Here is a 230,686-nt window from a genome sequence, read left to right as displayed (position 1 = left end):
TATTTTAGTTCACATGATGATGGTCAACCTTTCGATCCGTCAAGAGTAAAACCATACGAAACGGCTACTAAATTATTGTTATGCCCAGGAGCATCTCAAGTATATTATGGCGATGAATCTGCCCGCTCTTTAATTATTGAAGGCACGCAAGGCGATGCAACATTACGCTCTTTTATGAACTGGGAGGCTATTAAAACCGATGCAAAAACACAAGATGTTTTGCTACATTGGAAAAAACTGGGTCAATTTAGAGCTAAACATCCTGCCATTGGGGCTGGCGTGCACAATATGATAACTAAGGCGCCTTATGTATTTTCTAGAATATTTTCAAAAGACAAATATCAAGACCATGTGGTAATTGGTTTAGAGTTGCCTTTAGGAACAAAAACGATTGATGTTTCTTCTGTATTTTCAAATGGAGAAAGAGTGTATGATGCCTATTCAAATACTTATGCCACTGTAGAACAAGGCGTGGTGGTTTTAAATACACAAACAAAAATTGCATTATTGGAAAGTGCAGACTAAATATTAGTTACTTAAAAGCATAATTGTTTTTTTCTCAAAACCATTAAATGTAATGATAATTTCAGCTTGTTTGGTTGTTGCTGTTTCTAAGTTTTTTACAGCAATTTTTAATGTTTCACCACTTTTTAAAAGTAAGTTGTTATAGCTTTCTTTTAATGTAAAACTATCCTTGTGTTGTCCAGTAATTGATATTGAATTAATAAAAACACCCGTGTTGCCTTTTTGGTTTGCAATACGTACAAACGTACTTTTATTGGGCGCAACATGTACTTTTTTAGGCGTATGTAATTTAGAAGCTTTTAATTTATAGCCTTTGGGTTGGTTTGTGTTATAAACTTCCATGTTTAGTTGTCTGCCTCCTCCACGTGTTGGGGAACCTCCGGCAACATAAATGCCCTTGCCCGAAACTATAGCCTGTGTGCCATGTCTGGGATAGTGCATGTCTGCTTTTTGAGACCATGTTTCAGTTTTAAGATTATAAGCTTCAACCAATTTGTATGCAGGTCCTTTATTTTCCCCTTCACCACCTATAACAAACAATTCATTATTAAATAGTGCAACACATGGTGCAGCTCTAGGGGTAGGCAAGGGGTGGTTTAGGTTTGCCCAAGAATTTGTATTGAAATCATAAACATCAACAGGAGCAATTAATGGTTTAAATACACCACCTTCGCCACCAGAGTGTCTTCCCCCAAGAGCATATAATTTATCTTCCGCTACAATACAGCTAAAATGGTCTCTTGCATTAGGGGCGTTATCTAAAACTGTCCAAGTATTGGTGATTGGGTCGTAAACATCAAACCAATTTACATAACCACCATTATGGCCTTTGGTGTTACCGCCAACTAAATAGAATTTATCGTTGTGTAAAGCTAATCCAGCACCACCACGTCTTCTGTTTTCTGGTATTACTGGGCCTTTTATCCAAGTTTTTGTTGGGGAAAAATAAAGCCATATGTAGTCTGCTGGTATTTCATTTGGAAATGTGTTGGTCTTAAAACTGCCAATTACCCAAACAAAACCTTCGTAAAAGGTGGCCTGAAAATGGTTGAATTCTTTTGGAGCACTACCACCTAGGCTCCAAGTATTCGTTTTATAATCATAAACATCCAATTGTTGTGCTTGTTCGCGTCCACCAAACATAATAAAAGAATTTCCTGCTTGTACAAAAGAACATTCGTGTCGGGCTGTGTAATTTTCGTTTTCATCTAGGTCTATCCACCTAATGTCTTGCGCAAAAACTGTGGTAAAATAACCGCAACAGAACAAGGCAACAACTAAAAATAAAAACAATCTTAAGGGGTAATATGCCATAGTTGGTTTAAATTTTAGTAAAAATATGTTTTAAAAACGTATTGGTAAATACAAAGCTGCAACAAAACGTGTAAATATTTATTTTTAAGAGAACGTTAATACACTTTTTTTATGTGTTTAATTTCGTTACTTTTGGCGACAATTAAAAACAAGACAAGACTATGAGATTAATTAAATTAGCAATTTTAGCAATTGTTGTGAGTTTTGCTTCATGCCAAAATAAACCAGGAGCAGTAACGAAAGATGCATTAAAAACCGAAATAGACTCAGTGAGTTATGCCATTGGAATGGATGTTGGTAATAGTGTGCTTTCTAACTTTGAAGACATTAACAACGATTTGTTTATTGCTGGATACTTAAATGTATTAGATTCTAGTGATGTATTGATTGACAAAACAATGGCTCAAGGACTAGTACAATCATACTTTCAGAAGAATCGTGAAAAGATTATGAAAAGACAGCAAGAACGTGCTGCTAAAGAAGCTGAGGAAAAATTTGGTGCTAATAAAGAAGCTGGTGAGAAATTCTTAAAAGAAAATGTGGCTAACGAAGGTGTAATGACCACTGATAGCGGTTTACAATACGTTGTGCTTAAAGAGGGCAATGGTGAAAAACCAACAACTTCTGATAGAGTAAAAGTACACTACCACGGCACATTAATAGACGGAACTGTTTTTGATAGCTCTGTAGATAGAGGCGAGCCAACCGAGTTTGGTGTTACCCAAGTTATTCCAGGATGGACTGAAGGTTTACAGTTAATGAGTGAGGGTGCTAAGTATAAGTTTTTTATTCCTCAAGAATTGGCCTATGGCGCTAATCCTAGACCAGGCGGAGCAATTAAGCCTTTTTCTGCATTAATATTTGAAGTAGAATTATTGGAAATTTTGGATAAATAATATATTTATTTAAACATATATATTGAAACAGGAAGCCTTTGTGCTTCCTGTTTTTTTTATTTATATCAATCTGAAGTTAAATAGATTGTAACTTTGTAAAAAAATTAAAAATGAGTCATAAAGCAGGTTTTGTAAATATTATCGGTAATCCTAATGTGGGCAAGTCTACGTTAATGAATGCTTTTGTAGGTGAAAAACTATCTATTATAACATCAAAAGCACAAACCACAAGGCACAGAATTTTAGGAATAGTAAACGGTGATAATTTTCAGGTAGTATTAAGCGATACTCCAGGAATTATTAAGCCCGCTTATGAATTGCAAGCATCTATGATGGATTTTGTAAAGTCTGCTTTTGAAGATGCCGATATATTGGTTTATATGGTAGAGATAGGCGAACAAAACTTAAAAGATGAGGCTTTTTTTAAAAAGATAACCAATTCTAAAATCCCAGTATTACTTTTATTGAATAAGATAGATACTTCAAACCAAGAGCAATTAGAAAGTCAAGTGCAATTATGGGCCAAAAAAGTGCCCAACGCAGAAATTTTTCCAATTTCAGCTTTAAGGGGGTTTAATGTAAAAGAAGTATTTAATCGTATTCTCGACTTGTTGCCAGAATCGCCACCGTTTTATCCAAAAGATCAATTAACCGATAAACCAGAGCGTTTCTTTATCAATGAAAAAATAAGGGAAAAAATCCTGCTTCATTATAAAAAAGAGATTCCTTACGCGGTAGAAATTGAAACCGAGGAGTTTTTTGAGGAAGAGAGTATTATACGAATACGATCTGTAATTATGGTAGAGCGCGAGACACAAAAAGGGATTATTATTGGTCATAAGGGAAGTGCTTTAAAACGTGTAGGTGTAGAAGCAAGAAAAGATTTAGAGGTGTTCTTTGGTAAGCAAATTCACTTAGAACTATACGTTAAAGTAAATAAAAACTGGCGAAGCAACCAAAATCAACTTAGGCGTTTTGGTTACAACACTAAGTAAAAGCTAATAATTACTTCTTATTTAGTTAACTATTACTTAATCTTTAAAACTAATATTTGTATGTCATAAAATTTAGTTTGGTTGACTTTGAGTTAGTTAGTAAAAAAAAGCTTTGGTTGGTTGTTCTCAATTGGGGCTTTTTTGTTTAAGTACACGTTCCATAACATCGTTAAGTTGCCTCATTTCGTTTTTGCTAGAGTCTCTACCAATTCTACCAGCAAAATATAATGCAAACCATACAATTACCATAAGGCCCATTAAGCAGGTTTGCACAACAAAATCAGATTTCAAACTCCAATTTGTATATGCCCAAACGCCAAAAGCTATAAAGAGAGAGGCTACCAAAAAGTGTAAAAACATAAACATGGTCCATACGGTTGGGTTGGGGCCAAATAACCCGTGCAACAAACTAGTATTAGCATCAACTTCATCAATTTCTAAATGTAATTGAGGCGACCAAAAATGTTGATCCTTTTTAGGAAACTTTATAAAAACATGATTGTCAATTCTGGTAATACTAAAATCACTTTGCGAACCTTTTAAATCCTCAAAGCGCTTTAAAACCGTTTCATTAGCTTCATTTAAATTAATTTTAAATCGGGGTCTTAAGGCAATATCGTTTTTGGCGGACATAATCTCTACATTTACTTATGTAAAGTACTATTTTTTATTCAATATTAAATTTTTCAACTCATTTTCTCTTAAAAACAAAAAGTAAAGTAGAGTTCATTACCTTTGCAAACAATTTAATAATTATGAGTAATATAGTTGCTATTGTAGGAAGACCAAATGTTGGTAAGTCAACGTTTTTCAATCGCTTAATCCAGAAACGCGAGGCTATTGTTGATGCCGTTAGCGGTGTAACTAGAGACAGGCATTATGGAAAAACAGACTGGAATGGAAGGGAGTTTTCTCTAATTGATACTGGTGGTTATGTTAAGGGTAGCGATGATATATTTGAAGCAGAAATTGATAAACAAGTAGAGTTGGCGATAGATGAGGCCGATGCTATTATTTTTATGGTAGATGTTGAAACCGGCGTTACAGGAATGGATGAGGATGTGGCTAAGTTGTTGCGCAAGGTAAAAAAACCAGTTTTTTTAGTTGTAAATAAAGTAGATAATGGCAAACGTGCGGAAGATGCAGTAGAGTTTTACGCTTTAGGATTGGGCGATTATTATACAGTAGCCAGTATTAACGGCAGCGGAACAGGAGAACTACTAGATGCTTTAGTTAAGGCACTTCCAGAAAAAGAAAAAGTAGAAGAAGAAGATTTGCCTCGTTTTGCTGTTGTAGGTAGGCCTAATGCAGGAAAATCATCATTTATAAATGCATTAATAGGGCAAGATAGATATATTGTAACCGATATTGCTGGAACTACACGCGATTCTATAGATACTAAGTATAACCGATTTGGGTTTGAATTTAATTTAGTAGACACTGCCGGAATACGACGAAAATCTAAAGTAAAAGAAGATTTAGAGTTTTATTCTGTAATGCGAAGTGTACGTGCCATAGAGCATTGCGATGTGTGTTTGCTAGTTCTAGATGCTAATAGAGGTTTTGATGGGCAAGTACAAAATATTTTTTGGCTGGCTGAACGTAACCGTAAAGGTATTGTGGTTTTAGTTAACAAATGGGACTTAGTAGAGAAAGATCATAAGTCTGTTAAGGAATACGAAAAAGCCATAAGAAAGCAAATGGAACCATTTACCGACGTGCCTATTGTATTTATCTCAGCTTTAACCAAACAACGTATTTTTAAAGCTATAGAAACAGCTGTAGAGGTGTATAAAAACCGTTCTAAAAAAATAAAAACCAGTAAGCTAAACGAGGTACTACTGCCTATAATAGAGCATTATCCACCGCCAGCGTATAAAGGTAAATTTGTAAAAATTAAATACATTATGCAATTACCAACGCCACAACCACAATTTGCATTTTTTTGTAATTTACCACAATATGTTAAAGAGCCCTACAAGCGTTATCTAGAAAATAAACTTCGAGAGCATTTTGGCTTTAATGGCGTGCCTATTAGTGTTTACATGCGTAAAAAGTAAAAAACTTTAAGTATAATTTAAGAATAGTTTAAGCATTACTTAATTATATTCGTTTACTTATTTCATTTGTGCCCACTATGAAAAAAGTAACTATAGTTTTTATATTTTTTTTTACATCATTTTTATCTTCACAAACAAATTCTTTTAACATTTCAGGAACCTTAGTTGCTGAAGACGGAAATTTTCCTTTAGAATCTGCTACGGTATACCTTCAACGGGTTATTGATAGTACACTAATTACCTATACCATTTCTGATAGGAACGGTGAATTCACTCTAGAAAATAAAACAACAGATAAAAAAGCGAACCTTTATATTTCTTATGTAGGCTATCAAACCTATTCTAAAGTTATTAATTTAGATAAGGAGTTTACAGACTTGGGCAAAATAAAAATGCAAATAAATACAGAGGCCTTAGATGAAATAGTTATAAAATCTACAGCACCAATTACCATAAAAAGAGATACGTTAGAATTTAATGTAAAATCTTTTAAAACGAGAAAAGATGCAAACGTAGAAGACCTACTTAAGGAACTCCCGGGAGTAGAAGTAGATGAAGAAGGAAATATACAAGTTAATGGAAAGCCTGTTAATAGAATATTTGTTAACGGTAAACCATTTTTTGGAGACGACCCAACTATAACAACACGTAGCTTAACAAAAGATATCGTTGAAAAAATACAAATTTTAGACACTAAAACTAAAGATCAGGCTTTTACAGGAGAGGAAGTAGATGGCGAAAACAAAACGGTAAACTTAGTTATTAAAGAAGAAAATAATAAAGGCGTTTTTGGAAGAGTAGCTGCTGGTGCTGGAACAGATAACCATTACGAATACGCAGGAATGTTTAATTATTTTGATAACGACCGCCGCATTAGCTTTTTAGCAGGGGGAAACGATATTAATTCTCCCGGATTTAGTTTTGGCGAAATACGCCAAATGTTTGGCGGTGGCAATAACATTAGGTTAGGTAGCGGTCAGGGGCTTATAGAGTCTCAAAACTTCGGAACAAATTATGCCGATAAATATGGCGAAAAGGTAGATGTATCAGCAAATTATTTCTATTCTGGTAGTAATTCGGAAAATAAAAATATAAGTAATAGAGAAAATATTTTAGCAGATTCTAGGTTTTTTACAACCTCTACCTCAAATTCTTTTAACGATAGCGATTCTCATAATGCAAATTTTGAAATTGATATAAAAATAGACTCTACTTTGCTCATCAATATAGAACCGTCTTTTAGGTATTCAAAAAGTAACACGCAGTTTTCAGAAGACGAAACATCGTCAGATGAATTTAATGCGCTACTAAACCAGTCTACACTTACTTCCAACGTAGAAACTTTTGGAAAAAACTTTAGTAATGAAATTGATGTTACCAAACGATTTGGGTCTAATGGCGCCTTTTTAAGGCTTAGTCTAGATAATGAAATAAACGTTAGAGAACGCGATGATTTTTTAAACTCTGAAACTAATATTTTTGGTGAAAATCCTGAAGATGTTTTAAGAAATCAATATACAGACGGTGAAAACAAAGTAGATAATTTAAGCTCTAGATTAACGTATAGATTACCACTAATAGGAAAAGAATTTTTTGTTGAATTTCAATATCGGTACGATTTTAATAAGCAAGAAGACAAAAAAAGTACTTTTGATTTAGATACCGATACACAAGAGTATTCAAATTTCAATATAGATTTAAGTACAGATTTTGAATATATTAACGAGGCAAATACACCCTCTGTAGAATTTGAATACAGAAAGAAAGATTGGTCGGCAAGTATGGAAGCCTCCTATGTTTTTAGGACTCTGGAAAATAAGGATATGTTAAGGCCAGAATTTACCATACAGCGAGATTTTGAAGCTGTTGAATTAAGGTCTAGATTTCGTTACAGGTTTAGTCCGCAATCGTCGCTAAGGGTGGGGTATAATTTAAATAATAACCCTCCAAGATTATCGCAACTACAAGCTTTTAGAGATGTGTCTAACCCATTAAACACAGTTGTTGGAAACCCTAACTTAGAACCAGAAAATAACCACCGTGTGTATGCGCGTTACAATAATTTTAATTTTCAAAAAGGGTTTGGGTTTTATGGTTTTTTTAGAGCCACTATTGATAATAACACAGTAGTTAGAAAAACTGTAATAGACGAAAATTTAGTTAGGGAAACCACTTTTGCCAATGTTAATGGTAATTACGATGTAAACGGATACGTATCGGTAAGTAAAAAAGTAAAAATAGACAGTTTAAGAACATTGAACTTTGATGTTGGAATTGGCCCAAATATTAGAAGAACAATAAACTTTAATAACGATGTGCAGTACGCCAGTAATAATACGTCGTTATCTCCTCGATTAGGAATGCGGTTTATTTGGAAAGATGTATTAGAATTTAATCCAAGGTATAGGCTGTCGTATACCCAAAACACATTTGATATTGAAAATTTTGATGACCAAGAATTTATAAGCCATTCCTTAAATTTAAACTCAGCTACTTTTTTGCCAAAAGGGTTTGAATGGCGAAATGATGTTAGTTTTAATTATAACCCCAATGTCGCAGACGGTTTTCAAAAAAGTGCTTGGTTTTGGAATGCCACTTTAGCATACTCTGTACTTAAAAACAAAGGAACAGTTACGCTTAAAGCTTACGATTTGTTGAATCAGAACACTAATGCAAGAAGAATAGCTACCCAAAACTATATTGAAGATGTAGAAAGCACAGTATTACAGCAATATTTTATGTTAAGCTTTAGTTGGAAATTTAACAGTCTTGGTAGTGCAGCAGAAGATTTTGAAGATGGCGGAAGAAGGCAGCGGTACCGTCGGGGTTAGGATTTTAAACAATTTTTTGCTTCTTCACTTAAATTTTTTTAAAGCTATTGTTTACTTGTTTTTTTAAGCAGTATTCAAGTCTAAACAGGGTTTTGTAGCAATATGTTTTTTTAAATCACAGTTTAATTATCAGTATAATTACTTATTTTTGGGCAAACAAAAACGCTTATAATGGGTCAAATAATAACTTTTGGTGAGGTTCTAATGAGAATATCACCTCGAGGAAACAGAAAATTTATTCAGTCTAATACCGTAGAGTTTTATTTTGGAGGCACAGAAGTAAACGTTGGTCTTTCTATTGCACATTTTGGTGGTAATGTAAAGCACATAACCTGTATTTCAGATGATTTTATTGGAGACACCGCTATTTCTTACTTAAATAAATTCGATTTAGATACCACGGCTATAATTAGAACGAACAGACCATTAGGTGTTTATTTTTTAGAAGTAGGTGCTGTAATGCGCCCAAGTTCAATATCATACAACAGATCGCATTCTGCTTTTTCTGAAATTAAGCCACATATGGTAGATTGGGAGAAATCGTTAGCAAACGGTAATTGGTTTCACTGGACGGGAATAACACCTGCTTTAACCCAAGGAAGCTTCGATACCTTAAAAGAAGGTTTAAAGTTAGCTAAGGAAAAAGGCATGCAGGTTTCGGCAGACCCAACCTACAGGAGCGGATTATGGCAATATGGTGTTAACTCTAGGGAAGCACTAACTGAACTATTGCATTGCTCAACCATATTTATTGGTGGTATAAACGAAATGAACGAAGTGTTAGGTACAAATTTTGGATACACTAACGATGAGTTTATTGAGGCGAGCAAAATGTTAATAGAAAAATTTCCTTCTATTGTAAAGGTTTTTGATAAAATAAGAACATCTATTAATGCATCATGGCATAAAATTCGTGCTAGAATGTGGAATGGAGAAGATTTTAGGGAAACCGAAGATTTTGATATTACGCATATTGTAGACAGAATAGGAACAGGAGATGCATTTGCTGCTGGTTTAATTTATGGTTTACAATACTATGATGATTATAAATCTATGCAATTTGCTAGTGCAGCTTGTGCTTTAAAACATACTTACGTAGGTGATGTTAATTATGCTACTATTGAAGAAGTTACAAGAATTTTAGATGGTAACGTTTCTGGACGTTTTAACAGGTAGTTTTTAGTGCCATTTGGTAATTAAGGAATCTAAACCAGTATTAATACCCATAAAATATTCACCATTTTTAAAATGTGGAATTATTGTGCTGTCAATAACTCTTTTGCATTTGTAATCTGTTATTGTTTTTTCAGTACTGTAACCAGTAGTAATAGCTATATCTCGGTTGTATTTAGAAATTAAAATTAATAGTCCGTTATCTTTTTCTTTTTTACCAACGCTCAATTTCTCTGCTAGAGTTGTTGCATAATAATGTGCTGAAACTTTTTTAGGAAGCGAGTCTATAGTATAAACACAAATTTCGTTGGTAGATGCAATTTCGTAGTCAATAATTTTCTTAGAAAGAGCATCTTTTTCCATATCAGAAAACAAATGAGCATAATCTTGCACTACAGCATTGTTTTTTAATACCTCTGTATTAGTTTTTGTTTTGCAAGAAGTTAAAACAAAAATTAAAATGGTTATATAGAATCGTATTAATTGCATAGTTACCAACCTCCAGAAGCACCACCGCCGCCAAAGCCGCCACCGCCAAAGCCACCGCCAAAGCCACCGCCTCCTCCAGATGACCAGCCTCCGCCGCCAGAGCTACCACCCCAGCCGCTAGAACCTCTACGATAACTACCACGCCCCATGTTACTTAAAATTATGGCTTCTAATAAATCTCGTCCATCAACACCACCTGTTCTTCCTCCGCTTCCTCCGCCACCGCGTCTGTTTTTAGAAACAGAAATTAATATGATGATGAAAATGAATAACAACATGAATATTAGCCCAACAGGAAAACCGCCACCACCTGAAGATTGTCTTGTGCCTTTATATTCGCCATTCATCACTTCAAAAATGGCATCGGCACCTCTGTTTAGTCCGCCGTAATAATCATTTTGTTTAAAATAAGGAATAATGTCGCGCTCTATAATGCGTTTAGACATAGCGTCTGTTAGTAAATGTTCTACACCATAACCAGTATTTATGGCAATACGTCTGTCGTCTCTAGCAAGTAGAATAAGTATACCATTATCGTTTTCCTTACTACCGCCAATGCCCCATTTATGGCCCCATTGTGCGCCTAAATATTTTATTTCTTCGCCTTTAGTAGAAGCAATTATGGCTATAACAATCTGGGTAGAAGTTGTGTCGGAATATTTGATGAGCTTTTGTTCTAAACTACTTTTCTGTGAGGGTGTCAATAACTTATAATAATCGTAAACACTAGTTTGAAAATCTGGTTTCTCAGGAATATCATACTGAGCATAAGAAAAACTAAAAGAAAACAGTGTAAGAAGTAATGTAAAAAGAATTTTATTTTTCATTTTAAACTGCGACTGCGACTGCGACTGCGACTGCGACTGCGACTGCGACTGCTGACTGAGTACTGAATACTGAACACTGTCTACTGAATACTGCATACTAAACCTTTATCCTTTAGAAATTTCGTTAGTTAATTCGTTGGTGTCATCATCGCTATACGGAAAGTGCTTTTTTAACTGTTCTCCGGCTTTTAAAATTCCTTCTACTAAGCCCTGTTTAAAATTGCCTTTTTTAAAATGAGTTTGCATCACATCTTTGGTACTGTTCCAAAAATTACTTTCAATAACATCATTTATACCTTTGTCGCCATAAATTACAAAGTTTCTGTCTTCAATAGCAACGTAAATTAATACGGCATTTTGAAGTTTTGTATTGTCCATTTTTAGCATATGAAATACCTCCAAAGCCCGATGGGTTGCATCGCCTTTGGAAGTTTTTTCTATATGTACACGAATTTCACCAGAAGTATTTAATTCTGCTTGTAGTATTGCTTCAACAATATCTTGTTCTTCGTTTGCAGTAAGAAATGCTTCAATTTTGGACATAGGTTAAGGTTTTTCTTTAAACGACTATTATTTAAAATCGAAATCTACATCTGGAGCATTTTCGGCACCAGCTTCAGATTTAAAATAGCTCATATCATCAAAATTTAAAATGCCTGCAAGTAAAGTATTTGGAAACGTTTTTATGTGTTTGTTGTAAGGTTCAACAGCTTCGTTAAACCTATCTCTTGCTACATTTATCCTGTTTTCAGTACCTTCCAATTGTGCCTGTAGTTCTAAGAAGTTCTGGTTTGCTTTTAGTTCTGGATAGCGTTCTACGGTAACCAATAAACTTTTTAATGCACCAGATAATCCACTTTGTACTTCGCTAAATTTAGCAATTTGTTCTGGTGTTAAGTTTGAAGGGTCAATATTCATAGATGTGGCTTTAGCTCTAGCTTCAATAACATCCTTTAGTGTGCCTCTCTCAAAATCGGCAGCACCTTGAACTGTTTTTACCAAGTTGCCAATTAAATCGTTTCTACGTTGGTAGCTGCTTTCTACATTAGCCCAAGTTTTAGTGGCTTCTTCTTTTAAGTTTACAGCGGTGTTGTTAAAGTTCTTTCCCCAAGAATAAAGTCCAATGACTATAATTCCAATAATAATCCATGGCAAAAATTTCTTCATGATAATAGTTTTGTTTAATGTTAGTGATATTGGTTAGACTCAAAATTGACACAAAAGTTACGTATTTCTTGTGTATTTTTTTTGAAAATTTAAAAAGTAACTTAATGTATTAAAGGTGTTCTTTAATTTTAATTAATTGGCTTTTAATATCTTCTAATTTACTGATGATTTCAAAATTGCTAAGTGCCGCCTTTTTTTCTTCTTTTAAATGAATTTTTGCACCTTCCAAGGTAAAACCCCGCTCTTTTACCAAATGGTAGATAAACTTTAAGTTTTTAATATCTTCTGGGGTAAATTTACGATTGCCTTTGGCGTTTTTCTTTGGTTTTAGAATATCAAACTCCTTTTCCCAAAAGCGTATTAAGGAGGTATTCACCCCAAATGCTTTGGCAACTTCGCCAATACCATAATATCGTTTTTCGGGCAAATCTATATGCATTAATCTAGAGATTGATTTTCTAAAGAAGCGTGCTCTAGTAATTTACTAAATTCTTCAGCAGTTAAACTTCCGTAGTAAAAGTTAATGGGGTTAATACGGTTACCGTCCTTAAATATTTCGTAATGCAGGTGTGGCGCCTCAGAGCGTCCTGTACTACCCACAAAACCTATAAGATCGCCTCGTTTTACTTTTTGGTTTTTCCTTACGTTATATTTATAAAGGTGGGCATATAAACTGGTGTAGCCAAAACCATGGTCTATTCTAATGTGTTTGCCATAGCCGCTAGAACCAGAATCTGCACGTACCACAACACCATCGCCGGTAGCGTATATTGGTGTACCTCTTGGAGCAGTAAAATCCATGCCCCAATGCATTTTTCGTGCTTTGGTAAAAGGGTCAGAACGCATACCATAACCAGATGCCATACGTGTTAAATCTTCGTTACTTACAGGCTGTATTGCAGGAATAGCAGCTAATAGTTTTTCTTTTTCTTCAGCTAAAAGGGCTATTTCGTCAAGCGATTTAGACTGTACCACAATTTGTTTTTGCAACTTGTCTAGGCGTTTACTGGTAGAAACAATAAGTGATGAGTTATCGTAACCTTCTAAATCTTTATAACGGTTAATACCACCAAAACCTGCGCGTCTTTGTTCTTCTGGAATAGGGTTGGCTTCAAAATAAACACGGTAAATATTATTGTCTCGGTCTTCAATATTAGCTAAAACAGCTTCGGCTTCACTCATTTTTTTATTGAGTAAATCAAATTGTAATTGCATATTGGTGAGTTCTCTTTTAAGCGCTTTTTCTTTAGGAGATTCAAAATAATGACCGGCAATAAAAACAAATAAAAATGCAAAAAGTGCAGAGGCGAGCAAGAATACCATAATATACTTAAACGTATTGCGTTTTTTTCGCTCTATTTTCCTATAGGAAAGCGATTCTGGATCGTAATAATATTTTACCTTACTCATTATCTAAATTATACTATTTTTGCAGCGAATTAAACACATTAATAACATGTTAAATTTATAGCTTAGTAACCAAACCAATAATAAAATTATCCTAATATACATACGATAACTAGCGTATTTAGGTTCACTATCATCTTTATTTTTAAACAGATGCCAGTGAGTAAAGATAAAAATAGTTTTTATAAATACTATAATTTAACTTGTAATAGCATAATTACATCCATGAAATCTCAAGACGTAAGATCTAAATTTTTAAGTTTTTTTGAAGACAAAAAACATAGTATTGTGCCATCTGCTCCAATGGTCTTAAAGGACGACCCAACCCTAATGTTTGTAAATGCAGGAATGGTACCCTTTAAGGAGTATTTTTTAGGAAACTCTGAACCAAAACATACCAGAATTACCGATACGCAAAAGTGTTTGCGCGTTTCTGGAAAACATAACGATTTAGAAGAGGTTGGCTACGACACTTACCACCACACCTTATTCGAGATGCTGGGAAACTGGAGTTTTGGCGATTATTTTAAAAAAGAAGCCATAGCTTGGGCATGGGAATTATTAACCGAGGTTTACGGCATAGATAAGGATGTTCTTTACGTAACGGTATTTGAAGGTAGTGAAGACGATGGATTGGAAATGGATACCGAGGCCTACGATTTATGGAAGCAACATATTTCTGAAGACCGTATTTTGAAAGGCAATAAAAAGGATAATTTTTGGGAAATGGGAGACCAAGGCCCATGTGGCCCATGTAGCGAAATACATGTAGATATTAGATCTGCCGAAGAAAAAGCTAAAATATCTGGGAAGGATTTGGTAAATAAAGACCACCCACAAGTTGTGGAAATTTGGAATTTGGTATTTATACAATACAACCGAAAAGCCAATGGTTCACTAGAAACCTTACCAAACAAACATATAGATACGGGTATGGGCTTTGAGCGCCTTTGTATGGTGTTACAAGGGGTACAATCTAATTACGATACCGATGTGTTTACGCCAATTATTCGCGAAATTGAAACCATTAGCAACAAAACATATGGTAACACTAACAAGGTAGATGTTGCAATTCGTGTTATTGCAGATCATGTTCGTGCTGTGGCATTTTCTATTGCAGACGGGCAATTACCAAGCAATACGGGCGCAGGCTACGTTATTCGTAGAATTTTACGTCGTGCTGTACGCTACGGTTTTACATTTTTAGATAAAAAAGAACCCTTTATTTACAGATTGGTAGACGTGTTGAGTAAGCGTATGGGAGATGCATTTCCAGAAATAAAATCTCAAAAACAGTTAATTGAAAACGTAATTAAAGAAGAAGAGCAATCGTTCTTAAGGACTTTAGATCAAGGATTGATACTTTTAAACCGAATTGTAGAAGAAACAAAAAATAGCACCGTATCTGGAGAAAAAGCGTTTGAATTGTACGATACTTACGGTTTTCCTATAGATTTAACAGCTTTAATTCTTTCTGAAAGAGGTTTGAAGTTAGATGAAAAAGGATTTGAAAAAGAATTACAAAAGCAAAAAGACCGTTCTAGAGCTGCTAGTGAAATGCTAACAGACGATTGGACGATTTTAATTGATGATGCTGAAGAAGAATTTGTGGGATATGATACTTTAGAGGCCAACGTAAAACTAACGCGATACAGAAAGGTAACCTCTAAAAAAGAAGGAGATATGTATCAATTGGTGTTTAACTTAACACCTTTTTATCCTGAAGGTGGCGGACAAGTTGGTGATAAGGGCTATTTAGAAGATGTTCGTGGAGATGTAGTTTATATTTTAGATACCAAAAAGGAAAATAACGTTATTATTCATTTCGCAAAAAACTTACCAAAGCATATAAACGAACCTTTTAAGGCAGTAGTTAGCGATGAGCACAGAAATTTATCGGCTAGCAACCATACCGCTACACATTTGTTACATCAAGCTTTAAGAACCATTTTAGGCGATCATGTAGAGCAAAAAGGGTCTTTGGTAAAACCCAATGCACTGCGTTTTGATTTTTCTCATTTTGCTAAGGTAAGTCCAGAGCAACTTCAGGAAATTGAAGATTTTGTAAACGCTAGGATAGAGGGGAAACTCCCATTACAAGAAAACAGAAATGTGCCTATGGAACAAGCTTTGGAAGAAGGCGCTATGGCATTATTTGGTGAAAAATATGGCGACACAGTACGTACCGTACGTTTTGGAAAATCTATTGAGCTTTGTGGTGGTATTCATGTAAACAATACGTCAGATATTTGGTATTTTAAAATTATTTCTGAAAGTGCTGTTGCCGCAGGAATTCGTCGTATAGAAGCTATTACAAATAAAGCGGTTAGGGACTTTTATTCAGAAAATAATCGGGTATATTCAAAAATGAAAGCATTGCTTAATAATGCTAAAGAACCTGCAAAAGCGCTTAAAAATTTACAGGACGAAAACGCCGAATTAAAAAAACAAATAGAGGGCTTGTTAAAGGATAAAGCAGGAACTATTAAAAACGAACTTAAACAAGAACTTAACGATATTAATGGGATTAAATTTTTAGCAAAAAAATTAGACTTGGATGCAGGTGGTTTAAAAGATGTAGCTTTTGAGTTAGGAAGCCAGTTTAAAAATTTATTTTTACTATTAGCCACAGAGCAAAACGGTAAAGCATTGTTGTCTTGTTATATCTCTAAAGAACTTGTTGCCAGCAAAGATTTAAATGCTGGACAAGTGGTGAGAGAACTTGGTAAACACATCCAAGGTGGAGGTGGCGGCCAGCCTTTCTTTGCAACTGCCGGAGGTAAGAATCCGAGTGGGATTAGTGACGCTTTAGAAGCTGCTAAAGAATTTGTGAAATAAACTATTTCATGCCCAGTATTTTATGAAATGTTCTTATTTCACATTTGTAGAACTTGATAAGTTTAAGTTTTAACAGTGTAATTGTCTTATTTTTTGCCATAATTTAGAACTTTAAAAAAGTTAGACTAAAAAAGATTTAGAACGTTACATCAAAAATTCTTTTAATGAACCTTCAAACCAAAATATCACTATCAAAACGGGCTGATAATCTAATAAATTACAAGTCTAATATTTTGCTTTTAGGTTCGTGCTTCTCAGAAAATATTGGTGACAAACTAAATTATTTTAAGTTTCAAAACCTTCAAAATCCGTTTGGTATTTTATTTCACCCTAAGGCTATAGAAACCTTTATACAAAACGCTGCCAGTGATAATATGTATACTGAAAGCGATATTTTTTATCATAATGAACAATGGCATTGTTTTGATGCGCATTCCAAATTGAGCAACGTTTCAAAAGTAGAATTGCTAGAAACATTAAATTCAAAAGTAAAACTTACAAAAGCGGCAATTAAGACTTCAACCCATGTTATTATCACTTTAGGAACAGCCTGGGTTTATCATTATTTAAAACGTAATACTGTTGTTGCTAACTGTCATAAAGTTTCCCAAAAGGAATTTAAAAAGGAGCTTTTGTCTGTTGAAGATATTTCAACATCGTTAAAAACTACAGTAAGCCTAATTCAAAAATTAAATTCTGAAGCAAGGGTGATTTTTACGGTTTCCCCTGTGCGCCACTTAAAAGATGGTTTTGTGGAAAACACACAAAGTAAGGCGCATTTAATAACAGCTATCCATCAAATAATACATCATTCGTCATTTTATTTTCCATCCTATGAAATTATGATGGATGAATTAAGAGATTATCGGTTTTATGCTGAGGATATGGTTCATCCCAATAAGTTGGCAATAGATTGCATATGGCAGCAGTTTAAATTTGTTTGGATATGTAGTACAGCTTATAAAATTATGGATGAGGTTGATAGCATTCAAAAAGGGCTTCACCATAAACCGTTCAATCCAAATTCTGAGGCGCACCAAAGTTTTCTTAAAAAAATTGAGGCTAGAAAAAAGGCCCTTAAATTACAGTTTCCCCATATGGTATTCTAAATATACGTAATTCATCGTATTGATTACAGTATTCTATTGTTGCAGATTTGTGATGCTATAAATCATAAACAAAATTCAACAATGAGACACTTTAATTTTTTAGTTTTTCTTCTGGTAAGTACACTAGTAGTAAACGCACAAAAAGCAGAAACACCAAATCAAAATTACAATTTAGGCGCTAAGATTAACGAAATGACACTTACAGTAGGTGGTATTTTGGTAGTTGCTACTAATGATGGATTGGTAGGAATAAAGCCAACTGAAAGCCAACCTGTTTTTACATTTAATAATTTTGGAAAACTAAAACCTGAGGAAACGGAGTTTGTTCCTAATTCACCATATATAATTGTATCGCAAGGTGTAGGCTCACAATTGGCAGGACTTACTAAAACTAAGCGTGCCGTAATAGATTATGTAAAAGGAGAGGTTATTTTTAATTCGGAAAACGATAACTGGAACCAAATTTATACGTGTAATGTAGTGCTTCCACAAAACAAATTAATTGTAAGCGGTATTCAAAAAGAAGGTAATAAGTTTGAAAAAATGACACCCAAAGTAGCTGTATATGATTTAAACACATCTAAATTAGACTACAGTTTCTTTTTAGATAAACCAGGGCGGGTAGGTATTGCTAAAGACTTTAGTGTTACTGGAACACCTCTACTTTTAAAAGAATTTTTAATTATACCAACCGCACAAGGTTTGTTGGCAAAATCGCATACAGGAGAAGACTTGTGGCAAAGTAAAATAAAAGGCGTTAATTGGATGGTTGCTGATGAAACTGAAAAAGAAATTTATGGATTTGAAACAACAACCAACGGGAAAAACACACGTATTCATAAAATAGGAAGCAATGGCGCAGAACTTTGGAATGACGATAGAAAGGTGCAGGGTAATGTTTCTAATTTTCAAATACTGCCGCTTGGTTTGGCAGTTGTAAGTGATAGAACAGCAGCGCAAGAATCTGAAATAGCGTTTTTAAGTGCTTCTACAGGTGAGGATTTATGGGACAAAGCACCAAAAACTAAAGGGTTTGTACAACATTTTTATGTGCAGGAAGATGGTATTTTGTTTGGCATTCAGCAAGGAGGTATCAATAAAATTTCTTTTGATGGAAAAACGTTGTTTAAAAAACCTTTAAAAACAGGTGAAAATATTATGGTAATGGCAGAATCACCACAAGGTTTAATTTACATAACAAGCGAGGATGCTAATATTGTAAATTTAAAAACAGGTGAACAAGTATGGAATAAACCATTAAAATATAAGAGGGCATCGGCTGTTGCTTCAACTTTTGATGAAGCTAACGATAGATATTTAATTGCTGCCGATGGTAAAATTATGGCTATTGATGCTACTTCGGGTGATGTTAGCGATTTTGCCAAAAGTAATTTTGATGAAAAGGAAGATCCTAATCACATGGAAATAAGAGATGGTGGCGTGTTCTTGTCTTCTAATCAAAACATGACTTTAGTAGGTTTTGATGGAAAGGAAACATACCACGCTTATCACAAATCACCAGGTAGAAGTACTTTTGGTAAAATTGTTGGAAGTGCTTTAGCAGTTGCATCAACCGCTATGACTGTTGGAATGAGTGCTAAAGCAGGAGCTAATCGCTCTGCTTATGGTAGCATAAACGATTTAAACAGTTATAACGATTATGGTAAGGAGGCAAAAAGGGCCGCCGATATGTTTTCAAATATAGCTAGTGCTTCGTTCGATTATTTATCTACACGCTTTAAGGCAAGTGCTGCAACCGAAAACGCGCAATTTATATTAACTAACCTAAACGGAGGCACTGGCTTGGTTAAACTTAACAAAGATACAGGCGACATAGAAAAAGAAATTTTACTAAAAGACAAAAAGCCAGAATACGAGGTAGATGAATTTGGAGGGTTTTTATTTTATAAGGCTAACGACCAAACTATTTATGCTTACAACCTTAAAAAATAAATCTTGTTGTTGAGATTTGTTGATTGGGCGTGATAATCAGATTATTGCGCTTAATCTTTTTTTCAAACACTTAATCGAGTATTTATTAGGTTAACTAGTAATAATTATTAGATTTAAAATGCTATTAATCAGTTCATACAGAAAACACCGATGGCTCTTTTTTTATAAAAATTTGAGTTGTTGGTGTTTTTTATTTTCGTGTAGTTTTCTAATAAACATCCTTAAACATAATTTATTATGAGTTTTGATGAGGTATTTATTGGATGTTTAGGCCTCATGGTTTTAGTGTTGATTTTCAACATAATGATAATTGTATCAAACCATTTCATTGAAAAAAATCTTGATGAAGCTAAAATTTTGAACCTGCAAACTCAACTTTTTTCTCAGCAAAAAAAATCTTTTGAGCTCATAGAAAAAGAAAAACTATTGGATGATTTTAATGCATCTTTAAGTAAACGTATTTTCAAAATACTAAAAAAAATAATTTCTTTACAAACGTTTATTATTGAAACACATCATTGATTTTTTTATTTATGAATCGATATTTAATTTTATTGTTCCTCTCCATTTCTCTCTTTACATTCTCTCAACCTAATAACAAAAAGTTAGATAGTTTAAAGCATGTTTATAAAAACAGTACCTCTGAAAGTAATAAGGTAACGGCATTAACAGAATTAGTAAAGGAATATTTTGATACAAATAGAGATTCTGCCGAAGTTTATATTAATAAAACTATAAGTTTTACCGAAAATAAAGCGCATTTACATAAAGCCCGTTTAATTTCTTTTTTAAACTATGCCCAGATTTATATTATTAAAGGCGATTACAAAACCGCTGAAGCATACTATACCAAATCTTGGGAAATTTTAAAGAATAATTACTATTACGATTTATACATTAAATACTTTGGCGATAAAGGTGTGCTTAATTTTTATCAAGGAGATTTTAAAAGTGCCCTAAGTAACTTTAATAAAGCACTAGAGAAAGCAAAAGAAGAAAAAAATGAAGAAGACCAACTTACATATTTAAACAATAAAGCTTTAGCCATGTCTTATCTTAATGAAGCAGAGGCCTCTTTGGATGTTCATAGAGAAGCTATATTACTGGCCGAAAAACTTAACGATTCTACAGCACTAGGTAAATCCTTTAATAATATAGGTTTAATTTATGAAGATATGAAGGCCTACAACAAAGCTTTGGAGTTTTACAGTAAAGCGCTAAATATTAAGAAAAACGGGGATAATAAAATAGATATTGCTAATAGTTTGTTCAACATAGCTGGCATGTATAAGGAGATTGGAGAAAAAGAAAAAGATACAACACTTTATGCAAAAGCCGAAAAACATTATAAACTTGCTTTTGAAAAAGCAAAGGAAGTTAATTATGGCAAGGTGATGCTATTCTCAAAAACAGGAATGGCACAATTGGCTACAGTACGTAACAAACCTTTAAAGGCAATTTCAATTTATAAATCAGTAGCAGATGAGGCTAAGCGTGTTAATGATAACCAAACGTTAAGGGTAACTTACCTAAACTTGGGGGTAAATTATTTAAGTATAGGAAAACTTAGAGAAGCAGAAACATATCTTTTAAAATCGAAACCTTTTATAGAAGCTGCTGAAAACCCCTCAGATATAGCAAGTTTATACAAGAACCTGTCATTATTATACCAACAAAAACAAAATTACAATTTAGCGTTCAACTATTTTAAAAAGTATCATGATACAAGTGAGGATTTATCTAAAAACTCGCTTACCGAAAAGATTTCAGAATTTGAAATAAAATATGAAACAGAAAAGAAGGAAAAAGAAATAGTTACCCAGCGTGCAGAACTAATTGAAAAAGAACTAAGAATCAGCAAAAAAAACACGCAACTAATGGGTTTAGGGTTGGTAGCCATATTACTTTCGGTTTTGGGGTATTTACTCTATAATCAGCAAAAACTTAAAAATCGCCAACTTCAAAAAGAATCAGAGTTAAAAGAAGCTTTAGCCCGAATTGAAACCCAGAATAAATTACAAGACCAACGCCTAAAAATCTCTAGAGATTTACATGATAACATTGGCGCCCAACTTACGTTTATTATTTCCTCTATTGAAAATTTGCAATACGGATTCGAAATTAAAAACGAAAAATTAACTAAAAAGTTAAAAGATATAAGTGCATTTACTAAAGAAACTATTTACGAGTTGCGAGATACTATTTGGGCCATGAACAAGAGTGAGATTTCTTTAGAAGATTTACAAACACGCATTAGTAATTTTGTAGAAAATGCTAATACCTATTCAGGGAATATCAAGTTTAAATTTATATTAAAAGACACCGTGTTAAATAGCACTATTTTTTCTTCGGTAACGGGAATGAATGTTTACAGAATAGTTCAAGAAGCTATAAATAATGCAATAAAATACTCTGAAGCTAAAAACGTTACGGTTGAAATTTTTCAAAATAAAGAACAACTTGTTATTAAAGTGGTTGATGATGGAAAAGGATTTGATATAACAAAAGCAGGAGATGGAAATGGCTTAAATAATATACAAAAGCGTGCAAAAGATATTAAAGCTACTCTTAATATTAACAGTAAAATTAATTTGGGAACAGAAATAGAATTATTCGTTGGTGTTTAAAAAAACAATACTTTAGTGTTATTGGCTAAAGTTGTAATTTCTTAAGTTTAAAGCCTTATTCAAAAAAAATAAATGAAAATTAAAACAGCCATTGCCGACGATAATACGTTCTTAATTACTGCCATTAAAGAAAAGCTTTCTTTTTTTGATAATATAGACCTGAAATTTACAGCGCTAAATGGAGCTGAACTATTAGCAAAACTAAATGATAATTATAACATTGATATAATTTTGATGGATATAGAAATGCCAGTTTTAAATGGAATTGAAACTACAGAATTGGTAAAGCAAAAATATCCACATATAAAAATCATCATGCTAACGGTTTTCGATAATGATGAAAATATTTTTAATGCCATAAAAGCAGGGGCAGATGGTTATTTATTAAAAGAAGTGAACCCAAAAGATTTAAACACGGGTATGGTTGAAACCTTAAATGGAGGTGCGGCCATGAACCCGTCCATTGCTTTAAAAACATTAAAATTATTACGAAATCCAATTCAAATTCAAAACCAAAAGGATAAAGACGACATTACACTAACAGCTAGGGAAACGGAAGTTTTAGAGCATTTAAGTAAAGGCTTAAGTTATAATGCCATTGCAGATAATTTAATATTATCAACCGGTACTATTAGAAAACACATAGAGAATATTTATAAAAAACTACAGGTACATAATAAGTTGGAGGCAGTACAAAAAGCAAAAAAGAATAACTTAATTTAAAGTTTGTTTTACAATTAGGTAATCTATAATAGCAACAAGTCCTGTATTTTTGAAGTGTTATTAAAAACGTAGCATTTTATGGACACATTAGTTAGACTTCTTACGTCGAAGGAAACTAATGTTTTTTTTTGCTCAAATTATTTCTAAATTAGGGCATGCGAAAAATTCTATTTGGTGTTGTTATAACACTTGTTGTTCTTTTTACTTTCAAGTATTGCGAAGATAAAAAGCAAGAAAACATTAGTCTTAAAGAAAGTTCGGCATTAATTCAAGAACAAATAAAAAATGTTGGAAAATTGGTGGTTACCGAGGGGCATTTTAGCGAAGTATTTACATATAAAAATTCTAAGGATGTATTTGGTGATTTAATATCGGCCAAAAAGAAGGCCTTAGTTGTTGTAAATGCAGAGGTAACTATAGCTTACGATTTAAGTAAGATTACGTTCAATATAGATGCTGTTAATAAAACGCTAAGCATTACCAATATTCCCGAGGCAGAAGTTAAGGTGCATCCAGATTTAGAGTATTATGATGTACAGGCCGATTATTTAAACCCCTTTGATGCTAAAGATTATAACAACATAAATAACACGGTAAAACAGGCGCTTTTGCAGAAAATAGATAAATCTGATTTAAAGGCTAATGCCAAAAACCGGTTAATAAGCGAGTTGTCTAAATTTTACATCTTAACCAATTCTATGGGGTGGACATTAAAATATAACGAAACACCTCTTTTAAACCGCGAAGCTATACAGGCAATTACGCTATAAGTAGTTTTAAATCGGCAAGCCCGCCTCCGTTTACAGCTTCAATTTTATAAAATTTTAAAAGTTTGGTAGCACGCGCAGATCTTGCACCGCTTTTGCAATGCACAATTACGGGTTTATTTAATTTTTTAATCTCCTCTACATGGTTTTTTAAATCACTTAACGGAATATGCATAGCATTGGCAATATGCCCTTCGTTCCATTCTTGTTTTGTTCTAACGTCTAATATTACAGCGTTTTGTTCTAAAAACGCTTTTATTTTTTGCGTGTTATTTTTAAAGAAAAAACTAAATAATCCCATGTTTAAATTTTTTATAAAGTTAATTAATATTTTACCATTTGTTGATACGTTTTTGTAACTAATCACATATTTTTTGGGTATATTCAGCCTTTTAAAATAATAATTTATGGAGCCTTATGTAACGCTTTCAAATAAAAACAATGTTGGTTATATCGAGTTTTTTCATCCTAATAGAAATTCAATACCCAGTAGTATTTTATTAGAGTTAGAACAAACAATTAAACGTGCTGGTGATGACGATACCATTAAAGTCATTGTTTTAAAAAGTGGTGGCGATAGAACATTTTGTGCTGGTGCTAGTTTTAACGAAGTTATCGCTATAGAAAACGAAACGCAGGGTAAAGCCTTTTTTTCTGGGTTTGCTAATGTTATAAATGCAATGCGCAAATGCCCAAAATTAATAATTGGCCGTGTTCAAGGTAAAACAGTTGGTGGCGGTGTTGGTTTAGCAGCAGCTACCGATTATTGTTTGGCTACAAAACACGCCTCTATTCGCTTAAGTGAGTTAAGTATAGGCATAGGGCCTTTTGTTATAGAGCCAGCGGTATCTAGAAAAATTGGAAAAATAGCCATGTCGCAAATGAGTATAGATGCAGAAACATTTTTTTCATGGGAATTTGCTAAAGATAAAGGGCTATATGCCGATGTATTCGATACTGTAGAGGCATTAGATGAATCTGTAAAACTATTAGCCGAAAAATTGGCAGGTTACAACCCAGAAGCCTTAATAGAGATGAAAAAAGTAATGTGGAAGGGCACCGAAGATTGGGACGCGCTTTTAGCTGAACGCGCTAAAATAAGCGGAAGATTAGTTTTAAGTAAATTTACGAAAAACACTTTAAAACGGTTTAGGTAAAAACGTGTTCTGTAGAGCCTAGAGCAACATTGTTTTATATGTTGCAACTAAGTTATGTAAGGCTTTGTTGTAACTTTTTAGCTTTTACTAAGTTCTATGTTATTCGTTATTTTAAAGAAAATGCCCTATTTTTACAACAATGCAAGTCCAAATAAAAAAATGTATTCCAGAACAGGCCATTCCTAAAGTAATTTCACTTTTAGAGCATGATAATGTAATAGTTAAAATTAAAAACGAAAGAAAAACAAAACACGGGGATTATAAACCATTGCCCAATGGAAAGCATCAAATTACTATTAATTCAAATTTAAATCAATATCGTTTTTTAATTACATTAATTCACGAAATTGCACATTTTGAGGCTTTTAGTAAATATGGCAGATTTATAAAACCCCACGGCATTGAGTGGAAACGTACCTTTCAGCATTTAATGTTGCCTTTTTTAAATCCTCGGGTTTTTCCTAGCGAATTATTGCCGTTACTAGCAAAACATTTTAAAAACCCAAAAGCATCTAGCGATACAGATGCATTATTAGCCTTAGCCTTAAAGCAATTTGACGAGCCAAACAACAAAACATTTGTTTTTGAAGTATCTTTGGGTGAGACTTTTAAATTGTATAATGGTAAAGTTTTTAAAATGGGAAACAAACGTATAAAACGTTATGAGTGCGTTGAGGTTAAAACAGGGAAATTGTACTTGTTTAATCCCACCGCAGAAGTAGAATTGATACATAAAAATTATGAATAAAAATTATTACGCCATATTAATGGCAGGAGGCGTAGGGTCTAGATTTTGGCCTGTTAGCACTCAGGATTTTCCAAAGCAGTTTCACGATATGTTAGGTACAGGAGATACCTTGATACAAAAAACGTTTCATCGTTTAGCAGATGTAATTCCTAAGGAAAATATTTTAATTTTAACTAACGAACGCTACAACGATTTGGTTCTGGAGCAATTACCTGAAGTTGAGCAGAGACAAGTAGTTTTAGAACCCGCAATGCGAAATACAGCACCCTGTATTTTGTATGCATCTTTAAAAATTCAAAAGGAAAACCCTGATGCGGTAATGATAGTAGCTCCTAGTGATCATTGGATTGAAGACGAAGCAACGTTCTCCAAAAACGTAAAACAAGCATTTGAGTTTTGTGCTAAAAACGATGCGCTAATGACTTTGGGGATACAACCCACGTTTCCAAATACAGGTTACGGTTATATAGAATACAATAAGACTGCGCAAAATACCATAAAACAAGTAAATCAGTTTAGGGAAAAACCAGACTACAATACCGCTAAAGCGTTTATAGCTCAAGGTAATTTTCTATGGAATGCTGGTATTTTTATGTGGAGTGTTAAAAGCGCAGTAAATGCATTTAAAACAAATCAACCAAATTTATATAGCTTGTTTGAAAACGGTATTAGTGATTATAACACTAGTTCTGAAAGCGATTTTATAAAAGAAAATTATCCTAAGGCAGAAAATATTTCGGTAGACTATGCTATTATGGAAAAATCCAACAATGTTTTTGTTATAGCAGCTGAATTTGATTGGAACGATTTAGGAACTTGGGGTAGTTTATATGATAAATTAGATAAAAATGATTCTAATAATGCTGTAGTAAATGCAAGAACATTAACCGAAGATGCTACAGGTAACATGATACGTACCAAAAACGATAAAATTGTAGTAGTAGATGGTTTAAGCGATTATATTATTGTAGATAAAGACGAGGTACTGCTTATTTATCCAAAAGCAAAGGAGCAGGATATTAAAAAAACCCTCAAAAAAGTTAAGGACGAATTTGGAGAGCAGTACGGTTAAAACTTAAAAGTACATTGTATGCTAAATTGTATTATATTCGTGGTGCGTGAGGCAATTTAATTACAATGGAAGAAAGTAAGTTTAGTTTTTCTGAAGACGAACAATCAGAAAACAAAAAAGATGAAAACGTTGCGAAATCTAAAGAAGAGGTAAAAAAGGATGCACAAGGTTTATTTGCTAGTATCTCAAAATTCTTAAACGAGCTTCTAGATTTTAGAGACGATACCGATAGAAACGCTACAATTGAAGCTATAAAAAAAGACATACCGTTTAAGGGCGCTACTGCTTGGATATTGGTGTGTTCTATATTTGTAGCCTCTATTGGTTTAAATGCAGATTCTACAGCAGTAGTTATAGGAGCCATGTTAATTTCTCCGTTAATGGGGCCTATATTGGGTGTTGGTCTATCTATTGCAATAAATGATATAGACACACTTAAAAAGTCGCTTATAAACTTAGTTACAATGATTGTATTAAGTTTAATGGCTGCATTTTTGTTTTTCAAGTTTTTTCCTTCTGCTGATATTATGACAAACGAGCTGTTTGGTAGAACAAAACCAGATGTACGCGATGTTTTAATTGCATTTTTTGGTGGAGCAGCGTTAATTATTGCGCGTACAAAAAAGGGTACCATAGCATCGGTAATATTTGGTGTGGCCATAGCAACCGCTTTAATGCCACCGCTTTGTACAGCAGGTTATGGTTTAGCGCATAATTGGGACACTTTTATAGGTGCCATGTACTTGTTTACCATAAACACTATTTTTATTGCGCTTGCTACATTTTTAGTATTAAAGATTTTGCGTTTTCCCATGCTTAAATACGCTAACTCTAAAAAGCGAAAGCGTATAGCAAGATTAGCATCAATAGTGGCTATTTTAGTTATGGCACCTGCCATATGGACATTTGTTGAGTTTATTAAGCAAACAGGTTTAGAGGGAGATTACAACAACTTTATAAAAACCGAAGTAGAATCTAATGATGAGTTGTGGTTACAAAAGGGTACACCATCTTGGGAAGAAAAAACCATTAACTTACATTTTTATGGTGAAGTGGCAGATGCTACTATTGCAGATTTAAAAAACGAACTAAAGAATTACGAAAAGATAAAAGATTTTTCTTTGGTTATAAAAGGTAACAAAACCAGAAGTATCGATAAAATTTCTGAGGCCTATGATAGAGCTATTAGGGATTTAGACAATAAGGATAATATTATTGCTGGTCTTCAAAAGCAAATAGAGGAACTGCAAAATAATATTACAGATTTGAACCAACAATTTGGTGGTAAAAACAGCAATGTTAAAGAATCTTTTACCAATATTTCCCGTGAAGCCAAGGTAAGATTCAAAGATTTAGAATATTTTGGATATTCTAAAATGTTAGAAACCAAAGATTTTATAAAAATAGATACTGTTACTTTGGTTCGGTTAAAATGGAGTAAAGAACTTACTGATACTCTTAAATCTAAAAAAGAGCAAGAGTTAAAAAATTGGTTAGGAAAAGAATTGAAGCAAGAAAATATTTTAATTTTAAAATAGACTATAAACTAGTTTTTGTCATATTCTGCAGGGTCTCTGTCTCTCCACCAAGATGCAAGTGCAGAACCAGAAATGTTCATCCATGGGCCAAAAACGGCAGGAGCTAAACCTACAGTAGCCACTTTGCCAATTTCTATAGCTATCCCCGAAGCTAAACCACCGTTTTGCATGCCAACTTCTAGGGCTATTGTTCTACAGTCGGCCTCTTTCATTTTTAATAATTTACAGCCCCAATATCCTAAAAAATATCCTGCACTATTATGAATTATAGCGGCTAAAATTAATAATAGGCCAATTTCTAGCAGGCTATCTCTACCAGAAGCAGTTATTATAGCAATAATTAATGCTATAGCTCCCATTGAAATTATAGGTAGAATTTTGTCTAGCCATGCAAGCTTTCCGTGGAAAAGTTGATTAAACAAAAGGCCAGCAATAATTGGTAAAATCACCATTTTAACAATACTATACATCATTTGCCATACATCTATAGGTATAAATTCTCCGGCAAAAGTTTGCATTAACAAAGGCGTTAAAAAGGGCGCCAATAAAGTAGCTATAGATGTTAAAGTAATAGATAATGCTAAATTAGCTTTGGCTAAATACACCATTACGTTTGATGCTAATCCACTTGGAGAACAACCAATTAACACAATTCCTGCTGCAATTTCGCTGCTAAAGCCAAATAAACTTGCTATGGTAAATCCTAAAACAGGCATAATGGTAAATTGGCAAATTAACCCTATTAAAACGCCTTTTGGCATATTTATAACGCCTTTAAAGTCTTTTATACTCATAGATGTACCCATCCCAAACATTATAATTTGGAGTAAAGGAACAATGAGTAATTTTAGATTAAAGTCACCAATTTTTATAAATAATCGTGGGTAAAACATAGCTAACGCTACAATGCCAAAAATTAAAATAGTGAATGAAAATCTTTTATAGCTCTTAGTATTAGCTGCAGCAATAGCAAATAAAAAGAAGCAAGTAACTACTAAAATGCCAACCCAAGTGAAGTGATTAACGATTAACATTAAACCAGTAATAATTGCAATAACACAGGCTAAAATAAGCAGAATTTTAGTTACTGTTTTCATATTTAATAAAGTGGTAATTCTTTACTCATTTTCTTCAATATACATTCTTCTTACTTTTTTAAACAGGTTAGAAGAGTATACAAAATCGGTAACCGATTCATTATCTGTTTTAAATATAGTTTTGTTAGAGCCTTCCCATGCCTTTAATCCATTTTTTAAAAAGACTATTTTTTCGCCAATTTCCATAACAGAGTTCATATCATGAGAATTAATTACTGTTGTAATTTGGTATTCATCGGTAATTTCTTGGATTAAATTATCAATTACAATAGCCGTTTTAGGGTCTAGCCCAGAGTTTGGTTCATCGCAAAATAAATACTTTGGTTTATTAACTATAGCACGAGCAATGGCAACACGTTTTTGCATTCCACCAGAGGCTTCACTAGGCATTTTGTTGTGTGCATCAGGTAAATTTACGCGGTTTAATACAAAGTTTACACGATCTTCCATTTCACTTTTACTTTGTTTGGTAAACATTTTAAGTGGGAACATCACGTTTTGTGCAATGGTCATAGAGTCAAACAGTGCACTTCCTTGAAAAACCATACCAATTTCAGCGCGAATGTTTCGTTTTTCATCTTCTGAAAGTTGAGAAAATATTTTCCCTTCGTACGCAATAGTGCCTTGTTCATAATCAAACAATCCCAATAAGCACTTTAAAAACACGGTTTTTCCAGAACCACTTTGCCCAATAATTAGGTTGGTTTTTCCTTTTTCAAAAGTGGTGCTAATACCTTTTAAAACTTCAATATCTCCAAACGATTTATGTAAATTGTTAACTTCTATCATTAGCTCAACAGCATTTGGGTTAGTAAATAGTTTAAAAGAATAATAGCTACGCTAGTCCAAACAAAAGAGGTGGTACTCGCTTTACCAACTTCTAGAGCGCCACCTTTCATATAATAGCCATGAAACGAAGGAATTGTAGCCAATAAAAAAGCAAAAACAAATGTTTTTATAAAGGCATAGGTAACATGAAAGGTATCAAAATCTGTTTGAATACCGGTTATATAATCTTGTAGTGAGCCAAAACCACCATAAACACATGCTGCCATACCACCTAGAATACCTAAAAACATAGCGATAGATATTACAAAAGGATACAGAAGCAAAGAAATAAACTTTGGGAATACTAAATAGTTTAAGGAATTTATACCCATAACTTCTAGGGCATCAATTTGTTCTGTAACACGCATTGTGCCTATACTAGATGTAATAAAAGAGCCTACTTTTCCTGCCATAATAATAGACATAAATGTTGGGGCAAACTCTAGGATAATAGACTGTCTAGTAGCAAAACCAACCAAATATTTAGGAATAAGCGGATTGTCTATATTTAAAGCGGTTTGTATGGTTACAACACCTCCCACGAAAAAGGAAATGAAAGCTACAATTCCCAAAGAACCAATAATTAAGTCGTCTATATCTTTGAGTATAAGCTGCTTCATCATGCTCCATTTTGTGGGCTTACGAAACATTTCTACTATCATCAAAAAATAGGTGCCTATATTGTGCAGGTACGTCATATAATAATTTGTATATGCTAAATTAAAAAAAACTTAGGGGTATTTAACCTTAATTTAAAATAATGATGTTTTTAATATGTGTATTTTTGAAATCTATAAATTTTAATTGAAATGAAGTATTTAATAGCACTTTTGTTAACTGTAGTATTTATTCTTCCAATCTCTGCCCAGGAAGATAATCCAAAATTAGTTGTAGGTATTGTTGTAGACCAAATGCGATATGATTATTTAACGCGTTTTGATAAGAAGTTTGGCGAAAATGGTTTTAAGCGTATGATGCGTGAAGGCTTTAATTGCAAGAATAACCATTTTAACTATGTGCCCACATATACAGGGCCAGGACATGCCTCAATTTACACCGGTACAACACCAAAATACCACGGTATTATTGGTAATAATTGGTACGATAAAGACATAAAAAAAATGGTGTACTGTGCTGGAGACACAACGGTGAGTTCTGTAGGAACAGCGGCAGTATCTGGTTTAATGTCTCCACACCGTATGTTAACCACAACTTTTGCCGACGAAAATAGGTTGTTTACGCAAATGAGAGGAAAAACCATAGGTGTTTCAATAAAAGATCGTGGTGCTATTTTACCTGCTGGCCATTCGGCAAACGCAGCATATTGGTTTCAAGGCGGACAAGAAGGAAATTGGATATCTAGTACATTTTATATGGATGAATTACCTAAGTGGGTAAACAATTTTAATAATTCTAAAAAAGCAGAATCTTACATAAAAGATTGGAACACATTTTATGATATTGATACCTACACTGAAAGTGGTGCTGATTTAAATAATTTTGAAGGGAAGTTTAAAGGTAAAGAAACGGCTACTTTTCCATACAATTTAAAAGCATTAAGCAAGAAAAATGGTGGGTTTAATATTTTAAAAACAACACCGTACGGTAATAGTTTAACTGCAGATTTTGCTTTAGCAGCTATTGATGGTGAAGGTTTAGGTCAAGATAATATTACAGATGTACTTACTGTAAGTTTTTCTAGTACAGACTATGTTGGGCATAAATTTGGTGTAAATTCTAAAGAAATTGAAGATACTTACATACGTTTGGATAAAGATTTAGAGCGCTTTTTTGCTGCTTTAGACGAAAAAGTAGGAAAAGGGGAGTATGTAGTTTTTTTAACTGCCGACCATGGTGCTATTGATGTTCCTGCATATTTACAATCAGCTAAAATTCCTGCTGGGTATTTAGATAATGATGTGCGCAAAGTATTGTTCCAAAAGTTTTTAACAGATACATATGGCACTACTGATATTGTAGAAGATATTAGCAACAATCAAATTTTCTTAAATAGAGATATGATAAAAGCACTCGATTTAGATTTAGATGATGTACAAGAAGCCATAGTGAACGAACAAATTGCGTATCCACATATCTCTAAAGCTTATACAGCTACCACCATGGCGTCTGTAGATTTTACAGAAGGTATAGAGGCTTTGCTACAAAAAGGGTACAACCAAAAGCGTTCTGGAGACATTATATTAGTAAATGATCCAGCTTATATAAGTTATGGTAAAACCGGCTCTACACATGGTAGTGGTTTAAACTACGATACCCATGTACCTTTGCTGTTTTTTGGGAAAGGTATAAAACAAGGGCATACGTATAAGAAAACTGAGATTACCGATATAGCGCCAACAATATCTGCACTTTTAGGTATTAGCTTTCCTAATTTTGCTATCGGTCAACCTTTAGAGTTCGTATTTAATTAATGAAAAGGCGCACTTGGTTTACTATTATTGCAATAGCCATTATTATTGGTGTTTACGTTTATGAATATGTTTTAGTTGAAGCAGAACAGGCAGAAATAGTATTAGAAGGTAAAGAGGCAAAAGCTAATACCAATGCATTTTTTCTACCAACAAGTACCACCAACCAAATTATACATCACAATGGGTATTCTTTGTCTTATAGTGAGCCCCATGAACAAGCAGAGTGGGTCGCTTACGAGCTTAAGAAATCGCATCTTTCTAACACTAACCACAAGCGGCCTTATTTTGAAATTGATAAAGCCGTAAAAACAGGAGCTGCAAGTTGGCGAAATTATAAAAACTCGGGTTACGATCGAGGACATTTATGTCCTGCTGCCGATAGACGTTATACTAAAGCAGCGCACGACGAAACGTTTTTAACTAGTAATATTAGTCCGCAAGACCACCAATTTAATGCTGGAATTTGGAACACTTTAGAGCAAAAAGTACGCTACTGGGCAAGAAAATACAATGGTGTTTTTGTTGTTACAGGTGGTGTATTAAGTGGCCGTATGAAAACTATTGGTAGAGAAGGTGTTTCAGTACCAAATTACTTTTATAAAGTGTTGATTGATAGCAATAGTGGAAAAACTAAAATGATTGCTTTTTTAATGCCTCATAAAGATTCAAGCAAACCATTGTATGAATTTGTAGTGTCGGTTGATGAGGTTGAAGCATTAACAGGGATAGATTTCTTTCCAGAATTAGCAGACGAATTGGAAAACAAGTTAGAAGCCTCTCGCAGTTATAAAGATTGGAGTTTCTAGGGGAGAAGTATTGTTGCTTTAAATATGTTTTTTGGATATCAGACTTTCAATTTACCCAGCATACCTTTCCAACGTAAACTTCTAATAAATTTACCTTCATCTTCAGACACTAAAAAATTAACCTTTTCTTTTTTAGCCTTAAAATAGCCTGCTATATAATTTTTAAAAAGTGTGATACTTCTTTTTTTATATGCTAATTTTAAAGCAGAAATACATGTTATTATAAAGCCGTAACGCATTTTATACATGGCTTCACCTTGTAAATATTTAGATGCTTCATTATAATTAACACCAGTTGGTTTTAAGTGCTTTACATGTAAATTGGTATCGGTTAAAATGTCCCAGCCATAATATTTTGCTAATAACTCGTCAACAGTATCCCAGCCCATAGAGGGTTTTAATTTTCCAATTTGTAAAAAACAAGCTTTTCTATAGGCTTTTAATGCGCCACGAATATGGTCTTTTCTGGTAAGGTTTTCCAACACCCAATCTCCATTTTTTTCAATATAACAAAAACCTGATGCCATTCCCAGTTTTGGGTTTGTATTGAAATGTTTGGCAAGTTCTTCAAGATAATTTTCTGGAAAAATCAAGTCTGCATCAAATTTGCAGATAATATCATAGTCTTCATCTAGAGTTTCAAAGCCTTTATAGAAGGCATTGATAATTTTTGTGCCTGGTAAATGTTCGTCTGATGATTTAATATTAACAAGAGAAATAAATTCATGCTTTTGTGCGTAACCATCAACTACAGCTTCTGTTGTATCAGTAGAATTATCATTCACTACAACAATTTGCTTAGGTTTTAAAGTTTGATTTACCAAAGCGTAAAGCGTAAGCCCAATAGCATCCGCTTCATTATGAGCAGGTATAACGATGTAAAAATTCAAAAGCTAGGATTTAAAAAACTAAGTTAAACTTTTTCGGCATAAACAATGTAGTATCTAGGTGTAAACCACCTTAGAAGCGGACGAATACCAAGTTTTTTGGTAGGGTTCGTCCACTTTTGGCTATCTATAATTTTCCAACCAGATTTTTCCAGAAGCCAATCGAACTGCCAATCCTCAAATTCATGATAATGTCTGTCTAGCATGTCTGATTTGCTTCTATATGCTGAAGAAAACCAAAGCTTAAGTGGTACGCTTGCCACTAATTTGTTTGCTTTTATTGATTTTAGAACGGTAAAAGGCGATAAAAGATGTTCAAAAATTTCAAAGGCCGTAACAACATCGGCATTAGAAGATGTAATATTTGAGGTGTCTAGATCTAAATCCTCACCTTTAGTGTTTTCAACTGCATATCCGTGCTCTTGCATGATTTCAGTAAACGGATTTACAACACCTAAATCTAAAATACGATCTGATTTAGAAATGTGCTTTTGTAAAAACGTAATGGTATGCTTAAAACGCTTATTCGGAAATGTGTTTTCGTACATTATTATTGCTTATAAACAATGGCATTAATATTCATGCCCGCACCAACACTTGCGAAAATAATAACATCACCTTTATTAATGTCTTGATGTTCTATTTCGCCATTTAAAATCATGTTATATAAAGTAGGTATGGTGGCTACACTAGAGTTTCCTAATTTCCCTATACTCATTGGCATAATACCATCTGGCATTTTCATATCATGAAGTTCATAAAAGCGTTTTACAATAGCCTCATCCATCTTTTCGTTAGCTTGATGTATTAAAACTTTTTTTACATCAGATATGTTGAACCCACTTTTATCTAAGCAAGATTTCATTGCAACCGGAACGTTAGTTAGTGCAAATTCGTATATTTTTCTACCGTACATTTTAATATAGCGGCGGTTATCCTTAATCTCTGGGTTATTTGTTTCGCCAAAATATATAAAGTGAGCCTCGTCTAAAGCGTAAGTAGCCGTTTCGTGAGCTATAATTCCGCTTTCGCCATCGGTGGCTTCAATAATTACCGCACCAGCACCGTCACTATAAATCATAGAATCTCTATCGAATGGATCTATAACACGAGATAAGGTTTCGGCACCTATAACCAAACATTTTTTTGCAATTCCAGATGATATAAACGCATTAGCTTGAATAACACCTTCCAGCCACCCTGGGCAACCAAAAAGTAAATCGTATCCAACACATTTTGGATTTTTAATGCGCAATAAATGCTTTACTCTAGACGCTAAACTTGGTACTGTATCGCTTTGTTGGCTATCGTGCCTTACATCGCCATAATTATGGGCAACAATAATATAATCTAGGTCTTCACGATCTATTTTAGCGTTTTCAATAGCTTTTTCAGCTGCAAACGATGCAATGTCTGATGTGTTTAAATGGCTCTTGGCATAACGGCGTTCGTCTATACCTGTTATGGCTTTAAACTTTCTTACAATCACTTCGCTGGGAGCATTAATTGTAGAGCCATCGCTATTTAAAAATTCATGATTATGGAAGTTCTCGTTTTTTTCAATATTTGCAGGGATATAGCTTCCTGTACCAGTAATTTTAGTCTTCATAAATAGAAAAACTGCTTTTAGGTTTTGCAATTAAAAGCAATATAGTTTGTTTAATAATAGTTGCAATTTATTTATAGATTAATTTACGATGTTCAACCCATATTTTAAGCCTCAATATAGTCTTCAATTGGTGCGCATGTGCAAATTAAATTTCTATCACCATAAGCGTCATCTACCCGCCTTACTGTAGGCCAGAATTTGTTAGAGTGTAAATATTCTAGAGGAAAAGCGGCCTTTTTTCTTGAGTAAGGAAAATGCCATTCATCTGCGGTGATCATCTCTAACGTATGCGGTGCATTTTTTAGAACATTATTAGTTTCGTCTGCTGTTACGGCGTCAATTTCATGTTTTATGGAAATCATAGCGTCGCAAAAACGGTCAATTTCTGCCTTACTTTCGCTTTCGGTAGGCTCTATCATCATGGTGCCTGCAACTGGAAACGAAACCGTAGGTGCATGAAAACCATAATCCATTAAACGTTTGGCAATATCGGTAACTTCTATACCGTGGGCCTTAAACGGGCGACAATCAATAATCATTTCATGCGCTGCTCTACCACGTTCACCAGAATATAAGGTCTCGTAGGCGCCTTCTAGCCTGTGTTTTATGTAATTTGCGTTTAAAATTGCTATTTTGGTAGATTCAGTTAAACCAGAAGCTCCTAGCATTTTTATATATCCGTAAGAAATTAAACATGCAAGTGCAGAACCAAAAGGTGCTCCTGAAATTGCTGTAATGGCTTGCTTTCCACCTGTTTTAATTATAGGGTTGCTAGGTAAAAAAGGTGCTAGTTGTTTCGCTACACAAATAGGGCCAACACCAGGGCCACCGCCACCGTGGGGAATTGCAAATGTTTTGTGTAAGTTAAGGTGACAAACGTCTGCCCCAATATTTCCAGGATTGGTTAAGCCTACTTGTGCATTCATGTTGGCACCGTCCATATAAACCTGTCCGCCATTATCATGAATTATTTGTGTAATTTCTTTAATAGCAGACTCGTATACCCCATGCGTAGATGGGTAAGTAACCATTAATGCAGATAAGTTGTCTTTATGCAATTCTGCTTTTTCACGTAAATCATCCACATCAATATTACCTTCTTTGGTAGATTTTGTAACCACTACCTTCATGCCTGCCATAACAGCACTTGCAGGATTAGTACCATGCGCAGAAGAGGGAATTATACAAATATTTCTATGATGATCGCCACGAGATTCATGGTAGGCTTTTATTACCATTAGGCCTGCAAATTCGCCTTGTGCACCAGAGTTTGGTTGAAGCGAAGTAGCTGCAAAACCTGTAATTTCGGTTAATTGGTCTTCTAATGCTTTTAAAACTTCTAAATATCCCTTTGCTTGTTTTAATGGCACAAAAGGATGAATGTTTGCCCATTTAAAAATGCTTAAAGGCAGCATTTCAGAAGCAGCATTAAGTTTCATGGTACAAGAACCAAGGGAAATCATTGAGTGGTTTAATGCCAAATCTTTACGCTCCAAAGATTTTATATAACGCATCAACTCTGTCTCAGAGTGATATTTGTTGAATATTTCTAGTGTTAAGAATTCTGAAGTTCTTGCTACAAATTCATCAATATTATTTGCTGTGTTAACTTCTGTTATCTTAAAAGGTTCTTTTCCTGCGGCTTCAGCAAAGATAGAAATCAAATAATTAATGTCTCTTATAGAGGTAGTTTCATTAATTGCTAACGTAACCGTATTTTTATTGGGATACCAAAGATTAACTTTTTTTATTGAAGCAATCTTTTTTATCTTTTTTGCTTTTGTTTTAATTTGAAGTGTATCAAAAAACGATGTGTTTACCTGCTCGTACCCCAAGGATTTTAATGCCTCAGCTAATTTTGATGCTTTATTATGAACTTGATCTGCAATAAATTTTAAGCCTTTAGGACCGTGATACACTGCATACATACTAGCCATAACAGCTAACAAAACTTGTGCTGTACATATGTTAGAGGTTGCTTTATCTCTTTTAATGTGCTGCTCGCGTGTTTGTAGTGCCATACGTAAAGCACGTTTACCATCGGTATCTTTAGTAACGCCAATAATACGTCCAGGAAGGTCTCTTTTGTATGCCTCCTTAGTTGCAAAATATGCTGCATGAGGTCCGCCATATCCCATAGGAATACCAAAACGCTGTGTTGTACCAACAACTACATCTGCACCAAATTTTCCGGGAGCTTCTAGTTTTACCAAACTCAAAATATCGGCAGCTACAGCTACTTTAATTTCAGCTGCATTAGCTTTTTCTATAAAAGACTTTATATCGGTTATTTGTCCGTCTTTCCCTGGATATTGCAAAATGGCACCAAAAAAATCAGTGGAAAAATCAAATGTATCTTCTTTACCAACTACAAGTTCTATACCTATTGGTGTAGCTCTTGTTTGAAGTAGTGATAAGGTTTGTGGCAATATATCTTCCGAAACAAAAAATTTATGTAAGCCTGCCTTTTTTTGGTCACGGCTTCGTACGGCAAATAATAAGCTCATGGCCTCAGCCGCTGCAGTACTTTCGTCTAAAAGCGATGCATTTGCAATTTCCATACCAGTTAAATCTGTAACCATGGTTTGAAAATTTAAAAGTGCCTCTAGCCTACCTTGGGCAATTTCGGCTTGATAAGGTGTGTAAGCTGTGTACCATCCTGGATTTTCCAAGATATTTCTTTGAATTACCGCAGGCATCACCGTTGGGTGATACCCTAGACCAATATAAGTTTTTCGCGCTTTATTCTTTTTAGATAAGTTGTGAATATGTAATAAATACTCATATTCAGTCATTGGTTCATCTAAGTTTAAACCGTTCTTAAGACGAATATTGTCTGGAATGGTTTCATAAATCAGCTGGTCTAAAGTCTCTAAACCAAGAGCTTCTAACATCAGTTGTTGGTCTTCTTTACGCGGACCAATGTGGCGCAGAGCAAAAGCATTCGTATCCATCAAGTTTCAATTTGAAATATAATTTGCAAAAATAAGTAATAATTAATGGCTTTTAGCGCGCTAAATAGAAAGTTTTTAACTGTTTGTTTGCCTTATTAACAGTTTGTGTATTTTTACATAATGCAGCTTTTAAAACAACTTTTAAATTTTTATATCAATAGTAGTATTCATGTGGCTTTAGCTGTATATGCGCTTACCTATTTAACACTTATAGAGTTTGGTGTTTTGTACAATGAAACGGTTTTGTATTTTGTGTTTTATGCTACTATTACTGGTTATAATTTCGTAAAGTTTTTTGGGCTGGCAAAATTTCATCATAGGAGTTTAGCGGGATGGTTAAAGGCCATACAGGTCTTTTCTTTAATTTGCTTTGTTTTAATGTGTTATTATTTGTTAAGCTTACCTACTAAAACACTAATTTATATTTCACTCTTCGGGTTGGTTACTTTCTTTTATGCCATACCCCTTGTGCCTAAACGTATTTTTGTGGATAAACACCATAACTTAAGAAGTATAGGAGGATTAAAGGTATATGTAATAGCTTTGGTTTGGACTGGCGTTACGGTATTTTTACCTCTTTATAGTAATGGTTTTACCATAAATACTGATGTTATAATAACTGCATTTCAGCGATTTATTTTTGTAATTATTTTAATGTTGCCATTTGAAATACGCGACTTAAAATTTGATAGCCTAAAACTATCAACAATACCACAAAAAATAGGTGTAAAATATACCAAAGGTATTGGTGTGTTTTTGGTTATAGTAGTGTTTTTAGTAGAATTTTTTAAGGATGAATTAACCAAAAGCGGTATTGCTGCTTTTACGGTAACCTTGATAGTAATGGTATTGCTGTTAATTTTTTCTAAAGTAAATCAAAATAAATATTATAGTGCTTTTTGGGTAGAGGGCGTGCCAATTTTATGGCTTTTGCTTAGATTGTTTCTTAGTTAGAAACTTCGTTTAAAACTTTTTCAAATTCTTTTTTCATGTCAGCCTTGGTAGAAGTGCTTAAACATTCTACATCTGCTTTTTTTATTGTTTTAGTTAGCTTGGAATTGTTTTTCGTGTATTCTCTACAAGCCCTACAATAAATTAAATGAATGTTGAGTTTAACTTTTTCCCAGAGTGTTGCGTCCTTGTATTGCGTTTTATCGCATACATGGTTAGCTTCATCACAAGGAATTATAAACTTTATTTTACCCATAATTAAAACCAATTTGTTTTTAAGCAATCAGCCATTGCGGTTCTGGCTCTGTGTATTATTACCCAAAGATTAGACGCGGTAATATTAAGTTCATTACAAATAACTTCAGTCTCATAATTTAAGATGGTTTTCATTTTAAACACCTCGGCCTGCTTTTCTGGAAGCTTGCCTAAACAGTTATAAATTGCGTCTCCTAGCTCATTATTTTGTAGTGTATCCTCGGCAGTTTTATCAAAAGGATCTGAGACACGTTCTTCTAACCAATCGCCTTCACTTTCGGCATCGTTATAATTAATTCTTACTTCGGCTTTTCCTTTGTTGGAATTAATTTTGCGGTAGTGGTCAATAATTTTACGCTTTAAGATAGAAATTAACCATGTTCGCTCACTGGCTTCACCCTTAAAGTTTTTCATGGATTTTAAACCAGCAAAAAACGTTTCCTGAACCAAATCTTGTGCAATCTCACGATCGTTTACACGGGTAATGGTGTAATTGAAGAGATAATCAGAATAAAGGTCAATCCATTTATTAGGATTAATTTTATGATCGGGCATTCTTGCAGCTCTTTTTTTGAAGTCCAAAAATACGGTAAAAAAATGAATTTATAATGATTTGTAAATTGTTTAAAGTGAGTTTAGTAACACGTTAAAATGTCATTATTTTATTTCGTTTCCATCAACCCCGCTCGTTTCAACAAAGCCTCGGGTTTTGGTTCTTGCCCTCTAAAACGTTTGTAAAGTGTCATGGGGTTTTCTGTTCCTCCTTTGCTTAAAACATGGTCGTAAAATTTCTGAGCGACCGAGGTATTGAAAATTCCATTTTCCTTAAAATATTCAAAAGCATCGGCGTCTAAAACTTCGGCCCATTTATAGCTGTAATAGCCAGATGAGTAGCCGCCCTGAAAAATATGCGAAAATGCGGTACTCATACAATTTTCAGCAACGTCAGGATATAGTTTTGTCCCCTCAAATGCTTTGTTTTCGTGAGTTTTAACATCTAAGATATCTGTAGGGTCTTGTCCGTGCCAACTCATATCCAACAACCCGAAACTTAACTGGCGCACCGTTTGCATGCCTTCTAAAAATGTTGCTGAGGCCTTTATTTTTTCTATCAGGTCCATAGGTATTACTTCGCCTGTTTCGTAATGCGTTGCAAACAATTCTAAAGCTTCTTTTTCATAGCACCAATTTTCCATAACTTGACTGGGTAGTTCTACAAAATCCCAATACACACTAGTTCCTGATAAACTAGGGTAAGTGGTATTGGCTAGCATGCCATGAAGTGCATGCCCAAACTCATGAAACAGAGTGGTAACCTCGTTAAAAGTTAACAAAGAAGGTTTTGTTTTTGTGGGTTTTGTAAAATTGCAAACTATAGAAATGTGTGGTCTGCTGTTTTCTTCATTTTTAATGTATTGCGGCTTGTAAACCGTCATCCACGCGCCATTGCGTTTTCCTGGTCTAGGAAAAAAATCGGCATATAAAATTGAAATGAAATCTCCTTTAGAATTTGTGACTTTGTACGTTAGTACATCGTCGTGATATTTATCTATGGTATTAATTTCCTCGAAATGTAAATTAAACAGTTTGTTGGCCACGGTAAACGCGCCATTAATAACGTTTTGAAGTTTGAAATACGGCTTTAGCTTTTCATCATCTAAACTGAATAATTTTTGTTTTAATTTTTCGGAATAGTAGGCGCCATCCCATTTTTCAAGTTTATCTATATTGTCTAAGTCCTTCGCGAAGTTTTCTAGATTTTTAAACTCGCGATCTGCCGCAGGTTTCGCTTTTTCTAGCAGTTCGTTTAAAAACTTTTCAACGTTTTTAGGCGTTTCGGCCATTCGTTCTTCCAAAACAAAATGTGCATGGGTTTTGTAACCTAATAAATTAGCGCGCTCGTGCCTTAATTTTGCAATGTCGAGTACGTGTTGTTGGTTGTCTAGCTTATCGCCTTTAAACCCTTTTGAGCCCGCTGCGATTGATAGTTGTTTTCGTAGCTCTCGATTATCAGCATAGGTTACAAAAGGAATGTAGCTTGGATAATCTAGAGTAAATAACCAGCCTTCTTTTTCTTTGCTTTCTGCTAATTGTTTTGCAGCTTCTTTTGCACCATCGGGCAATCCAGATATGTCTGCTTCATTAGTAATTAGCATTTCAAAGGCATTAGTTTCAGCTAAAATATTTTCACCAAATTTTAATTTTAGTTGACTTAATTTTTTATCAATTTCTCTTAATTGCTGTTTTTTCTCTTTTGGGAGATTAGCACCGTTTCTGGAAAAACTCTTGTATTTTTTTTCTAATAACGTATGTTGTTCAACAGTTAAATTAAGTGTGTCTTTAGAGTTGTAAACCGTTTTTATGCGTTTAAATAAATCTTCATTCAACGTAATATCGTTACTAAATTCTGATAGCATGGGAGATACTTCTTGTGCAATTTTTTGAATGGTATCGTTGGTTTCGGCAGAATTTAAATTGAAGAATATGCTAGATATCCTGTCTAGTTTTTCTCCCGAAAACTCTAGGGCTTCAATAGTATTTTTAAAAGTTGGCGAAGCTTCATTATTTGCTATGGCATTAATTTCAGCTTTAGCATCGGCTATGGCTTTTTTAAAAGTAGGAAGGTAATCCTCATTTTTTATTTTAGAAAATGGCGCTGTATTGTATGGTGTGTTAAAACCGTTCGTCGATGAGTAGTCTATCATTATATAATAAAAAAGTGTTAAAATTTAATTATGTTATGCATGCACAGTAAAATATTTATACTTTCGCGCAGATTTTTCAGAGGAGTTAAACTTTTAACTCGTAAGAATTATTGTTAATAGCTAATGAAACCTCGGCCTTTTGGTCGGGGTTTCTCTATTTTAAATCTTTGGCAGATTCGTGTACTTTTAACTTTAAGCCTTCTTTGTACGCTATTATTTTATCTAGAACACAAGTATCGTGCGCTCCAATAATTTGTGCGGCAAGAATACCGGCGTTTTTAGCGCCATTTAAAGCAACGGTAGCTACGGGAACACCGCCAGGCATTTGTAAAATAGAAAGCACAGAGTCCCAGCCATCTATAGAGTTACTGCTTTTTACAGGAACGCCAATAACAGGTAAGGGCGATAGCGATGCTATCATTCCAGGTAAATGTGCAGCACCACCAGCACCGGCCACAATTACGGAAAACCCTCTAGTATGGGCGTTTTTTCCATAATCGAACAATTTTTCGGGGGTACGATGTGCAGAAACGATATCAACTTCAACTTCAATATCAAAACCTTTTAAGATGTCTATAGCATCTTGCATTACAGGAAGATCGCTTTTACTTCCCATTATTACTCCTACTTTACTCATATAAATTTCAATTTTAAAAAACTCCAAACTCCAAAAATTATCATTAAGTTTTTAGAATCTGGTGTTTGTTATTGTGATTTATTCACTAATTACTTTAATAGACTTTTTTACTTCCTCTGCTATGCGTCGTGCTTCATTTAAATCTTCATTAACAATGGTAACATGTCCCATTTTTCTAAAAGGGCGTGTTTGTTTCTTACCGTAAATATGTGGGGTTACACCATCCATGGTCATTATATTCTCAATATTTTGGTAAACAACATTACCTGTGTAGCCTTCTGCACCAACCAAATTAACCATAACGCCACCAACTTTATTGTCGGTTCTTCCTAAAGGCAGATTTAAAATAGCGCGAAGATGTTGCTCAAATTGCGAAGTGTAGCTTGCCTCAATGGTTTGGTGTCCAGAATTATGGGGTCTTGGTGCTACCTCGTTTACTAGAATAGCATCATCTTTAGTTTGAAACATTTCAACCGCTAACAATCCTACGTGGTTAAAAGCTTTTGAAACCTTTAAGGCGACTTCTATAGCTTTTTTAGCAACATCATCGGGAATTCTTGCAGGACAAATAACATACTCTACTTGGTTGGCTTCAGGGTGAAACTCCATTTCTACAACAGGAAATGTTTTGGTGTCTCCAGATGCATTTCTTGCCACAATTACCGCTAATTCATTTTTAAAAGGCACCAAGTTTTCGGCAATACATTCACCTTTAGGTAAGCCTTCTAAGTCTGATAATTGCCTTACCACTTTTACACCATTACCATCGTAACCAAATTGTGCTGCTTTCCAAACAAATGGAAATTTCAGTCCGCCATTGGCAACGGCATCTTCAATTTCAGATATGTAGGCGAACCTAGAAAAATCTGCGGTTGGTATGTTATGGTCTATGTAAAATAATTTTTGTTTTGCCTTGTTTTGTATTGTGCGCAACGTTTTGGATGCAGGATATACTTTTACACCTTCGTTTTCTAGAGTTTCTAAAGCATCAACATTTACATTTTCAATTTCAATAGTTAGTACGTCAACTTGTTTTCCAAAATTGTACACCGCATTGTAATCCATTAAATCTCCTAAATGAAATTCATCACAGGCAATTTTGCAGGGGGCTGTATTGCTAGCTTCTAAAACACAAGTATAAATATCAAATTTACGCGTATTGTACAGCAACATTTTACCTAACTGACCACCACCTAGAATGCCTAATTTAAAATCTGAAGAAAAATAATTCATTAGTAATTATTAAGAGTATAAGTTAAAGATGCACAAAAATACACTTAAATATATAATTTGATTCTAAAACCTAAATCAAAAAAAATCAGCAAATACTTAATCTATTGATTATCTTTGCATTTTTCAAACCATAATAAAGTGATAAAACTTCACGATAAATATTTTAAACCATTTATTTCTGCTGAAGAAATTGAGGCGGCAATTGATAGGCTAGTTGCCGAAATTGCCAGCGATTTGGGTGATGAAATTCCTGTTTTTGTTGGTATTTTAAACGGATCGTTTATGCTCACTAGCGATTTTGTTAAGAAATATCCAAAGCCTTGCGAGGTTACTTTTATAAAATTGGCCTCTTATGAAGGCGTAAAATCTAGCGAGGATATTCAGCGTTTAATAGGGCTAACCCAAGATTTAACAGGAAGAACCGTTATTATTCTTGAAGATATTATAGATACAGGCAAAACCCTTGCCGAAGTACACCGCATTTTTGAAAACGAGAAGGTAAAAACATTAAAAATAGCTACGCTTTTTTACAAGCCAGAAGCTTACAAGAAAGATTTTAAATTACATTACATTGGCATAAGAATTCCAGATAAGTTTATTGTAGGTTACGGTTTAGACTATGATAATCTTGGAAGGGATTTACCAGAAGTATATCAAATAAAAGAAACACAACACATGACTAACTTAGTATTATTTGGCCCTCCAGGAGCAGGTAAAGGCACTCAAGCTAATTTTTTAAAAGAAAAGTATAACCTAGTACATATTTCTACAGGCGATGTTTTTAGATACAACATTAAAAACGAAACCGCCTTAGGAATGCTTGCCAAATCTTATATAGATAAAGGAGCCTTAGTGCCAGATCAAGTTACTATTGATATGCTAAATGCCGAGGTAGAAAAGAATGCTGATGCCAACGGCTTTATTTTTGATGGATTTCCTAGAACCAACGCGCAAGCTGAAGCTCTAGACAAGTTAATGGACGAGAAGGATTCTCAAATTAATGCGATGATTGCTCTAGAAGTAGATGATGAAGTTTTGGTAAAACGCTTGCTAAAACGTGGCGAAACAAGCGGAAGAGCCGATGATGCCGACGAATCTGTAATTAGAAATCGTATAAAAGTATACTACAACGAAACCGCTATTTTAAAAGACTATTATTCTGCACAAGACAAATACTATGGTGTAGACGGTGTTGGTAGTATTGAAGACATAACAGAGCGTTTAAGTAAAGTTATCAATACATTATAAATTCTTCTACCGAGTTTAAAACTTTATACTTTAAACTTAGAACTTTAAACTCAAATCATGACTGAAGGAAATTTTGTTGATTATGTAAAAATGTATGTGGCCTCTGGAAAGGGAGGACAAGGATCTGCACATTTACACCGCGAAAAATATATTACCAAAGGCGGGCCAGATGGTGGCGATGGTGGTCGTGGAGGTCATGTTATTATTCGTGGCAATTCAAACCTCTGGACACTTTTTCATCTTAAGTTTAAAAAACACGTTCGTGCTGGCCACGGTGGGAACGGTAGTAAAAGCCGAAGTACTGGTGCCGATGGAGAAGACGCATACATCGATGTACCACTAGGCACCGTAATAAGAGACACAGAGACCAACGAGATACTCTTTGAAATTACAGAACACGGTGAAGAAAAAATAATTGTAGAAGGTGGCAAAGGAGGTTTAGGCAACTGGCACTTTAAATCCTCTACAAACCAAACACCACGCTATGCGCAACCTGGTTTACCTATGCAGGAGCAGTACATAACCATGGAACTTAAAGTGTTGGCAGATGTTGGCTTGGTAGGATTCCCAAATGCAGGGAAATCTACATTGCTTTCTGTTATAACTTCTGCGAAGCCAAAAATTGCAGATTACGAGTTTACTACATTAAAGCCAAATTTGGGTATTGTAGAATATCGCGATTTTCAAACGTTTGTAATGGCAGATATTCCTGGAATTATAGAAGGTGCAGCCGAAGGTAAAGGCCTAGGGCATTATTTTTTACGACACATAGAACGAAATTCAGTATTGTTATTTTTAATTCCAGCAGATGCAAATAACATTACAAAACAGTATGAGATTTTATTGGACGAATTACGTCGCTACAACCCAGAAATGCTAGATAAGGAACGTTTAATTGCCATATCTAAATGCGACATGCTAGATGGTGAGTTACAGGCAGAACTAAAAAAACAACTCGATAACGAACTACCAATTCCATATATGTTTATCTCTTCTGTAGCGCAACAAGGTATTACAGAGCTTAAGGATAGACTTTGGAAAATGTTGAACACTTAGTTTTTGGGCGTTACTTTCGTTCCATACCTACAAGGTTTTTTAGGAACCTTGCAGGAGTCACTTCAGTCGGGCTTTCACTACTCAATCTTTTTAAAGCGACATTGCAAGGAGATTATTAACGCGGCTATCCATACATTTAATTTCCTAATTACATAAAGTTTCAACTCACTTTAAAAAGGATTTCATACAAACCGTTCAATCCCTAACGCGGGTTGTGTCTTTACATTAACAATTCATAATTTTTAAATTAAATTTTGCTAATCGTAAATCATAAATCGTTGGTAGTAATTCGTATATCGTAATTCCTTTCACTATTTTTGCAAACGCAAATGAGTACTACCAAAAAAGATATACGGGCATTAACAAAAGAGCAACTTAGGGATTTTTTCGTCGACCAAGGCGATAAAGCCTTTCGTGGCAACCAAGTTTATGAGTGGTTGTGGCAAAAATCGGCACATAGTTTCGAGGCTATGACAAATATTTCTAAAGAAACCCGCCAAATGCTAGAGGATAACTTTGTTATTAATCATATTCGGGTAGATACCATGCAACGTAGTGCCGATGGTACCATTAAAAATGCAGTACAATTGCACGATGGGTTAATTGTAGAATCTGTTTTAATACCTACAAAAACTAGAACTACGGCTTGTGTGTCTAGTCAGGTAGGCTGCAGTTTAGATTGTCGTTTTTGTGCCACAGCACGCTTAAAACGCATGCGAAACTTAAATCCTGATGAGATCTACGATCAAGTAGTAGCAATAGATAACGAAAGTAGGCTTTACCATAACCGTCCACTAAGTAACATTGTGTTTATGGGTATGGGCGAACCGCTTATGAATTACAATAATGTATTGAAAGCCATAGATAAAATAACCTCCGATGACGGTTTAGGAATGTCTCCCAAGCGTATTGTAGTGTCCACATCTGGCGTGCCTAAAATGATAAAAAAAATGGCCGATGATGAAGTAAAGTTTAAACTGGCAGTGTCATTACATTCAGCTATCGATGAGGTTAGAACCACTATAATGCCGTTTAATGAAACATTTCCATTAGCAGATTTAAGGGAGGCTTTAGAGTATTGGTACACGAAAACTAAAAATAGAATTACTTACGAGTATGTAGTTTGGAAAGATATTAACGATAAGCGAAAAGACGTAGATGCTTTGGTGCAATTTTGCAAATTTGCACCAAGTAAAGTAAATTTAATAGAATACAACCCCATTGATGATGGCGAATTTCAACAAGCCAATTCTGAAGCTATAGACATGTATAAAAACATACTAGAGGCTAACAATATTACGGTTACCATTCGCCGAAGTAGAGGCAAGGATATAGATGCTGCATGTGGGCAATTGGCAAATAAATCCTAAATGTAACTTTGTAATTCTGTAATGGCAGGAATACACTAATTAAGAAATAGTATATTTTAGCATATTAAATGAAAATAGTAGAGCAAATAAAACAACCTATAGCTTACGAGATGGAACTTTTTGAGCAAAAGTTTCAACTCTCCATGTCTAGTAAGGTGGCTTTGCTTAATAGAATTACCCATTATATTGTAAATAGAAAGGGTAAACAAATGCGACCAATGTTTGTGTTTTTAGTGGCTAAAATGGTGTCTGAAGGCGAAGTGAGCGAACGCACCTATCGTGGCGCTTCGGTAATAGAACTTATACATACTGCTACACTGGTTCATGATGATGTGGTTGATGATAGTAACCGCCGCAGAGGATTCTTCTCTGTTAACGCACTTTGGAAAAATAAGATTGCCGTTTTAATAGGCGATTATTTACTCTCTAAAGGGCTTTTGCTTTCAATTGATAATAATGACTTCGACCTTTTGAAAATTATTTCCATTGCCGTTCGTGAAATGAGCGAAGGCGAGTTACTTCAAATTGAAAAGGCAAGAAAATTAGACATTACAGAAGCAGTATATTACGAAATAATTCGCCAAAAAACAGCAACTTTAATTGCTGCATGTTGTAGTTTGGGGGCGGCATCGGTAAAACCCGAATCGCAGCATGTAGATACCATGCGAAAATTTGGAGAACTTATCGGTATGGCGTTTCAAATAAAAGACGATTTGTTTGATTACGGTGAAACCCAAATAGGCAAACCAACGGGCATAGATATTAAAGAGCAAAAAATGACGCTACCTTTAATTTATACACTTAACAATGCTAGCAAAAAAGATAAAAGGTGGTTGATTAACTCTATAAAAAATCATAATAAAGATACAAAACGTGTTAAGGAAGTTATAGCTTTTGTTAAAGCTAGCGGTGGTTTAGATTATGCCGTTACCAAAATGAAAGCTTTCCAAAAAGAAGCATTACGGCTCTTACAAACCTATCCTAATTCAGATTATAAGAATGCACTAGAATTAATGGTAAATTATGTAATTGATAGGAAAAAGTAAAGCCTTTTTAACTCCCCTCACAATACAATAAATTATTGTGCGTAAGTGTTGCCATAATATTTTTTTCGAAGCCAAAAGGACACCCTAACTAGCAATATTAATGCAGGAACTTCAACTAAAGGCCCAATTACGCCTGCAAATGCTTGTCCGGAATTTAAACCAAATACAGCAATAGCAACAGCAATGGCCAATTCAAAATTATTACCTGCTGCAGTAAAGGCTACCGATGCTGTTTTGTCGTAAGTAGCTCCTGTGGCTTTAGAAACAAAAAAGCCAATAATAAACATCAAGGTAAAATAAATTAGTAATGGAACTGCAATAATTAATACATCCATAGGTATTTTAACAATTAACTCACCTTTTAAAGAGAACATAACTATAATTGTAAACAAAAGCGCTATTAAGGTTAAGGGTGAAATTGTAGGGATAAATTTGTTGCTATACCATACTTCTCCTTTTAGTTTTACCAAAACCAGTCTACTTAAAATCCCCATTACAAACGGAATTCCCAAATAAATAGCCACACTTTCAGCAATTGTTGCAATAGAAATATCAACAATAGCACCTTCAAATCCAAAATAGGGTGGAAGCACTGTGATAAAAATCCAAGCATAAAAACTGTAGGCAAACACCTGAAAAATACTATTTAATGCCACTAAGCCTGCGCCATATTCGCTGCTGCCCTCAGCTAAATCGTTCCAAACCAAAACCATAGCAATACAGCGTGCCAAACCTATTAAAATAAGCCCTACCATATACTCAGGGTACTCGCGTAAAAATATAATGGCCAATGCAAACATTAAAATAGGGCCAATTATCCAATTTAAAATAAGGGAAATGGATAGAATTTTAGTATTTCTAAAAACCTTTGGTAAAAGTGAATAGTTAACCTTCGCCAAAGGTGGATACATCATTAATATTAAACCAATGGCAATAGGTATGTTGGTTGTGCCGCTATTAAATGTGTTTATAATATTGGGAAAGTTTGGTATAAAGTACCCAAGGCCAACGCCAATAGCCATTGCTACAAATATCCATAAGGTAAGATTTCTGTCTAAAAAACTTAATTTTTTTACTGCCATTTTTAAGCGTTTATTTGTGAGAAAACATAAAATAATTCTGTTGCAATTTGCAAGCTCCTTTCGTTGTATTTTTCAGCCTGTTGTGACGTGTCGTCAAATGCTTTAGGGTCTTTAAAAGTTATGGGAATGCGTTGTTCTGCTCCAGAAACAAAGGGGCATGCTTCATTTGCAGAATCACAAGTCATTATTGCAGCAAATTCAGTTTTTGGATTAAAATCATCATCTAATGTCTTTGAAAACCCAATTATTGGATGTGCATTATCGGTATATTTTATGCTGTAAATTGGGTTGTTGCCTTCTGAAATTGTTTTTGTTTTAAAACCCGAATTCTGCAAAGTTTTTGCAGCCATAGGAAAAAGCGCCGTGGCTTCGGTGCCTCCAGAATAACAATACACATTTTTTATATTAAAATAGTGCGCCATAGTTTGTGCCCAAACTTGAGATAAATGGCTTCTTCGTGAATTGTGGGTACAAATAAAATTGATACGGATATCTTTATGGTTAGATACTTTTTTTTGTATAAAATCTATTAAAGGTTTTAAAATGGTTTTGCGTTCGCTTTTAATAGATTCAGGGTTTAAAGTTTTAATTAATACTTCTATTTCTGAAAACAGGTTAGATTCACTCATTATTATTTACAGTTTTTATTTTAACAACAATTACCATCTGGAGCACAACAAGGCTCGTCATTTAAATCAGATAGTTTTACTTTTGGTTTTTCTACAGGGATACCACATTTATCTTTAGCCAAACAGTCTGTGGCTTTAGTGGTGAGCTTAAATAATTCTCCGTTAAAATCTAGCCCAAATTTTTGGATGGTATCTCCTTGGTATTCTACTTCTATCTCTAGATCTTTTAAGTCTAAAACTTTTTCAGATAACGCTATTATATCCAAGAGTTTTTCTGGATGTAACCGGTGGTTGTAATCATTGGCATTCCATAATTGAAAGTTAACGACTTCTTCTTTTCTTACAGTGCCCCCACAATCAATAAAGTGTTTAGTGGTTTTACCCACTTCTGTAATATGAAAATGTTTGGGTACTAATGTGTTGTTTGGTAATAAAAAACCAATAACATCTAATTTTCTTAATATTAATTTTATTTCTGATAGTTTCATTTTTATCTATTTATTGCGATAATTCGATGGGTAATTTTGTTTTTTTAACAGCAATCTAGTTTTGAAAGATCTTGGTTTAAAAACTTTAGCATTATATCTTTCATCTTTGTCCAATTGTCCTTATGAATACAGTAGCAAACACTAGTGCCTTCAATATTTCCCTTTATTAAGCCTAAATGTTTTAGTTCTTTTAAATGTTGAGAAATGGTAGGTTGTGCCAGTCCTATTTCCTCTACTAAATCGCCACAAACACAAGCATCTATTTTAAATAAATGTTGTAGAATAGAAACTCTGGCAGGATGACCAAATACTTTTGCAAACAGTGCAATTTGGTTTTGTTCATCTGTAAACATTTCGGTTTTTGTTAGTCCCATTTCTTTATTTATTTGTTCATTGCAATATTACGATTAATAGTTTTTATTTCATAACATTTGCTTAAAAATATTTAATCGTTCAATTTTTTTTAAATAATTATATTGTTTTGGGGTTTTAAGCAGAAATTAGTTAGCTTATTTTAAAAACATGTTTCAGTTTTTTTTAGAATATGTATTGAAAAAATTATTGCTGCTGTTGGATTTGTTGGATAAGTTCTAAGTTTTGGCGATAGCTGTTACCTTCTGTCTTAGATTTTAAATGTGCAGGAAACACTAGGTCATCGTTTTCTTTTTTGCGATTGCTTACTTTTACTTTAACAAATAGTTTTTCTTTTACAGCACCCTTATATACGCCTTTAACAGGTGCACAATCGTTATAGTGCCTACCAACTGCAAGTTTTACGTGGTACTGGTTAGCAATAGAATTATTTGTTGGGTCAATTCCTAGCCATCCATAAAACGGAATATAAGCTTCAATCCAGGCATGGGTTGCGCCTTCACCACGAGAACCAGCATCATTGGGGCAAATATAGCCACTTACATATCGTGCTGGAATACCTAACATTCTTACCATTTGTAAAAGGATATTGGTAAAATCTTGACACACCCCAGCCTTTAGTTTCCAAACATGATCTAGTTTAGAGTCTACACTTGTAATACCTTGTATGTATTTAAAATTTGTGTAAATGTATTCACAAAACTCTAATACTATTCTGTAGGGTGAAAGTACCTCTAGGTTTTTAGACTTTATTAGCTCAAAAATTTCGTTTGTACCATCAAAGGTTTTGTATTTTAAAAAGTCTATAAATTCTGGTTTATGTGTTATTGTTTTTAAGAATTCCCATTGGGCTTTAACCGGTTTTGAGTCGTTAGGGTACATCTTTTCAGTGGTAATAACTTCTATTTCAGAAACTATAGATAGGTAATCGTGAGGCTCAATAAGCATAAACGAGCCCACGGTATTATTGTAAAAATCTATGCGTGTTGCTATTTGTGGGTTACTATTCACTTTTATGTTTTGAGATGTAACCTTTAAAAACTCATCTGCTATTGGGTATAGCATAATTTGGCTAGCACTATCTATTACAATATTAGTGTAGTTATACTTAGTAAGATGTTTAATATAAAATGTAGGCATTATCTATTATTAGTTAACGTTTGAAAAGTACACTGTATTTATGTTTAAAGAGATGTTTTTAATAGCTTCTTTAATCTCTTTAATGAAAACATCAAGACCTTGTTCGTTTATACTCTCAATAGTAGTGTATTTAATTGTACTTTCTAGTTTTCCAAGTAAAAAATCGATGTTATTTTTTTCAAGTTCGTTAGTTTCAATAAGTAAACTAATATGGCGGTTTAATTTATTTATACAATAATAGATAGACCTTGGAAATAACGTGTCTTGAAACACCATTGTAATTACGTGGTTTTCTTCAAATGAAGATTTGTATTTTTTTAAGTACAATTGGTATCCACCAATAGATAACAGCAGGTTTTTCCAATAAATGCTTCGTTCTAGGGTGTCGCTAGTTTTTGCAATTTCCATAAGTTTCATTGCTGTAAAATCTGTTATTTGAATAACGCGTTCTAGATATTTGCCCACATTCATAAAGTAGTAAGATGCGCCCCTTTCTTGGGTTACATCCATAAGCCCGTAATACCTTAAATGAAATGCTTGAAGATTATCTAAAAAAACAATAGGATCTTCTTCTTTTAATTTTTTAGGTAAGTTTTTATTAGTTAAAAAAAGGTAATAGTTATTTACACAAAGCCATAATTCTCTCGAAATATGCTCTTGCACACTACGTGCATTTTCTCTTGCTTTAGTAACGATGTTTAAGATGGAATTGGAATTATTTGTATTGAAGACCATAAAGTTAATACACTCTAGGGCATTTTCGGTACAATGTTCATCGTCATCACCAGCATAATTTTTAATTATTGGAGACCAAGAAAATAACTCTGGCGCGTCCTGGTTTGCGTAAAAATTTACCTTAAGTAAACTTAAAATACCATTTCCGCGTTCCATATATCTGTCTAACCAAATAAGGTTATTGGCAACTCTGCTTAACATAGCTTTATTTTATTTATTGTATCACCCACGTATCTTTACTGCCACCACCCTGCGAACTATTTACAACTAAGGAACCCTTTTTTAGCGCCACTCTAGTTAGGCCGCCGGGTGTTATATCTATGCCATCGCGCCCAGATAAGGCAAATGGCCTTAAATCTATGCAACGAGGTGATAGTTTTCCATCGATACAACATGGTGCGGTAGAGAGTCTTAAAATGGGTTGTGCTATAAAATTACTAGGATTTTTTTTAACAGTTTTAAGGTAGTCCTTAATCTCTTTTTCTGAAGCTTCATGCCCCATTAACATCCCATAACCACCACTACCATCAGTTTTTTTAATAACCATATCTTTAATATTTTCTACAACATGCTTAAATTCATCAGGTTTTGCTAATTGGTAGGTTTCAATGTTCTTTAAAATAGGTTCTTCGTTCAAATAGTATTTTATCATATTGGGTACAAAAATATAAATGGCTTTATCGTCAGCAATACCCGTACCTGGCGCGTTTACAATAACTACATTACCTTTTCTGTAAGACGCCATAATGCCAGCAACACCTAGTGAACTGGCGGCATTAAACTCTAAAGGATCTAAAAACTCGTCATCAACACGCCTGTATATAACATCAACACGTTTTAGCCCATTGGTGGTTTTCATATACACAAAATGGTCTTTTACAACTAAGTCTCTACCTTCAACCAATTCAATTCCCATAAGTCTTGCTAGGGTAGTGTGCTCATAATAAGCAGAATTGTAAATTCCGGGAGTTAGAAGAACAACGTTGGGGTTATTTTGGTCTGATAGTTCTTGAAGCTTTTTGTATAAAACATTTGGGTAGTTGGATACGCTTCTGATATTGTTTTCTGGCAGAATACCAGGAAATATGCGTTTAGATATTTCTCTGTTTTCAAGCATGTAACTAACTCCAGATGGCGTTCTTAAATTATCTTCTAATACGTAAAACTCACCATCATTATTTCTAATTAAATCTACTCCTGCAATGTGTACATAAATATCATGCGGTACTTTAACGCCTTTCATTTCTCTTAAAAAGTTAGGACAAGAGTAAATTAAATCGGCTGGTACTATACCGTCTCTAATAATAAACTGTTCATTATAAACATCTTTAATAAAAAGGTTTAAGGCAGTAATACGTTGTTTAATACCAAGATCTATTTTACGCCATTCTGTCGCTGTAAGAATTCTTGGAATTATATCAAAAGGAAATATTTTTTCAATACCTTCATTATCACTATAAACAGTAAAGGTTACACCTTGACTCATAAATAATTGTTTGGCAAGCTCTTCTTTTTTTAGAAGTGTATTAGAAGAAGTTCTCTTTAAAAAAGCAGTTATTTTTTCATATTGCTTTCTTACCTCAATATTTTGGTTGTACATCTCGTCCCAAGTATTCTTTAGTTGGGTATAGGACGAAAACAAATGGTTATTCGTCATAAGCAATTCTATCTATATATTTTGGTATAAAATTGAATAATATTTAATCAATTTAGGTATTTAAAAACAATAAATTATAACTTTTCTGTTTTTGTTGAATATTTTTCATGAATTATGTAAAAACCTTGTCTTATATTGTGTTCTGTTCATTTTGTGATATTTAAAAATGAAGTCTTTTTAAAGAATTAAAAAAAATTTATGTTTAGGGGCAACCATTTTTGTGAAGTTTGCGTCTTTATAAATAGAAAGCTAAATGAAATCTTTTTTGAAAGTTATACAACTGCATAAAAACGAAAGCGTATTAATAAAAAAAGCGATTAAAAATAATCGTGAAGCGCAACATGTTTTGTTTGAAATGCACGCGCCAAAAATGTTAAGTGTTTGTAGATACTACATTAAAGATATGCAACAGGCTGAAGAAGCGATGTTGAACGGTTTTTTTAAGGTGTTTAAAAATCTAAAAACATTTAAAAATGAGGGGAGTTTTGAAGGCTGGATAAGACGTATTATGATTAGGGAATCTATCTCTTATCTGAGGCAAAAAAAAAGTATTGATATTTTATGCGATGAAGATGTAAGTACTAGCGCCCAAAGTAATAATATACAAACTAATTTAGAGATTAGCGAGATACAAAGCCTTATAGACAGCTTGCCCGAAGGTTACCGAATGGTATTTGTAATGTATGCTATTGAAGGGTATAAACATGATGAAATTGCTGAACTTTTAAAGATAAGCACAGGAACCTCAAAATCGCAACTGTTTAAAGCAAGAAAAATGCTGCAAGAACAAATTAAGACATTAAATAAAACAAGCTATGGCACCAATTAAATATGAAAATGATTTTAAGGAAAAGCTAGAAAAGCGCACCATAGCACCATCAAAAGGTGCTTGGGATAAGTTATCTAGCAGGCTAAGTGCCGAAGAGCGCACCTCAAGTAATAAGGGGTTGTGGTGGTTAGGTATTGCGGCGAGTGTTGTTGGAATTTTATTGGTGGTATCTCAATGGTTAAATAGTGGTAAAGACATTAATAATAGGCAAATTGTAGATACTAAAAATACCATTGAAAACCCAGAGAAGAACTCAGCTTCAAAAGCGGGTAGTACTTTAGAATCGGTAACGGCCGTAGCGCAAGAAACTACAAATAAAAATGATGTAAAAAATACTGGAGAAAGTAATTTGGTAATAGATAAAGCCAATTTAAATTCAACTAGCAAATCTGTACAACTGGCTACAGAACAAACAACACAAAAAATTAGGGAGGAAAAAGATGTTGTGCAACCAAAGCGTATTGAAATTACGTCGTTTGAAACCGAAAAAGCCCAAGAGGTTGCAGATGCCATATATGCCCTTAGTGAAACAGAATCGGGTGTTTCTAATGCATCTATCGATTCGCTTTTAAAAGCAGCACAAAAAGATATTTTGTTAAGCAGAATGAAGAACGAAGATAAAACGCTTGTAGATGCAGCTTTACTACTTCAAGAAGTTGAGTTTGAGTTAGATCAGTCTTTTAGGGATAAAGTATTTAAGGCATTAAAAGACAGTTATGGTTCTGTTAAAACAGCTATTGCGCAGCGTAACGATTAATAACATCTAAAAAATAGTAATCTTTTAAAAAATCATCAATCATTTATAAATCAAATCATTAATCAAAAAAAACGAACAGTTATGCAAACAATTACAAAGTATTTAGTACTATTAATTTTAAGTTTAAATGCGCACTTAATCAACGCGCAAGACAGTATACCTAAAGCAGTAAATTCCACCGAAATTAATAAGCTAAAACAAGCTATTGCTAAAGTAGAAGCCGAAGAAAAAGCGTATTTAAAAGCTGAAGTAGAAGCTATAGACCTAAGGTTAAAGAACGGTGAGATTACCCAAGAAGAGGCACAAGACCTTAAAATGGAAATGGCAAAAAAACGCGCTTTGAACATAGAAAACAGAACCGCGATCTTAACCAATAAAATTGCGCTTTTAGAACGTAATGAAAAAGGATATGCCGAAGATAACGACAACGAAAGCATTATACGTATAGGTGGCGATGACGATGACGATAGCTTTATTTTTATAGGTAAAAAGAAAGACGATAAGCCAAAGTATAGAAAGTTTGATAGACGTACTAAAAGCGATTTTGTACTAGCATTTGGTTTAAATAATGCCATTATTGAAGGTGAAAGTTTAGACGATTCACCCTATAAAATTGGGGGTTCCCGTTTTTTTGAAATGGGGTGGGCATGGAAATACCGCGTGTTTAAAAACTCAAACTTTATGAGATTAAAGTATGGCGTGTCGTTACATATTAATGGATTAAAACCAGACGATAACCAGTATTTTGTTAGAAATGGAGACCAAACGGTATTAGAAACGTTTCCAGAAAACTTAAGAAAATCTAAACTATCGGTGTCTAACTTAGTATTTCCTGTACATTTTGAATTTGGACCATCTAAAAAAATAGACAGAGATACCTATTTTAGATATTCTACAAAAAACCAGTTTAAGATTGGTGTTGGTGGATACGCAGGTTTTAACATTGGCACTCGACAAAAATTAAAATACGATTTAGATGGCGAGCGTATTAAGGACAAGCAAAAGCGAGGTTTAAATACCAGCGATTTGGTTTACGGTATTAGTACTTATGTTGCTATTGGTGATACGGCGCTGTACCTTAAATACGATTTATCTCCCATTTTTAAAGATCAAATAGTGGACCAAAACAATATATCTATAGGTGTGCGTTTTGATATGGATTAATCGTAATTTGAGTTAGTAACTATAAGCTCCCAAACGGGGGCTTTTTTTATTTTAGACAAAACGGTTTTTAGTTAAAAAGTATTCCCTTTGCTTGCACATTGAAATCTATTAATTTTTTTTTCACTATGTATTTTAAATTATAAGTTTACCAAGTTTAAATCCAAGTACACCAACTAAAATACGCAAGGCTTAATTCCTATGGGGCTAGCCCTAGTGGAATTAAAAACAAAATAATTAATGTAATTTAGCAAAACTAAGCAGTTCTAATTAATGGAAGCTTACATTTCGGTCGGAATATTTTTAGATAATTCGGAATTGTCTTTTTCTTGTTTACAACTTATAATAAATGAACCAATTGTGATAAATGATATTATTGTATATCCCAATTTTCTATTCATAAACGTTTTCTTTAATTACTACTAACTTCAAAACAAGAGCAACAACATTTCTTAAATTTAAAATTATTACTATTCTTTTAAATTTTTCTAGTGCTCTGCCGTTCAATTAAACTGGTTTTTATCACCTTGGTCTCGAAGGGTTTGTTTTGGTCTTCGTTTTCAATGCGGTCTATTAATAGTTTTGCTGCGGTTTCCCCAATATATTTTCCATGTTGGCTAATTGCAGAAATAGAGGGTGTAAGGTGCTGTAGCATTTTTCCGTTGGTAAAACAAGCAATAGACATGTCTTCTGGAATGTTGTATTGCATATGTTTTATAATTTGTAATGCATTAACCGCAGAGCTTTCTTCTAAACATAACAATCCGTCAATTGTTTTATCGGCTAGTGTAATTTTTAATACCGTATCGAAATCTTCATGCTTGCCTATGCGCACAATAAGTTTTTCTTCAACAGGTATTTTAAATTCTTGTAATGCTTTTTTATAGCCTTGTACTCGTAGTTTTCCAACGCTTAAGTTATCTATTACAGATATTAAAGCTACGCGCTTACAGCCTGTTTGTATAAGATGTTTTGTAGCGTGGTATGCGCCTTCTAAATCGTTTACAACTACCTTGTCGCAATTTATTTCTTCTGAAACCCTATCGAACATTACCACGGGTACACCTTCGTTTATAGCGTTTTTTAAATGTGCGTATTTTTGTTTTACTTGGGTTTCTTCTGCAAGGGATATAAGAATACCATCTAAGGTATCGCTTTTTAAAAGCTCCATGGTTTTTACTTCTTTTTCGTAAGATTCATTAGAGATGCATGAGATTAAATGATACCCGTGCTCGTTTGCTTTTGCCTCAATGCCTACAAAAACCTTTGCAAAAAAACTGTTCATAATATTGGGTATAATTACACCAATGGTTTTTGTTTTTTTGTGTAGAAGACTAAGGTCTATACTTTTAGATTTGTAGTTGTTTGCTCTGGCGTAGGCTACAATCTTCTCTTTTGTACTTGTGCTAATTTCGTAACTATCACTCAATGCCTTAGATACTGTAGCAATAGAAACACCAAAGGTGTTTGCGATGTGTTTAAGTGTGATGCGTTTTGGCATTAATACTTAGAGTGTTTATTATTGGTAATGTAATTAAAAGTAAAAATAGATAATTTCAATTTTACAAGCGTGTTTTAAACAAAAAATCCCCTCAACATCAAATGTTCGGAAATTTTATATGAAGTTGGTGGGGTACGAGGTAAAGTACATATTGTATTAGTGAATTTTAAATAAAACTTCTGAAATCAAATAACTACGATATTTAAAACGAGGACCAATATTGTATGCGGTATAAATAATTAATTGTTTTCTATTTTTTTTGCTTCTTTTTGTTCTTGTCGCTCTAATTTTTTAAAATAACCTCGAGTTAAAAAGTTGTGCTTTAAGGCTTCCATATTTTCGTTAAACTTTTCTGTGCCTTCATTTATATGTTTTAACGTAGACTTTAAATTATTAACTAAACTAGTATCATTTACTATATAATTATATGCTCCTTCACTTGTATTAAAACCTTCAACTACGGTATTAATGTTTGCTAAGGCATATGTTATTTCTTCGCTTGATAATTCTAGATTTTGTATAATAGATTTTACCTTGTTGCCAGAGATTGTATCGTGTATTAACATGCCTAAAACCGTATTGTCGTTTGTTTTTAAATGGGTAATCATATTATTTAACGCTTCAATAGATTTAGAGGCGCCTTTACTGGCTGTTTTTAAATTTATTACAGAGTGTTTTAAATCTTTTGCCATAACGGTATCGTTTAGCAATACCCCTAAAGTTCCTTTGCCCTCTGTTATTGCATTGGTTATTTTAAGTAAATCTGAAGTTAAAATAGCTGCGTTTTCAGAACTTACACTTAGTGTGCTTAGTATATCGTCTGCACCAATTTTACTATAAGATTCAATGCTATCTCCATTTGCAATGGGTGTAGCGCTACGTTTTCCAGGAACAATATTTACAATCATATTACCTACTAAACCATCGGAACCAATAGTGGCAATGGCATCTTTTTTTATGTGAGTAATTATTTTTTCATCAATGCTCATAGTTACTTTTATTGTGGAATCATTTAGCATTACAATATCCTTTACGGTACCTATATCTATTCCAGAATAGCGTACATTATTTCCCCTTTGTAGCCCATTTACATTTTGAAAATAAGAACTTATTGTAAAGGTCTTTTTAAACATATCTTGACGCTGCCCAATAAGATAAATACCAACTACAAACAAAATAGTTGCCAAAATAACAAAAGTACCTAATTGTAATTTCTGCGAGTTTGAGTTTTTCATTTTATTTGTTTTTTTAGTTTGTAGCTTAAAATTTTATTGTTTAAAAAACGCCTTTACCTTAGGGTCTTGTGAGGTAGAAAGTTCTTTAAATGTGCCAACAGCGTAATCTATCCCATCAATAAGTAATATCATTCTGTCTGAAATAACTCGGGCACAATCAACATCGTGAGTAATTATTAATGATGAGGTATTGTATTTTTTCTGTACTTCCTGCATTAGTATAATAATTTCTTTTGCAGTTATGGGGTCTAACCCGCTAGTTGGTTCGTCGTACAATATTATTTTTGGTTGCAAGATAAGTGTTCTTGCCAGTGCTACACGACGTTTCATGCCGCCAGATAATTCGTCGGGCATTAGGTTAATGGCGCTTACAAGACCAACATTTTCTAAAGCTTCAATTACTAGTTTTTCGGTATCAACAGTTTTGTTAAATTTTTTAATGTGGCGTCTTAAAGGAAACTCTAAATTTTCTCTTACGGTCATAGAATCGTACAAAGCGCTACCTTGAAACAAAAATCCAATATCGGCTCTCAAAATATCCAATGCTTCTTGATTTAATTTCGTAATGTCGTTTTGCATTACAGAAATAGTGCCACTATCGGCCTCCATTAAACCTACTAAGCATTTTATCATCACCGACTTTCCGGAGCCAGATTTTCCCATAATTACAAGGTTTTCACCTTGGTGTAGTAGCATGTTAAATCCGTTAAGCACATGGTTGTCACCAAAACTTTTATGTAGGTCTTTTATTTCTAGAACCACTTTTGTGTTTGCTATGTTAGTATTGTTATAATTCATAAAAAATATCAGCAATTAATACAGCAATAAAATCTATTATAAATAATAGTAAGGATGTGAAAACCACAGCAGAATTTGCCGCTTTACCAACACCAGCAGTACCTTTTTTACAGTAATACCCTTTAAAACATCCTACTAGCCCAATAGCTAATCCAAAAAAGAAGGTTTTAATAGTTGCGGGAAGCATATCGCTATACTCTAAAGAGTTAAAAACCTGATTAAAATATAACATAAAGGATACATTTCCTTTGGTATTTTCAACAAGATAAGATCCAAATAAGGCCACGGCATCTGCAACAATTACCAATAAAGGTAACATAAGTGTAGCTGCCAAAACACGTGTAACAACTAAATATTTAAAAGGATTTGTTCCAGAAACTTCCATAGCATCAATTTGTTCTGTAACACGCATAGAGCCTAACTCTGCTCCAATACCAGAGCCTATTCTCCCTGCGCAAACCAACGCTGTTATAATAGGGCCAATTTCTCTAACTATAGAGATACTTACCATAGAAGGCATCCAAGATACCGCGCCAAACTCCATTAAAGTAGGACGCGTTTGTAATGTTAATACCAACCCAATTATAAAGCCTGTAATACCAACTAGTAAAAGAGAACGATTGCCCATATTGTAACACTGTCGTAAAAATTCCTTGAACTCAAACGGACGCTTAAATGCATTCTTAAAAAAACGGGAAGTGAAGTAAGATAACGCTCCAATTTCTATTAAAAAGGAGTTGAGTTTACTTTTTATGTTTCCAATTACAAGCATAATCAACTAACAAGATATATTAATATGGGTAATTAAGAAATGATAAAAATCATTTAGTGAGACTGATGAAAATCATTTTAAAAATGGGAGTAGCTATTTAAATTTGAAAGCACTAATTTTTATAAGCTATGAGAGTTGGTTTGGTATTATCTGGTGGAGGCGTAAGAGGTGTTTCCCATGTTGGGGTTATAAAGGCTTTAGAAGAGCACAACATTATCCCTACCCATATTACGGGTTCTAGTGCCGGTGCCATTGTAGGTGCATTATACGCTTACGGTTACAATTACAAGGAGATTTTAAGATTTTTTGAAACTATTCAAATATTTGATATAAAAAAGTATGCACTTGGAAAACCTGGTTTTATTGATGCTGAAAAGTTTTATCCAGAGTTTAAAAGTTATTTAAAAGAAGATAGTTTTAATGCGCTACACAAATTATTAACTATTACAGCAACTGATATTTTAAACGGAAACCTTAAAACTTTTAGTTCTGGTGAATTAATAAAGCCAATACTAGCCTCTGCTGCAATTCCTGGTGTATTTGCTCCAGTTAAAATTAAAAATTCTTACTATGTTGATGGAGGTACATTAAATAATTTTCCTATTGAATCTCTAAAACCCGGTTGCAATATTATTATTGGAAGTTATGCCAATTGGGTAGATGCCATTACTATAAAAGAGCTAAAGCATTCACATCATGTTGTTGAAAGAGCTCTTAAGTTAAGGGCTCTTAAAGATGATTACTCAAAATTTAAAGGTTGCGATTTAATGATACTGCCTAAAGCGCTAAGTAAGTTTGGCACCTTTGATAAAAAATACCTAAACACAATTTTCAACATTGGTTATAATGCGACTAAGGAAGCACTTTCTAAAAGTGATTTGATCGCAATAGAGCATTCCCTTAAGAGCTAGATTAAAGGTATAAACACAACTTCTGTGTTAAACAAGTGTTTAGCTAAATATTAAAGTATAAAAAAGATAGAATACTGACAAATATCATTTCAAAAAACGAAGGTATAAACTAGATTTGTTTAGTTAAATTACTAGTGTTATGAAAACTATTTTATATGCCACAGATTGTACCGTAAATGATATTGCTTCGTTAAAATATGCCTATCGTTTTAGTACGATAATGAAAGCAGATTTACATATTGTACACGTATACGAATTTCCACCAATTGCGAATGCAACCCTACATGCCCCAGGGTTACTTAAAAAAAGAATGCATATCGAAAAGACTAAACTGGTAGAAAACTTTTGCAAGGTTAATTTAAAACACGAATTTCAACAAAAACCTGTTACCACTCACGTAATTGAAAGTGGCTCGGTATCGGAGAGTATTCAACGTCTTTCTAATGTGTTAATGCCAGATTTAGTGATTATTGGGATGAAAGATCACCACAGTACCAGAGAATTTTTTTCTGGTAATATTGCAAATGCATTGTTAGATACTATTGAAATGCCATTGCTAATTGTTCCTAATGGTATGATATATAATACAATTTCTACAATAGTTTATGCTACAGATTTTGAAGAATACGATATTTTATCGCTACAAAAACTTGCTGAAATTGCTAGCCCTTTTTCTGCACTAATAGAGGTGATACATGTTTATAAAACCGATGAGCGTCCTGCAAAAGTTTTAATGGAAGCTTTTAAAAAGCGGTTATTGCAAAAAACATCATATCCAGAAATAACATTTAAAACAATAGCATCTACTAACATAAAATCTGGACTCTTAAGTATTGTAAATTGGGAAAACGCCAATGTGTTGGCCATGTTAGAGCGTAAGCACGATTGGAATCTGGCAAATTTATTTCATAAAGATTTAGTAAAAGAAATAGAAAGTGAGATTTCTATCCCGCTACTAGTTTTTAATAAACGTAGTATAGAATCTAAAAAGGCGTTTGTACCAACTAATGAGGTGATATTTGCGTATTAGTCTGTATTTAAACTTTAAAACAAAAATCCCGTAAACTTTTAAGTTTCGGGATTTTTTTTGTGAATGCCTTAACTGAAAAAAGAAATTATTTAATGCGTTAATATTCATTTGGTTCAGGTTAATAAAAAATAAGATAAATATTAACTTGAGAGTCAATATATAAAACAAATCCGTTGTGAATTTTGAACTAAAACATAAAAACTGTCGCCAGTTAAAGTGATTTTCATCCCGAAAGCTTTCGGGAGTAAAATTGTATCGAGAACTATTTACACATTAAAATCCTGCATCTCCATACAAATTTTTCATTTTCAATAAAAAACACACTCTAAGAGACGAATTTCATCAAAATACACAACGCATAAAAACAAATACTATGGACTATTATTTTAACACCACATTAAAAGATGATTTTAACACGGGCATTAATAAAGTAACAGAAGCCTTAAAGGCAGAAGGTTTTGGCGTTTTAACCGAAATTGATATTAAGGCGACTTTAAAGAAAAAGTTAGATGTTAATTTCAATAACTATAAAATATTAGGGGCTTGTAATCCGCCTTATGCCCACAAAGCGCTTCTGGCCGAAAATAAAATTGGTACCATGTTGCCATGTAATGTTATTGTACAAGAGTTAGATTCTGGCGATATAGAGGTTTCGGCTGTAAACCCAATGGCCTCTATGCAAGCAGTAGAAAATGAAGCTTTAAAAGAAATTGCCGAGGACATTACCAATAAGCTAAAAGCGGTTATAAATAGGTTGTAAACTCGCGATAAATAAATTTAAAAGAAACAAATTATGGACAATTTTTTAAACCAATGGGCAGAAGCAGCATATACTAGCGCTGGTTTTTTCTGGATGGCACTTTGGGCATTTATATTGGGTTATATTATTAGCAGCATGATTCAAATTTTTGTAACCGAAAAACGAATGCAAAAAACCATGGGAACTCACGAAGGAAAAAGTGTGCTTTTGGGTACTTTTTTTGGGTTTATAAGTAGTTCATGTAGTTTCTCAGCCCTTGCAAGCGCAAAATCACTTTTTAAAAAAGGCGCAAGCTTTGTGTCTTCAATAGCTTTTTTATTGGCATCTACTAATTTGGTTGTAGAACTAGGAATTATTATTTCCATTTTTCTAGGATGGCAATTTGTAGTTGGCGAATATGTTGGTGGCCTATTGCTTATTGCTATTTGTTGGATTCTTATCCGCATAATAAACCCTAAAAAGCTCATAAAAAAAGCGCGTACAAATCTTGAAAGTGAAAATGAAGATGATACCATGGATAAAAAGGATTGGAAACAGCAAATCCAAAATGAGAATAGTTGGGCGCGTGTTGCTAAAAAATACAAAATGGAATGGCAAATGGTTTGGAAAGATGTTACCGTTGGTTTTACCATTGCAGGAGTTGTGGCCGCTTTTGTTCCCGATTCATTTTTTCAAACTTTATTTATAAATAGTGGCAATGGTAACACCGATTTTACTTTTTTAGAGGTTTTAGAGCACATCGTTGTGGGGCCAGTGGCTGCATTTTTAACCTTTATAGGCTCTATGGGCAACATTCCGTTGGCAGCTTTATTGTTTGGTAAAGGTGTGAGTTTTGCAGGTGTTATGGCATTTATTTTTAGCGATTTGGTAGTGTTTCCTGTGTTGCGTATCAATGCCAAATATTATGGTTGGAAAATGTCTCTGTTTATATTGTTTTTGCTATTTACCGCTTTAATTTGTACTTCGCTCGCATTGCATTATGCTTTTGATTTGTTTAGCCTTTTGCCAGATCCGTCACAGGTTAAAATTCAAGATAGCGACTACTTCAAAATTAATTACACGTTTGTTTTAAACCTTGTTTTTTTAGCTATTTCGGCGTATTTGGTGTATTTGGGATTTTTCAAAAAAAAAGATGTTGAACATAACATGAGCGAAATGGCGCCAAAAAGCAAGTTGCTAGAATCTATTTTAAAATATGTGGCTTTTATCTGTTATGCTTGGTTATTGGGAGGGTTAATTTTAAAGCTATTTATGTAAAACGATAAAACAAACCTATTTTATAAATGGGATTGACTAACGGCATTTACAAAATCCTACTATGTGGAAAGTACCATAATTTATTATTTAATTCAGTAAACAATGAAAACATTATACACGATACTTCTTTTATTCCTAACGTCAATCGTATTTGCCCAAGTAGGGACAAATGGCGAGGACAGGAACGAAGAAGGAAGAAATATAAAAGAGTATAACCTCACTATAGAAGAACATGAAATGACACTTGCTGGTGTTACCGCAAAAGGTATGACTATCAATGGTAGTATTCCTGGGCCAGTTTTAGAATTTAATGAAGGAGACCTAGCTATAATTAATGTTACAAACAAAATGGATGAAGAAACCTCTGTGCATTGGCACGGATTAATTCTTCCTAATTTTTATGATGGAGTGCCCTATTTAACAACGCCACCAATTAAACCTGATACAACTTTCCAATATCGAATTCCTATCAATCAATCGGGTACGTATTGGTATCATTCCCATACAATGTTGCAAGAGCAAAAAGGAGTTTATGGCTCAATTGTTATTCACCCTAAAGAAAAAACCTTGGAATATGATACCGATTTAGTTGTAGTGCTTTCTGATTGGACAAATGAAAAGCCAATGAATGTACTACGAAACCTTAAACGTGGAAACGAATGGTATCAGGTTAAAAAAGGGACAGCCGTACCATTAAGCAGAGTTATAAAAGAAGGTGCATTAGGGGCGCAATTTAAATTTTGGCGCGATAGAATGGAAGGCGCAGATATTGCGGATATTTATTATCCTGCCTTTCTGTCTAATGGTAAAAAAATGGCGGAATATCCAGAGTTTAAACCTGGAGAAAAAATAAGGCTGCGTTTTATCAATGCATCTGCTTCATCTTATTATTGGTTGGATTTTGGAGCAGGTAATCCAACAATCGTATCGAGCGATGGTGTCGATGTCACACCAGTTAATAAAAGCAGGTTTCTCTTTGGAATAGCAGAAACCTATGACGTAATAGTGACTATTCCTAACGGTACATTGGAAGTTATAGCAACAGCGCAAGATGGCTCTGGCAGTACATCAATTCGTTTAGGGAGTGGCAAACTTTTTCCTGCAACTGTAATAGACAGACCAGACAAAGTGGCCATGATGAAGCAAATGGCTAAAATGGATATGAAAATGGGAGCACCTGCAATAGCTGGAAGTCAAAAGAAAAATACGCCTAAAGCTTTAATGAAAAGGTATGGAATGCAGATGGATATGAAAGATGGCAAGATGAATATGGATATGAATAATAAGATGTCAATGAATGGTGGTAAGATGGATAACCAAGCGAGTATGAAGATGAAAATGGATGACCATATGAAACATAATATGTCTATGATGCCAAAAGACAGTACATCGTTTGGTTATAATACGCGTAGAACCTATTTCAACTATGATTTTTTGAAGGCAAAAGAAAGTACAGCGTTTAAAAAAGACGTTTCTGTAAACAAACTATTGCTTAATCTAACAGGTAATATGCAACGCTATGTGTGGAGTATTAATGGTGTACCATTATCAGAAACCGATAAGATTAAAATTAAAGGTGGAGAGGTTACCAGAATAACCTTAAATAACTTAACAATGATGCACCATCCAATGCATCTTCACGGTCATTATTTTAGGGTTATTAATGAAAATGGAGAGCGTTCGCCATTAAAACATACCGTTAATGTGCCACCAATGCAAAAAGTGATTATTGAATTTTATAACGAAGAATATGGCGATTGGTTTTTTCATTGTCATGTATTATATCATATGATGGGTGGTATGGCAAGAGTGTTTAGTTATGATACACCACGAGATGAAAGAATGGAGCCCTATCCAGTTCAAAAACTCATTGATGAAACGAATCATTATTATTCTTGGGGAAGAGTTCGTGCAGGATCAAATTTCACAGAATTAAACCTTATTTCCAGTAATATTAGAAATGAATTTGGCTTGCGTGCCGAATTTGACTATAACCAAAATGCTGAAGTAGAAGTAAATTATAACCGATACTTAAATGATTGGGTGTGCGTGTATGCAGGCGTAAACACAGAAACATCAAGGCCAAATTCTTATGATACGTTTAATACCGTAGGATTAGTTGGTGTTAAATACTTCACACCTTATAGATTTAATGTAGATGTGAGTATGGATCATCAATTGCGCCCAAGAATCCGTTTAGACAGAGAGTTTTTGCTTTTTCCAAGACTTTTTATAGAAGGCGAATATGAATACAGAGCAGATTTTGGATGGGTCAATGATTTAGAAAATAACAATTCATATGAAGGTGAAACCCAATGGTTAGTCGGAGCTTCCTATATCTTATCACGAAATTTTTCAATTCAAGGTAACTACAACAACCGATATGGTTGGGGTGGCGGACTTTTAATAAGATTTTAATTTAAAGAATAAACAATGAAACACACATATCGCATATACTGAATGAACTGAAATAGCTGTAAGGCTTCTGTAGAAAATATTTAAGTGAAATAAATCACGTATTAGAAGTTACTGTTAATCTTGAAGAAAGATAAGCAAAAAGTGAAAATGGATAAACATATTTCAACTGATATATTACAAAAGGCATTGTCAGAAAAGTATAGCTTATGTAAAAAGAAAGAGAAAAAAGAGATATTGCATGTCCTTTATGTTGTTCCTGTAAAAACAAAAAATCCCGTAAACATTACTGTTTCGGGATTTTTTTGTGGTACCTCCAGTACCACAATATATTATTCAGTGAGATTTGATAAATTTCTACAACATCTTTAATATCAGTTAATATAAGGTTTTTGAACGTAACTAAATTTAGTTAACCTATTTAAATTTAAAAATGTTGTCCCTAATGTTGTCCCTTTTAATTATCTTTGTAGAAAGATTTCATCTATGATTCAATCCAGACGAACAAAAGGAGCTGCACCAGTATTTAGACTTAAAGCATCCACCAAACCAGAGAAACCAATATTCCTTGATTATTCATATGGGAGAAAGAAGCGTTTTAAGTATTCTATCGGTTATTCAGTCAATCCAGATTATTGGATTGGAGATAAAGGTAAGGTTAAAAATGTACGTGCTGTTACTAATGCAAAAATGATAAATGATAGAATTGATGATTTAACTCGAAAACTTAAAGAGTTTGTTGAAGATTGTGATTCTAACCAAATTCCTCTAACAAATCCCATAATAAAAGCTTGTTTGGATGATTTTAGAAATGAAAATGAGGCTGTTTTAGATAATGAAGAGAAAGAAATAACAACATTGATTGCCTTTGTGAAAAATTATATTATTCAAAAGGAGAAAGAACTGCCAAAGGCATCTAACGGATATAAGAATAATACAATAAAGTCCTATGAGCAGACTTTAGAGCATTTGAGAGGTTATGAGAGAGAGAATAAATGTATTTTGGATTTTGATTTAGATAATGAGTTCTATTCTGACTTTACTGAGTATATGAATGCTAAGACCTATCAGTTTAATAAAAAGGAGGTAAAGCATTATTCGCTCAACACTATTGGGAAACAAATCAAGAATCTGAAAGTTTTTATGGGAGCAGCTTTGGTGGAAGATTACCATTCCAACTTAAAATATAAAAGATTTAAGGTAAAGACAGAAATAACAACCGCTATTTATTTAGAAATAGTGGAGTTAAAAAGTATGTATGAATTAGATTTGAGAGCTACACCTCATTTAGAGTTAGCTAGAGATATATTTCTTATTGGGTGCGAGATTGGTCAACGTATCAGTGATTATCATAATCTGCAAGCACATGAAATTGTACCTCATGAAAATGAGAGGTACATTAAGATTAAGCAAGAAAAAACCAAAAAAGAAGTGCTGTGTAAAATTACACCTGTAATTGAGGCTATTATGAATCAAAGGTATGGAGGTAATTTGCCTCCAAAAATCACAGAACAAAAGCTCAATGATTATATCAAGATAGTTGGTGAAAAAGCTGAAATTAATTCACAGATTAAGGTTGAAATTACTAGAGGAGGGAAGCGTAAAGTTAACCATATACCTAAATATCAATTAATACAAGGGCATTCGGCACGCCGAACCTTCTGTACATTGAAATATAAAGCTGGTGTACCAGTACATTCAATTCTAGAGCTGTCTGGGCATTCTACACTGAAGGAGTTCATGAAATATATTCGTAACCCTAAAGTAGAACGTGTTTCGCAAATAACGTCAACAGATGCTTTTCAGGTTTCATCTATTCCTGTATAAAAACTTCAAAAAATTATAAACTTTAATAACCAAGGGAGGGCTAAACATTAGTCCTTTTTTTATCACTTTTTCTGAGGCAGACATGCTAACTAGAAGAATTAACAAAATTTAACACGTAAAAACCTTCGTTATTTTTATTGAATTAACTAATTCATTGCCCAAATGTTAAAAAGGTTAGATTAGTTAATCTAAAAACCATATTAGTTAATTTAATTTAGGATTTAAACTTCTGAAAAACAAGTTGTTACATAATTTTATATCATTTGAATTAACTAATTTAAGTTGTTGATAGTCAATATGTTAAAGTTGATAGTAAAATTGTATAAAAATGCAAAAAGTGCTAAATCGAAGTACTGAATTTGATGCGCATTATAAATTCTATTTCGGTTCAGAAAATCTGAGCTATTTGTTCAACTTTTAAAAATTAAATCTTATGAGTAATAAGAAACATATTTTTCAAATGACTACAGAGGAGTTTTTTGAAGTATTTAGAAAAGAGATTTTATCTATTATAGAGATGAAGGAATCTATTGTCCAAAACAAAGTAAAAGATGGTAAGGACTATTACACTAGAGAAGAGGCTAAAGACCTTCTTAAAATTTCTTATGCCACATTATGGAAGTATAACAAAGACGGTGTTTTACGAGCTACAAAAATAGGTAGCAGAGTGTATTACAAAAGAAAGGATATAGATGATGCAATGGAAGGAGGTTGTTATGTTTAATCACTTTAAAAACGTAAAAAGTCCACATGTTTTGGGAGTGATAGAAATAGAAGAGTTTTTGGAGAGTATTGTCAACCCTAACTCGAAAGTTTTGGACGCAATCCTTAGAGCAAGAGAAATATACCAGTATAAAGGTAAAGAACAGTATAACATTATTAAAACTACTGAATTACCATGCTACACTCTTAACTTTTGTTACAATAAGTACAAGAAGGACTCAAACATAAAAGAACCGTCTGGTTACATTTATATTGACATAGATGATAATACCAAAATTAATTTAACTAATAAGCTAATATGTGCCTCATGGAGGTCATTATCTAATACTGGGATGGGTATATTGGTAAAAGTGAATGAACTAAGCTTAAATAACTTTAAATCGACTTATATGGCTATATCCAATGCATTAAACATTTACTCCGATACTGATGCAGGTAAAGCATCTCAATTTAATGCACAAAGCTATGACCCAAATCTATACTATAATGAAAATTCTATAATATGGGATACCAATACGACTAATGATGGTATTGGTAAAAACACCCCCATTACGTATTCATACAAAATAGAGAAAGAGAAGGATGTGAACGAATTGGGTGTAAATTTAAGATATGACAATTTGGGGGATATTGAATTTAACAATCAGCCATTCTTGGTTTTTGAGAATGAAAAACTACCATATGCATCTTTTTATATTCCAAGTAGAATTTATAAGGGTTCTCGGAATAATATTATTTCATTACTTGCTTATCAGAGCTATGCTTTAAATCCTTTACAAACAGAAGAAAGATTTAGAGGTTTTATTTATAGAATTAATAGAAGTAGATGCGATATACCACTTCCAGACAAAGAAGTAGAAATCATCATTCAGAGAACTTTGAATCATAAGGATATTCAGCCAATTCTGAACAAAGAACGAAGGATTGTTTTTAATCCAGAAATTAAACTATCAAAAAAAGCTAAGCACAAAGTGATAGGTTCTGTAGTTGGTAAGATTAAAAGCAAGAATTCCATTAAGAAAATAGAGAAAGGAATTAATGACTGGGATTCAAAAGTTGACGGTAAAATATCTCAATTGAGATTAGCAAAGAAACTCAATATGAGTAAAAACACGATTAATAAATATTATCATCTATTTGATGAAAAAACCAAAAGCTTAAAAACTGCTTACAAAGCTCTTAGTAAGAGCCAATAAAAAACTTCAAAGCATCAGGAACGCTTCAATGTGTGCCAACCGAGTAAGGGTCAATCCACGGTGGCTTAGTATGCGGACAGTCGTCAAAAATATTAGACTAATCCAAACATATAGATTCTTGGTGTTTTGAAATATAAAAGAATTATAAACCTTTAAATATTTTAAAATGACAAAAGATGAATTAATTTTTGAATTAACAGCAACACTTAATAATGTTATTGACTTTGTTGAAAATAATGAAGAAAAAGCCAAAGAAATCTATTCTAAAAGCCAACTAAATTCTATCGGTGAAATTTGGTTTAGTACTGACGATTTAAATGAAGCCACTTTTGAGGAGCTTGAAGAATGGTATAAGGAGCTTGAGGAAATGTCTTTTATGTACTAAATAATCAATTTGAGAGAGGTAAGAAGGGTAACTTGAATTAGTAAATAACTATATTTTTAATAAAGGAAAGCAAAGCTATTTACCATACTAAACTTTAATATTTGAGTTGCCTTTCTTGCCCTTTATTATACTGTTCCAAGCATTATAGGTGGATAAAATGCTTAGTTTTTCTCTCTAATTTGAAACTAGGAAATCATTGTCTCCTATTAGCCAATAAAGGAGGTGGTTCTCCATTAAACGCATTCCACCTTCCAATACTTCTAGCTTCCATAGCTTTAGCTCTAATGACTGCCCTATCTCCATACCGTTCTCTCATTTTATCCATGGCTTGGTAAAGGTTGATAATCTTTTCATCATCATCAAAGACGTCTATTTGATAACCTCCTTCAACTAGATGACTAAACTTAACACCAATTAAACGTACCAACAACCGCCTTTGATACAGCCTCTTGTAAAGCTCCATCACGACAGGAATAATCTTATGGTCTGCGGAACTAAAAGGAATCTTTTTTTGCATGGTATAGGTCTGAAAATCTGAATAACGGATTTTAAAAGTAACACATGAAGTAAGCTTATTACCTTTTCTTAAATGATAGACCAAATTTTCAGCCATAGCAGTAATAATGCTTTCTAGTTTCCTAACATCAGTTGTATCCTTATCAAAAGTTCTTTCAGTAGAAATGGATTTCCTTTCATGATATTGCACAACTGGAGCATTGTCAATGCCATTAGCTTTTTTCCAAATACTAAGCCCATTTTTACCCAAGACCCTATGCATCATTTCCATGGGCATCTCCTGAATGGTCTTTATCCTTTTTATCCCTAAATCACAAAGCGATTTATAGGTTACTTCTCCAACCATGGGTATTTTTCTAACCGATAAGGGAGATAAAAAAGGCTTTTCCGTTCCTTTAAGTATTTGTATCTGGTTGTTTGGTTTAGCTTCGCCTGTAGCAATCTTGGAAACGGTTTTATTGATAGACAATCCAAATGAAATGGGTAATCCAGTTTCCTTTATGATTCGTTGCCTAATTTCACATGCCAATTTATGGCAACCAAAGAATTTATCCATGCCTGTCAAGTCGATATAAAACTCATCGACAGATGCCTTTTCATATAAAGGAACACTTTCTTTTATAACCTCAGTTACCATATTAGAAAACTTAGTATATATCCCTGAATTACCCCTTAATACTATAGCTTCTGGACAAAGCTGTTTCGCCATTCGCATGGGCATTGCCGAATGAATTCCAAAACGTCTTGATTCATAGCTACAGGATGCAACAACCCCTCTGTCCGATGTGCCTCCAATGAGTACAGGTTTTCCAATTAGCTTACTATCCAATAGCCTTTCACAGGAAACAAAAAATGTGTCCAAATCCATGTGAACTATAGCACGGTTTTGGTTCATGATGCTTTCTCTTTGGGTTCAACATCTGAATATCTGGGGTCTTCTATAATAGCCATTCTATGCATTTCTATGACTTCAATATTTATGCAATCAAACTCTTCCATAACCTTTCCCTTAATCTTGTAAATACCTTTGCCCCTAAATGGAAACTTTGAAGCTACAGGTGGAAAATGCACGGTATCCAGAAAGTCTCCATAGTAGTCAAGAAACGTTCCAAAATACATGAATTTACCATTTGAAGTACTGGTTCTTTTAGTTGTAACCAAATATCCTATGACTTCAACTATATGATTCACAAAGAGAGGTAATTTATTGGCTCTCAAAAGCATTTTAAGAGGTTCTAAGAGCAGTTTGAAAGGATTGCATAATGGAAAACCCAAAAGCTCTATTTCATCAAATGCATCCTCTAATTTCGTTGAAGGAAGCTCTGGTGTTTCATAGTTGATTCTTTCTGTTTTAAACAAAGTAATTTTATGTTCCTCGAATGTGATATTATTGATTTTCATATAGGCTTCCCACAAGAGTTCTCGCTTATTAATTCCTGTAAACCTAAATGCATTGATTTTTATTAGTATTGCAACTTGCTCTATTGAAATAGCCACTCTATCTATAAAGTCGTCAAGGGACTGAAACTCTCCATTTTTAAGCCGTTCTTTAACAATCCTTTTTGAGTTCTTGGATTCAAAAGATTGCAAAAATAAAAACCCTATGTATATATCCTTCTTGTATATGACTGCCTGACCAAAACTTTTATTAACACAGGGAGCTTGAATCTTTGCTCCGTGCATCCTTGCCTCATGAACATAAAGTTCCTTATTGTAAAACCCTCCACCATTGTTAAGTGTGGCGACCATATATTCCAAAGGGTAATATGCTTTTAAAAACAGGCTTTGATAGCTTTCAACAGCATAACTAGCAGAATGCCCTTTGGCAAAGGCATAACCTGCAAAGCTTTCTATTTGTCTCCAGATTTCTTTTGTAAGAGCTTCGTCCTTACCACTTGTTTTACAATTCAGAAAGAACTGCTCTTTAACCTTTAAAAACTCTTCCCTAGACCTAAACTTACCAGACATACCTCGTCTTAACATGTCAGCCTCTCCAAGGTTCAAGCCCCCAAAGAAATGAGCTACTTTAATCACGTCTTCCTGATAGACCATGACTCCATAAGTATCTGGCATGATATTCAATAAAACTGGATGGGCTTCTTTCCTTCTGTTTGGGTATCTATATCTTAAAATATACTCTCGCATCATTCCAGACTTTGAAACCCCTGGTCTTATTACCGAACTGGCAGCTACCAATCCTAAATAATTATCAACTTGAAGTTTTTTTAAAAGCATACGCATGGCAGGGGATTCCACATAAAAACATCCAATTGCTTTAGCATTTTTTAATAAGTATTGTATTCTGGTGTCTTGCTTAAACCGTTTAATATCATGAATATCTATGGGCGTTTTGTTGGGGTGGTTATATCTAACAATCTCAACAGCTTCCTTTATTTTACCAAGTCCTCTTTGGCTCAGTATATCAAACTTATAGAGTCCAATATCCTCCGCTACTACCATATCAAATTGAGTAGTAGGAAATCCTTTTGGAGGCATAAAGGTTGCTGTATAATAATGAATTGGTTTTTCTGAAATTATGATGCCACCTGCATGTATCCCTAAATAGTTGGGAAACCCTTCAATGTACTTACTGTATTTAATGACCAACTGTGAAAGCTTGTCAAGATTATCATAATTGTAATACCCAGAACTAAGCACATCTATTTCGGATTTTGGCAACCCAAATACCTTACCCAACTCCCTAACCGATGCCTTATATTTGAATGTATTGTACACTGTTATCAAGGCAGTATTCTTAAAGTTCTTGAATATAAATTCTGTAATATCGTCCCTGTCCCTATGGCTGAAATCTAAATCAAAATCTGGTGGGTTAGTTCTATAAAGATTAATAAACCTTTCAAAATATAAATCCAGCTCAATTGGGTCAACATCAGTAATTCGCAATAGATATGCAACTATACTATTTGCTCCACTTCCTCGTCCAACATAAAAATATCCTTTGCTTCTAGCATACTTTAGGATTTTCCAGTTAATCAAAAAGTAGGAAACAAATGCTTTCTCTTTAATGATTTTAAGCTCTTTATCTATACGGTCAAGTATTTTATCATTTACAATTTCATATCTATATTTTAATCCTTCATAAGTTAGTTTCTTTAAAAGCTTATAATCCAGTGCCTGAGAATTAGTATAAGAACTTTGGTTATTAGGTTTCAGTCCACTAAAATCAAAAACAATATTACAAGAGTCTAATAGCCCTTGAGTGTTTTCAATTAGGTAAGGATAGTCTTGATAAATCTTTAAGAGCTGTACCTTAGAAATGAATTTATGGTCTTCTGAACCTGTTTCATTTACAGGTAGTTTACTTAGTAAAGTATTGTTGTCAATAGCCCTTAAAAGACGATGAGTGTTAAATCCTTTTTTATCAATAAATGAAACTGTATTTAAAATAACTAGCTTGCTTTTATTTCCTTGGAATCGCAAAAACTTAATAGTGTTTAAATCACTTACCTTTACTCCCCAATATTCATTTTTTCTTAAAGTATTGCCGTAATATTTTTCAAAAGGATAAATGGTAAAAACATCCTCTAAATCATTAGCCTTATTTGGTATCTCATAATTTTTTCGATGCATAAAACTTGATAGATAGGTGTTGATATTCTGAAACCCTATATTACTTTTGGCTATCATTACAAATTCCTGCTTAGCTCGATTTCTAAAATCCACACCAACCAATGGTCTGATACTATGTTTAGGAGCTAATCTCATGAACTCTAGGCAAGCCGATGTGTTATTAATATCAGTTAGTGCAAAAGTGCTATAGCCTCCTTTATTTGCTAGAAAAAGCAGCTCTATAGGCTTTATTGTTCCGTACCTTAAACTGTAATATGAGTGAGAGTTCAAAATCATATCACAAAATTAGTTTCATTTTTAAACAATTATTGTTTAATTTTGAAACATTATGAATTTTATAGCATCAAATACACGTTACATAAGGGAAAGAAAAGGTTATACTCAGGAATATATGGCTGAGGAGCTTAAATGGTCTAGGTCTATGGTGATGTCATTTGAATCTGGAAGAACAGAACCATCTATCGAAAAACTGGTTGAACTTTCAAACTATATCAAAATTCCTATAGACACATTGGTAAAGGTTGATTTAAGAAAAACTAAAGATGTATCCTTTATTGAAATCGCTAATAATAGGGTTTTATTCCCTATCATGGTTGATGATAATAATGAAGATACTATTGAAGTTGTTCCCATAAAAGCTACCGCAGGGTATTTATCAGGATATGATGACCCAGAATACATAGAACAATTGGATAGAATCAAACTCCCCTTTTTACCAACAGGGAAACATCGAACTTTCCCAATAAAAGGGGATTCTATGCTGCCTGTAAAAGATGGTTCATACATTGTTGGAAGGTTTGTCGAAGATATTAGTGATGTTAAAAGCGGTAAGACCTACATAGTACTAACCAATGACGAAGGAATCGTTTATAAGAGAATTAAAATTGATAAAGATGATCATGAACATATCATTTTACAATCAGATAACAAGCATTATCCTGCCTATCAAGTTCATAAAAGTGATATTTTGGAGCTTTGGGAATTTACATGTTGTATCAACACCCAAGAGTATGACGAGACTGAACTCAAACTAAGCAGTATTACCCAAATGTTTCAATCATTGGGTGTTCAATTAGAATCATTAGATAAAATGGTCAAAAATGCTTAAATTTAAGATTAATTAAAGTCAATTAATCATGTGCTATCATACATCTCAAAAGAAACAGAATAGGGAAACCATAAAAAACGATTTTGGAGTAAATAAAATTGATTCAGATTTTATACCGACATATTATCATGTAAATGGATTTCAACGTCCTCAAATGATGGTTATTACAGAACAAGAACCAGAAAAAATACAGTTAGCCACTTGGAGTATTGCACCTCCAAATTCAGAGGATATGGTTGGGTATTGGAAGAAAACTGGAGGTGGCTGTATCAATACCAGAATAGAGTCCCTATTTGAATCAAAAACACCTTACTGGAAAAAAGATGCTATTCTGGGAAATAAATGTGTGTTTATTATTGATGGGATGTTTAAGGTTTATACAGCATCTAATAAAAATAAAATACCAATGTTGGTGAGAAGACCAAATGATGAATTATTTGGTGTTTTAGGATATTATACGGAACAAGGTGGTATTTTAACAGCCTCGATGCTAACAACAGACAGTGATGACTTTATCGGACAATTTCATAAGCGTATGACCTTTGCTTTTGAACCACAAGATGTTGAGTATTTCTTTAAATTAAATAGTGAGGAAGATTTTAAAAATGAAATACAAGCTCATAAGACCAGAGGCTTTGAATATTACTCTGTTAGCCATGATGTGATAAATTCACATAAGGAAAGTAATAGACCTGATATAGTTTCTAAAGTAGAATACCCTGAATTAAATACCTTATTTTAATAATTAAAAATATAATTTCGTTTACGCACAAAAGTCAACCTACCCTTCAAACCCCAATTTTAACCCTTTTTTGATAAATTATTTTGAATTCAAAATACAGCCCTACGTGCGTGTATTACATTATCCGTCTAATCCAGTCTTCGGAGAATATACCAGTTTCTTAAAAAAAGCACTAGACAAATTAACAAGGTTAAAGGGTATAGGAGGCAGAATATTATAGTATTTACTTCATAGTAAGACATACCTAATAGGTTTGCTAAGTTGATTACAAAGTCCGTACAGTACACAAATATTTCATTAACCATATCCATTATACATTCTTTTTTAAAGCTTTAATCTTATAGCTCATTTCTATGGAACGAAATAAAAGGAAGAAAATGATTAACGGTATTAGAACCACTAGAAATATTACATTCATTAACTGATAACTATTACCTGAATGCATTGACTTTATAATTCCAAAGTATATTGGGTCAATGTGTTTAAAATATGGTTTTAGAAATGTTGTGTGATACGCTTTGCAATGTTTTGTAGTTTCAAAGTAGCAGTTCCAAGAACATTTATACAAAGAAGTACTTTTAGGATTAATAGTTTGAACACCTCTAAATTCAAACCCCTCCTTTTCTATAGTTGGTCTAACAGATTCATTTACTATAACCACTATAACAAATGGGAGGATAAACAAAATCAGGTATAAAATGCCCCTTTTCAAATCATCATTAAATTTTAGTTAATGGATTAACTGATATTTTATGCTTTAATCAACTTTAAACGCCAATGATTAAGAATATTAGCTTTTTCAAACATTTCCATCCTCTCTGCCTTTTTAATCAACATTTTTAGGATTGTTTCTATTTCTTCTGGATTTTCAAAATAACCATACACATCAAGCCTATCCCTCATCATATCATATAACCATTGAACTACTCTTTGTTCCATAACAATATCTTCCCATTCCTTTTTCTTAATTAGAAGTTTTTCATCATTCTTATATCCTGAAAGTACATGAGTTATAAGTTCATTCCGTTGCTGATAACCAAGTTGGTGTTGTTTAGATGCCAATGCTCTACTTTTTTCTTTTAAAGCATTAAAAACCTCTCGAAGTTGTTGTTGATAATTGATGTCTATATTTATTGGTATTTGTTTTTACTTTTACTCGCTTCGGCATAAGAATCATAAGCATAAACATCTCGTGATATTATTTTAGTTCTATGCTTTCTAAATTCCTCTTTAATTTGAAAATCTCTAACCTTACTTAAGACATTAGATTCATAAGTGGCATCAATTAAAGGATAGTGGATTTGCTTATATTCATATTCTGCTTTATCCAATAGTTTAAACTTTTCATCTTCATTATAATCCTCTATTTCAACAATACCAGTGGTAAATGCCTTTTTATCCCATACAACAATATCATAACCATCAATCTTCTTATAATTGCTTCCTCCTGATGGAGTTGGAACGTCCATATAAGTTGGTTCAGAATGTTCCAATCTTGGCGATTCTAGTATAAATACTACATAAGCAAACTTCTTATTTTTAATAGCTACACTTTCATTAGATTGAGTGCTTGAATTTAATTCATTGTTACTATCAATTCTTTTAACTTCATTTTTGCATGAAAGTATTGTTATTACCAGTAATATTATTGAGTTGTATTTCAATATTTTCATTCTAACTTCACTTTTACTTTAGTTACTAATAATAGAATCATTGAAATCATGCCCCAAGAAATTAACGCATATTTAAAATCCTTAAGCGTAGCTTCAATGTAATAAGGAAACTTATTGCTATAATTATGGAATTTACCTCCTGTCCTTAAATCCTTAATTTGGTAATCAATTCTTGATTTTCTTAAGCCATAGTTGCTAATTTTCGTCCCTAATATAGATTCATAATATATTGCTGTAACCCTGTCTGTAGGCTCAACATAAATGTTCATTAGTATTTTGCCCTGACTATTGGTTTTAGGGTATTTAGATGTGTCAGAATTATAACTGAAAGAACCAAAGTTTTGCAGGATGAATAAGCCAATAAAAGACAGAATAAACGCAACTAGAACTCCTCCTAATAACTTCTTACTTATTTTGATTTCCTTCTTCAAGCTAATTATTTGTTTTTATAAACCGAATATTACAAAAATAAATTCAATTAACCCCTGTAGGGGGTCGATGAATTTCTCAAAAGGGGCAACATTTCGGCATGTTGTCGAAAAAAGAAGAACAAAAGATATTAAATGCCATTGGCAAAAATATTAGAACCTTAAGAACTGAGAGAGGTTTAAGTCAATTTCAGTTACATGTCGATGCAGAAATATCCAAGAACCAAATAGGGAGACTTGAACGTGGAGAGCGAAATGTCAAGATAACAACTCTATACAAAATTGCTAAAGCCTTGCAGGTAGATATTTCTGAAATACTGTCTTCAAAATAAGTCAGAATATCAATTAATTTCTTTTAAAGAATTATTTTAGACCAAAATATAATGCATGAGTTGGTCTGAAGTTTATAGAGGTTCATTAGAAGATATTGATTTTCCAGAAGTTGTATATAAGTATAGGGATTGGGAGTATCCTTATCATGATAGATTTATAAAAGAGCGTGAAGTTTTTATGGCATCACCAAATTCATTTGAAGATGAAAAAGATTGCCGAAATCCTATTAGGTATGATTTATTGACTGAAAAACAAACTATACAGTTTTATGAACATATTTCAAGAAGAGAATACCCTGATAGGTCTAGGCAGCAACACAGGAAAGAAGCAAGAATTTGGGCAAATAAAAGACTATTTAAGGATAGTGAAAAACTTGAAGAATATCGAAACTATTATAATAAAGAGCATGATTTAAGACAAGGTGTTCTGAGCTTAACTGCTGAACCATGTCTGTTAGAAATGTGGAACAAATACTCCAATTATGGTAAAGGCTTTTGCATTGGATATAACTCCAAAATTATGTTCAAATTTCTAGGTGGCGGAGCAAAGGTCAATTACTATGATGAACTACCAATAATACTTCCCAAACCATTTATGAACTATTATCAAAAAAGCCACTATCAAATATTTTGCAAAGAAAGAAAATGGGAATTTGAAAGAGAATATCGGACTATTAGTTTTTGGGAAAACCCTGCATCCATTTCAGAAAGACAGATAACCCTCCCAAAAGAAGCTTTTAATAAAATTATTCTTGGTAAGAATATAGCCGAAAAACACAGGATTGAAATTACAAATGCCGTGAAAGATAACATTGGTGAAATTCCTATCGTTGACTATGAAAGTGTTTGTTCAGTTTAACTGTGAATTATTTTCTTATCCCACCCCAAATCTTTAATTAGAGTAATCATAGCAAAAGTTTCAGACTTAGTAAACTTATCAGCCTTGGTTTTATATGCACCTTGTTGAATCTCCCATTCCTCTAAATATTTGTAAACAGTATTGCCTATTAAAGACTTGGTATCTTTTATAGCTCTCCAAACGGTATTTAATAGCTCTATACGGTCTGTAGAACCCTTTATTAAGTCGTTTTGGTACACTTTCAGCAGTTCGTCTACAGATTGTATAAACGATGCGTTTTCAGGCTTATTTAAAGCATTTAAAACCTCTTGTTGCTTATTGTTTTTTACCTCATAAATTTCTCCGACTTCTGTTTTGACTTTTCTTAAATAAGGGTTCTTATCTAAATCCTCTGAAAGTTGATAAGAAAACTCGCCATGGTGGGATTTCTCAAAGGTGTACGGAATATCTACATCAAATATATTCTTAAGGTTAGCCGATGTTTTTTGAGCATAAACTTTACCACGCCCAGAACCTAATCCTAATTCTGTTTTTTGAATAATCATAGCTTGTTGTAGGTTTGCTACTTCTGCAATAGTTTCTAATTCAGGGAATAAAGCTTCTATTAAATCATCACTATTTTCTTTCTGCTTTGGATTAAACACATCTTGTAAGACTGCTTGCATCAATTGTTCTGCTTGAAACCTGCTTTCCTCAACTTGGTTATCTAATTGGTCGCAATGAGCCATTAGCTTATTTACTTTTTTAACTATAGCTTTTTGTTCTTCCAATGGAGGAAAACCAACAAAATAATTTTTGACCAAATCTGTATTTATATTCAACCAACTTCCTCCAGTCGTAATAGAATAAATTTCAGATTCTTTTAATTTGATAAAATAGCCAATATAATCTCTAATTATTTCTGAATTTATTTGACGAATTGCAATTATACCATCATAAATAAAACCGTGTATATCTAATTTCACAGACCTTCCAACACTTCCCACACCACTACAAGCAATCAGCAAATCGAGAGTACCAACTTCTCGACTATAATTTTTACCCTCTTCAGTCAAAAACTCCTTTGTGTCAACCAAAAAACCCATTTTAGAAAAAGGAGTGAAGTCTGCTATTGTTATCCAATGGAAAGGTGTTCTGTGTTTAGACCAGTAGCGAGAATCTCCTTTAGGACGAGGAGATGAACCTCGAACAATTTCAAAAGTATCTCCAAGTTTACACCACTCCCAACCATTAGGTAATTCAGAAGGAATCTCATCTTTGTTAATTGGAGGTAAAGGCTTTTCCTTCTTTATTTTTTTATCTGCAATAAGTTGCTCTTTTTCCTTTTTTATTCGATTTAGCAATTCAGAGGCAGGTTCTATATTGAGATTCTTTTCTCTCCAGTTTGCCGTTAAGTTTCCTTGGACTGCATCTTGCAGAATACTTTGACGGAGTTTAATAATTAACTCATTTTGATGTTCTAATTCAATATTTAATTTATCAACTATTGATTGTTTGCTTTTGATTATCTCCAGTGCTTTAGACTGTTCTTGATAAGTCAAATTAGGGAAATCAATTTTTTCTAAATCCTTAAACCTTAAAGCTGAACGAACTCCTCCTCTGTCTCCATACCATTTAATAAGGTTTAAACCTAAAGGACTTTTAAGGTATAATAACAAAAACTCATCATTAATTTCATCAGTTGTTTCAAAAATTACATAAGCAGAACTCATTAACCCTTCAAAGGATTCGTCAGAAAGTCCAATTGAACCAATATTTACACGGTATGGGTTGTAAGCAAATTTCTTACCTTTAAAGTAGTAGTAGGTATTAAGATTTTTGCCAATATCCTTTCCTGTTATCGAAACACCATCCGCTTTGGAGACACCGAAGACATTATAGTCTTCTGGATTAACATCTAATTTAGATACTTTCTGATTGACTCTTTTGATAGAGCCTTTTAATTTTCTAGTAGCAAATGATAAATTCATTAGAAGCCTTGTTTTAATAGATTCATTATTTCACCACCTTTCTTTATGCTATTATCTAATTTTTCAAGGATTGCTTTTGTGTCGAGCTTTTTATTTTCAATTCCAGTTTCAGGGTTCTTATAATCAAGGTTAAAGCCATTTTTTCTAATATCATCAATTGAAATCTTCCAAGCGTATTCATTTTCAACTCTATTATACCACCAGCTTTTTTCTAAATCAAATTCTTTAATATCTACTGGGTTGGTTTTAGTATAACTATTTTTTCCTTCTGGATAAGGGTGTTCAAAATACCAGACTTCTTTAGTAGGTGTTCCTTTTTCAAAGAAAAGTAAATTAGTTTTTATACCAGTATATGGATTGAATACTCCATTAGGAAGTCTAACAATTGTATGCAGGTTACATTTGGTTAATAGTTCTTCTTTTAATCTGGTTTTAACCCCTTCACCAAACAAAGTACCATCTGGCAATACAACTGCACAACGTCCACCATCTTTCAGCAACTTTATAATTAATGCTAAAAACAAGTCTGCCGTTTCCTTCGTTCTAAACTTTTGGGGAAAGTTATTTTCTGTTCCATCTTCCTCTGTACCCCCAAATGGTGGATTCATTAGGATAACATCTACACGGTCTTTTTTACCCCAATCACTATATGGCATTGTCAAAAGGTTATCCCTTTTAACAGCAGGTAAATCAAACCCATGGAGCATTAAATTAGTAGTGCATAGCAAATGTGGCAAAGGTTTCTTTTCAATACCTCTAATAGACTTTTGCAAAACTTCTCGTTCTTGCGGAGTGTTTACCTGCTTACGAACATGTTCAATACTACAAGTAAGAAAGCCCCCTGTGCCACTTGCCATATCCAAAATAGTCTCACCCAATTGAGGGTTCACCATATCGACCATAAATTGTGTTACAGCTCTTGGGGTGTAATATTCTCCAGAAGACCCTGCACTTTGAAGTTCCTTTAAAATAGTTTCATATAAATCGTTAAAAACATGCCTGTCATTACTATTATTGAAGTCTATTTTATTAATTATATTTATAACCTGACGGAACAATGTTCCGTTTTTCATATAGTTGTAGGTGTCCTCAAATACAGACCTAATGATGGTAGCTTGTGGACTTTGAACATTCAAATCCTTAAGAGTTGGGAACAGGTCATTATTAATAAATTCCATTAAGGAATCTCCTGTTAACCCTTCATCATCACTTGCCCATGAATCCCATTTTAAACGCTCTGGAATAGGGCTTTGGTAGTCTTCAACAGTAAGCCCCCATTCTTCCTCTTTATCGGCAAAAATCTTTAAGAAAAGCATCCATACCATTTGAGATATACGTTGGGCATCACCATCTACACCTGCATCTTTACGCATGATGTCTCTTATGGATTTTATGTTTGTTGTTATTTGTGTCATTAATTATCTATCTTCCAAATTGTTCTTAACTTCCAATATTGTTTTGTTACTTCTGATAAAGAGATTTTTAATCTTTGCTCAGAATCTTTATTATCTAATTCTTGATACCATGAATTTGGTGTTAGCCAATATTTGCTTTTTGCTTTAAAAGTATATGCATTATGCCTGTCATATGGTCTTATTCTGTTAGCTACTTCATTCCATAAATCATATAATTCAGTTGAAGCAACATTTTCTCCATCTGCTGTTCTTGTGTTGTCAATATGGTATTGAGTTCTGGTTAAAGCTCTATCTAAAGCATCAACAATTTCCTTCTTTTCTTTTTGTGTTACTCGATTCCAGTTAACTGCAAAAAAACCAGCTCCAAATAAAATTGATATTACACCAAACATAATTAAGCTCCTGTGTTATATATTTCTTGTTCTAATTCTTCTATTGCCTTATCAAAATCTTTTTTCTTACCAAAGGCACGGACTAATTCAACTGGAGACCCCATATCAATAAGTGGTTTAACTCGTAATACTCCATTATCCTCTATGGCTATTACCCCTTCATTCTCATATTTCTCCAGAAGCTTTTCAATCACCTGTCTAGCTTGTTCTCCATATTTACCGAAATAGTTTCGCTTACGGACATTATTAGCACGTTCCTTTCTGGTTAATGGCGGTTGGTCAAAAGCTATATGACATATAAGGTCAAAAACATCCATATCACTTCCAACTTCCTCCTTTAACGCTTCATATAAAACACCCTGTTCGGCTAGTTCCTTTAATAATTCAGATTTCTTAGGAGAGGTTCGCCATTTCATAATAAAGTCATCTAAAGAAGCATAGTTTGCCATTATATTGTCTCTAGTGTAATCCTTCAATGATTCTGTTATCAATTTACCATCCTTACCATAATACTGAACACGTTCATTTGCTACTTCAACTTTAATGTTATTAACGTAATATTTTCTAGGTTCTGTATCCGTATTATCAATACCAATGTCTGGTATATCCCCCTCTGGATAATCTGGTGCATCATCAGTTGGCAGCCATTCGTCTCCATCAATAACTATATCATCTTCTTCGTTATCAGGAGGTATTACATCTCCATCTGGTTCTGGCTCATATATTTGGACTGGGTCTCCATCAAAATCTGGGTCAGCAAAGTGATTGGTTGCTTTTCTAAAGTCCATGATTGTAAAATACACTTTACCGTCATCTTCTCTAATCCGTGTACCACGACCAACTATTTGTTTAAACTCGGTCATCGAATTTATATTAGATTCCAAAACAATACATTTAACCATTTTGGTATCGATACCTGTAGTGAGCATTTTTGAAGTGGTTGCAATAACTGGAAACCGTTCCTCAACATCCGTGAAGTTGTCAAGTTCCTGTTTACCAACTTCATCGTCTCCAGTAATTTTCACAACATATAATGGATGTTTAGCGACTAAATCAGCATTCTCATTTATTAATGCAATACGCATTCGATTGGCATGGTCTATATCGGTGCAAAAAACTATGGTTTTTGCGAATCGGTCTGTTCCTTTTAGATATTCGGTTATTTTCTTTGCTACCAATTCTGTACGCTCATCAATAGCAAGAGTACGGTCATAATCTTTTAAGTTATAGATACGGTCTTCTATCTCATTACCATATTTATCAACTAAACCCCTAGTTGGTCTCCAACCTTCATCAACCGTTGTAGAAATGCGTACAACCTTATAAGGAGCTAAAAACCCATCTTCAATACCTTGCTTTAGTGAGTATGTATAAACTGGCTCTCCAAAATATTCCATATTTGAGACGTCCTTCGTTTCCTTTGGAGTTGCAGTTAAACCAATTTGAGTTGCACTACTAAAATAATCAAGCACTTCTCGCCATGCCGAAGCTTCCGAAGCACTTCCCCTGTGGCACTCATCTATACATACTAAATCGAAAAAATCTCTGGAGAATTCTTTATATACATTCTTTACTTCTTCATTTCCAGTTAACCCTTGGTAGAGTGCAAAATATATTTGATAAGATTTATCAATCTTACGATTTTTTATGATATGCATGATTTCATTCCCAAAAGGTTTAAAATCACCATTCTTGGTCTGGGTCAATAAAGCATTTCGGTCTGCCAGAAATAAAATACGTTGAAAGCGTTGAGACTTCCATAGCCTCCATATAATATTAAAAGCAGTGTACGTTTTGCCTGTTCCTGTAGCCATAACTAATAATAATCTAGTTTGCCCTTTTGCAATGGCTTCAACAGTTCTATTAATAGCATTTTGTTGGTAGTATCTGGGAGACATGCCTCTTTCGTCAATATGATAATCTTGCTCTACAAGTGTTCTAATTTTAGGCTCTTTTAATCCCTTAAAATCTAAATATTTATCCCATAATTTTTCTGGAGAAGGAAAATTATCCAATGAAAGTTCTGTTTCAATTTTACCTTCGGTTATCGTTTTGTCATGAAAAACAAAACTGTCTCCATTAGAAGTAAATACAAAAGGTATATCTAATATTTGGGCATATTCTAACGCTTGCTGCATTCCATGCCCTACAGGCTGATTGTTTTCCTTAGCCTCAATAATAGCAATCGGCTGACTGGGCTTATGGTAAAGTATATAGTCTGCTCTTTTGCGTTTGCCCCTAGTGTATAATTTACCTTGAACAATGATACGCCCATCCGTGAAAGAAACTTCCCTTCTTAATTGAGTATTCTCATCCCATCCTGCTTGCTTTATTGCAGGGGTAATAAACTTGGCACATATATCGGTTTCTGATAGAGCTTTCTTATTCAACTTGATTTTGTAGTTAGCAGTTCAAAGGGAAAATCAAATATAGGAAAAGTAAGCTTACTGGGATTTAATTGTCGAGGCTAAACATAAAAAAAACAAAATTTTTTTTTGAAACGACAATATTTGAGAAAGAAACAGACTACCTTCTAATTGACCCCCATCAGTTTTTTCATTTTTTATGATACGCCCATGTCAAAAAAATCAACTTCAAAAACCACAAACTATTTTTTAGTGATAGGCTAGAGTTTTGAGATTTTTAAGTAGATATTTGAACAGTGAAATAGTAGGAAAGTGAATTAATATGAAATAAGAGCAGTTTGAATCTGTATAGGTTTAGATGGGTTAATTTTGAAGCAAATCACTCAATGTTGTCCCTAATGTTGTCCCTCTCAAAAATTAAAAAACCCTTAAAAGTTTGAAAAACAAACAAATAAGGGTTAAATTAAGTGGTACCTCCAGGAATCGAACCAGGGACACAAGGATTTTCAGTCCTTTGCTCTACCAACTGAGCTAAGGTACCTCGCCAAAGCGGATGCAAATATATATTCATTTTTATTATTTGCCAAAATAAAATTACAAAAAAGATAGCTTAATTTCTAATTCAATAATTATAAAATACTTAACATATTAATTCACTTGGTTTTGTAGTTTTACATTTTTACAATTTGGAATGAATTTAATAATAGATGTTGGTAACACATTTGTAAAGCTTGCTGTCTTTAAAACCGATAGGATTGTTTTTAAAACATCGGTTGAATTAGCAAATACCGTAGATGAAATAAAGCAGCTAAAAAAAGATTTCCCTAAGCTTAAACAAGCAATAGTTTCATCTGTAGGGAAGTTACAAAAACAACAAATAGCGTTGGTACAAGACGTATTAGATGTTGTAGTCCTTACCCACAAAACAAAAATACCGTTTAAAAACAAATATGCTACTCCCAAAACGCTAGGTATTGATAGAATTGCACTAGTAAGTGCTTCGGTATACCATTATCCTAAAAACAATGTGCTTATTGTAGATGCAGGTACTTGCATTACTTACGATTTTATTACAGATACAAACGAATATTTAGGGGGCGCCATTTCTCCGGGGATACGAATGCGATACAAATCGCTTCATAATTTAACCGCCAATTTACCGTTGTTAGATACTGAAGTGCCAAAACACAATATAGGAACATCAACAAACGACGCCATACATTCTGGTGTGGTTAATGGAGTTATAAATGAAATAGATGGCTTTATTAAAAGCTACAGGGAAAATTTTTTAGATTTAACAGTTATTTTAACAGGTGGCGATGCTAATTTCTTGTCAGAACAATTAAAAAGTAGCATATTTGCCAACTCTAATTTTCTTTTGGAAGGCTTAAACTATATTTTGAAATTTAATTCAAACTAATGATAAAAAAACTTATAGTAGTTTTTGTTGCAATTTTTACTTTAACATCTTATGCACAAGAGGGTACAGCATCCCCATATTCTTTCTATGGCATAGGAAGCCTTAAATTTAAAGGTACTGTTGAAAATAGAAGTATGGGTGGCTTAAGCATTTACAGAGATAGTATTCATATGAATCTACGAAATCCAGCATCTTTTACTGGTCCCAATCTTTTAATGTTTAACAATGAAAGTAGGCCGGTTAAATACACCGTAGGTGGAAGTTATTCCAGCACAAATTTAAAAAGCGATTCTGGCACTGCAAACGTATCTTCAACAACATTTGATTATTTAGCACTTAATTTTCCAGTTGGGAAGTTTGGTGTGGCTCTAGGGCTTATGCCTTACACTGCCGTGGGTTATAAGCTAGAAACCGAAAATGATGAAGGATTTACTACAAACAGGTTTAATGGCGAAGGCGGATTAAACAAAGCTTTTTTAGGAGTAGCGTATAGCATTACCGATAACCTTAGCGTTGGGGTAAATGCTCAATACAACTTTGGAAATATACAAAATAGCGCTATTGAGTTTCGTTTTGATAATGATGGAAATCGCTTGTTTGCTCAATCTAAAGAAAATAACCGTTCAGACTTAAGTGGTTTAAATTTCGATTTTGGGGTGTACTACATATCAAAACTTAATAACTCATTAAAACTAACAACAGCATTAACATTTACGCCCAAAGCTAATATTACATCGCAAAACCAACGATCTTTCTCTACAGTTAACGTCGGAAATTCCGGTCAAGAATCTGTAACCAATACAATTGAGGTAGATTTAGAAGCACAAGGTTTATTGGAAACCGATTTAGTATTACCGTCAAGCTTTTCGTTTGGTGCAGGTTTAGGGCAACCAAGAAAATGGTTTGTTGGCGCAGAGTACGAAAGCCAAAATACCAGCACTTTCGAGAATATATTGTACCAAACTTCTGCAACCAACTACGAAGATGGTTCTAGATTTTCTTTAGGAGGCTTTTTTATCCCAGAATATAATTCGTTCAATAGCTACTTTAAACGCTTAGTTTACAGAGCAGGGTTAAGGGTAGAGAAAACGGGATTAAATATCGAAAACGAATCGATAAACGAGTTTGGCATATCTTTTGGTGTAGGTATACCAGTTGGAGACTTTGGCTCTAACGCTAATTTAGGGTTAGAGATTGGAAGACGTGGTACAACTAATAGCAATTTAATACAAGAGAACTTTATAAATTTTCAGATTAGTTTATCTTTGAACGATAGATGGTTTCAAAAACGAAAATATGATTAACAGCATAACACGATTATCATGAAAACAAGATTTACATTACTAACTTTTTTATTCACTTTCTTATTAGTAGGCGTAAGTGCCGTAAATGCGCAGTCGCAAGAAGAGGATATGGCTAAATTGTCTATCATGACAGAATACGCCAAGGCAAAAAATTACGAAGCAGCTTACAAACCTTTTAAGGAACTTTGGGCAAGTAACCCCAAATTTAACCGTGCTATTTATGTTTACGGTGAAAAAATATTAGATGATAAAATTGAAAACTCATCAGGTGAAGACAAAAAAGCGTTTATAAACGATTTAATTAAACTTTGGGAAGACAGAGCAACCCATTTTGCTTCTAAAACACCTAAAGGCGAATATGCTTCTAAAGCTTGCCAGTTAATGTTCGATAACAAATCGATTTTAGGAAAAAGTGATGAAGAGTTATACAATTGCTTTGATGCAGCCTACAATCTTGATAAGGAAACATTTAAAAACCCAAAAAGTTTATACACTTACTTTTACTTAATGGTAAAGCTGTATGATGCAGGTAAAAAACCAGCTAAAGATTTATTTAACAAATACGATGATGTAGTTGAAAAGATTGAAGACGAAATTCAATTTGCTTCTGAAAAGTTAAATAAATTGGCTGAAAAAGAAGAGGCAGGAACACCTTTAACTTCAAAAGATAAAAGATATCAAAAATATTATGGTCAGGTAATGACTGCTTACGACCAAATTTCTGGAAGTGTAGATTCGCAATTGGGTGATCGTGCAAATTGCGATAACTTAATACCACTATACAAGAAAGACTTCGATTCAAATGCAAACGATGCCGTATGGTTAAAACGTGCTGTAAGCCGTATGTACAGTAAGGAGTGTACCGAAGATCCATTATATGAGAAATTAGTAAAAGCTTATGATGCTACTGCGCCATCAGCTGACACCAAATATTTCGTAGCAACAATTTTACTTAAAAATGGAAAAACTTCTGAAGCAGAAAGTTACCTTAAGCAATCTTACGACCTAGAAACCGATACGTTTAAAAAAGCAAAATTAGCTAACAGAATTGGTTTGATATTAAAGAAAAAAGGACGTTACGGGCAAGCTAGAGGCTATTTTAGAGATGCCTTAAAGTTAAATCCGTCTAACGGTCGCCCACACTTGTCAATAGCTGCTATGTATGCTGCAAGTGCTAAAGATTGTGGCGATACTAATTTTAACAAAAGAGCTGTGTATTGGTATGCAGCCCAAGAGGCAAGAAAAGCGTCTCGTGTAGACCCTACTTTAACTAAAGCCGCTGCACAAAGTGCTGCTAATTACGAAGCTAAAGCACCACAAAAAGCAGAAATTTTCCAAGAAGGAAATGGCGGTACGGTAATTACTATTGGTTGTTGGATTGGAGGTTCTGTAACAGTGCCAAAAATTTAATGCAAAACAACATATTAAAATATAAAACAGTAAACATAGTCATAACGTTAGTTATGGCTATGTTTTTTTATATGGTAATTTTAATGTTCTTATAAATGGCTGTACATACTGCTTATAGACAAATATTAATGCTGGGTATGTTTTTTATCATACTTATTTCTTGTAAAGATAATTTTAAAGAGGTACAAAAAATAGGAATTTCTGAAAATGAGCCCATAGGTGTTGCCGAAAATATTAATTTAAAGTATACAGATTCTGGCAAAGTAAAGGCTATTTTAAAAAGCCCTAAAATGTTTGATTATAGCAATAGAAAATTTGCTTATAACGAATTTACCGATGGTGTTAACCTAGAGCTTTTTGAAGATGGTAAAAAAAGCGTGGTAGTATCAGACTATGCCATTATTTACAACAAAACTAATATTATAGATTTACAAGGCAATGTAAAAATTACCACCCATAGTAACGATACGCTTTTTGCAGAACAACTCTACTACGACCAAGAAAAAGAATGGCTGTTTACCAATAAACCAGTTACATTTAGAACTGGAAGCGATTTGATAAATGGCAATGGTTTCGACTCTAATTCTAAATTTACAAACGCCGAGGTTTTAGAAATTACAGGGCTAATTACTGTAAACGAGTAATATTTCATTTACCAACCACCTTAATAAAACTTCAGTTTTAAGTATCTTTGCCCAATAATTTTATTTTACTATGAGGTACGCTAAGTTTTTTCAATTTGTTTACTTAGTTTTTGGTGCATTGTTTATTTACGATGCCATTTCAAAATATACTACTAACGGCGAAATTGCTTACCCATCCATACTATTGGGTGTAGTGGCTATTTTTATGTTCTTTTTTAGGAGAAAGTTCATGAAAAAATTTGATAATAAAGACCAATAAATGACACTTTATGTTGTTATTATTGTAGTGTCTCTATTGCTTTCTGCTTTTTTTTCAGGAATGGAAATTGCATATGTATCGTCCAATAAGATTCATATAGAAATTGAGAAAAAGCAGGAAGGTATTCTCGCAACCGTACTAAGAAGGTTAACGGCAAAACCATCAAAATTTATTACCACAATGCTCATTGGCAATAATATTGCATTGGTAATTTATGGGTTTTTTATGGGAGATGTATTGGTAAAGTGGTTTCAATCGGTGTTGCCATCCAATTACGAGGCAATTAACTACTTTTTAACCGATTTAAGCTTATTATCACAAACCATAATTTCTACCTTCATCATTTTAATAACTGCAGAGTTTTTGCCTAAAGTGTTTTTTCAAATTTATGCCAATACACTTTTAAAGTTTTTAGCAGTTCCAGCCTATATTTTTTATGTGCTTTTTACTTGGATTTCAGATTTTGTAATCTGGATTTCAGATTTAGTACTAAAGTACGTTTTTAACACCGAAGGCGATAATATACAAATGGCATTTACTAAGGTGGAATTGGGTAATTATATTAGCGAACAAATGGAGTCTGTAGAAGCGCACGATGAGGTAGATTCAGAAATTCAAATCTTTCAAAATGCTTTAGAGTTTTCACAAGTAAAAGCACGCGAGGTTATGGTGCCCAGAACCGAAATTATTGCCGTAGATATTAACGATACGGTAAAGTCCTTAAATGGCTTGTTTACAGAAACAGGTTGTTCTAAAATATTGGTGTATAAAGATTCTATTGATGATATTTTAGGCTATGTACATTCTTTCGAACTGTTTAAAAAACCAAAAACCATAAAGTCTATTTTATTACCCGTAGAGTTTGTACCAGGAACAGTTTTAATTAGTGATGTACTAAATATTTTAATTAAAAAACGTAAAAGTATTGCTGTGGTTTTAGACGAATACGGCGGAACTTCTGGAATTATGACGGTTGAAGATATTGTAGAGGAATTGTTTGGTGAAATTGAGGACGAACACGATACAGTGGTGCTAAAAGAGCAACAAATTGATGAAGATACGTATCGTTTTTCTGCGAGAATGGAGGTAGATTATATAAACGAAACCTATAAAATTAATCTGCCAGAAGATGAAAACTACGAAACTCTGGGAGGTTTAATAGTAAACCATACCGAAGAAATTCCACAAAAGGATGAGGTAATTGTAATGGATACATTTCAATTTACAATTTTAGAAGTATCAAACACTAAAATAGATTTGGTAGAAGTAAAACGCATAGAGGAAGATTAAGAGTTTTGTAGTTCTATACTTTAAGTAATAATTAATGCCTATTTCTGCTTTTATTATTAAATAGAAAATGGTATTTTCGCGCACGCTATTTTTGTAAAATTATGATGTTAAGTGCTCTTGTAGTGCTTTGATACTCAAATTCTAGTCAAGAATAGAACAAACAATCAACTTAACGGCTTATAAATTTATAAATACACATGGCAGTTTTAAATAAAATTAGACAACGCTCATTATTTTTAATACTAATCATAGCATTAGCATTATTTTCTTTTGTACTAGCAGATTTATTTAGAAATAGCGACGCGCTTACAGCAAGATCGCAAAGTACAGTAGCAACAATAAACGGTAAGGATATAAACCGTGATGAGTTTTTGCAAAAAGTAGAAAATATGCAGCGCCAAATGGGACCAAATGCTACAAGCACACAGGTAATGAATCGTGTTTGGAACCTAGAGGTTAGAGAGGCGGTATTATCTACACAATATGAAAAATTAGGAATTTCTGTAGAGAAAGACCAAATGCGCGATTTGTTAAAGACAGCCTTGTCTGGAAGTCCAGAGTTTCTAAACGAAGCAGGATTGTTTGATGAAGGTAAACTTAACGAATACATAGCTAACCTAAAAAACACCTCGGAAGAACAATACCAAGGTTGGGTAAATTACGAGAAGAGTATTGCTGCAAATGCATTACAGCAAAATTACTTTAACCTGGTAAAAGCAGGTCTTGTTGGTACCTTATCTGAAGGTGAACTAGAGCACCAATTAGAAGGTAATAAAGTAGATATTAAGTTTGTACAAATACCTTATACTAAAATTGCAGATAGCACAATTTCAGTATCTAAATCAGATATTGCTGCTTACATCAAAGCACATAAAAATGAGTTTGAAGTTGAGGCTTCTAGAGATATAAAATATGTAGAGTTTAAAGACGCTGCAACGGTTGAAGACGAAAACGCTATAAAAGCTACATTAAAAGCATTTAAAAACGGTAGATCTGTAGATGATAGAGGAAGAAAAGATTCTATTGCTCCATTTTCAACTATAAAAGACCACGACGAATACATTAATTTAATTGCGGAGTCTGATTTAAAATTCGATGATCGCTTCGTATTTAAAAGTAGTTTGCCTGCTCAGGTTGCCGATAGCATTTATAATTTAAATGAAGGTCAAGTTTATGGCCCATATAGAGATGGGGATTTCTTTAAGTTAACCAAACTAATTGAAACAAAACAAATCCCAGATTCTGCTAAAGTAAGACACATATTAATTCCTTATATAGGCTCTCAAAGTTCTGGGGGCACTGCAACCCAAACAGAGGAAGAGGCCAAAGCTACAGCTGATAGCTTGTTGACTGTTTTAAAACGAAACAAATCTAAATTTCCAGAGTTTGTTAAAGAGTTTTCTTCAGATAGAGGAAGTATAGAAAACGAAGGACGTTACGATTGGCATCCTTACGGCACTATGGTTGAAGAGTTTAATGACTTTGAATTTAACGGTAAAGTAGGCGATATGGATATTGTAAAAACTATTTTTGGTTACCATATTGTAGAAATAGAAGGGTTAAAAGACAAAAAGAAAGCTGTTAAAGTTGGAACTATAGCAAGACGTATAGAACCATCTGAGGCTACCATAAACGAAGTGTTTAGAAAGGCATCTAATTTTGAAATTGAAGCTGGAAAAGGCGATTTTGAAGCTGTTGCAAAAGAAAACAACTATAACGTGCGTCCTGTTAATGGCATAAAGGCATTAGATGAAAACATACCAGGTATTGGCAACCAAAGACCAATAGTACGTTGGACATTTGAGGAAGAAACTGAGGTAGGTGATATAAAACGTTTTACTATTTCTGGCGGTTACGCTATTGCACAATTGGTAGCCAAACATGAGGAAGGCTTAATGGATGTAGAAGACGCTTCGGCAACCGTGTTACCAAAAATTAGAAAAGAGCGAAAAGCTGAACTAATTAAAGAACGTGTAACTGCATCTAATATAGACGACGTAGCTACTGCCGAAAATACATCGGTTAGAACTGCGTTAGCAGTAAATATGAAAAACCCAACCATTTCTGGAGCTGGTAGAGAACCATTAGTTGTAGGTGCTGCCTTTGCGTTAGAAGAAGGCGAAACATCAGAATTAATTGCTGGCGAAAGAGGTGTTTATATGGTTCAGGTAACTAAGAAAACGCCTGCTGTAGAATTAGAGAATTACCAATCTTTTGCAAATAGGGTAGAAACTCAAAAATCTAGCGTTGTAAATTCTAAACTTTACAATGCCTTAAAAGATGCAGCTGAGATTGAAGATAACAGAGCTAAACTCCAAATTCAATAAACTAAATAAAAACTAACTCAAAAAAAGCTTCAGTTTTACTGAGGCTTTTTTTTATTTCAAAATCATATCATTGTAAGCAATAACAGTGTTAAAGCCTTTGTTTTTAAAATAAAGGCTGGGGTTTGTTTTAGAAGCTGCCAAAATAAAATCACCACCCCAAGCACCTAAGCTTTTTATAGCGCCTTTAAAATCATTAAAATATAATGATTTAACAGTTGGCTGTTGTATAGCTTTAGAAATTAGTTGTTCGTGAGTTTCAATTAATGTTTCAAATGTATTAACATCACTACATACAAGCATTTGTTCTGTAATAGTGTTAATTTTAGAAATAATGGGTTTTAAGTCTTGTTCTAAAGCTTTGTAGTGCGCAATGCCATCACGACTGTTTTGCTTTTTGTTGAGATATACAAAATACAGATGTTTTTTAAATATTGGATTGAAAGCCACAGGATTGATACGTGGTTCCTTATTAAAAATTTGATAGGTTATTGCAGTGTTATGTTGTGCACATGCTATATCATATCCGCTACCTCCAAAGGTGAGTTCTAGTAATTTAAAAGCATTAACATTTGCCCATTTTGCCACATTATTAATTAAAGTTGAAGATGTGCCCAGTCCCCAATTTTTTGGAAAATCTAATTGTGTTTCAACCTCATATCCATTTGGTGTGTTTAAAAAATCGGGGTTTAGTATTCTGGCTGCTCTTAGTATGTCTTTTAGCCGTTGCGCGATACTCTCATTCTGATGTTGATTTATAATCTCAAAGTTCTTGAAACTAAATGCTCCCTCAAACCATAATGTTCCAGTATCGTCAAAGCTTTTCCAATACAAATGTTGCGCTTCAATAGGTTTTATAACAAGTGATTGTCCGTATTGGGTTGGTACGGCAAGCGATACAGCGCCATCAAGCACTACATATTCACCAGTTAATAATAATTTTCCGTTGCTTCTGTATGTTTCCAATTTAACGCCTTAATTTTTCTAAAGCCTCAACTACAGCACTATGTGTTACAGTTTCTGTTTTAAAGTGTTTTACTAGATTTTCTTTTTCTGAAGGGCTTGCTCCAAATTGGTTTAAAATATTCATTAAATGCATTTTCATGTGTCCTTGTTGAATACCAGTGGTGGTTAGCGAACGTAATGCCGCAAAATTTTGGGCTAAACCAGCAACCGCTACAATTTGCATTAATGCTTTGGCAGAAGGTTTACCTAACATTTCTAAAGCTAACTTTACTAATGGGTGCAAACCAGTTAAACCGCCAACCGTACCAAGTGCTAGAGGAATTTCTATCCAAAATGTAAAAATACCATCTTTAATTTCGGCATGAGATAAGCTGCTGTATTTTCCGTTACGAGCTGCATAAGCATGCACACCAGCTTCAATAGCCCTAAAATCGTTACCAGTTGCCAAAACAACGGCATCAATACCATTCATTATGCCTTTGTTGTGGGTAACGGCCCGGTAAGGTTCTACTTCTGCTATATTAACGGCTTGTATAAATTTTTGGGCAAAAGCCTCGCCAGAAACGTTGTTGTTTTCGGTTAAGTCTTTTACAGCGCAACTTACTTCGGCTCTAACCAAGCATTCTGGAACGTAATTAGATAGAATGCTCATTATAATTTCTATATGTTTTTCTTCAGTAGAAAAAGCTTCAAAATTCAAAGCTTCACTTTTAAAGGTTTTGGCAAATTGTTCTAAACAGGAATTAATAAAATTTGCACCCATAGCATCTAAAGTCTCAAAAGACACATGCAGTTGGTAATAGTTTTCAATATCTGTAGTTTTATCTCGTAGCTCAATATCTAAAATACCACCACCGCGCTTTTCCATATTTACGGTAATGGGTTGTGCATCTTTAATTAACTTTGGTTTTATGTAAGAGAAATATGTTTTTAAAAGTTCTGGATTTCCGTTGTATTTAAAGTGTACTTGTCCTATTTTTTTAGTAGAAATAACTTCGGCTTTAAAGCCACCGCGGTCTAGCCAAAATTTTGCAGCTTTACTTGCTGCGGCCACTACCGAGCTTTCTTCTATAGCCATTGGTATGGTGTAGGTTTTGCCATTAATTAAAAAATTGGGTGCAACTCCAAAAGGCAAATAATAGTTGGTAATGGTGTTTTCTATAAACTCGTCGTGGAGTTGTTGTAGTTGTTTATTGGAGTTCCAATACTGTTTTAAAATATCTTTTGCATTTTCGTTGTTGAAAATATAAGTGTTAACTATCCAATCAATTTTTTCGGATTTAGAAAGTTTAGAAAACCCAGAAATTGTTTTGCTCATAGTGGCATATTTTTTTAAAATGCAAAGATACTACTCTTGATACTAAAATTAGCTAACTTAATAAACGGCGTTATTTAACTGTTAATAATTTCGGTTAATTACATAATTTTTAGTAAACTTGAAAACGGTTTATAAATTAAATGTTTTTTCTGGCAAATCATATCAGATTTGCTATTTTATTGTATTGAAATAGATGGAATTGGAAGTTGAATGGTTGTAAGCAAAACAGACATACACCTAGTAAACGAATATTAGTAAATTTTAAATATTTCTTTGCAGAACAAGATACTTAAAAATTTATTTTGAGAACGTTGTGTTGTACACGTTCTCAATTTTATATGAATATAAAGTTGAATAATTACTAAAATTTAAATGTGTGAAATACTTAAAATTCTCCCTTTGTGTTTACCTATTCATTTCTATTTCTCTTTACGCGCAAACCAAAGCAATTACCTTAGAAGACATTTGGAGCGGTGCTTTTAGAACTGAAAGAATGGATGCCTTACATTCTATGAAAAATGGGCAACAATATTCGGTTTTAAATTTTGATAGGGCAACACGCTCAACAGCTATAGATATTTACGATTATAAAACCCAAAAAAAAGTAGAGACTTTAGTATCTGCTTCCAATATCCCAGAGCTAGATTACTTTACAGATTATACCTTTAGTAACGATGAGCAAAAAGTACTTTTAGCTACAGAAGAACAATCTATTTACAGGCGCTCCTCTTTGGCATATTATTATGTTTATAACATAAATACCAAAACCATAAATAGGGTTTTTGAAAATAAAATACAAGAACCAACATTTTCTCCCGATGGCTCAAAAATAGCTTTTGCTTTTCAGAATAATTTATATGTAAAAGATTTAGCATCTAGCACCATCAAGCAAATTACTTTTGATGGCGAAAAAAATAAAATTATAAATGGTATTGCCGATTGGGTTTACGAAGAGGAGTTTTCAATTGTACGCGCTTTCGATTGGAACAAAGCAAGCAACAAAATTGCATTTATAAGATTTGATGAAACTAATGTGCCTGAATTCTCTATGGATATTTACGGTAAAGCTCTATACCAAACACAACAAGTATTTAAATATCCTAAAGCAGGCGAAAATAACTCAGAGATATCATTACATATTTATGATTTAGATACAGATAAAATTGCTAATATAAATGTTGGAAAAACATATAAAGACTATTATATTCCAAGAATTAAGTGGACTAATAATGCCAATGTTTTAAGTGCACAGTATATGAACCGAAATCAAAACGAACTAGATTTATGGTTTATTAATGCTGAAGATAATACATCTAAATTGGTGCTAGCTGAAAAGGATAAAGCCTATATTGATGTTACCGATAACTTAACATTTTTAAAAGATAATAGTTTTATATGGACGAGCGAGAAGGATGGCTATAACCATATTTACCACTATTCAAAAAATGGAGATTTGAAAAACCAAGTAACAAAGGGTAATTGGGAAGTTACCAATTATTATGGTTATGATGATGAGCGCAATACCATTTTTTACCAATCTACCGAAAATGGCTCTATAAATCGAGATGTGTACAGCATAAAATTAAATGGTAGAAATAAGCAGCGTTTAACAGCAACTATAGGAACAAATAGTGCCGCTTTTAGCGCAGATTTTTCGTATTTTATTAATACCTTTTCTAGTGCTACAACGCCACCAAAATATACATTACATAGTACATCGTCTGGTAAGCTTATAACGTCTATAAAGGATAACGATAAATTAGCTCAAAAGCTTTCAAGTTTTAAAACATCAAAAAAGGAATTCAGTACCTTAAGTGTTAATGGTAACGATTTGAACATGTGGATGATAAAACCATCAAATTTTGATGCTACCAAACAATATCCACTTTTTATGGCGCAGTACTCTGGCCCGGGTTCGCAATCGGTTGCTAACAGTTGGCATAGCACCAACGATTACTGGTACCAAATGCTAGCGCAACAAGGCTACATTGTAGTTTGTGTTGATGGTAGGGGTACAGGATTTAAAGGAGCCGAGTTTAAGAAAATAACACAAAACGATTTAGGGAAATACGAAGTAGAAGACCAAATTGAGGCTGCAAAACAATTGGCCGAATTACCCTATATTGATGCAACCAGAATTGGCATTTGGGGATGGAGCTATGGTGGTTTTATGAGTAGCAATGCCCTGTTTAAAGGAAATGATGTATTTAAAATGGCCATTGCTGTAGCGCCTGTAACAAGCTGGCGTTTTTATGATACTATTTATACAGAGCGTTATTTGGGGACACCACAAAATAACCCCAGTGGTTATGATGAAAACTCCCCTATAAACCATGTAGATAAATTAAAAGGCGATTTTTTACTAATTCATGGTACCGCAGACGATAACGTTCATGTACAAAACTCAATGCGTTTGGTAGAAGCTTTGGTGCAAGCCAATAAACAATTTAAATGGGCAATGTACCCCGACAAAAATCATAGTATTTACGGCGGAAACACAAGGTTACATCTCTACAAAAAAATGACTAGCTTTATCAACGAAACATTAGGCGATAAAATTAAAGAACCTAAAGAAAAGCAAGAGGTTGAATCTCAATTAAAAGGATAAGTACTAACTAATCAAACATATTTATGGCAAATTCTAATACAATAAAACAAAAAGAATTATTTGGACATCCACTAGGCTTGTACGTTCTGTTTTTTACCGAGATGTGGGAACGCTTTTCATATTACGGTATGAGGGCAATTTTGGTATTATATCTTGTTCATGTTACTACTGGTGATAATCCAGGTTTAGGTTGGTCTAATGGTGATGCTTTAGCTCTTTATGGGTGGTATACAATGTTGGTTTACGTAGCTTCTATTCCTGGTGGTTGGATTGCAGATAAATTATTAGGCCAAAAAAAGTCTGTGCTATACGGAGGTATAATTTTAGTTGCAGGACATAGTATATTAGCCGTGGAGCAAATGTGGGCATTTTACACAGGTTTGGGCTTAATAATTGCTGGAGTTGGAATGTTGAAGCCGAATATATCTACTATGGTTGGTGGGTTGTACAAGCAAGGTGACATTAGAAGGGATAAGGGTTTCACTATATTTTATATAGGAATAAACATAGGTGCTTTTTTGTCAAGTTTAATAGTTGGTTATGTTGGAGAGGTACATGGTTGGCATTACGGATTTGGGCTTGCAGGAATTGGTATGACTTTAGGTTTAATTCAATATGTTCTTGGTCAAAAATATTTAAAACATGTTGGGAATTTTTTAGGTAAATCTGAGAATAAAGAAGAGAAAGAAGCCATGAATAGGCCTTTAACTAAAGTTGAAAAGGACAGGGTAATTGTATTGTTTATTTCGTTCTTACTAGTAATAGTGTTTTGGGGAGCTTTTGAGCAAGCAGGTGGGCTCATGAATATTTATGCAATGGAAAATACCAATAGAATGTTGTTTGGTTGGGAAGTTCCTGCGTCTTGGTTTCAATCGCTTAATGCTATGTTCATAATATTTCTGGGAACTTCAGTTGCATTATATTGGGCTAAAAGAAAACTAAAAGGTAAGGTAGCAACGTCACTCTTTAAAATGATAATTGGATTGATAATAATGGGCACTGGATTCTTTTTTATGTCTGCTGCATCAGCTCAATTTGAGAGCACAGGAGCGTCAGCTATGTATTGGTTGGTTTTGGCGTACTTATTTCATACGGTTGGGGAATTATGCATTTCACCCGTGGCATTGTCATACATAACTAAATTGGCGCCTGTGAAGTATGCGTCAATTATGATGGGTGTATATTTTGCAATGACAGGATTTGGCAATAAACTTGCAGGATTATTAGGAGAATCTGCTGAAGGCTTAGGTGAATTTACTGTCTTTACTGGTATCGCCGTTTTTTGTGTGATTTTTGGAATTCTAGTTCTGCTCTTTAGAAAAAAACTAGAAAGTTTAACTCACGGTGCAGAAGATAACGAAAGGGAAATGTTGGAACAGGAAGCATATGAACTTGCTGATCCAGCAATAAACAACTAGCCTTTAAATTTAAAGTTTTTTAATTAATATAGCTATGGCACAAAACTCAACCGATCATTTTTTTGAAGATAAAGTATTAGGGCATCCGTCAGGATTGTTTGTTCTGTTTTTTACCGAGATGTGGGAGCGCTTTTCCTATTATGGAATGCGCGCTATTTTAGTAATATTTTTAACCGGGGCACTTATTGGTGATAATCCTGGTTGGGCTTGGACATCTGAAGCGGCATTATCACTTTTAGGTACTTACGCAATGTTGGTGTACTTAACACCTCTAGTTGGAGGTTGGTTAGCCGATAATAAAATAGGATACAGAATGGCTGTGGTAATTGGGGCTTTGTTAATGACCTTAGGGCACGCCTCCATGGCTATAGAAACACCTACATTTTTATACATAGGGATTGCATTCTTAATTGTAGGTAATGGCTTTTTTAAACCTAACATGACCTCTATAATCTCTAAAATGTACGAAGGGCATGATGAAAAAAAAGATGGAGCTTACAATATTTTTTACATGGGTGTTAATGCCGGAGCATTTATTGGTATTATGCTTTGTGGATGGGTAGGTGAAAAAATTGGTTGGAGTTATGGTTTTGGGCTTGCTGGAATTTTTATGTTATTGGGAATGTTACAATTTCAATATGCTCAATCACTTTTTGGAGATATTGGAGCCAAACCAAAAAATGAAAAAGTTGATTTAATAGATGGTTTAGTAAACGATTCCGATGTGGTTTCAAGTAAAGGTGTTAAGCTTAATAAATTTTTAGTAGTTGATTATATTCTTATACTGGTTTTTGTTGTATCAGCACTCATATTTATTATCAATGATCCATTAAGTAAAATAGGCAACATATATACCTTTAGTTTTACTGTTGCTGGAATGCCAAATTCTTTATTTTTTGCTTTGCTAGCTGCAATAACATTTATTGTACTTTTAATAGTTAGAATACCTAGATATGTTAAAATTGAAAGGGATAGAATGATAGCTTTTTCTATTTTTTGTTTGTTTACCATCTTTTTCTGGGCAGCTTTCGAGCAGGCGGCTGGTTCTTTGCCAATTTACACAAGAGATTATACTAATAGAATTTTAGAAGGTGGAGCTGCAACAACGTTTAAAATTATCGATTTAATTGTAACAGTAGTACCTCTCTGCGTTATTACTTATGTGCTTATAAGCTTATTTAGAAAAACTTTTAAAAGAATAGGATTATCTAATGTTATACTTGGTATTAGTTTTGTTATCGTTTGGGCAATAGTATTATATAAATTATTTATAGAATTTCAATCTACTGAGACTGAAGTTCCAATTACTTGGTTTGCAATATTAAATTCACTTTTTATCATAATATTTGCTCCCTTGTTCACTAAGTGGTGGGATAGTAAATATAATCCACCTGCATCAGTAAAGTATTTTTTAGGACTAGCTCTTTTAGGTGTGGGTTTTGGTTTTTTAGCATTTGGTGCCAAAGACGTACCTCTAGGGGCTAAAACTGCTAGCTTAAGTATGGCTTGGTTAGTGTTTGCTTATTTGTTTCACACTTTAGGCGAAATGTGTTTAAGCCCAATGGGATTATCTTATTTAAGCAAACTAGTTCCTGGGCGTATGGTAGCTTTTATGTTTGGTGTTTATTATTTGGCAATTGCAATTGGTAACAAGTTAGCACATTATGTAGGAGGCGATATTGAAAAAATTACCAGCGAGCATGGTCTTTCGTTTTTCTTTTTAATATTCACATTTATACCAATAGGGTTAGGGCTTGTTTCTTTATTGCTTCATCCTTTATTAAAAAAACTAATGCACGGGGTGCGTTAATCGAAAAAAGCGTTAAAAATTATTCAAAAAGCACCTCTTTATGCCCTTTTTTTGTAAGTTCGGCATATCATTTGCAACAAACTAAACATGAAAAAAACAGTAATTATAGTAATGCTAGCCTTGGTAACCTCGGTTTCTGGGATAGCTCAGGAGATAAATTGGGTGTCTTTAGAAGAGGCTATTGCCCTTCAAAAACAAACACCAAAAAAAATTATGATGGATGTTTATACCGTGTGGTGTGGCCCTTGTAAAATGTTAGATAAAAATACATTTAGCAACCCAGATGTTATAGACTATGTGAACAAAAATTATTATGCCGTTAAGTTTAATGGTGAAGGTAACGATGTGGTTTCGTATAAGGACAATTCGTATGCTAATCCTGGTTACAATGAAGCAAGAGCCAAAACCCGAAATAGTGCGCACGAACTCGCAAGGTATTTACAAATAAGCGCATACCCAACAATTGTGTTTTTTGATGAAAATGCTGATGTTATTGCGCCTATAAGGGGTTATCAAAAACCAACTCAGTTAGAACTGTACTTAAAGTTGTTTAAAAACGATGATCATAAGGACATTAAAACCCAAGAGGATTTTAATGAATATTATAAAACATTCAAATCTGAATTTAAAGAGTAAGATTTAATAATTTAAAACAAAAGCTCCTTTTTTGCTGGTTTGGTGAAAAGGGAGTTTTCTTTTTTTACAAATTACCTCCCAATGCTCTATGTAAGATTTATAATTGCTACCATCTGCAATTATCTGTTTAGGTTTTAGGGAATCTATAAGTCGGTTTAGGTTTATTTTTGGCGACTGTCTTAATAGCACATAATCGGGTTTAAAACGGGTAACATTGTATACGCCCAAACTATCAACAACTAAAAGTATTTTGTTATTCAAATTATAAATAGGAGCTATGTTTTGTTGTTCTTCAGTTTTTAAATGATGTTTAACGGCGTAATCTCTAATTACATTAGTATTTAATGTAATAATACTGTCAAAATCATGTGCAAAAGTAATTTTGTTGTTATGTGTGTCTCCAATTAATGAATATCTACTTTTATGAAACACTATAAATTGTTTTTCGGGTTTAGAATATTCAGTATAAATAAAAATACACTGTAATAGAATAATTGCAATTAACAATAATTTTAAGTTGGTATAATTCTTTTTGAAGAACCATTTAAAAAAAGCAATGGTAAGCCCATAGAAACCTAATACATATAAAATATTGAAAGGAATATCTTGAAACAAAAATCCCTCTTGGTGGGCAACCCAACCTATAAAATTATTCATCCAACTTATTACCGAACCAAACAGAGACGCTATTATTTTTGGCAGTACATTAAGTACCGCTAACAGCATTATTAGAACACCAAAAGCAAGAACAACTCCTAAAAATGGAATAATTACTAAATTTGAAATAAAGAAAAGCCCTGGAAACTGATGGAAATAATAAAGGCTAATAGGAATAATTCCAAACTGAGCCGCAATAGTTATGGTAAAGGTATGCCAATATTTATCTAGTAACCAGTTTTTGGGTTGCCAAAGCTTGTACAAAACAGGGTCTATAGTTACAATAGCTAAAACCGCCAGATAACTTAGCTGAAAACCCACATCAAACAAAAAAAGCGGTTTAATTAAAAGAATAACTAATATAGAAATGGCCAACGTGTTGTAAATATTAGTTGGCCGGTTTAAGTTCATGCCAATAGCTACAATACTAAACATGGTTACGGCTCTTGTAACCGAAGCCGATAAGCCTGCAATAATAGCAAAACTCCAAAGCATTAAAACTAATAGTATGGTTTTAATAAGTTTACCATGTTTTAAACGCTCTAAAGCTTTTAAAGCTATACTTAAAATAAGTAGAATAATACCAACGTGTAATCCAGAAACCGCCAATATATGTATAGCACCAGCGTTTGTGTAAGAGGTGTAAACTTCTTCGCTAATGTCTTGTCGTTGTCCTAACAGAAGCGCATTGATAATAGCTAATTCGTCAGGTTTAAAATTATAGGGTTTAAGTTTTGCGTTAACGTGCGCCCTAATATTATTTGCTAGTCCAAAAATGGTTGTATGTTTTGTGCTTAGCTGCAATAGAGCGGTGTTTTCTACAAATAATTGGTGGTAGATGTACTTCTTTTTTAAGTAATTCTTATAATTAAATTGTCCGGGGTTTAAAGGGTCTATTAAGTTTTTAAAATTGGTTCGTGCAACGAAAATATTATCAACCTTTAAATTGTTTGAAATGCTATCCTTTTTAATATTTAAGAGCGATTTACCAATAGCTTTGTTGCCATTTATTTCCAATATATCTATTACATATTTATCGTAATAATTTCCAGGTTTTAAAACCTCCCGAATTCTAAAAGTTACCGTATGTAACTCATCTAAACTTTTAGAGATAGAATTTGAATAGTGATTCGTAAAGTTTTTTTGGTTATGAAGATTTACAGTAAGAATGCCAACCAGCACCATTGCTAAAAATGCTACACAACCAAACCAAATATTCTGAGAAAAGCGCTTTTTGCTTCTTGTTAGTAAGATAAAAAGTAATACCAAGATTGTTAAAGTGCCTATTGCAGAAATATGTACAGGGATATTTAGGAAATACCCTAAAACTATGCCTAAAATAAGACAAAACGTAAGTTTAATTATAGTGAAATTAAGCAGTTTCATTCCTGCCCAATTTAGTAAAATAATCCCATTTTATGTCACAGAATATAATGGGCTACAATACTCTGCGCACTTCAGCGAAAGCAGATTTCCAATAGTCTTCATTTAAAGATGAAATTATAACACCTTTTGATGTAGTGGCATGAATAAAATAAATGGCATTATTTTTTATTTCAACTACCAGCCCTACGTGGTTTATGGCATTTCTTCTATTTTTTCCTGTTTTAAAAAAAAGCAAATCGCCTTTTAAAGTTTCTTTAAGCTTAATTTTTTTCCCTTTTTTAGCAATATCTCTAGAAATTCTAGGTAAATAAATTTGGTGTGCACTAAAAGATTGATGAATTAAGCCAGAGCAATCCATACCTTTTTTAGTAGTGCCGCCCCATTTGTAGCGTACACCTAAAAACTGTTTAGAATAATCTATAATTTGTGCGGATTTAGTAATTGGAATATTTGCAACTTTAGGTTTTGTTATTTCTCGCTGCTCAACCTTTGTTTTTTTTGTAACAACTTTAGCGCGTTTAGAAGATTTACAATTGCTTAAAGCTATAGCTAAAAAAACTAGCAAAAGGTATCTTTTCATAACGTATTACGATTTTAGAGCTTTGTAGATAAGTTGTGCAGTTTTCTCGCTGGCACCTTTGCCACCAAGTTTTTTCTCAAGTTCGTAATAGTTGCTAAACATCGTTTCACGTTCATGTTTGTCAAGAATGCGTTGTAATTCAGTCTTTAGTCGTTTTTTGTTAAAATCGTTCTGTATCAATTCGGTCACTACTTCTTTATCCATAACTAAATTTACAAGAGAAATAAATTTTAAGGTAATAATGCGTTTAGCAATGTGGTAAGAAATGGCGCTTCCTTTGTAACAAACTACTTGGGGTACTTTAAATAAAGCGGTTTCTAGGGTTGCGGTTCCAGAAGTAACTAAAGCGGCATAAGACACACTTAGTAAATCGTAGGTTTTATTTGAAATAAATTTAACGTCGCTACCTTTTATAAAGGATTGATAAAATTGAAAATCCTGACTTGGGGCACCGGCAATTACAAATTGATATTCTGAAAAATCGTTGATTACACTTAGCATTACCGAAAGCATTTTGGTTATTTCCTGTTTCCTGCTACCTGGGAGCAATGCAATTATGGGCTTTTGGCTTAAATGGTTTGCTTCCCTAAATTTTTTAGGGTTTACTTGAGTTCTATTGGCTATAGCGTCTATTAATGGATGCCCAACAAAGGTAACATCATAATCATATTTTTTATAAAAGGCTTTTACAAAAGGTAGAATAACAAACATATTGTCTATATCGCGCTTTATAGCTTTTACTCTACTGGCTCTAGATGCCCAAACTTGTGGCGAAATATAGTAATTGGTTCTGTAACCTTGCGCTTTTGCCCATTTTGCAATACGCAAATTAAATCCAGAATTGTCGATAAAAACAATAACGTCGGGTTTAAAATCAGCAATATCTTTTTTGCAAAACGAAATGAGTTTAAAAATTTTTCTAATATTCATTAAAACTTCGGTAAACCCCATAAAAGCACGTTCTTTATAGTGTTTTACCAAGTGTGCGCCAGCATCTTGCATTAAATCGCCACCCCAACATTTAATGTTTGCATTGGTATCAACTTTTTGTAGCGCCTTAATTAAGTTTGCGCCATGTAAGTCTCCCGATGCTTCCCCAGCAAGAATATAATACCTCATTTACTAGCTAAAATAATTTAATTACAAAGGTAAATACAGCGATAAATACAGTAATTAATAAAACGCCCCTAGCACGATAATCTTGTTTTTTCTTTATAAAAATAAAGAAGGCAATAAGGTTTAAAATTGCGCCTAAACTAATAAGTTTTCCTAAAAAACCTTCGTGGTAAGCAGCTCTAACAACAGATGTAAAATCGTCGCCTCTGCCTAAAATTTGTGCAGTTATAAACAATCCAATAGCGTTGGCAATAAGCCCAACTAAAATTCCTATTCCAAGTTCTTTTTTCAAAAGTCTAAATCTAAATGTTATTAATTATTTTAATGTTTTTATTATGAACTATACAAGTGATGCGTATTGCTTTATAGCGTTTAGTTGTCTTCGGCATCATTAAAATTCCAACCATTCAAGTCTTGTATAAAATGATGTGCAGTGAGATCAAACTGAACTGGAACTACAGAAACATAATTGTTTTCAAGAGCCCACTCATCGGTATCTTCACCCCCATCTAAGTTTACAAATTTACCTGTTAACCAGTAGTAATCTCTACCTTGTGGGTTTTTACGTTTATCAAACTTTTCAACCCAATTGGCACGTGCTTGCCTGCATACTTTAATACCTTTAAATTCAGCTTCAGGAATGTCAGGAATATTTACGTTTAATACAACTCCTGGTTGTAAACCATGTTGTATCACATTTTTTGTAATGGTTTTTACTACGGTTTTGCAGGCATTAAATTTAGCACTCCATTTATAGTTTAGAAGTGAAAATCCAACGGCGGGAATGCCCTCAATACCAGCTTCAATGGCGGCACTCATGGTGCCAGAGTAAATTACATTTATTGATGAATTAGAGCCATGGTTAATTCCAGAGACACAAATATCGGGGTGTCTGTCTAGTATTTCACGAACTGCCAATTTTACACAATCGGCTGGTGTGCCAGAGCAAGTGTATTCTAAATGTGTTCCAGAGGGGACTTCTATTTGTTCTACGTACAGTGTTGAATCTACCGTTATGGCATGTCCTTTGGCACTTTGTGGACTATCAGGAGCAACTACAACTACATCGCCAATGGTAAGCATCACTTCAACTAAAGTTCGTATGCCCGGGGCCGTTATACCGTCGTCATTCGTTACTAAAATCAAAGGTTTTTTCGGCATAAATTAATTTTATTTTAAGTATTGCTAAAATACATAATTTCTAATGTAAAGCCTTATTTTGTTAGGTTTATACCACTGGCATATTAAATTTACAAAAAGGTATTAACAAAAAATTAGCGACTCATCTGTTCAATGGCACGGTTTTTTCAGTAATTTAGTGAATTGATAAATGAATTTAAAGGCTTTTATTCAAGATATGAAAGATATGATGAAAAAGAATTATAAGGTGCTATTATTAGTACTGTTATTGGCTTTTGCCTCTTGCAGTTTTACTTCAAAAACATTTGATGACACCGATAAGGATAAACTATTAATACAGGTAGTTACCTATGTATTACAGTCTGGACACTTCGATCCTATTAAACTAAACGATAGTTTTTCTGAAGAATTATTTAGCGATTACATAGAACAAATAGATCCTGTGAAACGCTATTTCTATAAATCAGACTTTAAGGAATTTGAAAAATATAAGACAGAGATAGACGACCAGTTAAAAGCGTTCGATATTACGTTTTTTAACGTGGTTCACAGTCGTATGATGCAACGTATAGAAGAGTCTAAAGCAATTTATAAAGAAGTACTGTCTACCCCTTTCGATTATTCTATAGATGAAACTTTTGATACGGATTATGATAAGATTGATTTTGTAAGCAATAAGGCAGAAATGAAAGAGCGTTGGAGGAAGCAATTAAAATTTTCTACGCTTTCCAATTACGATGATATTTATCAGCAAGAACAACAGGCTAAGAAAAAAGATCCATCGTACACCATGAAAACAGCTGTTGAAATAGAAAAAGAAGCTCGTGAAGCAACCTTAAAATCTATCAATGTTTATTTTAATGACAATATAGACGATTTAACTCGTGAAGACTGGTTTTCAACCTACGTTAATGCTATTGTAGAGGAATTCGATCCGCATACGTATTATCTAGCGCCAAAAGGAAAAGAGGATTTTGATACCCAAATGTCTGGCAAATTAGAAGGTATAGGAGCTAGATTAACCAAGCGTATGGATTACATAAAAATTGTAGAGTTAATTTCTGGTGGACCTGCATGGAGGAGTCAATTGCTTGAAGTTGAAGATGTTATTTTAAAAGTTAAGCAAGAAGATGAAGAAGTAGGTATTGATATTGTAGGTATGCGAATTAGTGATGCCGTAAAATATATTAAAGGGCCAAAAGGTACAAAAGTAACATTAACCATTAAGAAGGTTGATGGTACTATAAAAGATGTAACCATTGTGCGCGATGTAGTAGAATTAGGGGAAACTTATGCAAAGGCTTCTATAGTTGAAAAAGATGATAGAAAATTTGGTATTATTAATCTACCACGTTTTTATGTAGATTTTGAAGATTATAAAAACCTTAATGCTGCTAATGATGTTCGTAAGGAAATTGAGCGTTTAAAGGCAGACGGAATGGAAGGTCTTATTTTAGATTTACGAAATAACGGTGGAGGTTCATTGCCCGCAGTGGTAGATATGGCTGGTTTATTTATTAAGGAGGGTCCAGTAGTACAAGTACGGTCTACGGGAGCACCAAAAGAAGTGCTTCGCGATAGGGACGAATCTATCTCATGGGATGGTCCATTGGTAATTTTGGTAAACGAATTGTCGGCATCTGCTTCCGAAATTATGGCAGCAGCAATGCAAGATTATAAGCGCGCTATTGTTATTGGTAGCAAACAAACTTATGGAAAAGGCACTGTGCAGAATGTATATAATCTTAACAACTTGGTAAGAAACAATACTAGCGGCGATTTAGGTGCTTTAGCATTTACAACACAAAAATATTACAGAATTAACGGTGGTTCGGTACAACTAGAAGGTGTAAAAAGTGATGTGCAAGTGCCAGGGCGTTTTAGTTTTATTGAAGTAGGAGAGAAGGAAAAGGAAAATCCGTTGCCTTATGATGAAATAGACCCTGCAGATTATAAAACCTGGGATAGTTATTTTGATTACGATACCGCTATAAACAAAAGCAAAGAGCGATTGAGTAATAATAGCCAGTTAAAACTAATTGAAGAAAATGCCAAATGGGTAAAAAGTCAAATTGATGAAACCGAGTTTTCATTAAACTACGAAACCTACAAAAAGCAATTAGAAGCAAACGAGGAGGAAGCTAAACGTTTTGATGCTATTTCAGATTACAAAACCAATTTAACCTTTTTGCCTACTGGTTTCGAAAAACAGTTATTTGAAAGCGATACAACCAACTTGCAAGAAAAGCGAGAGCGGTGGTATCAAAATTTAAGTAAAGATGTATATGTTGAAGAAGCTGTAAATGTGCTTGAGGATTTAAAAATGGCATATAGCATAAAAAAAGTAGCTAAGGTAAAAGACTAAGGCTTAATGGGTAACACATCAAACTCACTAAAACAACTAGCGCTCCAAAAGTTTAAAAAGAATTTTTGGGGCGTTTTCAGTTTTTGGTTTATTGTACTTGTAGGGTTTGTTTCTATTTTCGCTTACGTATTAGCGCCCGATAATTCACAGTATGCCAACCAAATGCATCTATCTATTCATTCTAAACCTCCTGGGTTTAAGGTAACAATGCTAACTATACCCTCTCAAGTTAAAAATAAACAAAGTTTTTTCGATAAAATCTTTTTTGGAATAGAAAACACAGATACCGAAGTGCCTATTTCTGAATATGTTATTAAAGATAGTTTGCTAAATTATACCGAATATGCAACAGATGGATTAAAAGGTGTTGAGAAATCCGTGGCGTTGGCTAATTTTCCTAGTACTGAAATTAAAGATTTTATAAAGGAAAAGCGTTTTGTTTTTGGTACCGATAAGTATGGCCGTGATTTACTAAGTAGGGTTTTAGTTGGTGCTAGAATTTCCTTTTTTATTGGTTTTGTAGCGGTATTTATTTCCTTACTTATAGGGGTGCTAATGGGAAGTATGGCAGGTTATTTTGGAGGTAAAGTAGATGCTGTAATTATGTGGATAATTAATGTTACGTGGTCTATTCCAACATTACTCTTAGTAATAGCAATAACACTGGCACTAGGTAAAGGGTTTTGGCAGGTATTTATTGCGGTGGGTTTAACTATGTGGGTTGAGGTGGCTCGTGTAGTACGCGGACAAATTATTAGCACTAAAGAAATGCAATACGTTACCGCTGCCCGGGCACTAGGTTACAACGATTTTAGAATTATTACCAAACACATTTTGCCAAATATAATGGCGCCTGTTATTGTAATTTCCGCAGCAAATTTTGCTGCTGCCATCTTAATAGAAAGCGGACTTAGTTTTTTGGGTATTGGTGCACAACCGCCCATGGCAAGTTGGGGGGCTATGATAAAAGACCACTACAATTATATTATTTTAGGTAAACCTTATTTGGCAATGATACCAGGGCTTTGTATCATGAGTTTGGTAATGGCGTTCATGTTAATTGGTAATGCCCTTAGGGATGCTATGGATGTTAAGGGGTAGGGTTTTGTTTGTAGTAATATTTAAAAAAAGTATTCCATTTTTTTGATTTAAGATTTTTTATCATAAAATCTGGTCTCGATTCCCCATTAAATATTAAAACCTCTCCGTTAGGTTTAAATAAGGCATAAGATCCGCATAAAGTTGGACTTTTAAATATGTTATTTCTGAAGAAGTTGTTTGTGTCCGTATAAAAGTATTCGTATTTGCTCTTTGGCTTATTTTTTAAAAAAATACCTTGTTCAAATAAACATATAAATATGGTTCCCGTATGCTTTATTTTTTTAATTTGGGGTTTGTAATACCTTTTCATTTCTTTTATTTCGGTTCTTGCCCATTTATTGTCTATAGATGTAGAACACAAGTCGTCTTTGTAATAGTAAGAAATAAAAATATTTTTTGAGCTATCAATAACTCTACTAGTAAGGTTTTCTATTTGCTTTTTTATTTCATTAATTTGAATTTTTCCAGCAACATAAACGTTTTTTTTAATTGGCAATAACGTTTTCCGTCTTTTCCAATATAATCCCATCGTGTTCGCAGTGTATCTCTATCTCTCCATTTTACTTGAAATTCTGTAAATGAGATTTCTTTTCCAGTTGTATCTAGGTAAACTTTGTCTTGACAAAAAAGATTGCCTAATGGTATTAAAACGACTAGTGATATAATAAAAAAAAGCTTCATCTAAAATGCTTTAGTTCAATCCCTCAATATAATCCAGAACATCATCTTTTCCTATGCTTTTAGAGGCAGAGGTTACAAAGTAATTGGGCATATCTTCCCAAAATTCTAGCATAACGGTTTTGTACTCTGCAATGTGGTTTTCAATGGCTTTGGGTTTTAATTTATCTGCTTTTGTAAATATAATAGAGAAGGGTATACCGTGCTCTCCCATCCATTGCATAAATTCTAAATCTATAGGTTGTGGTTTGTGGCGAATATCTACCAATACAAAGGCGGTTACTAACTGTTCTCTTTGTGCAAAATATTCGGTAATAAATTTTTGAAATACCTTTTTCGTGCTTTTAGAAACCCGTGCATAACCATAGCCAGGTAAATCTACCAAATGCCAATTTTTATTAATTAAAAAGTGATTAATAAGTTGCGTTTTTCCTGGTTTTCCAGAAGTTTTTGCTAAACTCTTACGTCCTGTTAACATGTTAATTAACGAGGATTTTCCAACATTACTTCTGCCAATAAATGCATATTCTGGTAGGCTGCTTTTGGGGCATTTTGCAACATCAGAATTACTTACAACAAATTCGGCAGATTTAATTTTCATTATTTTATTACTTCCGCCACAAGGCGAAAATCTCTTATTTTAGAACTATTGGTTTTTGTTTTGTAGTTTAGAGATTGCGTTTGGTTAACCACCCATCAAGTATTTTGTTAAATTCTTCAGGATGCTCCATCATAGCTGCGTGCCCACATTTGTCAATCCAATATAAATCGGCATCAGGTAACAGGTTTTGAAATTCTTCGGCAACTTCAGGTGGTGTAACGTTGTCGTTTTTGCCCCAAATAATACAGGTAGGTGTATTCATTTTGGGTAAATCTTTCGCCATGTTATGTCTAATGGCGCTTTTAGCAATCGCTAAAGTTTTAATTAATTTGTTACGGTCGTTTACTGTGGCATAAACCTCGTCTACAATATCTTTAGTGGCAACATCGGGGTCGTAAAACACGTCCTGGGCTTTCTTTTTAATAACCTCGTAATCACTACGTTTTGTATAGCCACTGCCCATGGCGCTTTCGTAAAGTCCAGAACTTCCAGTAATTACAAGTCCTTTAATTTTTTCTGGATATAGTTTGGTGTGGTACAAGCCAATATGTCCGCCTAAGGAATTTCCTAACAAAATCACTTCTTCAAACCCTTTAAATTCTATAAAATCGTGTAAATATTTAGCAAAACTTTTTACGTTGGTTTTTAGTAGCGACATGCTATATATGGGTAATTCTGGAATTACAACCTTGTAGCCTTTATTGCTAAAATAGTGCTTTACAGCATCAAAATTACTCAATCCTCCCATTAAACCGTGTAGCACGATAATAGGCGTGCCTTCGCCAACCTCTATGTAACTATAGTCTTTCTCTTTTCTTAAGCTATCCCCCATTAATCTTATGTTCATCCTTTTACTTTCAAAACAAATATAGTTAAATCATTCATATTTTAAAGGGTTTAATTTTTTAGTGGTAAAGGGTGTGCGTTTAGTGTGTTGTCAACATCGGTTAATAACAAATTGTCCCACTTTTTAATTGCTTGATAATGAGGTTTTAGATTTATTAAAATGGTTTGAAAAGCCATAAATAAACGCTCTTAATCGAAAATTTATCAACAAAAGTGGTAAAGAGTGGTAAAACGTGGTAAATTTTAAATATATTTGAATCTTAAACACCAAAACCTGAAACTGTTATAGTGCATTCATTAATAGGAACATACAATTGTAAAGTCGATGTAAAAGGTCGAATGATGATTCCTGCTGGCATGAAAAAACAGTTAATGCCAATTCTTGACGATGGTTTTGTATTACGGCGTTCTGTGTTTCAAACCTGTTTAGAATTGTATCCAATGGCGGAATGGCAGCTGTTAATGCAGAAAATGAACAGGTTAAATAGGTTTAAAAAAAAGAATAACGATTTTATCAGGCGCTTTAGTGCTGGCGCTAGAATTGTTGAAGTTGATGGAAATGGAAGATTGTTAATTCCAAAGGATTTAACGGTTTTTGCGAACATTTCAAAAGACATTGTGCTTTCACCATCGATAAATATTATCGAGATATGGGATAAGGCATTATATGAGCAGTCTATTGATGACGCGGCTCTGGATTTTGCTGATTTAGCTGAAGAAGTAATGGGGCAAGACGATGACGGCGATGTATCATAATCCAGTATTATTAAAGGAAACCGTTGATGGTTTAAACATAAAGCCAGATGGAGTTTATGTAGATGTTACGTTTGGTGGTGGTGGCCACAGTAGGGGGATTCTAGATCGATTGGGAGTAAACGGAAGGTTGTACGCTTTCGATCAGGACTTAGATGCGTTGGCCAATGCAATTGATGATGATCGTTTCGTACTGATAAATGAAAACTTCAGGTATGTAAAGCGTTTTTTAAGATTTCACGGTGTTAAAGAGGTTGATGGTGTATTGGCCGATTTTGGCGTATCGTCCCATCAGTTTGATGTTGCAGAACGAGGGTTTTCAACACGATTTGAAGCAAAATTAGACATGCGAATGAACCAACAAAACGAATTGTCTGCATACCACGTGGTAAATGAATATGATGAGGAGCGGTTAAGGTTGGTGTTTTCGCAATATGGTGAGTTAAGACCAGCTGCTGCCATGGCAAGATTAATTGTAGAGCGTAGGCAAGATAAACCTATTGTAACTAGTGAGGAATTAAAGACGGTGCTGAAGAAATTTTTACCGCCTAGGCATGAGAATAAAATTTTGGCTCAAATCTATCAGGCTATTCGTATTGAGGTAAATCAAGAGATTGAAGCTTTAAAAGAGTTCTTGTTGCAAACGCCAGAGATTTTAAAACAAGGTGGGAGGCTAAGTTTTATTTCGTACCACTCTTTAGAGGATAGATTGGTAAAGCGCTTTATTAGAAACGGTTTGTTTGAAGGAGAGCCAGAGCGTGATATGTTTGGAAATTTTGAGGTGCCTCTAAAAAAAATAAATGGTTTAATAGTGCCAACAAAAGAGGAAATCAAAAAAAATAACAGAGCAAGAAGTGCAAAACTTAGAATAGCTGAAAAGCTATAATTTAATTAAGCAAGTCTAAATTCTTTCCCAAAAGGGAAGATGGCTATAAAAGTTATACGGTAAGCAGAGTGAAGAAGAATATCTATAACATATTAAAGGGTACATTTCTAGTAAGTGACGATTCGTTTAAAAACTGGCGTATCATCATTTTTATATCTGTTTTAGCAATAATTATGATTGCAAGTTCGCATAGTGCAGATGAGAAAGTGCATGAAATTGCCCGATTAACAAATGAGGTTAAGGAAATGCGATCTGCATTTGTAGATGGGCGCTCTAGGTTGATGCGATTAAAAATGGAATCGGCAGTAGTAGCAAAAATGAAAGAAAAAGGTTTGGCGCCTTCGGTGATACCGCCGCAAAAAATAAAAGTAAAATCTAAAGATTAAAATAAACCTTGGCAGTAAGCGAGAAAAACATATTAAACCGATTGTATTTCATAGCAGGATGTATGTTCATCTTCGGTATTGCTGTTATGGTAAAGTTGGCTAATATCCAATTTGTGCAAGGCGATGAATATCGAGCTAAGGCTAGTGAGCGTATTGTTAAAGATTTTGTTATTCCAGCAAACCGTGGTAATGTGTATTCTGTTAATGGTAATTTATTGGCAACTTCTATACCTAAGTACGATATTAGGTTTGATGCCCTAACGCCAACATCTTCAATTTTTGAGGAAAATTTAAAAACGCTTTGCGACTCTTTGGCGAAATTTCCTGGTAGAAAAACGTCATCTCAATACCAGCGTTTGATACGTAAGGCAAGAGCTAACAAAAACAGGTATCTCCTTCTGGCTAAAAATTTAGGGTATTTAGAGTATATGCGAATGCGCACTTTCCCAATGTTAAAGCTTAGTCCGTTTAAAGGAGGATTAATTGTGGAGCAAAAAACAAAGCGCGAGCATCCTATGGGAGGTATTGCACAACGTACTATTGGTTACGAGCGTATAGACGAGGAAGGAAACGTAACACGCCCAGGTCTAGATGGGGCTTTTGGTGTAAAATATTTAAGAGGGACAGATGGTAAGCATGCCAAACAGCAAATTGGTAAAAACCAATGGAAGCCCATTGTAGATTATAACAAAATTGAGCCAAAGGACGGGTTGGATGTGTACACAACAATAGATGTTAATATTCAAGACATTGCACACCATGCACTTTTAAAACAGCTGGAGTATTATGAAGCTGAGCATGGTTGTGTAGTTGTAATGGAAGTGGAGACTGGTGAAATTAGGGCAATATCTAATTTGGGAAGAACTGAAAAAGGTACGTATTATGAGCGGTTAAATTATGCTGTAGGAGAATCGCATGAACCTGGTTCAACATTTAAAGTTATGGCACTTATGGCGGCTTTAGAAGATAAAGTTGTGGATACGGCTACTATAGTTGATACAAAAAAAGGGGTGAAGACGTTTTACAGAAGAAAAATTTACGATTCGCATCATGGGGGTTATGGTGAAATTTCTGTAGCTAAAGCCTTAGAAGTGTCTTCAAATATTGGTTTAGCTACCATTATTGATGAAAATTATGCCGATAATCCTGAAAGGTTTTTAAAGTACATAGATAAATGGTCCTTAAACAAAACTTTAAACTTACCAATAATTGGTGAGGGTAAGCCTGTTATACCAAAACCGGGGGATAAACTGTGGAGCAAAAACGCATTACCTTCCATGGCTTATGGTTACAACTTAAGATTAACCCCTCTACAAACATTAACGTTTTATAATGCCATTGCCAATAATGGTGTTATGGTAAAACCTCGCTTTTTAAAATCGGTTAGGGAATTTGAAGATGTAGTTGAAGCTTTTGATAAAGAGGTAATTAAGTCTAAAATATGCTCTGATAAAACACTTGGGGAAATTCAAGAAATTTTAAAGAATGTTGTAGAACGTGGTACAGGAAAACGTTTGTACTCGCCACATTTTTCTATGGCAGGAAAAACAGGAACCGCACAAACAGAGTACTGGATGGAAGATTGGAAAGAGAACAAACGTTATGTGTCTTCGTTTGCTGGATATTTTCCAGTAGAAAATCCAAAATATTCCTGTATCGTGGTTATTCATAAACCAAGTACACAAAAAGGATATTATGGCGCCGATGTGTCGGGTCCGGTCTTCAAAAGTATAGCTCAAAAAATATTTACAGATACACCGTTAATAGACGAAATAGAATCTTTAGAGGTGCAGCATGCTTCTGTAAAAAAACAATTTGAAAGTTATTATAATACCGCACAAACTTATAGAACCATTATGCCAAATGTTGTAGGTTTACCCGCTATGGATGCCATAGCTTTATTAGAAAATATGGGGCTTAAGGTAAGTTTTAAAGGGTCTGGAGTGGTAAAAAAACAATCGGTTGCTAAAGGGCAAAAAGTAAAAAAGAATCAAAATGTTGTTTTAGAAATATCGTGAATGTACTAAAGGACATATTATATAAGGTAAACCTGAATGCTGTTGTTGGTAGCACAAACATTGCTATAAATAGTATCGATTTCGATTCTAGAAATATAGCCAATAACGATGTGTTTGTGGCTATTCGAGGCACCGTGGTAGACGGGCATAATTATATAAATGTGGCTATAGATAAAGGTGCATTGGCAATTATATGCGAAACTTTACCTGCAAAATTAGTTGATGGGATTACTTACGTAGAGGTTGACAACTCAAACAAAGCACTGGCAATTATGTCTTCAAATTATTTCGATGCCCCTTCGGATAATTTGAAGCTTGTTGGTGTAACAGGTACAAATGGAAAAACTACGGTTACCACCCTGTTGTATCAATTGTTTAAAAATGCGGGATACAAGGTTGGGTTGTTGTCTACGGTAAAAGTTTTGGTTGATGATGTAGAGTATAAAGCTACACATACCACACCAGACTCCCTTACCATTAATAAGTATTTAAAGCTAATGAATGAGGCGGGTGTAGAATTCTGCTTTATGGAGGTGAGTTCTCATGGAATTCATCAAAGTAGAACAGAAGGTTTAAGGTTTGAAGGGGGTGTGTTTACCAATTTGTCTCATGACCATCTAGATTATCATAAAACGTTTGCAGAATACAGAGATGTGAAGAAATCCTTTTTTGACGGTTTAGGTAAACATGCATTTGCATTGTCTAACACCGACGATAAAAACGGACTAATAATGCTGCAAAATACTAATGCAAAAAAATACACTTATGCGCTAAAAGGTTATGCAGACTATAAAGCGCAAATTCTAGAAAATGAATTTAGTGGTTTGTTGCTTACTATAGAAGGAAGTGAAGTATGGACACGCTTAATAGGAAATTTTAATGCCTACAACGTACTTGCAATTTACGCAACCGCAGAATTGCTTGGTTTAGAAAAGGTAGAAATTTTACGTTTAATAAGTGAATTGAAAAGTGTAAGTGGACGTTTTCAATATCTAGTGTCTGATGAAAAAATTACAGCAATTGTAGATTATGCCCATACTCCTGATGCTTTAAAAAATGTATTAGAAACCATAAATAGTATTCGCACCAAAAACGAATCTTTAATAACTGTTGTGGGGTGCGGTGGCGATAGAGATAAAACCAAACGTCCTAAAATGGCGCATATTGCTTCAGAATTAAGTACAAAAGTCATTTTTACAAGTGATAATCCAAGAAGCGAATCGCCTGTAGCAATTATTGAGGATATGGAGAAAGGTGTTGAGCCTCAAAACTTTAAAAAAACACTGTCTATTGTAGATAGAAAACAGGCCATTAAAACGGCATGTCAATTAGCAGAAGCAAACGATATTATTTTAATAGCAGGAAAAGGACACGAAACCTATCAAGAAATAAAGGGAGAGCGTTTCGATTTTGATGATTATAAAATAGTACAAGAATTTTTAAAACAGTTACAAAAATAATGTCATTCAGAGCGTAAGCGAAGAATCTCAAAATATAACAGATGTTATACTACCTATTTGATTATTTAGAAAAGCAATTCCAGTTTCCTGGAGCTACTCTTTTTGGTTTTTTAACCTTTAGAGGTGCTCTAGCTATGATTTTGTCTTTGCTAATTTCTACCATTTATGGAAAGCGTATCATTCGGTTTTTACAAAATAAACAAATGGGCGAAACCATACGGGATTTAGGTCTTGAAGGTCAGGCAGAAAAAGCGGGAACACCAACAATGGGTGGTATTATTATAATTTTAGCAACATTAATTCCAGTGTTTCTATTGGCTAAACTAGAAAATGTATACATTATTTTGCTCATCATCACTACGGTTTGGATGGGTATTATTGGGTTTTTAGATGATTACATCAAAAAATTTAAAAACGATAAAGAAGGTTTAAAAGGACGATTTAAAGTAATGGGGCAAATTGGTTTGGGGCTCATTGTTGGGTTAGCGCTTTATTTTAATGATAACGTTACTATTAAAGAAAAACTTCCTGTAAGCCAGCAACAAGAATTATTGGCTGCAGACCCTGATTTGCCAATTACAAAACTGTTTAGTAGTGAAGAAAAATCTACTAAAACCACAATTCCTTTTGTAAAAAATAATGAGTTTGATTATGCCAATTTAATCACTTGGATTAGTCCAGAGCTTGAAAAGTATGCATGGGTAATTTTTGTGCTAGTAGCAATTTTTATAATAACTGCGGTGTCAAATGGCGCAAACCTTACTGATGGTATAGATGGTTTAGCCGCAGGTACTTCTGCCATAATAGTGTTAACACTGGGCATTTTTGCTTGGGTATCTGGTAATATTATTTTCTCAGAATACCTAAATATCATGTATATCCCACGAGTAGAGGAAATTACCATTTATATAGCTGCTTTTGTAGGTGCTTTAATTGGGTTTTTATGGTATAACACCTATCCAGCACAAGTGTTTATGGGTGATACAGGCAGCTTAACTATTGGCGGAATTATAGCGGTAATAGCTATTGCCGTTAGAAAGGAATGGTTAATACCTGTGTTGTGCGGAATTTTTCTTGTAGAAAACTTGTCGGTAGTAATGCAGGTAAGTTGGTTTAAATACACCAAAAAGAAATATGGTGAGGGACGTCGCATTTTTAAAATGTCGCCATTACATCACCATTATCAAAAATTAGGTTACCATGAAAGTAAAATTGTAACTCGATTTTGGATTGTGGGTATTCTATTAGCTATCATTTCAATAGTAACGTTGAAGATAAGGTAAATATGGTTTTGCCCTGCAGGGGTGTTAAAATCTTAGAGGTGTAGTAAAGCAATGAGAGAAGAACTATCACATAAGAGTAATCAGCTCTCCTCCTTTGAAGGAGTTGTGGGAGGTTCCTTAGTTGTATTAGGCGGAGGAGAAAGTGGCGTAGGTACTGCGCTTTTAGGAAAAGCTAGGGGGTATGAGGTGTTTGTTTCCGATAAAGGAAAAATAAAAGAATCATACAAAAACGTTCTTATACATAATGAGATTGAATGGGAGGAAGGGCAGCATACCGAATCTAAAATTTTGAATGCTGATGTAGTAATGAAAAGCCCAGGTATTCCAGGAACGGTTTCCTTAATTGATACAATTAGAAAACACAACATTCCAATAGTTTCAGAAATTGAGTTTGCATCAAAATTTACAGCTGCAACTATAGTTGGAATTACTGGAAGCAATGGTAAAACTACTACAGCTACACTAACGCATCATTTGTTAAAAGACGAACTTAATGTTGGGCTAGCTGGAAATATAGGAGAAAGTTTTGCAAACCAGGTTCTTGAGAAGAATTTTGAAAACTATGTTTTAGAAATTAGCAGTTTTCAATTGGATGATATTGTTGGTTTTAAACCAAGAATAGCGGTAATAACCAATATTACTCCAGACCATTTAGACAGATATAATTATCAATTTGAAAATTATATTAGGGCTAAATTCAAAATAGCAAAGAATCAAACAGCGGATGATTATTTGATTTATGATGCGGATGATGAAGTAATAGTCAACCATTTAAAAACCAATCCAGTTCAATCTACATTACTACCGTTTTCATTAAAAAAAACAATTGAAAACGGTGCATATTTTAAAAATAACGAACTCATAATAACGATAGATAACAATAAAATAATTATGCCAACAAAAAACTTAGCCTTAGAAGGGAAACACAACATTAAAAATGCAATGGCTGCAACCACAGTGGCACATTTGTTAAAAATTAGAAAACAAACCATACGCGAAAGTCTAGAGAATTTTCAAGGCGTAGAGCATAGACTGGAGCAGGTACTTAAGATTAATAAAGTACAATATATTAACGACTCTAAAGCTACCAATGTAAACGCAACCTATTATGCTTTAGAGAGTATGGATGCGCCTACAGTTTGGATTGTTGGTGGAGTGGATAAAGGCAACGATTACCGCGAACTATTTCCGTTTGTAAACGAAAAAGTAAAGGCCATAATTTGTTTAGGGGTAGATAACCAAAAACTTATGGATACGTTTGGTAATATGGTTGATGTTATTGTTGAAACCCAATATATGAGCGAAGCAGTAAAAATAGCTTATAAGGTGGCCGAAGCAGGAGATAATGTGCTATTGTCGCCAGCATGCGCTAGTTTCGATTTGTTTGAAAATTATGAAGATAGAGGGCGCCAATTTAAAGATGCAGTAAGAAATTTATAATGTCATATTAATGTCATCGTATCTAATGCACTAAATAATAATTAAAACACTAAAATTTTCTTTTTAGAAGGCTTTCAATAGCGTAAGTAAAAATGCAGCAAATATTTAAAAATATAAAAGGAGATCGGTTAATATGGGCAATAGTGGCGCTATTGGCTATTCTATCGTTTTTGCCGGTATACAGTGCTGCTAGTAATTTGGCTTACCGAGGTGGTGGCAGTAATACTTTTACTTTTTTTATAAAACATTTTGTGCATTTATTGCTAGGGTTTTCTATTATGTATGGGGTTCATAAAATTCCTTACCGTTATTTTAGAGGGTTGTCGTTGGTAATGATTCCTATTGTTTTGGTGTTGTTAGCTATTACAATTTTACAAGGTACAACCGTAGAAGGCGCAAGTGCAAGCAGATGGATACAAATACCGTTTGTAAACATGTCGTTTCAAACATCAACTTTTGCAGCGGTAGTGCTTATGATTTATGTGGCGCGGTATTTGTCTAAAATGAAAGATAAAACCATAACATTTAAATCTTCCATATTGCCATTGTGGATACCGGTGTTTTTGGTGTTGGCCCTAATTTTACCATCTAATTTTTCTACAACTGCCATAATATTTACAATGGTATTGGTATTGGTATTTTTAGGAGGGTATCCTGTAAAATATTTGGCTGTTATTCTAGGTTCTGGCATAATAGCATTAACCTTTTTTGTATTAGTAGCCAAAACAACTGAAGGGCCTTTAAGGGTAAAAGTAAATACTTGGGAAAACAGAATTAAAAATTATTGGAATGGTGAAGATACAGAGGCAGATTATCAAATAGAAAAAGCTAAAATAGCCATTGCTTCAGGAAAAATTAAAGGGGTTGGCCCAGGAAAAAGTATTCAAAAGAATTTTTTACCCCAATCATCATCAGATTTCATATTTGCCATTATTATTGAAGAATATGGTCTTATTGGTGGGTTTTTAATAATGCTTTTGTATTTGTGGTTATTATTTAGGGTGGTAATAGTAGCCCAAAAAGCTGATACTGTTTTTGGTAAATTATTGGTTTTAGGTGTTGGTTTGCCAATAATTTTTCAAGCATTAATAAATATGGCGGTAGCTGTAGAATTATTTCCAGTTACTGGGCAAACCTTACCACTTATTAGTAGTGGTGGTACTTCTATTTGGATGACCTGTCTTGCGATTGGTATAATTTTAAGTGTAAGTGCGAGGCGAGAAGAAATAAAACAACAAGAAATAAATGAAGATAATCCGTTAGAAATCCTTTCGGAAACCATTTGATGATTACGATTAATGAAAGAACTATTAAAAAATACAACCAGAAAGTATGCTTCAGGTTATTGGAGATTGTGTGCTAAGTTTCCGGTTTCTAGGGAGTATAATGCGTATAGTGATCAATTAATAAGAGGTTCTGGTGCTGTAGAGGGAAATTATAGAGTGGCATGTAGGGCTAAATTTATGCTGATTTTATAAACAAGTTAAAGATGGTCGAAGCGGAGGAAGATGAAAGTATATATTTTTAAGAATTGTTTTTAGAAATAAGCTATAAAGAACATAAAAAAAATAAAGTGATTGCATAAAGATGGTTGGGGTATTGTCAATTTTAGAAGCGTCAATTAAAACGATGGGGAATCGTAAATGGTAAATTGTGAATTGTAAATTGAAAACATATAAAATTATATTATCTGGTGGTGGCACAGGAGGACATATTTATCCTGCAATTGCAATTGCTAATGAATTAAAAGCAAGATTTCCAGAATCTGAGTTTCTGTTTGTAGGAGCGAAAGATAGAATGGAAATGGAAAAAGTGCCAAAAGCAGGTTACGCAATTAAAGGCCTTTGGATTTCGGGAATACAAAGACGGCTAACGTTAAAAAACCTTATGTTTCCGTTTAAAGTTTTAAGTAGTATTTGGAAAGCGCGGAAAATAATTAAATCCTTTAAACCAGATGTGGCCATAGGTACGGGTGGTTTTGCAAGCGGGCCATTATTGTTTGTGGCGGCTTCAAAAAATATTCCAACCTTAATACAAGAGCAAAATTCGTATCCAGGGATTACTAATAAGTTGCTTTCAAAAAAAGCAAATAAAATATGTGTTGCTTACCAAGGGTTGGAGCGGTTTTTTCCAAAGGAAAAAATTAAAATTACAGGAAACCCTGTGCGGCAAGACTTATTAAGTATTGCTGGAAAAGCGGCTGAGGCAAAAAAGCATTTCAATCTAAAAGAAGGTAAGTGTACTTTGTTGGTTCTTGGTGGTAGTTTGGGAGCAAGACGTATTAATGAATTGATTGAAAAGGAGCTTGATTTTTTTGATGTTCATAACGTAGAAATTATATGGCAGTGTGGTAAGTTGTATTACCAACAATATAAACTTTATGGTAATTCTAAAACTGTTAGGGTTTACGAATTTTTAAACCAAATGGATTTGGCATATGCTGCGGCAGATATTATAATTTCTAGGGCGGGAGCAAGTTCGGTGTCAGAATTATGTATTGTGGGTAAGCCCGTAATTTTTATACCGTCACCAAATGTAGCCGAAGATCATCAAACTAAAAATGCTATGGCGGTTGTTAATAAAGAAGCTGCTATGATAATTAAGGAAGAGGATCTAGGAGCTGATTTTGAAAATAAATTTTCACAGTTAATCGCATCAAAAGAAAAACAACAAAAATTGAGTGAAAATATAAAAGAGTTAGCATTGGTTAACGCAACAAAAGATATAGCAGACGAAGTAGAAGCATTACTAAAAAAATGAATTTAAATAGCGTACATAACGTCTTTTTTATAGGTGTCGGAGGTATCGGTATGAGTGCTTTGGCGCGCTATTTTAAATCTGTTGGAAAACACGTTTCAGGATACGATAAAACACGCTCTGAAATTACCGATGCACTGGAAAGTTCTGGAATTCCTGTTCATTTTGAAGATGATACAAAGCATATAAATGAAGTGTTTCGAAACAAGGCGCATACGCTAGTAGTTTATACGCCGGCAATTCCAAAACAACAGTCGCAATTACAGTATTTTATAGCACATGGTTTCAATGTAATGAAACGTTCTAAAGTACTAGGTTTAATTACAGAAAACACCTTTTGTTTAGCTGTTGCAGGTACCCATGGAAAAACAACAACAACTAGTATTTTGGGGCATCTTTTATATCAATCTGGTGTTAGGTTAACTGCGTTTTTAGGTGGTATTAGCGAAAATTATAATTCTAATTTAATTTTGAATGGCGATGAAGTTTCAGTAGTTGAAGCTGATGAGTTCGATAGGTCGTTTTTAACCTTGTCTCCAAATTTAGCTTGCATCACTTCTATGGATGCAGACCACTTGGATATTTACGGCAATGCAACAGAATTACAAAAATCATTCGAAGACTTTTCAAAAAAAATAAAACCTCAGGGAAAACTATTTGTTAGAAATGGTTTGCCTATTCAAGGTATTACCTATGGTATAGAAGATAATGCTGCATATGCTGTTCAGAATATAAAAATAGAAAACGGCGCTTATATTTTTGATATTAAAACACCAGAAACTACTATAAAAAACTTGGAGTTTAATCTACCAGGAAGACACAACCTATCAAACGCATTAGTGGCAATGGCAATGGCTGCTGAATTTGGAGTCTCTCACCAGCAGCTTGCCGATGCTTTAGCTACATACAAGGGAGTTAAGCGTAGGTTTACCTATCACATTAAAACAAACGATTTAGTGTTTATAGACGATTATGCGCACCATCCAGAAGAGATTAATGCGGTACACGCCGCCATTAGAGAAATGTACCCAGACAAAAAGGTGCTGGCCATATTCCAACCGCATCTGTATAGTAGAACACGAGATTTTATAGATGATTTTGCTAAAAGCTTATCTCAATTTGATGAATTGATGTTACTAGATATTTATCCAGCTAGGGAGCTGCCTATAGAAGGTGTAACTTCAAACTGGCTTTTAAGTAAAATAAAAAATACTAATAAAAAACTGGTAAGTAAACAGGATTTAATCTCTGAAATACGTAAAAGTTCTGCACAAGTAATTTTAACTATTGGGGCTGGTGATATTGGAGAAGAAGTAAAACAAATAAAAAAAGAATTAAGCGTTGCGAGTTAACTGGAATTACATAAAAATGATAGTTCTACTTGGTATAGTAGTGTTTTTGTATGCTTTTGCTTCAGTTAAAAACAATGTAAGAAATGTTACAAAGCCTAACATTTCATTCTTAGGTGAAAACAATCTATTTATCACCCATGAGACTGTTAGTAAATTGTTAATACAAAATCAAGACAGTATTAAAAATGTGCCTAAAGAAACTTTAGATTTGAATGTGTTAGAATTGGCCCTAAATTCTAATCCCATGATAAAATCGGCAGAGGTGTATGTTGCTGTAAATGGAACACTTAACGCCGAAATAAAACAAAAAAGACCTGTTGCGAGAGTAAACACAAACGCATCTTACTATATAGATGATGAGGGTGGTTTTATGCCCTTGTCCAGCAATTATACTGCAAGAGTGCCATTGGTTACAGGTTATGTTGAGAAAAATAATTTAAAACATGTTTTTAGAGTTGCCCAAAAAGTAGAAGCGGACAATTTTTTAAAACAGCATGTAGTAGAGATTCACCAAAGTGTAAATGGCGCTATAGCTTTAAGACTAAGACAGTGTAATTTTATAGTGAATCTGGGAAGTTTAAAACTTTTGGATAAGAAAATAAACAACTTAAAAGCGTTTTACAAAAAGAGTTTAAAAGAAAAAACGTTAGATAAGTACAGCAAAGTAAATTTGCAATTTGATAATCAAGTGGTGTGTACCAAAACGTAAAACATGGAACATAATTTAGCAGTAGGTTTAGATATAGGAACCACAAAAATTGTGGCAATGATTGGTCGTAGAAACGAATACGGCAAACTTGAGATTTTAGGTATTGGTAAATCTAAAAGTTTGGGTGTGCATCGTGGTGTTGTAAATAATATTACCCAAACTATACAATCTATTCAGCAGGCTGTGCAAGAGGCAGAAGCTACTGCCGAATTAAAGATTGAAGAAGTTACTGTAGGCATTGCAGGACAACATATTCGTAGTTTACAGCATAGTGACTATATCACAAGGCCAAATTCTGAAACGGTGATAGATGAGGATGATATAGATAGGCTCATTAACCAAGTACATAAATTGGTAATGCTTCCTGGTGAAGAAATAATCCATGTATTGCCACAAGAATTTAAAGTAGACGGACAAGCCGAAATTAAAGAGCCAATTGGCATGTACGGTGGCCGTTTAGAAGCAAACTTTCATGTGGTTGTTGGGCAAGTTTCATCCATTAGAAATATTGGGCGCTGCGTGCAAAGTTCTGGTTTAAATCTTGAAGGTATCACACTAGAGCCTTTGGCATCAGCAAACGCAGTATTAAGTCAAGAAGAAAAAGAAGCTGGTGTCGCCTTAATTGATATTGGGGGCGGAACTACCGATTTGGCCATTTTTAGAGACGGCATCATTCGTCATACAGCAGTTATTCCTTTTGGTGGAAACGTTATTACAGAAGACATTAAGGAAGGGTGTTCCATAATAGAAAAACAAGCAGAACTGTTAAAAATAAAATTTGGTTCAGCGTGGCCAGGAGAAAATAAAGATAACGAAATTGTATCTATACCTGGGTTAAGAGGACGAGAGCCTAAAGAAATTACTTTAAAAAACCTTTCTAGAATTATTCACGCACGAGTTGTAGAAATTGTAGAACAAGTGTTCGCAGAAATAAAAAATTACGGACACGAAGAGCAAAAAAAGAAATTAATTGCAGGCATAGTGTTAACTGGTGGTGGTAGCCAGTTAAAGCATTTAAAGCAATTGGTAGAATATATAACGGGAATGGATACCAGGATAGGGTATCCTAACGAGCATTTAGCTGGCGATAGTGATGCAGATGTTACGAGCCCGTTGTACGCTACCGCAGTAGGTTTAGTTTTAGACGGACTAAAGCGTAAGGAACGTAAGAAGGTAGAGCAGCAGGAACAAGAGGTATATGAAGAACAAATTAAAGATGAAGCTGTTAGCGAGGAGGAAATAGAAAAGCCTGTAAAAGAACGTAAGTCGTTTTTGGATAAATTAACCGAACGCGTTAAAGATTTTTTAGATAACGCAGAATAAGAACTAGAAAAGTAGAAATTGTTTAGCATACAATTTTAGAGAAGTTGCCAGATGGCGCAAAGAATAATTAACCATTGATTAAAATATAATATTTAGAACCCCAGAAAACAAGAATTTATGAGCAGCAAAAACGAATTCGAAAGCATTGCATTTGATTTACCTAAAAACCAATCAAATGTAATAAAGGTTATCGGTGTTGGCGGTGGCGGCAGCAATGCTATTAATCACATGTTCCAACAGGGTATAAAAGGCGTAGATTTTTATATCTGTAATACCGATGCACAAGCACTACAAAATAGTGGTGTGCCTAACAAAATACAGTTAGGTGTGAACTTAACCGAAGGATTAGGTGCTGGTGCAAACCCAGATATAGGAGAACAATCTGCAGTAGAGAGTTTTGACGAAATTTCGCAAATGCTAGATACTAATACTAAAATGGTTTTTATTACCGCAGGTATGGGCGGTGGTACTGGAACAGGTGCTGCACCAATAATTGCAAAAATGGCCAAAGATAAAGATATCTTAACCGTTGGTATTGTAACTATGCCGTTTCAGTTTGAAGGAAAAATGCGTTTAGAGCAATCTCAAAAAGGAATCGAAAAATTAAGAGAAGTTGTAGATTCCCTAATAGTAATAAACAATAACAAACTTCGTGAAGTATACGGAAATCTTGGATTTAAAGCTGGGTTCTCCAAAGCCGATGAAGTGCTATCTACTGCTGCTCGCGGAATAGCCGAAGTTATTACACATCACTATACACAAAACATAGATTTACGAGATGCTAAAACAGTACTAAGTAACAGTGGTACTGCAATTATGGGATCTTCAATCGCATCAGGTCAAAATAGAGCCCAAGATGCTATTCGTAAAGCTTTAGATTCTCCATTATTAAACGATAACAAAATTACAGGAGCTAAAAATGTATTGTTACTTATTGTTTCTGGAGCACAAGAAATTACTATTGATGAAATAGGGGAAATTAACGACCATATTCAAAACGAAGCAGGTCATGGCGCAAACATCATTATGGGTGTAGGTGAAGATGAAACTTTAGAAGAGTCAATTTCTGTAACTATTATTGCTACAGGCTTTAATATAGAACAGCAGGATGAAATTTCAAATACCGAAACTAAAAAGGTAGTTCACGCTTTGGAAGACGACTCTGAGACTAAAGATAAAGAGCCGGTTATAATAGCGCCAATGGTAGAGTTAGAGAAAAAAGAACCAAACCCTATTGTAAGGCATACATTAGATTTAGACGAAGTAGAAGAAGAGATAACCTCCGCAGAAAAAGTAGTGGTAGAAAAACCTAAAACAAGCGACAAACCCAAAGATATTACCTTAATACCAACATCAGAATTTATAAAAAACATGGATGTGGTATATGAAGAGGTTAAAGCAGGAGTAGAGGAAGACGATTTTATAATAAAGCCTGTTACCACTATGGAAGCCAAGGAAGAAGAAGTTATAGAGCATGAAGATGAAGATCAGCAAATAACCTTAACTTTTGATTTGCCTTTGCCTACCGAAAAAGTAGAAGAGCAGGAACCAGAAGAAAAAATAACATATAGCCTCGATGAAGATGAGGTTAAAGACCTACCTGTAAATGATTACGTAGAGCTAATTACGGTTACCGAAACAAATGAAGACGGTAACGATATTCGTTACGCTCTCGATGATTATATTGAAGCAGAATCTGCAATGAACCCATCTAAAACTAAAGTTAACGAAGTTGTAGAAGAAGTTCAAGAAGATATTGTTTTTGAAAGAAAGGTACTTCAGGAGGATATTACTGAAACATCAGAGGAAGAAGATGTAGAAGCCACAGAGTTGCCAATTTCTGAAATATTAAAACAACGTACTGCAGAACGCAGACGTAAAATGAAAGACTTTAATTATAAATTTAATAATTCAAAAATTGATGACATAGAAAAAGTGCCTGCCTACAAGAGGCAAGGTGTTAATTTAGATGAAGCAAAACATTCATCTGAAACAGATATGTCTAGAACAAGTGTTGGATTAGACGATAACGACGATATTCAAATAAGAACAAATAATTCTTTTTTACATGATAATGTAGACTAAGAACAGCACTTCTGTGTTTAACCTCACTTTAGTTATGATCCCGAAGAGTTTCCCTCATTCTTTTCGGGATTTTTTAGTAAAACTCATTTTTTTACAAGCCTAAAAATTGCAGTAAAAATAACAAATTGAACTAATCCCCCTGAAAAGCAGGATTACTTAAAGATAGTTCTCTCAAAACACATAATCTATTATATTCATTTCACTGTTAAATTCTTAACTTTTTTCTATCTTCGCAACACTTTCAAAACAAAGTTTATGAGTTTACAACAAGATATAATGACAGCCTTAAAAGATGCCATGAAAGCAAAAGACCAAACAGCTTTACAGGCTTTAAGAGCAATAAAGTCTGCTATATTATTAGCAAAAACCGAAAGCAATGCAGCTGAAGAATTAACAGAAGAACAGGGGCTTAAAATTCTTCAAAAACAAGTAAAACAAAGAAAGGACAGTGCTGCAGTTTATTTAGAACAAGGAAGAGAAGATTTGGCGGCACCAGAATTGGCTGAAGCAGAAATTATAAGTCAGTTCTTGCCAGAAGCCCTATCTGAAGAAGAGATTGAGAAAGTAGTAGATGCTACTATATCTCAAGTAGGAGCAGAAGGCATGAAAGACATGGGGAAGGTTATGGGAATGGTTAGTAAAGAATTAGCAGGACAAGCCGATGGAAAAACCATTTCAAATATTGTAAAACAAAAATTAAGTTAAAATAATAAAAGCGATTCCTGCTTTCGCAGGATTGAAAGGCTGCGTAGTTCAACTGGATAGAATATCAGATTTCGGCTCTGAGGGTTGGGGGTTCGAATCCCTCCGCGGTCACAAGTTACAAGCGTTACAGTATTGTTTGTTGTTGCATAGGTTAAGTTTTTTAAATTAAAAATACTATTGTAATAAGTTCGTTGGTATGCTTTCTATTGTTTTTAATGCCATTGAAATAAAACACACCAATTTCTATTAATTTAAAAACAGTAAACCTCTTTTGTTGTATTGGTAGTAAAATTTATTAAAATAGTATTGTACCCAAATCTCTATTTTTTTTGATATTGAATTTTGTCTAAAATTATTAGCTCAAATATTATATGAGACGTATTCTAATTTACCAATTACTAATAGCCCTTAGTGTAAGTTTTAATTTTTTTTATAGTAATGCTCAAGAAGTTAATCAAGCAGACATGCCAAACATTATACTCATTATGGCCGATGATTTAGGTTACGGCGATGTTGGTTTTAATGGTAACGATGTAATAATTACACCCCATCTTGATGGTATGTCTAAAAAAGGAATAACACTAACTAGTTTTTATGCGGCTGCCCCATTATGTTCTCCAACTAGAGCAAGTGTATTAACAGGCAGAAGCCCATTTAGACAGGGGATTTTTGCTGCTCATACGGCAGGTATGCGTCCAGCAGAAAAAACAATAGCTGAGATACTAAAACAACAAGGCTATAAAACAGGTTTTTTTGGTAAATGGCATATGGGGTGGCTACAACCAGACAAGGTAGAATCTAGAGGTGTTTATTCACCACCATGGCATCATGGGTACGAAGAAACTTTTGCCACTAAAAGTGCGGTGCCAACATGGAACCCTACTAAAACACCAAAAGGATGGAATAGTTGGGGAGCAAAAGCAGATGGTTCCTGGGGAGGATCTATTTATATTGAAAATGGTAAGCCTGTAACAAAAAATTTAGATGGCGATGATAGCAGGGTTATAATGGATAGGGTTATTCCGTTTATTGAAAATTCTATTGAAAACAAAGCGCCTTTTTTTGCTACGGTATGGTTTCATGCGCCACACGAGCCAGTAGTTGCTGGACCAGAGTATTTGGCAAAATACCCCAATTTGCCTAAGGCTAAAAAACACCTATATGGTTGTATTACTGCTATGGACGAACAAATAGGACGCTTAAATACATTCTTAAAAAACAATAATATCGATGAAAATACCCTTATTTTTTTCTGTAGTGATAATGGGCCATCTGATCCACTAGCAAAAAGAGGTATTGCATCAGCAGGACCTTTTAGAGGGCATAAACACCAAATGTGGGAAGGTGGTTTGCGTGTGCCATCATTAATTTATTGGCCAGGGCATATTAAAAAAGGTACAGTTTCTAATGCACAAACATCTACCAACGATTATTTTCCAACTATACTTGATCTTTTAAATATTAAGCCAAATAAAAAAGTTCCTCTAGACGGAATAAGTTTAAAACCACTTATAAATGGTGACGTTAATATTGATAAAAATCCTGTGGCTTTTGGGTATCAGCGCCTTTATAAAAAAACAGAATTATATGCTTACATCAATGGTCAGTATAAGATTTGTATTCCAGAAGTAGGTGACGATATGATGCTTTTTGATTTGGAAAACGATCCGGCAGAAACAAATAATTTAGCCTTAGAAAAACCAGAGCTTTTTAAGAAAATGTGTTTAGAATTAGAAAAAATAAAAATGTCGTGGAAAGCTAGTAGAGAAGGTAAAGACTACCAATGGTAAAGGATAAATTTTAGAGATTATTAATAAAAAAACTTAATTTCTATAGTGCTAATTACTATTCTTTTTTGGCTGTAAAACAACTACTAATCGTGCAAACGATGCTATAAAAAAATATCTTTAGAAGGTGCTAAAGTAAATGAGTATCATAAAGCGGGGTAAAAGGAGTAGTACTTACTAACCCGTTGAAAAGCTTACATTAAATACACGGGTGTATAGTAGTTTAATAGAATATTTTGACTCTTACAATGAAAGGAAAAATCAGGTATATAAAATTAATTCTATCGATAATAGGTGTTTTACTATTTGCCAATTGTAAAGTTAAAGTACAAAATAAAATTACAAAGCCTAATGTGCTCTTTATTTCTGTAGATGATTTAAATGACTGGGAAGGGGCATTGTTAGGCCATCCTCAAGCTATAACGCCAAATATGGATAAACTTTTTGCAGAAGGTGTTCTATTTACTAATGCACATTGTTCTCAACCTGTTTGTACGGCATCAAGAAATTCTGTTTTAAGTGGAATACATCCTACTTCTTCGGGTTGGTATAGTTCTACTAAGAACATGAAAAAAAACTACAATAAAGTTATGGTTAACCATATGATGCTTCCTGAATATTTTAAAGCAAATGGATATAATACCTATGCTACAGGAAAAGTTTTTCATAGTGGAGAGTCTGATTATCCAGAGAAAACAGATGATTTTTGGACAGAGTATTCTCCACATTTTTGGAAAAACATGGAGCCTCATATAAAAGCAAATGGGTACGGGTATAGAGGGGCTATGTTTTATCCGTTTCCAGAAAATGGAGGTCAGCTTGTAGAATTATACGGTAAGGATACTATTAACAATTATTTTAAATCCAGAAATAGATTTTATTCGTTATGTGGTGGTCCTTTAGACGATAACGATATACCAGAAAAAGGTATGTATGATGAACAAATAGCTAATTGGGCTATAAATAAACTAAAGCAGCCTCATAAAAACCCCTTTTTTCTCTCAATCGGCTTCATTAGGCCACATGTACCGTATACAGCTCCTAAAAAGTATTTTGATTTATATCCTATAGAAGATATAGTAGTACCTAAAGTGCCTGAAAACGAGTTTAACGATATACCTTTAATGGGAAAAGCTATAGCCTTTGGAAGTACTCCTAAAGGCGGTTGGCAAGATGTTAAAGCTAAAGAGAATTTTTTGCCAGAATTAGTACAGTCGTACTTAGCTTGTATAACATTTGTTGATGAACAAATAGGAAAAGTGGTAGAAGCATTAAAAAAAAGTTCTTATGCAAATAATACAATTATAGTTTTGTGGTCTGATCATGGTCAACATTTAGGAGAGAAAAAGCATTTTAGAAAACAAGCCTTATGGCAAGAAGCAACCAAAGTCCCATTATTTTTTAGAGTCCCTAATAATAAAAATAAGTATAAGAGCAAACAAGTAGTTAGCTTATTAGATATTTACCCCACACTTGTAGAATTGTGTAATTTACCAAAAGTACAAGAATTACAAGGCGAAAGTTTAGTTTCACATTTATATAAACCAGAAACCATTAAAAATAGATTTGTACTATCAACATGGTATTATAAAAACCATGCGGTTATAAGCAATAACTGGCGGTATATTCGTTATAGAGATGGTGGTGAAGAATTGTACAACCATAACTCAGACCCTGATGAACATACTAATTTAGCTAAGAATCCACTGTATGCCAAAGTTATTGAAGAACACAAAAAGTGGTTGCCAGACCACGATGCATTACCTGCAGGCTCTAGTAAATGGGAAGGCGATAATTTAGATAAAAGGGTGCAACGATGGATTGCAAAGGACTCAATTCCTATTTGGTTAAAATAACATAGGTAAAATGAATAGCTTTAAAACAAAAGCCAGATTATTATTGGTAACTGCTTTTTTGTATGGATGTAAAACACCAAAATATTTAACAAATAAAGTACCTAATGATATGGAGGTTTATTTGCTCATTGGGCAATCTAACATGGCAGGAAGAGCAATAATTGAGCCCCAAGATAGCGATAGTCTAGAACATGTGTTTTTATTTACAGGTGAAAAAGGAAATATTTGGAATAAAGCTGTAAATCCATTAAATACATACTCTACAGTAAGAAAGAAGTTAAGTATGCAAAAATTAGGCCCTGGATATGCTTTTGCTAAAGCAATGATAAAAGCTAACCCAAATAAAAACATAGGATTAGTTGTTAATGCAAAAGGAGGTACTTCTATAGAAGAATGGGCGCCTAATGGTACATTATACCAACAGGCTGTAATAAGAACAAGTAAAGCCTTAAAAAACGGTGTTCTAAAAGGTGTTTTGTGGCATCAAGGGGAGTCTAATACTGCACATTACAACACGTACATGCCTAAATTAATAACCTTAATAAAGGCTATACGTAACGATTTTAATTTGCCTAATTTGCCTTTTGTAGTAGGGCAATTATCACCAGATAAACCTGAGAGAATAAATTTTAACAAAATGCTTTTAGAATTACCTAAATCGATTATTCATACAGCGGTAGTAAAAACAGATAGTACATCTACCATCGACAAAACCCATTTTGATAGTGCTAGTCAAAGACTTTTAGGGAGGCGATATGCAGAAGAAATGCTAAAATTATTAGATTAATAATTATAAGTTTCTTATAATTATTGGTTGAAATATTCGTTATTGCCATATGCTGATTACTATAATTGTTAACGAGGTAGTTTATTACGGAAATCCAGTAATTTTAGGAATTCTATTTTCAGCATTAGCATCTTTGGTTTTTTATTATGCTTTTAGAATGTTAGAGATGAGTTACGTCCTTAAGTATAAAAAACCGCTTTACAATCATTTATATTTAAATTTAAAAAAACTAAACACCGAACAAAGAGTTGTTTTACAAAACAGTTTCCCGTTTTATAAAAAACTAAGCAAAAAAGAAAAAACATATTTTGAGCATAGAGTAGTTTCCTTTATTAACGATAAGGATTTTATAGGTAGGGATTTAGATGTTATTACTGAAGAAATGAAAGTTTTAATCTCTGCAACAGCCATCATGTTAACGTTTGGTTTTAGAGACTTTTATATCGGTTTAATTTCAAAAATAGTTGTTTACCCAGATAAGTTTTATTCAAATGTAAACAAGACTTACCACAAGGGAGAATTTAATCCCAAGTTAAAAACATTGGTACTATCCTGGAAGGATTTTAAGCAAGGTTTTGATATTGGAAACGATAATTTAAATTTAGGAATACACGAGTTTACACATGCCATTCATCTTAACAGCATAAAAGAACGCGATGTGAGCTCCACTATTTTTACTGATTCTTTTAAGGAATTGTCAATGCTAATATCAACAAATAATTCGTTAAGAGATGAGTTATTGGGTTTTGAATATTTTAGAAATTATGCCTACACAAACCAGTTTGAGTTTATAGCGGTTGCGGTTGAGAATTTTGTTGAAACACCTAAAGATTTTAAGGCGAAGTTTCCAGAGATTTACAACAAAATAAAACAAATGTTGAACTTCAATTTTGCTGGATATTAAATATCTACATGATTTTTATCATGATTTTTTTGCTTTTGAATTCCTAATTTTAGAGGAAAGTAAACTAAACACCTAAATAAGATGATACGAAAAGCACCAATTTCTATGATAATGACAGAGCATGTTATTACTTTGAAAAGAAACGATAATTTAGAAAAAGCAGAAAAATTATTCAAACAATACAAAATAAGGCATATTCCTGTAGTTGAGGACAATACTATTGTGGGCATGTTAAGCTATTCTGATTTGTTAAGATTAAGTTTTGCAGATGTAACTGATGATAATGATACTGCTGCAGATGTAATGGTATATAGCATGTTTACCATAGATCAAATTATGAAGAAAAAAATAGTTTGTGTATCGCCTTCAAACTCTATTAAAGAGGTGGCTGAAATACTTGCTAAAAAGGAGTTTCATGCATTGCCTGTGGTTAATAATAATAAGTTGGTAGGCATAGTAACTACCACCGATTTAATAAACTATTTACTAGAACAATTTTAATTGTTGTTTCTGGTGTGCTTTGTACAAGGTTATTTAATAGTGTTGTTTTGAATATAGTTAAGCGTTTTTTTGTGTATTGTAGTTAGATTTACTGTAAGCCATAAATTTTAATTTGCTTCAGTTAGTTTGCTTTACTTCGATGTTCAACTAAAAAATTATTACCATGAGAGCGGAAATTTCAGTGTCTAGTATAATGACCAAAAATCTCATAGCCTTAACACGTTCTGATGATTTAGAGAGAGCAGAACTATTGTTTAAGAGATACAAGATAAGACATATGCCTGTAGTTTCTGGTGAAACTATTATAGGTATGCTTAGTTATACAGATTTAATGCGTATAAGTTATGCGGAAACGTCATCAGTTAAAGAAGACAGATTAGAAACTGTTGTTTACAATAATTTTACGATAGAGCAAGTAATGCAAAAGGATGTTGTAACAATTAGTGCTAATACACCTATTAAAGAAGCTGCTAAAATATTAGCAGAACGAGAGTTTCATGCATTACCTGTAGTTGAAGACGGTACTTTAGTTGGTATAGTAACAACTACCGATTTATTAAAGTATTTTATAAAACAGTTTTAAGAATTTGCAACAAGTTTTAGTTCTTTAATAGTTTCTTGTTGGTTGCTGCTTTTAAAAACATGGCTTCCGGCTACAAAAACGTCTGCGCCCGCGTCTACAAGCTTTTTAATGTTTTTATTAGTAACTCCACCATCAATTTCTATTCGAGTATCTAAACCTTGTTCGTTTATCATCTCACGGAGTTTTTTTATACGCTTATAAGTGATATCTTCGAATTTCTGACCGCCAAACCCGGGGTTTATAGACATTAGCAGTACCATAAAACATTCTGGTAAAATATCTTCTAAAACAGAAACAGGTGTGGTGAGATTAAGTACTACACCAGCTTTACAACCTGTAGCTTTTATTTGCCTAAGGGTTCTATGTAAATGTACCGTAGATTCGTAATGTACAGTAATAATATCTGCTCCAACTTTTGCAAATTCCTCGATGTAGCGTTCTGGTTTTTCAATCATTAAATGCACATCAAGAGGTTTTGTAGCGTGCTTTTTAATAGCTTGTATAATTGGCATACCATAAGAAATATTTGGAACAAAATGCCCATCCATTACGTCTATGTGAAACCAATCGGCATCACTATTGTTTACCATTTCTGTATCTCGTTGTAAATTGCCAAAATCGGCAGCAAGCATTGAAGGAGCAATTAGTTTAGAACTCATACTATAAAAATTTCTTTGCGTAAAAATAAGATTTTAATGCAGGTGTTACCCAACGGTTTTAATAAAGTTTTCCACCATGGTTATTAATTTGTTGGCTACTTGATGATCTGCATTTTTTAGCCAGTTTAAGTACTCGTTAAGTTCTTCAAACTCACTGCTGCTTTTTACTACTGTAAAACCAAAGTTATAATCTTCAAAAATGCGTTCTTCTACATTTATATTAATAACTTTTATAATATTTCTATGTCTTGTGTCAAATCTTATTTTGTCGAAGGTTTTGTCTACATTTTCTTCTAATCCTTCAAGTACTTGTAAAAAATTACCATTATGAAATATTAAAATACCTGTAATATTATTTATTAGGTTGTTCTCCTTTGCTTTTTTATAGATTTTTTTAATACTCTCAATAGATTCATTCGATCTTGAGTCGCTTATGTAACATATGGTTTTTAGCATTTTAGCTACGAGGGTTTTTGGTTTAAAAAGTAAATGGAAAAATAATCTACTGGCTGAGAAAATTTAGCTTTTTTGTTACAAATATAAAACTCTTTTTTTCAAGTATTTGTTTTAGAGGAAATTATCTAGATAATGCCGAAAATAAACCCGCGGTAATCAGCCGCGGGTTCTTTCATCAATCAAAAAACGAACAGTTATGTGTAACTGTTGTTGCCTTAATTTAGTCGTAACACCTTAGCGTTACTAACCTAAATATGTTTTTAATATTTTACTTCTAGATGTATGTTTTAATCTACGAATAGCTTTTTCTTTTATTTGTCTTACACGCTCACGGGTTAAGTCGAACGTTTCACCAATTTCTTCTAAAGTCATTGGGTGCTGGTTTCCTAAACCAAAGTATAAGCGAATAACATCAGCTTCACGAGGTGTTAAGGTTTCTAAGGCACGTTCTATTTCTGTGCGTAAAGATTCGTGCAATAATTCCTTGTCAGGATTTGGCGATTCACCTGAGTTTAAAACGTCGTATAGGTTGGAATCTTCTCCTTCAACCAAAGGTGCATCCATACTTACATGGCGACCAGAGTTTTTCATAGACTCTTTAACATCGTTAATGGTCATATCCAACTCTTTTGCGATTTCTTCGGCAGAAGGCGGGCGCTCATGACTTTGCTCTAAAAAAGCAAATGTTTTATTAATCTTGTTAATAGAACCAATTTTATTTAGAGGTAAACGTACAATACGAGACTGTTCAGCTAGAGCTTGTAATATCGATTGACGAATCCACCAAACAGCATAAGATATAAATTTAAAACCACGTGTTTCATCAAAACGTTGCGCAGCTTTAATTAAGCCTAAGTTACCTTCGTTAATTAAATCTGGTAATGTTAATCCTTGGTTTTGGTATTGTTTTGCTACAGATACAACAAAACGCAAGTTAGCTTTTGTTAACTTTTCTAAAGCTATTTGGTCGCCAGCTTTAATACGTTGTGCTAACTCAACTTCTTCATCGGCTGTAATTAAATCTACCTTACCAATTTCCTGTAGATATTTATCTAACGAAGCGGTTTCTCTGTTAGTAACCTGCTTCGTAATTTTAAGTTGTCTCATCTAATGTTTTCTGTAATTTAATTGTGAATTTATAGGGCACTCAATAGTTATACGTATAAACATCACTTTTTGTTACAAAAAGGCTTAAAATATTTTAAGGTACTTTTAAAAATAAGACACTAAAATTATGTAAAAGTCACAAAATCAATTGTTTTCTGGGGTTTGATGTTACACTGAATTAGATAAACTACTAAAAATTATATACGAATTAGTTTTTTATCACTCAAGTTAATATCCTCTAGCATGTCTTTAGAAAACTGTATATGGCCTCTAGTAGTAATTAATTTAAATCTGTGTGATTTTAGGTTGCTAAGCGCATTTAAAAAAAGCCATTTAGATTTTAAAAGTTTTGGTTTTTCTGACTTTAAACTAATATCGAAGAAATATTTCCTACCCTCTTTAGTGGCAACAATATCGGGGGTTACGGCAATATCACTTCCTTTTTTTGTGTAAGATTTAGGTGTTTCGTAACCATCAATATCAGCTTTAAGGTTTTCAAAGCCACGGTTTTCCAAATAATCAATAGAATTTTCTAAAATGCTTGAGTACTTTTCTTTGTCGCTGTAAATCATATCACCATGTATTTAAAAGATTAAACTCTTAATATACAGGTTAATATGAGAAAATCAAGTTTTTAACAAGGTTTAACGTTTTTATGGAATAAAAAAGGTTACAAAAAGGTCTTATACAACTTTGTTCACTTTAAGGAGTTAGCTCCTAATTTAAATTTATATGGCACTTATAATGTGTCTATTTTTTCTCTGGTAAGCCTCTTGTTAACCAACCTCTTCTACTTGCTGTTGCTATGGCATACGGTGTAATCCAAAATAGACCAAACGTGTATAGAATACTATACGAATAAGCCCAAAATGCTTCTAATGATTTATAACGATGCGCAAAGAACAGTACAGAGAATGTTGAAAAAACTAAAATAGTAACCAATGTTGAACCTAAAAATAGTAGTGGGTGTACTAAAACAAAAAACAGCATAAAAACCAATAATGGAAAACTCATGATTATTTTAGAAAATTGACTGATAAACAAAAGGCGTGTACCAAACTTAGATCCTTTTCTAAAATTTGTAAATACATATTTAGCCATTTCTAGATTTTCGCGAACATTACTGCGTCCCCATCTAATAAACATTTTATACAGCCCTGGATATTCTTCGGGAACATTAGTATAGGCTACAGCATTTTTTTGGAACAACACATGTTTTCCTTGTTTTAAAATCATATTAGTCATAGCTCTGTCTTCACCAATATCCGAGGGTTGCCCCATAAATTTTTGGTTAATCCACTCTGGCAAGCATTTATGTACTGCCGTACTACGATACGCTGCTAAAGCCCCTGGTGTACAAAGTACAGAATTTAAATTACTTTCTGCCGATCGAACAAATTCAAAGCTTAATACAAAACTAACGTCTAGCATTTTTGGAAGTATTGCTTTCTTATTTAAAACACGAATGTTTCCAGCAACAGCACCACAGTTTTTATGCTTTACAAACGGACTTACCAAATGCCTAATGGTGTCGCTATTTACTATAGAATCGCTATCTACGGTAACAAATATTTCTCCTGTGCCAATATTAAAACCACGGTATAGCGCATGGCGTTTACCTTTGTTTTCTGGCTGTTTAAAAACCTCTAATCTATCGCCTAATTTATGTTTTGCATCCAGTATCCAGTTCCATGTATCATCTAAACTGCCATCGTCTATGGCTAATAATTGTAATTTGTTTTTTGGATAATTACTTTTTTCTAAGCTCATTAGTGTGTCCCATACTTGTTTGCCTTCGTTGTATGCAGGTACAATAACCGTACATGTTGGTAATTCCTCATCGGTTACAGAGGCTATTGGTTTATATTTAAAAAAGTTGTAAAGCATATATATAAAAAGTAATGCTTTGTAAACCATTACACTTAGCGCCATAATTGCAAAAGTTAAACCAAGTGTGGTGCTTAAGCGTTTAGCATTAAACTGTTCAAAATCGTTATGAAATACAGAAAAAAAGTAAATGCCAATACCTATTATTAAAAATGTACTTATGGAGGTAATGCTATTTTGAGAGATTTCACCAGTTTCTTTAGTGTATAAAAAAGCATTTAAGGTGCTTTTAAGTTTCTTTATCATTAATTTAATTTTACTGAAACTATTTCTGGTTGCCATAAATCTTTTAGTGTTTTAATTGTTTGCTGTTAGGTAGATGTACGTGGCAAAATTTTATTTAGATGTTTTTTAATATTTATTTAAGACTTAATTTTTTTCTGAAATATTATCGTAAAAAGAAACCCTAAATGGATAGTTCCATTTAGGGTTGTTTACATGAGTTTAAAAAAAGAGAATTAATCCTCGTTTTTGTCTTCTCTAGGTTTTCTATCATCTCTACGGTTATCGCGGTTGCGATTATCACGTCCACGATTGTCTCTACCGCGATTATCACGTCCACCACCTCTGTTGTTATCTCTTGGCGGTCTTTCTTTAAAACCTTCTGGTTTTGGTAAAATAGCCTTACGAGATACTTTTTCCTTGCGTGTTCTTGGGTCTATCCCAAAATACTTCACATCAAAAACATCGCCCATATTAACTACATCACTTACATTCTCAGTACGTTCCCAAGCTAGTTCGCTTACGTGTAATAATACTTCGTTTCCTGGTGCTTCTGTATATTCAACCACAGCACCAAAATCTAGCATTTTAATTACTTTTACTTCGTAAACGCTACCAACTTCTGGTTTAAACATTAAGGCATCTATTTTTGCCATTACAGCATCTATACCTTTGCTGCCAACGCCTAAAACTTCAACTATACCTTCTTCTGTAACAGGATCTTCATTGATAACGATAGTGGTTTCGGTTTCTTTTTGTAATTCTTGAATTACTTTACCACCAGGACCAATTAACGCACCAATAAACTCATTAGGTATACGTCTTGTAACCATTGTAGGTGCATGATCTTTAACTTCTGGATTTGGTGTTGCTATAGTTTCGGTAATTTTATCTAAAATATGTAAACGACCTTCACGAGCTTGTTTTAAAGCATTTACTAGAATTTCATATGATAATCCTTTTACCTTAATATCCATTTGGCAAGCTGTAATACCATCGGCAGTACCGGTAACTTTAAAGTCCATATCTCCTAAGTGATCTTCATCACCTAAAATATCAGACAATACAGCATATTTTCCAGATTCAACATCGGTAATTAATCCCATTGCAATACCGGAAACAGGTTTTTTAAGTTGTACACCGGCATCCATCATCGCCATAGTACCAGCACAAACTGTAGCCATTGATGAAGAACCGTTAGATTCTAAAATCTCAGATACAACTCTTACTGTGTAAGGGCAATCTTCTGGCACCATACCTTTTAAGGCACGTTGCGCTAAATTACCATGTCCTATCTCACGACGCGATGTACCACGTATAGGTCTTGCTTCTCCAGTTGAAAAAGGAGGGAAGTTATAATGTAAATAAAAGCGTTCTTCACCTTCAAAAGATGGCATATCTATTTGGTTGGCTTCACGAGAAGTTCCTAAGGTAACCGTAGCCAATGCTTGTGTTTCTCCACGTGTAAAAATAGATGATCCGTGTGTAGATGGTAAGTAATCAATCTCACACCAAATTGGTCTAATTTCGTTTGTTTTCCTACCATCTAAACGTAAACCTTCATCTAGGGTTAAGTTTCTAATGGCCGATTTTTGCGCTTTTGCTACGTACTTATGAATTAGTTTACCTAATTCCTCTTGCTCTTCTTCAGAAAAAGATTCAAATACCTCTTCTTTTATTTTACTAAACGCTTCGCCTCTTTCGTGTTTTGCAGAACCAGCTTTTGCGATGGCATACGTTTTATCGTAAACCATATCGTGTATTTTTTTTGCTAAATCTTCATCTTCAGCTTCAGGCTCATACTCGCGTACTTCTTTTTTTCCAAAAGCTTCAGCTAACTTTACCTGTGCAGCACATTGCTCTTTAATGGCATCGTGAGCAAATTTAATAGCATCGGCCATTTCTTCTTCAGAAATCTCATCCATTTCACCTTCAACCATCATTACAGAGTCTGCGGAAGCACCAACCATCATGTCGATATCGCATTCTAATAATTGTGCCTGTGTAGGGTTAATGATAAACTCGCCGTTAAGACGCCCAACACGAACTTCTGAGATTGGTGTTTCAAAAGGAATGTCGGATAGCTGAATGGCTGCAGAGGCAGCTAAACCAGCCATAGCATCGGGCATAACGTTATCGTCATGAGACATTAATTGAATCATTACCTGAGTTTCAGCATGGTAATCTTTTGGGAATAACGGACGCAAAACACGGTCTACTAAACGCATAGTTAATACCTCACCATCACTCGGTCTCGCCTCTCTTTTAAAGAAACCGCCAGGGTATCTTCCCGCTGCTGCAAATTTTTCCCTATAATCTACCGTTAAAGGTAAAAAATCGACATCTGCAGCATGGTAATTAGAAACAACTGTACACAAAAGCATACATTTTCCAGATTTTACAACAACAGAGCCATGCGCCTGTTTTGCTAATTTTCCGGTTTCAATAGAAATTTCTCTACCGTCACCAAGGTCTATAACCTCTTTAAATGTTTGTGGAATCATAAATTTTTTCTTCTAATTTAGGCAAAAGTATACCCAAATCATATTAAACAATGGTCGTTGTGTTGTGTGTAGTTGTTGTGTGTGACTGTAAAGTCTCGACCAATGAAAAACCGATAGCCCTGAAATCGTTTCAGGATTTTGCTTCTTCTAATACGCGGTTTAAACTCCTACGCTAGAGTTGTGTTTTTGGGCTACTTTATATGTTATATTGTATAATACCCTTAAACTTTATACAAATTAAAAAAAAGAGGCTTACCTATGCAAGCCTCTTTTGTTTTTTTATTTTCTTAATCCTAGTTCTTTAACTATGGCACGATATCTTAAAATATCTTTTTTAGTTAAGTAATCTAATAAAGCACGACGTTTACCTACCAGTTTTACCAAAGAACGCTCTGTATTATAATCTTTTTGATTGTTCTTTAAGTGTTGGGTTAAATGGTTAATTCTGTGCGTAAATAACGCAATTTGTGCTTCTGCTGTACCAGTATCGTTTTTTCCTTTACCGTACTTAGAGAAAATTTCTTCTTTTGCTTCTTTTGTTAAATACATGCTAATATTGTTGTAAATGATTGTTATGTACTATGAAAGTCTTTCTTTCAAGCGGCAAATATAGTATCTTTTTTGTATTTAATTGTTTTTTTATGTAACTTTTACATTGATTTTTAAAAAGTTGCCCTCCCTAAAGTAGCTATATTGGCGCTAAAAAAATATAATTTTAAGCACCCCCATTTATGAAATCATTCTTTCCTAAAGATAGTTTTCCAGATTCTTACGATTCCCTTGAAAAAATATTCAATAATACTTACAATGGTATTGCTATTTTAACATTAGATGGCGATTGGATTAAGGTAAACAATAGCATGTGCGAAATGTTAGGATATACCAAACATGAGCTATATAATATGAAGATAGAAAACATCATTTTCAGGGATGATTTGGGCGTGCATGCCACTAAATACGAACGCTTAATGCAGGGTAAGATAGATAGGTATCGTGTAATGCAGCGGTATTTTCATAAAGATGGTTCTATTATTTGGTTTTTAATATCGGTTTCTCTCATATCGGCCATTAGTGGTAAGCCAACCCAAATGATATGGCAATTTTCTGATATTACTAGCCGCAAATTAAATCAAGATAAACTTAAATTAATGCTAAGAGTGGTAAGGGAGCAAAATGATAGATTGTCTTCCTTTGCAGATATTATTACCCATAACTTACGGTCGCATTCTGGAAATTTATCTACAATAAAGGGTTTTTTGGAAGAAGAATTTACTTGGTTAAAAGAAAATGAAAACTTCGTGTTACTTTCTAAAGCTATTGAAACTTTAGAGGAAACAGTATCCCATCTTACCGAAGTTGCAAAAATTAAACCTGTAGACGCCAAACAATTGGTAACCTTAAACCTATATGAGTATGTTGAAAAAGCTACTTATAATGTTACTGCTGTTGCAAGAAATACAAATACAACAATAATTAATGATATTGATGATGGCATTTATGTAAAAGCAATTCCTGCATATTTAGACAGTATTATACTTAATTTTTTAACAAATGCCATAAAATATAGGTCTGACGATAGAGATCCGCAAATAGAATTAACTGCTACTTTAGACAATGATTTTGTGGTTTTTAAAATAGCCGATAACGGCATGGGTATAGATTTAGTTAAATATGGTGATAAATTGTTTCAACTGTATAAAACGTTTCATACAAATAGAGACTCTATTGGTTTAGGGCTTTTTATTACAAAAAACCAAATAGAATCTATGGGTGGGAAGGTAGAGGTAGTTAGCGAAGTTGGCGTAGGCAGCGAGTTCTCTATCTTTTTTAAAGCTGCAAAAAAAAACAGGGTAACCTTAGTAGATGACCCTGTTTCGAAAACTACTTTATAAACCAGTAGTATTTATGATCTTAATGGCTGATTTAGTATTAAGTCAATATACTGGTTTACCTTATTTTTTAAGTCTTTTCTTAGTGTAATAAAATCTAAGAAACCATGTTCCAATAAGAATTCTGAGGTTTGAAAACCTTCTGGTAATTCTTTTCCTGTGGTGTCTCTTACTATACGTGGGCCTGCAAAACCAATTAAAGCTCCTGGTTCGCTAATATTGATATCGCCCAACATGGCAAAAGAAGCAGTAGTTCCTCCTGTAGTTGGATCTGTACATAAAGAGATGTATGGTATTTTTGCTTCTGCTAATTGTGCTAATTTAACCGATGTTTTGGCTAACTGCATTAAAGATAAAGCGGCTTCCATCATTCTAGCACCTCCAGATTTAGAGATTACCATTAACGGAATGTTATGTTTTAATGAATAATCGGCTGCACGTGCAATTTTTTCACCTACAACACTACCCATAGAGCCACCAATAAACGCGAAGTCCATACAGGCTACTACTAAATCTTTGCCTTTAGATTTACCAACGGCTGTACGTACGGCATCCTTAAGGTTTGTTTTAGCTTGTGCTGCTTTTAAGCGGTCTGGATATTTTTTAGTATCCTCGAACTTTAAAGGGTCTTTAGACTCTAATTTGGCATCTAGCTCTTTATATTTATTATCATCAAACAGAATTTCGAAGTACTCGTTACTGCCAATTCTAACATGGTAACCATCTTCTGGACTAACATAAAAGTTTTGTTCTAACTCTTTAGTATCTACAATTTTTCCTGTTGGAGATTTATACCAAAGTCCTTTTGGGGTATCTTTCTTCTCTTCAGTTTTTGTTTGTATTCCTTTATCTTTTCTTTTAAACCAAGACATATGATTAACTATTTTTAGACTAACGATTTTTTAGATTAATGTATCTTTATATCAAGCGTTAGAAATTTAAAAAGTCTGCAAATTTTAGTTTTATAACTTACAATTACAAACTTAAGCACAAAACTAATCCTTTTTTTATTTTTTTAGGGATGGTGTTATAGTTTTGTTTTGTTTTTTTGTTTAAAACGCTGTATTACAAAATTATACAAAAAAAGGTTTAGCTTTACGCTAAACCTTTTTGTTATATAGATTTATAGAAATTTTCCTTATTTTATAAGGTATTTACATTGTTTAAATCTTCAAATGCTTTCTTAAGTCTTGCTACAAATGTTTTTTCACCTTCGCGTAACCAAACTCTTGGGTCGTAATACTTTTTGTTAGGTACATCGTCACCATCAGGATTTCCAATTTGAGCTTTTAAATATTCCGATTTATCATTCATATAATCTCTAATACCACTCATAAAAGCATATTGTAAATCTGTATCGATGTTCATTTTTATTACACCATAGCTAATACCTTCGCGAATTTCTTCTACTGTAGAACCAGAACCACCATGAAATACAAAATCTATGTGGTTTTCTTCAACACCATATTTTTTGGTGATAAACTCTTGAGAATTTTTTAAGATTTTTGGTGTTAGTTTTACGTTTCCTGGTTTGTAAACCCCATGAACGTTACCAAAAGCCGCAGCAATTGTAAATCTATGGCTTACTTTGCTTAATTCTTCGTAGGCATAAGCAACTTCTTCTGGTTGTGTGTATAATTTAGAATCGTCTACATCAGTATTGTCAACACCATCTTCTTCACCACCTGTAATACCTAATTCTATTTCTAAAGTCATGTCCATTTTAGACATTCTTTCTAAATATGTTTTACAGATTTCGATATTCTCTTCAATTGGTTCTTCAGATAAATCTATCATATGCGAACTAAATAAAGATTTACCAGTTTCTTTGTAGTGTACTTCACTAGCGTCTAGTAAGCCATCAATCCAAGGTAATAATTTTTTTGCACAGTGGTCTGTGTGTAAAATTACGGTAACACCATATGCTTCTGCTAAAGTGTGTACATGTTTTGCGCCAGCAACAGCGCCGGCTATAGCTGCTTTTTGTCCTTCGTTACTTAATCCTTTTCCAGCATTAAACTGTGCACCACCGTTAGAAAACTGAATGATTACAGGCGAATTTAAGTCTCTTGCTGTTTCTAAAACACCATTTATAGTGTCTGACCCTATTACGTTAACCGCAGGAAGTGCATATCCGTTAGCTTTTGCATGATTAAAAATAGCTTGTACTTCATCTCCTGTCGCCACTCCTGGTTTTATATTATGTGCCATTGTTTTTATTTTATTTGTTTATAAATTTAATTGTCCAAAAATAATCATTTTTATAGTTTCTATATCAATGATTTATAATGAAAATACTATTTAAAGGCTAAAACGTTGTAGTGGGCTTGTTACTTAGAACGGATAGTTTATACCAATGTTATACACCGCATTTTTAAAATTATAGTCGTTAAACCAACGATTTGCGTCTTGGTAGGATGGATCGTAGGTTTTAAAACCAATATCGAAACGAAATAAGAAAAAGCTAAAATCGTATCGTAAACCAAACCCAGAACCTATGGCTATATCTTCTAATGATTTTAAGCCCGAGAATGTGGCGCGATTATCTTCTACATCATCAAGAACATTCCAAATATTTCCAGCGTCAATAAATAAAGCACCGTTTAAATCGCCAAATAAATTAAAGCGTTGTTCAGCACTTAGTGCTATTTTTAGGTTGGCTTCATTAAACTCATCGGTAGTTTCAGAACTTCCAGGGCCAAGGGCGTAGGCGGTCCAAGCTCTATTATCGTTAGCACCACCTGCAAAGAAACTCTTTGCAAACGGTATGTTGGTAGAGTTTCCATAAGGAATAGCAATACCAAAAAAGCTACGTATGGCAAAAATATTCTGTTTTCCTAAATCCCAACGTTTTACATAATCTAGTTCTGTTTTTATGTATTGTGAAAATGCTACATCAAAAAGTTCGTATCTATCATCGCTATCTTTTTTAAGACCAAATAATCTTGAAGCGTTAGCCAAAAGTGTTCCTGCAGATTCTATTTTAAATCTAAAAATAGAAAAGTTTTCATCTAATAGGTTTCTTCGGTTGTCTTTTATAAAACTAAAACTTGTGGATAAAATTAAGTTGTCTTCAGTTAATCTGTCTTTGCGTTCGTTTATAGCAGAAACACTTCTGTAGTCCTCATCGTTTACAGTTAAACTGGTATTGTTGTTTAAAACATCACTAATAAACGTATCGGTTTCGTTAGGTATTTCTAAATTCTCCCCATTATTGTAGTTTATAGATTGTGCGATGTTATTAAGTCTGTTGTAAGAAGTTGAATAAATATCAAAATAATTATCAATATTAAGGTTTCTAACATATTGTATGTTAAATAAATCTAGGCTGTTGGTAACCTTTGTGTTTGGTCTCCAGTTGTAACTAAAAATACCACTTAAGGCCTGTTTGTCTAAGCCAATATTTGTTTGGCCAGAACCAGACAAGGTAATTCTGGTAGTAGGAAACATGTATTTGGGAATGATTTTTTCTGTATTAAAGGGCGAAAATAATCTGGGTATTGTAAGCCTTAAATCTAGTGCTAGCTCATTAATATCAAAAAACGGATCGTTATCTTGCCTGTTGCCTTCACTAGAAGATCCTATGGCTGCTGTTCCAGAGATTTCGAAAGTTTCTGCACCTTTAAAAATATTTCTAATTAATAAGCTGGGGTTTAGGGCAAAACCAATAGCTTGAATGTTGCTGGTGGAAGCCTCTGTACTAAATCCAAGACTAAACTTTTTTAAGGGTGTTAAATAAATATTAGCTGTTAATGTGGTGTCGTTTTCTTCTACGTATTCAATATCAGGATATTTAAATGTTCTTAATTCGTTTAAATGTCGGTATGTGTATGTTCTATCTATATCTTTAAATAGGGCGTTAGGCGTAATAAAAATGGCATCGGTTATTGCTTTTGGTTTAAAACGCATATTCCCATAACTATATAGCTTGTACTTATCATATACAACAGAATCCTTTACAGCTTTTCCTTCGTTAGCAAAAGAATGGTCTGTGTATACATTAATGTCTTTTATTTTAAAAATCTTAAATGGTTTACGCACTATAGAATCGGGTGTTCTTATTGCTCTATTTTGAATATTGAAATTAACATTAACGTTATTATTAGTCCCAATAGTGTCAATTTCAACTGTTATATAATCTTGTTTAAAGTGAAAAAGCCCATGATTGCGAAGTAAACCAGAAATTCGTTCGCGCTCCAACTCAAAGTTTATGGTTTTGTACTGTTCTCCTTTTTTTATTAATGCCCCTTTTTTAAATCTAGGATAGAGCGTTTCTACGGCAGGAGATGCTATGTTTTCTGAAATGGAGTCTATAATAAAGGCTGGTCCTCTTTCAATATTATAAGTAACTTCTGCACGCTTATTCTCGTTTTTTTTAATATTGTACGTTCCTGCAACATTAAACCAACCATTATTGATGTAATAGTCCTGTAGGCGCTTTACCGATTTTTTAGTTTTATCTTCATTAACAATAACAGGAGCCTCACCAGTATTTTTTAACCATTGGTTAAAGTGTAATTTAGATTCTTGCATTTTATAAAACTGCTTTTTAGATAAAAAGCGTTTAATACCTTGTTTGCTGGAGTCTGCCAGTTTAACGGCAAGAATAGAATCTATATTAGGGCGTGCTAAATTGTAGATGTGAAGACGTAACGGTATTTTACTATTTGGTTTTTGGTAAAGTAGGTTGTTTAATGTCTCAGAGTTTTCCTTTTCACCATCTATAATTATGGTATTATTGGTTAAAAGGTGCTCGTTATCGGCTACTCTTTTTACCGAATTACAAGATGTAAAACAGCCCAAAAGCACTACAAAAAATAATATCCCGATAAAACGTTTTCTCAAATACACTTACAATAAAAAATCGTTATAGATTTGTGTTGAAACCCAGTTAAAGTACAATTGGTTATCTTGCTTCTATTGCACCAAAAATACATTATTTCAAATTAAAATAACCTAGTAATACTTAAGTAAAAAGAGTTTAGCTTTTTCTTTAAGTTTGCATATCAATTTTAATAACATGCTTTCAAAAAATCAAATAAAATTTATAAACCGATTGGGTCAAAAAAAATTTAGATTTAAAGACGGTTGTTTTGTGGTAGAAGGTATTAAAACCATAAACGAACTGCTACAATCTCATTTTGAACTCTATCAATTATATACGACCGAAAGCTTCAATATTGATGCCAAAACTGAAAATTTAATTTCAGACTCTGATTTAAAACGTATTAGTTTTTTAAAAACGCCAAACACGGCATTAGCAGTTTTTAAAATTCCTAAACCTAAACCGATAGGTTTTGAAAATTTAATTTTAGCATTAGACGATGTACGGGATCCAGGAAATTTAGGTACTATAATAAGGTTATGCGATTGGTTTGGGGTTAAAGATTTGGTATGCAGCAAGCAAACGGTAGATTGTTATAACCCAAAAGTTTTGCAAGCAACAATGGGGTCGATATCTAGGGTAAATATTAACTATGTAGATCTAGATTTATTTTTAGAGCAATCCCAATTGCCTGTTTTTGGTGCTTTTATGAACGGTGAAAACGTTTATAAAACAGTGCTTCCTAAAAAGGGTATTTTGGTAATGGGCAATGAGGCAAATGGTATTTCTAAAACCATTGCAGAAAGGGTTACAGCACGTGTAGCAATTCCAAGGTTTGGCGATTTACAAGCAACCGAAAGCTTAAACGTAGCAACCGCAACAGCTGTTTTATTAAGTGAGTTTAAAAGAAATGTGTAAAGGTGTTAGATATGTTTTTTGCAATTTTTATCGGTATTTATCGTTTGTTGTACTGTGCTAACATCTTAAATATATAACCTGTGAAGTTAATAATGAAAAAGATAGCTTTATTAGCCTTAGGCTTAAGCTTTATAATTGCATGTAGTAATGATGATGATACTACAGAACCACCAATACAAAGCTTTGATTATAATGAAAACCTAAGCGGAGATTTGTCTAATTTAAATACTGCACCAGATGTTCTGGTATTTGTAGGTGGGCAAAATACAATAACAGCTAGTCAATCTTCAAATGATGTAGATTATTTTACGTTTACTGTTCCTGATGGATACGAATTGTCTCAAATAGTTGTTGATGATTATGAATCTTCAGACGATGCAGGTTTTATTGGTATTGTAAATGGTAGCACATTTCCAACCGATGCAGCAACTACAAATGCAAGCGATTTATTGGGAGGATTAGTGTATGGTGTGCCAAATAGAGGTAATAATATTTTACCAAACATGGGGACTTTAAATGGTGCTCAAGGATTTACAGGTGCATTACCTGCTGGAACTTACAGTATTTGGTTAAACCAAACTGGTGCAACCTCTGAAACCGCATTAAATTTTATAATTGTTAAGCAGTAATTTGGCGTAGTTTTTTTACCGTATAGTTTTTATAACTTAATGAATTTACTGCAATACCTAGGCGGTAATTATTGTTACTGAAACGTAAAATTAATAAATACGCCTCTAGTTTGTAGTTTGGTTATGTTGCTAGTCCACGGGCTGTTTGGGTCGTTATCTCTAACTAGTTCGTCTCCCATTCCAAATAATCCGCGAATAGATGGCGTAAACTTAAAATTGTACAAATAAAAATCTATTCCAAAACCTAGTTCGTAAAATAAAGGACTGGTTTTTGTTCTAAACTGTCCTTTGCTATTATCGTCAGGGTTGTTTTCGTTACTCGATAAATTTATAGCTGTAGAAAAACCGCCGACAATAAATGGTTTAAAATTGTTGATGCGTTTTGTAGAAACTTTTAGCAATAGTGGGATATGAATATAAGTTGATTTTACTTCGCGAGACAAATCAGATTCTTTAAAGTCTACACCTTGAAAATACGCTTCGCTGTAAAATAATTCTCTTGTGGTTATAAAAAGCCCTGGTTCTAATCTTAAATCTAGAAAACTATTAATTCTCATATTTCCTATAAGGCCTACGCTAAATCCAGGACTGGTATCAACATAAATATCGCGCAAGTCTTCATTATAATCAAAATTAAAATCGTAATTGTTAATCCCTAAAAAATAACCCCAGCGTAGAAATTTAAAATCTGTGGTACCGCGGCCTTGATTAGCATCATAAGTAATTTTTTCTTTTTTAAATAATTGCGCTTGTACTGTTTGTAAGCTGCATAAAAAAACAAAACTAATTAAAAGATGCTTCATAGTTACTTAGACGATTTATAAATAGTGGCCACCCCAAGGGTTTGAGGAAAATCTTCAACATTAATAAACCCAATTTCACGTAAAATATTGTTTAGCGCCTCTCCATAAGGAAAAACCGAAGCCGACTCACTTAAATATTGATAGGCACTACGGTCTTTAGAAAATATACGTCCAATTAAAGGTAAAACATGTTTAGAGTAAAAGTTATACCCTTGTTTAAATGGCGTTTTTGTAGGTACAGAGGTTTCTAAAATAACAAAAATACCACCCGGTTTAAGTACGCGAAGTATTTCTGTTAATCCGTTTTTTAGGTTCTCAAAATTTCTAACACCAAAGGCTACGGTTATGGCATCAAACGTGTTATCTTCAAAAGGCATGTTTTCAGAATCTGCTAAAACCATATCTATTTTAGTAGATAATCCTTTTTTATTAATCTTTTGTTTTCCAATTTCTAGCATGCCACTGCTTATATCTAAACCAACTATTTTTTCGGCATTGGTATCTGCTAAAGCAATAGCCAAATCTCCGGTACCCGTAGCAATATCTAAGACCATCTTTGGCTGTTGGGTTGCAACGAGATTGACAACTTTTTTTCGCCATTTAATATCAATTCCAAAGGAGATTACACGGTTTAAGCCGTCATAATCACCAGAAATGGTATCAAACATTTTTGTTACCTGTTCTTTTTTGCTCAGGTCACTATCTTTATAAGGTTTAATTTTAGACAAATCGCTTTTTTTTGGCAAACTTACATATTTATATTATTTCTACCTAAGAAGTATAACCTAACTGTATAGTAACCATATTCCTAAGATTTCATTTTATAGTATGTATTTTATAGTATCTTTGTACCACTTTTTATGATATATATAAAATGAAAATAATAATTGCTGGAGCTGGTGAAGTTGGATTTCATTTGGCAAAATTATTGTCTTACGAGTCTCAGGAAATCACTTTGATAGATACAGATAAAGAGAGTTTAGCTTATGCTGATACTCATTTAGATATAAAGGTGATTCGCGGTGATGCCACGTCTATTGCTATTTTACGAGAATCCAAAGTAAACCTTTGCGATTTGTTAATAGCCGTAACCGCATCAGAAACTACAAATATTACAGTTTGTGTGTTAGCCAAACAACTAGGTGCAAAACGTACTATTGCTAGAATATCTAATACTGAATTTATAACCAATAAGGAAGAATTAGGTTTTACTAGATTTGGAATAGACGAATTAATTTCTCCCGAAGCCTTGGCGGCCTCTGAAATAGAATTATCGTTAAGGCAATCGTCGTTTAGCGATACCTACGAGTTTGAAGATGGTGCACTAACCATGGCAGGATTAACCTTATCTAAAAAAGCATCTTTTGTTGGTAAAAATGTAAAGGATGCTGCTAAAATATTTCCCGAAATTCATTTTATTCCTATTGCTATACAGCGACAAGGTACCCAGTACACACTAATTCCCAGAGGAGATACTATTTTTAAAGAAGGTGATAATGTTGTTTTTATAACCTCTGAAGGTGGAGCAGAAGAGTTATGTAGACTTACAGGAAAAGCAAACACAGAAATTAAAAGTGTTATGATTCTTGGAGGTACCGAAATTGGTTTTAAAGCGGCACGCGATTTAAGTGAAAAAGGGTTTAATATTAAACTATTAGAAGGCGATAAAGAACGCGCTTTTGATATTGCAGACCAATTACCCAATGTATTAGTAATACGTAGCGATGGTAGAAAAGTTGATGTTTTAGATGAAGAAAATATAGGAGATATGGATGCCTTTATTGCTGTTGGAGACAACTCTGAAACTAATATTATGTCTTGCCTAGTAGCAAAATCTAAAGGTGTAAAGAAATCTGTAGCCCTAGTTGAGAATATGGATTATTTTGAGCTATCTCATTCTATAGGTATAGATACTTTAATCAACAAAAAACTTTTAGCGGCAAATAGTATTTTTAGGTACATAAGAAAGGGTGAGGTGGTAGCCATGACAAAGTTAAGCAACATGAATGCCGAATTACTGGAGTTTGAAGTAAAATCATCATCTGCCATATGCAATAAGTTAATTAAGAATGTAGATTTCCCACGTTCTGCAATTATAGGCGGTGTTATTAGAGGTAATGTTGGCTATATTGCACTAGGAGACTTTAAAATACAAAAAGGCGATAAAGTAGTAGTGTGTAGTTTACTACGGTCTATAAAAGGAGTTGAGAAGCTGTTTCTCTAAAATTTGTCTACTTACATGAAGCTGAACTATAAAATTATCTTTCATTTTTTAGGGTTACTTATTCTTTTTAACGGCGGTTTTATGCTGCTTTCAACTTTGGTAAGTTTTCTTTACAACGATGGTGTAACAAATAATTTATCTATAGCTGCAATTATAACACTAGCCTTGGGTAGTTTAGCAATGCTTTTCACTAGGAAGCACAACAAGGAAATGAATAAGCGCGAAGGCTATATTGTTGTAGCTTTTGGCTGGATTATTATGGCGCTAACAGGATCTTTGCCTTATGTAGTTACAGGAAGCATTCCCAATTTTACAAATGCTTTTTTCGAAACCATGTCTGGTTACACTACAACAGGCGCATCTATTTTAAATGATATTGAAGCAATGCCAAAAGGGATTTTGTTTTGGCGAAGTTTAACGCACTGGATAGGAGGTATGGGTATTATCGTTTTAGCCATTGCCATTTTACCACTATTAGGAATTGGTGGTATGCAGATGTTTGCCGCTGAAGCACCAGGACCTAGTGCCGATAAATTACACCCAAGAATTACCGATACAGCAAAACGTTTATGGTTAATTTACTTTGGGTATACAGCAGCCGAAACACTTTTGCTTAATGTGGCTGGTATGTCGTTTTTTGATGCTATAAATCATGCGTTGTGTACAGTATCAACTGGAGGTTTTTCTACAAAAAATGCTAGTGTAGCCCATTGGAATGGGCAACCAATAATTCAATACATCATAATACTGTTTATGTTTTTAGCAGGAACAAATTTTGTACTGAGTTACTTTGCTTTTAAAGGGAAAGTACAAAAAGTATTGCATGACGAAGAGTTTAAATTATACTTTAGGTTTGTAGCTATTTTTACAATAATTGCGGCAGTTTTAATTTATTTTAGGGCAGATGTTTCTGTATCATCCATAGATCATCCGATGGTTTGGGGAGAAGGTGAAAGTGCCTTTAGGCATGCCTTATTTCAAGTGCTTGCAATTGTAACTACCACGGGTTTTGTAACTGCTGATTATACGTTATGGACACCCTTTTTAGTAGTTTTCTTTTTTGGTTTAATGTTTTTAGGCGGATCTGCAGGAAGTACCTCTGGTGGCGTTAAGGTAGTGCGCCATTTACTGCTTATTAAAAACGGATTTTTGGAATTTAAACGCGCTTTACACCCTAGTGCCATTTTACCTGTACGCTATAATATGAAGGCCATTTCTGGAGATATTGTTTTCAATATACTAGGTTTCTTTATTCTTTATATGCTCTCTTTTATTATAGGCGCACTGGTGTTTTCCATGTTTGAGTTAGATTTTGCATCTGCCATTGGTTTGTCTGCCTCTAGTTTAGGAAACGTAGGGCCAGCTTTAGGCGATTTCGGGCCTGTAAACAATTATGCAGCACTACCGCCTTTGGCGCAATGGTGGGCCTCGTTTTTAATGTTGATTGGGCGTTTAGAGCTGTTTACGGTTTTGGTGTTATTTACGCCTTTCTTTTGGCGTAATAGATAATGTTTTTTTCTTTCCAATAGCCTTTTAAATCTAAAAAACACCTTTGTTTCTTTCTTGTTTTTTTAGTTTGTAAAACTGTGATAATGTAACAATTTTTAAGATTATACGTCGATATAGTATAACAATTAAAAATTATCAATCATGGAATTAGTAGTACCAACTTTAAATTTAAAATCGGAATCAATGTCTAAAGAAGATTTTATATCTCAACATTCAGGATTTCTTAATTCTCAATACAAAGTCGTTGTTTCTGAAAGTTTTAAGGAAACCACTTCAAAAACTATTTTCGGAATAAGAAGGCATATTAAAAATTCTAGATATCAGTTGACCACCGGAGCAGAGGTTGCTTTAAAGGTAGTTTTATTTGTAGTAATTATCATTTCAATTTTTAATTAATATTAAAGACTGATTTGTATAGCAATTATTGCTTAGCTAAAATTATTTGCTTATAACTTATGTTGGGTGATAACACTATTTTAACTTGGAAAAAGGGGATGGTTAAATCTAGTATTTAAGAGCAAAATGACCAGTTTTGGTAAAGCTATTATTGTTTTTATCTATTAACGTAACACTATACCAGTAATCGTTAGAAGCTAATCTTTGACCATTAAAACTACCATCCCAACCTTGTAGGTTTGTTGTTAAATTCATAAAATGTAACGTTCTACCATACCTGTCGTAAATGTAAATTTCGGCAGAATTATAAAAATCTTCAGAGATACCCTCAATTTTCCAAACATCGTTAATACCATCATTATTAGGCGTAAAATATCTAGGATAGCCAATAAAAGCTACTTTCTGTTCAATAGGAGCCTCGCAGTTATTTACATCTCTAACGGTTAACGTATATAAACCTGCTTTAACGTTAAAGAACGTATAGGTATTATTGCCATTAGAATAATAATCGGTGCCATTAATAGAATATTCATAATTACTAAAGCCCGCAACTTCTACAAATATTTGGTTGTTTTCTGTTTTTACATCTCTAAAAGTTACGAAATTGGGCAAACGTATTTGAAACTGTTCTGTTCTAGAACAAACCAAGTTGTTTTCTGCTTTATAAGCTGTTAATTTGTAAATACCAGGTTCGCTTATAGTAACGGTACTATTTTCAGAAATTACGGTTCCAGAATTATCTTCCCAAATCCATGCATCATTTTCTATATTACCATCTAAAACAATAGCTCCATTTAAATTTGCATAACAAATAGTGTAAATTTCCTCAATATCAAATTCTATAGCTTCATTAACAACCGCATTAAAAGACCCAATGCCTCCACAATTGTTATCTGGTGTTTCAATTCTAAACCATAGTTTTGTAGTACTTGTATTGTAGAAATTAGAGAGTGTATTAAGTTTTGTTTGAGCTTCTTCGAACGAAGTATGAAAGGTTATATTGGAAGTTGCTGGCAGGTTTAGCTGCGTTGTAATTTCAGATGCTTTTGTATTTAAATCAAAACGTCCTATATTATTGTTAATTACATTATCAGAACCTTCACAGGTATATAAGTCATCAACAAACTGTAAACTACTGTTAGCTGTTTCTATAAAGAAGTTACTAATGGTATAACATCCTTTTGGAGTAACAATTTTAACAAAAAGTTCTTCCAAACTAGAAGAGTTTACATAATTTTCTGCATTTGTAATTATGTTGGTGTCATTAAGGGCATCACTATATGTATTATAAAAATAATATTCATAATCCCTATTTTTATTAAGTACCCTGTCGCCAATATTTTTTAAGTTAAAAAGTGAAGTGCCATCAAAATCTGTATCGCATTGGCTAATAAGTTCGTTAGGGTTTAATAGTGGTTTGGGATAAACTTCAACTCTTTTTTGAATTAAATAAGGAATGTTTTTGTAGGTAATAGTGGCGTTAACAACAAAAGTTCCGCTGGTAGTAAATTGATGTGTTGGTGCTAATGCTGTAGAAGTATCGCCGTCTTCAAAATCCCAAAAAATGGAATCTATTGGCATGTAAGAATCTGTAGTGAAATCAAAAAATTCATCAACACACTTATTTTCGGTAATAATTCTGTTTCTTAGAAAAGAAGCTACAAAATTAGGTAAACCTTTTAGAGATGCTGTTGCTTTGAGGCTAATAGCTGTTCGAGAAAGCTCAGAATCTCCATCGTTATTAATATCTTCAGGATCATTTATCACACTTATAAAACCCACTGGCTTTGGAGGAAAATATGTTCCGAAGTTAGTTAAATCCCAAGGTGTGTTTTCATAAATCGCTATGTAAATTTTTCCATTTGAAGCCAGTTGTAAATCGCCATAACTAAAACTAGAAGAGGCATCTATAAATATTTTTTCCTTCAAAGGGTTGGGGTCATAAATCAAGAATTTATACAAGAAACTAGTATTGCCAAAATTATTTCCTGTAAAATATAGTATTTGAGAATCCTGGGAAAACTCCACACTATGGGAATACAGAGGATCGAAAAGTAGGCCTGCTTTAATCCCAAAATCGTAGTTTATGTCATTGGTATTTGCATTAAAATTAAAGACATAAATATTATCGCTTCCTGCATCGGCTAGTGCGATTTTTTTTCCATCAGGAGAAATTTTCATGGCACCCTTGTCTGATAGAATTTTAGCATCGCTTTCTGGAATAGTAATGGTTGCTATTGGGAATCTATCTAATCCATTATTGTCAACATTAAAAACGTAAAACGTATCGAGAGGGCTATCTGTATTGCTGTCTATTCTACCAAAAGCAATTACTTTTATAGATTCGCTTTCAATATGGTGAATAGCGGTAATACGCCCTGTGCTAGCATTTGATATCCTTGATATTCTTGTAGTTACTTCTCCAAGGGGCTTCTGGGGGGGAAACTCCACTTGACCGTAGTAAAGACCATAGTTTAACAACGGATTAGTGGATGGGTTAGTTTTTGTGCAAAAAATATAATATCTATTATCGTTTCCAGGAACGGGAACTATTATTGTAGATTGTATGTTTTCTATTTCAGCAGCCAAACCTTCGCCATTCTCCATTATTTCGTGGTTTTTATTCCAAACGGTTTGTCCATTAGTATAAAAAAGCAATTCACCATTTCTATCTGAAATACTTGCGCATCCAGCAGGTGTAGCCATAGCGCCATTATTTAAAACGGTAACTTGGGTGTCTTTAAAATTTAAACCAGAATTTTGTCCAAAATACCAGTTGCTCGTTTCCATTTGCGAAAAAGCGAGGGTAGAAAATAGCATTAAAGCCACTACGGTAATGGTTCTGTTTAGGTACATTAAATTAAGAGACAATTTTTTGCTTACAATTTAACATATAAATGCTTACGGTACTAATTTAATGGTTGTATTAACATCAAAATTCGATGTGAAAGAGGTAATTTAAATCCAAACAATTTATTATATAATTCTTATTTAATAGCTGTATGACAAAAGTCATATTCTAAGATTATTGTTTGATAGAACTTTGTACCGTTGAAAAACAAAAAACAACTATATAATGATGAAAACACAAAAATTAACAATATTATTCTTATTTGTAATTACAATGTTACCGTTACAGAATATTTTGGCACAAGCGTTTAAATTAAACAACCAAAAATCCTCATTGGTGGTTTATGGCACTTCTAATATACACGACTGGGATATAAAAACTGAGTCTTATGATGGCGCTATTACTTTTGAGGACGTATCTCAAGGTACACTAAAAGCACTTAACATTACCGTTATAGCCGAAAGTTTAAAAAGCGGAAAAAATGGAATGGATAAGAATACTTATAAGGCGTTAAAAACCGACGACTACAAAAACATACGCTTTACGTTATTAAAAGTAAATACCATAACACCTAAAGGCGAGAATACCTATGCGGTAGAAGCCACAGGTAACCTAAACATTGCAGGTAAAACAAATGCCATTAACATAGAGTTTGTGGTAGAAATTGCCAATAATCAGGTGAAATTAGTTGGGGAGAAAAAAATAAAAATGACCGATTACAATATTGAACCTCCAAAAGCCCTGTTTGGAACTATAACCACAGGAGATGAGGTAATTATAAAATTTGAATCAATTTTTAATTCATAATAAACAAGTAAACAAGTAAACAAGTAAACAAGTAAACAAGTAAACAAGTAAATAATTAAAATTAAAGTAACCATGACAAGAATATTTAAAATTACAGTTTTAGCACTAACAGTGTTAGTTGGTTTTGGGATAAATGCCCAAACAAGAGACCTTGATAATTTCAGGCAGCCAGATCAAAGAGGTGTAAATGTTTTTGAAGCACCAAAAGATACAGTATCAACATTTAATGGTGTTAAAGTACGTGTTGGTGGCTCTTCAACATTACAATTTCAAGCCATAGACCACGAAAATTCTGGAGCAGTAGCTTTAAAGGAAATAGGGAGTAACTTCAATTTAGCTACAGCCAATTTAGATTTAGATGTTGCGCTATACGATGGTGTAAGAATGCATTTAAGAACTTATTTGTCATCTCGTCATCACCCAGAACCATATGTTAAAGGAGGGTATTTTCAGATTGATAAATTAGATTTTATAAGCGAAGGCTTTTTAAGCGGTTTTATGAAAAACGCGACAATAAAAATAGGGCACATGGAAAACAACTATGGTGATGCGCATTTTAGAAGAAGTGATAACGCACAAACCATTTATAACCCATTTATAGGAAACCTAATTATGGATGCCTTTACAACTGAAGTAGGTGCAGAGCTTTACTATCGTAAAAACGGATTTATTGGTATGGTAGGTTTTACAAATGGTAAATTAAACCAAGCTGTAGACAATCCTGATACTGGTGGTGCATCATTTTTAGCGAAATTAGGATACGACAAACAGTTTAACGATGATTTTAGATTCAGATTAACAGGGTCTATTTACAACACAGGAGCTGTTAGAACATCTTACCTTTATAGTGCCGATAGAGCAGGATCTAGATACTACTTGGTGTTAGAAGATGAAAATGCTACTACAAAAAACAATTTTAGATCTGGGCGTTACAATCCTGCATTAAATAATGAGATTACTGCAATTATGTTCAACCCATTTGTAAAATATAAAGGTCTTGAGTTTTTTGGAACTATAGAAACTGCAACTGGTAAAGCTAATGCGGAAACTGACGATAGAACTGCTAACCAATTTGCTGGTGAGCTTATTTATAGATTTGGACAAACTGAAAACTTTTTCTTAGGTGCTCGTTATAACAAAGTAGATGCCGAGGATGCTAGTGGCGACGATATCGAAATTTCTAGATTTCAACTAGGTGCTGGATGGTTTATGACTAAAAATATATTGATGAAATTAGAGTATGTATCTCAAAAACATGATGGATACAACGCTACAAGTATTTTTAACGATGGTAAATTTAACGGCTTAATGGCCGAAGCGGTAATAAGCTTCTAATTAACCAACTGCTAATCAAGTCTCGGTAAAAGTTTGTTTAAAATCTTTTAAATTCATAACTTATACTGAGACTTGTTTTATATAATAAACTAAGTAGAATGAAAAAGCTGGTAATATTTTTTTTGGTTTTATTAATGCTAAGTTTTTACAAAGGAGATTTTGCAACAGAAACAGCTATAGTTGTAACTCCTGAGAGTAGCTTAGTAATTAAAGTAAAAACTAATGTAAATAAGTTTGATTGTAAATTTAATGTTCAGAATTTAAACAATCCAATACCAGTTTTCTTTAAAGTAGAGAACAGTAAATTAGTGTTTGAAGAAACTAGTTTGGTATTGAAAAACTCTTGTTTTGATTGCGGTAACAAAGGCATTAATAAAGATTTTTACAACCTGTTAAATTCTGATGTTTATCCTGAAGTTGTTCTTAAGCTAAAGGAAGTTAAAATAGATAATTATCACAAAAACTGGATTAGTGCTAAAATAGATATTAAAATTGCAGGTGTTGTTAATTCTTATAACGTGCCTTTAAAATTAGAAGGCGAAGAGCGAATGATGATAAAAGGTGTTCTAAATTTAAACATAAGTGACTTTAATTTAGAGCCTCCCAAAAAGGCATTAGGACTTATAGTAGTTGACGAAATGATAAAAATAGACCTTAACCTAAAAGTGAAGGAGATTGGCAGTTAATGTTGCCCAATACAAAAAAACATGAAGTTAAATTAAACCCAAAACTATATAGTTTATATAAAAAAGCCGCTTAAAGAGCGGCTTTTTATATTTTATAGCGATGTTTAATTTGTGTAAATTTAACTAACCGCTTCTTTTATACGTTTTACAGCTTCAATAATTTGTTCTTGAGACGCTGCATACGAAATTCTTATACAATCAGGATTGCCAAAGGCGTCACCAGTTACCGTTGCTACTAAAGCTTCTTCTAATAAGAATAAAGAAAAATCTGTTGCGTTATTTATAGTGTGGCCTTTTAATGTTTTTCCAAAGAAATGTGTAACATCTGGAAATACATAAAAAGCACCATCTGGTATGTTAGATTTAAACCCTTCGATATCGTTTAATAAATCCAAAATTAAATCACGACGTACCTTAAATTCGTCAATCATGTATTTTACACAAGAAGGGTCTTCGTTTAACGCAGTAATTACCGAGCGTTGTGCAATACAATTGGCGCCACTAGTTATTTGCCCTTGCAATTTGTTACAAGCTCTTGCAATGTTTTCAGGAGCGCCTATAAATCCTATACGCCACCCCGTCATTGCAAATGCCTTAGATACACCATTTACGGTAATGGTTCTATCGTACATGGCCTCAAATTCCGCAATGCTTGTGTGCCCTTTTCCGTAGTTAATGTGTTCGTAAATTTCATCAGAAACCACATAAATATTAGGGTGTTTTACCAAAACATCCACAAGTGCTTTTAGTTCTTCTTTACTATAAACAGAACCACTAGGGTTACAGGGCGAGCTAAACCACATCATTTTTGTTTTTGGGGTAATAGCAGCTTCCAATTGTGCCGCCGTCATTTTAAAGTCGGTTTCTATAGACGTTTTAACTTCTACAGGAACACCTTCGTTTAGCTTTACAATATCAGAGTAGCTTACCCAGTATGGACAAGGTAAAATAACTTCGTCGCCAGGATTTAACATTACGCCAGCAACATTGGCTAAACATTGTTTAGCTCCTGTAGAAACTACAATTTGAGATGGTTTGTATGTTAAATTATTATCGCGCTTAAATTTTTTAATTACAGCGTCTTTTAACTCTGCATATCCATCAACGGGTGTATAAGAGTTGTAGCCATCGTTTATAGCTTGTATTGCTGCTTCACGTATAAAATCTGGTACTTTAAAATCTGGTTCTCCAAGACTTAGACCTATTATGTCCTTGCCTTCGCCTCTTAATTCTCTTGCTTTTGCTGCCATAGCTAAAGTGGCAGATGTAGACATGTTTAAAATTCTATCTGATAATACTTGCATTGTTTGGTTAGATTTGTTTTATCTTGATTATAAAATTTAAGCTAAACTAGGTTTTTGCCCTAGTGTTTTTAATTGGTTGTAGTGTTCTGCAACTGCTTCCCAAAACGTGTTGTATTCATTGTAAGGTAAACTAAACTCTTGGGCTGTTTCTCTTACTATTTTAGCCAATTTACTGTAGTGAATATGACTAATATGCGCAAATAAATGGTGTTCTACCTGCCTGTTTAAACCACCGGTATAAAACTCTACAAACCAGCTCTTTGGAGAAAAGTTTGATGTGGTGAACAACTGGTGTATCGCCCAGGTATTTTTCATGTTCCCTTGTTCGTCTGGCATTGGCATTTCAGTATTTGGCATAACATGTGCCAGTTGAAAAATTACACTTAATATAATGCCAGCAGTGTAATGCATAATTAAAAAGCCAATTAAAACTTCCCACCACTTAAAACCTAAGGATAGAGGTAAAACAACCCAAATAGAATAATATACTATTTTACCAATAATAAGCTTGGTCCATTGTGTTGCTGGGTTTGGCATTTTACCATAGGCCAATTTTCTTTTAAGGTATCTGTAGGTTTGTGTAAAATCTGTAGTAATTGCCCAATTAGCAGTTAGCAAGCCATATAAAAAGAAGGCGTAATATTTTTGATACTTATGGAAACTGTACCATTTAGCATGTTTAGAAAACCTAATAATCCTACCAGCATCTATATCTTCATCATGCCCTTGAATGTTAGTGTATGTGTGGTGAAGCACATTATGTTGTACTTTCCAATTATAATCGTTTCCAGCTAAAATGTAAATGCTGCTTCCCATTAATTTGTTCACCCATTTTTTGCTAGAGAAAGAGCCATGGTTAGCATCGTGCATAACATTCATGCCAACACCAGCCATACCAACACCTACTATTACCATGCCCAGTATTTGGGCCCAACCAGGTAAATCTACAGTTAAAATTAAAACTACGGGAACTATTAATAAAGAAAACATTATAATAGCTTTAATGTATAACTTCCAGTTTCCTGTACGTTTAATGTCGTTATCTTTAAAATAATCGTTTACACGTTTGTTTAGTGTCTTAAAAAATTTTGCAGGATCTTTTCTTGAAAATGAAAGTGCTTGCTTATTCATAGTAAAATTTTGTTTAATCTAAGTTGGTATAAAAATATTATATTAAAATACGCCGCGCAAAGATATGTATTAATCGATGCAACAAAGAACGTTTTAATGTAAAAAAATATATGTGAAACCTCTATTTTTGTTTAAAATTTAACATCTATGGAGTTAATTCTTAAGTATTTTCCTAATCTTACGCAAGATCAAATTTATAAATTTCAACAACTTGAAACGCTTTATAAAGACTGGAATTTAAAAATAAACGTAGTATCGCGAAAGGATATAGACGAATTGTATCTGCGCCACGTGCTACATTCTTTAGCAATAGCTAAATTAATTACTTTTAAAGATGGTACCCAAATTATGGATGTTGGTACGGGGGGTGGATTTCCAGGAATTCCCTTAGCTATTATGTTTCCAAATTGCCATTTTCATTTGGTAGATAGTATTGCAAAAAAACTAAAAGTGGTAAATGAAGTTACCGAGGGCTTAGGCTTAACCAACGTTAAAACTACACATACTAGAGTAGAAGCGCTTAACGAAACTTACGATTTTATAGTAAGTCGCGCTGTTGCTGCAATGCCTACTTTTGTACATTGGACAAAAGGTAAAATAGCAAAAAAGCAAAAAAACGATGTAAAAAATGGCATTCTTTATTTAAAAGGCGGAGACTTAACCGAAGAGCTTAAGGATTATACAACCACCAAGATTTATAATTTAAGCGATTATTTTGAAGAGGCTTTTTTTGAAACCAAAAAGTTAGTGCATTTACCACAGAAGTTTACAAAAACCTAGGGTAGCTAAAGACTATTTAATTTATCAAAATAGGTACTAAATACATCTGTTTCGTTTTTTTCCCAGAATGAATCTTTAAAGAGTGCTTTATCGTCTTTTAAAGTTTCATTGCGTGCATATAAAATGTGTTTTGCCTTATTAAATTGAATTTTAGATTTCTCATGCTTTTCTAGATGGTAATTTGCAATTGCCAAACCAATTAGAGCATCATAGTCTAGGGCATTAAATTTTAAAGAGGTATTAAAACTCAAAGCGGCCGCTTTATATTTTCTGGTAAATAACTGAGAGATACCCAAATAAAAATAAGTAGCTGCGTTACTTTTATCCATATTTGCAGCAGCTGTAAGGTCTTCATTTGCTTTCTTATATTTTTTTATTTCTAAATACGCAAGCCCTCTATGGTATAATGTGTATTGGTTGGCATCTAGGTTTACACTTTTGTTAAAATATAACATAGCCTTTTCTTGGTAGCCAAGTTCCATAAATGTTAAGCCCATTTGTAAGTTAGCGCCAATATGTTTTGGATTTATTCTTGCTATAAATGAAAATGAGGATAAAGCATCATAAAATTCACCCAAGCGAAAATGTGAGAGACCAATATTAAAAGTAGCTTTAATTAGTAAATCTCTATTTAATTTTATGGCTTCTTCGTAATCTTCTTTAGCGCCTTTAAAATCACCTATTGCAAATTTTGAGTTTGCTCTGTTGTAGTAGGTATCTCCATTAGGTTCAAAAAAAATAACTTTTGTAAAATCTAAAATTGCTGCAGAATGGTCTTCTAAGTTAGCTTTGGCTATACCACGATAAAAATAGGCATCTAAATTTTTGTCATCTATTTGTAGGGCTTTGTTGTAAAGTTCTATTTGTTTTTCAAGGTTGGGCTCTCTTAGCCCTTTGCGAACTAGTTTTTTAGCTTGACTAAAGGATAGTGGAGCGAAAAACAAAAAAGCAAATATTATAGCAGGTGCATAAAATGGTTTGGTCATAATCTGGTAGTAGTGTTTTGCTTACTAATAAGCTCCAAAAATTAAGCCAAATTAAACTAAAAAGAATACTTTTTAATGTTGTAGTACAATAAATAGTTTTAATTACAAGGCGTTTAACCTATCAAAATAAGCGCTAAAAACATGGCTTTCGTCTACACTCCAAGGAATATTGCTGTATAAGGAAATATCGTTAATATATTTATCATACGGATCTGCCATATCCAGTATTTGCTTTGCTTTTTTAAAAAAAGCCTTAGCATCGTTATAGTTTTCAGTGTGATAGTTAGCAATTGCTAAACCTAGTAGCGCCTCGTGGTCTAGGGCATTAAAAGAAAGTGTTGTTTTAAAACTATCTATAGCTTTAACAAAATCTCTAGCAAATAATTGCGATAAACCTAAATAAAAGTATGCTGAGTCGTTGGTTTTATCTAGCTTTATTGCTGTTTTAAAATCAGAAGCAGCTTTCTTGTAATTTTTCATGTCTAGATACGCCACACCTCTGTTATGATAGGTGTCGCTATTAGGTTCTAAATATATACTTTTGTTAAGAAAAAACATAGCCAATTCATGATATCTAAGCTCGGTAAGGGTTAATCCCATTTGTATGTTGGTATTAACATCATTTGGAAAGTGATTTGCTAAAAAATTAAAAGATTGCAATGCTTGGGTATACTTTCCTAAGTTAAACTGAGTTACCCCTAAATTATAATAGGCTTGGAAAAAATTACGTTTATATTCAATGGCCATAATATAGTCATCGTAAGCTCCTGTAAAATCGCCTAAAGCAAATTTAGAATTTCCCCTATTGTAAAATGTATCAGCATCAGGTTTGGTAAAAATTATTTTAGTAAAATCTAAGATGGCGCCCCAATAATCTTCTACATTATACCTGGAGAGGCCACGATAGAAGTAGGCATCTAAATTTTCATTATCCAAAGCAATGGCTTTAGTAAAATATGTTATTTGTTCATTTGGATCAGAAATTCTTTTACCTTGTCGGACTAATTTTTTCGATTGCCCAATACTAAATATCGGGGACATTAAAAAAATGAAAACAATAATGTAGTTAAAAACAGATTTATTCATAGCAACAAGAATAATAGTGTGTTTATATTAGATACAAGCAGAAACTTACTAATAATCTTTAGTTTTCTGTTTAAAACTAACTACATAAAAATACAAAATACTGTTTGTAAATTATTGATTTTAAGAGAATTTTTGCAATTAAACCGCTCTAATGTTTACGGTTTTAATGCCTACCTCTAAATTTCACTAAGTATTTTGTACATATCTGTAAACAGTTGCTTCTCATTTACTTCCCAATAAGTGTCTTTAAATATAGAAGGGCTATTGGTGCTTAAGGTGGGATCTAGAATTTTCTTAGCACGTTCAAATTTAGCCTTTGCTTTTTCTAAATCGTTAATGTGGTAATATGCCATTGCTAGTCCAAAATGTGCATCATAATCCATTTGGTCTTTGTTGGTAGCATATGTTAAACTATTAATGGACTGCTGAAATTCACCTAATAAAAAATGACTAACACCTAAATAAAAGAAAGCAGGTGTGTTATCTGGGTTTAATTCTATGGCTTTTAAAAAATCGTCTTTAGCTTCCTTGTAATAGTTTATTTCTAATAAAGCAAACCCACGGTTGTAATAAGATTCACTATCTGGTCTTAATAAAACACAGGCGCCAAAATCTTTAAAAGCCTCTTTGTAATTTTTAAGTTCCATGTGCGCTAGGGCTCGTTGGCTATAAGATTTGTAGTCATTTGGAAAAAATCTTATCATTTTAGAAAAATTCTCTACAGCACCTTTAAAGTCTCCTAAATAAAATTTAGCATTTCCTAAGTTAAAATAGGCGCCAATTAAATCGGGGTCTAGTTCAAGCGCTTCTTGGTAATCTAGTAAAGCACCTTCGTAATCCATTAAATTAAATTTGCAGTTACCTCGGTTGTAATAGCTATCGGCATCAGGTTCATAGAAAATAATTTTAGTAAAATCTAAAATAGCACCATCGTAATCTTCTAAATTATATTTAGCAATACCTCTGTAGAATAGGGCATCTAAATGTTTGCTATCTATTTCTAGAGCTTGATTTAATAATTCTATTTGATCTTCAGGATCGGTAAGTCTCAAAGCTTGTCTTACAAACTTGGTAGCTTGCCCAATACTAAATAAAGGTATAAATACAAAAACGAGTAATATCTTTTTCATGCTTTTTTTTAAACGTCAATTCTTAATGGGTATTGTCTTTTAATGTTTAACAAAAACTATTCCATGATAATTGAAAACATAAAACTAATGAAATTTTAAAGACGAAATAAGCTCATATCAATTTTAGATTAAAAATTTTAGTTTTTATATTTTTATGGGCGTTTCCCTAGCGGGTCAGGCTTTCGGTAGTCGCTTCCCGCTTAATGCGGGAGAGCTTCAACAAATACCTCAATCCTTAACGCAAATGTATATTTTTGCACTACAAGTGTACTTTGTAAAAACAATGAATTTTATTTTTTCTAAATGAACCACTTTCAACAAACATTACAAAACCCTGTTTGGCATGCGCTGTGTGAAACACATCAAAATTTTTTGATTGAATATGATGGTGTGAAATTTTATAATCCAGAAATTTGTCCTTTTGGAGCGTTTACCGATGCCTCAAAAACTGCAGAGGCATTAACAGCGTATTCAAAACTAACGGATAATTTTTTTCTAGTTTCAGAAAATGGAATACCAACAGTTAATACCGATACTGTAGCTTTAAACAGAAAAATAGAAGGATGTCAAATGGTTTTAAACCAGTTGATAGAGCAAGAAATAACAGAAACCATAGTACCACTTACCAGCTTTCATAGAGATGAAATTTATAATTTAATATGGCTAGTTATGCCTGGGTACTACAAGAAAAGAACTTTTGAAATGGGCGACTATTTCGGCATTTTTAAAAATAATAAATTAGTTGCCATTTCTGGACAACGCATGCAAACCAACAATTTTATTGAGGTTAGCGGTGTTGTTACGCATCCAGATTATACACGTCGTGGTTTTGCAAAACAACTTATAGCACACACCACAAAAGCAATTTTAAAAGCAAACAAACATCCTATATTGCATACTACAAAAGGTAATCCTGCAATTTTATTATACAAAACATTGGGCTTTCAGCTAACTCGCGATATGAATTGGTGGTATTTTAATAAGCAACAAACTTTAATATAAAATGTAAAAAAGAAACTGCCTGAATAAACTGTGCTTAAAAACACTTTTCAGGCAGTCTCTTAATAATATCATATCGCTTTTAGATACTCCTTTTTTTCAAAGGATTTCCATTACTCTCCCAAAAACGGATAACGATAATCGGTAGGCGTTACAAAGGTTTCTTTAATTAATCGTGGTGATACCCAACGCAATAAATTTTGGGCACTACCAGCTTTGTCGTTAGTCCCAGATGCTCTTGCGCCCCCGAATGGTTGTTGGCCAACAACGGCACCTGTTGGCTTATCATTAATATAAAAATTGCCTGCAGCATTTTGTAGGGTATTAGTAGCTTCGGTAATGGCGTATCTATCTTTGGCTAAAATAGCTCCTGTTAAACCATAATCACTTGTTTCGTCTACAAGTTTTAAAGTTTCAGTGTAAGCCTCGTCTTCATAAACATATATAGTAATTACTGGTCCGAATAGCTCTGTGCACATTGTGGTGTATTTTGGATTGCTAGTTACAATAACGGTTGGCTCAATAAAATAGCCTTTACTTTTATCGTAATTCCCACCAACAATTATTTCTGCATCCGCATCACTTTTAGCTTGGTCTATATATTTCGCCAATTTATCAAAAGAGCCTTCGTGTATTACTGCTGTTATAAAGTTCTCCATATTTTCAGGAGAACCCATTTTAAAGGATTTTACGTCTTCAACAACATAGTTTTTTACTTCGTTCCAAATTCCTTTTGGAATGTAGGCACGCGATGCAGCACTACACTTTTGCCCTTGAAATTCAAAAGCCCCACGCACAATGGCCGTCGCTACTTGTTTTGGGTTGGCTGTTTTATGTGCAACAATAAAATCTTTTCCACCTGTTTCGCCTACAATTCTAGGGTAAGTTTTGTAGTTATGAATATTGTTTCCTATTTGTTTCCAAAGATTTTTAAATACTTCAGTAGAGCCAGTAAAATGTAATCCAGAAAAATCTGGACTTTCTAATATTGTATTGGTAATCATTACAGGGTCACCAAATACAACATTAATTACGCCTGCTGGTACACCAGCCTCTTCAAATACATCCATAATTACTTTTGCAGAATATATTTGGCTATCACTAGGTTTCCAAACTACTACATTACCCATTAAAGCCATGCACGATGGTAGGTTTCCTGCAATTGCAGTAAAATTGAAAGGTGTTACAGCATAGGTAAACCCTTCTAACGGACGATATTCTACACGGTTCCAAGCATCGCTTGTGCTTTCTGGTTGTTCCATGTAAATATCAGCCATGTATTGCACATTAAAACGCAAAAAGTCTATAAGCTCGCAAGCCGAATCAATTTCTGCTTGATGAATGTTTTTAGACTGGGCAATCATTGTGGCGGCATTAATTTTTGCTCTGTAAGGCCCCGCAATTAATTCCGCAGCTTTTAAAAATATTCCTGCTCGTTGTTCCCATGGCATTTGGCTCCAAGTTTTTCTGGCTTCTAAAGCCGTGGCAATAGCATCTTCTACATGCGATTGTTCTGCTACATGGTAAGTGCCAACGGTATGCTTATGGTCATGGGGAGGCGACATAGTTCTGGTATTGCCCGTTACTACATCTTTGCCATTAATATACAAAGGCACATCAATTTTACTGTTAAACATCTCCTTGTAAGCCTTTAGAACAGCATCGCGTTCTGGCGATCCTGGTGCATAAGATTTTACAGGTTCGTTAATTGCAATTGGTACATTAAAAAAGCCTTTTCCCATGATTTGTTCGTTTTTATTATAAATTATGTGTTAATCACAAATTTATAATTATTAAACTACAAAATATCACCTATTACCCTTAAAATCGCGTTAAATTTTATAAAAAAACAATTTTTTTGGTTATAAATTTATCTAGGTTTCATGTGTTTAGTTTTTATTTATTTTTTTTGTAAGTTGGCACTTCCATTAGCTACTTCTAATTTTATGTGTACTGTAACAATTGTTCCAAATGGTGAAACAGATTTTGTTTTAACCTCAAACCGAGATGAAGCACCCAACCGCGCCTCTATTGCTCCAGATTTTTATACTGTTGAAAATACCAAAGTATTGTTTCCTAAAGATCAATTATCTGATGGTACCTGGATAGGTGTAAGCGAAAAACAACGCGTAATTTGTGTGTTAAACGGTGGTTTTAAAATACATGAACGTAAGTCGTCTTACCGGTTAAGTAGAGGTATAATTACTAAACATTTAATGGTTGCTCCTACTATTGTTGCAGCCATAACAACGTATAGTTTTGATGATATTGAGCCTTTTACTATGGTAATAGCCGATTGGAATAACGGTTTAAAGTTTTTTGAATTGGTTTGGGATGGTAACCAAAAACACCTTACAGAATTGCCTTTAGAGCCAAAAATATGGTCGTCTTCCACCTTATACAATCCGTTAATGCGAACAGAACGTGCCAATTGGTTTGAAGACTATAAATCTGATAATAAACTTGATGCAAGTGCGCTTTTAAACTTTCATAAAACCGCAGGAAAAGGGAATCTAGATTATGGTGTTATTATGAACAGGTACCTCGTTAGAACTACCAGTATTACTCAAATTGAAAAAAAAGGAAACTGTGCCAATATGCACTATGAAAATTTATTAAAAGGCCAGCAGGTTTCTAAAACTTTAAAATTCCCAGTAACGGTTAATGGATAATACGGGTATTATTTTAACCATGGCTTACCCTGAAACCGTTGTAATGGTGGCTGACGAATGGTACTCTCCCTATTTAAGATATTTAGGTATTGGAAAAAAGGACTATCTACGTGCGGGTCATGCTGCTTTAGTGCTTATTAATAAAACTACGGGAATTTTAGAGTATCATGATTTTGGACGCTACATTACGCCAGAGCCTACAGGTAGGGTAAGAGGAAAAGATACGGATAATGAATTGGATTTTCCCTTAAAGGCTATTATTGAAGATAACACGATTACAAACCTTAATGAAATTCTAGAATTTTTAGCAACGCATCCTAAACTTACTCACGGTGAAGGGAAATTAATAGCATCGTTATGCAATGCGGTAAATTATAAAAAAGCACGAGCACACATCACAAAAATGCAAAACAGACATTTTATTAGGTATGCTGCATTTATAAAAAATGCTTGTAATTGTGCGCGATTTGTAACAGATGCTTTAATAGCTTCGGTAACAGATGTAGGTATAAAAAAACGTCTCGAAAAATCAAAATGGTTTACACCAAGTACAGTTGGCAATGTAATTTTGGCCGACACAGAAAACTATGTTTACGAGGTTACCGAAGTGGGAGAAATTTCAAGGTTTAAAGGGTCTCAAACTAGTGAAAATATACGATGTTTTTTAGACAGGCTAAAAGACCATGAGGTTAATTTAATAGGAACGCAATTACCAAAACCTGTAGATGGCCTTCATAATAAGGCGCAATGGCTTTCTGGTATTGCCGCTGGTGCTTGGTTCGAGTTGCATAAAACTGGGCATAATGTTCACTACCATTTTAAACGTATTTCTCCTTACGGAAATATTGATGTGCATGATGCTTTTACTGTTGAAGATGATGGGTTTGATTATGATTTAGAGTTTGAATTTATTCACTATTCAAACTGTAAGTTTTTTCATGTTGAACAGCAAGGAAAGATTTTTAGGTTTAATAGAAAGGCACAGTTTTAATGTTTAGTAGCAAGTAACTTTTTTAATGCGCTATGTAAAGTGTGTTTTATATTTTTAGCAGTTAGGTTATTTTTAACAAATTTTTGATTTATCTCTAGTTCCAACCCTAAATAATATTGTGGAAATTCTTTACGTAAAAAGGTGGTAAAGCCGTCTGCTTTTCCTAAATAAGGATAGTTAAAGCGAACGTTCAAATTAGGATGTAGCGCTTTAATTTTTTCTTTAAATGCAATAGCAACTGCTTTTTCTTTTTGCAACCTAGAATCGAACAACAAACCAATATCACAATTTCTAGTTACACCATTTAATTGTGGAGTGAATGAATGTACCGATACATGTAACACAGTTTCTTTTTGGTTTACATAGATGTTAATAGCCTTTTTAACTGCGTTTCTATAAGGTAAATAATAAAGATTAATTAATTTTTCTTTTTCTTCTTTTGAAAATTGCCTAGTGAATTCTGAAAATAGTTGAGGGTGGTGTTGCGATCTGTTTAATTCAATCAATAGCCGGCTTTTGTTGTTATAGAACGCCCAATCTGAAATGGGTTCTAAGGCTTTAAAAACATCAAAAGCGCCTAAATCTATACCTCGGTGGGTTTTTAAAACATTTTCACCAGGCTTAAAATAGTGTTTGTAAAATTCTGGAATTTTATTCCCAGCATGTTCGCAGGTTAAAATTAATTTCAAGGTATAAACATTGTATTGTTGTGTAAACAATTTGCAAGCAAACCATATACAGCTTCTATGTTGCTTTTAGAAACATTATTATTCATAGCCTTTAGTATTCTTGTAGAAAGTGTGCCCTGTTGTAAAATAGTATTTAAAGCGGTGTAATGAGAACTGTCTATGTTTAATTTTGCAATCTCAAACAAGTGCTTCCATACATTTTTAGCAGTGGTTTTTTTATGTATATTGAACACTTTTAAATAATCTAAATTTGATATAACGCTATCCTCCCCGTATTTTATACAGTTGTTTAAAACATCAAAAAGTGTAGTTTCCGTAAACGATTTTTGAACATCTAGGGGGGCGATTTTATGGGTTGCAAGATGCTTAATAACTTCAATAATTAACACACAAATTGCAATATCTGCTTTGGGGCATTCTTGAATGTCTACCAACCTAATTTCAATGGCATTTCTGTCAAAACGAGCAATGGCGCCTCTGGAATTCAAAAATAAATGGTCTAAAACACGCTCCGTATCGTAGGGTTTTATCGCTTTTTTTATAGGCTTAAAAATTACTTTGTTGTAAGCGGCTTTTGTAAATACAGGCTCAGGTATAATCTTTCCCGTAAGTTGTGGTATTTCTTTTTGGTTGGTTTTATAATGCTCCAAACGCGAATCCTTAAATCCTGTTTTTTTTCCTTCTAAAATGGGTGAACTTGCACATAGGGCAGGAATTAATGGCAGTATAATTCTTATGGCGGCGTGTAGTTTTTCAAACTCAGCATCATTGTAAAACGGTAAATTAATGTGTGTGCTTTGTACATTGCTCCATCCGTGGCCTTTGCAGTTAAAAATACGATTATATAGTGCATATACTTCGCTATAGCTGTGTTTCCATAGTTGTGTATCTGTTAAGGGGTTCATGAGCGGATGCGCAGCAGTGGGCAAAAGCTTAGTGTTTAGTGGTTTTAAAAGCGCGTTTATTTCCTGTATATTTTTGTGAAACACATCAGAAAGTTGGTTGATATATTTTGTAGGGCCATTGGTTTTTAGTTCTACTACATGGGCTACCAACTCATTGCTCCAAGCTATTGCTCCATTTTCTACATCCGACGTTAGTACGCCATTTTTTATTTTGAGCAACTCGTCTACAATAGGCGCAACACTTAGGTTTGTTGTGTTTACAAGCATGTATTCTAGCTCTATGCCACACACCTCGAAAAGATGATATTTTTTACCCATGGCTAGTCTAACCTATTTTTAAGAGCATTTAGTATTTTAGAGTAAACCAAATCGCCATAGTGTAAATCTTCTACCCCAAAATCTATATTGGGGTTATCGTTAATTTCAATAACCATAGGTTTTTTGTCAACTATTTTTATATCAATACCTAAAAGTCCTTTGCCTATTAACCTTCCCGATTTTACAGCCATATCCAATACATTCTTTGGTACATCTTCAATAGGAAGGCTGTCTACATTTCCATCTTGGTCGTTTTTGTTTTTAGCTTTCCAGTTATAAATTTGCCAATGGTTTTTAGCCATATAATATTTACAGGCAAAAAAAGGTTCACCATCTATTAGTCCTATGCGCCAATCGAAAGCGGAAGGGCAAAATTCTTGTGCAATAATTAAATCAGAAGATTTTAGCATGGTATTTGCCAGTGCATAAAATTCTTCTTTGGTTTTTGCTTTTTTTACACCAAAAGAAAATGTAGAATCGGGTGCTTTTAGTACACAAGGCAGCCCTGTGTAATGAAGTACATCATCCAAATTGTTTTTATGCACAATACTTGTTTTTGGCGTATTAATATTGGCATTTTGCAATGCTTCGGCCATATACACTTTATTGCAACATTTTAAAATAGCATCAGGATAATCTATAATGGCAATGCCTTCTTGCTGTGCTTTTCGGGCAAAGGCATAAGCTTCGTTGTTAACTTCGGTACTTTGGCGGATAAAAAGTGCGTCAAAAGACGATAAGCGCGTTAAATCTTTTGGATGGATAATTTCCGCATAGATATTCATTTTTTCTGCTATATCCACAAACTTTTTTAAGGCTTTTGGGTTGCTTGGTGGCGCTGGGTCGTTAGGGTTTACCAATATGGCTAAATCAAAATCACTCTTTATTAGTTTTGGAGTATCGTAGCGTTTTTTAGAAAAGTACTCGTTGGCAAATATTTGTACACTCTCTAGGTGGTCGTTAGGAATTTCTAGTTCAGAAATAACTTTAACGCTTTGTACTTGCCATTTTGTGTTAAAACTAAATTTTACCCTAAAAAAAGGTACTTGAAAATGCTTGTAAAATAAGTTACTAAGTTCTTTGTATTTTCGAGCTACATTTTGCCCAAAATATATGCTTAGAACAAACTCTTGCGATTTAATGTTTTTTAAGCTTTTTTGAATAATATCATCAAATTCATCGGATACAATTCTAACAAGTTTTAGGTTTTTTAAATCTACAATATTTTTAACCGTTGGAATTGGTAAATGTTCGCGAGCCTCGGCTAAAAGCGATACATAGTAGCCTTTAGATTGGTAATTGTATTCTTTACACAGGTTGAAAATGCGTGCTTTTTTAAGTAAAGCATACTTTGGGTTTGTTAAATAGTCTTGTGAGGAAATAACAGTGATGTTTTCAACTAAAAAATTCCATTTTTCAGGTTGATTTACAACGATGTATTTTTGCATTAACGTAGCATAGTAGCAAATTAAATTTATTACAAAATTAATGCTTTTTAATATTCAAAACTTTTTTTGGGTGTTTTTTATTTTAATTAAAAAAAACGATAAAATGTAAGGTAACACACTGTGATTCAGAAGGAATATTTGGATAGAATTCTTTAATTTAAAGCAAATGGAGCGCTTAATTTAAAGGTTGGTATAATTACTTGAAATTTTTTTGTAGTAGTAAAGTTTATCATGTTGTAATATCCTTGCATTGCACCAAACGGCGAGGTGAGCAAACACCCAGAAGTGTAGGTGTGGGATTCTCCAGGTATAAGCACTGGTTTTTTACCAATAACCCCTTCGCCTGTTACAGTTTCCACGTTGTTTAAAGCGTCTAAGATTTCCCAATGGCGCGCGTAGAGTTGTACAGAGTCCTTGCTTTGGTTTTCTATGGTTATGGTATAGCCAAAGGCATAATGTATTTTATAGTTTTTATAAAATGAGCCTTCGAAAGTGGTTTCTACCGAAATTTTTATGCCTTTTGTTACTTGTTGAACCATGCTAAGGATTGATATACAATACTTTTTGAACGCTAAAATAACGATTTTAAACTTTAACCTTTAGAAAAAGTGTTAAATACAGATTAATTGGTAATATTAGTCGATGAAACTTCATTAAAACCTATAATTCTATCGTATCTAGCGCCTAAATCGCGATAATAAACCAGTACTTTATAATTGTTTTCGGTTTGCCAAAAATTTCCACTTATACGTCCTTCGTCTAAAGTACCGTCGGCATTTAAAACTACATATTTATAGTTGTAAAATCCTTGTTTTAGTTTAAAATGAGTTTTATAAATTTTGCCTTCTGGATAATATACCATTTTATTGTAATCGTCTAGGGCATAATTGTTATAATTGCCATACACATAAATACGTTCGCCATTCAATAATTCTGGATACGCTAAAGAAAAATGAACTTCAACATAATCTGCCTCTACCGAAACATCCTCTCGGTCTATTGCAGTAATTTTAAACTGCCCATTAATATCAGGATTGTAAGTGTATGGAAGGTTAGCTCTAGACCTGTTGGTAAATAAGTAGCTGTGATATATATCTTCAAGTTTAATAAACTCAACACCCATAGATGCTGCTCTTACATCTTTAGTTTCAAAAAACAGATACTCGTTACCTCCATAAAATGCAGTTTTGTCTACGTAACGATAAATTAATTTATTACCAATGGTGTATTGGGGTTTTATATTTTTTATGGCTGTATTTAAATTTCTGTTTTGAATAATAACAGTGTTAATGGTTTGCAACGGGTTGTTAATTTGGGAATTGGTATTAATCTCTATATCTACAGTTTGCATTTCATCAATAGTCTGCACATTTCTAGAGCGCTTTATACTTATGCCAGGGGTTACAATATCTTCGTAGACCATTAGTTTTCTAGAAAAAACCAATTGGTCATCCCTATCAAAAATAGAGATAAGGTAATTGCCAGAGACCGTTAAAGCTCTTGTTTGTGCATTGGGAATACTAAGGCTATAATGTGAATATAACTGAAACGTATTAAAGGAATTACGATAGTCTTGAATTCTAAAATTATCTACGCCCAATAAAAACTCAGTTCTTACTAAAATAGACTCGGTCCAATCATAATCATAATGTTCAATTTTATAATAAAAATCGGGTTCGTTGGTTACCAAGGCATCAAATTCCAGATAAAATGTTTCGCCTAATTTTATAATAGGAAGCTCACCTAAATCACTATTTTCACTTTTAAAAGTGATAGTTTTTATATAATCGGGAGGATTAACTTCGCTTACCTGGGCTTTTAGGTTAAAACAAAGAAAAAGCACTCCAACAAAGAAAGTGTATTTACAGCGCATGTAATTCATTTTTGTAAATATAATCAAAATTGATGCCTAAAGCTTCGGATAATTTAATACTTATAAATTTCTATTAAATTTTTGTGGTAACTACTTTTTAGTTCGTATTTTTGCACCGATTTTTTTTAGACAACTAATTTCAACAAAGAAAATATGTCAAACGACATTCGCATTAAGAAAGGTCTAGATATTAAGCTTAAAGGTGAAGCAAAAAAAACCACTGATACAGCGGTTTTGAGTAACTTTTTTGTTTTAAGACCAGAAGATTTCCATGGCGTAATTCCTAAATTAATTTCTAAGGTTGGTACCAAAGTAAAAGCGGGAGAACCTGTGTTTTACGATAAATCGAACGAGGACGTAAAGTTTGTTTCTCCAGTTTCTGGCGAAGTCATCGAGATTTCTCGAGGTGCTAAACGTAAAATTTTAGAAATTAAAATTCAAGCTGATAAAGCGCAAACATATCAAGAACATGGTAAGTTTGATGTTGATGCCGCAACGCCAGAAGCGTTAAAAGCACATTTATTAGCAAGCGGTTTATGGCCATTTATAAAGCAAAGACCTTACGATGTTATTGCTAAACCAGATAAAATGCCAAAAGCTATTTTTATCTCTGGTTATGCCAGCGCACCATTGGCGGCCGACTTAGATTATACCTTACAAGGAAAAGAGGCTGAATTACAAGCAGCAGTATCTGCGCTTGGTAAACTAACCGAAGGGCAGGTTCATGTAGGTGTTGGCAAAAATGCCAGCTCACCTTTAGCAGGTTTGTCTGGAATAACACTACATAAAGTGTCTGGTCCGCATCCATCAGGAAACGTTGGTACACTAATTAACAAAATAGACCCTGTAAACAAAGGTGAAACCGTTTGGACGGTTGCTGCACAAGACTTAGTTATTATAGGTGAGTTGTTGTTAACAGGTAAGTTTAATGCTGAACGTATTGTTGCTTTAACGGGATCTGAGGTTAAGTCTCCGCGTTATTTCGTTACCAAATTAGGAAGCGAAGTTGCAACAATGATTTATGACAACGGTGTTGAAAAAGACGCCAATGCTAGAATTATTTCTGGTAACGTACTAAACGGGAAAGAAATTAAGCCAGATGGATATTTAGATTATTACAGTAATGTTATTACTATAATTCCAGAGGGTGATGATTATGAGCTTTTTGGTTGGACAAAGCCTGTTTTTAACAAAATTTCTACATCTAGAGCCTTAACGTTTTCTTGGTTAAACCCTAAAAAAGAGTACGATTTAAATACCAACACAAATGGTGAGCACCGTGCTTTTGTAACAACAGGAACTTACGAGGAAGTATTTCCTTTAGATATATATCCAATGCAGATCTTAAAGGCTTGTATGTACCAAGATTTAGATGAAATGGAAGCCTTAGGTATGTACGAAGTTGCCCCAGAAGATTTTGCATTAACAGAATTTGTATGTGTTTCTAAACAACCACATCAAAAAATAATAAGAGAAGGTTTAGACTTAATGCTTAAAGAGATAGGATAATGGGTTTAAAAGAAAAATTACACAGTTTTAAAGTTAAAAACAAAGATAAAAAATGGTTGCCTGCGTTTTCAGCATTGCATACATTTTTATTTATGCCAAACGAGACCACGCATGGAGGTACTCATATAAAGGCAGCAGATGACTTAAAGCGTACCATGAATACCGTGATTTTGGCTTTAGTGCCATGTTTAATTTTCGGGATGTTCAATGCAGGGTACCAACATTATTTAGCCCTAGGTGAAATTGAATCGGCTAAAGGGTTTTTAGGTGCTTCGTTTTGGACAATAGACAATTTAATGGTAGGCATATGGCAAGTATTACCTCTAGTAGTGGTATCCTACGGTGTAGGTTTAGCTGTAGAGTTTATATTCGCCATTATAAAAGGACACGAAGTAGAAGAAGGATATTTGGTAACAGGAATGTTGGTGCCACTTATTGTACCTGTAGATATTCCATTGTGGATGTTGGCAGTTGCAGTAGTATTTGGTGTTGTAATAGGCAAAGAAGTATTTGGGGGTACAGGAATGAATATTCTAAACCCAGCATTAACCATAAGAGCATTTTTATTCTTCGCCTATCCTACTTGGATGTCTGGAGATAAAGTTTGGGTACATGGTGCTGTAGAAAGAGACCAAATGATTGCTGAAGGCGCTAATCTAGACGCTATTTCTGGTGAAACTATTTTAGGTTCTTATGCACAAAACAACTCAGTGGTTTACGATTATTGGGATATGTTTTGGGGGTTAATTCCAGGATCAGTTGGAGAAACTTCAAAATTTTTAATCATCATTGGAGCACTATTTCTAATATTTTCAAAAGTTGGAAGTTGGAGAATTATCATCTCAACATTAATAGGTGCTTTGGTTATGGGCTTAATATTTAACGGCGTTGTTGATGCTGGATGGATAGGGGAATCAAGTAAATTCTATGGGTTAATGAGTGTTCCCTTCTGGCAACATTTAATTATTGGTAGTATTTTATTTGGAGCAGTGTATATGGCTACAGATCCTGTAACAGCTTCGCAAACCAATAAAGGAAAATGGATATATGGTTTCTTAATAGGATTTATTTCTATTATGATTCGTGTATTTAATCCAGCATACCCAGAGGGTGTATTTTTAGCAATTCTTTTAATGAATGTATTTGCACCAACTATAGATCATTACGTAGTACAAGGTAATGTGAAAAAACGAATGAAACGTCTAAAAGTTAAAACAGCTTAGTTATGGCAATGGATACAGACAAAAATTCATACACAATATTGTTCGCTATCGGCATGGTTGTGGTTGTTGGTGCTTTATTGGCATTTACCGCCTCATCATTAAAGCCTACAATTACAGAGAACGAGCGTATAGAGAAACAGCAAAATATTCTTTATGCAATGGGAATAAACGAGAATGATGAGAGTAGTGCAAATTTTGTGGCTACAACACAAGCTCCAGAACTATTTACCGAAAAGGTTTCTGAACAATTGGTTTTAGAGTCCAAAGATGGTGAAATTATAAGCCAAATGACACGTAAAGAGTTTATGGATGCCAATAATGGAAAAGAGCCTTACTTGATAAATATTAAAAAACAAAAGAGTAATGCAAAAAGTGGAGGCGTACGTAAATTACCTTTATTTATAGGCAATAATAAAGAAGGTAAAAAAGTTTATGTAGCACCAATTTATGGAAAAGGTTTATGGGATGCTATTTGGGGCTATGTAGCCGTAGATGAAAATATGGTAGTGCAAGGTGCTTATTTTGATCACAAAGGAGAAACCCCTGGGCTAGGAGCCAATATAAAGCAACGTTATTTTATGGATGATTTTATTGGCGAACATTTACTTGGAGAGTCTGGTGCTTTTAAAGGTATTACAGTTGCCAAAGGAAATGCAGATCCTAAAAACGAAGATAAAACTGATAACGAGGTTGATGCCATTGCTGGAGCAACCATCACAGGAGATGGCGTTACAGCTATGATAAAGAGCGATTTAAAGTTGTATAAACCTTATTTCGATAGTTTAAAATCTCAAAAAAATTAAATTGATTATGGGACTTTTATCAAAAAAAGACACAAAGTTAATCACAGACCCTTTAGCGGATAATAACCCAATTACTATCCAAGTATTAGGTATTTGTTCAGCTTTGGCAATTACTGCAGAATTAAAGGCATCAATAGTTATGTCTATATCTGTACTGTTTGTTTTAGGTGTAGGAAACGTAGTTATTTCCTTAATGAGAAATATTATTCCTTCTAAAATAAGAATTATTGTTCAGTTAGTGGTAGTAGCTGCTCTGGTAATTATTGTAGATCAAGTTTTAAAGGCATTTGCTTACGAGTTGAGTAAAACACTTTCAGTATTCGTCGGATTAATTATTACAAACTGTATTATCATGGGACGTTTCGAGGCCTTTGCTTTAGGAAACGGTCCTTGGCGTTCTTTTCTAGACGGTATAGGTAATGCAGCAGGTTATGGAGCCATCCTAATTATTGTTGGTTTCTTTAGAGAATTATTAGGTTCTGGCACATTACTAGGATTTAAAGTTTTAGGAGATCCAATTGAAAAAACAGGATTGTATGCTATAGGTTACGAGAACAATGGTTTTATGTTACTATCGCCAATGGCACTAATTGTTGTGGGTATTATTATTTGGGTACAACGTACTAAAAATAAAGCATTAATAGAAGACTAATCAGTATACAGTTTATGTAACAACTAGCAGTACTTAGCTGTGAATTGTGACTGAGGCTGAAAACTTAAAAAAATGGAACACGTAGAATTATTTTTTAAATCGATATTTATAGATAACATGGTATTTGCAACGTTCTTAGGAATGTGCTCTTACCTTGCGGTATCTAAAAAAGTAAGTACAGCGGTTGGTTTAGGAGCTGCGGTAATTTTTGTATTGGCTATTACAGTGCCTTTAAACTGGTTGTTAGACCAATATTTATTACAACCAGGAGCATTATCGTGGCTAGGTGCAGAGTATGCAGATTACGATTTAAGTTTCTTATCATTTATCATGTTTATTGCAACTATTGCAACAATGGTACAATTGGTAGAAATAGTGGTTGAAAAGTTTTCACCATCTTTGTATAACTCACTTGGTATTTTCTTGCCACTAATTGCTGTAAACTGTGCAATTTTAGGAGGATCTTTATTTATGCAATCGCGTGAGATACAAACGTTTGGTTTGGCATTTAATTACGGTGTAGCTTCGGGTATTGGATGGTTTTTAGCCATTTTAGCCATAGCTGCAATTCGCGAAAAAATTAGATATTCAAATGTACCACCAGCCTTAAGAGGATTAGGTATTACGTTTATTATTACAGGCTTAATGGCCATAGGTTTTATGAGTTTTGGAGGTATGCTAACTGGAGGAGACGAAGAGGCTCCAAAAGAAGAGAAAACTGCAAAAGTACAAGAGTCTGTTGAGGATTCTAATAAAGATAAAGTAGCTAACAACATAAAATTAAATGAGTAATATGATATTAGCAGCCGGTACAGTAGGAACAATAGTAGCAACAGTTTCAGCTTTTTTAGTTATTACATTGTTGTTAGTCGCTTTACTATTGGTAGTAAAACAAAAATTATCACCATCAGGTCCTGTAAAAATTACGATTAATGGTGAGAAAGAAATCGAGGTAGCATCAGGTGGTACTTTATTATCTACGCTTGGATCAAATAAAATATTTTTGCCATCGGCTTGTGGTGGTGGCGGTACATGTATTCAATGCGAGTGCCATGTATTAGAAGGTGGTGGAGAGGCATTGCCTACAGAAACACCACATTTTTCTAGAAAAGAGCTACAAGAAGGTGCACGTTTAGCTTGCCAAGTTAAAGTAAAGCAAGACATGAACATTACCATTCCAGAAGAGGTGTTTGGTATTAAAAAATGGGAAGCTACCGTTGTGCGTAACTATAACGTAGCATCATTTATTAAAGAGTTTGTAGTTGAAATTCCTGAGGATATGGGGTACAAAGCTGGTGGATATATTCAAATTGAAATTCCTCCATGCGAAATTAAATATTCTGATATTGATATTACAGCGCATCCCGAAGAACACGAAACACCAGACAAGTTTCAAGCAGAGTGGGATAAGTTTGGTCTTTGGCCATTAGTAATGAAAAATACAGAAACAGTTGAGAGAGCTTATTCTATGGCTTCTTACCCAGCTGAAGGACGGGAAATTATGTTAAATGTTCGTATTGCAACTCCACCATGGGATCGTTCTAAAAATGGTTGGATGGATGTAAATCCAGGAGTGGCATCATCTTACATATTCGCGCAAAAGCCAGGAGACAAAGTTACTATTTCTGGGCCTTATGGTGAATTCTTCATCAATGAGTCTGAAAGTGAAATGTTATACGTTGGTGGCGGTGCAGGTATGGCACCAATGCGCTCGCATTTATACCACTTGTTTAAAACAGTAAAAACTGGAAGAAAAGTAACCTATTGGTACGGTGGTCGTTCTAAAAGAGAACTATTCTATATAGATCACTTTAAATCTTTAGAAAAGGACTTTCCTAATTTTAAATTCTACATGGCACTCTCTGAGCCTTTAGAAGAAGATAATTGGAAGGTTAAAAAAGATATTAATGACGAAGAAGGTGATGGTTTTGTTGGGTTTATTCATAACTGTGTGATTGATAATTATTTGAATCACCATGAAGCTCCTGAAGATATTGAACTATACTTCTGTGGGCCTCCATTAATGAACAAAGCGGTTCAAAAAATGGGAGAGGATTTTGGTATCCCTGATGAACATATACGTTTTGATGACTTTGGAGGTTAATCCATAATCGTCATTTAATAAAACATAAAAAAACCAACTCAATTAGGAGTTGGTTTTTTTTATAAAGTATTTTATAAAGAATTATACCAAGGTTTGTATCGTTTTCTTAGTATTACCCTTAAATAACTTAGTATAGTCCATAACATTTTCAACCCCATCTAATTCACACAAATAAGCAATTACAGCAGAAAGCCCGTTAAATAAAACATCTTTGTTGGTGGGGTGCTCTGGTTTGCTGTTATTATAGTGTAATGGCAACTGAAAACCACATGCGGTTAAAAAAATATGCTCGATTTTTAAAAGTTCTAAAGGCGAATAGCCATTAAATTGTCGCCCTAAGCTTTGGTGTACTTTTCCAATATAATTTAGTTTTAGTGAGCCGTGTGCGTCTGATAAATGCTTCCAGCTATCAGTATTATCTAGAATATTCCCAACTGCACATTGTTGGCAGCATTCTGGGTTTAGTGTATTATTGTGAAATGCTGTGTATAGCTTACTAATAGCCAATTCTAAACGTTTTGAAGTTTTCATATCCTAATTTTTTACTTCAAATTACTAAAAATTTCGTTTTTATAGGTAAAATTAATCTTAAATTTTAGCTTAAGAAATACGAAGTTACTAATGGTAGCGTTTGTAGACTATGAAAAAACTTTTAGTTTTTGTAGGTATAGCTTTTATTACAGCTATATTATTTTATCAATTTAAACCTATTGAGTACGCTAAATCTACATTAATTCCCACAGCGTATACCGCTAGTTATATTAATAAAGATGGTCTTACCATTAAAAACAGGGTAAATGCTCCTAAAGGTTACAAACGTGTACCTTATACTGCTGGTTCCTTTCAAGCGTATCTTAGAAATTATAAGCTAAAACCATTTGGAACAAAAATCATAAATTATGATGATACCGAATATTTTTGGCAACGGGGACATATTGGTGTTTTAGATATTCCTGTGCCTAAAAACGGATTACAACAATGCGCCGATGCCTTAATTAGAATACGAAGTGAGTATTTATGGGACAATAATAGGAAGGGCGAAATAGGTTTCAATTTTACAAGTGGTCACTATTTTTCTTGGGAAAAATATGCTGAAGGATACAGACCAAAAATTAAAGACAATAGTGTTTCGTTTCACAAAACAGCTTATAAAAACCATTCAAAAGACAACTTTTATAAATACTTGAATATAATTTACATGTATTCTGGTACTTTATCTCTTTACAACGAACTTCCAAAAATTAATAATTCAAAAGATTTAAAAATTGGCGATATGTTAATAAAAGGTGGGGCTCCGGGACATATTGTAATGATTTGTGACGAAGCCATAAATGCAAGTGGCGATAAAATATATTTGCTCTTTCAAGGAAACACACCAGCACAAAGTGTGCATTTAGTAAAAAATTTAGAAGATACTACACAATCGCCATGGTATCATTTAGAAAAAGATGCTGTTATTCCAGTATCAAACTATACCTTTTACAACTCTAAATTTGTTAGCTTTAAGTAGTGTTTTATGTGTTTCGTTTTTTTAAAATAAAATAAGCTGCAATAATAATTAGCATGCCAATTATAAAGAACCATGCCATGTCCATTGAAGATTTTAAGTGTATAGGAGTGGTATCTCCAATAAGAACTAATCCAGCCCAATATTGAGGGTGGAGAGTTCTACCGTTGGCTTTATTAATATAACTTAGCTTTGCTTGTTGTAGTGCTTTGTCTTTTGGTAATCCTTTTTTTATGTTTTGATAAAAGAATTTAATGATTTCTGAACTCGATTTTTCATCAATTTCCCAGAGGCTTGTTAAAATACTTTCGCTACCGGCATAATTAAACGCATGGGCAAGAGAAATCATGCCTTCTCCAGACTGGTAAGTGGGTTTTCCTGTTTCGCAAGCTGTTAAAATAGCTAAGTTAGAATTTAAACTCTCGTTATAAATCTCGTAAGTGTATAACGAATTGTCTTCATTCTCATTGGTTTTAGCAAAAATTAAACGGGATAATTCTGGAGTTATATTGTTAGATTCGGCGTGGGTGCCTATATGTATTATTTTATGTTCGTTAGCTTCGTTTTTAAATATTGTTTTTGATGCATTTTCATTAATAAAATGATCACCATTAAAAACTCTTGAATATTCTTTAACCAAATCTACACTAAACGGCTGTGGTAATAGGTTTAAATAGGTTTTATCAATAGAAAGGGAATCGGTTATAGTAATGCTGTAATGCTGTTTCATGTCTGCATTAAACTCTGGGGCAAAAGCTACAAAATCTTTATTGTAGCCTATTGTTTTTTGGTCTTTTGCAAGAAGCAATAAACTGTAATTGTAAGAAATAATGTGTTTTGATAATAGGCTGTTTGTAGATAATTCATCAAATGTAGTTATCGGTTTAGGCGTAATACTTTCAATGCTAAGATTAAATAAGCCACGGTCTGGAATTATTATAATTTTTTCAGTAGTTATGTTATTTTCTAAAGGTTTCCATAACTGTTGGTATAAAGCAAAAAGACTTTTACTTGTAGCCTTAACATTATTGTCGTTATTTGATACTTGTGTTATGTAAGCATCTAGATTATTGGTTTTTAATTTAGTAATGGTTTTTTTTCTATCAGAAGAAAGTACAAAACCGTACAGGTTGTTTTCAATAAACAAATACCGTATTACCGTAGTATTTTTAGGTAAGTGCTTATAAATATCAGCGAAAGGCTTTTCTATGGTTGCATAGCGCATTTTATAATATTTTGGGTAATGCGTTTTTAAGGTGTCTAAAAATGTATGCCATATATTGGTGTTTGTTACAAGTGCATCAAGATTTTCTTTTTTTGTGGTTAATGTTTGCTTTATTTCTTTTTCTCTTTTTGAAATATGACTGGGAATACCAGAGAATGAGATATTAGGATTTGTATTTAACCTAGCCCTTATTCTATTGTACAAGGCAGATTCATGCAAGCTAATAGTTTTTTCTAAATAGCTAGTATTGTTAGTGATATGGTATAATTCTAGATTTATTTTTTTAGCAAAATTAAAAACCTTAGTGTTGTTTTCTATTAGGGCATTTATATCATTAAAAGCAGTAATTGTAATTTTTTTCTCCTCAAGTGCTTTAATGGCATTGTTTATTAGAGGTAAAAGTTGTTTTAAAAACAAGCTATCCTTTTTTTGTGCTCTTTGGTATTTAGATTGAGCATTTAAAATATAAATTTCTGCCTTATCTTCTTCAAAATACAGCCTATCTACAGTTTCTTTTGAAGCCTTTTCGTTATAAAGCTTTATACTTTTTTCGCTCCATATTTCACTCTCATTATACATCCCTAAATTATAATATACTTTGGCGAGTGTTAGCATTAGCGCATTTGTAAAATAATCGTTTTCGCCTTTAGCTTTATAAAAGTAATTGTAAGTGCTTTTAGCTGTTTTAATGGCTTTATCTTTTTCGCCTATTTCAGAGTAGGCGATAGCCAAATTCATAGTGTTATAAAGCTTATTTGGATCGAAAGCGTTTGGGTTGGATTTTTTATAATTAAGGTTGCTTAACTCCCTAAATTCTAGTGCTTCTTTAAAAGCTTCCATCATGTAATAAACATTAGCATACTCATTGTATAAAAATGCTTTAAGCTGAAAATTATCACCAGGTATTTTCGCTAAAGTTTTGTTGGCAATATCTAAATACTTTAAAGCTGTTTTAAATTCTCTTTTTTGGGTTTTTACTTCGGCATGAGTTAAAGCAGCCATAAAATATTCTTGAGAATTTTCTGGAAAGTTACTTTTTGTATAATCAAGAGCTAGTTTGGTAATAAAGTCTGATTTTTCAAAATCACCTAAATCGAAGTAAAGCCCATTAAGGTTGTTGTATGCAATGGTAAGGTTTCTTTTTACTCGGTTTTCTAAGGGGTGATGTTGAGTTTTATCAAGAAATGCTTTAGACAATTGGATTGAAGATTGAATAAGGGGTTTAGCTTCTGAAGGTTGGCCTTGATTTAATTTTATAACAGACATATTGCCCTTTATTGCAGCGGGTAAATACAAACTATTTTCTTCATTCTGCTCTAGCTTAGGTATGTGTTTTAATGCTTTGTTAAAGTAATAAAATGCACTGTCTTGTTTTGATGTAAAGTACATAAGTGCCCCAAATAAATTATAAACTCTAGCTGTTATTTTGAATTCTGAATTAGGATTTTTACGTAATATACTATCTGCACTTCTTACATGTTTTTCTAGAACATCTATTTGTCCCAATTTCATAGCATAATCGGCCAAATAATAAGCACTCTCTATTAGGTATAATGTATTTTTAGTTTGTTGTGCATAGGCTTTTGCTTTATTAGCATGCTTGTACGCTTTGGGTAGTTCGCCAATATCTAAACATAGTTTTGAATATTCTATGTTTGCTAGGTATAGCGTTTCTGCATCCAAAGTGTTGCTCTCAATAAAATCTACTAATAGCTTGCCTTTTTGCGCAGCTTCGTTAAAAGCATTGTTTAGAATATGAATTTTGCCTAGAGGGAAAATATAGTGCACTAGTACGCTACATTTTTTAGTTTCTTTTAATTTTTCTATGTCAGATTTTATAAGTGCGTTAGCTTCTTGAAGGGCATCTTGTTTAATTAGTGTATTAATTGTTTTAATATTGGGATGAATATTGCTTTGTGCCAGTAAATTGTTCACACAAAATATAAGAGCGATTATAATTAACCTATAATTTTTTGGCACGTTAGGCATGTGTTGTAGTATTTATTATTTTAATTTAGAGAGTAGCTCTTTACCCAAGTCTTTATTGCTAATGTTTAAATTTTTTTTCGCAAGCTCTAAATTACCTTCTTTTAAATAGGCTAAACCCAAGTAATAATATGCATCGTCTATTAACGCAAAATCTTTTTTTGTTTGTATGGTGCGTTCTAAAAACGGTATTGCCTCTGCTTCTTTTCTTATAGCTAAATGCGCAACACCTAAAAAATAATTTAAGGTATCGTTCTCAGGTTTTTGTTCGGCTAGTGTTTCCCATTTCGAAATGGCAATATCATAATCGCCATATTTGTAGTTTACCATGGCATCATAAAAAATAAAATTAGCTGTATTGCCCATGGTGGTTGGCAGTCCGGGGTCTGGTTTAAAATAATTAGCATATAGTTTTTCGTTTTTTGGTGTACTAAAAAACCAAATACTACCTACAGCTATAATTATGGCCGCCGCCGCAGCAATTCTACTATACCTTAAATAACGCACCTTTTGTTTTGGCGAAGGCTCTGTTTTTATCTGTTTTGGAACATCTTTGTGGAATTCGTTTAGCTGTTCTTTTAAAGATTGCGTTTCTATACCAAAAAGCATGGTGCGCACATCTTCTACTTGGGCTTTAAAATCGTCGTCAATGTCTAAAAGTCTATTAAAATCTTTTAGTTCTTGAGTGTTTAAAGTGCCGTTGAGATAACGTTCAATGGTTTCTAATAACTCTTCTGATATGTTGTTGCTATCTTTCAATTTCTAAGGTTTTGAGGCTAATACTACAGCTCTTAGTTTTTGCATACATCTGTATTTTTTGTTTCGTGCTGTATTTTCTTCTATGTTTAACGCTTTTGAAATTTCTTTCAAAGATTTTTTTTCGAAATAAAAGGTTTTTAATAATTGCTTACAGGGTTGCCCTAATTTTTTAAAGGCTTCCATGGTTAATTTTAATTTTTTATCCTCTGGTTCACTATATGCTTCATCTTCTTTCATTCCTCCTAGTGTATCGTTATTTAGCGGTTTTACATCTTTAAACGATTTAGACCTTAATACGTCCGTCCATTTATTTTTAGAAATACTGTATAAATAACCTTGTAAGGCGCTATCATTTTGGGGTGTAAACTTATTTTGTTTTACATGTGTCCAAACGGTTATAAATGCTTCTTGATATATATCTTTTGCATGTGCAACAGACCCACTGTTTTTTAAAACTAAAGCTTCAACTTTAGGATAATTTGAGGTATAAAGTTGTTTTAAAACTTTAGTGTTGTTAGACTTTATAGCTTCAACCAGTTGCGACTGACTTAATAAGTGTATTGTTTTCCCCATGAATTAATAGCTATAGGAAATATACAATTATTTCGTTTTTCTTCAAATACTAAACTACAAATGGTTAATAATTAGGTTGTTTAGAAATTATGCGGTTTAAGTTTTTTTATAATCGTTCATAATTTTCTGTTGCAATAATATTAGATGAACTTGGGTTTTCTAGAATTAAAGTTTTGTTATTCAGCACTTTAATTGTTTGATAAAATCCGGTTTTTTCACCTAAATCATCAAAGTAGTAAACGGTATCATTTTCAATACTGTAACATGTTGGAATTACTGTAAGAATGCCACAGCTGGTGCCTGAATAGTTGTCCCAAATAAATTGTGTGTTTGTTACGGTTAATTTTGTTCTTTCGTCGCAACCTTCAATTATTAACTGTCCGTTTCGTTCTGTACCAGTAAATATCCAATCTCCTAAAATATCAGGTGTACTTATGTTAATGGCAGGACAATTATTTTCCATGTCTAGTTGGTCGTCATTTTTTTTACTACAATTAAATAGTATTACTAAGGCAATTATAACCCAAATTATGTGTGATGTTTTTTTCATGGCTGTATGTTTATGTTACGTTAGGGTTATCTGGTTGAGAATCGAAAATATCGGGTGTACCATCACCATCTCTATCAGAAAGTGCATCCCTATCTGGAAGCAACAATTCAAAACTTATTGGGAAAAACACGTTCATTGCTAAATTATCAAATTCATTAATAGGGCCAGCAGATATAGATACAGCCACCGAACTTCCAAAAGGCATTGGTACAAGAGCTACCCAAATAATTGCTCTAATGTTGCCAAATCTTATTGCTCTAGAGCTAAAGGTTCTTGTAATTCCACCAAAATCTACAGTTTGTATTGGCGGTGCACAATCAACAATTGGTGTACCGTTAAAACCATATTCATTAGTCATCAAATCGTTTATAACAAAGGCTCTTACTTGATCTATATTTGCACTTCCAGAAAATAGAGTTATGGGGTAATAACGCCATAGTACTTTATTTTGTGGGTCGTTTTCTGATCGTCTTAAATCAACACCAAATGTGCTGTTTTGTATTGCTATTTCGGTAGCAGTATAGCCCTGTGGAAAATCAAAACTCATATTTAAATTAGGCATTGAATGTGTAAACCTTGTTTTAGGTTCTGGCATAATTGGTATGGCTGTAAAAGGTGCAGGAATACCATGGGCATAATCCCAATAAACGGCTGTGGGGCCTACTACATTTGGGCAACCTTGTTGAGAAGTAGCGTTTGTAAAATTTACGGCATCATTGTCGTTTGAGCTGCATGACGCTAAAAGGATAATTATGGCTAAAAGACTGTATAATTTAAAAGCTTTCATAATTTAATATTTTGATTTATTGAATTTATTTGTACATCGAAGTGATTTAAAAATGTCATCATATTAATTTTCAATGTTGTATTGAGACCATTGTTGATTATTTATGGCGTTGTCGGTATTTGGGTTATAGAGCGAATTATCTGTACCCAAGTATTCATTGTTTTGGTTCATCCAATAATAATTATTTTGGCCCTCAACATAATAGCGTTGTCCTGTATTTGGGCTAGATATGGTAGTACGTTCCCAGATACCGTTGTTAATAGATTTAGAGTGTCCAGCATTGTTCATATCGTTTATGCGTTTCCAACTTTCAAAACTACTATCTGAAATTGAGCTATAAGTATTGCCAAGGTTTCTACTAGCTTGTCCTTGGGTATTAATAGCGGCCATTCGTTGTTGGTGTTGTGCTGCACCTTGTCTAGATTTTTGGGAATAAAAATTGTTACTGGTTTGTACCCATTGCGGATTAATTTTAAAATTTACTAAAGCATTAATAAAGGCCTTTTTGGCGTTTTCGTAGATATTAGCAGGAGCACCCATAGCATTTAAGGTATATCCCCAATCCATACCACCCGTACTTGGGTATTGATTTGTAAAGTAGCGAATAATGCCTATAGATTTCTCTCCGTTTTGGTCTTCCCACTCGGTAGCTATACATTGAAATTGTTTGTTCTCTGGTATGCCTTTAAACAAATAGCTGTCAAAGCGTTTATCAAATTGTGCCAGTTCAGGTAGCGAAAATTGTTTTAATAGCTTTAAACCTTGGGATTTAGCATGGGGTAAAATATCTTCTTGAATTACACTGTTTACATTCTTAACCGGTGCAACGGGTTTTCCGCTTTGTTGCGTAAAATAATTAAGTTGTTGGTTGTTAGAGTAGAAGTAGGACACAAAGCGTTCGCCATACACTTTAACACCATCATGCGATTGAAATAAAATACCTTCTTTATTTTTTTGTTTTACGTTCCAGTGTTTTGGAATGGGCATAATACCTACTGGAATACCAAATTGTTTACTCATTACTTTATAGCCTTTTAAGTTTTCTTTTTCGGTATGGGATATTTTGGTTTCATTAAATTCAGGAGTATCGTTATCTTGAAAATAATATTCAGAATCATCATCAAATTCTGCTAGATCGTTATGGTTTGTTTGGTTTTGGCCACACGAAAAAAGTACTAGTGTTGTTGCGCACAAGAAATAAATTAGCGTTTTCATAATAAATTATAATAAGGTTTAACAATTGTTTATATCTCTACATCGAAAGTGTTTAAAAATGTCATCATACTATTAACTTTTAGTATTTTTGTAATATGAGTAAGCCACTTTCAAAACAGGAATTGCATAACCTAGCTATGAACCATGTAGGTAAAGATTTAGAACAGCGTGGTTTTGAATTTGTAGCTATTAACAGTAAATTAAAACGGCATCCGCAATTTGTATGTATAGACAAAAACAACCAGTACTTTTTTGTAGTTGTTCGTGCAGTTATATTACCAGAAAACCCAAATAATTACGATATTGTTTGGATGGAGTCTTTTAAAAAACATGCTTTTGAAAAAGATGCCAAGGTGCTTTATGCAGGGGTTGGATTGGGTAATCCTAACGGAGAAGACTTGCCAATTTATCTTAACGAAGACTATCTAATAGAATATAACGGTATTCAGTACATAGAACCAAACTTAAATTAAATGAAAAAACTTTCAATAGTTATAGTACTTTTAATTGTTGTTTTTTCGTGTAAACAAAAACTTAAGTCGCCTGTTGAAGCACCTGAAAACACAAAACTTTCTGGAGCTGTTTTTGGTACTTCCTACAGCGTTATTTACGATTCTAAGATAAATTATACAACACAATTTGATAGTTTGTTCAGCGTTATAAACGCCTCATTATCAACTTATATTCCAAATTCTGACATTTCTAAATTGAATAGAAATGAGCCTGTAAAGGTAGATGCGCATTTTAAAAATGTTTTTCGTACTTCAAAAAACATATACAATGCAACTAATGGTGTTTTTGATCCCACAATTGGCGATGTTGTTAACGCATGGAGTTTTGGAGCAGAAACCAATAAATTTTTAACCAACAGTGCCACCATTGATAGTTTAATGCAGTTTGTGGGGTTTAATAAGGTAGAATTAAAAGGAGACAAAATTATTAAACCAGCAAATACGTATCTAGAGTTTAATGCCATAGCAAAAGGTTATGGTGTTGATGTTATTGGCAAGTTTTTAGAAAGTAAAAACGTAGAAAATTATTTAGTTGAAATAGGAGGAGAGTTACGAGTGAGTGGAAAAAATATGGAGAAAAATGCACCATGGCGTGTAGGTCTGGACGAGCCTAGGTTTGATGGTGGACAATCGGTTTACAAAGCCATTAGTTTAAAAGATGAAGCTATGGCAACCTCTGGTACTTACCGAAAGTTTAAAGTTGATGAAAAAGGTAACAAATATGCGCATATCATAAACACAAAAACAGGCTACCCTACCAAAACTAATATTTTAAGTGTTTCTGTAATTGCTAACGATTGTATGGTTGCCGATGGTTACGCAACCGCTTTTCAGGCCATGGGAATAGAAAAAGTTAGTGCGTTTTTAACGCAACACCCCGAGCTAAAAGTATTTTTTATTTTTGAAAATGATAATAACGAATTAGAAACTTTAAGCTTAAACGGTTTTCCTGAATAATTAATTGTGACTTTTTGTGACGTGTTGTGTCTAAAAATTGCTATTAATCATTTAATTACAAAGAGTTGTTCTGATTTAAATACTGTTTATTTTGGGGCAACTTTTTTATTTTGTTACTACTGGAATAATTTCGCCCTCTGCTAAACAATAGGTTTTAATTTGCGTTTTTGTTAATGAAGCTGTATAATCTACTTTTTCAACTTTAAAACCAATGCTTCTTAGTTTATCAAAATAATCCCTTCCATAAACACGAACATGGTCGTATTGCCCAAATATTTTGGCACGTTCCTTTTGGTCGGTAATAGAATTATCTTCAAACGTAACATCTCTATTCAAATCTTGAGGAATTTGAAATATACCCATACCACCAGGTTTCATTACACGATACAACTCTTGCATAGCTTTTGTGTCGTCTGGAATATGTTCTAGCACATGGTTGCATAATATTACATCGTAGGTGTTGTTTTCAAAAGGAAGATTGCAAATATCAGCTTTTACATCTGCTATTGGCGACACTAAATCTGTTGTGGTATAATTCAAATTGTTTAATTTTCTAAAACGTTTTAAAAAACATTGTTCAGGAGCAAAGTGCAATACTTTTAAGTTATCTGAAAAAAAATTGGTTTCATATTTTAAATATAACCAAAGTAGTCTGTGGCGTTCTAAAGAGAGCGTAGAAGGCGATAGTACATTATTGCGTTGCTTTCCATATCCATAAGGCAAAAACGTTTTAAAACTTTTGCCATCAATAGGGTCTGTGTATGTTGTACCCTTTAAATACAATGCTAAAACTGGACGAATAAGGTAGCTTAACCTTATTAATATTGGTCTTGGGATTTTGTTTAGTACTAATTTGAATAGTTTCTTCATTAGCTATTACACAGAGATTCACAAAGCGATAGAGTACCACAGAGCATTACTCAATAGTATTTATAAATCTTTTAATTCCGTTTTTTAGTAGTTTAGTTTTAAAATTAAGAAGCAAACCTAATAGGTAATTTCCCAATTTCATGTAGGTTAGATTTTCTACTGTTTTAAGTTCTAACACAATAGAGTTTTCAACAAGTAAATCAATTCTATAGCCATGATCTAATTTTTTGTGTTTGCAGATTACAGGTTGTACAACTTCTTTTCTTACTGAATAACCTAGGGCTTTTAATTCATAAAGAAGACATTCTTGGTAAGCAGATTCAAGTAGTCCGGGGCCTAAAGCCTTATGGACTTCAATTGCTGCACCAATTATATTTTCAGTTATTTTGTTGTACAATATATTTTAATTGAAATTAATAATTCTCAGTGTAACTCAGTGCGCCTTTGAGAATCTTTGTGTAATAGTTCTTAGAGCACCAAAGCTTCCTTACGAAACTCCTCCTCCTCATTACTCTTAATTCCTAAGGCTTCATAAATGTATGCAAATGTTGAAAGTAATTCAGGTTTGCCATCAACCAAGGCAACATCATGCTCAAAATGTGCAGATGGTTTTCCGTCTAAAGTAGTTATGGTCCAGCCGTCCCTGTGTTGTTTAATGCGCTGTGTTCCCATATTTATCATAGGCTCTATAGCAACTACCATACCTTCAACAAATTTTTTGCCACGACCTCTACGACCGTAGTTAGGCATTTCAGGGTCTTCGTGCATTTTTTTGCCTAAGCCATGACCAACCAATTCTCTTACTACACCATAACCATGTGCTTCACAATATTGTTGAATGGCATATCCTACATCGCCAACACGATTATTTAGCTTAAACTCCCTTATACCAACGTAAAGTGATTCTTTGGTTATTTTTAGAAGTTTTTCAGTTTCTACATCAATTTCCCCAACGGCAAAAGTATAAGCATGATCGCCATAAAAACCATTTTTAAGTGCACCGCAATCAATAGAAATAATATCGCCTTCTACTAAGGGATCGTTATTTGGTATGCCATGAACCACTTGAGAATTCGGACTCATACATAACGTATTAGGAAAGTCATAAAGTCCTAAAAACCCTGGTACTGCTCCTTGGTCTCTTATGTATTCTTCAGCAATTTTATCAAGTTGTAAAGTTGTAACTCCTGGTTTAATGGCCTTTGCAACTTCGCCTAAGGTTTTAGATACTATTAACGCGCTTTCGCGCATAAGTTCTATCTCTTCTCTGGTTTTTATTTTAATCATTTGTCAATAAATATTGGCAAAGATACTTAAATTTAAAAAACATTTTTTTTAAGATTAGATGACTTATAGCAGTTTTATTCTGCTTTTTAAACTATAATTTTGCTGCATTAAAATGTAAGTAATGTATAAAAGTGTAAGTGCGCAAGAAGCTGTAAAGGCTATAAAAAGTAATGATAGGGTATATGTGCAGGCTGCAGCTGCTGCTCCCCAATTATTAATGAATGCTATGACAGAGCGTTATGAAGAATTACGTAATGTTGAAGTATGCCATTTACATGTTGAAGGTGATACACCTTATGCAAACTCTGAATTAAGAGATAGTTTTCATGTTAACTCTTTTTTTATTGGTGCTAATGTGCGCCATACTTTAGCCGCAGGAAATGGCTCTTATACGCCAGTGTTTTTAAGTGAATTGCCCATACTTTTTAAAAGAAACATTATAGATTTAGATGTAGCTTTAATACACGTTTCTGTACCAGATAAGCACGGGTATTGTTCTTTAGGTGTTTCTGTTGAAGCCACTTTGGCTGCTATTGATAACGCTAAAACGGTTATAGCGCAAGTAAATCCGCAAATGCCCAGAACTCATGGTGATGGTATTATTCACTTTTCTGAAATAGATTTGTTTGTTGAATGTAATGAACCTATTCCTGTACATGCTTTAGGTACCCCAACTCCAATAGAAAATAAAATTAGTGATTACGTAGCGAGTTTAATTGATGATAGAAGTACACTGCAAATGGGTGTTGGTAATATACCTAATGCGGTTCTGTCTCGGCTTACAAACCATAAAGATTTAGGGCTTCATACAGAGATGTTTTCTGATGGTGTTATCGATTTAATTTTAAATGATGTTATTAACGGAAATTATAAAGGTGTAAATCCTGGAAGAACATTATCTACTTTTTTAATGGGTTCTAAAAGATTATATGAGTATGTAGACGATAATCCGTTTGTAGAATTACGAACATCAGATTATGTAAACGATGTTTCCATAATTAAACAAAACCCAAAAATGATTGCTATAAATTCTGCTATTGAGGTTGATGTTACTGGGCAGGTTTGTGCAGATTCAATGGGCTCTAAAATGTACTCTGGAGTTGGTGGGCAGATGGATTATGTTCGTGGTGCTTCGTTAAGCGATGGTGGTAAAGCCATAATTGCTTTACCATCTGTTACAAGAAATGGCATTAGTAGAATAGTACCATCTTTAAAACCTGGTGCTGGGGTTGTTACAACTAGGGCGCATGTACACTACATAGTTACAGAATATGGTATTGCTAATCTATACGGAAAAACTATTAAAGAGCGCGTAAAGGCGCTAGTTAACGTAGCACACCCAGACCATAGAGCATCTATAGATAGAGCATACTTTGATTTGATTTAACCTGTTATGCGCTCTGTTTTTAATATATAAAACGCACAACAGGTTGTTTTGTTATTTATTTAAAAAAATCAAAGAAGCTTTTTTTCTTTTTGTATTCCAAAGCTTTTATATCGCTATTGGTTAATAGCTGGTATATTTCGCCCCATCCTAAAAAACCACCAACGTTCCTATCGTCAATAAACAAATCGGCATTTATTTTTCTGCTAATATCGCTGGTATACTCTTCCTCAGGAAAACTCTTGTTTACTGCATAAAACTGTATGCCGTTATCTTCACAGAACTTTACAGCTTCATCCAATTTATCACCGCATCTGTAGGTCCATAAAATAAGGCGATGCCCTTCATCTTGTAACTTCTTCAATGTTTCAAAAGCAAACATTTGCGGTTTGCCAATTCTAGGGTAGGCATCTTCTACAATAGTGCCATCAAAATCAACAGCTATAACAAGTGTATCTGCAAAATTCATGCAATTTGGGGTTTGTTTTACGTAAAGTTAATTCTTTTAAATTCTTTAAACTAATGGGTGTTGCGTCATTGCCTCTGGTTGTTCTACACCAATAAGTTTTAATATTGTTGGCGCTAAATCACCAAGAATACCATCTTTTATATTTTTTAATTCTTTATCAATTAAAATAATAGGTACAGGGTTAGTGGTATGTGCTGTATTTGGTGTACCATCAGGATTTATCATGGTTTCACAATTACCGTGATCTGCAATTAATAGCGTGGTATAATTGTTATCTAAAGCGGCAGTAACAACCTCTTTAACGCACTCATCAACAGCCTCACAAGCTTTAATGGCAGCTTCCATTACTCCTGTGTGCCCAACCATGTCTCCATTAGCAAAATTCAAGCACACAAAATCTACCTCTCCTTTATTAAGTTCTGGAACAAGTGCATCTTTTAATTCGTAAGCGCTCATTTCTGGTTTTAAATCGTAGGTAGCTACTTTTGGAGAGTTTCTTAAAATACGTTGTTCGCCTTTAAAAGGTTCTTCTCTACCACCAGAAAAGAAAAAGGTAACATGGGGATACTTTTCGGTTTCCGCAATTCGTATTTGTTTTTTGTTGTGCTTCTCTAATACTTCACCTAAAGTTTCGCTTAAGTTTTCTTTATTGAAAATTACATTTATGTTTTTGTACTCGTCGTTATAATTGGTAAGTGTTACATAATGTAAATCTAGTTTTTTCATACCGAACTCAGGAAAATCCTTCTGAGATAATACTTCGGTTAACTCTCGACCTCTATCTGTTCTAAAATTAAAGAAAATAATAACATCGCCGTCTTTTACCTTAGTAATAGGCACATTATTTTTATCTACAGCAATAATTGGTTTTATAAACTCATCAGTAACATCTTTAGCATAATTATTTTTAACCGATGCAGTAACATCATAAGAGCTTTCTCCAATGCCATTTACCAAAGCGTCATAAACCAATTTTATACGCTCCCAGCGTTTGTCTCTATCCATGGCGTAGTAACGACCAGAAATAGTGGCAATTTTGGTATTGGTATTTTTAATATGCGCTTGTAGCTGTTCTACAAAACCAGCGCCAGATTTTGGGTCTACATCGCGCCCATCTGTAAAACCATGGACATACGAATTTTTAACTCCAGCTTCTTCGGCTGCGTCAATTAAACCAATAAGGTGATTGATGTGGGAATGTACGCCACCGTTACTTAATAATCCTAAAAAGTGAACATCCTTGTTGTTAGTTTTAGCATAATTGAATGCATTTACCAAAACCTGTTCTTTATTTAAGGTTTTATTTTCTACAGCTAAATTTACTTTAACCAAATCTTGGTACACAATTCTGCCAGCTCCAAGATTCATGTGTCCAACTTCACTATTTCCCATTTGGCCTTCGGGTAAGCCCACATGTAAGCCATCGGTTCTTAAAGATGCGCTTGGGTATTTTGTATATAAACTATCTATAAAAGGTGTGTTTGCATTATCAATTGCAGAAACTTTCGGGTCTGGAGATTTGCCCCAACCGTCAAGTATCATAAGGATGACTTTTTTGTTCATTTTTATTGGTTTGTTTTAAGGTGCAAATATAAGGATTTTAAAGGGATTAAAGGCGTTAATATTAGCTAAAAACCATCTTGTTTTTTCACAAAAACACTGCCAATTTTTAAAACGTTTATACTTCTTAAAACCATGTAAGCTAAACGTTAAAAAAATGTTATTTAAGACTAGGAGGTGTAACAAATTATATTTTCCGTCGTCTTTTAAACATAATCAAAAAACAAATCATTAATCAAAATTAAATTCTTTCATCATGAAAAAAACAATCATTATTTCCGCAATCGCATTATGCTTTTCAATTGTTAGTATTAATGCAAAGACTTCTTTTGAACCAACTAAATTTTACAAAACACAGGCCATTACAAATGTAAACCCGTTTTGTGTTTCTATTGCTAAAGGTGATATAGAAACAGTAAAAAAGTTAATTGAGTTAGGTACAAATATTAATGAAAAATCTAACGGGATGACACCTGCTATGTATGCAGCTAAATTTAACCGTTGCGACATTTTAAAATTATTAATTGCAAATGGTGCTAAATTAAAAGTGAAATCTACAAAAGGCATGACGGCTATGAAATATGCTAAGTTGCATAAGGCGGTAGATGCAGAAAAGGTGTTAGCAGAAGCACTTGCAAAAAAGAAAAAATAATTACAAGCTTTTATAATTATTTTGAGTTAGTCACTCCAAAAAGCCCTCAACGAGGGCTTTTTTTAGTTATAAATTTTTATATTTTGCGATAGCCTCTTCTATTTTTTCTATTCTATTATCTGGGTCTGGGTGAGTACTCTGAAACTCTGGGACACGATTTGGTCCAGCAGCATCTTTCAATATTTTCATTACACCAATCATTTCTTTGGGGTTATATCCAGCTTTAATCATAAATAAAACACCTAAATCATCACTTTCTAACTCATCATCCCGTCCGTTGGTTAGCAGTGTTTGTTGGCCTATGCCACTAACAAGACCGCCCATATCTGCACCAACAGAGCCTGCTGTAGCCAAACCTTGCCAATATTCACTTTCTGCAATGCGTTCAGCGCTATGCCTACCTAAAACATGTCCAATTTCATGCCCTAAAACTCCAGCTAGTTGATCTTCATTCTGTAACTTAGAAAAAAGCGCGTAGGTAATAAATATTTGTCCTCCTGGTAGCGCAAAAGCGTTTATGGTTCTAGGGTCGTTTAATAAGTGAAATTCATATCTGTACGGCGTTTCCTTTGCCACACTATTATTTACTAATTTAAAGCCAACGTTATCTACCAAAGCCTGATATTCGTTATTAGGGTGCAAACCACCATGCTGTTGTGCCATTTGAGGTGCGCTTTGTAAACCAATAGCAATCTCTTTATCTGGAGACATGGAAATAGTTTGTACTCTTCCTGTATAAGGATTTTCTTCGCGTTGGCTACAGCGTTTTAAAACAAAAAAAATGGCGATGGCTGCACCAATAAGCAAACGCACTTTAAAATTTCTTCCTCTCATGTTGAATGGTTTTAGGGTAGTAAATTACAAAATTTTAGCTTATATTATTGTGACACATAGTGTTATGAAATGTCACTTAGGTAGTGCTACAAAACTTTGTACATTGTGTAGTGTTCTCCTATTTCAGCGATGTTAAATGGCGTTCCGGTAATTTTATAACCTCTACGCTTGTAAAAGTTAACTGCGGCAGTTCTTGCATTGCACCAAATTAACTCTGTATCTTTATTTTTTAATAAGGCTTCACCGTAGTTTAATACTAATTTACCAAGCCCTTTACCTTGAAACGTTTCTAGAATTGCCATTCCTCTTAATTGATATTGCAATTGTTTTGAAAACTGGTTGTTGTTTGATTTCATAAATGACGCAACACCTACAATAGCATTTTTATAAAAAAGGCCTATATGCATAGTACTAGGTAAATCATCGCCATTAAAGGCACAGGTTTCTATTGGTTTTCCTGTCCTTAAAACAGGGTGCCTTACTGGGTATGTTTCTTTGGCACATATTTGCATAATTTGGTAATCTTCCTTAGTTGCCATTTTTATTTTTTAGGTGACAGGCTTAAACGCATTTTAATTAATTGGAAGCAATTTACTTATCTTCACATTAAAAATTACTAATGGAGTTTAAATTTACAATTTTAGATAAGACAGATATATTAAAAGTAGTGCCTTTAGTTGAAAAGTTAGATAATTTTAAGGTCACAAAAGAAGTTTTAAGTGAGCGATTTTTAGAAATGATACAGCAAAATTATGAGTGTGCTGTAATTTTAAGTCAAAATGAAATTATTGGTGTTTGCGGGTTGTGGTTCTGTACACGACATTATGCAGGGAAAAGCGTTGAGATAGACCATGTATATATTGAGGATGCGTATAGAGGAAAAGGTATTGGAAAACAGTTTTTTAAGTGGATTTACGATTACGCAATTAATAAAGGATGTAGCACTATTGAACTAAACACTTATGTGAGCAACTATCCTTCACATAAGTTTTATTATAATGAAGACTTTGAAATTTTGGGCTACCATTTTTTAAAGAAGTTTTAATTTTTTTGTGTTTGGATATGCAGTTTTTATTTATATTTGTTGCCGCTAATGCGGGAGTAGCTCAGTTGGTAGAGCGTCAGCCTTCCAAGCTGAATGTCGCCAGTTCGAACCTGGTCTCCCGCTCCAAAGGCTTCATCGAAATTTCGATGAGGTCTTTTTTTTGTTTGTATACTTTTGGCAAGTAAACTGCTGTAACGCTAGGTTATTGGTTTTGGCAGATAGGTGCTGGAGCGATAGTAGTGGTTAGCTTTTGGCGAGGCGTGCATCGAGCCAAAACTAGTAGCGGATAGCGCGGTTTTTTTTTGATAAAAAAACCCGCCCAAATTACATTAATTTAAGTGGGTTAAATTGGTTTCGGGATTAATTTCGTAGGGCGGTTTGCCATGTTCAAAAATTCTTGCTGTGTGTGGGCCTTTTAGGATAATATTATTGTTTTTAACCTCTAGCCAGCTGCCTTCGCGTAAACCAACAACGGGTTGCGTATTATAGAAATGGAATTCTTTTATCCTTGTTTCTCTAGTTTCGCCCATGTGTGTGCTGTTTTTGTCTGGATCTAAATAATGCGGGTTAATGTTAAAAGGTACTAATGCTAAAGCATTAAAACTAGGTGGGTAAATAATAGGCATATCGTTAGTGGTTTTTATGGTTAAGCCACAAATATTACTGCCCGCGCTAGTACCTAAATAGGGTGTACCGCTTTTTATGACGTTTCTTAGTGGTTCTAGCAAATTATTTTTATAAAGTTGGTTTATAAGTACAAAGGTGTTTCCGCCACCTGTAAAAATTGCCTCTGCGTTATTAATCGCTTCTTCTGGGTTTTTAAACGTATGAAGTCCCACTGCTGTTTTTCCTATTTTAGAGAAAGCTGTATTAACAATTTCGGTGTAGGCGTTATGCGATATGCCTCCTGGTCTTGCATAGGGTATAAAAACTATAGTTTGTGCATTTTTAAAATGGTTAGAAAGTTCTTCTAATATGTATTCTAAATATCCGCTGCCATGAACTGTAGATGTGCTTGCTATAATAAGGTGCTGCATTATAAAAATGTTTTATGATAAAGCTAAACATTTTTTAATGATAATAAAACGCTCATGTTTTAAAAAATCAGTTTTTAGTCGTATTTTTAAAGAAAAGAAAATATTGCTTACTTTAATGGGAATACCTTTAACTAAAAATTGACCTATGAAAAAAATATTATACGTTTTATGTTTCATTACTTTTTCAAACCTTTACGCTCAAACCATAACAAGAACCGATGTAAAAGGTAAGATTGTTGTGGAACAAAGCGATATATCTGGTATTACTATTTTTAACTCTTCTTCTGATACAGGAACAATTACAAACGAAGACGGAGAGTTTACTATAGCGGTAGCTAAAAACGATGTAATAGAGGTTAGTGCGTTACAATTTCAGAATTTAAGTTTTAAGGTAAATGAGGATATTGTAAAATCTAGAAGTATGAAGATTTTTTTAATTGAAGAGATTAATAAGCTAGATGAAATCGTTGTAAAATCTAAAGGTTTAACGGGTAATTTAGGTACGGATATAGATGGCTCTAAAACGTTTAACCCTAAATTAGACGCCCTATATTTTGGTGTAAAGCACAGTAGCGAATATAATTTTGAAACCGATTATAAAACAGAAGTAAAAAATATTGGAGACCCTATACAACGCAACAGATTTTACAATGGCTTAAATATTGTAAATGTAGTAGACCAATTATTATTGCCCGTTTTTAGATCGGAAGCTAAAGAGAAAAAATCTAATAATATACCAGAGGTACCAAGTAAGGCGATTAAATATTATTTCGCCTCGGAGTTTTTGGTAGATAATTTTGAAATTCCAGAACAGCGTGTTCCAGATTTTATTGCTTTTGTTGAAAGTGGTGATTTTGATTTTACCTTACTTAACTATGGCAGAGAGTTGGAGTTTTTAGAGCTACTAAACAAAAAAAGTACAGAATTCCTAAAAAAAGATAAGGATTAATTAATACACATTTAACTAAATTTTATAGCCTCTTTTTAATTTATTTAAGATAATACTTCCGTTATTTATATCTTAAAACAGTTGTTTTTTTTGAGGGCTACATCACTTTTTCCTATTATCTTTTTGGTTGGTTTAGCCAGAGCACAATCTGTTGAAATTACTGGTAAGGTAGAAAGTAGTGTTGATGTAGAAAACATTCACGTAATAAATAAAACCGCTCAAAAGTTTACGATAACAAATAGGTTTGGTGAGTTTACAATTCCAGTAAACGTAAACGATACCTTAAGTTTTTCTTCGGTTCAGCACGAAGCCAAAGCAATTGTGGTTTCAAAAGCAATTTATACATCAAAAACAGTTACAGTGCTACTCGTTGAGAAGATAAATAAATTGAATCTGGTAACTGTAGGTAAGGTGCTCACGGGCGATTTAAATTCAGATATTGGGAACGTAGAAGGTAGTGCTCCCATAAATTTTTACAATTTAGGCATACCTGGTTACACAGGTAAACTCGCCACACAGAGCGAGAGAAGGCTTTTTACTGCAGGAGAATTTAAACCTATAATGTTGTTAGGTTTACTAGCAGGATCTATGCCATTAGACCCTGTGATAAATAGTATTAGCGGTAGAACAAAAATGCTTAAAAAGCGTGTTGAACACGAACGTAACGAGGCGCTAATCATCAAAATTAGGGAAAAGTTTTCAGAGAGTTTATTCAACATAAATCCTTTAGATGAAGCGTATAGAACAGATTTTTTTTATTTCTGTGAAATGGATGATAATTTTTACGAAACCTGTACAACAAAGCCCGATTTAGAAGTTTTAGAATTTCTAAAAACAAAATTAAAACAGTACAAAATAAATCAGAAGTCGGACGATTGATTTTTTGGAATGCTTTTTGAAAGCTAGAAATTGGCTATTTTTGCCGTTAATAATTCTAATACATGAAGTTATTTAAAATCATTATATCGTTTTTTATTATACTGTCCCTGTCGTCGTTTGGAGTATTGCACAAATATTATGTGAGTAATACACAAATTGACTATGTAAAAGAGAAAAAATCGGTACAGATTATAACACGCTTGTTTATTGATGATTTTGAAAACGTACTAAAAGAGCGGTATGGCGCACATGTAACTTTTGATGATGCTCATGTTAAAACTACAGATGTTTATGTTGAAAGATACCTTGGGGAGAAATTAAAAATACATATTAATGGTAAACCGCAACCCTTCATCTTTATTGGTAAAGCACTAGATATGGGTGTTGCAAAGTGTTATTTAGAGATAGAAGATGTTAATGAAATAAATACCTTTAAAATTACAAATCAAACACTTTTCGATTTGTTTACCGAACAACAACATATCATAAAGTTAGATATTAACTCCAAACAAAAGAGTTTTGTACTCACCAAACAAAATGATAATGCAGTGTTAAATTTTAATTAAATTAAAGTTTAAACCTCTCTTAAAATCTTATTTTTGGTCGCGTTATGCAACAAAAAATCAAGATTTGTTAGCATTATTAACAGTTTTTATAAAAAAGTATAAGATTTACAATGAAACACATTCTGTATTATTTTTTATCTGTTGTTTTTATTTCTTCAGGTATTTGCGCTCAAGAGCAAGAGGATACTGCTCCAAAAAAAGGACATACCAATACCAACAAATTTAAACAGCTTTACGACGAGTTTTCTACACCAAACGCTTACAGAGCAGCATCTGGAGCTCCAGGATATGCCTATTATCAACAACAGGCAGACTATAAAATGGACATTGTTTTAGATGATAAAAACACAACACTCTCTGGTTTTGAAACCATTACATATACCAATAATTCCCCTGATGTTTTAAAATATTTGTGGGTTCAGCTGGATCAGAATATGCGGGCCAAGGATTCTAAAAGCCCTTTAATACAAGCAGGTGAAGTAGATCCAGTTATGTATCCTAGCCAGTTTACAAAAAAATATTTGAAAGAACGATTTGATGGTGGGTTTAATATACAAGAAGTAAAAGATGAAAGTGGTAACCCATTACCACATACAATAAATCGTACCATGATGCGTATTGAATTACCTAAGCCAATGGAAAAAGGCGACACATTTACATTCTCTATAAAGTGGTGGTACAAAATTAATGACCATGTTAATGATGGAGGCCGCTCTGGATATGAGTTTTTTCCAGAAGATGGCAATAGAGCTTATGTAATCGCACAGTTTTTTCCAAGAATGGCAGTGTATAGCGATGTGGAAGGATGGCAAAACTCCCAATTCTGGGGGCGCGATGAGTTTGCTTTAACCTTTGGTGATTATGAAGTTAATATAACAGTGCCTGCAGATCATATTTTAGACGGGACAGGTGTTTTAACCAACCGTAAGGAAGTATTTTCTAAAATCATGATGGAGCGTTACGAGCAAGCCAAAAAATCTTATAACACGCCAGTTGTAATTGTAACTCAAGAAGAGGCAGAAGCTAAAGAGAGTACTTTTTCTACAGAAACTAAAACATGGAAATTAAAAGCAGAGAATGTTCGTGATTTTGGTTTTGCAACCTCACGAAAGTTTATTTGGGACATGATGGCTGTTAAAATTGGAGATAAAGATGTTATGGCCGTATCTATGTATCCAAAAGAAGGAAATCCGCTTTGGGAAGAATGGTCAACCAAGGCAGTTGCCAGTACCTTAAAAACATATTCTAGAATGACGTTTGATTACCCTTACCATAAAGCCATTTCGGTTCACGCCAAAAGACAAGGTATGGAGTACCCAATGATTTGTTGGAACTACGGGCGCCCAAAAGAAGATGGTACCTATACCGACCGCGTTAAGTATGGTATGATGGGGGTAATTATTCACGAAGTTGGGCACAATTTTTTTCCAATGATTGTAAACAGCGATGAGCGCCAGTGGACATGGATGGACGAAGGTTTAAACACCTTTTTGCAATACGTTGCCGAACAAGACTTTGGAGAAGCATATCCTGATGCACTATCTGAAAAAGACGAGCATTTCCCTTCTGATAGAGGTCCGGCACATATGATAGTGCCTTACATGAGTGGTAATCAAGATTATATTGCACCAATAATGACTAAAGGCTTAAATACTTACCAATTTGGGAACAACGCTTACGGTAAACCAGCTACAGCACTAAATATTTTAAGGGAAACTGTTATGGGACGCGAATTGTTCGATTATGCATTTAAAGAATACGCAAACCGATGGAAGTTTAAGCACCCAACACCCGAAGACTTTTTTAGAACTATGGAAGATGCATCGGCAGTAGATTTAGATTGGTTTTGGAGAGGGTGGTTTTACACTACCGATTGGGTTGATATAGGTATAAAAGATGTAAAAAAATATTATGTGTCTTCTGAACCTAATACCTACATGAAAGATATAATGAAAGAACGCGGTATTAAAAAAAATCAATTAAGACCACTAGTATTTATGGTAGAAGAAGGAAGCGAAGATTTTAAAAAATCTATGAAAGATCAAGACCCTACCGAAATAAAAACTGTTAAGGAGTATTTAATGGATAACTTTACTCCCCAAGAGCGTAAAGCCATAAAAGCACCAAAATATTTTTACAATATTACTTTTGAAAAGCCAGGGGGCTTAGTAATGCCTATTATTGTAGAATACACCTATGCCGATGGTTCTAAGAAAAAAGAAACCTATCCGGCACAAATATGGCGATTTAACGACAATGAAGTAAGTAAAGCCATAGCCAGCGATAAAGAAATAGTAAATATTGTTGTAGATCCTAATAAGGAAACAGCAGATATTGACACTGCTAACAACTCATGGCCAAAACAAGAGGTACAAGGCGAATTCGATAGTTTTAAAGAAAAAATACAAGGATAAATCCTGAAAATATTAAAAAGTCGATTTTTTTAGAATCGGCTTTTTTTTTATTCTCATAAACAACTCACTATATTTGTACTGTGATACAAAACCCAACATTTTTATTTATTAGTGGCGGAGAAATAGCATTTATTCTCTTTATTGCCATTATGGTTTTTGGTGCAGATAAGCTCCCCGAAATAGCTCGTGGTTTAGGGAAGGGCATGCGCACCCTTAGAGATGCCACCAACGACATTAAGCACGAAATTACCAAAACAGCCGAAAAGAATGGTATAGATACAAGTATTACCAAAGATGTTAAAAAAGAATTAGACAAAGTGAAGGATGATTTAGAAGACTTTACGGGCTCTGTTAGGCGTAAGTTATAAATCATTATTTGGGCGTTACCCTATCGGGTCAGGCTTTCGGCAGTCGCTCTCTGCGAGGAGCTTCAACAAATGCCTCAATCCTTAACGCACCTGTTTGATAATGCAAGTCTTTAAATCTATAATCTGCCATTGTTAAAAAGTGCAGTATTTTACTTTTATAACTTTCTGCTAATCGTCAAACCATCCCGAATAGGTAATACCACTGTTTCCACGCGTTTATCTTCTTTCAGTAATTTATTGTAAGCAATAAGAGCAGGCGTAGAAGTATCTTCTTTTTTAAAGGTTGTATCTAAAACTTTACCGCTCCATAGTACATTATCAGACAAAATAATGCCACCAGAGTTTAATTTATCAATAACAGCTTCAAAATAATTAGTGTAGTTTTCTTTGTCGGCATCAATAAAAACTAAATCGAAGGTTGTGTTGAGTTTCGGTATAATTTCCAGAGCATTTCCTAAATGTTGATGAATATGTTTACCAAAATCAGATTTATCGAAATACTTCCGCTGAAAATCAAAGAGTTCTTCATTAATATCAATAGTATGTAGCTCCCCAGAGGTTTGCATGCCTTCTGCTAAACATAATGCAGAATAGCCTGTGTAAGTGCCAATCTCTAAAATGTTTTTAGGGTGCACTAATTTGCAAATCATACTTAAAAGCCTTCCTTGGTAGTGTCCACTTAACATGCGTGGTTGTAATATTTTCTGGTAGGTTTCCCTAGTAAGTTGTTGTAGTAATTCTGGCTCATCTTCAGAATGTGCTACTACGTAATGGTCTATATCTTCGGGTATAAAATGCATGGTTTTTAAATGAGATGTATTAGTTGTTATAGCTAAGTGCAACTCACGTTTTTTTAATTTAAAATTCTATTAATTAATTGTTCTTTCCCCAGTGTGTCTTCCCCAAATAACCACTGAAGTACATTATCTTCCCATATAGCATCGAAATCTTTTTGGGAAATAATGTTTTTTTCCATAGCCAAGTCCAATATTTTTCCGGGATAAGACGATTGAGCGTCACTCTCCATTTCACCCAAAGGGTAGGGATCGTCTAACCCCATAAGCACCTGTTTAGAACCGTGATTTCTTATTAATAATTCCAATCCACTGGTGTCATGAACCAAGGTGTCAAAGAAAATATTTTTGTGTCCTACAGCTTTTCTAGGGTGGTGTTTACCTTCAAATAAATCTGGTCTACCATCAAAACCCTGTATGCGTCTACCTAAATTAATTTGCGCTAACTGTCCGCCATGAGCAAAACAAGTACGCATATTAGGGAACTTTTCTTGGTAGCCATTTAATGTTAAAAAGTGATATGCATCTGCACATTGTGCCAACATCCAAATTAAATGAAACCTCCAAGCTGTATTAGCTAGATTTATAAACTTTTCTCCATCGTAGGGATGAATTTCCACTGCTAAATTATATTTATTGGCGAGTTCAAAAAGTGGTTCATTTTCCTCATCAAAAATACAGCGCCAAGTACCAATAGTATCCATGTAATGCGTGGGCAAGCACAATAAACGCATACCTAAAGTTTCAACGCAACGTTCAATTTCCCAACAGGCACTTCTAATAAACCCAGGATGCACCACAAAACCACAGGTGAACTTGTCTGGGTGGTCGTGCTGAACACGTGCATTAAAATCGTTTTGAAACCGTAATGCTTTTTTCATTTCTTCAACACGTAAACCATTTCCATAAAGTTGGGATAAATTTAATACCACCGCATGGTCTATTTTGTTACGTTCCATCCACGATAATTTCTCATTTAAAAAAAAACTAGAATCGGTAACGGGGCGTTTCCACCCTTTTTGTAACATAAACTTACGTTCTTTGTCTACCCAAAAAATACCTTTTTCACGCATAAATTCTGGTATTTCTTCTGGATAGGGCAGTAAATGCGAATGTCCGTTTATTCTAAGTTTTCGTTTCATGATGAGGTCCTGAGGGGTCAGGAATCTTTAAGATTATTTAATGGTGTAGTTGCTATTTTATTAATATTGTAAAGCACTAGTCTAATTTAACTTTTTTAGGCGGCTGCATCACTTCTCCGCAGTTTGGACAGCTGCGTTTGTTTATATCCCCATAATACTTATCAAAAATTTTGGGCATATCGGTTTCAATATTATCTAAAGTAAAATCTTCTTCATAGAGTTTAGTAACACAGTTTTCGCAAAACCAAAGCAATGCATCTTTTGTGCCTTTAGGACGTTTATACTCTATAACTAAACCTACTGTATTTGGTCCACGTTGGGGCGAATGTGGCACTTTAGGAGGCAATAAATAAATATCGCCCTCTTTTATATGAACATCTTTTGGTGTGCCCTTATCAATAATTTTTAAAACAATATCACCTTCTACTTGATAGAAAAACTCTGGTGTTTCGTTGTAGTGATAGTCTTTTCTGTTATTTGGCCCGCCAACAACCATTACTATAAAATCTGCGTCTTTCCAAACTACTTTATTGCCAACAGGCGGTTTAAGTAAATGTCGGTTTTCATCAATCCAAGCTTTAAAATTAATAGGCGATGTTAAATTGCTCATACTAAGCCCCTCTTAATCTCCCTTAATGGGGAGAAACTCAAATCGGGTATTTAAGTTTCGTTAAATTTAAAATTAATATAAAGATAATACATCTTCTGTAATTTCTCTCGCTCTCTGGAAGGCCAGGGAAAGGCTTTATTACAAAGATTTGGTTCTGCCACCATCTACAGGCAAATTTATACCGTTTATGTAACCAGCAGATGCGCTGGCAAGAAACGTTATAGCGCTTGCGGTTTCCTCTGGTTCTGCAAAACGTTTAGCAGGTGTATAGTGTTTCATTATCTCAGTCATTTCTTCTATAGATTTGTCTTCTAATTTTGCCTTAATTTTAATAATTTCGGTTAAGCGTTCCGTATCTGTAAATCCGGGTAGTACGTTGTTTACGGTAATACCAAATTCTGCTACTTCAATAGATAGGGTTTTACTCCAATTACCAACGGCGCCCCTAATGGTGTTACTTACACCAAGTCTTGGAATTGGTTCTTTTACAGAGGTTGAAATTACATTAATTATGCGTCCAAAACCTTCTTTTTTCATAAAGGGAATAGTGGCTTGTGCCAAAAGATGGTTACATTTTACATGCATTGTAAACGCGTTTTCAAAAGCCTCTAAGCTAGCATTTACAATCTCACCACTTGCAGGACCTCCTGTGTTGTTTACTAGTATATGAAACCCATGTTCTCTCTCTATAAACTTTATAACCTGCTCTTGTAAATCTCTAGGATTTAGAAAATCTGCCACAATGTAACTGTGGTTACGGTGTTTTGGTAATTCGGCTAACACCTCTTTAAGTTTTTCTCTGTTACGGGCAACAAGCGTTACGTTAACTCCTTCTTGTGCTAAGGCTATTGCTGTTGCTTTTCCTATGCCTTGTGTGCTGCCACATACTAGGGCGTTTTTGTTGTTTAATTTTAAGTCCATATTTTAATTCTTTTTAACCTACAAAGAAGCGTAGTTTTTATTTAAACGTATAATACGTATTACTATTTGTTTTAAAAGCAATAGCCGTCTTTCTCATTGAGAGGAAAGGAAAGGGTTTTTTATCTTAATCCAGCAATCCTGTCGTCTTCAAGGATAGCTTCGGTTTCTTTTTTTACTTTTTCTAAAACTATTTTCATATCATCATTGGGAGAAATAACGCCACCGGCCAGCATGTTTAAAATGGCTTTATCTTGGGCGCGTCCTCTCAACATGGCTTCTCGATACCCAATAGCTTCATTAAAGGTAACTAAACTATATTTTGATATATATTCTTTTGGAAATTCTTTTTCTAAGGCCATTTCAATTTTTCGTTTTTCTTGAAAAATGGGGTGTGCCACGTGGTCTTTCATTTCATGAAAATTATCAATAGCTAAATCTGCAATGGCATCTGTATCTTTTTTTCTGTTCTTTTCGTATTCATAAAAAGTTGTTTCCCAATCCCCTTTATGTTTTTCTAAAACAGCATCAAACTCTACAACATCTTCAAAAGATGCATTCATACCTTGGCCATAAAATGGAACAATGGCATGTGCTGCATCTCCCATTAGTAAGGTGTTGCCCTTGTAATGCCATGGGGAACATTTAATTGTGCCTAAAGGTGCTGTGGGATTGGTAAAGAAATCTTCTAGCAAATTTGGCATTACTGCTAAGGCATCTGGAAATTCATTTTGGAAAAACTTTAAAACGCGTTCTTCTGTGGTTAAGTTGTTAAAGTTGTATTTGCCTTCATTATAGCTTAAAAAAAGCGTTACCGTAAAACTGCCATCTAAATTTGGTAAGGCTATAAGCATAAAACTACCTCGGGGCCAAATATGAAGCGCATTCTTATAAATTTTATAATCGCCATTAACTTTTGGTAAAATGGTAAGTTCTTTATAACCATGGCTTAAATATTCTTGCGAAAAACTAAACAGAAATTTTTTAGCCAAATAGTAGCTTTTTCGCATTACTGAGCCAGCACCATCTGTAGCTATAATTACATCGGCATCTTCAACAAACTCGTCTTCATCATGATAATCTTTAAATAAGGCGGTTGTTTTTTCGAAGTTTACAGATTTACATTTTTTGTTAAAATAAATAGTTACATTCTCATGTTTTTCGGCTTCATCGAGTAGTAATGCATTAAGATCGCCACGAGAAATAGAGTTAATGTATTCATGCGATCTGCCACTATAATTAGATTGAAACGTATTACCATGCGCATCATGAATCATACGTCCGTTCATGGGTATACAAAGTTCTTTAACTTGTGCTTCTAGACCAACTAGTTTCATGGCTTTGTTACCACGATCTGAAAATGCCAAATTAATGGAGCGTCCTGCAGAAATATCTACTTTACGTAAATCGGGTCGCATTTCGTAAACAGACACATTGTAGCCTCTTTGGCCTAAGCGAAGCGCTAGAAGGCTTCCGCAAAGTCCAGCACCAATTATTAGTATATTTTGTTGTTTGTTTTTCATGTTTTGTTTCTAAACGTCTTTTAAGAGCCTGTTTTATTTGCTTAATCTTTTATTATAAAATAGCTTTTAATTTTTCAACTAAATGGTACACATCCTCATAGGAATTATAGAATGGGGTTGGAGCGCAACGAATTACATCGGGTTCTCGCCAATCGCTAATTACTCCAGCTTCTGTTAATTTATTATGCAATGTTTTGTCTGCATTTTTTACTTGAATAGAGAGTTGACACCCTCTTTCCTTAGGATTGCTTGGTGTGATAATTCTAATAGTATCTTCTCCCAACTGTTTAAGCAAAAACTCGAAATACCCTGTTAGTTTTTTAGACTTTGCTATTAGTTTTTCCATACCAATTTCAGCAAACAAATCTATCGATGCTTTTATGGCCGCCATAGATAGAATAGGTGGATTACTTAACTGCCAACCTTCTGCACCGGGAAGCTGGTTAAACTCATTACGCATATTAAAGCGGGTTTGTTTATTATGGCTCCACCAGCCAGCAAATCTATTTAAATCCTTTCGGTATGCATGCCGTTCGTGTACAAAACAACCTGCCAAACTTCCTGGGCCAGAATTTAAATATTTATAAGTACACCAAGCGGCAAAATCTGCACCAGAATCGTGTAGATTTAATTGTACATTCCCTGCGCCATGTGCGCAATCAAAACCAACTATACAACCATGTTTATGTCCTAATTCTGTAATACGTTTTAAATCTAAAAATTGTCCTGTGTAATAATTTACGCCACCAATCATAATCAAAGCAATTTCATCGCCTTGTTGGTTTAAAATGGTTTCTAAATCTTCATAATTTAGCAATTCTTCATTTTTACGAGGTTTCCAAAGTATAAGGCCTTCCTTATGGTTAAACCCATGATGTCGTAATTGCGATTCTACGGCGTATTTATCAGAAGGGAACGCATCACTTTCAATTACTATTTTATAACGTGTTTTTGTAGGCTGGTAAAACGATGCCATCATAAAGTGCAAATTGGCAGTTAGTGTATTCATTACCACCACTTCAATAGGTTTTGCGCCTACTATATCTGCCATGGGTTCGGTTAAAAATTCATGATAGCTCAACCAAGGGTTTTTAGCTTCAAAATGTCCTTCAACACCTAAATTTGCCCAATCTTCAAGTTCTTGGTTAACGTATGCTCTGGTTTGTTTAGGCTGAAGTCCAAGTGAATTACCTGTCATGTAAATCAGGTTATTTCCATGTTTATCTTTAGGGATGTGAAACTTATTTTTGTAATTAGATAAAGTATCATTCCTGTCCTGTTCTTTTGCAAATTCAAGGCCTAATTTATATGTAAACAATTTCTTAGTGTTTTCGATTTCTAACAAAAATAAGAATTAAAACTAAGCTTTAGAAGCTAGAATACTCCCATAATTCAGTTTGTATTTTTCGTATCTTTAGTTCAAAATCTAAAGTTATGAGAAAAAAAAAGGAATACACTAATGGTGAGGTTACCATTGTTTGGGAAGCCGATAAATGCATTCACTCTGGTATTTGTGTAAAAGGGCTTCCTAATGTATTTAGGCCAAAAGTTCGCCCATGGGTAAACATAAAAGGCGCAGATACAACAGCCTTGGTCAACCAAGTTAAACGTTGCCCTACTGGAGCATTAAGTTTTTATATGAACAATGAAGAAGATAAAACGGCGCAGTCACAAAATACTAAAGTTGAGGTTTTAGAAAATGGCCCATTGTTGGTTTACGGTACCTTAAAAATAACACATAAGGATGGTAAAGAAGAAACAAAAAATAAAACTACAGCTTTTTGTAGGTGCGGCGCTTCAAATAATAAGCCTTTTTGTGATGGCGCCCATGTAAACGCTGAATTTAAGGACTAGTACCACCGTGAAAAGATAAGGCGTTTAAATTCTCGAATAAGGCACATTTGGAGTGTTAACATATGCATGTGCGATAAAGGCTGTTTGTTTAATTTGTAATATTTTTATGTTTTTTCAAATGTTTCACTTACAATTATGAAGCCACAAAAATCTTTTTTTGAAACCAATAAAGCTACTTGGAACAGAAAAGTAAAAGTTCATGCTAAAAGTGAGATGTACGACATGAAGGCGTTTAAAAACGGAAAATCTTCATTACAGCCCTATGAATTGGATGCTCTTGGTGATGTTTCGGGAAAATCGTTATTGCATTTGCAATGCCATTTCGGGCAAGACACCTTAAGTTGGAGTAGGCTAGGAGCAAAATGTACGGGGATAGATTTAAGTGATGAAGGCATTAACTTGGCAAAACAACTAAATGATGAATTATATTTAAACGCAGAATTTGTATGTTGTAACGTACTAGATACTTCTTTACATATAACAGATGAATTTGATGTAGTATTTACCAGTTACGGTGTTATTGGTTGGTTGCCCAATTTAAAACTCTGGGGCCAAATAATTGCCGAACGATTGAAAACCGGTGGTACTTTTTTTATGGCCGAATTTCATCCCATTGTTTGGATGTTTGATTATCTAGAAGACGCTCCAACAATAAAATATGGCTACATGCAAGAGGATGTGATTTATGAAGAATATGAAGGGACTTATGCCGATAAAAATTCTAAAATGATAAGTAAAGAATACGCTTGGAATCATGGTTTAGGGGAAATAGTTACAGCACTAACCGAGGCAGGATTACATATTGAGTATTTAAAAGAATACGACGAAAGCCCCTATGATGTTTTACCTAATTTGATAAAAACTAATTCTGGAATGTTTGTAACAAAAAATAAATTGTATCCACTAATTTTCACTTTGAAGGCGAAGAAGCTGTAAATCCAACCTTTTTTTAATATTTCTCTGGTACAAAAGTTTGGTAGTTCATTGGTGGGCGTACGTAACCTTCGTAATCTGGTAATTCTGGAAGTTCTATAGGCTTAATGTCCATTTTTTCATGGGGTATCATACTCAAAACATGGCTTATACAATTTAAGCGTGCCTTTTTCTTATTATCAGAGTTAACTACATACCATGGTACTTGTTTGGTATCGGTGTGCGCAAACATATTGTCTTTCGCTTTGGAATATTCCAACCAACGAGATCGTGATTCTAAATCCATAGGACTAAATTTCCAACGTTTTAAAGGGTTATTAATTCTATTTTTAAAACGCTTTTCTTGCTCGTCGTCACTCACCGAAAACCAGTATTTTAATACTATAATACCAGAACGTACCAACATACGCTCAAATTCGGGGCACGATCTTAAAAATTCCCGGTATTCTTCATCGGTACAAAAGCCCATTACTTTTTCAACACCAGCTCTGTTGTACCAGCTCCTATCAAAAAGCACAATATGTCCAGCCGATGGTAAATGCTCTACATAACGCTGAAAATACCATTGTGTTTTCTCTTTTTCGGTAGGTACGCCTAAGGCTACAACTTTGCACACCCTTGGGTTTAAAGGCTCGGTAAAGCGCTTTATAGTGCCGCCTTTGCCTGATGCATCTCTTCCTTCAAAAACAATTACTACCTTTAGGCCTTTCTTTTTAACCCATTCTTGCAGATGAACAAGGTCTGTATGTAGTTTTTTTAATTCTTCGTCGTAGTTAAAGTTTTTGTCTTTGCTCATAAATCCCAGTTAAGTTTTATAGTGAACTTACAATTTAATAAAAAAAGTAAACAGTGTAATTACAGAATTAAAAATTAATTCTCGGCATTAAAAAACACTTTGTAGTAATGCATTTTCTTTTCTTCGTCGTAACCACGTTCTAGGTATTCGGTTGAGGCATCTGGTGCATCAATATCCAACTTAATTTGTATGTTGGTATCTAACTTTATATCTGTTTTAATTTTACGCTTTTCTTTGGTAACTACTGCTTCGGCTATATCAAACTGATTTCTAATAATTAGATTTTGTTCATCTTCAAATTCTTTTTTGTAATTATCAAATTCACGTTTGTGCTTGTCTTCTTCAAAAAGTTCGTCTTTAAAACGCTCTACGTTAACTATTTCATTTTCCTTAAAAAAGTCAATTGTTTTCGCTAAAAAAGTATTTTGCTCTTTTGCACCATAACTCTGTTTTATAATTTCGGTGGAGAAATCCTTACATAACTCAATATATTGTTGTGTGTGGTTGTTAGCATCATCGGCATACTTTATGTTTAAAAAATGGTTTAACCAATATTGTGTATCGTAACTATTATTATCTACGCTAAAAATAATATTGCCTTCGGTATCGCTTTGGTTTAAAATTAAACAACCTTTATCTACTTTTTTAGAGTTAATTCCCTTTTGGACCAATACATCGTAGCTGTTGTTTTCTAAATAGGTTTGAAAGAAATTTACTTTATTTTCAATTTTAAAAATACCAATAGCATTTGTGGTTATATCTCTAAACTCTATACCTTCAAACATTACAACTAGAACGTCGCCAGTTTTTATGTTTGCTGAACTAGATTGCTCATAAAGATGCATTACAATATGCTTTGAAACCTCTACAAAAGCCTCTTCATCGTTAAATAATTGCGTGCAATAAGTGTTTATTTCGTTTAGTGAAATATTGGCATGATGGTTAAATCTATAACTTTGCACTACACTTCCAAATGGCCTTAAAAGAAACGGCAACATTAAATCGTAGCTAGCTTCATCAAAATCTACGGTTTTCTCGGAAAAGGCATTTTTAGTATCGTTAAATTTGTTACCTACTTTGTGAATAATGAATTTTGAGATGGATGCGTTTTTTCTAGAAATCATAGGTGTGTTATTTATAATGCAATACTATTAAATTAAGTTGGAATTACTGTAAAAAAAGACGCCAAAGCAAAAGCACTTTGACGCCTAGATTCGAGGACTTGTATTTTGGTGGTTAAAAATTATTGACTAATACTGGTAAGTTCTGAATATCCCATTAGTTTTCCTTTTTTGTTATAAGATTCGGTTTTAACAACACCTACACCTTCGGCTATCCATTCTTTTATAGTGAATGATGTTTTTATGCCCATTTTTACTTGAGACTCGTAACTTATTGCAAAACAATTAAATGTGCCAGCGGGTGTGGTTATAGATTCTTTAGCGTCTACAGTTCTGTTTACCATGTCCATGGTCATGTTCATAGTTATGCCTCCCATATTTATACTCATAACCATATCGGCATCCTTGAGTTTTTTTCCAATATCTAAATCGTTCGGTAGCTCTATGTTTGTTCCAGAGATGTCCATGTCCATATCTTTATATTGTTTTAGTATATCTGGATTAATCATAGATTTAAAATCAATAGAAATAGTGTTGCCATAACAGGTAACCTCATAAGAAGTGGTGGTTATTTCTTTATTCTTATCATCAACAACTGTAGCTTTAACAGTTGCTGTATTACCGTTAATTTCAGAAACATGATATTCTACAGCGCTTTCTTTTTTTCCTTTTTTACTGTAGTTGGTCATTTCAAACGTAACACCTTCTTTAAAGGGGTAGTAGGCGTTACATGTGTTTTGTGCGGAAGCAAAAAAACTTACTATAATAGTGCTAAATAATAAAGCTAATTTAGTTTTCATAGTTAATGGTATTTATATTGTAATGAATTCTACGCGCCTGTTTTGGGCTTTCCCATCGGGAGTATTGTTATCTCCAACGGGAGCACTTTCGCCTTTACCATCGGTTTCTAGTCTATTAGCAGATATGTTATATATATTTATAAGTGCCTTTTTTACGGCTTCAGCTCTGGCTTTAGATAATTTTAAATTGGCTTCTTCACTACCATCTGCATCAGTGTGTCCTACAATTTTTAGTTTTATATTCTCGTCTTGCATTAATACTTGCGAAATTTGTCGCACAATGCCCAAAGATTGGGGTTGTATGTTTGCAGAACCAGAATCGAATAAAATACCGTTTGTGGATATTTTTCCTTCAGATAATAATTTACGTCTTAAATCTACACCTCCTTGGGCAACCTTTAAATTAGAAATGTAAAGGTGCTCTTCATTATCTTTTAAGTTATTTAGGTGGAATTTTAGATATTTGAGCACGTTGGGCTCCTCAATAAATTTAGGAATATCTATATATTTTGTTTCGTTTACCCATAATCTGTAACGTTTTTTTGTAACAGAAATTGCAATATGTGGTTGGTTTAAAACGGCCTCTCTAATGTCTGCCTTAATATCAGTATTAATAGCGCCTGCGCTTCGGTTAAAGAAATTTTTGGCTCTTAGGGAGAATGCTGCATACTGCCCTAGAGGTATACTTACCGATGCGTAGTGTGCATTCCCAAGGTTGAATTTTTCGCTGTCGCTTAAAATTACAGATAATCTTGCGGTAGACGAGGTTTGTTTGTTTATACCTCTTGTTAACAAATCAAATTCTATGGTATAATCTTCAGGAAGCTGCTTTACATCTGGTATAAAATAAACGCCGTAACCTGTTTTAAGCTCAAACCACTTACCTTTATCTTCAATTTTTACAACTTCGCCAGAAGCATTTGTATTCCATTTGCTTGGAAAATCGCCAATAAAATCTTTAGAAAAATCATCGAAAAAAAGCAGCTTGTCTCCAGGAACAAAATCGTATTTACTGTAAACTTCTAAATTGTCAGAGATATTTGTGCTTTGTTTAATATTTTCAGAATTATTGTGAGTATCATTTGAAGTATTATTATTAGACTTGTTATTTTCTGAAACATCTTCTTCTGGTTCTTTGTCTCGTTTTCGTTGGCCAAGGAGCAACGCTTTAGATGTTTTTAAGCTGTATTTTAAAGCTTTTTTTGCTTTATTTATGTGTAATGTGGCTTTGCCTTGTTTAATAACACTTATGCCATCTAAATCTCCTAAAATATCTGGCGCACTGTCGCTCAGGCCTTGTAAATCGTCTAGAGCGTCTTCCAGAGCATCCATATCTTCATCGTCTAGAGGTGTACCCGTTTCGGCGTAACGATCGTATTTGTATACTTTATCATAAATATCGAAAGACTCTTGTACAAACTTGTCTACACTGGGTACACCAACTCGATTTTTAGGGCGTTTTATTTCTTTGGTTTGGGCATTAAATTCCGGAACTAGAAAAAGGAGTAGTGTTCCAAGAATTATAATGCTTTGCGCATTTTTCAGGAATTTCATCGAAAAAAGTTTGATTAATAGCTGTGTTAAATATAGAAATTAGTTTTTTAGATACAAAGATCTTTGGGGGAAATTAATAAACATTTCGTTGTTAATTAGGTATTTACAAGAAAGCTAGTTGATTTTGTAAAGTATAATTGTATTAGAGTCGCCTTTGGTTATGAATTCTAAATTTTTATCGTTATCAACATCATCAAGAACTATTGGTGAGTTGCCATAAACTGGGAAATTAGGCCTTAATTTACCTTGACTATCGTACAGGTATACTTTTTTAGATTGTAAATCGGTTGTGGTTACATAAATTTTATCGTTTATGTAGAAAATGTTAGGTCTTGTATAATTACCGTAGTCTAATTCTAATACTCTACTTTTTATCCCCAATTTGTTGTCATGTAAGGTAACTCGCGTTTTGCTTGTGGTTTCTAAATTGTGATTAGTCCCTAAGTTTAAGTTAACAGAAGAAACGTTCCCTCTTGTGTCTATACTAACAAGTTTTCCTTCTATGGAAGTTGTGGTGAATTTATTTTGATAAAGAAAAACAGGTTCGTTAGAAAATGTGTTTTTAGTTTTTGGAGACACTCGTGTTTTTCCTATTCTGTCTAAGATATGAAGTTTGTTTTTGGTTTTTATCACCAAGTAATCTTTAGTGCCAATTCTAAAATGTTTAGGCTGACTTATAATTGTGCCTTCGGCTGATTTAAAAGTAAACCCCGATACAATTTTTCCCCTGGCATCGTACATTAGTACGTTTTTGCCTTGAGTAACCAAGAGGCGGTATTTTTTATTTTTATCATAATCAAAAACCGAAAGCGGTTGTGTTATGTTATCTTTAAACTTTAAAGGAAAAGGCGCAACATCTCTACCTTTTCGGTCCAGAACATAAACTCTATTTGGAGTTGCAAAGGCTAGTTGCAATCGACCGTTTTTATACATGTCAATTTGAGAAATCTCGCCAACTACAGGGCCGTTAAGTTGTTTTTTCCACACTACTTTTCCTTTGTTTGAAATTAAATAAAGGTTGTTTTTTACATCTTGAACCACAATTTCCTTTTGGTTGTTACTATGATTGGTAACAAACTGAGGGGTGTTTAAAATATCTGTATCTAGTTTTATGTTAAAACTTTCAGAAATAGAATTTTGTATACGTTTAGTCTTGCCTTTTATTAACCCACCGTGTACGTGTGCAAAATTAGAGTCGTAAATAAATTGAATTGCAGAAAGGTTGTAGCTTTCTATGTTGATATTTTGTTTGTTTTCTAGATTGTTATTAATTATGGCTTTAATTAGCTCGGGTTTAGCAACAAATATTAAAGAGCTTTCGCTACTCAGTTTTTCGTTTAATTCGCTAAAATAGCTGTGTTTGCTTAACGTAGTATGGTTTTGGTAACTTGCTATAATGTTTTGCAGTTGTTCTAAAGAGTTTGCAAACACAAAGTAATGATCTAAAATACAGTATTTAGAAACTTCTACATTGGTGATAAGTGGTGCGAATGTTTTAGAAAAAATGTGGGTTAGGGAAAATTCTAAAACATCAATATTCCTATAGGTTTCAATCTTGTTTTGTTCTCCTAAAAGTGCGTCTTGAGTAGCTATTACATCAACTGAATTTAAAACAACAGCACGGTTTTCGCCCTCGTAAATTAACCCAACCTCTGTAATAGAATTAAAAAGTGTTTCGTTTTCAGAAATAGAATCTCTAACACGGTATTTTAAAATATTATTTTGTAGCGTTTTAAAATTGTTAAACGTAAAACTCAAAAAACCGTCGCTATTGCCGGGGGTTATATGTTGCATTTGGTTTTCCTGTGCCACCGTATTTTTAAAAATATCAATAACATTTTTAGAAGAATCTAAAGACTTTGCAATACCATTAACAAAAATATCGTTTTGGGATATTTCAGTATCTAAGGTTAAAAAATCAGTAAGTCTGCTTAATTTTAAAGCATCTTCAATAAAAAAAGAAGGTGCTAAGGCATTGTTTGTTTTTAGAAGAATGGATAAACTTTCATTATTTCCTGAAACATCATACAGTTTTTTAAAATTGGTACTGTTTTCAGTAGAATTATAACTATTGGTGATAATGTTTTTAGATGATGATACAATAAACGTACTATCTATTACGGTACTAAAAAATGTATTGTCTCCTAGTTGGGATTTTACAATGTTGTGGCTTTTGTACTTTATTTGTTCTTCAATATAATTTTTTAAAGAATCAGTTTCAAATAACGCTTTAGAGTTTTTAGTAATTAAAGTATAATCAATACTGTCGTTTTTGCTTCTAGATAAGCATAGCAAGATTTCTCCATTTGAGTTAAATGTACTTATTGGCTCTAATTTGGTTTTTAATACCGTATATATTTCAGTATCAGAAAATGCGTTAAATAATGTATTATTTTGTATATCGTTTTTTAAACTTTCAAGGTTTGCACTTTTAAAAACAACATCAGAATTGCTTGGTACATAATCTATAAGTGTGTGGCGCTTATTTTTGTAATTATTGCAACTTAATAGCGTAAAAAATAGGAGGGAGCACAAAAAAAATCTCATGGAATCATCAAATTTCTGCTAAAATATAAAACTTATATGTCTAACTTTAATTGTTCTGGTAATAATCTAAAAGATTTTCTATGGTACTTTGTTGTACCATATTTTTTTATGGCTTCCCTGTGCGCTTTTGTAGGATAGCCTTTATTTTGTTTCCAATTATACATTGGGAATTCTTCATGAATTGTATTCATGTAGGCATCACGATAGGTTTTTGCTAAAACCGAAGCCGCAGCTATACTCAAATATTTGCTGTCACCTTTAACTATTGTTTTATGAGGAATAGCGTTGTAAGGTTTAAATTTATTACCATCTACTATAATAAATTCTGGTAGTGTATTTAATTTGTCAATAGCACGATGCATTGCCAAGATTGATGCATTTAAAATATTTATTTCATCAATTTCCTCTTGAAACACATGCGATACGCCAAAACACACAGCATCATTTTCTATTACGGGTTTTAAAATATCGCGTTTTATTTCGCTTAATTGTTTAGAATCGTTTAAAGTGTTGTTTTTAAAACCATCGGGTAAAATTACAGCAGCAGCAGTAACTGGACCAGCTAAACAGCCACGACCTGCTTCGTCTGTACCACATTCGTAAGTGTGTTTTGTGTGTTTAACCATTAGCATGAATCAAAAGTATTATGAATAATTTAATATATCAACTAAATAATTTTTTCATTTTACTACGTTATCATATTTTGTATTTACATTTGCAACGTTTTTAAAATTTTATGCAGAAGTTAACTTTCGTTTTATTTTTTGTGCTATCTACAATTGCTGTTTTTGGGCAAACCAATCCTGAAGAAAAACCTTCAGTCTCGGTTTCAGATTCTACAGATGTAAAAGTAAAGGATAGCACTGCTATTGTTGCTAAAAACAAATCCAACAAAGAAAGCTTATTGGGTAAATTAACTAGAGGCGGAGATACTGATAAAAAAGCCAAAATTCAAGATTATCTTATTATTTCACATAAGCGCGATACAACGTATCTGGATACTACATTAACCATTCAAAAAGAGTATAAATTTAATTACCTAAGAAAAGATAATTTTGGTTTAATGCCATTTTCTAATCTTGGGCAAACCTATAATTCATTAACCTATAATTTTCAAAACACCAATATTTTACCGCGTTTTGGTGCAAGAGCACGACATTTTAATTATATGGAGATTGAAGACATATATTATTATAGGGTACCAACACCTTTAACAGAATTATTTTACAAAACCGCGTTTGAACAAGGCCAATTGGCCGATTCTTTCTTTACAGTAAATACATCGCCTCAATTCAATTTTTCTATTGCATATAAGGGTATGCGTTCTTTGGGGCAATACCAGCATATTTTAACCAGTACTGGCAATTTTAGGGTCACCACAAATTACACAACAAAAAATAAGCGTTACCAAATGAGAGGTCATATCGTAATGCAGGATTTGCTTAACGAGGAAAATGGTGGGCTTAGGAGCGATATGATAGATAATTTCGAACAGGGTGTCCCAGAATTTTTGGACCGTGCCATTATGGAAGTTAATTTTGAAAATGCTGAAAGTATTTTAAAAGGTAAGCGTTTTCATTTAGACCATGGTTTCAACATCTTTAATAAAGTAGTAAAAAAAGCACTGCCAAAAACGCTTAACGACTCTACTTCTACTTATAAGCTTGCATTAAATCATATAGTGTCTTTCGAGGACAAATCATTTCAATTCGATCAATCAAGTCAAAACGCGCTATTTGGTGATGCATTTAGAAGCTCTAATTTAAGAGACAGAGTAACTCTAGAGCGATTATACAATCAATTAGAATTAAATTATTTCAATAATGAACTAGGTGATTTCACTGTAAATATTAACAATACATACTATAATTACGGATATAATAAATTAGTAGTATTAACTGACAATACCATAACCAATAGGTTAAAAGGAAATATATATGCTGCAGGAGCCAAGTATCGTAAGTTTTATAAAGGCTTTAATATTCAAGGTGAAGCAGGTTTAAATCTTGTTGGCGATTTTACAGGCAATTATATAACAGGAGAAGCATCCTATAACCTAACAGACGATATATTTGCCAAAGTAAGCATTAACCATAGCTCGAAAGCTCCAAATTTCAATGCACTCCTGTACCAAAGTAATTATCAGGATTTTAATTGGCAAAATAGTTTCAATAACATAGAGACCCAACAATTAGCATTTCAAATAAAATATAAGCATTTGGTTAATCTCTCTGTAGATTACTCTACTATTTCAGATTATGTTTATTTCAAACAAGACCAAACAGCTACAGCATCTCAGTCCATACAGGCATTTCAAAATAATGCTACAATAAGTTATTTGCGAGCCAAATTAGAAAACGAGATTAGAGTTGGTAAATTTGCGCTTAATAATACAGTATTGTATCAAAATGTACAAGACGACAATAGTGTTTTAAATGTGCCAGAAATCACTACACGAAATACGTTTTATTTTAGTTCAGAACTTTTTAGAAAAGCCATGTTTTTACAAACAGGTATAACCTTAAATTACTTTACTAAATATTATATGAATGGATATAATCCTGTATTGGCAGAGTTCTATGTGCAAAACGAAAGAGAATTTGGAGAGTTTCCAAGACTAGATTTCTTTATAAATGCAAAAATACGTCAAACACGTATTTTCCTAAAAGCCGAACATTTCAATTCAGCGTTCACTGGTTACGATTATTATTCCGCTCCTAATTATCCATACAGAGATTTTACTATTAGGTTTGGATTAGTATGGAATTTCTTTATGTAATTTTATATTATACATCCTGTAACAATAACAATAGGGATGAAACAGGGCGTTCCACCTTAGGTGTCCTTATCGGCAGGTCTGCAGGTCTTTTTTATTATTTCTGGTTTGTTGTGCTGTCCGCTTACAGATGGTTACGGGTGCATAAGTTCAAAATACGCTCGCTTCCCATAATTAAAGTTGTGTCCAAAAGGCCCCTTTTGACATAAGTTTGTCGCTCCAACCGCCTAAAGGTATAAAGAGAGGTATTCCTAATGCCGCTATGGATTTCATAAGTACTTGTGTGTCTTAAAAAAATTAGGTTCGTAACTCACAGAAATAGAGTGTCTTAAAACGTATCAAAAAAAAAGCTAAAAAAAAGATAAAAAAAGTCATTGCGAAAATAAAAAAGGGTAGTATGTTTGCACCCGCAAAAACGGTCAAGAGCTGTTGGCGCGAAAGTTCCTCCACATGCTATAATATATGTTTTTAGAAAGGGCCTAAAAATTTTTTCAAAAAAAGTTCAAAAAAGTGTTGTGGGGTAAAAAAAAGGGTTTTATATTTGCACCCGCTTAACGAGGAAACGAGATAAGTAATAAGATAAAAAGTTCATAGACATATTGAAATTGACAGCGTAGGCAGCAATTGGAAACGGTTGTTGCCGACATAAAGAATAGACCATTTTGAGTACCGAGAATACTATTTAGTTGTTAAGCAAACAAGTCGTAAGAGACTTAAAAATTTAACGATGAAGAGTTTGATCCTGGCTCAGGATGAACGCTAGCGGCAGGCCTAACACATGCAAGTCGA

General features: G+C 33.7%; 209 protein-coding genes, 3 tRNA genes, 1 rRNA gene and 1 riboswitch (1 of these 214 cut by a window edge). Of the genes, 110 read left to right on the top strand and 103 right to left on the bottom strand.

What is annotated here, in order from left to right:
- A protein-coding gene (locus CLV33_RS01080; RefSeq protein ID WP_105472341.1) for an alpha-amylase family glycosyl hydrolase crosses the window boundary here: on the top strand, nucleotides 1-525 show its 3' portion. The gene continues 1,137 nt to the left of window position 1, outside the view; the window shows 525 of its 1,662 coding nt (coding positions 1,138-1,662); the start codon falls outside the window, past its left edge; it ends in the stop codon at nucleotides 523-525.
- Between the two features lie 3 nt (nucleotides 526-528).
- On the opposite strand, the gene CLV33_RS01075 is transcribed toward CLV33_RS01080, so the two are convergent.
- A complete protein-coding gene (locus tag CLV33_RS01075) occupies nucleotides 529-1,839 on the bottom strand; it encodes a Kelch repeat-containing protein (RefSeq protein WP_105472340.1) in 1,311 nt (436 codons plus the stop codon).
- A 161-nt stretch (nucleotides 1,840-2,000) separates the two neighbouring features.
- On the opposite strand from CLV33_RS01075, the gene CLV33_RS01070 reads away from it, so the two are divergent.
- Both CLV33_RS01070 and era read left to right on the top strand, forming a co-directional pair.
- Nucleotides 2,001-2,735, top strand: a complete 735-nt coding sequence (locus tag CLV33_RS01070) for an FKBP-type peptidyl-prolyl cis-trans isomerase (protein WP_042243177.1) — start codon at nucleotides 2,001-2,003, stop codon at nucleotides 2,733-2,735.
- A 110-nt stretch (nucleotides 2,736-2,845) separates the two neighbouring features.
- Nucleotides 2,846-3,730 (top strand): GTPase Era, encoded by an 885-nt coding sequence (era, locus tag CLV33_RS01065; RefSeq protein ID WP_042248025.1) that lies wholly within the window; start codon nucleotides 2,846-2,848, stop codon nucleotides 3,728-3,730.
- 126 nt (nucleotides 3,731-3,856) lie between these two features.
- Here era and CLV33_RS01060 read toward each other — a convergent pair whose 3' ends face one another.
- On the bottom strand, nucleotides 3,857-4,363 hold the full coding sequence (locus CLV33_RS01060; RefSeq protein ID WP_042243180.1) for a GTP-binding protein: 507 nt from the start codon (nucleotides 4,361-4,363) through the stop codon (nucleotides 3,857-3,859).
- Nucleotides 4,364-4,485: 122 nt separating this feature from the next.
- On the opposite strand from CLV33_RS01060, the gene der reads away from it, so the two are divergent.
- The 3 genes from der to CLV33_RS01045 all read left to right on the top strand — a co-directional run bounded on the left by der (nucleotide 4,486) and on the right by CLV33_RS01045 (nucleotide 9,797).
- Nucleotides 4,486-5,790: a ribosome biogenesis GTPase Der gene (gene der, locus CLV33_RS01055; protein WP_042243182.1), complete on the top strand. Its 1,305-nt coding sequence runs from the start codon at nucleotides 4,486-4,488 to the stop codon at nucleotides 5,788-5,790.
- Nucleotides 5,791-5,867: 77 nt separating this feature from the next.
- Complete coding sequence (locus CLV33_RS01050; protein ID WP_105472339.1) at nucleotides 5,868-8,621, top strand: outer membrane beta-barrel protein; 2,754 nt, start codon at nucleotides 5,868-5,870, stop codon at nucleotides 8,619-8,621.
- Between the two features lie 171 nt (nucleotides 8,622-8,792).
- Nucleotides 8,793-9,797 (top strand): sugar kinase, encoded by a 1,005-nt coding sequence (locus CLV33_RS01045; RefSeq protein ID WP_042243185.1) that lies wholly within the window; start codon nucleotides 8,793-8,795, stop codon nucleotides 9,795-9,797.
- A gap of 3 nt (nucleotides 9,798-9,800) precedes the next feature.
- Here CLV33_RS01045 and CLV33_RS01040 read toward each other — a convergent pair whose 3' ends face one another.
- From CLV33_RS01040 to CLV33_RS01015, 6 genes are all read right to left on the bottom strand, one after another.
- The gene (locus CLV33_RS01040; protein WP_105472338.1) at nucleotides 9,801-10,283 is read right to left on the bottom strand and encodes a TPM domain-containing protein; all 483 of its coding nucleotides are present in this window, start codon (nucleotides 10,281-10,283) and stop codon (nucleotides 9,801-9,803) included.
- Nucleotides 10,284-10,285: 2 nt separating this feature from the next.
- A complete protein-coding gene (locus tag CLV33_RS01035; protein ID WP_105472337.1) occupies nucleotides 10,286-11,110 on the bottom strand; it encodes a TPM domain-containing protein in 825 nt (274 codons plus the stop codon).
- Between the two features lie 105 nt (nucleotides 11,111-11,215).
- On the bottom strand, nucleotides 11,216-11,653 hold the full coding sequence (locus CLV33_RS01030) for a TPM domain-containing protein (RefSeq protein ID WP_105472336.1): 438 nt from the start codon (nucleotides 11,651-11,653) through the stop codon (nucleotides 11,216-11,218).
- Between the two features lie 27 nt (nucleotides 11,654-11,680).
- Nucleotides 11,681-12,277 (bottom strand): LemA family protein, encoded by a 597-nt coding sequence (locus CLV33_RS01025; RefSeq protein ID WP_042247074.1) that lies wholly within the window; start codon nucleotides 12,275-12,277, stop codon nucleotides 11,681-11,683.
- 109 nt (nucleotides 12,278-12,386) lie between these two features.
- The gene (locus CLV33_RS01020) at nucleotides 12,387-12,716 is read right to left on the bottom strand and encodes a MerR family transcriptional regulator (protein WP_042249665.1); all 330 of its coding nucleotides are present in this window, start codon (nucleotides 12,714-12,716) and stop codon (nucleotides 12,387-12,389) included.
- Nucleotides 12,716-13,687 carry a M23 family metallopeptidase gene (locus tag CLV33_RS01015; protein WP_042247076.1) on the bottom strand — a complete coding sequence of 324 codons (972 nt, stop codon included), beginning with the start codon at nucleotides 13,685-13,687 and terminating at the stop codon, nucleotides 12,716-12,718. The genes CLV33_RS01020 and CLV33_RS01015 overlap by 1 nt, the downstream gene beginning before the upstream one ends.
- A 222-nt stretch (nucleotides 13,688-13,909) precedes the next feature.
- Between CLV33_RS01015 and alaS the strand changes: the two genes are divergently transcribed.
- The 7 genes from alaS to CLV33_RS00980 all read left to right on the top strand — a co-directional run bounded on the left by alaS (nucleotide 13,910) and on the right by CLV33_RS00980 (nucleotide 23,704).
- Nucleotides 13,910-16,522 (top strand): alanine--tRNA ligase, encoded by a 2,613-nt coding sequence (gene alaS / locus CLV33_RS01010; protein ID WP_105472728.1) that lies wholly within the window; start codon nucleotides 13,910-13,912, stop codon nucleotides 16,520-16,522.
- Between the two features lie 164 nt (nucleotides 16,523-16,686).
- Entirely contained in the window at nucleotides 16,687-17,631 is a 945-nt protein-coding gene (locus CLV33_RS01005) for a GSCFA domain-containing protein (protein WP_105472335.1), read from the top strand.
- Between the two features lie 81 nt (nucleotides 17,632-17,712).
- Nucleotides 17,713-19,584: an outer membrane protein assembly factor BamB family protein gene (locus CLV33_RS01000; protein WP_105472334.1), complete on the top strand. Its 1,872-nt coding sequence runs from the start codon at nucleotides 17,713-17,715 to the stop codon at nucleotides 19,582-19,584.
- A gap of 237 nt (nucleotides 19,585-19,821) precedes the next feature.
- On the top strand, nucleotides 19,822-20,106 hold the full coding sequence (locus CLV33_RS00995) for a hypothetical protein (protein ID WP_105472333.1): 285 nt from the start codon (nucleotides 19,822-19,824) through the stop codon (nucleotides 20,104-20,106).
- 11 nt (nucleotides 20,107-20,117) lie between these two features.
- Complete coding sequence (locus CLV33_RS00990) at nucleotides 20,118-22,211, top strand: tetratricopeptide repeat-containing sensor histidine kinase (protein WP_146109697.1); 2,094 nt, start codon at nucleotides 20,118-20,120, stop codon at nucleotides 22,209-22,211.
- A gap of 72 nt (nucleotides 22,212-22,283) precedes the next feature.
- A complete protein-coding gene (locus CLV33_RS00985) occupies nucleotides 22,284-22,934 on the top strand; it encodes a response regulator (protein ID WP_105472331.1) in 651 nt (216 codons plus the stop codon).
- A 155-nt stretch (nucleotides 22,935-23,089) separates the two neighbouring features.
- Nucleotides 23,090-23,704: a DUF4230 domain-containing protein gene (locus CLV33_RS00980; protein ID WP_042246276.1), complete on the top strand. Its 615-nt coding sequence runs from the start codon at nucleotides 23,090-23,092 to the stop codon at nucleotides 23,702-23,704.
- Here CLV33_RS00980 and CLV33_RS00975 read toward each other — a convergent pair.
- Nucleotides 23,694-24,002 (bottom strand): rhodanese-like domain-containing protein, encoded by a 309-nt coding sequence (locus CLV33_RS00975; protein WP_042246297.1) that lies wholly within the window; start codon nucleotides 24,000-24,002, stop codon nucleotides 23,694-23,696. The genes CLV33_RS00980 and CLV33_RS00975 overlap by 11 nt on opposite strands.
- Before the next feature lie 106 nt (nucleotides 24,003-24,108).
- Here CLV33_RS00975 and CLV33_RS00970 point away from each other — a divergent pair, with 106 nt between their 5' ends.
- From CLV33_RS00970 to CLV33_RS00955, 4 genes are all read left to right on the top strand, one after another.
- Nucleotides 24,109-24,858, top strand: coding sequence for an enoyl-CoA hydratase/isomerase family protein (locus CLV33_RS00970; protein ID WP_105472330.1), 750 nt, complete (start codon nucleotides 24,109-24,111; stop codon nucleotides 24,856-24,858).
- A 139-nt stretch (nucleotides 24,859-24,997) separates the two neighbouring features.
- Entirely contained in the window at nucleotides 24,998-25,606 is a 609-nt protein-coding gene (locus tag CLV33_RS00965; protein WP_105472329.1) for a SprT-like domain-containing protein, read from the top strand.
- Complete coding sequence (locus tag CLV33_RS00960; RefSeq protein WP_105472328.1) at nucleotides 25,599-26,678, top strand: mannose-1-phosphate guanylyltransferase; 1,080 nt, start codon at nucleotides 25,599-25,601, stop codon at nucleotides 26,676-26,678. Before CLV33_RS00965 ends, CLV33_RS00960 begins: the two co-directional genes overlap by 8 nt.
- A gap of 65 nt (nucleotides 26,679-26,743) precedes the next feature.
- Nucleotides 26,744-28,216, top strand: a complete 1,473-nt coding sequence (locus CLV33_RS00955; protein WP_105472327.1) for a DUF389 domain-containing protein — start codon at nucleotides 26,744-26,746, stop codon at nucleotides 28,214-28,216.
- 8 nt (nucleotides 28,217-28,224) lie between these two features.
- On the opposite strand, the gene CLV33_RS00950 is transcribed toward CLV33_RS00955, so the two are convergent.
- Genes CLV33_RS00950 through CLV33_RS00940 form a run of 3 tightly spaced genes read right to left on the bottom strand, consistent with a single transcriptional unit; the run spans nucleotide 28,225 to nucleotide 30,839 of the window.
- Entirely contained in the window at nucleotides 28,225-29,313 is a 1,089-nt protein-coding gene (locus tag CLV33_RS00950; protein ID WP_105472326.1) for a bile acid:sodium symporter family protein, read from the bottom strand.
- Nucleotides 29,314-29,334: 21 nt separating this feature from the next.
- Nucleotides 29,335-30,102: an ABC transporter ATP-binding protein gene (locus CLV33_RS00945; protein ID WP_105472325.1), complete on the bottom strand. Its 768-nt coding sequence runs from the start codon at nucleotides 30,100-30,102 to the stop codon at nucleotides 29,335-29,337.
- Nucleotides 30,102-30,839 (bottom strand): MlaE family ABC transporter permease, encoded by a 738-nt coding sequence (locus tag CLV33_RS00940; RefSeq protein ID WP_042246258.1) that lies wholly within the window; start codon nucleotides 30,837-30,839, stop codon nucleotides 30,102-30,104. The genes CLV33_RS00945 and CLV33_RS00940 overlap by 1 nt, the downstream gene beginning before the upstream one ends.
- 111 nt (nucleotides 30,840-30,950) lie before the next feature.
- On the opposite strand from CLV33_RS00940, the gene pafA reads away from it, so the two are divergent.
- Together pafA and CLV33_RS00930 are read left to right on the top strand one after the other, a co-directional pair.
- Nucleotides 30,951-32,573, top strand: coding sequence for an alkaline phosphatase PafA (pafA, locus tag CLV33_RS00935; protein ID WP_105472324.1), 1,623 nt, complete (start codon nucleotides 30,951-30,953; stop codon nucleotides 32,571-32,573).
- Nucleotides 32,573-33,379 carry a DNA/RNA non-specific endonuclease gene (locus CLV33_RS00930; protein ID WP_105472323.1) on the top strand — a complete coding sequence of 269 codons (807 nt, stop codon included), beginning with the start codon at nucleotides 32,573-32,575 and terminating at the stop codon, nucleotides 33,377-33,379. The genes pafA and CLV33_RS00930 overlap by 1 nt, the downstream gene beginning before the upstream one ends.
- Nucleotides 33,380-33,417: 38 nt before the next feature.
- On the opposite strand, the gene CLV33_RS00925 is transcribed toward CLV33_RS00930, so the two are convergent.
- The 4 genes from CLV33_RS00925 to gcvP all read right to left on the bottom strand — a co-directional run bounded on the left by CLV33_RS00925 (nucleotide 33,418) and on the right by gcvP (nucleotide 38,829).
- Nucleotides 33,418-34,269: a glycosyltransferase family 2 protein gene (locus CLV33_RS00925; protein WP_105472322.1), complete on the bottom strand. Its 852-nt coding sequence runs from the start codon at nucleotides 34,267-34,269 to the stop codon at nucleotides 33,418-33,420.
- Nucleotides 34,270-34,292: 23 nt separating this feature from the next.
- Complete coding sequence (locus tag CLV33_RS00920; protein WP_105472321.1) at nucleotides 34,293-34,814, bottom strand: methyltransferase domain-containing protein; 522 nt, start codon at nucleotides 34,812-34,814, stop codon at nucleotides 34,293-34,295.
- A gap of 2 nt (nucleotides 34,815-34,816) precedes the next feature.
- Nucleotides 34,817-35,875, bottom strand: a complete 1,059-nt coding sequence (locus CLV33_RS00915) for a 3-oxoacyl-ACP synthase III family protein (protein WP_042249502.1) — start codon at nucleotides 35,873-35,875, stop codon at nucleotides 34,817-34,819.
- 104 nt (nucleotides 35,876-35,979) lie between these two features.
- Nucleotides 35,980-38,829 carry an aminomethyl-transferring glycine dehydrogenase gene (gene gcvP / locus CLV33_RS00910; protein ID WP_105472320.1) on the bottom strand — a complete coding sequence of 950 codons (2,850 nt, stop codon included), beginning with the start codon at nucleotides 38,827-38,829 and terminating at the stop codon, nucleotides 35,980-35,982.
- A gap of 120 nt (nucleotides 38,830-38,949) precedes the next feature.
- On the opposite strand from gcvP, the gene CLV33_RS00905 reads away from it, so the two are divergent.
- Nucleotides 38,950-39,783 (top strand): UbiA prenyltransferase family protein, encoded by an 834-nt coding sequence (locus CLV33_RS00905; protein WP_105472319.1) that lies wholly within the window; start codon nucleotides 38,950-38,952, stop codon nucleotides 39,781-39,783.
- Here CLV33_RS00905 and CLV33_RS00900 read toward each other — a convergent pair.
- From CLV33_RS00900 to CLV33_RS00880, 5 genes are all read right to left on the bottom strand, one after another.
- Nucleotides 39,776-40,036, bottom strand: a complete 261-nt coding sequence (locus CLV33_RS00900; RefSeq protein WP_042246239.1) for a hypothetical protein — start codon at nucleotides 40,034-40,036, stop codon at nucleotides 39,776-39,778. The two genes, CLV33_RS00905 and CLV33_RS00900, sit on opposite strands and share 8 nt — an antisense overlap.
- Nucleotides 40,037-40,038: 2 nt before the next feature.
- A complete protein-coding gene (locus tag CLV33_RS00895) occupies nucleotides 40,039-40,590 on the bottom strand; it encodes a sigma-70 family RNA polymerase sigma factor (RefSeq protein WP_105472318.1) in 552 nt (183 codons plus the stop codon).
- 107 nt (nucleotides 40,591-40,697) lie between these two features.
- Nucleotides 40,698-42,740, bottom strand: a complete 2,043-nt coding sequence (locus CLV33_RS00890; RefSeq protein ID WP_105472317.1) for a M3 family metallopeptidase — start codon at nucleotides 42,738-42,740, stop codon at nucleotides 40,698-40,700.
- A 154-nt stretch (nucleotides 42,741-42,894) separates the two neighbouring features.
- Entirely contained in the window at nucleotides 42,895-43,377 is a 483-nt protein-coding gene (gene purE, locus CLV33_RS00885; protein WP_105472316.1) for a 5-(carboxyamino)imidazole ribonucleotide mutase, read from the bottom strand.
- 78 nt (nucleotides 43,378-43,455) lie between these two features.
- The gene (locus CLV33_RS00880; protein WP_105472315.1) at nucleotides 43,456-44,610 is read right to left on the bottom strand and encodes a 5-(carboxyamino)imidazole ribonucleotide synthase; all 1,155 of its coding nucleotides are present in this window, start codon (nucleotides 44,608-44,610) and stop codon (nucleotides 43,456-43,458) included.
- A 138-nt stretch (nucleotides 44,611-44,748) separates the two neighbouring features.
- Between CLV33_RS00880 and CLV33_RS00875 the strand changes: the two genes are divergently transcribed.
- The 4 genes from CLV33_RS00875 (at nucleotide 44,749) to CLV33_RS00860 (ending at nucleotide 49,330) form a co-directional block, all read left to right on the top strand.
- A complete protein-coding gene (locus CLV33_RS00875; RefSeq protein WP_105472314.1) occupies nucleotides 44,749-45,858 on the top strand; it encodes an adenylate kinase in 1,110 nt (369 codons plus the stop codon).
- 57 nt (nucleotides 45,859-45,915) lie between these two features.
- Complete coding sequence (gene obgE, locus CLV33_RS00870; RefSeq protein WP_105472313.1) at nucleotides 45,916-46,914, top strand: GTPase ObgE; 999 nt, start codon at nucleotides 45,916-45,918, stop codon at nucleotides 46,912-46,914.
- Nucleotides 46,915-47,243: 329 nt separating this feature from the next.
- On the top strand, nucleotides 47,244-48,284 hold the full coding sequence (gene rlmN, locus CLV33_RS00865; protein WP_105472312.1) for a 23S rRNA (adenine(2503)-C(2))-methyltransferase RlmN: 1,041 nt from the start codon (nucleotides 47,244-47,246) through the stop codon (nucleotides 48,282-48,284).
- Between the two features lie 68 nt (nucleotides 48,285-48,352).
- On the top strand, nucleotides 48,353-49,330 hold the full coding sequence (locus CLV33_RS00860) for a polyprenyl synthetase family protein (RefSeq protein ID WP_105472311.1): 978 nt from the start codon (nucleotides 48,353-48,355) through the stop codon (nucleotides 49,328-49,330).
- A 32-nt stretch (nucleotides 49,331-49,362) separates the two neighbouring features.
- On the opposite strand, the gene arsB is transcribed toward CLV33_RS00860, so the two are convergent.
- The 7 genes from arsB to CLV33_RS00825 form a co-directional block, all read right to left on the bottom strand.
- Nucleotides 49,363-50,412, bottom strand: a complete 1,050-nt coding sequence (arsB, locus tag CLV33_RS00855; RefSeq protein WP_105472310.1) for an ACR3 family arsenite efflux transporter — start codon at nucleotides 50,410-50,412, stop codon at nucleotides 49,363-49,365.
- Between the two features lie 2 nt (nucleotides 50,413-50,414).
- A complete protein-coding gene (locus CLV33_RS00850) occupies nucleotides 50,415-51,041 on the bottom strand; it encodes a low molecular weight phosphatase family protein (RefSeq protein WP_394340393.1) in 627 nt (208 codons plus the stop codon).
- Between the two features lie 20 nt (nucleotides 51,042-51,061).
- Nucleotides 51,062-51,529: a DUF6428 family protein gene (locus CLV33_RS00845; RefSeq protein ID WP_105472308.1), complete on the bottom strand. Its 468-nt coding sequence runs from the start codon at nucleotides 51,527-51,529 to the stop codon at nucleotides 51,062-51,064.
- A 44-nt stretch (nucleotides 51,530-51,573) separates the two neighbouring features.
- A complete protein-coding gene (locus CLV33_RS00840) occupies nucleotides 51,574-51,903 on the bottom strand; it encodes an ArsR/SmtB family transcription factor (RefSeq protein ID WP_042246215.1) in 330 nt (109 codons plus the stop codon).
- A gap of 184 nt (nucleotides 51,904-52,087) precedes the next feature.
- Nucleotides 52,088-53,041, bottom strand: a complete 954-nt coding sequence (locus CLV33_RS00835; protein WP_105472307.1) for a transglutaminase family protein — start codon at nucleotides 53,039-53,041, stop codon at nucleotides 52,088-52,090.
- A 9-nt stretch (nucleotides 53,042-53,050) separates the two neighbouring features.
- Nucleotides 53,051-53,977 carry an alpha-E domain-containing protein gene (locus CLV33_RS00830; RefSeq protein WP_042246209.1) on the bottom strand — a complete coding sequence of 309 codons (927 nt, stop codon included), beginning with the start codon at nucleotides 53,975-53,977 and terminating at the stop codon, nucleotides 53,051-53,053.
- A gap of 13 nt (nucleotides 53,978-53,990) precedes the next feature.
- On the bottom strand, nucleotides 53,991-55,433 hold the full coding sequence (locus CLV33_RS00825; RefSeq protein WP_105472306.1) for a circularly permuted type 2 ATP-grasp protein: 1,443 nt from the start codon (nucleotides 55,431-55,433) through the stop codon (nucleotides 53,991-53,993).
- 253 nt (nucleotides 55,434-55,686) lie between these two features.
- Between CLV33_RS00825 and CLV33_RS00820 the strand changes: the two genes are divergently transcribed.
- The 3 genes from CLV33_RS00820 to CLV33_RS00810 all read left to right on the top strand — a co-directional run bounded on the left by CLV33_RS00820 (nucleotide 55,687) and on the right by CLV33_RS00810 (nucleotide 58,183).
- Entirely contained in the window at nucleotides 55,687-56,262 is a 576-nt protein-coding gene (locus tag CLV33_RS00820) for an RNA polymerase sigma factor (RefSeq protein WP_244906361.1), read from the top strand.
- Nucleotides 56,249-57,019 carry a hypothetical protein gene (locus tag CLV33_RS00815; RefSeq protein ID WP_105472305.1) on the top strand — a complete coding sequence of 257 codons (771 nt, stop codon included), beginning with the start codon at nucleotides 56,249-56,251 and terminating at the stop codon, nucleotides 57,017-57,019. Before CLV33_RS00820 ends, CLV33_RS00815 begins: the two co-directional genes overlap by 14 nt.
- 81 nt (nucleotides 57,020-57,100) lie before the next feature.
- Nucleotides 57,101-58,183, top strand: coding sequence for a hypothetical protein (locus CLV33_RS00810; protein WP_105472304.1), 1,083 nt, complete (start codon nucleotides 57,101-57,103; stop codon nucleotides 58,181-58,183).
- A gap of 475 nt (nucleotides 58,184-58,658) precedes the next feature.
- Here the strand turns inward: CLV33_RS00810 and CLV33_RS00805 are convergent, their stop codons facing one another.
- The 4 genes from CLV33_RS00805 to CLV33_RS00790 form a co-directional block, all read right to left on the bottom strand.
- Nucleotides 58,659-59,681 (bottom strand): LacI family DNA-binding transcriptional regulator, encoded by a 1,023-nt coding sequence (locus CLV33_RS00805; protein WP_105472303.1) that lies wholly within the window; start codon nucleotides 59,679-59,681, stop codon nucleotides 58,659-58,661.
- 239 nt (nucleotides 59,682-59,920) lie between these two features.
- On the bottom strand, nucleotides 59,921-60,916 hold the full coding sequence (locus CLV33_RS00800; RefSeq protein WP_105472302.1) for an MlaD family protein: 996 nt from the start codon (nucleotides 60,914-60,916) through the stop codon (nucleotides 59,921-59,923).
- A 33-nt stretch (nucleotides 60,917-60,949) separates the two neighbouring features.
- Nucleotides 60,950-61,714, bottom strand: coding sequence for an ABC transporter ATP-binding protein (locus tag CLV33_RS00795; RefSeq protein WP_105472301.1), 765 nt, complete (start codon nucleotides 61,712-61,714; stop codon nucleotides 60,950-60,952).
- Nucleotides 61,704-62,486, bottom strand: a complete 783-nt coding sequence (locus tag CLV33_RS00790) for an MlaE family ABC transporter permease (protein WP_042246200.1) — start codon at nucleotides 62,484-62,486, stop codon at nucleotides 61,704-61,706. Before CLV33_RS00790 ends, CLV33_RS00795 begins: the two co-directional genes overlap by 11 nt.
- Nucleotides 62,487-62,614: 128 nt before the next feature.
- Between CLV33_RS00790 and CLV33_RS00785 the strand changes: the two genes are divergently transcribed.
- From CLV33_RS00785 to CLV33_RS00740, 9 genes are all read left to right on the top strand, one after another.
- Complete coding sequence (locus tag CLV33_RS00785) at nucleotides 62,615-63,397, top strand: patatin-like phospholipase family protein (protein WP_105472300.1); 783 nt, start codon at nucleotides 62,615-62,617, stop codon at nucleotides 63,395-63,397.
- Between the two features lie 139 nt (nucleotides 63,398-63,536).
- Nucleotides 63,537-64,427: a universal stress protein gene (locus CLV33_RS00780; protein ID WP_105472299.1), complete on the top strand. Its 891-nt coding sequence runs from the start codon at nucleotides 63,537-63,539 to the stop codon at nucleotides 64,425-64,427.
- Nucleotides 64,428-64,800: 373 nt separating this feature from the next.
- On the top strand, nucleotides 64,801-65,187 hold the full coding sequence (locus CLV33_RS00775) for a DUF302 domain-containing protein (RefSeq protein ID WP_105472298.1): 387 nt from the start codon (nucleotides 64,801-64,803) through the stop codon (nucleotides 65,185-65,187).
- A gap of 33 nt (nucleotides 65,188-65,220) precedes the next feature.
- The gene (locus CLV33_RS00770) at nucleotides 65,221-66,444 is read left to right on the top strand and encodes a permease (protein WP_105472297.1); all 1,224 of its coding nucleotides are present in this window, start codon (nucleotides 65,221-65,223) and stop codon (nucleotides 66,442-66,444) included.
- 102 nt (nucleotides 66,445-66,546) lie between these two features.
- The gene (locus CLV33_RS00765) at nucleotides 66,547-68,862 is read left to right on the top strand and encodes a multicopper oxidase domain-containing protein (protein WP_105472296.1); all 2,316 of its coding nucleotides are present in this window, start codon (nucleotides 66,547-66,549) and stop codon (nucleotides 68,860-68,862) included.
- 483 nt (nucleotides 68,863-69,345) lie between these two features.
- Nucleotides 69,346-70,686, top strand: coding sequence for a phage integrase SAM-like domain-containing protein (locus tag CLV33_RS00755; RefSeq protein ID WP_105472294.1), 1,341 nt, complete (start codon nucleotides 69,346-69,348; stop codon nucleotides 70,684-70,686).
- A gap of 433 nt (nucleotides 70,687-71,119) precedes the next feature.
- A complete protein-coding gene (locus CLV33_RS00750; RefSeq protein ID WP_211297523.1) occupies nucleotides 71,120-71,410 on the top strand; it encodes a helix-turn-helix domain-containing protein in 291 nt (96 codons plus the stop codon).
- Between the two features lie 31 nt (nucleotides 71,411-71,441).
- On the top strand, nucleotides 71,442-72,605 hold the full coding sequence (locus CLV33_RS00745; protein WP_146109696.1) for a hypothetical protein: 1,164 nt from the start codon (nucleotides 71,442-71,444) through the stop codon (nucleotides 72,603-72,605).
- Between the two features lie 6 nt (nucleotides 72,606-72,611).
- A riboswitch (SAM-I-IV-variant riboswitch) is annotated at nucleotides 72,612-72,706 on the top strand.
- Nucleotides 72,707-72,771: 65 nt separating this feature from the next.
- Complete coding sequence (locus CLV33_RS00740; protein WP_105472292.1) at nucleotides 72,772-72,990, top strand: hypothetical protein; 219 nt, start codon at nucleotides 72,772-72,774, stop codon at nucleotides 72,988-72,990.
- Nucleotides 72,991-73,183: 193 nt separating this feature from the next.
- Here CLV33_RS00740 and dinB read toward each other — a convergent pair whose 3' ends face one another.
- On the bottom strand, nucleotides 73,184-74,401 hold the full coding sequence (gene dinB, locus CLV33_RS00735; RefSeq protein WP_105472291.1) for a DNA polymerase IV: 1,218 nt from the start codon (nucleotides 74,399-74,401) through the stop codon (nucleotides 73,184-73,186).
- Nucleotides 74,398-77,373: a DNA polymerase III subunit alpha gene (locus tag CLV33_RS00730; protein ID WP_105472290.1), complete on the bottom strand. Its 2,976-nt coding sequence runs from the start codon at nucleotides 77,371-77,373 to the stop codon at nucleotides 74,398-74,400. Before CLV33_RS00730 ends, dinB begins: the two co-directional genes overlap by 4 nt.
- Before the next feature lie 52 nt (nucleotides 77,374-77,425).
- On the opposite strand from CLV33_RS00730, the gene CLV33_RS00725 reads away from it, so the two are divergent.
- Nucleotides 77,426-78,205 (top strand): XRE family transcriptional regulator, encoded by a 780-nt coding sequence (locus tag CLV33_RS00725; protein ID WP_105472289.1) that lies wholly within the window; start codon nucleotides 77,426-77,428, stop codon nucleotides 78,203-78,205.
- Between the two features lie 28 nt (nucleotides 78,206-78,233).
- Nucleotides 78,234-78,947, top strand: a complete 714-nt coding sequence (locus CLV33_RS00720; RefSeq protein ID WP_105472288.1) for an SOS response-associated peptidase family protein — start codon at nucleotides 78,234-78,236, stop codon at nucleotides 78,945-78,947.
- 750 nt (nucleotides 78,948-79,697) lie between these two features.
- Here CLV33_RS00720 and CLV33_RS00710 read toward each other — a convergent pair.
- From CLV33_RS00710 to CLV33_RS00700, 3 genes are all read right to left on the bottom strand, one after another.
- Entirely contained in the window at nucleotides 79,698-80,009 is a 312-nt protein-coding gene (locus tag CLV33_RS00710) for a hypothetical protein (RefSeq protein ID WP_105472286.1), read from the bottom strand.
- Between the two features lie 68 nt (nucleotides 80,010-80,077).
- Nucleotides 80,078-80,440 (bottom strand): hypothetical protein, encoded by a 363-nt coding sequence (locus tag CLV33_RS00705; RefSeq protein ID WP_146109695.1) that lies wholly within the window; start codon nucleotides 80,438-80,440, stop codon nucleotides 80,078-80,080.
- Between the two features lie 176 nt (nucleotides 80,441-80,616).
- Nucleotides 80,617-81,051 carry a hypothetical protein gene (locus CLV33_RS00700; RefSeq protein WP_105472284.1) on the bottom strand — a complete coding sequence of 145 codons (435 nt, stop codon included), beginning with the start codon at nucleotides 81,049-81,051 and terminating at the stop codon, nucleotides 80,617-80,619.
- Nucleotides 81,052-81,149: 98 nt separating this feature from the next.
- On the opposite strand from CLV33_RS00700, the gene CLV33_RS00695 reads away from it, so the two are divergent.
- Nucleotides 81,150-81,380, top strand: a complete 231-nt coding sequence (locus tag CLV33_RS00695) for a helix-turn-helix domain-containing protein (RefSeq protein ID WP_105472283.1) — start codon at nucleotides 81,150-81,152, stop codon at nucleotides 81,378-81,380.
- 55 nt (nucleotides 81,381-81,435) lie between these two features.
- Nucleotides 81,436-82,239 (top strand): DUF2971 domain-containing protein, encoded by an 804-nt coding sequence (locus CLV33_RS00690; RefSeq protein ID WP_105472282.1) that lies wholly within the window; start codon nucleotides 81,436-81,438, stop codon nucleotides 82,237-82,239.
- Here CLV33_RS00690 and CLV33_RS00685 read toward each other — a convergent pair.
- From CLV33_RS00685 to CLV33_RS00665, 5 genes are all read right to left on the bottom strand, one after another.
- Nucleotides 82,236-84,209, bottom strand: a complete 1,974-nt coding sequence (locus CLV33_RS00685) for a restriction endonuclease subunit S (protein ID WP_105472281.1) — start codon at nucleotides 84,207-84,209, stop codon at nucleotides 82,236-82,238. The genes CLV33_RS00690 and CLV33_RS00685 overlap by 4 nt on opposite strands.
- Nucleotides 84,209-85,624, bottom strand: a complete 1,416-nt coding sequence (locus CLV33_RS00680) for a class I SAM-dependent DNA methyltransferase (protein ID WP_105472280.1) — start codon at nucleotides 85,622-85,624, stop codon at nucleotides 84,209-84,211. Before CLV33_RS00680 ends, CLV33_RS00685 begins: the two co-directional genes overlap by 1 nt.
- Nucleotides 85,624-86,016: a hypothetical protein gene (locus CLV33_RS00675; protein ID WP_105472279.1), complete on the bottom strand. Its 393-nt coding sequence runs from the start codon at nucleotides 86,014-86,016 to the stop codon at nucleotides 85,624-85,626. The genes CLV33_RS00680 and CLV33_RS00675 overlap by 1 nt, the downstream gene beginning before the upstream one ends.
- A 2-nt stretch (nucleotides 86,017-86,018) precedes the next feature.
- On the bottom strand, nucleotides 86,019-88,406 hold the full coding sequence (gene hsdR, locus CLV33_RS00670; RefSeq protein ID WP_105472278.1) for an EcoAI/FtnUII family type I restriction enzme subunit R: 2,388 nt from the start codon (nucleotides 88,404-88,406) through the stop codon (nucleotides 86,019-86,021).
- A 444-nt stretch (nucleotides 88,407-88,850) separates the two neighbouring features.
- Nucleotides 88,851-88,923, bottom strand: a tRNA-Phe gene (locus CLV33_RS00665).
- Nucleotides 88,924-89,073: 150 nt separating this feature from the next.
- On the opposite strand from CLV33_RS00665, the gene CLV33_RS00660 reads away from it, so the two are divergent.
- From CLV33_RS00660 to CLV33_RS00630, 7 genes are all read left to right on the top strand, one after another.
- Complete coding sequence (locus tag CLV33_RS00660; RefSeq protein ID WP_105472277.1) at nucleotides 89,074-89,802, top strand: type III pantothenate kinase; 729 nt, start codon at nucleotides 89,074-89,076, stop codon at nucleotides 89,800-89,802.
- Entirely contained in the window at nucleotides 89,802-91,106 is a 1,305-nt protein-coding gene (locus tag CLV33_RS00655; protein WP_105472276.1) for an outer membrane protein transport protein, read from the top strand. Before CLV33_RS00660 ends, CLV33_RS00655 begins: the two co-directional genes overlap by 1 nt.
- 18 nt (nucleotides 91,107-91,124) lie before the next feature.
- Nucleotides 91,125-92,516 carry a tetratricopeptide repeat protein gene (locus CLV33_RS00650; protein WP_042246183.1) on the top strand — a complete coding sequence of 464 codons (1,392 nt, stop codon included), beginning with the start codon at nucleotides 91,125-91,127 and terminating at the stop codon, nucleotides 92,514-92,516.
- Nucleotides 92,517-92,611: 95 nt separating this feature from the next.
- Complete coding sequence (gene lptC / locus CLV33_RS00645; RefSeq protein WP_244906360.1) at nucleotides 92,612-93,160, top strand: LPS export ABC transporter periplasmic protein LptC; 549 nt, start codon at nucleotides 92,612-92,614, stop codon at nucleotides 93,158-93,160.
- Between the two features lie 70 nt (nucleotides 93,161-93,230).
- Nucleotides 93,231-93,419: a hypothetical protein gene (locus CLV33_RS00640; RefSeq protein WP_042246175.1), complete on the top strand. Its 189-nt coding sequence runs from the start codon at nucleotides 93,231-93,233 to the stop codon at nucleotides 93,417-93,419.
- Entirely contained in the window at nucleotides 93,420-94,709 is a 1,290-nt protein-coding gene (locus CLV33_RS00635; protein WP_042246172.1) for a hemolysin family protein, read from the top strand.
- Between the two features lie 197 nt (nucleotides 94,710-94,906).
- On the top strand, nucleotides 94,907-97,036 hold the full coding sequence (locus tag CLV33_RS00630; protein ID WP_105472275.1) for a peptidylprolyl isomerase: 2,130 nt from the start codon (nucleotides 94,907-94,909) through the stop codon (nucleotides 97,034-97,036).
- A 51-nt stretch (nucleotides 97,037-97,087) separates the two neighbouring features.
- Here the strand turns inward: CLV33_RS00630 and CLV33_RS00625 are convergent, their stop codons facing one another.
- Nucleotides 97,088-97,999, bottom strand: coding sequence for a GYDIA family GHMP kinase (locus CLV33_RS00625; protein ID WP_105472274.1), 912 nt, complete (start codon nucleotides 97,997-97,999; stop codon nucleotides 97,088-97,090).
- Between the two features lies 1 nt (nucleotide 98,000).
- Nucleotides 98,001-99,317 (bottom strand): hydroxymethylglutaryl-CoA reductase, degradative, encoded by a 1,317-nt coding sequence (locus tag CLV33_RS00620; RefSeq protein WP_105472273.1) that lies wholly within the window; start codon nucleotides 99,315-99,317, stop codon nucleotides 98,001-98,003.
- A 376-nt stretch (nucleotides 99,318-99,693) separates the two neighbouring features.
- Between CLV33_RS00620 and CLV33_RS00615 the strand changes: the two genes are divergently transcribed.
- The 4 genes from CLV33_RS00615 (at nucleotide 99,694) to CLV33_RS00600 (ending at nucleotide 105,789) form a co-directional block, all read left to right on the top strand.
- Nucleotides 99,694-101,925: a S9 family peptidase gene (locus CLV33_RS00615; RefSeq protein WP_244906359.1), complete on the top strand. Its 2,232-nt coding sequence runs from the start codon at nucleotides 99,694-99,696 to the stop codon at nucleotides 101,923-101,925.
- A 23-nt stretch (nucleotides 101,926-101,948) separates the two neighbouring features.
- Nucleotides 101,949-103,343 (top strand): peptide MFS transporter, encoded by a 1,395-nt coding sequence (locus tag CLV33_RS00610; protein ID WP_105472272.1) that lies wholly within the window; start codon nucleotides 101,949-101,951, stop codon nucleotides 103,341-103,343.
- 34 nt (nucleotides 103,344-103,377) lie between these two features.
- Nucleotides 103,378-105,153, top strand: a complete 1,776-nt coding sequence (locus CLV33_RS00605) for a peptide MFS transporter (protein ID WP_105472271.1) — start codon at nucleotides 103,378-103,380, stop codon at nucleotides 105,151-105,153.
- Between the two features lie 87 nt (nucleotides 105,154-105,240).
- A complete protein-coding gene (locus CLV33_RS00600; protein ID WP_105472270.1) occupies nucleotides 105,241-105,789 on the top strand; it encodes a thioredoxin family protein in 549 nt (182 codons plus the stop codon).
- Nucleotides 105,790-105,792: 3 nt separating this feature from the next.
- On the opposite strand, the gene CLV33_RS00595 is transcribed toward CLV33_RS00600, so the two are convergent.
- The 5 genes from CLV33_RS00595 to surE form a co-directional block, all read right to left on the bottom strand.
- A complete protein-coding gene (locus CLV33_RS00595; protein ID WP_105472269.1) occupies nucleotides 105,793-107,832 on the bottom strand; it encodes a ComEC/Rec2 family competence protein in 2,040 nt (679 codons plus the stop codon).
- Between the two features lie 52 nt (nucleotides 107,833-107,884).
- Nucleotides 107,885-108,412, bottom strand: coding sequence for a C40 family peptidase (locus tag CLV33_RS00590; RefSeq protein ID WP_105472268.1), 528 nt, complete (start codon nucleotides 108,410-108,412; stop codon nucleotides 107,885-107,887).
- Between the two features lie 6 nt (nucleotides 108,413-108,418).
- Nucleotides 108,419-109,531: a lipid-A-disaccharide synthase gene (gene lpxB, locus CLV33_RS00585; protein WP_105472267.1), complete on the bottom strand. Its 1,113-nt coding sequence runs from the start codon at nucleotides 109,529-109,531 to the stop codon at nucleotides 108,419-108,421.
- Between the two features lie 7 nt (nucleotides 109,532-109,538).
- On the bottom strand, nucleotides 109,539-109,820 hold the full coding sequence (locus tag CLV33_RS00580; protein WP_081956314.1) for a hypothetical protein: 282 nt from the start codon (nucleotides 109,818-109,820) through the stop codon (nucleotides 109,539-109,541).
- Between the two features lie 80 nt (nucleotides 109,821-109,900).
- Complete coding sequence (surE, locus tag CLV33_RS00575; protein ID WP_042246827.1) at nucleotides 109,901-110,689, bottom strand: 5'/3'-nucleotidase SurE; 789 nt, start codon at nucleotides 110,687-110,689, stop codon at nucleotides 109,901-109,903.
- A gap of 208 nt (nucleotides 110,690-110,897) precedes the next feature.
- Between surE and CLV33_RS00570 the strand changes: the two genes are divergently transcribed.
- Nucleotides 110,898-113,033 (top strand): carboxy terminal-processing peptidase, encoded by a 2,136-nt coding sequence (locus tag CLV33_RS00570; protein WP_105472723.1) that lies wholly within the window; start codon nucleotides 110,898-110,900, stop codon nucleotides 113,031-113,033.
- A 6-nt stretch (nucleotides 113,034-113,039) separates the two neighbouring features.
- Complete coding sequence (locus CLV33_RS00565) at nucleotides 113,040-114,134, top strand: ABC transporter permease (protein WP_105472266.1); 1,095 nt, start codon at nucleotides 113,040-113,042, stop codon at nucleotides 114,132-114,134.
- Here CLV33_RS00565 and CLV33_RS00560 read toward each other — a convergent pair.
- The 3 genes from CLV33_RS00560 to CLV33_RS00545 form a co-directional block, all read right to left on the bottom strand.
- Entirely contained in the window at nucleotides 114,124-114,663 is a 540-nt protein-coding gene (locus CLV33_RS00560; protein ID WP_170063951.1) for a hypothetical protein, read from the bottom strand. The two genes, CLV33_RS00565 and CLV33_RS00560, sit on opposite strands and share 11 nt — an antisense overlap.
- A gap of 162 nt (nucleotides 114,664-114,825) precedes the next feature.
- On the bottom strand, nucleotides 114,826-115,413 hold the full coding sequence (gene yihA, locus CLV33_RS00550) for a ribosome biogenesis GTP-binding protein YihA/YsxC (protein ID WP_042245030.1): 588 nt from the start codon (nucleotides 115,411-115,413) through the stop codon (nucleotides 114,826-114,828).
- A 67-nt stretch (nucleotides 115,414-115,480) separates the two neighbouring features.
- On the bottom strand, nucleotides 115,481-116,245 hold the full coding sequence (locus tag CLV33_RS00545; protein ID WP_042245027.1) for an alpha/beta fold hydrolase: 765 nt from the start codon (nucleotides 116,243-116,245) through the stop codon (nucleotides 115,481-115,483).
- 302 nt (nucleotides 116,246-116,547) lie between these two features.
- Between CLV33_RS00545 and mraZ the strand changes: the two genes are divergently transcribed.
- The 22 genes from mraZ (at nucleotide 116,548) to CLV33_RS00435 (ending at nucleotide 139,834) form a co-directional block, all read left to right on the top strand.
- Nucleotides 116,548-117,015, top strand: a complete 468-nt coding sequence (gene mraZ / locus CLV33_RS00540; protein ID WP_105472263.1) for a division/cell wall cluster transcriptional repressor MraZ — start codon at nucleotides 116,548-116,550, stop codon at nucleotides 117,013-117,015.
- Nucleotides 116,996-117,898 carry a 16S rRNA (cytosine(1402)-N(4))-methyltransferase RsmH gene (gene rsmH, locus CLV33_RS00535; RefSeq protein ID WP_105472262.1) on the top strand — a complete coding sequence of 301 codons (903 nt, stop codon included), beginning with the start codon at nucleotides 116,996-116,998 and terminating at the stop codon, nucleotides 117,896-117,898. Before mraZ ends, rsmH begins: the two co-directional genes overlap by 20 nt.
- A 68-nt stretch (nucleotides 117,899-117,966) precedes the next feature.
- Nucleotides 117,967-118,284 carry an FtsL-like putative cell division protein gene (locus CLV33_RS00530; protein WP_042245021.1) on the top strand — a complete coding sequence of 106 codons (318 nt, stop codon included), beginning with the start codon at nucleotides 117,967-117,969 and terminating at the stop codon, nucleotides 118,282-118,284.
- A 62-nt stretch (nucleotides 118,285-118,346) separates the two neighbouring features.
- Entirely contained in the window at nucleotides 118,347-120,302 is a 1,956-nt protein-coding gene (locus tag CLV33_RS00525; RefSeq protein WP_105472261.1) for a penicillin-binding protein, read from the top strand.
- Nucleotides 120,299-121,762 (top strand): UDP-N-acetylmuramoyl-L-alanyl-D-glutamate--2,6-diaminopimelate ligase, encoded by a 1,464-nt coding sequence (locus CLV33_RS00520; RefSeq protein ID WP_105472260.1) that lies wholly within the window; start codon nucleotides 120,299-120,301, stop codon nucleotides 121,760-121,762. The genes CLV33_RS00525 and CLV33_RS00520 overlap by 4 nt, the downstream gene beginning before the upstream one ends.
- A 41-nt stretch (nucleotides 121,763-121,803) precedes the next feature.
- Nucleotides 121,804-123,045: a phospho-N-acetylmuramoyl-pentapeptide-transferase gene (gene mraY / locus CLV33_RS00515; protein ID WP_105472259.1), complete on the top strand. Its 1,242-nt coding sequence runs from the start codon at nucleotides 121,804-121,806 to the stop codon at nucleotides 123,043-123,045.
- Between the two features lie 51 nt (nucleotides 123,046-123,096).
- The gene (gene murD, locus CLV33_RS00510) at nucleotides 123,097-124,485 is read left to right on the top strand and encodes a UDP-N-acetylmuramoyl-L-alanine--D-glutamate ligase (protein WP_105472258.1); all 1,389 of its coding nucleotides are present in this window, start codon (nucleotides 123,097-123,099) and stop codon (nucleotides 124,483-124,485) included.
- A 92-nt stretch (nucleotides 124,486-124,577) separates the two neighbouring features.
- Nucleotides 124,578-125,771 carry an FtsW/RodA/SpoVE family cell cycle protein gene (locus CLV33_RS00505; RefSeq protein ID WP_105472257.1) on the top strand — a complete coding sequence of 398 codons (1,194 nt, stop codon included), beginning with the start codon at nucleotides 124,578-124,580 and terminating at the stop codon, nucleotides 125,769-125,771.
- Between the two features lie 12 nt (nucleotides 125,772-125,783).
- Nucleotides 125,784-125,963 carry a hypothetical protein gene (locus CLV33_RS00500; protein ID WP_105472256.1) on the top strand — a complete coding sequence of 60 codons (180 nt, stop codon included), beginning with the start codon at nucleotides 125,784-125,786 and terminating at the stop codon, nucleotides 125,961-125,963.
- Between the two features lie 187 nt (nucleotides 125,964-126,150).
- Nucleotides 126,151-127,245 (top strand): undecaprenyldiphospho-muramoylpentapeptide beta-N-acetylglucosaminyltransferase, encoded by a 1,095-nt coding sequence (murG, locus tag CLV33_RS00495; RefSeq protein ID WP_105472255.1) that lies wholly within the window; start codon nucleotides 126,151-126,153, stop codon nucleotides 127,243-127,245.
- Entirely contained in the window at nucleotides 127,242-128,594 is a 1,353-nt protein-coding gene (gene murC / locus CLV33_RS00490) for a UDP-N-acetylmuramate--L-alanine ligase (protein WP_105472254.1), read from the top strand. The genes murG and murC overlap by 4 nt, the downstream gene beginning before the upstream one ends.
- A 16-nt stretch (nucleotides 128,595-128,610) precedes the next feature.
- Nucleotides 128,611-129,303: a cell division protein FtsQ/DivIB gene (locus tag CLV33_RS00485; RefSeq protein WP_317045145.1), complete on the top strand. Its 693-nt coding sequence runs from the start codon at nucleotides 128,611-128,613 to the stop codon at nucleotides 129,301-129,303.
- A gap of 3 nt (nucleotides 129,304-129,306) precedes the next feature.
- A complete protein-coding gene (gene ftsA, locus CLV33_RS00480) occupies nucleotides 129,307-130,626 on the top strand; it encodes a cell division protein FtsA (protein WP_105472252.1) in 1,320 nt (439 codons plus the stop codon).
- Nucleotides 130,627-130,743: 117 nt separating this feature from the next.
- On the top strand, nucleotides 130,744-132,711 hold the full coding sequence (gene ftsZ / locus CLV33_RS00475; RefSeq protein WP_042244997.1) for a cell division protein FtsZ: 1,968 nt from the start codon (nucleotides 130,744-130,746) through the stop codon (nucleotides 132,709-132,711).
- A gap of 255 nt (nucleotides 132,712-132,966) precedes the next feature.
- A complete protein-coding gene (locus tag CLV33_RS00470) occupies nucleotides 132,967-133,416 on the top strand; it encodes a GatB/YqeY domain-containing protein (RefSeq protein WP_105472251.1) in 450 nt (149 codons plus the stop codon).
- 37 nt (nucleotides 133,417-133,453) lie between these two features.
- Nucleotides 133,454-133,527 (top strand) — tRNA-Arg (locus CLV33_RS00465).
- Between the two features lie 260 nt (nucleotides 133,528-133,787).
- Nucleotides 133,788-135,206: a sulfatase family protein gene (locus CLV33_RS00460; RefSeq protein ID WP_105472250.1), complete on the top strand. Its 1,419-nt coding sequence runs from the start codon at nucleotides 133,788-133,790 to the stop codon at nucleotides 135,204-135,206.
- A gap of 245 nt (nucleotides 135,207-135,451) precedes the next feature.
- Nucleotides 135,452-137,059, top strand: coding sequence for a sulfatase (locus CLV33_RS00455; RefSeq protein WP_105472249.1), 1,608 nt, complete (start codon nucleotides 135,452-135,454; stop codon nucleotides 137,057-137,059).
- Nucleotides 137,060-137,069: 10 nt separating this feature from the next.
- On the top strand, nucleotides 137,070-137,846 hold the full coding sequence (locus CLV33_RS00450) for a sialate O-acetylesterase (RefSeq protein WP_105472248.1): 777 nt from the start codon (nucleotides 137,070-137,072) through the stop codon (nucleotides 137,844-137,846).
- Nucleotides 137,847-137,895: 49 nt separating this feature from the next.
- Nucleotides 137,896-138,750 (top strand): zinc-dependent peptidase, encoded by an 855-nt coding sequence (locus CLV33_RS00445; protein ID WP_105472247.1) that lies wholly within the window; start codon nucleotides 137,896-137,898, stop codon nucleotides 138,748-138,750.
- 81 nt (nucleotides 138,751-138,831) lie between these two features.
- Nucleotides 138,832-139,251 (top strand): CBS domain-containing protein, encoded by a 420-nt coding sequence (locus tag CLV33_RS00440; protein WP_042244988.1) that lies wholly within the window; start codon nucleotides 138,832-138,834, stop codon nucleotides 139,249-139,251.
- A 163-nt stretch (nucleotides 139,252-139,414) separates the two neighbouring features.
- On the top strand, nucleotides 139,415-139,834 hold the full coding sequence (locus CLV33_RS00435; protein ID WP_170063950.1) for a CBS domain-containing protein: 420 nt from the start codon (nucleotides 139,415-139,417) through the stop codon (nucleotides 139,832-139,834).
- On the opposite strand, the gene rpe is transcribed toward CLV33_RS00435, so the two are convergent.
- From rpe to rpsO, 7 genes are all read right to left on the bottom strand, one after another.
- The gene (rpe, locus tag CLV33_RS00430; RefSeq protein WP_105472246.1) at nucleotides 139,831-140,493 is read right to left on the bottom strand and encodes a ribulose-phosphate 3-epimerase; all 663 of its coding nucleotides are present in this window, start codon (nucleotides 140,491-140,493) and stop codon (nucleotides 139,831-139,833) included. The genes CLV33_RS00435 and rpe overlap by 4 nt on opposite strands.
- Nucleotides 140,494-140,538: 45 nt before the next feature.
- Nucleotides 140,539-140,949, bottom strand: coding sequence for a BLUF domain-containing protein (locus tag CLV33_RS00425; protein ID WP_052415028.1), 411 nt, complete (start codon nucleotides 140,947-140,949; stop codon nucleotides 140,539-140,541).
- Nucleotides 140,950-141,192: 243 nt separating this feature from the next.
- The gene (locus CLV33_RS00420; protein ID WP_019387909.1) at nucleotides 141,193-142,056 is read right to left on the bottom strand and encodes a sigma-70 family RNA polymerase sigma factor; all 864 of its coding nucleotides are present in this window, start codon (nucleotides 142,054-142,056) and stop codon (nucleotides 141,193-141,195) included.
- A gap of 197 nt (nucleotides 142,057-142,253) precedes the next feature.
- Nucleotides 142,254-142,628: a hypothetical protein gene (locus tag CLV33_RS00415; RefSeq protein ID WP_105472245.1), complete on the bottom strand. Its 375-nt coding sequence runs from the start codon at nucleotides 142,626-142,628 to the stop codon at nucleotides 142,254-142,256.
- 178 nt (nucleotides 142,629-142,806) lie between these two features.
- Nucleotides 142,807-144,189: a glycosyltransferase gene (locus CLV33_RS00410; protein ID WP_105472244.1), complete on the bottom strand. Its 1,383-nt coding sequence runs from the start codon at nucleotides 144,187-144,189 to the stop codon at nucleotides 142,807-142,809.
- 212 nt (nucleotides 144,190-144,401) lie between these two features.
- Nucleotides 144,402-146,669 carry a polyribonucleotide nucleotidyltransferase gene (locus CLV33_RS00405; RefSeq protein ID WP_042244978.1) on the bottom strand — a complete coding sequence of 756 codons (2,268 nt, stop codon included), beginning with the start codon at nucleotides 146,667-146,669 and terminating at the stop codon, nucleotides 144,402-144,404.
- A 279-nt stretch (nucleotides 146,670-146,948) separates the two neighbouring features.
- Nucleotides 146,949-147,218: a 30S ribosomal protein S15 gene (gene rpsO / locus CLV33_RS00400; protein ID WP_042244974.1), complete on the bottom strand. Its 270-nt coding sequence runs from the start codon at nucleotides 147,216-147,218 to the stop codon at nucleotides 146,949-146,951.
- A 182-nt stretch (nucleotides 147,219-147,400) separates the two neighbouring features.
- Here rpsO and CLV33_RS00395 point away from each other — a divergent pair, with 182 nt between their 5' ends.
- Nucleotides 147,401-148,561, top strand: a complete 1,161-nt coding sequence (locus tag CLV33_RS00395; protein WP_105472243.1) for a sensor histidine kinase — start codon at nucleotides 147,401-147,403, stop codon at nucleotides 148,559-148,561.
- An 11-nt stretch (nucleotides 148,562-148,572) separates the two neighbouring features.
- On the opposite strand, the gene accD is transcribed toward CLV33_RS00395, so the two are convergent.
- The 3 genes from accD to tamL all read right to left on the bottom strand — a co-directional run bounded on the left by accD (nucleotide 148,573) and on the right by tamL (nucleotide 153,409).
- Nucleotides 148,573-149,430 carry an acetyl-CoA carboxylase, carboxyltransferase subunit beta gene (gene accD, locus CLV33_RS00390; protein WP_042244967.1) on the bottom strand — a complete coding sequence of 286 codons (858 nt, stop codon included), beginning with the start codon at nucleotides 149,428-149,430 and terminating at the stop codon, nucleotides 148,573-148,575.
- Nucleotides 149,431-149,701: 271 nt separating this feature from the next.
- Complete coding sequence (gene fbaA, locus CLV33_RS00385) at nucleotides 149,702-150,769, bottom strand: class II fructose-bisphosphate aldolase (RefSeq protein ID WP_042244964.1); 1,068 nt, start codon at nucleotides 150,767-150,769, stop codon at nucleotides 149,702-149,704.
- Between the two features lie 123 nt (nucleotides 150,770-150,892).
- Nucleotides 150,893-153,409 (bottom strand): translocation and assembly module lipoprotein TamL, encoded by a 2,517-nt coding sequence (gene tamL, locus CLV33_RS00380; protein ID WP_317045144.1) that lies wholly within the window; start codon nucleotides 153,407-153,409, stop codon nucleotides 150,893-150,895.
- A gap of 169 nt (nucleotides 153,410-153,578) precedes the next feature.
- Between tamL and CLV33_RS00375 the strand changes: the two genes are divergently transcribed.
- Together CLV33_RS00375 and CLV33_RS00370 are read left to right on the top strand one after the other, a co-directional pair.
- Nucleotides 153,579-154,301: a TrmH family RNA methyltransferase gene (locus tag CLV33_RS00375; protein WP_105472241.1), complete on the top strand. Its 723-nt coding sequence runs from the start codon at nucleotides 153,579-153,581 to the stop codon at nucleotides 154,299-154,301.
- 92 nt (nucleotides 154,302-154,393) lie between these two features.
- A complete protein-coding gene (locus CLV33_RS00370) occupies nucleotides 154,394-154,930 on the top strand; it encodes a hypothetical protein (RefSeq protein WP_105472240.1) in 537 nt (178 codons plus the stop codon).
- 74 nt (nucleotides 154,931-155,004) lie between these two features.
- Here the strand turns inward: CLV33_RS00370 and porT are convergent, their stop codons facing one another.
- Complete coding sequence (porT, locus tag CLV33_RS00365) at nucleotides 155,005-155,733, bottom strand: type IX secretion/gliding motility protein PorT/SprT (RefSeq protein ID WP_105472239.1); 729 nt, start codon at nucleotides 155,731-155,733, stop codon at nucleotides 155,005-155,007.
- A 2-nt stretch (nucleotides 155,734-155,735) separates the two neighbouring features.
- The gene (ubiE, locus tag CLV33_RS00360) at nucleotides 155,736-156,461 is read right to left on the bottom strand and encodes a bifunctional demethylmenaquinone methyltransferase/2-methoxy-6-polyprenyl-1,4-benzoquinol methylase UbiE (protein WP_042245038.1); all 726 of its coding nucleotides are present in this window, start codon (nucleotides 156,459-156,461) and stop codon (nucleotides 155,736-155,738) included.
- 146 nt (nucleotides 156,462-156,607) lie between these two features.
- On the opposite strand from ubiE, the gene trkA reads away from it, so the two are divergent.
- From trkA to CLV33_RS00345, 3 genes are all read left to right on the top strand, one after another.
- A complete protein-coding gene (trkA, locus tag CLV33_RS00355) occupies nucleotides 156,608-157,957 on the top strand; it encodes a Trk system potassium transporter TrkA (protein WP_042244951.1) in 1,350 nt (449 codons plus the stop codon).
- Nucleotides 157,958-157,972: 15 nt separating this feature from the next.
- Nucleotides 157,973-159,466, top strand: coding sequence for a TrkH family potassium uptake protein (locus CLV33_RS00350; protein ID WP_042244949.1), 1,494 nt, complete (start codon nucleotides 157,973-157,975; stop codon nucleotides 159,464-159,466).
- Nucleotides 159,467-159,607: 141 nt separating this feature from the next.
- Nucleotides 159,608-159,862 carry a hypothetical protein gene (locus CLV33_RS00345; RefSeq protein WP_105472238.1) on the top strand — a complete coding sequence of 85 codons (255 nt, stop codon included), beginning with the start codon at nucleotides 159,608-159,610 and terminating at the stop codon, nucleotides 159,860-159,862.
- A gap of 108 nt (nucleotides 159,863-159,970) precedes the next feature.
- Here CLV33_RS00345 and CLV33_RS00340 read toward each other — a convergent pair whose 3' ends face one another.
- On the bottom strand, nucleotides 159,971-162,718 hold the full coding sequence (locus CLV33_RS00340; protein ID WP_105472237.1) for a T9SS type B sorting domain-containing protein: 2,748 nt from the start codon (nucleotides 162,716-162,718) through the stop codon (nucleotides 159,971-159,973).
- Nucleotides 162,719-162,938: 220 nt separating this feature from the next.
- Here CLV33_RS00340 and CLV33_RS00335 point away from each other — a divergent pair, with 220 nt between their 5' ends.
- From CLV33_RS00335 to CLV33_RS00325, 3 genes are all read left to right on the top strand, one after another.
- Nucleotides 162,939-163,520, top strand: a complete 582-nt coding sequence (locus CLV33_RS00335) for a YceI family protein (RefSeq protein WP_105472236.1) — start codon at nucleotides 162,939-162,941, stop codon at nucleotides 163,518-163,520.
- A gap of 72 nt (nucleotides 163,521-163,592) precedes the next feature.
- Nucleotides 163,593-164,855, top strand: coding sequence for a hypothetical protein (locus CLV33_RS00330; RefSeq protein ID WP_105472235.1), 1,263 nt, complete (start codon nucleotides 163,593-163,595; stop codon nucleotides 164,853-164,855).
- 98 nt (nucleotides 164,856-164,953) lie between these two features.
- Entirely contained in the window at nucleotides 164,954-165,541 is a 588-nt protein-coding gene (locus CLV33_RS00325) for a YceI family protein (RefSeq protein ID WP_105472234.1), read from the top strand.
- 119 nt (nucleotides 165,542-165,660) lie between these two features.
- Here the strand turns inward: CLV33_RS00325 and CLV33_RS00320 are convergent, their stop codons facing one another.
- Both CLV33_RS00320 and CLV33_RS00315 read right to left on the bottom strand, forming a co-directional pair.
- Entirely contained in the window at nucleotides 165,661-166,845 is a 1,185-nt protein-coding gene (locus tag CLV33_RS00320; RefSeq protein ID WP_105472233.1) for a pyridoxal phosphate-dependent aminotransferase, read from the bottom strand.
- 36 nt (nucleotides 166,846-166,881) lie between these two features.
- Entirely contained in the window at nucleotides 166,882-167,976 is a 1,095-nt protein-coding gene (locus CLV33_RS00315) for a fatty acid desaturase family protein (protein ID WP_105472232.1), read from the bottom strand.
- Nucleotides 167,977-168,123: 147 nt separating this feature from the next.
- On the opposite strand from CLV33_RS00315, the gene rsmG reads away from it, so the two are divergent.
- A complete protein-coding gene (gene rsmG / locus CLV33_RS00310) occupies nucleotides 168,124-168,756 on the top strand; it encodes a 16S rRNA (guanine(527)-N(7))-methyltransferase RsmG (RefSeq protein ID WP_105472231.1) in 633 nt (210 codons plus the stop codon).
- Between the two features lie 5 nt (nucleotides 168,757-168,761).
- On the opposite strand, the gene CLV33_RS00305 is transcribed toward rsmG, so the two are convergent.
- The 3 genes from CLV33_RS00305 to CLV33_RS00295 form a co-directional block, all read right to left on the bottom strand.
- The gene (locus tag CLV33_RS00305) at nucleotides 168,762-169,742 is read right to left on the bottom strand and encodes a tetratricopeptide repeat protein (protein ID WP_105472230.1); all 981 of its coding nucleotides are present in this window, start codon (nucleotides 169,740-169,742) and stop codon (nucleotides 168,762-168,764) included.
- A gap of 102 nt (nucleotides 169,743-169,844) precedes the next feature.
- Nucleotides 169,845-170,783 carry a tetratricopeptide repeat protein gene (locus CLV33_RS00300; RefSeq protein WP_170063949.1) on the bottom strand — a complete coding sequence of 313 codons (939 nt, stop codon included), beginning with the start codon at nucleotides 170,781-170,783 and terminating at the stop codon, nucleotides 169,845-169,847.
- Nucleotides 170,784-171,004: 221 nt separating this feature from the next.
- Complete coding sequence (locus CLV33_RS00295; protein WP_105472228.1) at nucleotides 171,005-171,958, bottom strand: tetratricopeptide repeat protein; 954 nt, start codon at nucleotides 171,956-171,958, stop codon at nucleotides 171,005-171,007.
- A 303-nt stretch (nucleotides 171,959-172,261) separates the two neighbouring features.
- On the opposite strand from CLV33_RS00295, the gene CLV33_RS00290 reads away from it, so the two are divergent.
- Nucleotides 172,262-172,960, top strand: a complete 699-nt coding sequence (locus tag CLV33_RS00290) for a GNAT family N-acetyltransferase (RefSeq protein ID WP_105472227.1) — start codon at nucleotides 172,262-172,264, stop codon at nucleotides 172,958-172,960.
- A gap of 110 nt (nucleotides 172,961-173,070) precedes the next feature.
- On the opposite strand, the gene pruA is transcribed toward CLV33_RS00290, so the two are convergent.
- On the bottom strand, nucleotides 173,071-174,699 hold the full coding sequence (gene pruA, locus CLV33_RS00285; protein WP_105472226.1) for an L-glutamate gamma-semialdehyde dehydrogenase: 1,629 nt from the start codon (nucleotides 174,697-174,699) through the stop codon (nucleotides 173,071-173,073).
- A gap of 204 nt (nucleotides 174,700-174,903) precedes the next feature.
- Between pruA and CLV33_RS00280 the strand changes: the two genes are divergently transcribed.
- Nucleotides 174,904-175,629, top strand: a complete 726-nt coding sequence (locus tag CLV33_RS00280; RefSeq protein ID WP_105472721.1) for an NRDE family protein — start codon at nucleotides 174,904-174,906, stop codon at nucleotides 175,627-175,629.
- Nucleotides 175,622-176,620: a DUF6695 family protein gene (locus CLV33_RS00275; RefSeq protein WP_105472225.1), complete on the top strand. Its 999-nt coding sequence runs from the start codon at nucleotides 175,622-175,624 to the stop codon at nucleotides 176,618-176,620. The genes CLV33_RS00280 and CLV33_RS00275 overlap by 8 nt, the downstream gene beginning before the upstream one ends.
- Here the strand turns inward: CLV33_RS00275 and CLV33_RS00270 are convergent.
- From CLV33_RS00270 to CLV33_RS00250, 5 genes are all read right to left on the bottom strand, one after another.
- Entirely contained in the window at nucleotides 176,617-177,309 is a 693-nt protein-coding gene (locus CLV33_RS00270; protein WP_105472720.1) for an N-formylglutamate amidohydrolase, read from the bottom strand. The genes CLV33_RS00275 and CLV33_RS00270 overlap by 4 nt on opposite strands.
- Nucleotides 177,306-178,532, bottom strand: a complete 1,227-nt coding sequence (locus CLV33_RS00265) for a glutamate-cysteine ligase family protein (RefSeq protein WP_105472224.1) — start codon at nucleotides 178,530-178,532, stop codon at nucleotides 177,306-177,308. The genes CLV33_RS00270 and CLV33_RS00265 overlap by 4 nt, the downstream gene beginning before the upstream one ends.
- Before the next feature lie 2 nt (nucleotides 178,533-178,534).
- Nucleotides 178,535-179,980, bottom strand: coding sequence for a RimK family protein (locus tag CLV33_RS00260; RefSeq protein WP_105472223.1), 1,446 nt, complete (start codon nucleotides 179,978-179,980; stop codon nucleotides 178,535-178,537).
- A 152-nt stretch (nucleotides 179,981-180,132) separates the two neighbouring features.
- Nucleotides 180,133-180,519, bottom strand: a complete 387-nt coding sequence (apaG, locus tag CLV33_RS00255) for a Co2+/Mg2+ efflux protein ApaG (protein ID WP_042244908.1) — start codon at nucleotides 180,517-180,519, stop codon at nucleotides 180,133-180,135.
- 83 nt (nucleotides 180,520-180,602) lie between these two features.
- Nucleotides 180,603-181,853 (bottom strand): type IX secretion system plug protein, encoded by a 1,251-nt coding sequence (locus CLV33_RS00250; protein WP_105472719.1) that lies wholly within the window; start codon nucleotides 181,851-181,853, stop codon nucleotides 180,603-180,605.
- 153 nt (nucleotides 181,854-182,006) lie between these two features.
- Here CLV33_RS00250 and CLV33_RS00245 point away from each other — a divergent pair, with 153 nt between their 5' ends.
- From CLV33_RS00245 to nqrF, 6 genes are all read left to right on the top strand, one after another.
- Nucleotides 182,007-183,362 carry a Na(+)-translocating NADH-quinone reductase subunit A gene (locus CLV33_RS00245; RefSeq protein ID WP_042244905.1) on the top strand — a complete coding sequence of 452 codons (1,356 nt, stop codon included), beginning with the start codon at nucleotides 182,007-182,009 and terminating at the stop codon, nucleotides 183,360-183,362.
- Complete coding sequence (locus tag CLV33_RS00240; protein ID WP_105472222.1) at nucleotides 183,362-184,585, top strand: NADH:ubiquinone reductase (Na(+)-transporting) subunit B; 1,224 nt, start codon at nucleotides 183,362-183,364, stop codon at nucleotides 184,583-184,585. Before CLV33_RS00245 ends, CLV33_RS00240 begins: the two co-directional genes overlap by 1 nt.
- 2 nt (nucleotides 184,586-184,587) lie before the next feature.
- Entirely contained in the window at nucleotides 184,588-185,388 is an 801-nt protein-coding gene (locus tag CLV33_RS00235) for a Na(+)-translocating NADH-quinone reductase subunit C (RefSeq protein ID WP_042244900.1), read from the top strand.
- Between the two features lie 7 nt (nucleotides 185,389-185,395).
- Nucleotides 185,396-186,040 (top strand): NADH:ubiquinone reductase (Na(+)-transporting) subunit D, encoded by a 645-nt coding sequence (locus CLV33_RS00230; RefSeq protein WP_042244897.1) that lies wholly within the window; start codon nucleotides 185,396-185,398, stop codon nucleotides 186,038-186,040.
- A gap of 72 nt (nucleotides 186,041-186,112) precedes the next feature.
- Nucleotides 186,113-186,832 (top strand): NADH:ubiquinone reductase (Na(+)-transporting) subunit E, encoded by a 720-nt coding sequence (gene nqrE / locus CLV33_RS00225; protein ID WP_042244893.1) that lies wholly within the window; start codon nucleotides 186,113-186,115, stop codon nucleotides 186,830-186,832.
- A 1-nt stretch (nucleotide 186,833) separates the two neighbouring features.
- On the top strand, nucleotides 186,834-188,144 hold the full coding sequence (gene nqrF / locus CLV33_RS00220) for an NADH:ubiquinone reductase (Na(+)-transporting) subunit F (RefSeq protein ID WP_105472718.1): 1,311 nt from the start codon (nucleotides 186,834-186,836) through the stop codon (nucleotides 188,142-188,144).
- A gap of 81 nt (nucleotides 188,145-188,225) precedes the next feature.
- Here the strand turns inward: nqrF and CLV33_RS00215 are convergent, their stop codons facing one another.
- The gene (locus CLV33_RS00215) at nucleotides 188,226-188,675 is read right to left on the bottom strand and encodes a Na(+)-translocating NADH-quinone reductase subunit F (RefSeq protein WP_105472221.1); all 450 of its coding nucleotides are present in this window, start codon (nucleotides 188,673-188,675) and stop codon (nucleotides 188,226-188,228) included.
- Nucleotides 188,676-188,784: 109 nt separating this feature from the next.
- Here CLV33_RS00215 and CLV33_RS00210 point away from each other — a divergent pair, with 109 nt between their 5' ends.
- On the top strand, nucleotides 188,785-189,654 hold the full coding sequence (locus tag CLV33_RS00210; RefSeq protein WP_105472220.1) for a DUF4846 domain-containing protein: 870 nt from the start codon (nucleotides 188,785-188,787) through the stop codon (nucleotides 189,652-189,654).
- Nucleotides 189,655-189,658: 4 nt separating this feature from the next.
- Here the strand turns inward: CLV33_RS00210 and CLV33_RS00205 are convergent, their stop codons facing one another.
- The 6 genes from CLV33_RS00205 to CLV33_RS00180 form a co-directional block, all read right to left on the bottom strand.
- Complete coding sequence (locus CLV33_RS00205; protein ID WP_170063948.1) at nucleotides 189,659-192,811, bottom strand: CHAT domain-containing protein; 3,153 nt, start codon at nucleotides 192,809-192,811, stop codon at nucleotides 189,659-189,661.
- Between the two features lie 69 nt (nucleotides 192,812-192,880).
- Nucleotides 192,881-193,621, bottom strand: a complete 741-nt coding sequence (locus CLV33_RS00200; protein ID WP_105472218.1) for a tetratricopeptide repeat protein — start codon at nucleotides 193,619-193,621, stop codon at nucleotides 192,881-192,883.
- A gap of 3 nt (nucleotides 193,622-193,624) precedes the next feature.
- Nucleotides 193,625-194,194, bottom strand: coding sequence for an RNA polymerase sigma factor (locus tag CLV33_RS00195; protein WP_105472217.1), 570 nt, complete (start codon nucleotides 194,192-194,194; stop codon nucleotides 193,625-193,627).
- Nucleotides 194,195-194,300: 106 nt separating this feature from the next.
- The gene (locus CLV33_RS00190) at nucleotides 194,301-194,744 is read right to left on the bottom strand and encodes a hypothetical protein (protein ID WP_042244876.1); all 444 of its coding nucleotides are present in this window, start codon (nucleotides 194,742-194,744) and stop codon (nucleotides 194,301-194,303) included.
- A gap of 10 nt (nucleotides 194,745-194,754) precedes the next feature.
- Nucleotides 194,755-195,531 carry a hypothetical protein gene (locus CLV33_RS00185; protein WP_105472216.1) on the bottom strand — a complete coding sequence of 259 codons (777 nt, stop codon included), beginning with the start codon at nucleotides 195,529-195,531 and terminating at the stop codon, nucleotides 194,755-194,757.
- A 63-nt stretch (nucleotides 195,532-195,594) separates the two neighbouring features.
- Nucleotides 195,595-196,746, bottom strand: coding sequence for a hypothetical protein (locus CLV33_RS00180; RefSeq protein WP_105472215.1), 1,152 nt, complete (start codon nucleotides 196,744-196,746; stop codon nucleotides 195,595-195,597).
- 95 nt (nucleotides 196,747-196,841) lie between these two features.
- Here CLV33_RS00180 and CLV33_RS00175 point away from each other — a divergent pair, with 95 nt between their 5' ends.
- Together CLV33_RS00175 and CLV33_RS00170 are read left to right on the top strand one after the other, a co-directional pair.
- The gene (locus CLV33_RS00175) at nucleotides 196,842-197,219 is read left to right on the top strand and encodes a hypothetical protein (protein WP_042248772.1); all 378 of its coding nucleotides are present in this window, start codon (nucleotides 196,842-196,844) and stop codon (nucleotides 197,217-197,219) included.
- Nucleotides 197,220-198,215 carry an FAD:protein FMN transferase gene (locus CLV33_RS00170; RefSeq protein WP_105472214.1) on the top strand — a complete coding sequence of 332 codons (996 nt, stop codon included), beginning with the start codon at nucleotides 197,220-197,222 and terminating at the stop codon, nucleotides 198,213-198,215.
- A 105-nt stretch (nucleotides 198,216-198,320) separates the two neighbouring features.
- On the opposite strand, the gene CLV33_RS00165 is transcribed toward CLV33_RS00170, so the two are convergent.
- The 3 genes from CLV33_RS00165 to map form a co-directional block, all read right to left on the bottom strand.
- Nucleotides 198,321-199,085 carry a class I SAM-dependent methyltransferase gene (locus tag CLV33_RS00165; protein ID WP_105472213.1) on the bottom strand — a complete coding sequence of 255 codons (765 nt, stop codon included), beginning with the start codon at nucleotides 199,083-199,085 and terminating at the stop codon, nucleotides 198,321-198,323.
- Between the two features lie 46 nt (nucleotides 199,086-199,131).
- Nucleotides 199,132-199,482, bottom strand: a complete 351-nt coding sequence (locus CLV33_RS00160; RefSeq protein WP_317045143.1) for a GxxExxY protein — start codon at nucleotides 199,480-199,482, stop codon at nucleotides 199,132-199,134.
- A 71-nt stretch (nucleotides 199,483-199,553) separates the two neighbouring features.
- Nucleotides 199,554-200,372, bottom strand: coding sequence for a type I methionyl aminopeptidase (gene map / locus CLV33_RS00155; protein ID WP_105472211.1), 819 nt, complete (start codon nucleotides 200,370-200,372; stop codon nucleotides 199,554-199,556).
- A gap of 121 nt (nucleotides 200,373-200,493) precedes the next feature.
- On the opposite strand from map, the gene CLV33_RS00150 reads away from it, so the two are divergent.
- Nucleotides 200,494-201,759: an acetyl-CoA hydrolase/transferase family protein gene (locus tag CLV33_RS00150; RefSeq protein WP_105472210.1), complete on the top strand. Its 1,266-nt coding sequence runs from the start codon at nucleotides 200,494-200,496 to the stop codon at nucleotides 201,757-201,759.
- Nucleotides 201,760-201,814: 55 nt separating this feature from the next.
- Here CLV33_RS00150 and CLV33_RS00145 read toward each other — a convergent pair whose 3' ends face one another.
- Nucleotides 201,815-202,225 carry a BT0820 family HAD-type phosphatase gene (locus CLV33_RS00145; RefSeq protein ID WP_042244860.1) on the bottom strand — a complete coding sequence of 137 codons (411 nt, stop codon included), beginning with the start codon at nucleotides 202,223-202,225 and terminating at the stop codon, nucleotides 201,815-201,817.
- A gap of 45 nt (nucleotides 202,226-202,270) precedes the next feature.
- Complete coding sequence (gene gpmI, locus CLV33_RS00140; protein ID WP_105472209.1) at nucleotides 202,271-203,788, bottom strand: 2,3-bisphosphoglycerate-independent phosphoglycerate mutase; 1,518 nt, start codon at nucleotides 203,786-203,788, stop codon at nucleotides 202,271-202,273.
- Nucleotides 203,789-204,041: 253 nt separating this feature from the next.
- Between gpmI and CLV33_RS00135 the strand changes: the two genes are divergently transcribed.
- Nucleotides 204,042-204,437, top strand: a complete 396-nt coding sequence (locus CLV33_RS00135; RefSeq protein WP_042244854.1) for an ankyrin repeat domain-containing protein — start codon at nucleotides 204,042-204,044, stop codon at nucleotides 204,435-204,437.
- Between the two features lie 66 nt (nucleotides 204,438-204,503).
- On the opposite strand, the gene CLV33_RS00130 is transcribed toward CLV33_RS00135, so the two are convergent.
- Nucleotides 204,504-205,271: a M48 family metalloprotease gene (locus CLV33_RS00130; RefSeq protein WP_042244851.1), complete on the bottom strand. Its 768-nt coding sequence runs from the start codon at nucleotides 205,269-205,271 to the stop codon at nucleotides 204,504-204,506.
- An 86-nt stretch (nucleotides 205,272-205,357) separates the two neighbouring features.
- On the bottom strand, nucleotides 205,358-205,810 hold the full coding sequence (locus tag CLV33_RS00125) for a GNAT family N-acetyltransferase (protein ID WP_105472208.1): 453 nt from the start codon (nucleotides 205,808-205,810) through the stop codon (nucleotides 205,358-205,360).
- Between the two features lie 80 nt (nucleotides 205,811-205,890).
- Between CLV33_RS00125 and CLV33_RS00120 the strand changes: the two genes are divergently transcribed.
- Nucleotides 205,891-206,316, top strand: a complete 426-nt coding sequence (locus tag CLV33_RS00120) for a GNAT family N-acetyltransferase (RefSeq protein ID WP_105472207.1) — start codon at nucleotides 205,891-205,893, stop codon at nucleotides 206,314-206,316.
- A 50-nt stretch (nucleotides 206,317-206,366) separates the two neighbouring features.
- Nucleotides 206,367-206,442, top strand: a tRNA-Gly gene (locus tag CLV33_RS00115).
- A 203-nt stretch (nucleotides 206,443-206,645) separates the two neighbouring features.
- On the opposite strand, the gene pepE is transcribed toward CLV33_RS00115, so the two are convergent.
- Entirely contained in the window at nucleotides 206,646-207,353 is a 708-nt protein-coding gene (gene pepE / locus CLV33_RS00110; RefSeq protein ID WP_105472206.1) for a dipeptidase PepE, read from the bottom strand.
- 145 nt (nucleotides 207,354-207,498) lie between these two features.
- On the opposite strand from pepE, the gene CLV33_RS00105 reads away from it, so the two are divergent.
- The 5 genes from CLV33_RS00105 (at nucleotide 207,499) to CLV33_RS00085 (ending at nucleotide 212,529) form a co-directional block, all read left to right on the top strand.
- Complete coding sequence (locus CLV33_RS00105) at nucleotides 207,499-208,302, top strand: carboxypeptidase-like regulatory domain-containing protein (RefSeq protein ID WP_105472205.1); 804 nt, start codon at nucleotides 207,499-207,501, stop codon at nucleotides 208,300-208,302.
- Between the two features lie 90 nt (nucleotides 208,303-208,392).
- Nucleotides 208,393-209,181, top strand: a complete 789-nt coding sequence (locus CLV33_RS00100; RefSeq protein WP_105472717.1) for a hypothetical protein — start codon at nucleotides 208,393-208,395, stop codon at nucleotides 209,179-209,181.
- A gap of 62 nt (nucleotides 209,182-209,243) precedes the next feature.
- Entirely contained in the window at nucleotides 209,244-209,747 is a 504-nt protein-coding gene (locus CLV33_RS00095) for a DUF6702 family protein (protein WP_105472204.1), read from the top strand.
- Between the two features lie 110 nt (nucleotides 209,748-209,857).
- The gene (locus CLV33_RS00090) at nucleotides 209,858-212,161 is read left to right on the top strand and encodes a M1 family metallopeptidase (protein ID WP_105472203.1); all 2,304 of its coding nucleotides are present in this window, start codon (nucleotides 209,858-209,860) and stop codon (nucleotides 212,159-212,161) included.
- A gap of 80 nt (nucleotides 212,162-212,241) precedes the next feature.
- Nucleotides 212,242-212,529: a Sec-independent protein translocase subunit TatA/TatB gene (locus tag CLV33_RS00085; RefSeq protein ID WP_042246630.1), complete on the top strand. Its 288-nt coding sequence runs from the start codon at nucleotides 212,242-212,244 to the stop codon at nucleotides 212,527-212,529.
- Nucleotides 212,530-212,684: 155 nt separating this feature from the next.
- Here the strand turns inward: CLV33_RS00085 and CLV33_RS00080 are convergent, their stop codons facing one another.
- The 6 genes from CLV33_RS00080 to kynU all read right to left on the bottom strand — a co-directional run bounded on the left by CLV33_RS00080 (nucleotide 212,685) and on the right by kynU (nucleotide 218,834).
- Entirely contained in the window at nucleotides 212,685-213,329 is a 645-nt protein-coding gene (locus CLV33_RS00080; protein ID WP_105472202.1) for an O-methyltransferase, read from the bottom strand.
- 53 nt (nucleotides 213,330-213,382) lie between these two features.
- Nucleotides 213,383-214,465, bottom strand: a complete 1,083-nt coding sequence (locus tag CLV33_RS00075; RefSeq protein WP_200885361.1) for an amidohydrolase family protein — start codon at nucleotides 214,463-214,465, stop codon at nucleotides 213,383-213,385.
- Between the two features lie 76 nt (nucleotides 214,466-214,541).
- Nucleotides 214,542-215,075 carry a 3-hydroxyanthranilate 3,4-dioxygenase gene (locus tag CLV33_RS00070; protein ID WP_105472201.1) on the bottom strand — a complete coding sequence of 178 codons (534 nt, stop codon included), beginning with the start codon at nucleotides 215,073-215,075 and terminating at the stop codon, nucleotides 214,542-214,544.
- Between the two features lie 138 nt (nucleotides 215,076-215,213).
- Nucleotides 215,214-215,996, bottom strand: coding sequence for an SDR family oxidoreductase (locus CLV33_RS00065; RefSeq protein WP_042246624.1), 783 nt, complete (start codon nucleotides 215,994-215,996; stop codon nucleotides 215,214-215,216).
- 119 nt (nucleotides 215,997-216,115) lie between these two features.
- On the bottom strand, nucleotides 216,116-217,516 hold the full coding sequence (locus CLV33_RS00060) for an FAD-dependent oxidoreductase (protein WP_042246623.1): 1,401 nt from the start codon (nucleotides 217,514-217,516) through the stop codon (nucleotides 216,116-216,118).
- Between the two features lie 52 nt (nucleotides 217,517-217,568).
- Complete coding sequence (gene kynU / locus CLV33_RS00055; protein WP_045372852.1) at nucleotides 217,569-218,834, bottom strand: kynureninase; 1,266 nt, start codon at nucleotides 218,832-218,834, stop codon at nucleotides 217,569-217,571.
- Between the two features lie 116 nt (nucleotides 218,835-218,950).
- Here kynU and CLV33_RS00050 point away from each other — a divergent pair, with 116 nt between their 5' ends.
- Together CLV33_RS00050 and CLV33_RS00045 are read left to right on the top strand one after the other, a co-directional pair.
- Entirely contained in the window at nucleotides 218,951-219,370 is a 420-nt protein-coding gene (locus CLV33_RS00050; RefSeq protein ID WP_105472200.1) for a (4Fe-4S)-binding protein, read from the top strand.
- Nucleotides 219,371-219,505: 135 nt separating this feature from the next.
- Nucleotides 219,506-220,306, top strand: a complete 801-nt coding sequence (locus CLV33_RS00045) for a class I SAM-dependent methyltransferase (RefSeq protein WP_105472199.1) — start codon at nucleotides 219,506-219,508, stop codon at nucleotides 220,304-220,306.
- Between the two features lie 13 nt (nucleotides 220,307-220,319).
- On the opposite strand, the gene ppk2 is transcribed toward CLV33_RS00045, so the two are convergent.
- From ppk2 to CLV33_RS00015, 6 genes are all read right to left on the bottom strand, one after another.
- Nucleotides 220,320-221,099: a polyphosphate kinase 2 gene (gene ppk2 / locus CLV33_RS00040; RefSeq protein WP_042246618.1), complete on the bottom strand. Its 780-nt coding sequence runs from the start codon at nucleotides 221,097-221,099 to the stop codon at nucleotides 220,320-220,322.
- Nucleotides 221,100-221,173: 74 nt separating this feature from the next.
- Nucleotides 221,174-222,223 carry a nucleoid-associated protein gene (locus CLV33_RS00035; protein ID WP_105472198.1) on the bottom strand — a complete coding sequence of 350 codons (1,050 nt, stop codon included), beginning with the start codon at nucleotides 222,221-222,223 and terminating at the stop codon, nucleotides 221,174-221,176.
- A gap of 119 nt (nucleotides 222,224-222,342) precedes the next feature.
- Nucleotides 222,343-223,020 (bottom strand): TapB family protein, encoded by a 678-nt coding sequence (locus CLV33_RS00030; RefSeq protein WP_105472197.1) that lies wholly within the window; start codon nucleotides 223,018-223,020, stop codon nucleotides 222,343-222,345.
- 12 nt (nucleotides 223,021-223,032) lie between these two features.
- Entirely contained in the window at nucleotides 223,033-224,574 is a 1,542-nt protein-coding gene (locus CLV33_RS00025) for an OmpA family protein (RefSeq protein ID WP_105472196.1), read from the bottom strand.
- A gap of 114 nt (nucleotides 224,575-224,688) precedes the next feature.
- Nucleotides 224,689-227,121 (bottom strand): ribonuclease HII, encoded by a 2,433-nt coding sequence (locus CLV33_RS00020; protein ID WP_105472195.1) that lies wholly within the window; start codon nucleotides 227,119-227,121, stop codon nucleotides 224,689-224,691.
- Between the two features lie 32 nt (nucleotides 227,122-227,153).
- On the bottom strand, nucleotides 227,154-227,747 hold the full coding sequence (locus CLV33_RS00015; protein WP_394340392.1) for a ribonuclease HII: 594 nt from the start codon (nucleotides 227,745-227,747) through the stop codon (nucleotides 227,154-227,156).
- A 110-nt stretch (nucleotides 227,748-227,857) separates the two neighbouring features.
- On the opposite strand from CLV33_RS00015, the gene CLV33_RS00010 reads away from it, so the two are divergent.
- Entirely contained in the window at nucleotides 227,858-229,900 is a 2,043-nt protein-coding gene (locus CLV33_RS00010) for a putative porin (protein ID WP_105472193.1), read from the top strand.
- 721 nt (nucleotides 229,901-230,621) lie between these two features.
- Nucleotides 230,622-230,686, top strand: a 16S ribosomal RNA gene (locus tag CLV33_RS00005); the annotation flags it as partial.

The sequence above is a fragment of the Jejuia pallidilutea genome, from assembly GCF_002973595.1.
Classification (GTDB): Bacteria; Bacteroidota; Bacteroidia; order Flavobacteriales; family Flavobacteriaceae; genus Jejuia; species Jejuia pallidilutea.
The sequence above is the reverse complement of the archived record's forward strand: the minus strand, read 5'-3'. Positions and strand labels throughout refer to the sequence as shown.

What these genes read in the sequence shown, in the direction of transcription:
- CLV33_RS00940 (WP_042246258.1), bottom strand. Translation starts at nt 30,839, where the DNA reads ATGACGTACCTGCACAATATAGGCACCTATTTTTTGATGATAGTAGAA.
- CLV33_RS00410 (WP_105472244.1), bottom strand. Translation starts at nt 144,189, where the DNA reads ATGATAAAGAAACTTAAAAGCACCTTAAATGCTTTTTTATACACTAAA.
- CLV33_RS00595 (WP_105472269.1), bottom strand. Translation starts at nt 107,832, where the DNA reads ATGAAACTGCTTAATTTCACTATAATTAAACTTACGTTTTGTCTTATT.
- CLV33_RS00890 (WP_105472317.1), bottom strand. Translation starts at nt 42,740, where the DNA reads ATGATAGACTACTCATCGACGAACGGTTTTAACACACCATACAATACA.
- CLV33_RS00955 (WP_105472327.1), top strand. Translation starts at nt 26,744, where the DNA reads ATGGAAGAAAGTAAGTTTAGTTTTTCTGAAGACGAACAATCAGAAAAC.
- CLV33_RS00275 (WP_105472225.1), top strand. Translation starts at nt 175,622, where the DNA reads ATGGATAATACGGGTATTATTTTAACCATGGCTTACCCTGAAACCGTT.
- CLV33_RS00075 (WP_200885361.1), bottom strand. Translation starts at nt 214,465, where the DNA reads ATGAAACGAAAACTTAGAATAAACGGACATTCGCATTTACTGCCCTAT.
- CLV33_RS00960 (WP_105472328.1), top strand. Translation starts at nt 25,599, where the DNA reads ATGAATAAAAATTATTACGCCATATTAATGGCAGGAGGCGTAGGGTCT.
- CLV33_RS00795 (WP_105472301.1), bottom strand. Translation starts at nt 61,714, where the DNA reads ATGAATTATAACAATACTAACATAGCAAACACAAAAGTGGTTCTAGAA.
- CLV33_RS00695 (WP_105472283.1), top strand. Translation starts at nt 81,150, where the DNA reads ATGTTGTCGAAAAAAGAAGAACAAAAGATATTAAATGCCATTGGCAAA.
- CLV33_RS00175 (WP_042248772.1), top strand. Translation starts at nt 196,842, where the DNA reads ATGAGTAAGCCACTTTCAAAACAGGAATTGCATAACCTAGCTATGAAC.
- CLV33_RS00485 (WP_317045145.1), top strand. Translation starts at nt 128,611, where the DNA reads ATGATAGTTCTACTTGGTATAGTAGTGTTTTTGTATGCTTTTGCTTCA.
- CLV33_RS01015 (WP_042247076.1), bottom strand. Translation starts at nt 13,687, where the DNA reads ATGAGTAAGGTAAAATATTATTACGATCCAGAATCGCTTTCCTATAGG.
- CLV33_RS00190 (WP_042244876.1), bottom strand. Translation starts at nt 194,744, where the DNA reads ATGAAAAAAACATCACACATAATTTGGGTTATAATTGCCTTAGTAATA.
- CLV33_RS00150 (WP_105472210.1), top strand. Translation starts at nt 200,494, where the DNA reads ATGTATAAAAGTGTAAGTGCGCAAGAAGCTGTAAAGGCTATAAAAAGT.
- CLV33_RS00565 (WP_105472266.1), top strand. Translation starts at nt 113,040, where the DNA reads ATGGGTAACACATCAAACTCACTAAAACAACTAGCGCTCCAAAAGTTT.
- gpmI (WP_105472209.1), bottom strand. Translation starts at nt 203,788, where the DNA reads ATGAACAAAAAAGTCATCCTTATGATACTTGACGGTTGGGGCAAATCT.
- CLV33_RS00975 (WP_042246297.1), bottom strand. Translation starts at nt 24,002, where the DNA reads ATGGGATTATTTAGTTTTTTCTTTAAAAATAACACGCAAAAAATAAAA.
- CLV33_RS01045 (WP_042243185.1), top strand. Translation starts at nt 8,793, where the DNA reads ATGGGTCAAATAATAACTTTTGGTGAGGTTCTAATGAGAATATCACCT.
- CLV33_RS00790 (WP_042246200.1), bottom strand. Translation starts at nt 62,486, where the DNA reads ATGCTTGTAATTGGAAACATAAAAAGTAAACTCAACTCCTTTTTAATA.
- CLV33_RS00235 (WP_042244900.1), top strand. Translation starts at nt 184,588, where the DNA reads ATGGCAATGGATACAGACAAAAATTCATACACAATATTGTTCGCTATC.
- CLV33_RS00320 (WP_105472233.1), bottom strand. Translation starts at nt 166,845, where the DNA reads ATGCAAGTATTATCAGATAGAATTTTAAACATGTCTACATCTGCCACT.
- CLV33_RS00290 (WP_105472227.1), top strand. Translation starts at nt 172,262, where the DNA reads ATGAACCACTTTCAACAAACATTACAAAACCCTGTTTGGCATGCGCTG.
- rpe (WP_105472246.1), bottom strand. Translation starts at nt 140,493, where the DNA reads ATGAGTTCTAAACTAATTGCTCCTTCAATGCTTGCTGCCGATTTTGGC.
- lptC (WP_244906360.1), top strand. Translation starts at nt 92,612, where the DNA reads ATGGCTGTACATACTGCTTATAGACAAATATTAATGCTGGGTATGTTT.
- CLV33_RS00880 (WP_105472315.1), bottom strand. Translation starts at nt 44,610, where the DNA reads ATGAATTATTTTTCTTCAGATTTTAAATTAGGCATTCTAGGTGGTGGT.
- CLV33_RS00995 (WP_105472333.1), top strand. Translation starts at nt 19,822, where the DNA reads ATGAGTTTTGATGAGGTATTTATTGGATGTTTAGGCCTCATGGTTTTA.
- CLV33_RS00215 (WP_105472221.1), bottom strand. Translation starts at nt 188,675, where the DNA reads ATGAAAACTTCAAAACGTTTAGAATTGGCTATTAGTAAGCTATACACA.
- CLV33_RS00305 (WP_105472230.1), bottom strand. Translation starts at nt 169,742, where the DNA reads ATGACCAAACCATTTTATGCACCTGCTATAATATTTGCTTTTTTGTTT.
- yihA (WP_042245030.1), bottom strand. Translation starts at nt 115,413, where the DNA reads ATGAAAATTAAATCTGCCGAATTTGTTGTAAGTAATTCTGATGTTGCA.
- CLV33_RS00020 (WP_105472195.1), bottom strand. Translation starts at nt 227,121, where the DNA reads ATGAGATTTTTTTTGTGCTCCCTCCTATTTTTTACGCTATTAAGTTGC.
- CLV33_RS00685 (WP_105472281.1), bottom strand. Translation starts at nt 84,209, where the DNA reads ATGAATTTATCATTTGCTACTAGAAAATTAAAAGGCTCTATCAAAAGA.
- CLV33_RS00440 (WP_042244988.1), top strand. Translation starts at nt 138,832, where the DNA reads ATGATACGAAAAGCACCAATTTCTATGATAATGACAGAGCATGTTATT.
- CLV33_RS00245 (WP_042244905.1), top strand. Translation starts at nt 182,007, where the DNA reads ATGTCAAACGACATTCGCATTAAGAAAGGTCTAGATATTAAGCTTAAA.
- CLV33_RS00630 (WP_105472275.1), top strand. Translation starts at nt 94,907, where the DNA reads ATGGCAGTTTTAAATAAAATTAGACAACGCTCATTATTTTTAATACTA.
- CLV33_RS00295 (WP_105472228.1), bottom strand. Translation starts at nt 171,958, where the DNA reads ATGAAAAAGATATTACTCGTTTTTGTATTTATACCTTTATTTAGTATT.
- CLV33_RS00080 (WP_105472202.1), bottom strand. Translation starts at nt 213,329, where the DNA reads ATGCATTTTATACCCGAAGATATAGACCATTACGTAGTAGCACATTCT.
- CLV33_RS00545 (WP_042245027.1), bottom strand. Translation starts at nt 116,245, where the DNA reads ATGGGGGATAGCTTAAGAAAAGAGAAAGACTATAGTTACATAGAGGTT.
- apaG (WP_042244908.1), bottom strand. Translation starts at nt 180,519, where the DNA reads ATGGTTCAACAAGTAACAAAAGGCATAAAAATTTCGGTAGAAACCACT.
- rpsO (WP_042244974.1), bottom strand. Translation starts at nt 147,218, where the DNA reads ATGTATTTAACAAAAGAAGCAAAAGAAGAAATTTTCTCTAAGTACGGT.
- CLV33_RS00420 (WP_019387909.1), bottom strand. Translation starts at nt 142,056, where the DNA reads ATGAGACAACTTAAAATTACGAAGCAGGTTACTAACAGAGAAACCGCT.
- pepE (WP_105472206.1), bottom strand. Translation starts at nt 207,353, where the DNA reads ATGCAGCACCTTATTATAGCAAGCACATCTACAGTTCATGGCAGCGGA.
- CLV33_RS00500 (WP_105472256.1), top strand. Translation starts at nt 125,784, where the DNA reads ATGAAAGAACTATTAAAAAATACAACCAGAAAGTATGCTTCAGGTTAT.
- CLV33_RS00095 (WP_105472204.1), top strand. Translation starts at nt 209,244, where the DNA reads ATGAAGTTATTTAAAATCATTATATCGTTTTTTATTATACTGTCCCTG.
- CLV33_RS00785 (WP_105472300.1), top strand. Translation starts at nt 62,615, where the DNA reads ATGAGAGTTGGTTTGGTATTATCTGGTGGAGGCGTAAGAGGTGTTTCC.
- CLV33_RS00900 (WP_042246239.1), bottom strand. Translation starts at nt 40,036, where the DNA reads ATGGGTAAAATAAAGTTTATAATTCCTTGTGATGAAGCTAACCATGTA.
- CLV33_RS00240 (WP_105472222.1), top strand. Translation starts at nt 183,362, where the DNA reads ATGGGTTTAAAAGAAAAATTACACAGTTTTAAAGTTAAAAACAAAGAT.
- CLV33_RS00340 (WP_105472237.1), bottom strand. Translation starts at nt 162,718, where the DNA reads ATGTACCTAAACAGAACCATTACCGTAGTGGCTTTAATGCTATTTTCT.
- CLV33_RS00525 (WP_105472261.1), top strand. Translation starts at nt 118,347, where the DNA reads ATGTTCATCTTCGGTATTGCTGTTATGGTAAAGTTGGCTAATATCCAA.
- CLV33_RS00730 (WP_105472290.1), bottom strand. Translation starts at nt 77,373, where the DNA reads ATGATTTTGAACTCTCACTCATATTACAGTTTAAGGTACGGAACAATA.
- CLV33_RS00770 (WP_105472297.1), top strand. Translation starts at nt 65,221, where the DNA reads ATGGACAATTTTTTAAACCAATGGGCAGAAGCAGCATATACTAGCGCT.
- CLV33_RS00985 (WP_105472331.1), top strand. Translation starts at nt 22,284, where the DNA reads ATGAAAATTAAAACAGCCATTGCCGACGATAATACGTTCTTAATTACT.
- CLV33_RS00675 (WP_105472279.1), bottom strand. Translation starts at nt 86,016, where the DNA reads ATGTTTGGTGTAATATCAATTTTATTTGGAGCTGGTTTTTTTGCAGTT.
- CLV33_RS00045 (WP_105472199.1), top strand. Translation starts at nt 219,506, where the DNA reads ATGAAGCCACAAAAATCTTTTTTTGAAACCAATAAAGCTACTTGGAAC.
- CLV33_RS00725 (WP_105472289.1), top strand. Translation starts at nt 77,426, where the DNA reads ATGAATTTTATAGCATCAAATACACGTTACATAAGGGAAAGAAAAGGT.
- CLV33_RS00635 (WP_042246172.1), top strand. Translation starts at nt 93,420, where the DNA reads ATGACACTTTATGTTGTTATTATTGTAGTGTCTCTATTGCTTTCTGCT.
- CLV33_RS00030 (WP_105472197.1), bottom strand. Translation starts at nt 223,020, where the DNA reads ATGAAAACTAAATTAGCTTTATTATTTAGCACTATTATAGTAAGTTTT.
- CLV33_RS00195 (WP_105472217.1), bottom strand. Translation starts at nt 194,194, where the DNA reads ATGGGGAAAACAATACACTTATTAAGTCAGTCGCAACTGGTTGAAGCT.
- CLV33_RS00605 (WP_105472271.1), top strand. Translation starts at nt 103,378, where the DNA reads ATGGCACAAAACTCAACCGATCATTTTTTTGAAGATAAAGTATTAGGG.
- CLV33_RS00025 (WP_105472196.1), bottom strand. Translation starts at nt 224,574, where the DNA reads ATGAAATTCCTGAAAAATGCGCAAAGCATTATAATTCTTGGAACACTA.
- CLV33_RS01070 (WP_042243177.1), top strand. Translation starts at nt 2,001, where the DNA reads ATGAGATTAATTAAATTAGCAATTTTAGCAATTGTTGTGAGTTTTGCT.
- nqrF (WP_105472718.1), top strand. Translation starts at nt 186,834, where the DNA reads ATGATATTAGCAGCCGGTACAGTAGGAACAATAGTAGCAACAGTTTCA.
- CLV33_RS00570 (WP_105472723.1), top strand. Translation starts at nt 110,898, where the DNA reads ATGAAAAAGAATTATAAGGTGCTATTATTAGTACTGTTATTGGCTTTT.
- CLV33_RS00165 (WP_105472213.1), bottom strand. Translation starts at nt 199,085, where the DNA reads ATGAAGAAACTATTCAAATTAGTACTAAACAAAATCCCAAGACCAATA.
- ftsZ (WP_042244997.1), top strand. Translation starts at nt 130,744, where the DNA reads ATGAGCAGCAAAAACGAATTCGAAAGCATTGCATTTGATTTACCTAAA.
- CLV33_RS00990 (WP_146109697.1), top strand. Translation starts at nt 20,118, where the DNA reads ATGAATCGATATTTAATTTTATTGTTCCTCTCCATTTCTCTCTTTACA.
- CLV33_RS00065 (WP_042246624.1), bottom strand. Translation starts at nt 215,996, where the DNA reads ATGGACTTAAAATTAAACAACAAAAACGCCCTAGTATGTGGCAGCACA.
- alaS (WP_105472728.1), top strand. Translation starts at nt 13,910, where the DNA reads ATGAAATCTCAAGACGTAAGATCTAAATTTTTAAGTTTTTTTGAAGAC.
- CLV33_RS01035 (WP_105472337.1), bottom strand. Translation starts at nt 11,110, where the DNA reads ATGAAAAATAAAATTCTTTTTACATTACTTCTTACACTGTTTTCTTTT.
- CLV33_RS00260 (WP_105472223.1), bottom strand. Translation starts at nt 179,980, where the DNA reads ATGCAAAAATACATCGTTGTAAATCAACCTGAAAAATGGAATTTTTTA.
- CLV33_RS00820 (WP_244906361.1), top strand. Translation starts at nt 55,687, where the DNA reads ATGAAATCTTTTTTGAAAGTTATACAACTGCATAAAAACGAAAGCGTA.
- CLV33_RS00680 (WP_105472280.1), bottom strand. Translation starts at nt 85,624, where the DNA reads ATGACACAAATAACAACAAACATAAAATCCATAAGAGACATCATGCGT.
- CLV33_RS00330 (WP_105472235.1), top strand. Translation starts at nt 163,593, where the DNA reads ATGACAAGAATATTTAAAATTACAGTTTTAGCACTAACAGTGTTAGTT.
- CLV33_RS00755 (WP_105472294.1), top strand. Translation starts at nt 69,346, where the DNA reads ATGATTCAATCCAGACGAACAAAAGGAGCTGCACCAGTATTTAGACTT.
- rlmN (WP_105472312.1), top strand. Translation starts at nt 47,244, where the DNA reads ATGAGTACTACCAAAAAAGATATACGGGCATTAACAAAAGAGCAACTT.
- CLV33_RS00315 (WP_105472232.1), bottom strand. Translation starts at nt 167,976, where the DNA reads ATGAATAAGCAAGCACTTTCATTTTCAAGAAAAGATCCTGCAAAATTT.
- CLV33_RS00560 (WP_170063951.1), bottom strand. Translation starts at nt 114,663, where the DNA reads ATGGGATTATATTGGAAAAGACGGAAAACGTTATTGCCAATTAAAAAA.
- CLV33_RS00325 (WP_105472234.1), top strand. Translation starts at nt 164,954, where the DNA reads ATGAAAAAGCTGGTAATATTTTTTTTGGTTTTATTAATGCTAAGTTTT.
- ftsA (WP_105472252.1), top strand. Translation starts at nt 129,307, where the DNA reads ATGGAACATAATTTAGCAGTAGGTTTAGATATAGGAACCACAAAAATT.
- CLV33_RS00590 (WP_105472268.1), bottom strand. Translation starts at nt 108,412, where the DNA reads ATGAAAAGATACCTTTTGCTAGTTTTTTTAGCTATAGCTTTAAGCAAT.
- CLV33_RS00125 (WP_105472208.1), bottom strand. Translation starts at nt 205,810, where the DNA reads ATGGCAACTAAGGAAGATTACCAAATTATGCAAATATGTGCCAAAGAA.
- CLV33_RS00815 (WP_105472305.1), top strand. Translation starts at nt 56,249, where the DNA reads ATGGCACCAATTAAATATGAAAATGATTTTAAGGAAAAGCTAGAAAAG.
- CLV33_RS00780 (WP_105472299.1), top strand. Translation starts at nt 63,537, where the DNA reads ATGAAAACTATTTTATATGCCACAGATTGTACCGTAAATGATATTGCT.
- CLV33_RS00300 (WP_170063949.1), bottom strand. Translation starts at nt 170,783, where the DNA reads ATGTCCCCGATATTTAGTATTGGGCAATCGAAAAAATTAGTCCGACAA.
- CLV33_RS00415 (WP_105472245.1), bottom strand. Translation starts at nt 142,628, where the DNA reads ATGATTTACAGCGACAAAGAAAAGTACTCAAGCATTTTAGAAAATTCT.
- CLV33_RS00640 (WP_042246175.1), top strand. Translation starts at nt 93,231, where the DNA reads ATGAGGTACGCTAAGTTTTTTCAATTTGTTTACTTAGTTTTTGGTGCA.
- CLV33_RS00010 (WP_105472193.1), top strand. Translation starts at nt 227,858, where the DNA reads ATGCAGAAGTTAACTTTCGTTTTATTTTTTGTGCTATCTACAATTGCT.
- rsmG (WP_105472231.1), top strand. Translation starts at nt 168,124, where the DNA reads ATGGAGTTAATTCTTAAGTATTTTCCTAATCTTACGCAAGATCAAATT.
- CLV33_RS01075 (WP_105472340.1), bottom strand. Translation starts at nt 1,839, where the DNA reads ATGGCATATTACCCCTTAAGATTGTTTTTATTTTTAGTTGTTGCCTTG.
- dinB (WP_105472291.1), bottom strand. Translation starts at nt 74,401, where the DNA reads ATGAACCAAAACCGTGCTATAGTTCACATGGATTTGGACACATTTTTT.
- CLV33_RS00805 (WP_105472303.1), bottom strand. Translation starts at nt 59,681, where the DNA reads ATGCCAAAACGCATCACACTTAAACACATCGCAAACACCTTTGGTGTT.
- porT (WP_105472239.1), bottom strand. Translation starts at nt 155,733, where the DNA reads ATGAAGCATCTTTTAATTAGTTTTGTTTTTTTATGCAGCTTACAAACA.
- CLV33_RS00950 (WP_105472326.1), bottom strand. Translation starts at nt 29,313, where the DNA reads ATGAAAACAGTAACTAAAATTCTGCTTATTTTAGCCTGTGTTATTGCA.
- CLV33_RS00070 (WP_105472201.1), bottom strand. Translation starts at nt 215,075, where the DNA reads ATGAGCAATTTAACATCGCCTATTAATTTTAAAGCTTGGATTGATGAA.
- CLV33_RS00650 (WP_042246183.1), top strand. Translation starts at nt 91,125, where the DNA reads ATGAAAACAAGATTTACATTACTAACTTTTTTATTCACTTTCTTATTA.
- CLV33_RS00965 (WP_105472329.1), top strand. Translation starts at nt 24,998, where the DNA reads ATGCAAGTCCAAATAAAAAAATGTATTCCAGAACAGGCCATTCCTAAA.
- CLV33_RS00450 (WP_105472248.1), top strand. Translation starts at nt 137,070, where the DNA reads ATGAATAGCTTTAAAACAAAAGCCAGATTATTATTGGTAACTGCTTTT.
- CLV33_RS00265 (WP_105472224.1), bottom strand. Translation starts at nt 178,532, where the DNA reads ATGGGTAAAAAATATCATCTTTTCGAGGTGTGTGGCATAGAGCTAGAA.
- CLV33_RS00915 (WP_042249502.1), bottom strand. Translation starts at nt 35,875, where the DNA reads ATGAAGACTAAAATTACTGGTACAGGAAGCTATATCCCTGCAAATATT.
- CLV33_RS00840 (WP_042246215.1), bottom strand. Translation starts at nt 51,903, where the DNA reads ATGGGACTAACAAAAACCGAAATGTTTACAGATGAACAAAACCAAATT.
- pruA (WP_105472226.1), bottom strand. Translation starts at nt 174,699, where the DNA reads ATGGGAAAAGGCTTTTTTAATGTACCAATTGCAATTAACGAACCTGTA.
- CLV33_RS00660 (WP_105472277.1), top strand. Translation starts at nt 89,074, where the DNA reads ATGAATTTAATAATAGATGTTGGTAACACATTTGTAAAGCTTGCTGTC.
- CLV33_RS00335 (WP_105472236.1), top strand. Translation starts at nt 162,939, where the DNA reads ATGATGAAAACACAAAAATTAACAATATTATTCTTATTTGTAATTACA.
- CLV33_RS01060 (WP_042243180.1), bottom strand. Translation starts at nt 4,363, where the DNA reads ATGTCCGCCAAAAACGATATTGCCTTAAGACCCCGATTTAAAATTAAT.
- CLV33_RS00895 (WP_105472318.1), bottom strand. Translation starts at nt 40,590, where the DNA reads ATGCCCGATCATAAAATTAATCCTAATAAATGGATTGACCTTTATTCT.
- gcvP (WP_105472320.1), bottom strand. Translation starts at nt 38,829, where the DNA reads ATGGATACGAATGCTTTTGCTCTGCGCCACATTGGTCCGCGTAAAGAA.
- CLV33_RS00825 (WP_105472306.1), bottom strand. Translation starts at nt 55,433, where the DNA reads ATGACGAATAACCATTTGTTTTCGTCCTATACCCAACTAAAGAATACT.
- CLV33_RS00720 (WP_105472288.1), top strand. Translation starts at nt 78,234, where the DNA reads ATGTGCTATCATACATCTCAAAAGAAACAGAATAGGGAAACCATAAAA.
- CLV33_RS01030 (WP_105472336.1), bottom strand. Translation starts at nt 11,653, where the DNA reads ATGTCCAAAATTGAAGCATTTCTTACTGCAAACGAAGAACAAGATATT.
- CLV33_RS00930 (WP_105472323.1), top strand. Translation starts at nt 32,573, where the DNA reads ATGAAAAGGCGCACTTGGTTTACTATTATTGCAATAGCCATTATTATT.
- CLV33_RS00425 (WP_052415028.1), bottom strand. Translation starts at nt 140,949, where the DNA reads ATGCTAAAAACCATATGTTACATAAGCGACTCAAGATCGAATGAATCT.
- rsmH (WP_105472262.1), top strand. Translation starts at nt 116,996, where the DNA reads ATGACGGCGATGTATCATAATCCAGTATTATTAAAGGAAACCGTTGAT.
- CLV33_RS00850 (WP_394340393.1), bottom strand. Translation starts at nt 51,041, where the DNA reads ATGAGTGAATCTAACCTGTTTTCAGAAATAGAAGTATTAATTAAAACT.
- CLV33_RS01020 (WP_042249665.1), bottom strand. Translation starts at nt 12,716, where the DNA reads ATGCATATAGATTTGCCCGAAAAACGATATTATGGTATTGGCGAAGTT.
- era (WP_042248025.1), top strand. Translation starts at nt 2,846, where the DNA reads ATGAGTCATAAAGCAGGTTTTGTAAATATTATCGGTAATCCTAATGTG.
- map (WP_105472211.1), bottom strand. Translation starts at nt 200,372, where the DNA reads ATGATTAAAATAAAAACCAGAGAAGAGATAGAACTTATGCGCGAAAGC.
- pafA (WP_105472324.1), top strand. Translation starts at nt 30,951, where the DNA reads ATGAAGTATTTAATAGCACTTTTGTTAACTGTAGTATTTATTCTTCCA.
- CLV33_RS00345 (WP_105472238.1), top strand. Translation starts at nt 159,608, where the DNA reads ATGGAATTAGTAGTACCAACTTTAAATTTAAAATCGGAATCAATGTCT.
- CLV33_RS00970 (WP_105472330.1), top strand. Translation starts at nt 24,109, where the DNA reads ATGGAGCCTTATGTAACGCTTTCAAATAAAAACAATGTTGGTTATATC.
- CLV33_RS00350 (WP_042244949.1), top strand. Translation starts at nt 157,973, where the DNA reads ATGAAGCTGAACTATAAAATTATCTTTCATTTTTTAGGGTTACTTATT.
- CLV33_RS00370 (WP_105472240.1), top strand. Translation starts at nt 154,394, where the DNA reads ATGAAAAAGATAGCTTTATTAGCCTTAGGCTTAAGCTTTATAATTGCA.
- CLV33_RS00050 (WP_105472200.1), top strand. Translation starts at nt 218,951, where the DNA reads ATGAGAAAAAAAAAGGAATACACTAATGGTGAGGTTACCATTGTTTGG.
- murC (WP_105472254.1), top strand. Translation starts at nt 127,242, where the DNA reads ATGAATTTAAATAGCGTACATAACGTCTTTTTTATAGGTGTCGGAGGT.
- CLV33_RS00980 (WP_042246276.1), top strand. Translation starts at nt 23,090, where the DNA reads ATGCGAAAAATTCTATTTGGTGTTGTTATAACACTTGTTGTTCTTTTT.
- obgE (WP_105472313.1), top strand. Translation starts at nt 45,916, where the DNA reads ATGACTGAAGGAAATTTTGTTGATTATGTAAAAATGTATGTGGCCTCT.
- CLV33_RS00775 (WP_105472298.1), top strand. Translation starts at nt 64,801, where the DNA reads ATGGACTATTATTTTAACACCACATTAAAAGATGATTTTAACACGGGC.
- CLV33_RS00690 (WP_105472282.1), top strand. Translation starts at nt 81,436, where the DNA reads ATGAGTTGGTCTGAAGTTTATAGAGGTTCATTAGAAGATATTGATTTT.
- mraY (WP_105472259.1), top strand. Translation starts at nt 121,804, where the DNA reads ATGTTATACTACCTATTTGATTATTTAGAAAAGCAATTCCAGTTTCCT.
- CLV33_RS00750 (WP_211297523.1), top strand. Translation starts at nt 71,120, where the DNA reads ATGAGTAATAAGAAACATATTTTTCAAATGACTACAGAGGAGTTTTTT.
- CLV33_RS00185 (WP_105472216.1), bottom strand. Translation starts at nt 195,531, where the DNA reads ATGAAAGCTTTTAAATTATACAGTCTTTTAGCCATAATTATCCTTTTA.
- CLV33_RS01025 (WP_042247074.1), bottom strand. Translation starts at nt 12,277, where the DNA reads ATGAAGAAATTTTTGCCATGGATTATTATTGGAATTATAGTCATTGGA.
- CLV33_RS00610 (WP_105472272.1), top strand. Translation starts at nt 101,949, where the DNA reads ATGGCAAATTCTAATACAATAAAACAAAAAGAATTATTTGGACATCCA.
- trkA (WP_042244951.1), top strand. Translation starts at nt 156,608, where the DNA reads ATGAAAATAATAATTGCTGGAGCTGGTGAAGTTGGATTTCATTTGGCA.
- CLV33_RS00830 (WP_042246209.1), bottom strand. Translation starts at nt 53,977, where the DNA reads ATGTTAAGCAGAGTTGCCAATAACCTTATTTGGTTAGACAGATATATG.
- CLV33_RS01040 (WP_105472338.1), bottom strand. Translation starts at nt 10,283, where the DNA reads ATGCAATTAATACGATTCTATATAACCATTTTAATTTTTGTTTTAACT.
- der (WP_042243182.1), top strand. Translation starts at nt 4,486, where the DNA reads ATGAGTAATATAGTTGCTATTGTAGGAAGACCAAATGTTGGTAAGTCA.
- CLV33_RS00765 (WP_105472296.1), top strand. Translation starts at nt 66,547, where the DNA reads ATGAAAACATTATACACGATACTTCTTTTATTCCTAACGTCAATCGTA.
- CLV33_RS00835 (WP_105472307.1), bottom strand. Translation starts at nt 53,041, where the DNA reads ATGCCTACATTTTATATTAAACATCTTACTAAGTATAACTACACTAAT.
- nqrE (WP_042244893.1), top strand. Translation starts at nt 186,113, where the DNA reads ATGGAACACGTAGAATTATTTTTTAAATCGATATTTATAGATAACATG.
- purE (WP_105472316.1), bottom strand. Translation starts at nt 43,377, where the DNA reads ATGAGTAAAGTAGGAGTAATAATGGGAAGTAAAAGCGATCTTCCTGTA.
- CLV33_RS00170 (WP_105472214.1), top strand. Translation starts at nt 197,220, where the DNA reads ATGAAAAAACTTTCAATAGTTATAGTACTTTTAATTGTTGTTTTTTCG.
- CLV33_RS00800 (WP_105472302.1), bottom strand. Translation starts at nt 60,916, where the DNA reads ATGAAAAACTCAAACTCGCAGAAATTACAATTAGGTACTTTTGTTATT.
- surE (WP_042246827.1), bottom strand. Translation starts at nt 110,689, where the DNA reads ATGCCGAAAAAACCTTTGATTTTAGTAACGAATGACGACGGTATAACG.
- CLV33_RS00810 (WP_105472304.1), top strand. Translation starts at nt 57,101, where the DNA reads ATGCAAACAATTACAAAGTATTTAGTACTATTAATTTTAAGTTTAAAT.
- lpxB (WP_105472267.1), bottom strand. Translation starts at nt 109,531, where the DNA reads ATGAGGTATTATATTCTTGCTGGGGAAGCATCGGGAGACTTACATGGC.
- CLV33_RS00250 (WP_105472719.1), bottom strand. Translation starts at nt 181,853, where the DNA reads ATGCGCTGTAAATACACTTTCTTTGTTGGAGTGCTTTTTCTTTGTTTT.
- murD (WP_105472258.1), top strand. Translation starts at nt 123,097, where the DNA reads ATGAGAGAAGAACTATCACATAAGAGTAATCAGCTCTCCTCCTTTGAA.
- CLV33_RS00860 (WP_105472311.1), top strand. Translation starts at nt 48,353, where the DNA reads ATGAAAATAGTAGAGCAAATAAAACAACCTATAGCTTACGAGATGGAA.
- CLV33_RS00905 (WP_105472319.1), top strand. Translation starts at nt 38,950, where the DNA reads ATGCAGCTTTTAAAACAACTTTTAAATTTTTATATCAATAGTAGTATT.
- CLV33_RS00130 (WP_042244851.1), bottom strand. Translation starts at nt 205,271, where the DNA reads ATGAGAGGAAGAAATTTTAAAGTGCGTTTGCTTATTGGTGCAGCCATC.
- CLV33_RS00375 (WP_105472241.1), top strand. Translation starts at nt 153,579, where the DNA reads ATGCTTTCAAAAAATCAAATAAAATTTATAAACCGATTGGGTCAAAAA.
- CLV33_RS00435 (WP_170063950.1), top strand. Translation starts at nt 139,415, where the DNA reads ATGAGAGCGGAAATTTCAGTGTCTAGTATAATGACCAAAAATCTCATA.
- CLV33_RS00455 (WP_105472249.1), top strand. Translation starts at nt 135,452, where the DNA reads ATGAAAGGAAAAATCAGGTATATAAAATTAATTCTATCGATAATAGGT.
- CLV33_RS00460 (WP_105472250.1), top strand. Translation starts at nt 133,788, where the DNA reads ATGAGACGTATTCTAATTTACCAATTACTAATAGCCCTTAGTGTAAGT.
- CLV33_RS00405 (WP_042244978.1), bottom strand. Translation starts at nt 146,669, where the DNA reads ATGATTCCACAAACATTTAAAGAGGTTATAGACCTTGGTGACGGTAGA.
- CLV33_RS00740 (WP_105472292.1), top strand. Translation starts at nt 72,772, where the DNA reads ATGACAAAAGATGAATTAATTTTTGAATTAACAGCAACACTTAATAAT.
- CLV33_RS00105 (WP_105472205.1), top strand. Translation starts at nt 207,499, where the DNA reads ATGAAAAAAATATTATACGTTTTATGTTTCATTACTTTTTCAAACCTT.
- CLV33_RS00655 (WP_105472276.1), top strand. Translation starts at nt 89,802, where the DNA reads ATGATAAAAAAACTTATAGTAGTTTTTGTTGCAATTTTTACTTTAACA.
- CLV33_RS00920 (WP_105472321.1), bottom strand. Translation starts at nt 34,814, where the DNA reads ATGTACGAAAACACATTTCCGAATAAGCGTTTTAAGCATACCATTACG.
- ppk2 (WP_042246618.1), bottom strand. Translation starts at nt 221,099, where the DNA reads ATGAGCAAAGACAAAAACTTTAACTACGACGAAGAATTAAAAAAACTA.
- CLV33_RS01000 (WP_105472334.1), top strand. Translation starts at nt 17,713, where the DNA reads ATGAGACACTTTAATTTTTTAGTTTTTCTTCTGGTAAGTACACTAGTA.
- CLV33_RS00090 (WP_105472203.1), top strand. Translation starts at nt 209,858, where the DNA reads ATGAAACACATTCTGTATTATTTTTTATCTGTTGTTTTTATTTCTTCA.
- CLV33_RS00120 (WP_105472207.1), top strand. Translation starts at nt 205,891, where the DNA reads ATGGAGTTTAAATTTACAATTTTAGATAAGACAGATATATTAAAAGTA.
- CLV33_RS00135 (WP_042244854.1), top strand. Translation starts at nt 204,042, where the DNA reads ATGAAAAAAACAATCATTATTTCCGCAATCGCATTATGCTTTTCAATT.
- CLV33_RS00445 (WP_105472247.1), top strand. Translation starts at nt 137,896, where the DNA reads ATGCTGATTACTATAATTGTTAACGAGGTAGTTTATTACGGAAATCCA.
- CLV33_RS00035 (WP_105472198.1), bottom strand. Translation starts at nt 222,223, where the DNA reads ATGATTTCTAGAAAAAACGCATCCATCTCAAAATTCATTATTCACAAA.
- CLV33_RS00280 (WP_105472721.1), top strand. Translation starts at nt 174,904, where the DNA reads ATGTGTACTGTAACAATTGTTCCAAATGGTGAAACAGATTTTGTTTTA.
- CLV33_RS00145 (WP_042244860.1), bottom strand. Translation starts at nt 202,225, where the DNA reads ATGAATTTTGCAGATACACTTGTTATAGCTGTTGATTTTGATGGCACT.
- CLV33_RS00845 (WP_105472308.1), bottom strand. Translation starts at nt 51,529, where the DNA reads ATGAAACTATCAGAAATAAAATTAATATTAAGAAAATTAGATGTTATT.
- accD (WP_042244967.1), bottom strand. Translation starts at nt 149,430, where the DNA reads ATGTCTTGGTTTAAAAGAAAAGATAAAGGAATACAAACAAAAACTGAA.
- arsB (WP_105472310.1), bottom strand. Translation starts at nt 50,412, where the DNA reads ATGGCAGTAAAAAAATTAAGTTTTTTAGACAGAAATCTTACCTTATGG.
- CLV33_RS01005 (WP_105472335.1), top strand. Translation starts at nt 16,687, where the DNA reads ATGAACCTTCAAACCAAAATATCACTATCAAAACGGGCTGATAATCTA.
- fbaA (WP_042244964.1), bottom strand. Translation starts at nt 150,769, where the DNA reads ATGGCACATAATATAAAACCAGGAGTGGCGACAGGAGATGAAGTACAA.
- CLV33_RS00945 (WP_105472325.1), bottom strand. Translation starts at nt 30,102, where the DNA reads ATGATAGAAGTTAACAATTTACATAAATCGTTTGGAGATATTGAAGTT.
- CLV33_RS00230 (WP_042244897.1), top strand. Translation starts at nt 185,396, where the DNA reads ATGGGACTTTTATCAAAAAAAGACACAAAGTTAATCACAGACCCTTTA.
- CLV33_RS00470 (WP_105472251.1), top strand. Translation starts at nt 132,967, where the DNA reads ATGAGTTTACAACAAGATATAATGACAGCCTTAAAAGATGCCATGAAA.
- CLV33_RS00600 (WP_105472270.1), top strand. Translation starts at nt 105,241, where the DNA reads ATGAAAAAAACAGTAATTATAGTAATGCTAGCCTTGGTAACCTCGGTT.
- CLV33_RS00395 (WP_105472243.1), top strand. Translation starts at nt 147,401, where the DNA reads ATGAAATCATTCTTTCCTAAAGATAGTTTTCCAGATTCTTACGATTCC.
- CLV33_RS00060 (WP_042246623.1), bottom strand. Translation starts at nt 217,516, where the DNA reads ATGAAAAACAAACAACAAAATATACTAATAATTGGTGCTGGACTTTGC.
- CLV33_RS00620 (WP_105472273.1), bottom strand. Translation starts at nt 99,317, where the DNA reads ATGAGCAAAACAATTTCTGGGTTTTCTAAACTTTCTAAATCCGAAAAA.
- CLV33_RS00015 (WP_394340392.1), bottom strand. Translation starts at nt 227,747, where the DNA reads ATGGTTAAACACACAAAACACACTTACGAATGTGGTACAGACGAAGCA.
- CLV33_RS00180 (WP_105472215.1), bottom strand. Translation starts at nt 196,746, where the DNA reads ATGAAAACGCTAATTTATTTCTTGTGCGCAACAACACTAGTACTTTTT.
- CLV33_RS01050 (WP_105472339.1), top strand. Translation starts at nt 5,868, where the DNA reads ATGAAAAAAGTAACTATAGTTTTTATATTTTTTTTTACATCATTTTTA.
- CLV33_RS00210 (WP_105472220.1), top strand. Translation starts at nt 188,785, where the DNA reads ATGAAAAAACTTTTAGTTTTTGTAGGTATAGCTTTTATTACAGCTATA.
- CLV33_RS00505 (WP_105472257.1), top strand. Translation starts at nt 124,578, where the DNA reads ATGCAGCAAATATTTAAAAATATAAAAGGAGATCGGTTAATATGGGCA.